This window comes from Pseudomonas sp. P108, from assembly GCF_032613195.1.
Lineage (GTDB): Bacteria > Pseudomonadota > Gammaproteobacteria > Pseudomonadales > Pseudomonadaceae > Aquipseudomonas.
In genome coordinates, this window is sequence record NZ_CP126691.1 from 4,749,667 (window position 1) to 4,979,072 (window position 229,406).

216 protein-coding genes, 6 tRNA genes and 1 pseudogene (2 of these 223 only partly in view) are annotated in these 229,406 nt (G+C 58.8%); 62 read left to right on the forward strand and 161 right to left on the reverse strand.

Annotated features, from left to right (window positions below; all coding sequences use genetic code 11):
* Both QOM10_RS20795 and QOM10_RS20800 read right to left on the reverse strand, forming a co-directional pair.
* A protein-coding gene (locus QOM10_RS20795; RefSeq protein ID WP_410479233.1) for a putative 2-dehydropantoate 2-reductase crosses the window boundary here: on the reverse strand, positions 1-648 show its 5' portion. Its footprint begins 321 nt before the window's first position; the window shows 648 of its 969 coding nt (coding positions 1-648); its start codon is at positions 646-648; the stop codon falls past the left edge of the window.
* Entirely contained in the window at positions 648-1,034 is a 387-nt protein-coding gene (locus QOM10_RS20800; protein ID WP_160041313.1) for a thioredoxin family protein, read from the reverse strand. The genes QOM10_RS20795 and QOM10_RS20800 overlap by 1 nt, the downstream gene beginning before the upstream one ends.
* Between QOM10_RS20800 and QOM10_RS20805 the strand changes: the two genes are divergently transcribed.
* Both QOM10_RS20805 and QOM10_RS20810 read left to right on the forward strand, forming a co-directional pair.
* Entirely contained in the window at positions 1,033-1,476 is a 444-nt protein-coding gene (locus tag QOM10_RS20805) for a PilZ domain-containing protein (protein ID WP_007908584.1), read from the forward strand. The two genes, QOM10_RS20800 and QOM10_RS20805, sit on opposite strands and share 2 nt — an antisense overlap.
* A 130-nt stretch (positions 1,477-1,606) precedes the next feature.
* On the forward strand, positions 1,607-2,683 hold the full coding sequence (locus QOM10_RS20810; protein WP_127929246.1) for a 3-deoxy-7-phosphoheptulonate synthase: 1,077 nt from the start codon (positions 1,607-1,609) through the stop codon (positions 2,681-2,683).
* A gap of 60 nt (positions 2,684-2,743) precedes the next feature.
* Here QOM10_RS20810 and QOM10_RS20815 read toward each other — a convergent pair whose 3' ends face one another.
* Entirely contained in the window at positions 2,744-3,025 is a 282-nt protein-coding gene (locus QOM10_RS20815) for a GNAT family N-acetyltransferase (RefSeq protein ID WP_003226804.1), read from the reverse strand.
* A 640-nt stretch (positions 3,026-3,665) separates the two neighbouring features.
* On the opposite strand from QOM10_RS20815, the gene oprI reads away from it, so the two are divergent.
* Positions 3,666-3,917 (forward strand): outer membrane lipoprotei OprI, encoded by a 252-nt coding sequence (gene oprI / locus QOM10_RS20820; RefSeq protein WP_003199355.1) that lies wholly within the window; start codon positions 3,666-3,668, stop codon positions 3,915-3,917.
* Between the two features lie 126 nt (positions 3,918-4,043).
* Here oprI and QOM10_RS20825 read toward each other — a convergent pair whose 3' ends face one another.
* From QOM10_RS20825 to QOM10_RS20835, 3 genes are all read right to left on the reverse strand, one after another.
* A complete protein-coding gene (locus QOM10_RS20825; protein ID WP_127929247.1) occupies positions 4,044-5,015 on the reverse strand; it encodes a L,D-transpeptidase family protein in 972 nt (323 codons plus the stop codon).
* Positions 5,016-5,195: 180 nt separating this feature from the next.
* Positions 5,196-5,489, reverse strand: a complete 294-nt coding sequence (locus tag QOM10_RS20830) for a hypothetical protein (protein ID WP_007908575.1) — start codon at positions 5,487-5,489, stop codon at positions 5,196-5,198.
* A gap of 57 nt (positions 5,490-5,546) precedes the next feature.
* On the reverse strand, positions 5,547-6,152 hold the full coding sequence (locus QOM10_RS20835; RefSeq protein WP_316916878.1) for an arylesterase: 606 nt from the start codon (positions 6,150-6,152) through the stop codon (positions 5,547-5,549).
* 10 nt (positions 6,153-6,162) lie between these two features.
* Here QOM10_RS20835 and QOM10_RS20840 point away from each other — a divergent pair, with 10 nt between their 5' ends.
* The 3 genes from QOM10_RS20840 to greB are packed head-to-tail and all read left to right on the forward strand — an operon-like array spanning position 6,163 to position 9,882.
* Positions 6,163-6,846 (forward strand): ABC transporter ATP-binding protein, encoded by a 684-nt coding sequence (locus QOM10_RS20840; RefSeq protein ID WP_007908572.1) that lies wholly within the window; start codon positions 6,163-6,165, stop codon positions 6,844-6,846.
* On the forward strand, positions 6,846-9,350 hold the full coding sequence (locus tag QOM10_RS20845; RefSeq protein ID WP_316916879.1) for an ABC transporter permease: 2,505 nt from the start codon (positions 6,846-6,848) through the stop codon (positions 9,348-9,350). The genes QOM10_RS20840 and QOM10_RS20845 overlap by 1 nt, the downstream gene beginning before the upstream one ends.
* A 34-nt stretch (positions 9,351-9,384) precedes the next feature.
* Positions 9,385-9,882 (forward strand): transcription elongation factor GreB, encoded by a 498-nt coding sequence (gene greB / locus QOM10_RS20850; protein ID WP_003226818.1) that lies wholly within the window; start codon positions 9,385-9,387, stop codon positions 9,880-9,882.
* Between the two features lie 6 nt (positions 9,883-9,888).
* Here greB and QOM10_RS20855 read toward each other — a convergent pair whose 3' ends face one another.
* The 3 genes from QOM10_RS20855 to QOM10_RS20865 all read right to left on the reverse strand — a co-directional run bounded on the left by QOM10_RS20855 (position 9,889) and on the right by QOM10_RS20865 (position 12,414).
* Complete coding sequence (locus QOM10_RS20855; RefSeq protein ID WP_077573983.1) at positions 9,889-10,197, reverse strand: hypothetical protein; 309 nt, start codon at positions 10,195-10,197, stop codon at positions 9,889-9,891.
* Between the two features lie 249 nt (positions 10,198-10,446).
* Positions 10,447-10,881: a DoxX family protein gene (locus QOM10_RS20860; RefSeq protein ID WP_007908568.1), complete on the reverse strand. Its 435-nt coding sequence runs from the start codon at positions 10,879-10,881 to the stop codon at positions 10,447-10,449.
* Positions 10,882-10,992: 111 nt separating this feature from the next.
* Positions 10,993-12,414, reverse strand: coding sequence for a transglycosylase SLT domain-containing protein (locus tag QOM10_RS20865; protein ID WP_316916880.1), 1,422 nt, complete (start codon positions 12,412-12,414; stop codon positions 10,993-10,995).
* Between the two features lie 236 nt (positions 12,415-12,650).
* Here QOM10_RS20865 and QOM10_RS20870 point away from each other — a divergent pair, with 236 nt between their 5' ends.
* The 3 genes from QOM10_RS20870 (at position 12,651) to QOM10_RS20880 (ending at position 15,728) form a co-directional block, all read left to right on the forward strand.
* Positions 12,651-13,466, forward strand: a complete 816-nt coding sequence (locus QOM10_RS20870; RefSeq protein ID WP_127929252.1) for a TatD family hydrolase — start codon at positions 12,651-12,653, stop codon at positions 13,464-13,466.
* A gap of 202 nt (positions 13,467-13,668) precedes the next feature.
* Positions 13,669-15,150, forward strand: coding sequence for a methyl-accepting chemotaxis protein (locus QOM10_RS20875; protein WP_316916881.1), 1,482 nt, complete (start codon positions 13,669-13,671; stop codon positions 15,148-15,150).
* 212 nt (positions 15,151-15,362) lie between these two features.
* The gene (locus QOM10_RS20880) at positions 15,363-15,728 is read left to right on the forward strand and encodes an Mpo1-like protein (protein ID WP_127929254.1); all 366 of its coding nucleotides are present in this window, start codon (positions 15,363-15,365) and stop codon (positions 15,726-15,728) included.
* A gap of 1 nt (position 15,729) precedes the next feature.
* Here the strand turns inward: QOM10_RS20880 and QOM10_RS20885 are convergent, their stop codons facing one another.
* From QOM10_RS20885 to QOM10_RS20895, 3 genes are all read right to left on the reverse strand, one after another.
* Positions 15,730-16,524, reverse strand: a complete 795-nt coding sequence (locus QOM10_RS20885) for a thioesterase family protein (protein ID WP_316916882.1) — start codon at positions 16,522-16,524, stop codon at positions 15,730-15,732.
* A gap of 240 nt (positions 16,525-16,764) precedes the next feature.
* A complete protein-coding gene (locus QOM10_RS20890) occupies positions 16,765-17,529 on the reverse strand; it encodes a CHAD domain-containing protein (RefSeq protein ID WP_316916883.1) in 765 nt (254 codons plus the stop codon).
* 79 nt (positions 17,530-17,608) lie between these two features.
* Positions 17,609-17,887, reverse strand: a complete 279-nt coding sequence (locus tag QOM10_RS20895) for a hypothetical protein (protein ID WP_016770894.1) — start codon at positions 17,885-17,887, stop codon at positions 17,609-17,611.
* A 216-nt stretch (positions 17,888-18,103) separates the two neighbouring features.
* Between QOM10_RS20895 and QOM10_RS20900 the strand changes: the two genes are divergently transcribed.
* Positions 18,104-19,150, forward strand: a complete 1,047-nt coding sequence (locus QOM10_RS20900) for a patatin-like phospholipase family protein (RefSeq protein WP_127929258.1) — start codon at positions 18,104-18,106, stop codon at positions 19,148-19,150.
* 109 nt (positions 19,151-19,259) lie between these two features.
* Here QOM10_RS20900 and QOM10_RS20905 read toward each other — a convergent pair whose 3' ends face one another.
* From QOM10_RS20905 to kdpF, 6 genes are all read right to left on the reverse strand, one after another.
* Positions 19,260-19,955, reverse strand: a complete 696-nt coding sequence (locus QOM10_RS20905) for a response regulator (protein ID WP_127929259.1) — start codon at positions 19,953-19,955, stop codon at positions 19,260-19,262.
* A gap of 48 nt (positions 19,956-20,003) precedes the next feature.
* The gene (locus QOM10_RS20910) at positions 20,004-22,655 is read right to left on the reverse strand and encodes a sensor histidine kinase KdpD (RefSeq protein WP_316916884.1); all 2,652 of its coding nucleotides are present in this window, start codon (positions 22,653-22,655) and stop codon (positions 20,004-20,006) included.
* Positions 22,656-22,793: 138 nt separating this feature from the next.
* Entirely contained in the window at positions 22,794-23,339 is a 546-nt protein-coding gene (gene kdpC / locus QOM10_RS20915; RefSeq protein ID WP_127929261.1) for a potassium-transporting ATPase subunit KdpC, read from the reverse strand.
* A gap of 460 nt (positions 23,340-23,799) precedes the next feature.
* On the reverse strand, positions 23,800-25,863 hold the full coding sequence (gene kdpB / locus QOM10_RS20920; RefSeq protein WP_316916885.1) for a potassium-transporting ATPase subunit KdpB: 2,064 nt from the start codon (positions 25,861-25,863) through the stop codon (positions 23,800-23,802).
* 10 nt (positions 25,864-25,873) lie between these two features.
* Positions 25,874-27,568 carry a potassium-transporting ATPase subunit KdpA gene (gene kdpA / locus QOM10_RS20925; protein ID WP_116030509.1) on the reverse strand — a complete coding sequence of 565 codons (1,695 nt, stop codon included), beginning with the start codon at positions 27,566-27,568 and terminating at the stop codon, positions 25,874-25,876.
* Positions 27,569-27,576: 8 nt separating this feature from the next.
* Positions 27,577-27,666, reverse strand: a complete 90-nt coding sequence (gene kdpF / locus QOM10_RS20930; protein WP_007899818.1) for a K(+)-transporting ATPase subunit F — start codon at positions 27,664-27,666, stop codon at positions 27,577-27,579.
* 398 nt (positions 27,667-28,064) lie between these two features.
* Between kdpF and eat the strand changes: the two genes are divergently transcribed.
* From eat to QOM10_RS20945, 3 genes are all read left to right on the forward strand, one after another.
* On the forward strand, positions 28,065-29,429 hold the full coding sequence (gene eat / locus QOM10_RS20935; protein ID WP_160041325.1) for an ethanolamine permease: 1,365 nt from the start codon (positions 28,065-28,067) through the stop codon (positions 29,427-29,429).
* Between the two features lie 129 nt (positions 29,430-29,558).
* Positions 29,559-29,726, forward strand: a complete 168-nt coding sequence (locus QOM10_RS20940; RefSeq protein WP_095120497.1) for a DUF2897 family protein — start codon at positions 29,559-29,561, stop codon at positions 29,724-29,726.
* Positions 29,727-29,863: 137 nt separating this feature from the next.
* The gene (locus tag QOM10_RS20945; RefSeq protein ID WP_150774846.1) at positions 29,864-30,418 is read left to right on the forward strand and encodes a TetR/AcrR family transcriptional regulator; all 555 of its coding nucleotides are present in this window, start codon (positions 29,864-29,866) and stop codon (positions 30,416-30,418) included.
* Here the strand turns inward: QOM10_RS20945 and fabF (QOM10_RS20950) are convergent.
* The 17 genes from fabF (QOM10_RS20950) to QOM10_RS21030 all read right to left on the reverse strand — a co-directional run bounded on the left by fabF (QOM10_RS20950) (position 30,415) and on the right by QOM10_RS21030 (position 49,537).
* Complete coding sequence (fabF, locus tag QOM10_RS20950) at positions 30,415-31,689, reverse strand: beta-ketoacyl-ACP synthase II (RefSeq protein WP_127929266.1); 1,275 nt, start codon at positions 31,687-31,689, stop codon at positions 30,415-30,417. The two genes, QOM10_RS20945 and fabF (QOM10_RS20950), sit on opposite strands and share 4 nt — an antisense overlap.
* Positions 31,690-31,711: 22 nt before the next feature.
* A complete protein-coding gene (locus tag QOM10_RS20955; protein ID WP_316916886.1) occupies positions 31,712-32,515 on the reverse strand; it encodes an SDR family oxidoreductase in 804 nt (267 codons plus the stop codon).
* A gap of 211 nt (positions 32,516-32,726) precedes the next feature.
* Entirely contained in the window at positions 32,727-33,062 is a 336-nt protein-coding gene (locus QOM10_RS20960; RefSeq protein ID WP_316916887.1) for a helix-hairpin-helix domain-containing protein, read from the reverse strand.
* A 110-nt stretch (positions 33,063-33,172) separates the two neighbouring features.
* Entirely contained in the window at positions 33,173-35,167 is a 1,995-nt protein-coding gene (locus tag QOM10_RS20965; RefSeq protein WP_160042566.1) for a polysaccharide biosynthesis protein, read from the reverse strand.
* Positions 35,168-35,273: 106 nt separating this feature from the next.
* Positions 35,274-36,302, reverse strand: coding sequence for a glycosyltransferase family 4 protein (locus QOM10_RS20970; protein ID WP_316916888.1), 1,029 nt, complete (start codon positions 36,300-36,302; stop codon positions 35,274-35,276).
* Positions 36,299-37,267, reverse strand: a complete 969-nt coding sequence (locus QOM10_RS20975) for an SDR family oxidoreductase (protein WP_316916889.1) — start codon at positions 37,265-37,267, stop codon at positions 36,299-36,301. Before QOM10_RS20975 ends, QOM10_RS20970 begins: the two co-directional genes overlap by 4 nt.
* A gap of 240 nt (positions 37,268-37,507) precedes the next feature.
* Positions 37,508-38,707: a glycosyltransferase gene (locus QOM10_RS20980; protein WP_316916890.1), complete on the reverse strand. Its 1,200-nt coding sequence runs from the start codon at positions 38,705-38,707 to the stop codon at positions 37,508-37,510.
* Complete coding sequence (locus QOM10_RS20985; RefSeq protein ID WP_160041335.1) at positions 38,697-39,941, reverse strand: class I SAM-dependent methyltransferase; 1,245 nt, start codon at positions 39,939-39,941, stop codon at positions 38,697-38,699. The genes QOM10_RS20980 and QOM10_RS20985 overlap by 11 nt, the downstream gene beginning before the upstream one ends.
* A gap of 10 nt (positions 39,942-39,951) precedes the next feature.
* Complete coding sequence (locus QOM10_RS20990) at positions 39,952-42,525, reverse strand: glycosyltransferase family 2 protein (RefSeq protein ID WP_316916891.1); 2,574 nt, start codon at positions 42,523-42,525, stop codon at positions 39,952-39,954.
* Positions 42,526-42,534: 9 nt separating this feature from the next.
* Complete coding sequence (locus QOM10_RS20995; protein WP_174245076.1) at positions 42,535-43,284, reverse strand: ABC transporter ATP-binding protein; 750 nt, start codon at positions 43,282-43,284, stop codon at positions 42,535-42,537.
* The gene (locus QOM10_RS21000) at positions 43,281-44,078 is read right to left on the reverse strand and encodes an ABC transporter permease (protein WP_160041339.1); all 798 of its coding nucleotides are present in this window, start codon (positions 44,076-44,078) and stop codon (positions 43,281-43,283) included. Before QOM10_RS21000 ends, QOM10_RS20995 begins: the two co-directional genes overlap by 4 nt.
* Positions 44,079-44,573 (reverse strand): GNAT family N-acetyltransferase, encoded by a 495-nt coding sequence (locus QOM10_RS21005; protein WP_316916892.1) that lies wholly within the window; start codon positions 44,571-44,573, stop codon positions 44,079-44,081.
* Positions 44,570-45,697: a DegT/DnrJ/EryC1/StrS family aminotransferase gene (locus QOM10_RS21010; RefSeq protein ID WP_150750685.1), complete on the reverse strand. Its 1,128-nt coding sequence runs from the start codon at positions 45,695-45,697 to the stop codon at positions 44,570-44,572. Before QOM10_RS21010 ends, QOM10_RS21005 begins: the two co-directional genes overlap by 4 nt.
* A gap of 97 nt (positions 45,698-45,794) precedes the next feature.
* Positions 45,795-46,676, reverse strand: coding sequence for a glucose-1-phosphate thymidylyltransferase RfbA (rfbA, locus tag QOM10_RS21015; protein WP_150750684.1), 882 nt, complete (start codon positions 46,674-46,676; stop codon positions 45,795-45,797).
* A gap of 2 nt (positions 46,677-46,678) precedes the next feature.
* On the reverse strand, positions 46,679-47,578 hold the full coding sequence (gene rfbD, locus QOM10_RS21020) for a dTDP-4-dehydrorhamnose reductase (protein ID WP_150774836.1): 900 nt from the start codon (positions 47,576-47,578) through the stop codon (positions 46,679-46,681).
* On the reverse strand, positions 47,575-48,633 hold the full coding sequence (rfbB, locus tag QOM10_RS21025; protein WP_150750682.1) for a dTDP-glucose 4,6-dehydratase: 1,059 nt from the start codon (positions 48,631-48,633) through the stop codon (positions 47,575-47,577). The genes rfbD and rfbB overlap by 4 nt, the downstream gene beginning before the upstream one ends.
* Positions 48,634-48,637: 4 nt before the next feature.
* A complete protein-coding gene (locus tag QOM10_RS21030) occupies positions 48,638-49,537 on the reverse strand; it encodes a glycosyltransferase family 2 protein (RefSeq protein WP_150750768.1) in 900 nt (299 codons plus the stop codon).
* A gap of 299 nt (positions 49,538-49,836) precedes the next feature.
* Here QOM10_RS21030 and QOM10_RS21035 point away from each other — a divergent pair, with 299 nt between their 5' ends.
* A complete protein-coding gene (locus QOM10_RS21035) occupies positions 49,837-49,995 on the forward strand; it encodes a hypothetical protein (RefSeq protein WP_160041341.1) in 159 nt (52 codons plus the stop codon).
* A gap of 120 nt (positions 49,996-50,115) precedes the next feature.
* Here the strand turns inward: QOM10_RS21035 and QOM10_RS21040 are convergent, their stop codons facing one another.
* The 12 genes from QOM10_RS21040 to mtnA form a co-directional block, all read right to left on the reverse strand.
* On the reverse strand, positions 50,116-51,036 hold the full coding sequence (locus QOM10_RS21040; protein ID WP_160041343.1) for a glycosyltransferase: 921 nt from the start codon (positions 51,034-51,036) through the stop codon (positions 50,116-50,118).
* A 215-nt stretch (positions 51,037-51,251) separates the two neighbouring features.
* Positions 51,252-51,491, reverse strand: coding sequence for a lipopolysaccharide assembly protein LapA domain-containing protein (locus QOM10_RS21045; protein ID WP_150750680.1), 240 nt, complete (start codon positions 51,489-51,491; stop codon positions 51,252-51,254).
* Between the two features lie 30 nt (positions 51,492-51,521).
* On the reverse strand, positions 51,522-51,818 hold the full coding sequence (ihfB, locus tag QOM10_RS21050) for an integration host factor subunit beta (protein ID WP_003189779.1): 297 nt from the start codon (positions 51,816-51,818) through the stop codon (positions 51,522-51,524).
* 152 nt (positions 51,819-51,970) lie between these two features.
* A complete protein-coding gene (locus tag QOM10_RS21055; protein WP_160041345.1) occupies positions 51,971-52,249 on the reverse strand; it encodes a hypothetical protein in 279 nt (92 codons plus the stop codon).
* A gap of 205 nt (positions 52,250-52,454) precedes the next feature.
* Complete coding sequence (gene rpsA, locus QOM10_RS21060) at positions 52,455-54,143, reverse strand: 30S ribosomal protein S1 (protein WP_122609279.1); 1,689 nt, start codon at positions 54,141-54,143, stop codon at positions 52,455-52,457.
* A 119-nt stretch (positions 54,144-54,262) separates the two neighbouring features.
* Positions 54,263-54,952, reverse strand: a complete 690-nt coding sequence (gene cmk, locus QOM10_RS21065) for a (d)CMP kinase (protein ID WP_064391442.1) — start codon at positions 54,950-54,952, stop codon at positions 54,263-54,265.
* Positions 54,949-57,156, reverse strand: a complete 2,208-nt coding sequence (locus QOM10_RS21070) for a bifunctional prephenate dehydrogenase/3-phosphoshikimate 1-carboxyvinyltransferase (RefSeq protein ID WP_238704418.1) — start codon at positions 57,154-57,156, stop codon at positions 54,949-54,951. The genes cmk and QOM10_RS21070 overlap by 4 nt, the downstream gene beginning before the upstream one ends.
* Positions 57,157-57,184: 28 nt before the next feature.
* Positions 57,185-58,297: a histidinol-phosphate transaminase gene (hisC, locus tag QOM10_RS21075; RefSeq protein WP_034155292.1), complete on the reverse strand. Its 1,113-nt coding sequence runs from the start codon at positions 58,295-58,297 to the stop codon at positions 57,185-57,187.
* Between the two features lie 13 nt (positions 58,298-58,310).
* Positions 58,311-59,405, reverse strand: a complete 1,095-nt coding sequence (gene pheA / locus QOM10_RS21080) for a prephenate dehydratase (protein ID WP_007908404.1) — start codon at positions 59,403-59,405, stop codon at positions 58,311-58,313.
* Positions 59,405-60,490: a 3-phosphoserine/phosphohydroxythreonine transaminase gene (gene serC, locus QOM10_RS21085; protein WP_127929286.1), complete on the reverse strand. Its 1,086-nt coding sequence runs from the start codon at positions 60,488-60,490 to the stop codon at positions 59,405-59,407. The genes pheA and serC overlap by 1 nt, the downstream gene beginning before the upstream one ends.
* 229 nt (positions 60,491-60,719) lie before the next feature.
* A complete protein-coding gene (gyrA, locus tag QOM10_RS21090) occupies positions 60,720-63,494 on the reverse strand; it encodes a DNA gyrase subunit A (RefSeq protein ID WP_127929287.1) in 2,775 nt (924 codons plus the stop codon).
* 423 nt (positions 63,495-63,917) lie between these two features.
* Complete coding sequence (mtnA, locus tag QOM10_RS21095; RefSeq protein WP_316916893.1) at positions 63,918-64,994, reverse strand: S-methyl-5-thioribose-1-phosphate isomerase; 1,077 nt, start codon at positions 64,992-64,994, stop codon at positions 63,918-63,920.
* 108 nt (positions 64,995-65,102) lie between these two features.
* On the opposite strand from mtnA, the gene QOM10_RS21100 reads away from it, so the two are divergent.
* The 5 genes from QOM10_RS21100 to QOM10_RS21120 all read left to right on the forward strand — a co-directional run bounded on the left by QOM10_RS21100 (position 65,103) and on the right by QOM10_RS21120 (position 69,970).
* The gene (locus tag QOM10_RS21100) at positions 65,103-66,437 is read left to right on the forward strand and encodes a TRZ/ATZ family hydrolase (RefSeq protein WP_160041351.1); all 1,335 of its coding nucleotides are present in this window, start codon (positions 65,103-65,105) and stop codon (positions 66,435-66,437) included.
* A 56-nt stretch (positions 66,438-66,493) separates the two neighbouring features.
* Positions 66,494-67,192, forward strand: a complete 699-nt coding sequence (gene ubiG, locus QOM10_RS21105; protein WP_007908399.1) for a bifunctional 2-polyprenyl-6-hydroxyphenol methylase/3-demethylubiquinol 3-O-methyltransferase UbiG — start codon at positions 66,494-66,496, stop codon at positions 67,190-67,192.
* A gap of 4 nt (positions 67,193-67,196) precedes the next feature.
* Complete coding sequence (gene mupP, locus QOM10_RS21110; protein WP_127929289.1) at positions 67,197-67,868, forward strand: N-acetylmuramic acid 6-phosphate phosphatase MupP; 672 nt, start codon at positions 67,197-67,199, stop codon at positions 67,866-67,868.
* A 72-nt stretch (positions 67,869-67,940) separates the two neighbouring features.
* Positions 67,941-68,681: a YciK family oxidoreductase gene (locus QOM10_RS21115; RefSeq protein WP_085710824.1), complete on the forward strand. Its 741-nt coding sequence runs from the start codon at positions 67,941-67,943 to the stop codon at positions 68,679-68,681.
* 362 nt (positions 68,682-69,043) lie between these two features.
* The gene (locus QOM10_RS21120) at positions 69,044-69,970 is read left to right on the forward strand and encodes a GGDEF domain-containing protein (protein ID WP_127929290.1); all 927 of its coding nucleotides are present in this window, start codon (positions 69,044-69,046) and stop codon (positions 69,968-69,970) included.
* Between the two features lie 133 nt (positions 69,971-70,103).
* Here the strand turns inward: QOM10_RS21120 and QOM10_RS21125 are convergent, their stop codons facing one another.
* The 7 genes from QOM10_RS21125 to QOM10_RS21155 all read right to left on the reverse strand — a co-directional run bounded on the left by QOM10_RS21125 (position 70,104) and on the right by QOM10_RS21155 (position 77,934).
* Positions 70,104-70,865, reverse strand: coding sequence for a TenA family transcriptional regulator (locus QOM10_RS21125; RefSeq protein WP_410479177.1), 762 nt, complete (start codon positions 70,863-70,865; stop codon positions 70,104-70,106).
* Positions 70,866-70,944: 79 nt separating this feature from the next.
* On the reverse strand, positions 70,945-73,404 hold the full coding sequence (locus tag QOM10_RS21130; RefSeq protein WP_316916895.1) for an EAL domain-containing protein: 2,460 nt from the start codon (positions 73,402-73,404) through the stop codon (positions 70,945-70,947).
* 201 nt (positions 73,405-73,605) lie between these two features.
* The gene (locus QOM10_RS21135; RefSeq protein ID WP_127929293.1) at positions 73,606-75,432 is read right to left on the reverse strand and encodes an ABC transporter ATP-binding protein; all 1,827 of its coding nucleotides are present in this window, start codon (positions 75,430-75,432) and stop codon (positions 73,606-73,608) included.
* A complete protein-coding gene (locus QOM10_RS21140) occupies positions 75,425-76,027 on the reverse strand; it encodes a DsbA family protein (RefSeq protein WP_174245131.1) in 603 nt (200 codons plus the stop codon). The genes QOM10_RS21135 and QOM10_RS21140 overlap by 8 nt, the downstream gene beginning before the upstream one ends.
* 35 nt (positions 76,028-76,062) lie before the next feature.
* A complete protein-coding gene (locus tag QOM10_RS21145) occupies positions 76,063-77,004 on the reverse strand; it encodes a rhodanese-related sulfurtransferase (RefSeq protein ID WP_316916896.1) in 942 nt (313 codons plus the stop codon).
* Positions 77,005-77,106: 102 nt separating this feature from the next.
* Entirely contained in the window at positions 77,107-77,406 is a 300-nt protein-coding gene (locus QOM10_RS21150; protein ID WP_007908388.1) for a BolA family protein, read from the reverse strand.
* 12 nt (positions 77,407-77,418) lie between these two features.
* Entirely contained in the window at positions 77,419-77,934 is a 516-nt protein-coding gene (locus QOM10_RS21155) for a DUF2059 domain-containing protein (protein ID WP_316916897.1), read from the reverse strand.
* Positions 77,935-78,127: 193 nt separating this feature from the next.
* Between QOM10_RS21155 and QOM10_RS21160 the strand changes: the two genes are divergently transcribed.
* Complete coding sequence (locus QOM10_RS21160) at positions 78,128-79,522, forward strand: class II fumarate hydratase (RefSeq protein ID WP_127929296.1); 1,395 nt, start codon at positions 78,128-78,130, stop codon at positions 79,520-79,522.
* Positions 79,523-79,645: 123 nt separating this feature from the next.
* Here the strand turns inward: QOM10_RS21160 and QOM10_RS21165 are convergent, their stop codons facing one another.
* Positions 79,646-80,605 carry a DMT family transporter gene (locus QOM10_RS21165; protein WP_127929297.1) on the reverse strand — a complete coding sequence of 320 codons (960 nt, stop codon included), beginning with the start codon at positions 80,603-80,605 and terminating at the stop codon, positions 79,646-79,648.
* Positions 80,606-80,815: 210 nt separating this feature from the next.
* On the opposite strand from QOM10_RS21165, the gene QOM10_RS21170 reads away from it, so the two are divergent.
* Complete coding sequence (locus QOM10_RS21170) at positions 80,816-81,010, forward strand: DUF6316 family protein (RefSeq protein ID WP_127929298.1); 195 nt, start codon at positions 80,816-80,818, stop codon at positions 81,008-81,010.
* A gap of 135 nt (positions 81,011-81,145) precedes the next feature.
* Here QOM10_RS21170 and QOM10_RS21175 read toward each other — a convergent pair whose 3' ends face one another.
* Together QOM10_RS21175 and pap are read right to left on the reverse strand one after the other, a co-directional pair.
* Positions 81,146-82,330 (reverse strand): thiolase family protein, encoded by a 1,185-nt coding sequence (locus tag QOM10_RS21175; protein WP_102899990.1) that lies wholly within the window; start codon positions 82,328-82,330, stop codon positions 81,146-81,148.
* A gap of 103 nt (positions 82,331-82,433) precedes the next feature.
* The gene (gene pap, locus QOM10_RS21180) at positions 82,434-83,948 is read right to left on the reverse strand and encodes a polyphosphate:AMP phosphotransferase (protein ID WP_316916898.1); all 1,515 of its coding nucleotides are present in this window, start codon (positions 83,946-83,948) and stop codon (positions 82,434-82,436) included.
* A gap of 171 nt (positions 83,949-84,119) precedes the next feature.
* On the opposite strand from pap, the gene mnmC reads away from it, so the two are divergent.
* Positions 84,120-86,099 carry a bifunctional tRNA (5-methylaminomethyl-2-thiouridine)(34)-methyltransferase MnmD/FAD-dependent 5-carboxymethylaminomethyl-2-thiouridine(34) oxidoreductase MnmC gene (gene mnmC, locus QOM10_RS21185; RefSeq protein WP_316916899.1) on the forward strand — a complete coding sequence of 660 codons (1,980 nt, stop codon included), beginning with the start codon at positions 84,120-84,122 and terminating at the stop codon, positions 86,097-86,099.
* A 3-nt stretch (positions 86,100-86,102) separates the two neighbouring features.
* On the opposite strand, the gene QOM10_RS21190 is transcribed toward mnmC, so the two are convergent.
* A complete protein-coding gene (locus QOM10_RS21190) occupies positions 86,103-90,914 on the reverse strand; it encodes an NEL-type E3 ubiquitin ligase domain-containing protein (RefSeq protein ID WP_316916900.1) in 4,812 nt (1,603 codons plus the stop codon).
* Between the two features lie 340 nt (positions 90,915-91,254).
* Here QOM10_RS21190 and QOM10_RS21195 point away from each other — a divergent pair, with 340 nt between their 5' ends.
* The 5 genes from QOM10_RS21195 (at position 91,255) to QOM10_RS21215 (ending at position 98,100) form a co-directional block, all read left to right on the forward strand.
* Positions 91,255-92,739, forward strand: coding sequence for a dermonecrotic toxin domain-containing protein (locus QOM10_RS21195; RefSeq protein WP_316916901.1), 1,485 nt, complete (start codon positions 91,255-91,257; stop codon positions 92,737-92,739).
* A 109-nt stretch (positions 92,740-92,848) separates the two neighbouring features.
* Positions 92,849-94,621 (forward strand): N-acetylglutaminylglutamine amidotransferase, encoded by a 1,773-nt coding sequence (locus QOM10_RS21200; protein WP_160041367.1) that lies wholly within the window; start codon positions 92,849-92,851, stop codon positions 94,619-94,621.
* A gap of 3 nt (positions 94,622-94,624) precedes the next feature.
* Entirely contained in the window at positions 94,625-96,370 is a 1,746-nt protein-coding gene (gene ngg, locus QOM10_RS21205; protein ID WP_160041369.1) for an N-acetylglutaminylglutamine synthetase, read from the forward strand.
* A 141-nt stretch (positions 96,371-96,511) separates the two neighbouring features.
* Positions 96,512-97,702: an osmoprotectant NAGGN system M42 family peptidase gene (locus tag QOM10_RS21210; protein WP_038364408.1), complete on the forward strand. Its 1,191-nt coding sequence runs from the start codon at positions 96,512-96,514 to the stop codon at positions 97,700-97,702.
* Positions 97,703-97,872: 170 nt separating this feature from the next.
* The gene (locus QOM10_RS21215; protein WP_003199186.1) at positions 97,873-98,100 is read left to right on the forward strand and encodes a YheU family protein; all 228 of its coding nucleotides are present in this window, start codon (positions 97,873-97,875) and stop codon (positions 98,098-98,100) included.
* 5 nt (positions 98,101-98,105) lie between these two features.
* Here QOM10_RS21215 and csrA read toward each other — a convergent pair whose 3' ends face one another.
* The 3 genes from csrA to QOM10_RS21230 form a co-directional block, all read right to left on the reverse strand.
* Complete coding sequence (gene csrA, locus QOM10_RS21220) at positions 98,106-98,291, reverse strand: carbon storage regulator CsrA (protein ID WP_007908359.1); 186 nt, start codon at positions 98,289-98,291, stop codon at positions 98,106-98,108.
* 137 nt (positions 98,292-98,428) lie between these two features.
* Positions 98,429-98,761: a YnfA family protein gene (locus QOM10_RS21225; protein WP_008088571.1), complete on the reverse strand. Its 333-nt coding sequence runs from the start codon at positions 98,759-98,761 to the stop codon at positions 98,429-98,431.
* A gap of 63 nt (positions 98,762-98,824) precedes the next feature.
* A complete protein-coding gene (locus QOM10_RS21230; protein WP_160041373.1) occupies positions 98,825-99,640 on the reverse strand; it encodes an SDR family oxidoreductase in 816 nt (271 codons plus the stop codon).
* 323 nt (positions 99,641-99,963) lie between these two features.
* Between QOM10_RS21230 and QOM10_RS21235 the strand changes: the two genes are divergently transcribed.
* Positions 99,964-100,122: a DUF3309 family protein gene (locus QOM10_RS21235; RefSeq protein WP_169432680.1), complete on the forward strand. Its 159-nt coding sequence runs from the start codon at positions 99,964-99,966 to the stop codon at positions 100,120-100,122.
* Positions 100,123-100,196: 74 nt separating this feature from the next.
* On the opposite strand, the gene QOM10_RS21240 is transcribed toward QOM10_RS21235, so the two are convergent.
* The 10 genes from QOM10_RS21240 to QOM10_RS21285 form a co-directional block, all read right to left on the reverse strand.
* On the reverse strand, positions 100,197-102,290 hold the full coding sequence (locus QOM10_RS21240) for an LTA synthase family protein (protein ID WP_150774820.1): 2,094 nt from the start codon (positions 102,288-102,290) through the stop codon (positions 100,197-100,199).
* A gap of 300 nt (positions 102,291-102,590) precedes the next feature.
* Positions 102,591-103,196: an START domain-containing protein gene (locus QOM10_RS21245; RefSeq protein ID WP_316916902.1), complete on the reverse strand. Its 606-nt coding sequence runs from the start codon at positions 103,194-103,196 to the stop codon at positions 102,591-102,593.
* Between the two features lie 41 nt (positions 103,197-103,237).
* Positions 103,238-103,492 (reverse strand): YkgJ family cysteine cluster protein, encoded by a 255-nt coding sequence (locus QOM10_RS21250; protein WP_007908349.1) that lies wholly within the window; start codon positions 103,490-103,492, stop codon positions 103,238-103,240.
* A gap of 166 nt (positions 103,493-103,658) precedes the next feature.
* The gene (locus QOM10_RS21255) at positions 103,659-104,129 is read right to left on the reverse strand and encodes a translation initiation factor 2 (RefSeq protein WP_127929308.1); all 471 of its coding nucleotides are present in this window, start codon (positions 104,127-104,129) and stop codon (positions 103,659-103,661) included.
* A 78-nt stretch (positions 104,130-104,207) separates the two neighbouring features.
* Entirely contained in the window at positions 104,208-105,647 is a 1,440-nt protein-coding gene (locus tag QOM10_RS21260) for a PLP-dependent aminotransferase family protein (protein ID WP_016985994.1), read from the reverse strand.
* A 202-nt stretch (positions 105,648-105,849) separates the two neighbouring features.
* Complete coding sequence (locus QOM10_RS21265; protein ID WP_127929309.1) at positions 105,850-106,662, reverse strand: OmpA family protein; 813 nt, start codon at positions 106,660-106,662, stop codon at positions 105,850-105,852.
* Positions 106,659-107,015 (reverse strand): DUF4398 domain-containing protein, encoded by a 357-nt coding sequence (locus QOM10_RS21270; protein ID WP_016985996.1) that lies wholly within the window; start codon positions 107,013-107,015, stop codon positions 106,659-106,661. Before QOM10_RS21270 ends, QOM10_RS21265 begins: the two co-directional genes overlap by 4 nt.
* A gap of 9 nt (positions 107,016-107,024) precedes the next feature.
* Complete coding sequence (locus QOM10_RS21275; protein WP_127929311.1) at positions 107,025-107,846, reverse strand: substrate-binding periplasmic protein; 822 nt, start codon at positions 107,844-107,846, stop codon at positions 107,025-107,027.
* Between the two features lie 80 nt (positions 107,847-107,926).
* The gene (locus QOM10_RS21280; RefSeq protein ID WP_127929312.1) at positions 107,927-108,856 is read right to left on the reverse strand and encodes an electron transfer flavoprotein subunit alpha/FixB family protein; all 930 of its coding nucleotides are present in this window, start codon (positions 108,854-108,856) and stop codon (positions 107,927-107,929) included.
* Positions 108,857-109,606: an electron transfer flavoprotein subunit beta/FixA family protein gene (locus QOM10_RS21285; protein WP_007908338.1), complete on the reverse strand. Its 750-nt coding sequence runs from the start codon at positions 109,604-109,606 to the stop codon at positions 108,857-108,859.
* 549 nt (positions 109,607-110,155) lie between these two features.
* On the opposite strand from QOM10_RS21285, the gene QOM10_RS21290 reads away from it, so the two are divergent.
* Positions 110,156-111,820, forward strand: a complete 1,665-nt coding sequence (locus tag QOM10_RS21290) for an electron transfer flavoprotein-ubiquinone oxidoreductase (protein WP_016985998.1) — start codon at positions 110,156-110,158, stop codon at positions 111,818-111,820.
* Between the two features lie 184 nt (positions 111,821-112,004).
* Here QOM10_RS21290 and QOM10_RS21295 read toward each other — a convergent pair whose 3' ends face one another.
* Positions 112,005-112,895: an AraC family transcriptional regulator gene (locus QOM10_RS21295; RefSeq protein ID WP_016985999.1), complete on the reverse strand. Its 891-nt coding sequence runs from the start codon at positions 112,893-112,895 to the stop codon at positions 112,005-112,007.
* A 192-nt stretch (positions 112,896-113,087) separates the two neighbouring features.
* On the opposite strand from QOM10_RS21295, the gene QOM10_RS21300 reads away from it, so the two are divergent.
* A complete protein-coding gene (locus QOM10_RS21300; protein ID WP_316916903.1) occupies positions 113,088-114,140 on the forward strand; it encodes an NAD(P)-dependent alcohol dehydrogenase in 1,053 nt (350 codons plus the stop codon).
* On the opposite strand, the gene QOM10_RS21305 is transcribed toward QOM10_RS21300, so the two are convergent.
* The 11 genes from QOM10_RS21305 to QOM10_RS21355 form a co-directional block, all read right to left on the reverse strand.
* Positions 114,137-114,940, reverse strand: coding sequence for an IclR family transcriptional regulator (locus QOM10_RS21305; protein WP_034155326.1), 804 nt, complete (start codon positions 114,938-114,940; stop codon positions 114,137-114,139). The genes QOM10_RS21300 and QOM10_RS21305 overlap by 4 nt on opposite strands.
* A gap of 61 nt (positions 114,941-115,001) precedes the next feature.
* The gene (locus tag QOM10_RS21310) at positions 115,002-116,312 is read right to left on the reverse strand and encodes an MFS transporter (protein ID WP_150750655.1); all 1,311 of its coding nucleotides are present in this window, start codon (positions 116,310-116,312) and stop codon (positions 115,002-115,004) included.
* A 174-nt stretch (positions 116,313-116,486) separates the two neighbouring features.
* Positions 116,487-117,635: a galactonate dehydratase gene (gene dgoD / locus QOM10_RS21315; RefSeq protein ID WP_007908327.1), complete on the reverse strand. Its 1,149-nt coding sequence runs from the start codon at positions 117,633-117,635 to the stop codon at positions 116,487-116,489.
* 61 nt (positions 117,636-117,696) lie between these two features.
* Positions 117,697-118,317, reverse strand: coding sequence for a 2-dehydro-3-deoxy-6-phosphogalactonate aldolase (locus tag QOM10_RS21320; RefSeq protein ID WP_150750654.1), 621 nt, complete (start codon positions 118,315-118,317; stop codon positions 117,697-117,699).
* A 19-nt stretch (positions 118,318-118,336) separates the two neighbouring features.
* Complete coding sequence (locus tag QOM10_RS21325) at positions 118,337-119,326, reverse strand: 2-dehydro-3-deoxygalactonokinase (protein WP_316916904.1); 990 nt, start codon at positions 119,324-119,326, stop codon at positions 118,337-118,339.
* A gap of 77 nt (positions 119,327-119,403) precedes the next feature.
* Entirely contained in the window at positions 119,404-120,330 is a 927-nt protein-coding gene (locus QOM10_RS21330; RefSeq protein WP_316916905.1) for a hypothetical protein, read from the reverse strand.
* Positions 120,331-120,360: 30 nt separating this feature from the next.
* Positions 120,361-120,894 (reverse strand): hypothetical protein, encoded by a 534-nt coding sequence (locus QOM10_RS21335; protein WP_127929317.1) that lies wholly within the window; start codon positions 120,892-120,894, stop codon positions 120,361-120,363.
* Positions 120,891-121,619 (reverse strand): alpha/beta hydrolase, encoded by a 729-nt coding sequence (locus tag QOM10_RS21340; RefSeq protein WP_127929318.1) that lies wholly within the window; start codon positions 121,617-121,619, stop codon positions 120,891-120,893. The genes QOM10_RS21335 and QOM10_RS21340 overlap by 4 nt, the downstream gene beginning before the upstream one ends.
* Positions 121,620-121,624: 5 nt before the next feature.
* The gene (locus QOM10_RS21345; RefSeq protein ID WP_150750649.1) at positions 121,625-122,119 is read right to left on the reverse strand and encodes a PAAR domain-containing protein; all 495 of its coding nucleotides are present in this window, start codon (positions 122,117-122,119) and stop codon (positions 121,625-121,627) included.
* Entirely contained in the window at positions 122,116-122,778 is a 663-nt protein-coding gene (locus QOM10_RS21350; RefSeq protein WP_150775193.1) for a hypothetical protein, read from the reverse strand. Before QOM10_RS21350 ends, QOM10_RS21345 begins: the two co-directional genes overlap by 4 nt.
* A gap of 159 nt (positions 122,779-122,937) precedes the next feature.
* A complete protein-coding gene (locus tag QOM10_RS21355) occupies positions 122,938-123,417 on the reverse strand; it encodes a GNAT family N-acetyltransferase (RefSeq protein ID WP_007908312.1) in 480 nt (159 codons plus the stop codon).
* Between the two features lie 226 nt (positions 123,418-123,643).
* Between QOM10_RS21355 and QOM10_RS21360 the strand changes: the two genes are divergently transcribed.
* The 4 genes from QOM10_RS21360 to QOM10_RS21375 all read left to right on the forward strand — a co-directional run bounded on the left by QOM10_RS21360 (position 123,644) and on the right by QOM10_RS21375 (position 126,328).
* A complete protein-coding gene (locus QOM10_RS21360; RefSeq protein WP_316916906.1) occupies positions 123,644-124,297 on the forward strand; it encodes an HD domain-containing protein in 654 nt (217 codons plus the stop codon).
* 108 nt (positions 124,298-124,405) lie between these two features.
* Positions 124,406-125,602, forward strand: a complete 1,197-nt coding sequence (locus QOM10_RS21365; protein ID WP_316916907.1) for an MFS transporter — start codon at positions 124,406-124,408, stop codon at positions 125,600-125,602.
* A gap of 82 nt (positions 125,603-125,684) precedes the next feature.
* On the forward strand, positions 125,685-126,026 hold the full coding sequence (locus tag QOM10_RS21370) for a hypothetical protein (RefSeq protein WP_007908306.1): 342 nt from the start codon (positions 125,685-125,687) through the stop codon (positions 126,024-126,026).
* 44 nt (positions 126,027-126,070) lie between these two features.
* Positions 126,071-126,328 (forward strand): hypothetical protein, encoded by a 258-nt coding sequence (locus QOM10_RS21375; RefSeq protein WP_016986009.1) that lies wholly within the window; start codon positions 126,071-126,073, stop codon positions 126,326-126,328.
* A gap of 160 nt (positions 126,329-126,488) precedes the next feature.
* Here the strand turns inward: QOM10_RS21375 and QOM10_RS21380 are convergent, their stop codons facing one another.
* From QOM10_RS21380 to QOM10_RS21510, 27 genes are all read right to left on the reverse strand, one after another.
* Positions 126,489-127,418 carry a PfkB family carbohydrate kinase gene (locus QOM10_RS21380; RefSeq protein ID WP_316916908.1) on the reverse strand — a complete coding sequence of 310 codons (930 nt, stop codon included), beginning with the start codon at positions 127,416-127,418 and terminating at the stop codon, positions 126,489-126,491.
* Entirely contained in the window at positions 127,411-128,877 is a 1,467-nt protein-coding gene (locus tag QOM10_RS21385) for a purine-cytosine permease family protein (RefSeq protein ID WP_016986011.1), read from the reverse strand. Before QOM10_RS21385 ends, QOM10_RS21380 begins: the two co-directional genes overlap by 8 nt.
* A 202-nt stretch (positions 128,878-129,079) precedes the next feature.
* Positions 129,080-130,078: an ADP-ribosylglycohydrolase family protein gene (locus QOM10_RS21390; protein WP_316916909.1), complete on the reverse strand. Its 999-nt coding sequence runs from the start codon at positions 130,076-130,078 to the stop codon at positions 129,080-129,082.
* Entirely contained in the window at positions 130,075-130,788 is a 714-nt protein-coding gene (locus tag QOM10_RS21395; protein ID WP_127929325.1) for a GntR family transcriptional regulator, read from the reverse strand. Before QOM10_RS21395 ends, QOM10_RS21390 begins: the two co-directional genes overlap by 4 nt.
* A gap of 266 nt (positions 130,789-131,054) precedes the next feature.
* On the reverse strand, positions 131,055-132,023 hold the full coding sequence (gene araH, locus QOM10_RS21400; RefSeq protein WP_026000669.1) for an L-arabinose ABC transporter permease AraH: 969 nt from the start codon (positions 132,021-132,023) through the stop codon (positions 131,055-131,057).
* A 12-nt stretch (positions 132,024-132,035) separates the two neighbouring features.
* Entirely contained in the window at positions 132,036-133,580 is a 1,545-nt protein-coding gene (gene araG / locus QOM10_RS21405) for an L-arabinose ABC transporter ATP-binding protein AraG (protein WP_127929326.1), read from the reverse strand.
* 53 nt (positions 133,581-133,633) lie between these two features.
* Positions 133,634-134,638, reverse strand: a complete 1,005-nt coding sequence (locus tag QOM10_RS21410; protein ID WP_064120360.1) for a substrate-binding domain-containing protein — start codon at positions 134,636-134,638, stop codon at positions 133,634-133,636.
* A 136-nt stretch (positions 134,639-134,774) separates the two neighbouring features.
* Positions 134,775-135,593, reverse strand: a complete 819-nt coding sequence (locus QOM10_RS21415; RefSeq protein ID WP_127929327.1) for an SDR family oxidoreductase — start codon at positions 135,591-135,593, stop codon at positions 134,775-134,777.
* Between the two features lie 271 nt (positions 135,594-135,864).
* Positions 135,865-136,740, reverse strand: coding sequence for an SMP-30/gluconolactonase/LRE family protein (locus QOM10_RS21420; RefSeq protein WP_127929328.1), 876 nt, complete (start codon positions 136,738-136,740; stop codon positions 135,865-135,867).
* Between the two features lie 135 nt (positions 136,741-136,875).
* Positions 136,876-137,592 carry a FadR/GntR family transcriptional regulator gene (locus QOM10_RS21425; protein WP_127929329.1) on the reverse strand — a complete coding sequence of 239 codons (717 nt, stop codon included), beginning with the start codon at positions 137,590-137,592 and terminating at the stop codon, positions 136,876-136,878.
* 177 nt (positions 137,593-137,769) lie between these two features.
* Positions 137,770-138,330, reverse strand: a complete 561-nt coding sequence (locus QOM10_RS21430) for a DUF1285 domain-containing protein (protein WP_053122580.1) — start codon at positions 138,328-138,330, stop codon at positions 137,770-137,772.
* A gap of 15 nt (positions 138,331-138,345) precedes the next feature.
* Entirely contained in the window at positions 138,346-138,951 is a 606-nt protein-coding gene (locus QOM10_RS21435; protein ID WP_007908280.1) for a DUF4823 domain-containing protein, read from the reverse strand.
* 170 nt (positions 138,952-139,121) lie between these two features.
* Positions 139,122-140,090: a GTP 3',8-cyclase MoaA gene (locus QOM10_RS21440; protein ID WP_316916910.1), complete on the reverse strand. Its 969-nt coding sequence runs from the start codon at positions 140,088-140,090 to the stop codon at positions 139,122-139,124.
* Between the two features lie 137 nt (positions 140,091-140,227).
* Positions 140,228-140,866: a TetR/AcrR family transcriptional regulator gene (locus tag QOM10_RS21445; protein ID WP_007908276.1), complete on the reverse strand. Its 639-nt coding sequence runs from the start codon at positions 140,864-140,866 to the stop codon at positions 140,228-140,230.
* A 351-nt stretch (positions 140,867-141,217) separates the two neighbouring features.
* On the reverse strand, positions 141,218-142,009 hold the full coding sequence (locus QOM10_RS21450) for a TatD family hydrolase (RefSeq protein WP_008086260.1): 792 nt from the start codon (positions 142,007-142,009) through the stop codon (positions 141,218-141,220).
* Positions 142,010-142,023: 14 nt separating this feature from the next.
* Positions 142,024-142,380 carry a PilZ domain-containing protein gene (locus QOM10_RS21455; protein ID WP_064120368.1) on the reverse strand — a complete coding sequence of 119 codons (357 nt, stop codon included), beginning with the start codon at positions 142,378-142,380 and terminating at the stop codon, positions 142,024-142,026.
* A 42-nt stretch (positions 142,381-142,422) separates the two neighbouring features.
* The gene (locus QOM10_RS21460; RefSeq protein WP_127929330.1) at positions 142,423-143,406 is read right to left on the reverse strand and encodes a DNA polymerase III subunit delta'; all 984 of its coding nucleotides are present in this window, start codon (positions 143,404-143,406) and stop codon (positions 142,423-142,425) included.
* Positions 143,399-144,031, reverse strand: coding sequence for a dTMP kinase (tmk, locus tag QOM10_RS21465; protein WP_127929331.1), 633 nt, complete (start codon positions 144,029-144,031; stop codon positions 143,399-143,401). The genes QOM10_RS21460 and tmk overlap by 8 nt, the downstream gene beginning before the upstream one ends.
* A gap of 19 nt (positions 144,032-144,050) precedes the next feature.
* Positions 144,051-145,232, reverse strand: coding sequence for an endolytic transglycosylase MltG (gene mltG / locus QOM10_RS21470; protein WP_316916911.1), 1,182 nt, complete (start codon positions 145,230-145,232; stop codon positions 144,051-144,053).
* A gap of 3 nt (positions 145,233-145,235) precedes the next feature.
* Positions 145,236-146,051, reverse strand: a complete 816-nt coding sequence (pabC, locus tag QOM10_RS21475) for an aminodeoxychorismate lyase (RefSeq protein ID WP_316916912.1) — start codon at positions 146,049-146,051, stop codon at positions 145,236-145,238.
* A complete protein-coding gene (gene fabF, locus QOM10_RS21480) occupies positions 146,051-147,295 on the reverse strand; it encodes a beta-ketoacyl-ACP synthase II (protein WP_064120373.1) in 1,245 nt (414 codons plus the stop codon). Before fabF (QOM10_RS21480) ends, pabC begins: the two co-directional genes overlap by 1 nt.
* A gap of 108 nt (positions 147,296-147,403) precedes the next feature.
* Positions 147,404-147,640, reverse strand: coding sequence for an acyl carrier protein (gene acpP / locus QOM10_RS21485; protein WP_003175607.1), 237 nt, complete (start codon positions 147,638-147,640; stop codon positions 147,404-147,406).
* Between the two features lie 196 nt (positions 147,641-147,836).
* The gene (gene fabG / locus QOM10_RS21490; RefSeq protein WP_034155354.1) at positions 147,837-148,580 is read right to left on the reverse strand and encodes a 3-oxoacyl-ACP reductase FabG; all 744 of its coding nucleotides are present in this window, start codon (positions 148,578-148,580) and stop codon (positions 147,837-147,839) included.
* 16 nt (positions 148,581-148,596) lie between these two features.
* Positions 148,597-149,535 carry an ACP S-malonyltransferase gene (gene fabD, locus QOM10_RS21495; protein WP_038364480.1) on the reverse strand — a complete coding sequence of 313 codons (939 nt, stop codon included), beginning with the start codon at positions 149,533-149,535 and terminating at the stop codon, positions 148,597-148,599.
* Positions 149,536-149,658: 123 nt separating this feature from the next.
* Positions 149,659-150,669 carry a phosphate acyltransferase PlsX gene (gene plsX / locus QOM10_RS21500; protein ID WP_150775179.1) on the reverse strand — a complete coding sequence of 337 codons (1,011 nt, stop codon included), beginning with the start codon at positions 150,667-150,669 and terminating at the stop codon, positions 149,659-149,661.
* 4 nt (positions 150,670-150,673) lie between these two features.
* On the reverse strand, positions 150,674-150,856 hold the full coding sequence (rpmF, locus tag QOM10_RS21505; RefSeq protein WP_003179396.1) for a 50S ribosomal protein L32: 183 nt from the start codon (positions 150,854-150,856) through the stop codon (positions 150,674-150,676).
* Positions 150,857-150,869: 13 nt separating this feature from the next.
* Positions 150,870-151,397, reverse strand: coding sequence for a YceD family protein (locus QOM10_RS21510; RefSeq protein WP_038364482.1), 528 nt, complete (start codon positions 151,395-151,397; stop codon positions 150,870-150,872).
* 105 nt (positions 151,398-151,502) lie between these two features.
* Here QOM10_RS21510 and QOM10_RS21515 point away from each other — a divergent pair, with 105 nt between their 5' ends.
* Positions 151,503-152,081 (forward strand): nucleoside triphosphate pyrophosphatase, encoded by a 579-nt coding sequence (locus QOM10_RS21515; RefSeq protein WP_316916913.1) that lies wholly within the window; start codon positions 151,503-151,505, stop codon positions 152,079-152,081.
* Positions 152,082-152,167: 86 nt separating this feature from the next.
* Here the strand turns inward: QOM10_RS21515 and sppA are convergent, their stop codons facing one another.
* The 3 genes from sppA to rluC are packed head-to-tail and all read right to left on the reverse strand — an operon-like array spanning position 152,168 to position 154,790.
* Positions 152,168-153,157: a signal peptide peptidase SppA gene (gene sppA / locus QOM10_RS21520; protein ID WP_316916914.1), complete on the reverse strand. Its 990-nt coding sequence runs from the start codon at positions 153,155-153,157 to the stop codon at positions 152,168-152,170.
* Between the two features lie 24 nt (positions 153,158-153,181).
* Positions 153,182-153,844 carry an HAD-IA family hydrolase gene (locus QOM10_RS21525; protein WP_095120585.1) on the reverse strand — a complete coding sequence of 221 codons (663 nt, stop codon included), beginning with the start codon at positions 153,842-153,844 and terminating at the stop codon, positions 153,182-153,184.
* Positions 153,831-154,790, reverse strand: a complete 960-nt coding sequence (gene rluC, locus QOM10_RS21530; RefSeq protein ID WP_038364486.1) for a 23S rRNA pseudouridine(955/2504/2580) synthase RluC — start codon at positions 154,788-154,790, stop codon at positions 153,831-153,833. Before rluC ends, QOM10_RS21525 begins: the two co-directional genes overlap by 14 nt.
* Before the next feature lie 699 nt (positions 154,791-155,489).
* On the opposite strand from rluC, the gene rne reads away from it, so the two are divergent.
* The gene (gene rne, locus QOM10_RS21535) at positions 155,490-158,726 is read left to right on the forward strand and encodes a ribonuclease E (protein WP_316916915.1); all 3,237 of its coding nucleotides are present in this window, start codon (positions 155,490-155,492) and stop codon (positions 158,724-158,726) included.
* Positions 158,727-158,995: 269 nt separating this feature from the next.
* On the opposite strand, the gene QOM10_RS21540 is transcribed toward rne, so the two are convergent.
* From QOM10_RS21540 to QOM10_RS21595, 12 genes are all read right to left on the reverse strand, one after another.
* A complete protein-coding gene (locus QOM10_RS21540) occupies positions 158,996-159,592 on the reverse strand; it encodes a nucleotidyltransferase family protein (protein WP_316916916.1) in 597 nt (198 codons plus the stop codon).
* The gene (locus tag QOM10_RS21545; RefSeq protein WP_316916917.1) at positions 159,589-160,569 is read right to left on the reverse strand and encodes an XdhC family protein; all 981 of its coding nucleotides are present in this window, start codon (positions 160,567-160,569) and stop codon (positions 159,589-159,591) included. Before QOM10_RS21545 ends, QOM10_RS21540 begins: the two co-directional genes overlap by 4 nt.
* A complete protein-coding gene (locus QOM10_RS21550; RefSeq protein ID WP_316916918.1) occupies positions 160,569-162,890 on the reverse strand; it encodes a xanthine dehydrogenase family protein molybdopterin-binding subunit in 2,322 nt (773 codons plus the stop codon). Before QOM10_RS21550 ends, QOM10_RS21545 begins: the two co-directional genes overlap by 1 nt.
* Positions 162,887-163,357 carry a (2Fe-2S)-binding protein gene (locus QOM10_RS21555; RefSeq protein WP_003227073.1) on the reverse strand — a complete coding sequence of 157 codons (471 nt, stop codon included), beginning with the start codon at positions 163,355-163,357 and terminating at the stop codon, positions 162,887-162,889. The genes QOM10_RS21550 and QOM10_RS21555 overlap by 4 nt, the downstream gene beginning before the upstream one ends.
* A 312-nt stretch (positions 163,358-163,669) precedes the next feature.
* The gene (murB, locus tag QOM10_RS21560; RefSeq protein WP_127929341.1) at positions 163,670-164,689 is read right to left on the reverse strand and encodes a UDP-N-acetylmuramate dehydrogenase; all 1,020 of its coding nucleotides are present in this window, start codon (positions 164,687-164,689) and stop codon (positions 163,670-163,672) included.
* Entirely contained in the window at positions 164,686-165,150 is a 465-nt protein-coding gene (locus QOM10_RS21565) for a low molecular weight protein-tyrosine-phosphatase (RefSeq protein WP_127929342.1), read from the reverse strand. Before QOM10_RS21565 ends, murB begins: the two co-directional genes overlap by 4 nt.
* Positions 165,150-165,914, reverse strand: a complete 765-nt coding sequence (gene kdsB / locus QOM10_RS21570) for a 3-deoxy-manno-octulosonate cytidylyltransferase (protein WP_127929343.1) — start codon at positions 165,912-165,914, stop codon at positions 165,150-165,152. The genes QOM10_RS21565 and kdsB overlap by 1 nt, the downstream gene beginning before the upstream one ends.
* Positions 165,911-166,096, reverse strand: a complete 186-nt coding sequence (locus QOM10_RS21575; RefSeq protein WP_003174668.1) for a Trm112 family protein — start codon at positions 166,094-166,096, stop codon at positions 165,911-165,913. Before QOM10_RS21575 ends, kdsB begins: the two co-directional genes overlap by 4 nt.
* A 21-nt stretch (positions 166,097-166,117) precedes the next feature.
* The gene (gene lpxK, locus QOM10_RS21580) at positions 166,118-167,128 is read right to left on the reverse strand and encodes a tetraacyldisaccharide 4'-kinase (protein ID WP_150750552.1); all 1,011 of its coding nucleotides are present in this window, start codon (positions 167,126-167,128) and stop codon (positions 166,118-166,120) included.
* The gene (locus tag QOM10_RS21585; RefSeq protein ID WP_127929345.1) at positions 167,128-167,556 is read right to left on the reverse strand and encodes an ExbD/TolR family protein; all 429 of its coding nucleotides are present in this window, start codon (positions 167,554-167,556) and stop codon (positions 167,128-167,130) included. The genes lpxK and QOM10_RS21585 overlap by 1 nt, the downstream gene beginning before the upstream one ends.
* Positions 167,553-168,188: a MotA/TolQ/ExbB proton channel family protein gene (locus QOM10_RS21590; RefSeq protein WP_007908216.1), complete on the reverse strand. Its 636-nt coding sequence runs from the start codon at positions 168,186-168,188 to the stop codon at positions 167,553-167,555. The genes QOM10_RS21585 and QOM10_RS21590 overlap by 4 nt, the downstream gene beginning before the upstream one ends.
* A gap of 100 nt (positions 168,189-168,288) precedes the next feature.
* Positions 168,289-170,523: a DNA internalization-related competence protein ComEC/Rec2 gene (locus QOM10_RS21595; RefSeq protein ID WP_160041422.1), complete on the reverse strand. Its 2,235-nt coding sequence runs from the start codon at positions 170,521-170,523 to the stop codon at positions 168,289-168,291.
* Between the two features lie 136 nt (positions 170,524-170,659).
* On the opposite strand from QOM10_RS21595, the gene QOM10_RS21600 reads away from it, so the two are divergent.
* Positions 170,660-171,178 (forward strand): DUF2062 domain-containing protein, encoded by a 519-nt coding sequence (locus QOM10_RS21600; protein ID WP_007908202.1) that lies wholly within the window; start codon positions 170,660-170,662, stop codon positions 171,176-171,178.
* A 143-nt stretch (positions 171,179-171,321) separates the two neighbouring features.
* On the opposite strand, the gene QOM10_RS21605 is transcribed toward QOM10_RS21600, so the two are convergent.
* The 4 genes from QOM10_RS21605 to QOM10_RS21620 form a co-directional block, all read right to left on the reverse strand.
* Complete coding sequence (locus QOM10_RS21605; protein WP_008087860.1) at positions 171,322-172,101, reverse strand: ABC transporter permease; 780 nt, start codon at positions 172,099-172,101, stop codon at positions 171,322-171,324.
* Positions 172,098-173,030, reverse strand: a complete 933-nt coding sequence (locus QOM10_RS21610) for an ABC transporter ATP-binding protein (RefSeq protein WP_127929347.1) — start codon at positions 173,028-173,030, stop codon at positions 172,098-172,100. The genes QOM10_RS21605 and QOM10_RS21610 overlap by 4 nt, the downstream gene beginning before the upstream one ends.
* Before the next feature lie 123 nt (positions 173,031-173,153).
* Entirely contained in the window at positions 173,154-173,777 is a 624-nt protein-coding gene (locus QOM10_RS21615; protein ID WP_127929348.1) for a glutathione S-transferase family protein, read from the reverse strand.
* Between the two features lie 43 nt (positions 173,778-173,820).
* Positions 173,821-174,480, reverse strand: coding sequence for a transglutaminase family protein (locus QOM10_RS21620; RefSeq protein ID WP_316916919.1), 660 nt, complete (start codon positions 174,478-174,480; stop codon positions 173,821-173,823).
* Positions 174,481-174,728: 248 nt separating this feature from the next.
* Between QOM10_RS21620 and QOM10_RS21625 the strand changes: the two genes are divergently transcribed.
* Together QOM10_RS21625 and QOM10_RS21630 are read left to right on the forward strand one after the other, a co-directional pair.
* Positions 174,729-177,176: an acyl-CoA dehydrogenase gene (locus tag QOM10_RS21625; protein WP_127929350.1), complete on the forward strand. Its 2,448-nt coding sequence runs from the start codon at positions 174,729-174,731 to the stop codon at positions 177,174-177,176.
* Positions 177,177-177,250: 74 nt separating this feature from the next.
* The gene (locus QOM10_RS21630) at positions 177,251-177,658 is read left to right on the forward strand and encodes a PA2817 family protein (protein WP_039760212.1); all 408 of its coding nucleotides are present in this window, start codon (positions 177,251-177,253) and stop codon (positions 177,656-177,658) included.
* Between the two features lie 63 nt (positions 177,659-177,721).
* On the opposite strand, the gene QOM10_RS21635 is transcribed toward QOM10_RS21630, so the two are convergent.
* Positions 177,722-178,720 (reverse strand): LysR family transcriptional regulator, encoded by a 999-nt coding sequence (locus tag QOM10_RS21635; RefSeq protein WP_127929351.1) that lies wholly within the window; start codon positions 178,718-178,720, stop codon positions 177,722-177,724.
* Between the two features lie 90 nt (positions 178,721-178,810).
* Here QOM10_RS21635 and QOM10_RS21640 point away from each other — a divergent pair, with 90 nt between their 5' ends.
* From QOM10_RS21640 to QOM10_RS21650, 3 genes are all read left to right on the forward strand, one after another.
* The gene (locus QOM10_RS21640; protein ID WP_316916920.1) at positions 178,811-179,437 is read left to right on the forward strand and encodes an alanyl-tRNA editing protein; all 627 of its coding nucleotides are present in this window, start codon (positions 178,811-178,813) and stop codon (positions 179,435-179,437) included.
* 89 nt (positions 179,438-179,526) lie between these two features.
* Positions 179,527-180,297 carry a 2OG-Fe(II) oxygenase gene (locus tag QOM10_RS21645; RefSeq protein WP_127929353.1) on the forward strand — a complete coding sequence of 257 codons (771 nt, stop codon included), beginning with the start codon at positions 179,527-179,529 and terminating at the stop codon, positions 180,295-180,297.
* Position 180,298: 1 nt separating this feature from the next.
* Complete coding sequence (locus QOM10_RS21650) at positions 180,299-180,937, forward strand: LysE family translocator (protein WP_316916921.1); 639 nt, start codon at positions 180,299-180,301, stop codon at positions 180,935-180,937.
* A 127-nt stretch (positions 180,938-181,064) separates the two neighbouring features.
* On the opposite strand, the gene QOM10_RS21655 is transcribed toward QOM10_RS21650, so the two are convergent.
* The 6 genes from QOM10_RS21655 to QOM10_RS21680 form a co-directional block, all read right to left on the reverse strand.
* Positions 181,065-181,140 (reverse strand) — tRNA-Gly (locus QOM10_RS21655).
* 2 nt (positions 181,141-181,142) lie between these two features.
* Positions 181,143-181,218 (reverse strand) — tRNA-Glu (locus QOM10_RS21660).
* Between the two features lie 57 nt (positions 181,219-181,275).
* Positions 181,276-181,351, reverse strand: a tRNA-Gly gene (locus tag QOM10_RS21665).
* Between the two features lie 3 nt (positions 181,352-181,354).
* A tRNA-Glu gene (locus tag QOM10_RS21670) sits at positions 181,355-181,430 on the reverse strand.
* 104 nt (positions 181,431-181,534) lie between these two features.
* A tRNA-Gly gene (locus tag QOM10_RS21675) sits at positions 181,535-181,610 on the reverse strand.
* Between the two features lie 2 nt (positions 181,611-181,612).
* Positions 181,613-181,688 (reverse strand) — tRNA-Glu (locus tag QOM10_RS21680).
* Positions 181,689-182,071: 383 nt separating this feature from the next.
* On the opposite strand from QOM10_RS21680, the gene QOM10_RS21685 reads away from it, so the two are divergent.
* Positions 182,072-182,830, forward strand: coding sequence for a hypothetical protein (locus QOM10_RS21685; protein WP_174245077.1), 759 nt, complete (start codon positions 182,072-182,074; stop codon positions 182,828-182,830).
* An 843-nt stretch (positions 182,831-183,673) separates the two neighbouring features.
* Here QOM10_RS21685 and QOM10_RS31355 read toward each other — a convergent pair.
* The 4 genes and pseudogenes from QOM10_RS31355 to QOM10_RS21700 all read right to left on the reverse strand — a co-directional run bounded on the left by QOM10_RS31355 (position 183,674) and on the right by QOM10_RS21700 (position 188,103).
* Complete coding sequence (locus tag QOM10_RS31355) at positions 183,674-184,555, reverse strand: methyl-accepting chemotaxis protein (RefSeq protein WP_410479234.1); 882 nt, start codon at positions 184,553-184,555, stop codon at positions 183,674-183,676.
* Positions 184,535-185,641: pseudogene (locus QOM10_RS31360) on the reverse strand (HAMP domain-containing protein); the annotation flags it as partial. The gene QOM10_RS31355 and the pseudogene QOM10_RS31360, both read right to left, overlap by 21 nt.
* Positions 185,642-185,750: 109 nt before the next feature.
* Positions 185,751-187,151, reverse strand: coding sequence for a PLP-dependent aminotransferase family protein (locus tag QOM10_RS21695; RefSeq protein WP_316916922.1), 1,401 nt, complete (start codon positions 187,149-187,151; stop codon positions 185,751-185,753).
* Positions 187,152-187,341: 190 nt separating this feature from the next.
* Positions 187,342-188,103 (reverse strand): SDR family oxidoreductase, encoded by a 762-nt coding sequence (locus QOM10_RS21700; protein ID WP_016983635.1) that lies wholly within the window; start codon positions 188,101-188,103, stop codon positions 187,342-187,344.
* Between the two features lie 237 nt (positions 188,104-188,340).
* On the opposite strand from QOM10_RS21700, the gene QOM10_RS21705 reads away from it, so the two are divergent.
* Positions 188,341-189,345: an NADP-dependent oxidoreductase gene (locus QOM10_RS21705; RefSeq protein WP_150750545.1), complete on the forward strand. Its 1,005-nt coding sequence runs from the start codon at positions 188,341-188,343 to the stop codon at positions 189,343-189,345.
* Between the two features lie 127 nt (positions 189,346-189,472).
* On the opposite strand, the gene pyrF is transcribed toward QOM10_RS21705, so the two are convergent.
* Positions 189,473-190,171, reverse strand: coding sequence for an orotidine-5'-phosphate decarboxylase (pyrF, locus tag QOM10_RS21710; RefSeq protein WP_162483045.1), 699 nt, complete (start codon positions 190,169-190,171; stop codon positions 189,473-189,475).
* 284 nt (positions 190,172-190,455) lie between these two features.
* Here pyrF and QOM10_RS21715 point away from each other — a divergent pair, with 284 nt between their 5' ends.
* The 3 genes from QOM10_RS21715 (at position 190,456) to xopAW (ending at position 193,356) form a co-directional block, all read left to right on the forward strand.
* On the forward strand, positions 190,456-191,217 hold the full coding sequence (locus QOM10_RS21715) for a response regulator (protein WP_316916923.1): 762 nt from the start codon (positions 190,456-190,458) through the stop codon (positions 191,215-191,217).
* Positions 191,217-192,266, forward strand: a complete 1,050-nt coding sequence (locus QOM10_RS21720; RefSeq protein WP_316916924.1) for a sensor histidine kinase — start codon at positions 191,217-191,219, stop codon at positions 192,264-192,266. The genes QOM10_RS21715 and QOM10_RS21720 overlap by 1 nt, the downstream gene beginning before the upstream one ends.
* A gap of 235 nt (positions 192,267-192,501) precedes the next feature.
* On the forward strand, positions 192,502-193,356 hold the full coding sequence (gene xopAW / locus QOM10_RS21725) for a XopAW family type III secretion system calcium-binding effector (protein WP_316916925.1): 855 nt from the start codon (positions 192,502-192,504) through the stop codon (positions 193,354-193,356).
* 540 nt (positions 193,357-193,896) lie between these two features.
* Here the strand turns inward: xopAW and QOM10_RS21730 are convergent.
* The 9 genes from QOM10_RS21730 to QOM10_RS21770 form a co-directional block, all read right to left on the reverse strand.
* A complete protein-coding gene (locus QOM10_RS21730) occupies positions 193,897-194,949 on the reverse strand; it encodes an AI-2E family transporter (protein WP_160041436.1) in 1,053 nt (350 codons plus the stop codon).
* Positions 194,950-195,018: 69 nt separating this feature from the next.
* Positions 195,019-195,825, reverse strand: coding sequence for a DUF4892 domain-containing protein (locus QOM10_RS21735; RefSeq protein ID WP_316916926.1), 807 nt, complete (start codon positions 195,823-195,825; stop codon positions 195,019-195,021).
* Positions 195,826-195,940: 115 nt separating this feature from the next.
* Positions 195,941-196,795 (reverse strand): alpha/beta hydrolase, encoded by an 855-nt coding sequence (locus tag QOM10_RS21740; RefSeq protein ID WP_127929362.1) that lies wholly within the window; start codon positions 196,793-196,795, stop codon positions 195,941-195,943.
* The gene (locus QOM10_RS21745; protein ID WP_127929363.1) at positions 196,792-197,598 is read right to left on the reverse strand and encodes an alpha/beta fold hydrolase; all 807 of its coding nucleotides are present in this window, start codon (positions 197,596-197,598) and stop codon (positions 196,792-196,794) included. Before QOM10_RS21745 ends, QOM10_RS21740 begins: the two co-directional genes overlap by 4 nt.
* Positions 197,599-197,873: 275 nt before the next feature.
* Positions 197,874-198,317 carry a hotdog fold thioesterase gene (locus QOM10_RS21750; RefSeq protein ID WP_077574107.1) on the reverse strand — a complete coding sequence of 148 codons (444 nt, stop codon included), beginning with the start codon at positions 198,315-198,317 and terminating at the stop codon, positions 197,874-197,876.
* A 31-nt stretch (positions 198,318-198,348) separates the two neighbouring features.
* Positions 198,349-200,004 (reverse strand): AMP-binding protein, encoded by a 1,656-nt coding sequence (locus tag QOM10_RS21755; protein WP_316916927.1) that lies wholly within the window; start codon positions 200,002-200,004, stop codon positions 198,349-198,351.
* A gap of 203 nt (positions 200,005-200,207) precedes the next feature.
* Positions 200,208-200,660: a phosphohistidine phosphatase SixA gene (gene sixA, locus QOM10_RS21760; RefSeq protein ID WP_007917466.1), complete on the reverse strand. Its 453-nt coding sequence runs from the start codon at positions 200,658-200,660 to the stop codon at positions 200,208-200,210.
* A complete protein-coding gene (locus tag QOM10_RS21765) occupies positions 200,657-201,004 on the reverse strand; it encodes a DUF4389 domain-containing protein (protein ID WP_008087808.1) in 348 nt (115 codons plus the stop codon). Before QOM10_RS21765 ends, sixA begins: the two co-directional genes overlap by 4 nt.
* A 21-nt stretch (positions 201,005-201,025) precedes the next feature.
* Positions 201,026-202,051: an NAD(P)H-dependent glycerol-3-phosphate dehydrogenase gene (locus tag QOM10_RS21770; protein ID WP_064391581.1), complete on the reverse strand. Its 1,026-nt coding sequence runs from the start codon at positions 202,049-202,051 to the stop codon at positions 201,026-201,028.
* 196 nt (positions 202,052-202,247) lie between these two features.
* On the opposite strand from QOM10_RS21770, the gene QOM10_RS21775 reads away from it, so the two are divergent.
* From QOM10_RS21775 to QOM10_RS21800, 6 genes are all read left to right on the forward strand, one after another.
* A complete protein-coding gene (locus tag QOM10_RS21775; protein WP_316916928.1) occupies positions 202,248-204,371 on the forward strand; it encodes a TonB-dependent receptor plug domain-containing protein in 2,124 nt (707 codons plus the stop codon).
* Position 204,372: 1 nt separating this feature from the next.
* Positions 204,373-205,305, forward strand: a complete 933-nt coding sequence (locus QOM10_RS21780) for an ABC transporter substrate-binding protein (RefSeq protein ID WP_127929366.1) — start codon at positions 204,373-204,375, stop codon at positions 205,303-205,305.
* On the forward strand, positions 205,302-207,206 hold the full coding sequence (locus QOM10_RS21785; RefSeq protein ID WP_150775986.1) for an ATP-binding protein: 1,905 nt from the start codon (positions 205,302-205,304) through the stop codon (positions 207,204-207,206). The genes QOM10_RS21780 and QOM10_RS21785 overlap by 4 nt, the downstream gene beginning before the upstream one ends.
* A 247-nt stretch (positions 207,207-207,453) precedes the next feature.
* The gene (gene fabA / locus QOM10_RS21790; protein ID WP_003227150.1) at positions 207,454-207,969 is read left to right on the forward strand and encodes a 3-hydroxyacyl-[acyl-carrier-protein] dehydratase FabA; all 516 of its coding nucleotides are present in this window, start codon (positions 207,454-207,456) and stop codon (positions 207,967-207,969) included.
* An 11-nt stretch (positions 207,970-207,980) separates the two neighbouring features.
* Positions 207,981-209,201, forward strand: a complete 1,221-nt coding sequence (fabB, locus tag QOM10_RS21795) for a beta-ketoacyl-ACP synthase I (RefSeq protein ID WP_003227152.1) — start codon at positions 207,981-207,983, stop codon at positions 209,199-209,201.
* Between the two features lie 390 nt (positions 209,202-209,591).
* Positions 209,592-209,780: a hypothetical protein gene (locus tag QOM10_RS21800; RefSeq protein ID WP_007917473.1), complete on the forward strand. Its 189-nt coding sequence runs from the start codon at positions 209,592-209,594 to the stop codon at positions 209,778-209,780.
* 70 nt (positions 209,781-209,850) lie between these two features.
* Here the strand turns inward: QOM10_RS21800 and QOM10_RS21805 are convergent, their stop codons facing one another.
* From QOM10_RS21805 to QOM10_RS21835, 7 genes are all read right to left on the reverse strand, one after another.
* Complete coding sequence (locus QOM10_RS21805; protein ID WP_016987455.1) at positions 209,851-210,393, reverse strand: DUF2058 domain-containing protein; 543 nt, start codon at positions 210,391-210,393, stop codon at positions 209,851-209,853.
* A gap of 25 nt (positions 210,394-210,418) precedes the next feature.
* Positions 210,419-211,252 carry a nucleoside triphosphate pyrophosphohydrolase gene (gene mazG, locus QOM10_RS21810; protein ID WP_316916929.1) on the reverse strand — a complete coding sequence of 278 codons (834 nt, stop codon included), beginning with the start codon at positions 211,250-211,252 and terminating at the stop codon, positions 210,419-210,421.
* Between the two features lie 127 nt (positions 211,253-211,379).
* Positions 211,380-213,623, reverse strand: coding sequence for a GTP diphosphokinase (gene relA / locus QOM10_RS21815; RefSeq protein WP_007917476.1), 2,244 nt, complete (start codon positions 213,621-213,623; stop codon positions 211,380-211,382).
* Between the two features lie 101 nt (positions 213,624-213,724).
* The gene (gene rlmD / locus QOM10_RS21820) at positions 213,725-215,101 is read right to left on the reverse strand and encodes a 23S rRNA (uracil(1939)-C(5))-methyltransferase RlmD (RefSeq protein ID WP_095120615.1); all 1,377 of its coding nucleotides are present in this window, start codon (positions 215,099-215,101) and stop codon (positions 213,725-213,727) included.
* Complete coding sequence (gene cysM / locus QOM10_RS21825) at positions 215,101-216,003, reverse strand: cysteine synthase CysM (RefSeq protein WP_026000780.1); 903 nt, start codon at positions 216,001-216,003, stop codon at positions 215,101-215,103. Before cysM ends, rlmD begins: the two co-directional genes overlap by 1 nt.
* 450 nt (positions 216,004-216,453) lie before the next feature.
* On the reverse strand, positions 216,454-217,878 hold the full coding sequence (locus QOM10_RS21830) for a sensor histidine kinase (protein ID WP_316916930.1): 1,425 nt from the start codon (positions 217,876-217,878) through the stop codon (positions 216,454-216,456).
* Complete coding sequence (locus QOM10_RS21835; protein WP_127929370.1) at positions 217,865-218,587, reverse strand: response regulator transcription factor; 723 nt, start codon at positions 218,585-218,587, stop codon at positions 217,865-217,867. Before QOM10_RS21835 ends, QOM10_RS21830 begins: the two co-directional genes overlap by 14 nt.
* A gap of 219 nt (positions 218,588-218,806) precedes the next feature.
* Here QOM10_RS21835 and QOM10_RS21840 point away from each other — a divergent pair, with 219 nt between their 5' ends.
* Together QOM10_RS21840 and QOM10_RS21845 are read left to right on the forward strand one after the other, a co-directional pair.
* Entirely contained in the window at positions 218,807-221,560 is a 2,754-nt protein-coding gene (locus QOM10_RS21840) for a response regulator (RefSeq protein WP_150750760.1), read from the forward strand.
* Between the two features lie 82 nt (positions 221,561-221,642).
* Entirely contained in the window at positions 221,643-222,632 is a 990-nt protein-coding gene (locus tag QOM10_RS21845; RefSeq protein ID WP_150750535.1) for a 2-hydroxyacid dehydrogenase, read from the forward strand.
* An 11-nt stretch (positions 222,633-222,643) separates the two neighbouring features.
* Here the strand turns inward: QOM10_RS21845 and QOM10_RS21850 are convergent, their stop codons facing one another.
* Entirely contained in the window at positions 222,644-223,096 is a 453-nt protein-coding gene (locus tag QOM10_RS21850; RefSeq protein WP_316916931.1) for a hypothetical protein, read from the reverse strand.
* A gap of 133 nt (positions 223,097-223,229) precedes the next feature.
* Between QOM10_RS21850 and QOM10_RS21855 the strand changes: the two genes are divergently transcribed.
* Positions 223,230-223,664: a hypothetical protein gene (locus QOM10_RS21855; protein ID WP_316916932.1), complete on the forward strand. Its 435-nt coding sequence runs from the start codon at positions 223,230-223,232 to the stop codon at positions 223,662-223,664.
* Positions 223,664-224,068, forward strand: coding sequence for an META domain-containing protein (locus QOM10_RS21860; protein WP_127930439.1), 405 nt, complete (start codon positions 223,664-223,666; stop codon positions 224,066-224,068). The genes QOM10_RS21855 and QOM10_RS21860 overlap by 1 nt, the downstream gene beginning before the upstream one ends.
* A gap of 296 nt (positions 224,069-224,364) precedes the next feature.
* On the opposite strand, the gene QOM10_RS21865 is transcribed toward QOM10_RS21860, so the two are convergent.
* Entirely contained in the window at positions 224,365-224,832 is a 468-nt protein-coding gene (locus QOM10_RS21865) for a TlpA disulfide reductase family protein (protein ID WP_007917494.1), read from the reverse strand.
* A 113-nt stretch (positions 224,833-224,945) separates the two neighbouring features.
* Between QOM10_RS21865 and arsC the strand changes: the two genes are divergently transcribed.
* Genes arsC through QOM10_RS21880 form a run of 3 tightly spaced genes read left to right on the forward strand, consistent with a single transcriptional unit; the run spans position 224,946 to position 226,319 of the window.
* Positions 224,946-225,299, forward strand: a complete 354-nt coding sequence (gene arsC, locus QOM10_RS21870) for an arsenate reductase (glutaredoxin) (RefSeq protein WP_127929375.1) — start codon at positions 224,946-224,948, stop codon at positions 225,297-225,299.
* Positions 225,296-225,892 (forward strand): NAD(P)H:quinone oxidoreductase, encoded by a 597-nt coding sequence (wrbA, locus tag QOM10_RS21875; RefSeq protein ID WP_316916933.1) that lies wholly within the window; start codon positions 225,296-225,298, stop codon positions 225,890-225,892. Before arsC ends, wrbA begins: the two co-directional genes overlap by 4 nt.
* 1 nt (position 225,893) lies before the next feature.
* Positions 225,894-226,319, forward strand: a complete 426-nt coding sequence (locus QOM10_RS21880) for a DUF2069 domain-containing protein (protein WP_007917509.1) — start codon at positions 225,894-225,896, stop codon at positions 226,317-226,319.
* An 89-nt stretch (positions 226,320-226,408) separates the two neighbouring features.
* Here QOM10_RS21880 and QOM10_RS21885 read toward each other — a convergent pair whose 3' ends face one another.
* Both QOM10_RS21885 and ttcA read right to left on the reverse strand, forming a co-directional pair.
* Positions 226,409-227,083 (reverse strand): DNA-3-methyladenine glycosylase I, encoded by a 675-nt coding sequence (locus QOM10_RS21885; RefSeq protein WP_095123040.1) that lies wholly within the window; start codon positions 227,081-227,083, stop codon positions 226,409-226,411.
* A gap of 134 nt (positions 227,084-227,217) precedes the next feature.
* Positions 227,218-228,042: a tRNA 2-thiocytidine(32) synthetase TtcA gene (gene ttcA, locus QOM10_RS21890; protein ID WP_137219598.1), complete on the reverse strand. Its 825-nt coding sequence runs from the start codon at positions 228,040-228,042 to the stop codon at positions 227,218-227,220.
* A gap of 289 nt (positions 228,043-228,331) precedes the next feature.
* On the opposite strand from ttcA, the gene QOM10_RS21895 reads away from it, so the two are divergent.
* Positions 228,332-228,934, forward strand: a complete 603-nt coding sequence (locus QOM10_RS21895; RefSeq protein ID WP_016773629.1) for a Yip1 family protein — start codon at positions 228,332-228,334, stop codon at positions 228,932-228,934.
* Between the two features lie 127 nt (positions 228,935-229,061).
* Positions 229,062-229,406, forward strand: the 5' portion of a protein-coding gene (locus QOM10_RS21900) for a SprT family zinc-dependent metalloprotease (RefSeq protein WP_064391623.1). The gene runs 150 nt beyond the window's last position; only the first 345 of its 495 coding nucleotides appear in the window; its start codon is at positions 229,062-229,064; its stop codon lies off the right edge, out of view.

Consider the following 229,406-nt stretch of genomic DNA (forward strand, 5'->3'; position numbering starts at 1 on the left):
CAACACCGAGAGCCCGTTATAGGGAATATTCCACACCAGTTTCTGCCAGCGCGCCTGCTGCAGATTGGGCATCGCCTGTGAATCGATTGCGGTGGCGCGGAACAGACCGGAGCCCTCTTCGACAATCGCCATGCGTGCAACGTCATCAATGGCCGGGCCGCTGTGATAGCCAACATTGACGGCGCCCAAGGCCTGATGGGTGATTTGTCCAGGACCTTCGCGGTGTACGCAAATCAGGCACAAACCGCCCAGCAGGTGCAGGGAATCGGGGAGCAGTTCACGCAAACCGTCTTCGACGTCGAGACCGTTTTGCAGCACCAGTACTTTCGCATCCGGTTTGGCCGCTTGAATGATGGAAGGCGCGAGACCGGCGTTGCTGGTGGTTTTCGCCCCTACCAACAGCCAGTCGCACTTGGGCATGTCTTCGGCAGCCGAATAGGCTTGCACCGGATTCAACGTCAGCGGGCCATGCACCGCGCTGTTCACCTGCAAACCACGCTCGGCCACCGCCGAAAATTCGCTGCGCAACAGAAAGTGCACATCGAAACCGGCACGCGCCAGCATCACACCGTAGAACCCACCAATTGCGCCGGTACCGATAATCCCTACGACCGGTTTATCAAAGCCCGGTTTATTCTCTGCCGCCATCATGGCAACTCCTCTGCAATTCGGCCCAGTGCCTGTCCCAGCGCCGCGTTCAGCGCATCAGCGGTCAGGCGCGTGTGCAATGCCCCAAAGAACTCACCGTCGCGCACCACAAACAGCGCCGGCAAATGAAAGACCTGATAACGCTCGACCAACCCGCCGTTGTCGCCGGCATCGATCCAGCACAACTGATCGATGGCCAGATCAAGTCCCGGCAACACCTCGCGGGCATAACGGCAACTGGCGCAACCGACGCTGGTGAAAATCACCAGCGAAACGCCGCTCATCGCCAATAGCCGTTGATCGGCGTCGAAATCGGTCAGTTCGGATTCGACCACTATACTGGGGGAAACAATGTCAAATGACCGACACAGGGAGTCTGTGCTCATGGGACGTTTCATTCCTCATCCGGACGAGGTGCCGGTTGAATTAACCTTGCTCAAGCCTGAGTGTATTTCCAGGCAACAGCTGCACACTATCAGCCTCGGCGGCATCGCTTGCAATTACCACCGTGCCTGGCGCCATGGCACCGCCCTGCAAGTACGCATGCCGACACTCAACGCCGACATCTGCTACCCGGGCTATGTCGCGTGGTGTCTGCGCCGCAAAAAAGGCTACCTGGTGGGCATCGCCTTCACCGATGAGCAGACGCTGTTCAGCGCGCGAATGGGTGAGCAGGTGTGTCAGATCGAGCGCTATTGCCGCATGCACGACACCCACGATGACCTGCAAGAAATTCAGGCGGTGGCCCTGCAATGGGTCGAGCAACACGCCGACGAGTTCTCCCACGACAGCGTGCGCAAGGCTTTTGCGCAGCCAGCGCTGGACTAAAGCGCCTTTTGCCCATTGTCGAGCAGGCGCTTTACGCGCTAAGGTTCCGCTCCCCGACGCGCTTAAATCTGCTGTGCTCCGCCGCGCGGGGATCGCTGGCGGCCGGCACCCGTGACCTGACGAGTAAACGATGGCTGATTTACCGATCAACGACCTAAACGTCGCCTCTAACGAGACCCTGATCACTCCCGATCAGCTCAAGCGTGATATCCCTCTGAGCGATGCTGCCTTGCGCACCGTCACCAAGGGCCGCGAAGTCATTCGCAACATTCTTGATGGCACCGACCACCGTCTGTTCGTAGTGATCGGCCCGTGCTCGATCCACGACATCAAGGCTGCCCACGAATACGCCGATCGCCTCAAGGTGCTGGCTGCGGAGGTCTCCGACACTCTGTATCTGGTCATGCGCGTGTATTTCGAGAAGCCACGGACCACCGTTGGCTGGAAAGGCCTGATCAACGATCCGTATCTGGACGACTCGTTCAAGATCCAGGACGGTCTGCACATCGGTCGTCAGTTGCTGCTGGATCTGGCCGAAAAAGGCCTGCCAACCGCCACCGAAGCCCTCGACCCGATCTCCCCGCAGTACCTGCAGGATCTGATCAGCTGGTCGGCCATCGGCGCACGTACCACTGAATCGCAGACTCACCGGGAAATGGCTTCCGGCCTGTCCTCGGCCGTAGGTTTCAAGAACGGCACCGACGGCGGTCTGACTGTGGCGATCAACGCCTTGCAGTCGGTGTCCAGCCCGCACCGTTTCCTCGGTATCAACCAGGAAGGTGGCGTGTCGATCGTCACCACCAAGGGCAACGCCTACGGTCACGTGGTGCTGCGCGGTGGTAACGGCAAGCCGAACTACGATTCGGTCAGCGTTGCCCTGTGCGAACAGGCGCTGAACAAGGCGAAGATCAAGCCGAACATCATGGTCGATTGCAGCCACGCCAACTCCAACAAGGACCCGGCCCTGCAACCGCTGGTAATGGAGAACGTTGCCAACCAGATCCTCGAAGGCAACCAGTCGATCATCGGCCTGATGGTCGAGAGCCATTTGAACTGGGGTTGCCAGGCGATTCCCAAAGACCTCGCCGACCTGCAATACGGCGTGTCGATCACCGATGCCTGCATCGACTGGTCTGCCACCGAGAACACCCTGCGCAGCATGCACGCCAAGCTCAAGGATGTTCTGCCGAAACGCGAGCGTAGCTAATCAGCGTTTTACAGGCATAAAAAAACGCCGGGCATTGCCCGGCGTTTTTGTGTGTGCGGTTCAGATCTTGGCGGCGCGGCGCTGATGGCGTTCCATGTAGCGCTCGACGTAGGAACACGACGGGATCACCGTGTAGCCCATTTCTTCGGCGTACTGCAGCGCGCTTTCGGTCAGCGCTGCGGCAATACCACGACCACGCAGGGCGTTGGGCACGAACGTGCGATAGATATCCAGAGTCTGTTTCCCCAGATCCATATAGGTCAGGTAGGCACGATGACCGTCCACATTGGTCTCGAACTGATGACCAGCCTGGTCATGGTGGATGGACAACGCCTCGCTCATCACTACTCCTCGCGGGTCTTGAATTCTGACCCCTACCTTACCGATGTTTTTCCGGCGAAGAAACAACTACGCCACCCCGTGCCTGATGGACACCGAGAAGAGCCACACCGATCTCGCGCAACCTGGCACCTGATAAATAGTAGGCACCATTGGCAAAAATGCTCAAGGTACGCTCGTCATCAAGCGAGTTCGCGGGGGGGAAGCTCCGATGGACGCAGGGTGAGCTTGCGAGAGGTTCTTCGCGGTCCGCTCACCTGCACATTGCCGGATGTTGAGATTTAAGACGTGCGACCTTTTTTAAAGTCACCTCAACATGGACAAAGATAAGCGAAGCAGCGCGCAAATTCGCAACAAAAGTGTGGACGAATTCATCTAGACAGACTTATCCAAGACTGCAAAAACAGCAGGCAGTAACGGGAACTTTTTCTCAATAACTCGCTCTGCGCGGGGCTTGCAGCTGGGTATTTTTTATACAGCGCAGTTAAAAGTTGCTCGAAAAAGAATCAGCGCCTACAATTTTTTTTGCTTCTTGCCTTACGTCAGTTTACTTACTACAAGTAATGGGTAGTATGTACGCCGGCTATTTCCTCAATCGTGAGGAGACAGCCACTTAATTTGAAAGTCCTTGAAGGGGAACACGATGAACAACGTTCTGAAATTCTCTGCTCTGGCTCTGGCCGCAGTTCTGGCTACCGGTTGCAGCAGCGCATCGAAAGAAACCGAAGCACGTCTGACCGCTACTGAAGACGCAGCTGCTCGCTCCCAGGCTCGTGCAGACGAAGCTTACCGTAAAGCTGATGAAGCTCTGGCTGCTGCTCAAAAAGCACAACAGACTGCTGACGAAGCTAACGAGCGTGCTCTGCGCATGCTGGACAAAGCTAGCCGCAAGTAATAATCCCTCGGGATTGTTATCGAGCCGACCCGATTTTTCGGGTCGGCTTTTTTATTGCCCGTCTTTTTGTTCAGGCAATAAAAAACCCGCCGACGCTTCACGCATCGACGGGTTCCGGACTTCGACTTACTGCTGCAGGTCGATCGGTGTATTGGCAACAATCGGCGCCGAAGTATTCGGTGTGCCGATTTCCGTTGGCAGGCCATCTTCGGCCGCAACCACATCCCGTACCACATCCCAGTTCACACGCAGGTTGCTGGTAACGTCTTCACGCTTGAGCATCGCGTTGATCACTGCGGTGTGTTTGTCGACCACCGACGGGTTGCCCTTGTCGTCGATCGGCGTGTGCGCTTCCAGATAAACCTTGCCGCCACTGCTGCCGAACTTGTAGGCATCGTTGAGGATACGCACCGACGTACCGACCGGCACCATGCCGGCCATTTCCAGCACGTTGTTGTTGAACATGCGGAAGCAGCCGTGGCTGGTACGCATGCCGATCCCGAACTTCTTGTTCGAGCCGTGGATCAGGTAGCCCGGCGTGCCCAGCGTGAACTTGAACGGGCCCAGCGGATTGTCAGGGCCGGCCGGCACTACGTTTGGCAGTGGATCGCCATCAGCGGCGTGCTCAGCCTTGATCGACGCTGGAGGCGTCCAGGTCGGGTTTGGCGTCTTGGCGGTGATCGAGGTGTGCGCAATCGGCGAACCCCAACCCTCGCGACCGATACCCAGCGGGAACGTGTAAACCACGTTGCGGCCTTTCGGGAAGTAGTAGAGGCGGTATTCGGCGAGGTTGATGACAATGCCTTCGCGCGGACCCGGCGGCAGAATGAAACGGGTCGGCAAGACGATTTCGGTGCCGGCGCCCGGCAACCAGGCATCGACGCCCGGGTTGGCTGCAACCATCTCCGAGTAGCCCAGATCGTACTTCGTGCCCAGATCGGCGAAGGTATCTTCGTACTTGGCTTTGATCACCTGCACCTGGCCGATGATGTCTTCACCGGGTGGTGGCAGGGGAAACTCCAATGCAGCAACGGGACCGGCCACACACAGGGCGGCAAGTGACAGGCAGCGGGTGACGGCAGGAAAGCGCGGCAACATCCGGAAAATCCTTCGCATGATCAACAAGGGTATAAGAGCGCGATTGTACACCGCACTTTGAATATTCGGGGAGCTACGCCGATGGACCGTGCTGAATGCGAAAAGATCGCAGCCTTCGGCAGCTCCTACAGGATTACGCGAACCCATGTAGGAGCTGCCGCAGGCTGCGATCTTTTGCTCTTAAAGCTCGAAACGCAATTCCGGCCAGATCGGCGAGGTGCCACGCTTCTGCGATTCCAGAATCGCCCGGCACAACGAGCACAGGCGCTGATCCTGAAACACCCGGCGATCCACGCTCGACCAGCGCGGTTGCGCCGGCAGCAGACTGCCGCACAAGGTGCGATCAGCCGAGCCACCGAGTTCGAGTTGACGGGTCACCAGATGCACCCGCACTTCCTGGCAGGCGAACAGATCCAGCTGCTCGTCAGGCTCGATCAGTTGGTAGGCAAACAGGGACCAGGCAGAACGCGACATCGGGGGCTCCAAATAAGGGGGCGCCACATTAGCCGAAAGCCTGCCACTAGAAAAGCCTCATAACAGCGGTTTTAGCGTCGGCCAGACATTTTCCAGCAACTTGCCCTGAGCCCCGGCCGCCGGGTGCAGACCATCGGCCTGCATCAAGTCCGGATGCCCGCCCACGCCGTCGAGGAAAAACGGTACCAGCGGGATCTTTTTATCGTCGGCGAGTTTGCCGTAGACCTCGGCAAAAGCATCGGTGTAACGCTTGCCGTAATTGGGCGGCAGTTGTATGCCGAGCAACAGCACCTTGGCCCCGCTCTGACGCGAGCTGTCGATCATCGAGGCAAGATTTTGTTGCAATTGAGTTGGCGGCATTCCGCGCAAGCCATCGTTGCCACCCAGTTCGAGGATCACCAGTTCCGGCTTATGCTCTGCAAGCAGCGCGGGCAGGCGCGCCTGGCCTCCGGCACTGGTGTCGCCGCTGATGGAGGCATTGACCACTTTGTCGTCGAAACCCTCCTGTTTGAGCCGTTGTTCGAGCAACGACACCCACCCCAAGCGGGTATCCAGTCCGAAACCGGCGCTGATACTATCGCCAACGATCAGGACAGTACCCGCCGCTGCGTTCTGGGCCATGCACATCAAGGCCAGGCCAGCACTCAAAAACCACACACGCATCGGATTCTCCATGGGCGCAAGCATTCTCACCGCGAAGAACCTCAGCAAAGTGGTTCCCAGCGCGGAAGGTGAACTGACTATCCTGCACGAACTCAGCCTGGAACTGAACAAGGGCGACAGCCTGGCCATCGTCGGCGCATCCGGTTCGGGCAAATCCACCCTCCTCGGCCTGCTCGCCGGTCTCGATCTGCCGAGCAGTGGCGAAGTCATCCTCGCCGGCCAGGGCCTGAGCAATCTCGATGAAGACCAGCGCGCACGCATTCGTGCCGAACACGTCGGTTTCGTCTTTCAATCATTTCAACTGCTCGACAGCCTCAACGCACTGGAAAACGTCATGCTGCCGCTGGAACTCGACGGCCGCAAAGACGCCCGCGAACGTGCGACTGAATTGCTTCAGCGCGTCGGCCTTGGCCAGCGCCTGACCCATTCGCCGCGCCAGCTCTCCGGTGGCGAACAACAACGTGTGGCGATCGCCCGTGCGTTTGCTGCCGAGCCTGACGTGCTGTTCGCCGACGAACCCACCGGCAACCTCGACAGCCACACCGGTGAGCGCATCAGCGACTTGCTCTTCGAATTGAACAAGGAACGCGGCACCACCCTGGTGCTGGTGACCCACGACGAACGCCTGGCCCATCGCTGCCGGCGTCTGATCCGACTTGAAGCCGGGCTGTTGGTCGCCCCTCTGGAGCCTTGATGGCACGTTTGCCGCTGTTGCGTCTGTTCAGTCTCGCCATTCGCCAGCTCATGCGCGATGCCCGCGCCGGCGAATTGCGCGTGTTGTTTTTCGCCTTGGTCGTCGCAGTGGCGGCGAGTACCGCCATCGGCTATTTCGGCGCCCGCCTGAACGGCGCGATGATGCTGCGCGCGACCGAGTTCCTCGGCGCCGACCTGGTGCTTGAGGGAAGTTCGCCAGCACGCGAAGAACAGATCAGGAGCGGCACCGAGCTGCGTCTGAATCATGCGCAAGTGGTGGAGTTTTCCAGCGTCATCGCCGCCGACAATGGCATTCAGCTGTCGAGCATCAAAGCCGTCGACCGCACCTACCCATTGCGCGGTGAACTGAAGAGCGCACCTGCCCCGTTCGCCGCCGAAGAAACCGGCGGTGAACCGCAACCCGGCGAAGCCTGGGTCGAGGCACGCCTGCTGACCGCTCTGGATCTGAAGATCGGCGACAGCATCGATGTCGGCATGAAGACATTGAAAATGACCCGTGTGCTGACTTACGAACCGGATCGCGCCGGCAATTTCTATAGCCTGACGCCGCGGGTAATGATCAACCTTGACGACCTCGCCGCCACCGGCGTGGTGCAACCCGGCAGCCGCGTGAGTTACCGCGAACTGTGGCGCGGTGAACCGCAGGCGCTGGAAACCTATCGACAGCTGATCAAACCCGGGCTCGCCGCCAACCAGCGGATTCAGGATGCCCGCGACGGCAACCGGCAGATTGGCGGTGCACTCGGTAAGGCCGAGCGTTATCTGAACATGGCCAGTCTGGTCGCCGTGCTGTTGGCCGGTGTCGCGGTGGCGTTGTCGGCTAACCGCTTTGCCAGTCGCCGCTTCGATGCCAGCGCCTTGCTGCGCTGCCTCGGCCTATCGCGCCGGGAAACCATGGTGCTGTTCAGTTTGCAGTTGACCGTGCTCGGCCTGCTCGCCGCACTCAGCGGAGCGCTGCTCGGCTGGCTGGCACAACTGGGTTTGTTCGCACTGCTGCATGATTTGTTGCCAAGCGATGTGCCTCCGGGCGGTCTGTTTCCAGCCATCGCCGGCATCGGCACCGGGCTCGTCGCACTCGCCGGTTTCGCCTTGCCGCCGCTGGCCGCATTGGGTCGCGTGCCGCCGCTGCGTGTGCTGCGCCGGGACATGCTGCCGATTCCGTCGAGCACGTGGATGGTTTATGGCGCCGCTCTGGGTGCGCTCGGTTTGATCATGTGGCGCCTGAGTCTGGATCTGCTGCTGACATTCGCCCTGCTCGGCGGTGGCGTGGTCGCCGCGTTGGTACTGGGTGGTTTGCTGCTGTTGTTGCTGCAAAGCCTGCGGCGGATGCTCGCCCGAGCTTCGCTGCCATGGCGCCTGGGCCTGGGCCAGTTGCTGCGCCATCCGTTGGCAGCGGCCGGTCAGTCGTTGGCGTTCGGTCTGATTCTGCTGTCGATGGCCTTGATCGCTCTATTACGTGGCGAACTGCTCGACACCTGGCAAAACCAGCTACCGAAAAACGCTCCCAACTATTTTGCCCTGAACATTCTGCCGGCAGACAAACAGGCCTTCACCGATCACCTGATCAAGGTGTCCGCGCAAGCGGCGCCACTGTATCCGGTGGTACCGGGACGGCTGATCAGCATCAACGGCGACGCCGTGCAGCAAATCGTCAGCAAGGATTCGGCGGGCGACCGCGCCATTCAAAGAGATTTGAGTCTGACCTGGGCCGCTGACTTACCGGCGGGCAACAAGCTCACTTCGGGTGAATGGTGGAAGGATCAGCCGACCGACGATGTTCCCGGCGTATCGGTGGAAGGCAAAGTCGCCGAAAGCCTCAAGCTCAAACTCGGCGATCACATGGTGTTCAGTGTCGGCGGGGTCAATCGCGAGGCGAAGGTCACCAGCCTGCGCGAAATCAACTGGGACAACTTCCAGCCGAACTTCTTCATGATCTTCCAGCCCGGCACGTTGAAGGATCTGCCGGCGACTTACCTGACCAGCTTCTATCTGGCACCGGGCCATGACCAGCAGATCGTCGAACTGTCGCGTACCTTCCCGGCGGTGACCATTCTTCAGGTCGAAGCGCTGCTCGAACAGCTGCGCAGCATCCTCGCCCAAGTCACCCTGGCCGTGGAATATGTGTTGTTGTTTGTTTTGGCAGCGGGCATGGCCGTGCTGTTTTCCGGCTTGCAGTCGACGCTGGATGAACGTATTCGCCAAGGGGCGCTGTTGCGTGCACTGGGGGCGGAGCGGCAGTTGCTGATCAAGGCACGGCGTATCGAGTTCGGTTTGCTCGGTGCGGTCAGCGGATTGCTCGCGGCGATCGGCTCGGAAGTGGTGAGTCTGGTGTTGTATCGCTACGCCTTCGATCTGCCGTGGCACCCGCATCCATGGTTGTTGGTGCTGCCGTTGATTGGCGCCGCGCTGATTGGGGGGGCCGGCGTGTTCGGTACGCGCCGGGCACTCAACGCAAGTCCACTGACAGTGTTGCGTGAGGGTTGATAGACTCAGTCGGTCTTAATCACAAGAAGTTGCCATGAGCCGTTATCGCCCTCCCCGCACCGCCGGCACCGCGTTGATCACCCCTGAAGGTGAAGCGCGGATGCGTGCCGAATTTCATGAGCTGTGGCATGTGCGCCGTCCGCAGGTGACGCAATCGGTCAGCGAAGCGGCGGCTCAGGGTGATCGCTCGGAGAACGCCGAATACACCTACGGCAAGAAGATGCTGCGCGAGATCGACAGTCGCGTGCGCTTTCTGACCAAACGCCTGGAAGCGCTCAAGGTCGTCAGCGAAAAACCCAGTGATCCGAACAAAGTCTACTTCGGCGCCTGGGTGACCATCGAAGACGAAGACGGCAAGCAATCGCGCTACCGCATCGTCGGCCCGGATGAACTGGATCTGAAACTGGGCCTGATCAGCATCGACTCACCACTGGCCCGCGCCTTGATCGGCAAGGCGCTGGATGCAGAAGTCCGGGTGCAGACTCCGACTGGTGAACAGTTCGTTTACATCGTCGCCATCGACTATCCGTAAAGCGTATCAGCGGCGAGTGATCAGGCCCTGCCGCGCAACGCGGACCAGTTGTTTGATCATCTCTGGTGCATCTTCGGCAGTCGGGGCCTGAATCACTGCCAGATCAAAACTGTCAGTGGCGAAACGCGCCAGCGACTCGCCGTCTTCAACGAACTGGATGAGGAACGCGGCAGGACCGCCGCTGCGACGTGGCCAGCCATCGAGATAACGCAACAGCGTCGGCTGATGTTTGCCGCCAAGGAGAATTTTCGGGTTGCGCTGGGTGATATGTGCCGTGATCGGCGCGGGACGTGCTGGAGGGCGTAGTGCATTCATCATGTCGTGTCTCTGCCTCAAAAGTCTGCATGGCAGGTGAGAGGCAACACCGAACCAGCGCTTTAGCGGTATTTCAAAGCCCTGTTCCGGCTTCTGACGGCAACTGTTGAAAGTCACCTGGCGCCCCGCAAGTAGCTGTTTAAATCGGCGCATGGGCAACATCCTAGAGAACGTGACCGATGAGTGTCAAGAATCAGCCGCAACAAAAAAGGCCCGCACAATGCGGGCCTTTTCCTTGAGCCAGAGCGGTTAACCGGCGATGGCGCGGTCCACCGAGAGCTTGCCGGCGCCTTCGATCAGGACGGCGAGGCTGCCACCGAGCAGGGCCAGGGCGAACTCGTAACCGTTGTTGGCCATAAACAGACCGTTGCTGATGTGTACGGTGAAGATCGCCACCAGCGACAGGAAAGTCAGACCCAATGCCGCCGGACGCACCAGCAGGCCGATGATCAAGGCCAGGCCGGCGAAGAACTCAGTGCCGCCAGCCAGGGTCGCCATCAGGTAGCCCGGGTGCAGACCAATGCTGTCCATGTACTGCGCCGTACCTGCCAGACCATAACCACCGAACAGTCCGAAAAGCTTTTGCGAACCGTGCGCAGCGAAGATTACGCCGACCGCAATGCGCAGGATGGTCAGACCGTAGCCAGCGCGGGTGAACAGTACTTTGTTGATCAGAGAGCTCATGGGGCATTCCTTGTTTTGCGAGAAGTTGTGTGTGTTGGTTGGCCGCTATATTAATCAGTAAATTTCATGTTAAAAGCGCAAATATTCCGCCATAACAATCAGTTTATTAGATCATTTCCGTGAGACGAATTTTTGCGCCCCGGGCTCCAACGACTCCCGCTCCCGGTCGAACGCCAAGTAATACTTGTTCACGCTATTAACATAGCTGACCGGCCCCATTCCTACCTGCTCCATGGCGATACGCTCGACCTGGAAGAACCACTGGTTAGGATTCAGCCCCCGCCGCCGGGCCTCAGCGCGCATGCCCTGCACGCGCTCGGGGCCAATGTTGTAGGCCGCGAGGGTGAACGCCATGCGCTCGCGCTCGTTGAGTTTGGGGCTGCTGAAGAACTCGCGGCGAATCATTGCCAGGTACTTGGCCCCGGCCTGCACATTCGCATCGAGATTCTGAATGTTGTTCACGCCGACTCGCTGAGCGGCGGAAGGCGTGATCTGCATCAGCCCGGTCGGGCCACTGCCGCTGCGGGCATTGGGTTGCAGGCGTGATTCCTTGAACGCCAGTGCGGCCAGATTGAGCCAGTCCATGTTCTGCGCCTGGGCGTGTTTTTGCAGGGTCGGGCGCAGTTTTTCCAAGCGCTGGCGGTCAGCCTTGGCCAATGGATAGTGGACTTGATAGAGACGGCGATAGATGCGCAGAAACGCGGCATCTTCGTTGGATGGTTTCTTGTAACCACCGAGGAAGCGGTCAATGCTCGCGCGCAACATCGCAGCATCGCGGCGCACGAACCAGTACTCCTCGCCCGGCTCGCTGATCATCAATTGCCGGTCAAAGCGCAGTTTCGGCAGGATTTTGCCCCAGCGCTCGGCGATCGGTTGTTCGACGATGGTCAGGTGAAAAATACCGCCCTGAACCATCTCCAGTACATCCTCGACCGCCAGGGTCGGATCAACCCATTCGATCTTGATCGGCGCCAGTTTGTGCAACGCCAGTTTCTGATTGAGCTGACTGACCGCCTCCCCCGCCGCACTGCCGGTGGGCAGCGCCAGGGTTTTACCGGAGAGCTGCTCGACCTTGGTGTAGCGGCGCTCCCCCTTGATCCCGACCAACACCAGCGGCACGTTGCTGGCGATAGGTTCGCTACTGGCCACGGCATAGCCAGATTGCAGATCGAGCAATTCACCCGGTGCGACCAGATCACCTTCGCCACGCTGCAAGGCGCCGAGCAATTGGTCCTTGGCTTTGGGAATGATCTTGAGGGTGATTTCCTGGCCATCGCGGGCATGGCCATTGAGGTATTGCTCGAAGGCACGCAGGCGATGGTATTCGACGCCGATGGCCTGGCCCTGAACTTCGCCGGAGCTGTTGCGGCTCTGGTTGACCAGTACGCGCAACACGCGGCTGCTGCGAATCTCGGACAAGTCACGCACCTTGGCCGCCGGCACGGCTTGCAGCGGCCCGGGCAGGCGCGCAACCGCCGTCATCGGCAGCAACAACGATCCACACAACAGCAGCAAAACCGAGGGACGAATCATCCACTCTCCGAAAAGAATACGGGGTGATTTCATCTCTTTGAGTTCGAAATCACCGACGAAAACAGAGCGCCTGGAGCGCTGGCAAAGTGCGAGAGACTGGCACAGTACTGGCACTTCTGCCAAACCGGGCTGCGTCGCGGCATCAAGAGACAGCTATAACTCGTTGTAGTTCTTGGCTTTTCTTATGAATCTACAGCTCTGGTATGCTTTCCGGCCTTCGGCCCGAGGTAGCAACCATGCAACTCATCGATATCGGCGTCAACCTGACCAACCCCAGTTTCGCCGACAAACACCAGGCCGTACTCGACCGCGCCTATGCGGCCGGGGTCTGCCAACTGGTGCTGACCGGCACCAGCGTCGAGGGCAGCGAACAGGCTCTGGAGCTATGCCAGCAACTGGATGAGAGCGGTCAACGGCTGTTCGCCACCGCCGGTATTCACCCGCATTCGGCCAGTGACTGGAACACGGACAGTGCCCGTCGTTTGCGCAGCCTGCTGCAAGAGAAAAACGTCGTTGCCGTGGGTGAATGCGGTCTCGATTTCAACCGTGATTTCTCGCCGCGCCCACAGCAGGAAAGAGTCCTCGAAGAGCATTTGGCCTTAGCCGTTGAACTGCAATTGCCGGTGTTCCTGCATGAGCGTGATGCCAGCCAGCGCCTGTTGGAAATCCTCAAAGGCTTCCGTGATCACCTGCCCGCCGCTGTCGTGCATTGCTTCACCGGTGAGCAAAAGGCGCTGTTCAGCTACCTTGATCTGGATCTGCACATCGGCATCACTGGCTGGATCTGCGACGAACGCCGTGGCACGCATTTGCATCCGCTGGTCAAAGAGATCAAACGTGGACGCTTGATGCTGGAAAGCGATGCGCCTTATCTGCTGCCGCGCACCCTGCGCCCGAAGCCAAAGAACGGGCGCAATGAGCCGGGGTATCTGACTGAAGTGCTGCGCGAAGTGGCGTTGCATCGTGGCGAAACCGAGGAGGATCTGGCAGCGCACACCACCGCGTGCGCCCGCGCGTTCTACAACCTCCCGGCCCTTCCTGACACACCATAATTCCCTTGTGGGAGCGAGCCTGCTCGCGAAAGCGGTGGTTCAGATGGCAATGATGTTGACTGACACGCCCTCTTCGCGAGCAGGCTCGCTCCCACAGGGGGAACAATGCGCCCTGTTGACTCATATCAAGATCTTCCGACCTGCATAGCGGCACAATAATGGCACCTTGCCAAAACTGTTTCCGCTATCAGAGAAGACCTCCATGGGTGCCTGGCTTAGCAATATCTCGCTGAAGTACAAATTCTGGGCGGTCAATGCGGTCGCCTTCGTTACCACCCTACTGTTGGTGTTGTACGCCGTGCAGCTCGAACAACAGGCGCGCAGTCACGCCTCACAAGCCTCCGCACAGGCCCAGGCGCAACTGCTCAAGGCTTGGCCGGCCGGGCAGCCATTGCCTAAAGCCGATCAGGTGCTGACCTTCAAGCGCGGCGAAGCACCGCGCCTGAACGATCAACCCTTGCTGGAAATCACGGGAAGCAACGGCTGGAACGAGATCAATCACCTGCCGCTGTTCGGCGACAACCCGTTGATGGGCGCTGAGGTGTTCAGCCGCGCCGACGGTCAACAGGTCGCGGTGATTGCCTACGGCCCGAGCCTGAGTCAGGTGTTCAGCGAGCGTTTCGCCAATTACGCGGTGGCGGTGTTCATTCTGATGTTCGCCATGCTGTGTGCCTCGCAACTGCTGATCCGTTTCCTGCTCAGCCAGCTCAACACGCTGAAAGACGTGATGCTCCACGTCGAGAAAAGCGGCGATCTCTCGGCCCGAGTACCGCTGGCCGGCAAAGATGAAGTCGGGCAGATGGCCAATGCGTTTAACGCGATGCAGGCCGGTTACCAGCGCGTTGTGACCACCGTCGCCAACACCGCACGGCAACTGGATGTCGGCGCGGCGCGGCTGGCGTCGAGCATGAACGAAGTGCGCCACGGCATGCTCGGTCAGCAGAGCGAAACCGATCAGGCGGCCACGGCGATCAATGAAATGACCGCCACCGTTTATCACATCGCCCAACACGCCGGCGCCACCCGCGACCTGTCGCAGACCGCCGACGGCCTCGCCGGCAGCGGTCAGCAAGTGGTCGCCCGGGTGCAGCAGTCGATTGCCGGGCTGTCCAGCGGTGTTCAGCAGACGGCCGAGATGATTCAACGGCTGGCCGAGGACAGTCAGAAGATCAACGGCGTGGTCAGCGTGATTCACAGCATTGCCGAGCAGACCAACTTGCTCGCCTTGAACGCCGCCATCGAAGCGGCCCGCGCCGGTGAAATGGGCCGAGGGTTTGCCGTGGTCGCCGATGAGGTGCGCAATCTGGCGAAACGGGTGCAGACCTCGACCGACGAGATCACCACGATGGTCTCGGCCTTGCAGGCTGGCACTCGCGACGCGGTGGACTTCATGCAGGAGAGTTCGTACAAGGCCGACGATTGCGTGCAGCAGGCGCAAGAGGCCGGCGCGGCGCTGGCGGAGATCACCGGAGCGGTAGCGCAGATGCGTGAGAGCAACACGCAGATTGCCGTGGCGGCGGAGCAGCAGAGCCAGGTCGCCGAAGAGATGAATCGGGCGGTGGTGAGCATTCGTGATGTGACCGAGAACACCGTGCAGCAAACTGTGGATTCGGCGACGACCAGTAATGAGTTGGCGACGCTGGCTGGAGAGTTGAGCAAGGCCATAGGTCAATTGAAGCTCTGACGCCCCCTTCGCGAGCAGGCTCGCTCCCGCATTGGATCGGTGCGCATACAAATTCCTTGTGGGAGCGAGCCTGCTCGCGAAGGCGTCAGACGGGGCGACATCGAATCCTGCGATGACGCCTATCACTTCAATAGCCAACCTTGATTCGCCGCCCTCACCGCCCGGGCCTATTCTTCAACCATGAGTTCAACATGGATCGAGGAGTAGAAAACATGGGCAAACGTCACCCCAACCTTCCCGCGTGGCAATGGCGCGCGTACCCGGGCAATCATCAGCACCCGACCAATCTGGTGTTGCACCTGATCGCTGTGCCGTTGTTCATCGTCGCGTTTCTGCTGATTGTCTCCGGGGTGTTCAGCCTGAGCCTGGCCAGCGTCGCCATCGGCGTGATCGGAATCGTCGCGGCGCTGGGTTTGCAGCGTCACGGCCACAGCCTGGAGACGCAAGCCTCCGAGCCGTTCAGTGATCGTAAAGATGCGGTGTCGCGGTTACTGGTCGAGCAGTTTCTGACTTTTCCGCGCTTCTTTCTCAGTGGTGGTTGGTGGCGCGCCTGGCGTGAGCGCCACCGTCGGCATTGAGTCAGGCGAAGATCGTGACAGTCTGACGACTCATTGCAATCAACTCCCCTTCTGCGCTCCATAACTTGGCGGCGACATGGCCGTAGCCGTCGGCGGCGTACTCGATGTCGGCCAGGTATTGGCACCAGTCCAGCGTGCTCAAGTCGCGTAACGGCTGAACGAATTCGATGGTCCAGGTCAAGGTGCTGCCCGGTGCCGGCTTCTTCAGATACGGCAGCAGTGCGGGCGGCCATGCATCCACCAGGGCCAACAAATGCGCCTCATTGACCGGCTCTTCTTTGACATCCCCACGCAAGCGCACCCAGCCGCCCATCAGCCGCGATTGCGTGCCGGTGAACGGCATACCGCCGACACTCCAGCGCATTGCCAGATGACGCATGAATTCCGGGGTCACGCCTTTGATGTACGGCAACTCCTGGCATTCGTCCCAGTGTTTCATTGACGGCGCCGGATACGCTTCGACTGCCACCTCCGACGGCCGCGAGGCACCGAAACTGCCTTGGACGATGGTCACCACCTGACCATTCTGCATCGCCCGGCCCATGACCTGGCTGACGGCTTTGCCTTCGCGCAGCACCTCCACTTCGAAGCTCACCGGGACTTCAGGCTCGACCGGTCCAACAAAGGTGATCGCCAGGGAACGCACCGGGCGATCCGCCGGGACTTTCGCACGCATGGCTTGGTATTGCAGCGCGGCCACCAGACCACCGAAACTGGCACGGCCCTGACCCCATTCGGCAGGAATCGTCAGTTCCGGTTGGCGGCGGACCGCATCGAGCAGATCGCTAAAGCGCATGGGGCAACCTCAGAAAACGAGAAAGTAATGCAGGGATCTTAACCAGACCTGCACAGCGCCGCAGCGTCTATTCCGGTCAAAGAGACTGACAGAAAGGCCTTACCAGGCTTCCTAACACACACAACACCCTGTGGGAGCGAGCCTGCTCGCGAAGAGGCCGTGTCAGTCGACATATTTGCCGTCTGAACCAGCGCTTTCGCGAGCAGGCTCGCTCCCACAGGAGTTCTTGTGAATGGAGAGTTATTTGAAACAGGCTGAACCGAGTTTTTCCAGCACGCGATCAGCCTGGGTTTCGGCTTTGATCATGGTCGCCTGCCAAGTGGCGACGCACGGTTGAAGATCAGCCTCAAGCTCAGCTTTCGCCAACCATTGCCAGCAATCGTGCCAGTCGCCCAACGCGCCTTGCGCAGACTTCAATCGCTTCAGCGCCGCGGCGGGCAAGCGGTCCAGTTCGGGATAAGCTTCGATGCCGTAGCGCACGCGTTTGATCAGCAAACGCAAGCGATGGCGGTCGTGAGCGGGATCGTGCAGCGCCTCGTCGAGTTTCTGCCATTGCTTGCCGAGGCGTTTTTCGATGCGCTTGTCCAAGCCCTTGAGCAATCCCTGACGCTGGGAAGCACGGAGGAAACGCGGGAAAGCATCGAGAATCATCAACAGCGAAGCCACCTCGGCACTCGCCGCCAGCGCCGGATAGGCCTCGGCCATTTGCGCCATGCGGCGTTGCGCAGCTTCAGGCTGATCATGCTGAAGCAAGTACGCCGCCAACACTTCGCGATCCCGCCACGGCGTGGTCAATTGGCCGACCGCCGAAGCGGCGTCTTCCAGTTGCTCGACACCGGGCAAACCGCGCAATGGCCGCAACAGGCTGCGCAAGCGCCGCACCGTGGTGCGCAGATCATGCAGCGCCTCGGGGTCGGTACGTGCCGTCAATCGCGCCTGACAGGCCAGCAGCCGCACCTCCAGACTCAGGACATGAGCCACCAACCGATCAACCAACGCAGACATCACTTGCTCCTGATTCAAATGGCTCTGACGATCATTCTGCTGCCCAGTGAACGCAGCCTCCTTGCTTCACGTCAGCAGCTTAGCGGCCGGCGCGGGATTCGCGAATGTAGAAACGCGCCTTCTCGGCCTTCTTGCTGCAACCTTCAAAGCCTTCGAATTGTTGCTGGGTCTTCGCGGCGGTCAGCAGCGACAACGCTTTGGAATAGCTGACGGTGCCGGCAAAGCCTTCGGCCTTGGCCAGATCCAGCTCATGCCAGGCCGCGTCGAGCTGGCTGCCGCAGCTGTCGCGGTAAGCGGTTTTACCGGCGCAACCGGCCAATACCAGAGCCATCAACGGCACACAGATCCAGGCTTTCATCACTCACACCTCAAAATAGGTCAACAGTCGTGCAGGTAAGACGGTAAGGCTGCGAAAAAGTGCCTTGCCGGCGGGTGAAACCGCGCAACTGAGAAGGATAGCGCCGAAGGGTCATGCAGTATCGAAAAAACGACGTCACTGGCGCACTGAACGACTTCGGCGATTGAGCCGACCCGGCGATGGGTGCATTGTGCAACCTTGTCGGGAGGAAGTTTGATGAAAAAGCGTGTCGCACTGGTGCTGGGCTCCGGTGGCGCCCGGGGTTATGCCCATATCGGAGTCATTGAAGAGATCGAACGACGCGGTTACGACATCGCCTGCATTGCCGGGTGTTCGATGGGCGCGGTAGTCGGCGGGATCTACGCCGCCGGTAAACTCGACGTTTACAAGAACTGGATCGAAAGTCTCGACTATCTGGATGTGCTGCGGCTGGTCGACGTGAGTTTCCGGCTCGGTGCGATTCGCGGCGAAAAGGTCTTCGGGCAGATCCGCAAGATCGTCGGCGAAATCAACATCGAAGACTTGCGCATCCCCTACACCGCCGTCGCCGCCGACCTCACCAACCAGCAGGAAATCTGGTTTCAGGAAGGCTGCCTGCATCAGGCGATGCGCGCCTCGGCGGCGATTCCCAGCCTGTTCACGCCGGTGATGCAAGGCAATCGCATGCTGGTCGACGGCGGCATTCTCAACCCGTTGCCGATCGTGCCGGTGGTGTCGAGCCACTGTGATCTGATCATTGCGGTCAATCTCAACTCGACCAACCAGCGTCACTACAAATTGCCAGTCATCCAGCGCCCGGCCGCGTTCCGCTCACGCTTCGACAGCCTGATCAGTTCGCTGGGATCGAAGATGCCGTTCCGCCGAACACAGGCCGAGCAATTGTTGCGGCTCGAACAGGAAGCGCTGCGCGCCGAAGCGGCGGACATCAATCCCTGGCTGGACGGCGCCGAGCCGGAGAGTCAACAACCGGCGGCCGCGCCCGAGCGTGAAGGCGCACCGAAATCGGCGACCGGTTCGTTCATCATCGATAACGTCGGGCCGGCCTCGTTGCTGGATTTGATCAACCAGAGTTTCGAGGTGATGCAGACCTCGCTGGCGCAGTACAAGATTGCCGGATATCCGCCGGACATCCTGATCAACGTACCGAAGCGGGTGTGCCGGTTTTTCGAGTTCTACAAGGCGCCGGAGTTGATCGCGTTGGGGCGCGAGATTGCGCGGGATACGCTGGATCGGTATGACAGTGAGCAGAGCAGAGAGCCTTGAAGCTCTCCGTTGTCTCAAGGCCGCCTTCGCGAGCAGGCTCGCTCCCACAGGGGATTTGTGAACGACGCAGATCCAGTGTGGGAGCGAGCCTGCTCGCGAAGAGGCCAGATCAGCCAACATCACTCAATAGCCGATAGCCAACCCCGGCCTCCGTGACAATAAACCGCGGCCGCGTCGGATCATCCGCCAGTTTCTGCCGCAAATGCCCCACCACAATCCGCAGATAATGGCTGTCCTCGGTGTGCGTCGGGCCCCAGATATCCTTGAGCAGTTGCTGCTGGGTAATCACTCGCCCCGGATGCCGTGCCAGTTGCGCCAGCACCGCGTATTCCTTGCGCGTCAGCGCCACTTCGACGCCGTCGAGCAGCACCCGCCGATAGGCCAGATCCACCGTCAACGGGCCGAAACTCAACGCCGCCTGCTGCGCCTCCCCCGCCGGTGCCTGACGCAACAACGCACGCACCCGGGCGAGAAATTCCTGAATACCAAACGGCTTGGTCACGTAGTCATTGGCGCCGCCATCCAGTGCCTGGACTTTCTGTCCTTCGCTGGCGCGCACCGACAGCACCAGCACCGGCGCCGTGGCCCATTCGCGAAACTCGCGCAGCACTTGCTGGCCGTCCATGTCCGGCAGGCCTAAATCGAGCACCAGCAAGTCCGGCTTGTTCAAGGCGGCCTGCGCCAGCCCCTCGGCACCCGTGCCAGCCTCGAGCACTTTGTAGCCTTGGGAAGCGAGGCTGATGCGCAGGAACTTGCGAATCTGCGGTTCGTCGTCGATGACCAAAATGGTCGCGGTCTGGCTCATGAATTCACATCAACACAAAAGAGTGGCAAGAGAGTAGCGCAGTCGCAATCAGGCTTCATCGTCCATCCCCGGTTGCGTCTGCAACGGCAAGTGCAAGGTGATGCAGGTGCCGCGCCCATCGATGCCGTCGGCGACACTGATACGACCGCCGTGCGCGCCGACCATGCCCTGACAGATCGCCAGCCCGAGGCCGGTGCCCTGCCCCCCGCGATCACCCCGGGCAGCGGTGTAGAACATATCGAAAATCTTCGCCCGTTCATCCTCGGGAATCCCCGGCCCTTCATCGCTGACCGAGAAGAAAATCTCCTCGTCATTCGCTCCCGCACTGAGTTGCAAGCGACCGTGAACGGGTGAGAAACGCGCTGCGTTTTCCAGCACATTGACCAACGCCTGCTCGATCAGCGCGGCATGCACGAACAGCAGCGGTAACTCCGCCGGCACATCGGTGCTGACCTGCAGCGGCGCGAGCACTGCACGCAGACGATTGAGCGAACTGCCGACGATGTCGGCGGGCGACACCCAGTCCCGTGCCAGCTTCAGCGCGCCATGGCCGAGGCGGGTCATGTCGAGCAGATTCTGAATGTAGCGATCGAGGCGTTCGGCTTCATCGCGGGTGCCTTCGAGCAGTTCACGACGATCCTCCAGCGGGATCGCTTCGCCGAGGGCCAACAGACTGTCGATACTGCCGCGCATGGCGGTCAGCGGCGTGCGCAAATCGTGGGACACGGAGGCCAGCAAGGCACTGCGCAGTTGTTCGGTTTCACCGTGCAGGCGCGCGGCTTCCAGGTCATCGGCCAATTGCGCGCGCGCCAGCGCTTGTGCGAGCGGTTGACTCAACGCGGTAAGCAAACGCCGGCGTTGCCCGCTCAAGGTTTGGCCTTCTTTCGCGCAGACACCGAGCAACGCCAGCGGCCCGTCTTCGACTGACAGCGGCCACCACCACCAACGCCCGAACGGCAACGTGCCGGTGCCCATGCCCGCTGGCTGATCGTGCTGCCAGGCCCAGTCTGCAGCCGCGCGCTCGGCTTCGGTGAATTGCAGCGGGCCGCCGGTCTCGACTTTCCAGCCGCCCTGGCCGTCGCGGTTAAGCAGACACAGTTGCAGATCGCTCCAGCCGTTGAGGTGTTGCGCAGCGGCGCTGACCACGGCTTGGCGGTCGGTCGCGGCGGTGAGTTTGCGCGACAGGTCGAGCAGTTCGGTGGTTTCTTCCTGGGTGTCGCGCAACGCCTGCAATTGCCGACGCTGACGCGCCGCGAGGTTGCCCGTCAGTGCCGCCATCAACAGGAAAAACAGCAGGGTCAGCACATCTTCTTCGCGCTGAATGCTGAAAGAAAAATTCGGCGGGATGAACAGAAAATCGTAGGTCAGAAACGACAGCGCCGCACAAGCCAGCGCCGGGCCGAGGCTGCTGCGCACCGCGACCAGCAACACGGCCGCGAGAAACACCAGCGAGATATTCGGCAGTGGCAACACACTCGACACCGCCCAGGCCAGAGCACTGGCCAACACGGTGGCGACCAGCGCCAGTGCATAGTCGAACCACACCAGTGTCAGCGGGTTTCGCGGGCGCGACTGCGGGTGTTCATGATCATTGTCGAGGACGTTGATTTCCAGCCCATGGGCCTGACGCAACAGACGCGCCGCCAAGCCACCGCCGAACAGTCGACGACGCCAACTCGGCCGAGACTGGCCGACCAACACCAGACTCGCACGGCGCTCGGCAGCATGCTGGACCAAGGTTTTCGCCACCTCACCGGCGCGCAATAAAACCACTTCACCACCGAGGCGCTCGGCCAATTGCTGAGCGCTTTGCAGGCGCAGACGCGATTGCTCGTCGCGCACCGCACCGTTATCGACGTGCACCAGACTCCACGGCAGATGCCGACGCTGAGCGACGCGACTGGCGTGGCGCACGAGGCGTTCGGCCTGCGCATCACCATCGACGCCGACCAGCAAGCGCCCACGCACCGCCGGAGCGGCCTGACCGAGCTGGCGATAGCCTTGGGCGAGATCGTTGTCGACCTGCGCGGCAGCCGTCTGCATCGCCAGTTCGCGCAGTGCGGTGAGGTTGGTTTGGGTGAAAAACGCATCGATCGCCGCGCGCGCCTGCTCGGGCACGTAGACCTTGCCTTCGCGCAAGCGCTCGAGCAATTCGCGCGGCGGCAGGTCGATCAGCAGCAGTTCATAAGCTTCTTGCAACACCCAGTCGGGCAGCGTCTCGCGCACCTGCACACCGGTAATGCCGCGCACTTGGTCGTTGAGGCTTTCCAAATGCTGGACGTTGACCGTGGTGAACACGTCGATGCCGGCGGCGAGCAGTTCCTGAATGTCTTGCCAGCGTTTCGCGTGGCGACTGCCCGGGGCATTGCTGTGTGCCAGTTCGTCCACCAGCACAAGTTTCGGCTTGGCGGCGAGCAGGCCGTCGAGGTCCATTTCTTCGAGCATCACGCCACGGTATTCCGAGCGTACCAGCGGCTGCTGCGGCAAGCCGCCGAGCAGCGCTTCGGTTTCCGCCCGGCCGTGGGTTTCGACGACGCCAGCGATGACTTTCACGCCTTGGCGCAGTTGCGTGTGCGCAGCCTGAAGCATGGCGTAGGTCTTGCCGACACCGGGGGCGGCACCGAGGAAAACCTTCAGGCGGCCACGGCCGTCACGGGGCAGGTCTGCTAACAGCGCGTCGGCGCGGCCGGAGTCGCTCATGCTTGATGCTCTCTCTTCCTGATTGATCGTTCCCACGCTCTGCGTGGGAATGCAGCCCGGGACGCTCTGCGTCCCATAAAAGCAGACGCAGAGCGTCTATTGATGCATTCCCACGCAGAGCGTGGGAACGAGCATCGACTACAGTTTTTCCAGTGCCATATTCAGCTCCAGCACATTCACCACCGGCGGCCCCACCAGCGGCTGCTCGATGTGCGCATCGAGCAGTTGCTGCAAGGTCGACACCGGCAGATTGCGTGCTGTCGCGACACGCGCCAGTTGATAGGCAATTGCTGCCGGTGGCAAGTGTGGATCGAGGCCGCTGCCGGAAGTGGTCAGCAAGGCCAATGGCACCGGACCTTGACCCGAAACCTGCAGTTTGTTGGCCTCATCTATCACCCGTGTGGCGAGCGCCGGATTGCTCGGTGCCAGGTTGCTCGCGCTGCTGGAAACGGTCGCGAAGGCACCGGCGGAGGGACGTGCATGGAACCAGGCATCGCCGACAAAATCCTGGGCGATCAGCGACGAGCCACGGACCTTGCCAGCGGCGTCGTGCACCAGGCTGCCGTTGGCTTGAGCGGGAAATGCGACTTGCGCGACACCCGTCACCACCAGTGGATAGGCAACGCCGGTGACCAGGGTCATCAGCACCAGCAGGCTCAGGGCCGGACGTATCATTGTGGACATAGCAAAATCCTCGAATTCGTTGGGCAAACTTTGGTGGGGTGCCAGGGGGATCTTTTCCCCCTCACCCCAGCCCTCTCCCCCAAGGGGGCGAGGGGGAAAGGGAGCCGATTTATGTGCTTTTCAAAACCTGGGTTCAGCTCGGTATTTCAAGTCGGTGTAGCTCTCGTAAACACCTCGGTCAGTCCCCTCTCCCACGAAGGTGACAAGAGGAAAGGGAGCCGATCTTTGTGCAGTTCAAAACCTGAGTTCGGCTCGGTATCTCAAGTCGGTGTAGCTCTCGTAAACACCTCGGTCAGTCACCTCTCCCACGAAGGTGACAAGAGGAAAGGGAGCCGATCTTTGTGCAGTTCAAAACCTGAGTTCGGCTCGGTATTTCAGGTCGGTGCAACTCTCGTAAACACCTCGGTCAGTCCCCTCTCCCCCCGGGAGAGGGTGAGGGTGAGGGGCTGCGATATCAGCCTCACACCAGATGCAGCGCCGTGAGCAACATGTCGATCGCCTTGATCCCCACGAACGGCACCAAAATCCCGCCCAGTCCGTAGATCAACAGATTGCGCCGCAACAACGCCGCCGCACTCGCCGCCTGCACGCGCACACCGCGCAGCGCCAGCGGAATCAGCACAACGATGATCAAGGCGTTGAAGACAATGGCCGAGAGAATCGCGCTCTGCGGACTGGTCAGTTGCATGATGTTGAGCACGCCCAGTTGCGGATAAATCGAGGCGAACAGCGCCGGCAGAATCGCGAAGTATTTGGCCACGTCGTTGGCGATGGAAAACGTCGTCAGCGCGCCACGGGTCACCAGCAATTCCTTGCCGATCTGCACCACGTCCAGCAGCTTGGTCGGATCGCTGTCGAGGTCGACCATGTTGGCCGCTTCGCGGGCAGCCTGGGTGCCGTCGTTCATCGCCATGCCGACGTCAGCCTGGGCCAGCGCCGGGGCATCGTTGGCGCCGTCGCCGCACATCGCAACCAAGCGACCGTCGTTTTGTTCGTGACGAATGCGCGCGAGTTTTTTCTCTGGCGTGGCTTCGGCGAGGACGTCATCAACGCCCGCTTCTGCAGCGATGGCAGCGGCAGTCAGCGGGTTGTCGCCGGTGACCATCACCGTGCGAATCCCCAGTTTGCGCAACTCGGCAAAACGCTCGCGAATGCCCGGTTTGACCACGTCCTTGAGGTGGATCGCGCCGAGCAATTTACCGTCGGCACAGACCAACAATGGCGTGCCGCCGCTCTGCGCAATCTTGTCGATTTCCCGCGACAACGCCGGGGCCAGGTCCGAGCGTTTCTGGCCGAGGAAACTCAGCAGCGAATCCACCGCGCCTTTGCGGTAGATGCGACCTTGATAGTCGACACCGGACAAACGGGTTTCAGCGCTGAACGGCACGGCGGTCAGGGTTTCCAGCGCCGGCTCAGGCTGCGGATGCAGACCCCGCAGGTATTCGACGATGGATTTACCTTCAGCGGTTTCATCGGCCAGCGAGGCAAACAACGCACCTTCGGCCAGCTCGCGACCATTCACACCGGGCGCGGCATAAACCGCGCTGCAACGACGGTTACCGAAGGTGATGGTGCCGGTCTTGTCCAGCAACAGCACATGCACATCACCCGCCGCTTCCACTGCGCGACCAGACTTGGCGATCACATTGAGGCGCACCAGACGATCCATCCCGGCGATACCGATTGCCGACAACAGACCGCCAATGGTGGTCGGGATCAGCGTGACCAGCAGCGCTACCAGAAACACCAGCGGCAGGCTGCCGTTGGCGAAATGGGCGAACGGTTGCAAGGTCACGACCACCAGCAAGAAGATCAGGGTCAGGCCGATCAACAGTATATCCAGCGCCACTTCGTTCGGGGTCTTCTGGCGTTTGGCGCCTTCGACCAGGGCGATCATGCGATCCAGAGTCGACTCACCGGGGTTGGCGGTGATCTGCACCAGCAACCAGTCGGAGACCAGTCGCGTGTTGCCGGTGACGGCCGAACGGTCGCCGCCGGACTCACGGATCACCGGCGCCGATTCACCGGTGATTGCTGCTTCGTTGACCGCCGCGATGCCTTCGATGACTTCGCCGTCACCGGGGATCATTTCCCCCGCTTCGACACGCACCACATCGCCCTTGCGCAGACTTGCCGCCGGCACTACCTGAAAGCTGCCGTTGGCCAGTTTGCGCCGGGCGCTGAGGCCTTCGCTGCCAGCCTTGAGGCTGTCGGCGCGGGCCTTGCCGCGACCTTCGGCCAAGGCTTCGGCGAAGTTGGCGAACAGCACGGTGAACCACAGCCACAGGGCGATTTGTGCAGCAACAAAAGTTGGCACATCGGCGTCGGGAATGAAGCACAGCACGGTGGTGAAAATCGCGGTCAGTTCGACCACCAGCATCACCGGCGAACGCTTCAATTGCCGAGGGTCGAGCTTGACGAAGGCTTGCACCAGCGCCGGCCGCCACAGGGCCGAGATCGCGGTTTTCGGTGCTTCTGCCGACTTGGTCGGCTCTGCAGGTTTTGCAGGAACGTGCATATTCATGATGGATTCCTTAGAAGCCCATACTTAAATGTTCGGCAATCGGGCCGAGCGCCAGAGTCGGCAGAAAGGTCAGGCCGCCCACCAGCAAAATGGTCACGGTCAGCAGGGTCACGAACAGCGGGCCATGAGTCGGAAAGCTGTTCTGGCCGATCGGTGCGGTTTTCTTCATCGCCAGGCTGCCGGCCAGGGCCAGAACCGGGAGGATGTAACCGAAGCGGCCGATCAACATGCCCAGGCCCAGCATCAGGTTATGGAACGGCGTGTTCGCGCTCAGACCACCGAACGCCGAGCCGTTGTTGGCGCTCGCCGAGGTGTAGGCATACAGCAACTGGCTGAAACCGTGCGGGCCGGGGTTGCTGATGGTCGCCGCAGCACTGGGAACCGCGGCAGCAATCGCACCGAGCACCAGCACGCCAACCGGCATCACCAACAGGGTCACCACCAGCAATTGCACTTCCCGCGCCTGGAGTTTCTTGCCGAGGTATTCCGGGGTTCGCCCGATCATCAGACCGGCGAGGAACACCGCGATCAGCACGTTGAGCAACATGCCGTAGAGCCCGGCACCGACGCCGCCGAAGATCACTTCGCCAACCATCATGTTGACCAGCGCAACCATGCCGCTAAGCGGATTGAGGCTGTCGTGCATGCCGTTGACCGAGCCGTTCGAGGCCGCCGTCGTCGTCACCGACCAGAGCACGGTCGCAGTGGTGCCGAAGCGCGCTTCTTTACCTTCCAGCGGTGCCGTCTGTTCAACGGCAGCGTTGTTCAGAGTCGGGTTCGGTTGATATTCGGCCCACAGCGAGGTCGCGCCACCGATCAGGAACAGCGCCAGCATGCAGGCGATGATCGCGCGGCTCTGACGCAGGTCCTTGACGTAGTGGCCGAAGGTGAACACCAGCGCCACCGGAATCAGAATGATCGAAGCGACTTCGAACAAGTTGCTCCACGCGGTCGGGTTCTCGAACGGATGCGCCGAGTTGACGCCGAAGAAGCCACCACCGTTGGTGCCCAGTTGCTTGATCGCAATCTGACTGGCGGCCGGGCCAAGCGGGATCACTTGATCAACGCCCTGCATCGTCACTGCGTTCACATACTGCGCGAAGGTTTGCGGCACGCCCTGCCAGACCAGATACAGCGCCAGCAGCAGGCACAGCGGCAACAGGCCGTAGAGGGTGGCGCGGGTCATGTCGACCCAGAAGTTGCCGAGGGTTTTCGTCGATTTGCGGCCGATGCCACGGCACAGCGCGACCAGCACGGCGAGGCCGGTGGCGGCGCTGACGAAGTTCTGCACGGTGAGGCCGACCATCTGGCTCAGATAGCTGAGCGTCGCTTCACCGCTGTAGGACTGCCAGTTGGTATTGGTCATGAAACTGACCGCGGTGTTGAACGCCTGGGTCCATTCCTGGCCCGGCAGGTTCTGCGGGTTCAGCGGCAAGTGATCCTGGAACAACAGAATCGCGAACAGCAGCAGGAAACCGGCAAGGTTGAAGGCGAGCAGCGCCAGCGTGTACTTCTGCCAGCTCTGCTCAGCCTGCGGATCGACGCCGGCGATGCGGTAGCAACCGCGCTCGACCGGACCGAGAACCGGTGTCAGCCAGGTACGCTGACCTTCCATCACTTTGTAGTAGAAGCGCCCGAGGAACGGCGCCGGCAGCAAGACCACCGCAAAGAACGCGAGGATCAGCCAATAGTCATAACTGTGCATAGCCGCTCCTAGTTCCGATCCGCGCGCAACAGCGCAACCAACAGATAAATGAACAGCCCCACTGCCAACAGCAGTGACACCCCGTCCAGAACGCTCATGGAAGATCTCCGTGTTACGGCGTATTGCCGCGTGTGCAGGCATTGTCGGAAAGGAGGCTGTAAAGGAACGAGAGCGAGGGTGTTGGCTGTGCATAAAGAAAGCGTAAAGAGTGGGTTTATGCAGGCTTTACGGAGAGATTTTCTGACGTTAGTGCAGGCCCCATCGCGAGCAGGCTCACTCCTACAGTTGGGATGCGTTCCCCTGTAGGAGTGAGCCTGCTCGCGATAGCGTCAAAACAGGCAACACTGCACCCAACTGGCGCACAAAAAACGCTCACCCCGCTGCGAACATCCCCGATACGACAGCTTTCAACTCATTACGACTTGTTTCACAGCAATGGCACGCCCACTGCAAACGCCCTTCCCCGAGCTTTCCAAACCGTTCAGGGAGCAACCGCATGAACACACAACTCAAACCCACGCTGGGCACTTTGCACCTGTGGGGCATCGCCGTAGGGCTGGTGATTTCCGGGGAATACTTCGGCTGGAGTTATGGCTGGGGCGTGGCCGGAACGCTGGGTTTCCTGGTGACCTCGTTCATGGTCGCGACCATGTACACCTGCTTTATCTTCAGTTTCACCGAACTGACCACCGCGATTCCCCATGCGGGCGGGCCATTTGCCTACAGCCGCCGCGCCTTCGGTGAAAAAGGCGGATTGATTGCCGGCCTGGCCACGTTGATCGAATTCGTTTTCGCTCCGCCGGCCATTGCCCTGGCAATTGGCGCTTACCTCAATGTGCAGTTTCCGGCGCTCGACCCGAAACACGCAGCAGTCGGTGCCTATATCGTCTTTATGGGCCTGAACATCCTCGGTGTGAAACTGGCCGCGACCTTTGAGTTGATCGTCTGCGTATTGGCGGTAGCCGAGTTACTGGTATTCATGGGTGTGGTCGCGCCGGCGTTCAGCTTCAGCAACTTTGCGCTCAATGGCTGGGCGGGGTCGGATGTATTTGGCGCGCCGGCGATTGCCGGGATGTTCGCCGCGATTCCTTTCGCTATCTGGTTCTTCCTCGCCATCGAAGGCGCCGCCATGGCCGCCGAAGAAGCCAAAGACCCGAAGCGCACGATTCCCAAGGCCTACATCAGCGGCATCCTGACCCTGGTGTTGCTGGCGATGGGTGTGATGTTCTTTGCCGGTGGCGTCGGCGACTGGCGCACCCTGGCCAACATCAACGACCCGTTGCCGCAGGCGATGAAAACCGTGGTCGGCGACAACTCCGGCTGGCTGCACATGCTGGTATGGATCGGCCTGTTCGGTCTGGTGGCGAGTTTCCACGGAATCATTCTTGGCTACTCGCGGCAGTTCTTCGCCCTCGCCCGCGCCGGCTATCTTCCCGCTTCGCTGGCGAAACTCTCGCGCTTCCAGACGCCGCACCGGGCAATTATTGTCGGCGGCATCATCGGCATTGCCGCGATTTACAGCGACGGCCTGTTCAACCTCGGCGGCATGACCCTTACCGCCGCGATGATCACCATGGCCGTGTTCGGCGCCATCGTGATGTACATCATGAGCATGCTCAGCCTGTTCAAACTGCGTAAATCGGAACCCAATCTCGAGCGTACTTTCCGCGCGCCGTGCTATCCGTTGATTCCGCTGATTGCCTTGGTGCTGGCGGTGGTGTGTCTGGTGGCGATGGCGTGGTTCAACGCGTTGATCGGCTTGATCTTCCTTGGCTTCATGGCGGTCGGTTTCGGCTACTTCCTGCTGACCGGACAACTGCGTGCCGACGCACCGGCCGATGCGATGTTGACAGGTAATTGAGGGATTACGGGTGTACCGGGTGTAAGCGGCCTAGAATGGAACCACTGCGAGTTCACTTCGCTCAAAAGTGGTATGCAGCGTTGCACGGCGAAATCCTCGTCCGTCGACCTGCCATTAAGGAGAGCCGTTATGCCTTGGTATGCCTGGTTGATTCTGGTCGTTGCAATCGGCTCGATCGTGGGGGGATTGATGATGTTGCGCGACACCGCCAACAAGGTCGATCTGACCGATGAAGAACGCAAGCGCGTTGCCCAACGCAATGCCGAAGCGGACGCCAAAGACGCCCAAGACCGTTGAACACAACCCCGCCTGATCGGCGGGGTTTGTGCTTTTTATAGCCATTGGACCTATCCGCACGCTTTTAAGAAGTAGAAGTACAGTCACCATCTAATTTTCCTTGGTTAAGATGGGGACATTGTTGCGGAGAGTTCCAGATGCGTTATTCGCAGGACCATAAAGCCCAGACCCATCAGCGCATCATCAAGGAGGCTTCGGCACGCTTTCGCAAGGACGGAATCGGCGCTACAGGGTTGCAACCCTTGATGAAAGCGCTAGGGCTGACCCATGGCGGTTTCTATTCACATTTCAAGTCCAAGGACGAGTTGGTGGAGAAGGCCTTGCAGGAGGCCGGCAACCAGGTCGACGGGTTATGTGCCGAGATTTTTTCACAGGATAATCCGCTCGATGTCTTCATCGAGACGTATCTGTCCGAATGGCATCAAACGTCGCCCCATGAGGGCTGCCCGCTGCTGACCATTTCTTCCGAACTGGGGCTGCGCGGGCAACCGAGTCCCACCAGTGACGTCGTACTCAAGGCACGGCTGGAGCAGATCGAAAACAGCCTCGAAGGCGAGAACAGCGCCGATCGCGCCATCGTTATCATGTCGACTCTGGTCGGCGCGCTGCTGCTGTCACGCAGTGTCGCGGATACCGAGTTTGCTCAACGCATCCTCGATGTCACCCGCGATCATCTCAAGAACCGGGATTAAGCCTGCCAGCGCTTGAACAGCACGCTGGCGTTGACCCCGCCGAAGCCGAAACCGTTGGACAGTGCATATTCGATCGACATCGGCCGCGCCTGGCCATGAACAATGTCTACACCTGCGCTCGCCGGATCGGGATTGTCGAAATTCAAAGTCGGCGGCACCACCTGATCACGAATCGCCAATAGCGTGAAAATCGCTTCAAGCCCACCGGCAGCGCCGAGCAGATGACCTGTGGCCGATTTTGTTGACGTCACCGCGATTTTATTCTCTTCGCCGAAAACACTTTTGATCGCCGCCAATTCACCCAGATCCCCGACCGGGGTCGATGTGGCATGGGCGTTGAGGTGTTGCACCTGATCAGCAGCAATACCTGCCTGCGCCAAAGCCAATGTCATTGCCCGGCGCGCGCCGCTGCCATCCTCCGGCCCGGCCGTCAGGTGATAGGCATCGGCACTGGTGCCGTAACCGACCAGTTCCACCAACGGTGTCGCGCCACGAGCCAAGGCATGCTCCAGGGATTCGATCACCAAGAGGCCCGCGCCCTCGCCCATCACGAAGCCGTCACGCCCACTGTCGAACGGCCGCGAGGCGCGCTGCGGGGTGTCGTTGTAACCGCTGGACAGGGCCCGCGCTGCCGCGAATCCCGCCAGACTGACGCGGTCGATGCAGGCTTCCGCGCCGCCACACACGGCAATATCCGCTTCGCCGGCCCGGATCAGACGCGCGGCATCACCTATCGCTTGAACGCCGGCAGCACAGGCCGTCACCGGTGCACCCAGTGGCCCCTTCAGACCGTGCTGGATCGATACATGCCCGGCAGCCAGATTGACCAGGAAGGATGGAATAGTGAACGGTGACAAACGCCGCGGTCCACGGCTGTCAGTTGTGCGCACGGCGTCGGCAATCGCCCCGAAACCACCGACACCGGAACCGATGATCGTTGCGGTACGCTCTTGGCTTTTGCTATCTGAAGGGTGCCAGCCAGCCTGCTCCAGCGCCTGCCGGGCAGCTTCCATCGCGAACAGAATGAAGCGGTCCATCTTCTTCTGTTCCTTGGGTGGCGTGGCGCGATCCGGATCGAAACCTGCTTCAGCATCCTCTTCCAGCGTCGGCACTGCGCCGCCGACTCGCGTGGGCAAATCAGCAATCACTGAGTCCGGCAGATTACGCAGACCAGAGCGCCCGGCCAGCAAGCGCTGCCATACAACCTCGACATCGCTACCCAATGGAGAAACCAGGCCCATGCCCGTGACAACTATTCGACGCGAATCCATAACGTGGTGACCTCTGATCAATTCAATTGCCGGACTTGTAGCGTTGGGCCGCCGAACTGCGGGAAAGGTTCGGAGCCATCACATGGCGAGCAGCAACAAATGCCTGCCATTCGCCTGCGTCAGGCAGTGAAGGAATGGTGATCAACTCACCTTGGTCCAGACCGGCCAGCGCCGCATCGACCATCTCGCCCGCCTCCATGACCATTTCTGCCGGAATGCCACTGGCGTCAATACCGGAGCGCTCCCAGATTTCAGTGCGGGTCACACCCGGCAGCACGGCCTGGATCTGCACGCCGGTGCCTTCGAGTTCAGTGTTCAGCGACTGCGTCAGGCTCAGTACATAAGCTTTGCTGGCGCTATAGGTGGCGTTGAAGCGTTCCGGAAACAACGCCACCACCGAGGCGATATTGACGATCGTGCCACGACCGGCCTTGGCGAAACTGGCGGCGGCCGCCGATGCCAGGCGGGTGACGGCGGTGATGTTCAACTGGATCAGTCGCTCCAACTGGTCCAGGTCGGCGTTGGCCAGCAAACCGTCCGCCGCTACACCGGCGTTATTGACCAGCAAGCTGATGCTGGAATCGCTGCGCAGGCGTTGTTCCAGTTTGAGCACGTCATCCTTCTGCGTGAGATCGGCCTTGAGCACTTCAACCTGAACGCCATGGGCATCACGCAACTGACCCGCAGCACTCTCCAGACGGTCCTTGTCACGAGCAACCAGCAGCAGATCAAAACCACGCGCCGCAAGGCGCTGAGCGTAAATCGCACCGATACCCGACGATGCGCCGGTGACGAGAGCAGTACCTTTGGATTGTGCGGAATTCATGTAAGTGCTCCTGGAATGCTTGATGGGGAATCGTCATTGAGTCGCATAGGCTCAACGAACCGGCAAATTATTATAGGCATAATCCTGGCGCAATATGATAGCCGTAATTTTTAATCGTCCGACCGACGCCTTTTTCACGTCATCACGAGCCATGCATTGCGCTAAACAAAAAGGCCGGTCAATGACCGGCCTCTTGGCTTATACACTCAGCTTAGTTGACTTCCAGCTTGTCGCGATTGCGATCAAGAATCGCCTTACCGATACCTTTCACTTCCAGCAACTCATCCACCGATGAAAACGGCCCGTTTGTTTCTCGATATGCAACAATCGCCTTGGCCTTCGCTTCACCTACTCCGGCCAGCTCTTTTTGCAGCGTTGCCGCATCGGCATCGTTGAGATCGACTTTTGCGCTTTGTGCAGGTGCTGCTGTATCCATCACCAAAGGCGCTTTGGGTGACTCCGCTGGCGACAAGGGTGCGGCGATCGCGGCAATCGAAGCGCTGGCAAGGAAAGCAAAAATCAGAGAACAGAAGTAACCGGTACGCATTTTTGACGCTCCATCATCGTTTGAGAAAGCAGCTTTTCCGAAGCTGCTCTCCAAACGTAGGTCATGATGGGTGTATGTCAAAAATGCGAGCGTTACAGAATGTGAAACAATCAGGGTTCGAGACGGCGTTGCTGATAGATCCAGTCGACAATTTCGCCATCGGGGGTATAGCCGCTGACGGTGTCACGCAGCAACTGGCGAACGCGCGAATAATCATCCTGTTCGACGGCATCCAGCAAATCCGTCAAACGAAGCTTGAGCAAATCCCATGGCAAATGATCTTCGCTGGCACTCATGATCATCGGGTGCTCAGTCGCCAATACGTTATCGCCAATCAACAACTCTTCATAAAGCTTCTCGCCGGGGCGTAACCCGGTGAACTCGATCGAAATGTCGCCTTGCAGATTTTTTTCCGAACGCACGCTCAAACCGGACAAATGAATCATCTTCTTCGCCAGTTCGACAATTCTTACCGGTTCCCCCATATCGAGTACGAACACATCGCCGCCCTGCCCCATGGAACCGGCCTGAATCACTAGTTGCGCGGCTTCAGGGATAGTCATGAAGTAACGGGTAATCTTCGGATGGGTAACCGTCAGTGGCCCACCGGATTTGATCTGACTGTGGAATAGCGGAATGACCGAACCAGAAGAGCCCAGCACATTCCCGAAGCGAACCATCGTGAAGCGAGTCTTGTTGACTCGGGATACGTTGGATTTGTCACCGAATAGAACGGGGGCGATTTCTCGACTCAAGGCCTGAAGCGTCAGCTCGGCAAGTCGCTTGGTACTGCCCATGACGTTAGTGGGGCGAACAGCCTTGTCCGTGGAAATCAACACGAAATTGGACACACCCGATTGCAATGCAGCCTGGGCAGTATTAAGCGTCCCGATGACGTTATTGAGCACCCCTTCCGCAATGTTGTGTTCAACCATGGGCACGTGTTTATACGCGGCAGCATGATAAACAGTTTCAACATTCCAGGTCTTCATGACATCCAGCAATTTATGCGGATGACGAATGGAACCGAGTATTGGCAAGAGCTGGACCGACGCCGACTCCCGGTTTCCTCTTTGCTCCAGTTCCGAAAGTACGCTGTAAAGGTTGAATTCACTGTGGTCAAACAACAAAAGCCTGGTGGGGCCAAGCGAGTAAATCTGCCGGCAAAGCTCTGAGCCAATGGAACCGCCAGCGCCAGTAACCATTACCGTCTTGCCTGTGATACAGCGCTCAAGCAGATCCGGTTGTGCAGGTACCGAATCACGCCCCAACAGATCCGCGATATCCACTTCCTGAATATCCTCGACCTTGACTCGGCCACTGGCAAGGTCAGTGAAATTCGGAACACTGCGAATATGTAGCGGAAAACTCTCCAGAAGCGTGAGAATCTCCCGGCGACGTGCACGTGTCGACGACGGCAGCGCCAGAAGAATCTCCTGCGCACCTGTTTCATCGATCATCTGTTGAATGTGCTTGGGTTTATAGACCTGCAGCCCGGCAATTACCCGATCAGCAATGCTCGGATCGTCATCGATAAATGCCACCGGGCGCATGGTTCGCCCCATGCGCAATGCTGCGACCAATTGATTACCCGCGACGCCTGCCCCATAGACTGCAACTTTGATAAGGCTATCGTCACGACTGGAAAACGGAACGTGTTGAGCGCCGGCGAACCAGTCACCCATGAAATACTGACGCATGCACAACCGCAAGCCGCCGATGATGACAAGGCTTAGCCACCAGTAATTGAAGACAATCGAACGCGGGACTACTGCCTCGTGGTTGCTATACCAATAGACAACCAGCGCCAGAATCAATGCGGACAGACTGACCGCTTTGATAATAGCGACCAGCGCATCGTTGCCGAAATAGCGCATGACCGCACGATACATGCCAAAGCGAATGAACAAGGGAATCGCAACAATAGGTGCACATACAAAAAGCCAGAAATGCACCTTGAAAGGGTTGTACATATCGTCCAGGCCCAAGCGAACGATAAAGGCCAGCCACAACGCGGCCCAGACGAGCACGATGTCTGTGGCAACCTGAAGCAGTCTCTTGCGGCGCCGGGGAAGGCCTAACAGGTACTCTCTGATTTTATCCATAAACCCTTCAATTACCTTGATCACTCCTTTGAGCAGCACTCTCCATCGTGCCGGCTCAACGGCATTTCGTGATCACTCTAAACCTAAATGACCTGGCAATTACTGCTTAGTTCTTGACCACCGGAATCTCGAGATCTCCGGCGTGAAACTTTATTGCCAAAGCGATCAATGGAATGTAAGCCAAAAGCACACCCGAAGCACCGTCCAAACCGAGGCTCGTGACACAAAAGGCAATGGGCAACAGCCAGAACAGATTGATCACGCCGACCGCAACAGTGACCGGTAAGTGTTTGCCAAAGCGACGTGAAGCGAACTGGTAGCCATGACTACGATGTGCTTCATAGATCTTTTCTCCTCTCAGCATGCGATGAAACAGCGTGTACGTAGCGTCGACAATGAACACACCAAGCAAAATCATCCAGGCCCAGAGCATCGGTGCGCTCACCCATGCCGCCTGCAGAGACAATCCGCCAAGGACGATGCCCAGAAACCCACTGCCAGCGTCGCCCATGAATATCCGTGCCGGAGGGAAGTTCCAGTATAGAAAGCCGCCAACGGCAGCAGCGAGCAACAAAGGCGCCCAGATCAGATTCTCCAATCCCGACAACCAGTAAAGCAGACACGCACCGACGCAGGCACAAATCGCTTCTACACTGGCGATTCCGTCAATGCCGTCCATGAAGTTGTAAAGATTTAGTAGCCACACAAGATAAAAAGCACCCAGCACAAAGCCCAGCCAACCCAGCTCGATCGAAGTACCGAACAACTCAACGGGTGGCATGCCCCCTATCCACCCCAACAACCACAAAGCTGAAGCAAAATGCCCCAATAATCGCCATCGCGCGGCGATATGCCCGTGATCATCCATGAATCCAATCAGGGCAATGGCAGCACCGCCACCTGCCATTGCGAAAAAAAACCGGGCGGAAATCAAATCCGTGAAAAACAGAAAACCCAGGGACAAGATAAATGCAACAACAATCGCTACACCGCCACCGCGTGGCGTAGCCACAACATGAGAGCTGCGTGCATTGGGAACATCTATCAGACTCCGAGATATCGCATACCGGCGCAAAACAGCAGTCAGCAAAAAAGAAATACCGAAAACCAATGGAATGAAATATCCGTAACTCATCTTTTGCGAGACTCCAGAAAATGCTCGGCCGTTGCCTTCAAACCCTCATCCAGGGTGAAGGGCGGACGCCAGCCTAACAACTCTCGGTTCTTCTTGATATCGACCTGTAGCGAGCCGAAAAGCCGCTGAGCGACTGCACCTCGCCCCACCAGTCTAGCGAAGAACTTCAATAGCGAAACAGGAACGGGTATGAGCCAGGTTTTTCTACCCAAGAAAGTCAGAAGACGTTGCATCAATTGGGTTGTAGAAACATCTTCATCATCACTGACCAGAAACACTTGGTTTGCGGCACGAGGATGATCGACACACGTAGTGACCAAATCAACGACGTTATTGAGGGAAACGAGACTTCGCAGGTTGTGAACAGATCCGAAAGGCATTGGAATGCCCTTCGTGAGCCAGTGCATCATTTGACGAAAGTTCGCACTTACACCTGGACCATAAATTAGTACCGGGCGGATGATTACAACTTCTATTGCGCCTGTCTGGGCAAGCTGCATTAGTTGTTGCTCTGCTTCGTATTTGGAGATCCCATAAGCATCAGACGGGAGCGGAGTGTCGCTGGCACTAAAGGCATGGCCGAGCAGAGTAGCTTCGCCATTAACCTTGATAGAACTAATATAGATGAACCTTTTGGCACCGGCCGCGACGGCCTGCCGTGCCAGACAAAGTGTTCCTCTGACATTAACCGCGCGAAACTCTTCAATCGATTGTGCCGAGTCTTCTTGCATGACATGAACTCGCGCCGCAGCATGTACAACAACATCCACACCAGTTAGAGACTCGCGCCAGTCGGTATCGCCACCGATATCTGATACACGAGTAACCTTTACTATTTCTGGTAACTTATCACTGACATTACGGAGTGGAGCCACCACGGAAATATCTGGAAAAGTGACAAAATGCTGAACCAAGGACCTTCCAAGGAATCCTGTCGCACCGGTGACAAGTATTTTTTTTGGCATTTTTAACCGATTCGGGGGGAGCAGAGCCTCAATTTATCACGAAAAGCGTGCAGGAGAAATTACTGTAACGCGTGCTCAGAAGATTCTGACAAGCTTATAACGTAGGGATTTGGAGGCCGACACGCGCAACCTCATACTGTGTGCGTGCGACCATGATGAACTGTGCAGCATCAAACGAAGCGAGGACTACTCGTGATGTAGACGCGCTCCATTAATCCTGCCGGGATATTGCACCAACAATTAGCGCTTTTTGTTCGGAGTAAAAACCCGAAATATTTTTTTGAGGGCACGGAAAAGGGTGAGTTTTATACCACCTTCATACATGGAGATCTCAACCAACAACCAATAATGTGTCAAGCTTCTGACAAACTTATCCCAGAGAGAACTATGAATAGGCAATGTTTTACTATTGCTCAGCAGTCGTGCACCCTGCTGAAAAAGAGTAGCCCACTGAGTTGCAACAACAACGATATCAAATCTGCTATGCACGTCATTGTACGCCCGATCAGCAATAGCCAACCTTTGCTGATCATCATCCAAATAACGCTCGATCGCTGCTATCCAACATTCGGCGACATTGTCATTTATTAGCAAGCCAGTAACTCCATCTACGACCGAATCAATGTAGCTTTCAGAGTCGGTATATATTCCTGCACAACGAAATGCGGAATATTCTCGGTACTTGTTATTTGTTTTATACCTGTTGGATGTTTTGTCCCCCAACGGCGCTAAACCGATTTTCCAACCCCGCTGCTCCTGAAACGCAATATATTCAGCATAGCTGCTCATATGCCCAAAAAACCTTACCCTGGAACATTGCTCCAACCACTTCGGAAGACAGCCGACAAACTCAAAAACCACATCACTCCTTTTCGCAAGAAAATATGGAATGACATCCTTGAGCACTTCCAAATCGGCATCACGTGATGGGCTTCCGGCAAAACCGATCCGATACTCGGAGGTCGCCTCGATATCGTCAGATCGCAGTAATGAGAAGTCAAAAAAAGCGGGGAGAAGTACCGTATTACGATTTTTCGGAAGTATAAATTCCCTAAGTGCAACTGAATTAGTGATTACAACATTTGCTTTTTCAACTGCGAATTTTAGCGATCGCCGAATAATCGGATGCTGATAGTATTTCGCTAAAGCCGTATCACCCTCTATCAACCAAAAATTATCATCAATATAATAGAAATAAGGAATATTACTGCGTCTCAAACACTGCATCCAGGAGATAGCAACCGGATCGGCCGTCCTCACAAACAAAGGCAGTGCATTACTTGAGAGAACCTGTTCATCAAGCTCAGTGAGATAGACCTTCTTATATCTAACGCTCAGGCTTGAGCATTCGGACAGTAGCTGTTCAGTTAACTGAGTTGTCGCGATATCCGCTTCGACAATCAGCAGAACGTCAACATTGTAATCAGCATCATTCATCATTTAAAAAACATACGTAGGGAACTAATTTAGTGGAGCGAAGAGGCCAACGAGGCGCAATTGAACACTCCACGACTTTGACACCGACACTCAAGTCACGAACGAAAAAACGAATAAAAGCTAAATCTTCCTGCCTGAGTGTCTTATCGATAGAAAAACCAACTACACCAAGCGTGCTTACTCCCGAAAGCGTTTCTGATGAATTCCATATGACATTATGACTTTTGTCCACCAACTCGACGCCCAGTCGTCCTTCCTGAGTATCTGTCGCCAGGTATACACATACAGAAATAGAGTTATACTCACCACTGCCACTTACCTGATATTCAACATACCCTTCTCTTGGTATGTTTTTACCGACTCGATAATCTCTTGGCTCGCGAGAAGAGTAGTTAGCGACCAGGTATTCATCAAAATGTTTCAGATGCAATTCTGGTAGATCTGGACCCGATATCAGTAACCCAATCAGCTTTTCGTTCCGAAGCAGTTTTCGCTCACACTCAGCAATATAGTCATACTGCTCTCGCAACCTCTCACCTAAAACTTCCTCCGCATATGCAACAGTAGAAAATTTCTCTTCTCCAGATATCTCGGCATCAGCGCGGGATTTCTGCAGTGCGGGCGTATCGAAAAATGGATAACTATCCAGTTTTTCAGTCAACGCAAAGTAATCAGGTTCGTTGTCTTCCTTCCAAACAACCAGATGATATACAACCTGGTGGCAAACATCAGTCAGGTGTTGGCGTAATTCTCTTAGACAAGAAGCGTCCATACTATTAAATCTTGGAAAATAAAAAAACTCCATCCGCAACAGTCGAATTTCCAATCCAGGATTCGAGTTATCAGATTGCGACAGCCCCCATGTGACTGCGTGAGGATGGTAGTATTCTTTTTTATCTATAGGTGCCCAAGGACAACTCGTCCAAAATCTGGGAGTATGCTCATTAAACACTTGGAGATGATACGGATTGGCTAAGTTAAGCTTCTGCTCGTAGTAGGGTGCGACAATACAAATTTGAGCTTTATGCTTACATACACGATAAAGCTCTCTCATTGTAAACGTTAGATCTGAGACGTGCTCCAAACTATGAGCCGCATGCACAAGCTCAATAGAATCTTCCTTGAATGGCAACGGCTTATCAAGATCCGCTACCACTTGAACACCCGGCAACGGGAATCTGTCGACACCGACAAATCCCGGCAAGCCATTCGGCCCACAGCCTAGATCTAACTTCATCGCAAGCCCCCTACATAGTCAAAAACTCAACGAAGGGATATACCGGAAGACGCTTTAAACCGGCAAAGCGGTACCTAACCAGTTCAAACATATACACAGGGTGAGATGTTCGAGCAAAGACGCGAAGTTTACAATCAGCCGACATACCCCCGGCTATATAACTAATATCGAATTCAACCGGCACCGATAGATCTACCGTATTTAACGATACAACTTTATGGAGGACTATCGCTCCAGACGCACCCACAACTTCAATACCGATCAATCCATCCTGAAGCCCATCAGTAGCGAACGCCAACGAAATTGATCTGATATTAGCAGAAGCATTTATTTCATACTCCAGGTAGGGAACATCATGTAGCGACCTGGACAACTCCAGAATTATATCTGTATTCGTTTCCTTAACCACCCGAGAGAAATTTTTCATCCCCCCGAACTCTGGCATCAGACTTTCCCACAAATCATGTTTCCGAGCCATAAAGCCCAAGCGCTTGGAAACAGAAGTTGCTTGCCTCAGTCTAGCCAACTCTTCCAGACTCTCAATCAGCTTGCGCGGATCCCTTATCAAATCATTGCCGAGAACAGAAATGTTCCCAACATGATTTCTGGGTATTAGCTTCATCCTGCTTTCTACAGTCGTAAACCCATTAAATGCACTAGAACTAGAGATCGACTCAAGAACCTTACAACTAATAGTTCCCGAAAAACTATCCTGGCAGAATTTCTGATTATTACGCTTGACAGCTGAAAATTCGGAAACATCCAAGCCATTCAACATGTCGTACCAAGAGCTAGCGCTAAATGGCGAAGAGACTACATAACCGATACCAAGCTTTTTAACTTCGGAATATGGAAAATAATCAGGTACCACAAGCACCGCATTTAAAACATTTGCGGACATAGCCACATTCATCGTTTTGTATTTATTATTAATCGAATCACTTGGCGCATGGATAAGGATATCCGGACTGTATCTGGAAATTTGTAAAAGAGCAGTTTCCCAGTTAATCTCAAACGGCAGAGTCACCAACTCAAGTCCTTCATGCCGTTTAAAATCTTCTAAAAAGCCTACGCTGGCCCCCCCTACAATTAGCTGAACACGCCTACCTGATTCAATAAATTGTAGTAAAGCTGGCAACATGACGTTTTGCAGCGCGGACAGTCGATGACTCCCGCCTGCGAATGCTATTACCAACTGGTCGCGCTCAGCGGCCGGTTCAGCAGTAATAATTTTCAGATTCTGAAATGAAGGTGGAAATAGCTCTACATTGGAATGAATACGGTGTTCTTTCAAATACTCTTGTAGAGGCAGTGTACTACTCAAAACTCCCGCAAAATCCTGGAGTTTAGTACGCAGAGTTTCTTTGCTAAAATCTTCGGTGAAGCTCATCTCCTTACTCTCCTGAAGAAGAGTGAGGTTATCATCGATAAAATAATAGCAAGGGATTTGCATGCTTTTCGCAGCATTGACCCATTCGGCAAATGCGTCCAACTGCCTAACAAATATAATACAGCTGGCGTGAGTAATTTCGAGGATTGAACCGATCCCTGAATGAACTACGCGCACTCGGCTCTTCCACTCATCTGGCAAAAAATCAAAAGTCACAGTCGTGCTGGCATCGTGATTAGACGTAACGACTAAAATCCTTCGATTATCTTCTGAGGTTATTAAAGAGTTACTAATTTTGAAGGTGCTTCTCGTTCGCGCATGCGCAACTGCCATTTCTTTTACAGAAACAGACGTACAATAAGACATACTTTCCGACAAACTGAAAACATCATTCTCTTCATAGTTTTCTGGTCGTAAGGACGAATCGCGTTCGTGCCTGATTCTATCTTCAGCGGCCCAACTGTCTAACGCATATGTCTTGCCAAGGCTGTCATTGGTCGCAGGACCGCCTACCTCTCCAACACAAATATCAACATAACGCAAAATGTACTTTCTTGAAATTCTCCGCCACAAATCCCAATCACAAATACGCGTCATCAGAATATGTGGATCATACAAACCGATATCATCCAATATAAAGCGAGGCACTAAAACCGCATTATTCGCGACACAGTTTCCACTATTGATATTGCTATTGGACAATCCAGACCCCAAGTGTACCACTTGCTCTTCGTCGGTCCCGAATTGGGTAAACTTCATCGCAACTGAACCGTACACTACTTGATCAGGTGTCTTCTGGGCATGTAGGTATAATTCGCTCAGCGCCTCAGGAAAGAATATGTCATCGTCAAACGCAAATGCAATGTAGCGACCGCGCGACTTAGAGTACGCCTCATACTCCGAAATCGCAGGAAGGCCGATATTCTCCACATGACGAAGACAGCTTACCCGTCCATCCTTTTGCATGAACTCTGCAATAATATCGGCACTGCCATCGGTACTCGCATCGTCCACGATAATCAATTCGAGCTCAGCCAGTGTCTGGCTTAAAACTGATTCGATTGCCTTACGAAACTTCCCACTCTTTGCCCGGCGAAAAGTAGGCAGAAGAACGGAGACGATTGGAAGCGGACCACTATTGTAGGAACTACCAGGCAACCACTGAGTTTCGCGAATGAGCTCTTTGACTTTCATGTACGGACCTTAGGCGCTTACTTGGTAATTATCTGAATAAGACTTAAGTACTTGATCAGTTTTCCCATCCATACGAATCTTCCCTTTTTCAAGCCATATTGTACGTTCGCAAAAATCACTCACTAACTCCGGCGAATGACTCGAAAAAACAAGTATCTTTCCCTGAGCCATAAATTTTTTCATGCGTTCTTTCGCTTTATGGGCGAAATTTATGTCGCCGGCCCCCATCACCTCATCCAGCAAGAGAACCTCGGGATTTATCGCAGTTGATACAGAGAACGCCAAACGAATAAACATACCTGCCGAATAAGTGCGGACAGGATAGTTCAAAAACTCCCCTAACTCAGAGAACTCAGCAATCTCCTGCATCTTCGCTTTAATTTCTTTAGGTTTGAGTCCGAGCAGCAGCGCTCGAATTTTTATATTGTCCCAACCAGATTGGTTCATCTCAAATCCAGTGGCGAGCTCAAACATCGGGCATACGTGACCACGTGTTTGAGCCGCCCCGGTAGTAGTTGGGTAGATTCCAGCCATCACTTTTAGCAAAGTGCTTTTGCCAGCGCCATTCAAACCTATTAAACCGACACGCTCTCCTCGCGAAATAGTGAGATTGACATTAGAAAGTGCGTTAATTGTGTATTCTTTAGTATTCGACGCCGAGGGACGACGCAATATCGTATTCTTCATTCTCCCTATGAGATCTGTCTGGCCAGTGAATACAACACTTGCGTCTCGCAAAACTATAGAAATATCGCTCATAACATATAAACCACTTTCTTGTCCATTTTAGACCCGAGCACTATACAGACCGCCCAAAGAAGCGCCAGATAAGCCGCGCAAAACATATAATCTTGTTTTACCGCGAGCGTGCCTTCTAGTATTGGAAACCTGATAACATCTACCAAATAATAAAACGGATTGAATTTATATATAAAATCCAAGCCACGATCTTTAAGCATAGCGACAGGAAACATGATCGGCGTAACAAAAAACAGGACTTGAAAAATCCCACTCAATGCATGCGGTAGATCTCTGAAGCGTGCAGAGAGGTAAGCACTGAGAGTAATATGACCCAAGCCCGCAGCTAGAAGAATACCAACGCCGGGCAATGCATATAGCCAACCTATCGGGTTAAAACGATCAAAAAACAACAGTGTGCCTGCCAAGGCAACAACGCCGATCAACAATATTAAGAAAAGCGAGACCAGTACACGAAACAAATAAATCTGCTTCGGAAATGAAAATTGCTTGATGTACCCTTCAGAACTTATAAATGCATAGCCGCCTTCAACAAAGGAAGCAACCAAGAACCCCCAAAGTATTAAACCGCATGTGAGATAAGGGAGAAACTCCTCCATCGGCTGCTTTAACAGCACCCCATAAACCATCCCTGCACCTAAAACCATCATCGCCAGGTTTATCAGGATCCAAAGTGGCCCTATTGCCGACCTGCGAAAACGGGCTTTAATATCTTGAAGGCCCATATACAACCAGACGCGCCATTCAAGAAGCGACTTCAGCGTATTGGGTATAAAACTATTCTGACTGATCATCTAAAGCCTATTTAGCTCAAGCACTATTAATTTACCGTTACGGGAAACTTCGTTGAAGCCCAGCTTTTCGTATAACTTAATCGCCCTGACGTTTTCTTCCAGAACTTCTAGAAATACACTCTCAAGCGCAAGCTGCTGCCAACACGTTTCAATCAATAGTTGGCAGCCTCGCTTGATGTAACCTTTACCTGCGCCCTCGGGGGCAGCAAGAAAGCGTCCGACTTCGGCGCGCTTTCTCTGCAGATCCACGCCATAAACAGCGCATTGCCCAACCAACTCACCATCTGCCGCGATCACAAACACAAAATCATCAGACTTTTTTGAATAGGACTCGAACCACTTTACGTGACTGTCCCATTCAATGATGTTTGAATTAATAAACCATCGGCGGTTTTCGTCTCGGTTTCTCCAGTCCAAGGTAGACTGTAAATCAGCCGCCTCTAGTAGACGGATCTCGACGACTTCATCAGATGCTGAGTGGAGGGTAGGTTTCATTTTGCGTACTTGGCAACCAATTGAGATACGGTGTCAACATCGGCTTTACTTAGTCCCATGTGTACAGGGAGCGAAATAATTTCCTGAGATGCCAATGCTGCTTTAGGGCAGGTGCCATTACCATGCGCATACATACGATATTCCGTGTTATCACGGTAATGTACGCCTGGGTATACCTGGTGCTCATTGAGGGCCAGCATCAGCTCTTCACGGTTTTTGACACGAATTTGAACCAGGTGAGTCGACGATTCACATTCTGGGTTAATTTCAATAAAGCGTACTTTTTCGTTACCACCCAGGTTTTCGCGGTACCACTTGGCGAGCTGACGACGGTATGCGTTATCACGATCCAGATACTTCAACGCAACCAAGCCCATAACAGCCATGATCGAGTTGCCGTGGTATTTAAAGCCGACTTCTTCGACATCGTACATCCACTTATACGCGCCCTGAGACGCGGTACGTGCGTAAGTATCCTTGTTGATACCCAACCAGCTCATCTTGCGCACACGCTCGTCATCTTCCGCGTTTTTGAAGCAGATCATGCCCGAGTCAGCTGTTGCCAGGTTTTTAACGGCCTGGAAGCTGAACACGACAACGTCGGCTTCTGGACACACATGACGCCCATTGATGCGAGTACCCGACATGTGGGCAGCGTCAAGAATCAAAGCGATATTACGTGCTTTGCAGATTTCAAGGATCTTCGAGTACTGACCGACGTTGCCACCAATACCAACGAAAATCAGTGCCTTGGTCTTATCGGTAATGCGCTGCTCGACGCTAACAGGATCCAGACACAGCGACTCATCGACATCTGCGAATACAGGCGTCAGGCCTGCACAGAGAATGGCGTGGTTGGTCGATACGAAAGTCAGCGGAGTAGTGATGACTTCTGCATCATCGCCCCATCCATTCTTTGTCTTGAGCAAGCGGAAAGCCAGCTCCAGACCTACGGTGTTCGACGAAAGAAAATGTGCGTGCGGCAGCCCGGTATAGGACTTCCATGCTTCTTCCATCTCAACAGTTTTAAAACCCAACCCAGTCCAGCCTTTCTCAAGACATTCACGAATACCTTCAAGGCATTCGTCGACACGAAATTTAGGTACAAACAGTTGAATTGCCATGTATTTAGCCTCGAATCACAAGTGCTGTGCGGTTTAAATTTTTATCCAATTACATCTTTCGCAGAACGGCCATAGAGCGCCTGGTCCGCTTGTACAATCAATGACTCTCGTGCTCCAAGAGGCGCTTGAGATACTTTCCGTAGCCATTTTTAATTAATGGCATGGCTAACGCGAGCAATTGATCATCCGATATCCATCCCTTGCGCCACGCCAACTCTTCAGGGCACGCGACTTTAAGGCCTTGCCGGTTTTCCAGGGTCGCAATGAAATGGCTCGCCTCAAGCAGAGACTCATGAGTTCCTGTATCTAGCCAGGCATATCCCCTTCCCATGATTTCTACGGAGAGGCTGTTACGCTCCAGATAGACGCGATTCACATCAGTGATTTCCAACTCGCCACGCTCAGAGGGTTTGATACTCTTGGCAATTTCCACGACGTTTGCATCGTAAAAATAGAGGCCGGTCACAGCGTAGCTGGATTTAGGCACCGATGGTTTTTCTTCAAGGCTGATAGCCTTGCCTGACTTGTCAAATTCGACCACGCCATAGCGCTCAGGATCATTTACATGATAGGCAAAGACACTTGCACCGCTGTCACGCTGCATGGCATTTGCCAAGAGTTCCTGGAAGTCATGGCCATGATAGATGTTGTCGCCCAGCACCAAAGCACACGCATTACCGTCAAGAAATTCCTCGCCAATAATAAATGCCTGGGCTAAGCCATCCGGTGACGGCTGAACCGCATAACTCAGATTGATTCCCCACTTGGCACCGTCACCCAAAAGCTGCTCGAAGCGAGGGGTATCCTGTGGCGTGGAGATAATCAATATATCTCTGATCCCTGCCAGCATTAATGTGCTGAGGGGATAATAAATCATCGGCTTATCAAAAACCGGAAGCAACTGCTTTGATATTGCGAGTGTTGCTGGATGCAGACGCGTACCAGAACCACCCGCTAGAATTATACCTTTACGATACATAATCATCCCTGCCTAGCCATATCAGAAAGCGTTCTTTTTAAACAAGTCTTCCAATCTGGAATGTTTATATCGAACACATTTTGAATTTTACTATTATTCAATCTTGAGCTTTTCGGCCTGACTGCTTTCGTCGGATACTCGGAACCATTCACAGGACGTATATCGTGTTCCGTGCAATTCAGAGGAATACCTAGATTCGACGCCTCAGACACTAAATAACGGGCGTATTCATACCAACTCGCATACCCCGAAGACACCAAATGGTACGTCCCACTAAGAGACGCTGCATCCGCACTGTTGAGAACTCGATAAAGGCAAAGCACAGTAGTATCCGCGACGAGAGAAGCACTCGTAGGCGCACCAGTTTGATCATCAACGACCGAGAACTCTGACTTGGTTGCCGCAAGGTTCAATATTGTTTTTGCAAAATTGCGCCCACGCGTGGAATACACCCAACTGGTTCTGAGCAAAAGATGATTGCAGCCACTAACGACAACGGCACCCTCGCCCAACGCTTTCGACCTGCCGTATGCATTCAACGGGTCAGGGACATCAGTTTCACTGTATGGGCGTTCGGAACTCCCATTAAACACATAATCAGTCGAATAATGCACAAGCCACGCTTCATTCTCCGCTGCGTAGTCGGCGAGCACTTTCACCAAATGAAAATTAATTGCCTGTGCATCTTCTTCGCAAGTCTCAGCCAACTCTACGGCGTTATAGGCAGCCGCATTGACAATTACGTCGGGACGCTCCTGACGAAGATAATCCGACACAGCATCTATATCGGCCAGGTCAAGTTTACTACGATCGCAAGCCACAACGTTTCCAAGCAAAGGCAGGGAGCGTTGTAACTCCCAGCCTACTTGCCCGTTACTTCCAAATAAAACAATTTTCTTCATGTGTACTGCCTGCTTACCCAATCACGATAAGCCCCGCTTGTGACATTACCTACCCATACCTGATTATTGAGGTACCACTCGACCGTCTTTCGAATACCAGTTTCAAATGTTTCAGCGGGTTTCCAACCCAATTCCCGCTCAAGTTTTCGAGCGTCAATTGCGTAACGACGGTCGTGGCCTGGACGATCGGTAACATAGGCGATCTGCTGGTGGTAAGGCTGGCCGTCAGCGCGAGGACGCAACTCATCGAGCAAACCACAAACGGTGTGGACGATGTCGAGATTTGGCTTCTCATTCCAGCCACCAACGTTGTAAGTCTCTCCGACCAATCCGGCTTCGAGTACACGGCGAATAGCACTGCAGTGATCTTTGACGTATAGCCAGTCGCGAATTTGCTGGCCGTCGCCATATACAGGCAAAGACTTACCTGCAAGGGCGTTGACGATCATCAACGGAATAAGCTTTTCCGGAAAATGATACGGGCCGTAGTTGTTCGAGCAGTTGGTCGTCAGAACAGGCAAGCCATAGGTATGGTGATAAGCACGTACCAAGTGGTCGCTTGCAGCCTTGCTCGCCGAATAGGGACTGTTCGGTTCGTACTGATGGGTCTCGGTGAACGCAGGATCATCTTTTGCCAGCGACCCATAAACCTCATCCGTGGAAACGTGCAGGAAGCGGAACGCCTCTTTTGCACCCAGCTCGAGTCTGCCCCAATAAGCTCGCACTGCTTCCAATAGCCGGAACGTCCCGACAATATTGGTTTCGATGAAATCTTCCGGACCGTGAATTGAGCGATCGACGTGGGATTCAGCGGCGAAATTGAGAATTGCACGAGGCTGGTGCTCGTTTAACAAACGCGTTACCAGCGCACTATCACCGATATCACCTTGCACAAATACATGCCGCACATCCCCGTCCAGACTCGCCAGGCTTTCCAGGTTCCCGGCATAGGTCAGCTTGTCCAGGTTGATCACCTGTTCATCCGACTGCGCCAGCCAGTCCAGTACAAAGTTCGCCCCGATAAACCCGGCACCGCCGGTGACTAAGATGGTCATAAATTTAGATCTTTTTCAGTAGAACTACGAGAATAAGCCCCAGATTTCCAAACAACGTCTGCCGGTATATACCGGCTCGCTGAAAACCCAGGATTCTTGAAAAGAGTTTCTGAGTGCGTGCATCTTTGAATCGAGTCAGAGTCACCTGATGCTCAGGGCTCAGACGATGATACATTGCTTCAAGCGCATTGATGATCTGATCGTTCCACCTGCAGAAGCGGCCTTGGAAAATCAAGGGTAAGCGCTTCAGGCGCGCAGACCAACCGGAGTTGCCACCAATCAGGTTGTCGTCATGCTGACGGTAAAGAAGCATAGGCTCCGGATCATAGTGAACCTCACCACCTGCTCCTGAAACAAGAAGGTAAGCCCACCAATCGTGGCATGGGACATCAACACGGTCGCCCGCCTCCAGCAACAGGTCGCGGGCTGCCCGGTTAAAGACCATGGTGTTGCCACCACCGATACTCTGAACCAATGCATTTGAGAAATGTGGAGGAAGACTAAAACGTGGTGAATACCCACACGAGACTCCCGATTCACCAATTAGCTCGGTGCGGCCACAGTAGAGAGCCGGAATGGAATCGGGTACGCCCTCTAACCATGCAAGAGCCCTTTCGAGCTTCGCGCCCCTCCAGATGTCATCCTGATCCGACCAGGCAAAAAAATCTGCATCAATATCAGTTCGGCAGGCCAAGGACAGGAAGTTGGCTACGAATCCTCTCTTGGGACCTTTCGACACGTGAACGCGATCCGCACCCATTTTGATTCGAAATGTTTGCAAAATATCCAGGGTGTTGTCTTGAGAGCCATCGTCGGAAACATAAAGCGTCCAATTGCGATACGTTTGACGTTCAAGTGAGTCGAGTTGCTCAGCAAGAAATGATGCACCGTTGTATGTACACATAAGAATTGCGACATTCGCAATATGCTCGCCAGCTACCTGGACGGCATTATCTGTACCAAAACTCTGGCTGGAAACCGTCACAAAATCCCTCTTTGCACGAACCGTCGCCCAAAAAAGGCGCCCATCACTAATAAAAAAACATCCGATCTTTGCTTTTGCTCTTACCGTCCGATTGCGCATTCTACATCAATTGACGCGCCTCACACCCAAAAAAGCGACGACAGCCACGGCGGCCCTAGCCCGTCGCCGAGCCAGACATAGCTGCATCCGAGAGATGTAAAGCGGAAGATTAGGACCTGGTGACTGCGCAGGATTCCACAGGTAAAGAGCTGATGATCGGCGAGAAAAGGACCTTGCAAAGATGCCATATAGCCATCATCGAGAAAACAGAGGCGCAAGCAAGAGAAACATTAACGGCTGCCAAGGAGCTAAACCTGCGCCATCTCTGCGCCTTTTGAAAAACCTTAAAATAGAAGCGCCCGCCCGTACGCAACTGAGCTGTACGAGACCAATACAGAACAAGTTTCGATCGTCAACAGCAATAACAAATAACTGCCTTTAACCGCCAAAACAAACTGTCAGTTTTTATTCCCCACCAACATCATCACCCAACAAACAATGAAAAACAGTAACTTATCTCGAACCCGACGGCGACAATACCACGCACTAAAAGAAAGCCTGAACAATTGTGAGCGACTCAACGAGAACCAACTTGATACAAAGGCAGTAGTATCACCCCCCACCACCCTGGCAATTAGTTGCACCTGACTAAACCACCAACCATTATTAATGGTTTTATATCGAGCCACCAAAGAGCGCAACCCGGTATTGGCGCCTACTTGATTACTATCATGCTGGCGATAATCCATGGAAGGTATCGGATCAATGAACCATCGATACCCATGACTACGCGCATATGCGTAAAAGAACCAATCATGCAGACTGACGCCCTGTAAAGCATCCCAATTGCTTACCACCGACAGCTTAATCGACTCAAACAAACGCTTGGTCAAAACGTAGGTACAGCCCGGGCCAGCCGCTTCAAACAGATAATCCCATGCAACTTGGGGTTGCGCCTTATCCAGCAACCTTGTTTTACCATCCAGCCAGAAAGCCGTAACATTACTGGAGTATGCGTCAGCCCGTTGCTGCCCGAGCTGAGACACCGCACGCAGAAGCTTATCCGCGTACCAGACATCATCCTGATCAGATAAAGCAAAAAACTCAAAATTGCCGACATCAACATCGCGGATCAGTCGAAAGAAATTGCGAGATGCACCACCAAATCGCCCAGCGGACGGCAACAGGATGACATTCGGCAGGTTAGTTGCAAGCGTCGCACACCAAGCTTCAGTTCCGTCTGTCGAGGGGTCCACGCTGATATATACAGTTACTTCAACCCCAGACTGCGCAAGAATCGAAGTCACCTGCTCTTCAATCCACCGAATTCCATTATACGCCGCTAGCAAAACCGCAACTTTTGGTAATTTTACAGTCATGCCATCCCACTTGTAGCGTTCAGCTCGGAAATCAAAAAAATTAAACTGCAGTCAAACGAGAGGAGCTGCAGCCCGCCTCGGCCAGACAGAAACGACCCATTACGATTGAGGAGCACAACTCTACGAATGAGATGCTCGACCCCTTAAGCAACACCATGAATGCTGGAGATAGCAGTGGCTGCGGTACAAGGTAGCCCTCTGGCGCAGAGCAGCAATCAAACAAGATGCTTGCGCGACCTCTGGGAAAAACGCCCGAGAAACCAGCCGAGCACTGGACCGACAAGCATTCCGACCAACAGAGCCAAGACCACGAGCATAGAAACCGGCAACCGGGGCATCGACCAGCCAAGAAACAATAGCGACACTGACTGCTGATTCTCCAGCACAAAGGCCAGAATCACTAACACCAGCAAAAGAACAAGAGCACCAAGAAGCACGCGCTTGAGGTTACGCATTTGCGCCTCCTTGATAATAAGTAGAGAAAATCAAACCCCCTCCTCCTCTTCCTCATTCACCCGATCGCGCAGCTCTTTACCCGGCTTGAAATGCGGTACGAACTTACCGTCCAGACTGACGGACTGACCGGTCTTGGGATTACGACCGACGCGCGGCGCACGGTAGTGTAGAGAGAAACTGCCAAACCCACGGATCTCGATACGATCCCCGGTGGCCAGACATTGGGACATTTGTTCAAGCATGGTCTTGATGGCCAGCTCCACATCCTTGGATGAGAGCAGCCCTTGATGGGTGACAATTCGTTCGATCAACTCCGACTTCGTCATATTTTTCCCTTCTTTTTCAAGCAGCTAGATCAGCGCTTGAAAGGTTTTAGCACGCCCGGAAGATTTTGAACAGCCCAGGGATTGACATATCTTCCACCGCGTCGAAACGCCCGTTTTCAGGGCATCACAGCAACAAACAGGGCATGGCATGCTTAACGGCATATCACCAGCATGGTTCGTGTCACGTAGCCTGCCGGGTTGAAGCCAAAAGGAAACTCATCTTCATCCTTGGCATCATCCGATCGCGTAATCACCTTGTACCCCGCCCCCTTGCACTCCTTTGCCGCACGCTTCTGACATTTCTCCCAGCCAGAGCCCAATCCAGAGCAGTCGACCTCTATACCACTGACACCACGCACGGCATGGGTCTTGGCACTGGTCGTACAGCCAGACAGAACCAGTACAACCATGAGGACAATAAACTTGTTCATCCACTTCCTTATGCCAGGCAACTGCCCGACGACTACACGCTTAAGACCAAGCTTAGTCGTGAATAGGCGATTGATCCGATTAAAGAAACAGACCGCCCAGAAGCGGGATTGGTTTCACTAAAACCTTCATGCATGACTCGAAACACTAAATAGCGGGCACAAAAAAGGGCGACCGAAGTCGCCCTTTTTATTGCCCAATCAGAACTTAGTTCTGTTTGGCCGCCATTGCCTGGCGCAGCAGGCCAGCCATGGTGGTGTCAGCTGCTTCACCTTCCGGAGCCGATTTCAGGCTCTGGATAGCTTCTTTCTCTTCAGCATCATCTTTCGACTTGATGGAGAGTTGGATCACGCGGCTCTTGCGATCAACGCTGATGATCTTGGCTTCTACTTCCTGGCCTTCTTTCAGAACGTTGCGCGCGTCTTCAACGCGGTCACGGCTGATTTCGGAGGCTTTCAGAGTCGCTTCGATATCGTCGGCCAGAACGATGATGGCGCCTTTGGCGTCAACTTCTTTCACGGTGCCAGTAACGATTGCGCCTTTGTCGTTAACCGAGACGTACTCGGAGAACGGATCGCTTTCCAGTTGCTTGATACCCAGGGAGATACGCTCGCGCTCTGGGTCAACCGACAGGATAACGGTGTCCAGCTCGTCGCCCTTCTTGAAACGACGTACGGCTTCTTCGCCCACTTCGTTCCAGGAGATGTCGGACAGGTGAACCAGACCGTCGATGCCGCCGTCCAGACCAATGAAGATACCGAAATCGGTGATCGACTTGATGGTGCCGGAGATTTTATCGCCCTTGTTGAACTGGCCAGAGAAATCTTCCCATGGGTTAGATTTGCACTGCTTGATGCCCAGGGAGATACGACGACGCTCTTCGTCGATGTCCAGAACCATAACTTCCACTTCGTCGCCGACTTGTACGACTTTCGAAGGGTGGATGTTCTTGTTGGTCCAGTCCATTTCCGAAACGTGTACCAGACCTTCAACGCCTTCTTCCAGCTCAGCGAAGCAGCCGTAGTCGGTCAGGTTGGTTACACGAGCGGTAACGCGAGTGCTTTCTGGGTAACGGGCTTTGATAGCAACCCATGGATCTTCGCCCAGTTGCTTCAGGCCCAGGGAAACACGGTTGCGTTCGCGATCGTATTTCAGAACCTTGACGTCGATTTCGTCACCAACGTTGACGATCTCGGAAGGATGCTTGATGCGCTTCCAGGCCATGTCGGTGATGTGCAGCAGGCCGTCCACGCCACCCAGATCGACGAATGCGCCGTAATCGGTGAGGTTTTTGACGATACCTTTGACTTGCTGGCCTTCCTGCAGGGATTCCAGCAGAGCTTCACGCTCGGCGGAGTTCTCGGCTTCCAGGACGCTGCGACGGGAAACGACAACGTTGTTGCGCTTCTGGTCCAGCTTGATGACCTTGAATTCCAGCTCTTTGCCTTCCAGGTGCGTGGTGTCGCGCACTGGACGGACGTCAACCAGGGAACCTGGCAGGAACGCACGGATGCCGTTAACGTCGACAGTGAAGCCGCCTTTAACCTTACCGTTGATAACGCCCTTGACCACTTCCTCAGCTGCGAATGCTGCTTCCAGAACGATCCAGCACTCAGCGCGCTTGGCTTTTTCACGGGACAGCTTGGTTTCACCGAAACCGTCTTCAACCGAGTCCAGAGCAACGTGAACTTCGTCACCGACATTGATAGTCAGATCGCCAGCGTCGTTGTAGAACTGCTCAAGCGGGATGAGTGCTTCAGACTTCAGGCCAGCGTGAACGGTTACCCAGCGAGCCTGGTAATCGATATCAACGATAACACCGGTGATGATGGAGCCTGCCTGAAGGTTCAGGGTTTTTAGGCTTTCTTCAAAGAGTTCCGCAAAGCTTTCGCTCATTTTAATTCCTGTAAATGAGGGCGAAGGATACGCCCATCTCCACACCCCAGACGGTGTGGGTTAGTTTCATTAAAAAGAAGCACCACAGGACTATGACTGGTCCCCTGCGGCCTTCTTGGTCACCCGGCGATATCGCGAATGGCGATCTCGCTCATGATGCGTTCAAGCACCTGATCGATGGACAACTCCGTGGAATCCAGCTGTATGGCGTCAGCCGCCGGCTTAAGCGGGGCTACCGCTCGCTGGGTGTCACGCTCGTCGCGTGCACGGATCTCATCTAGCAGACTCGACAGACTAACACCCTCGACTTTGCCCTTCAACTGCAAATATCGACGGCGCGCCCGCTCCTCGGCACTGGCGGTCAGGAAAATCTTCAGCGGCGCATCAGGAAAAACCACCGTTCCCATGTCGCGACCGTCGGCCACCAGGCCCGGCGCTTCCTGGAATGCACGCTGGCGCTGCAGCAGCGCCTCGCGCACGGCGGGCAATGCAGCCACTTGCGAAGCACCGGAGCCGACGCTTTCGGTGCGGATCACATCACTGACTTCGTCGCCCTCCAGAATGATTCGCTGCAACTGACCTTCGGTCGCCGCAATGAACTGCACATCCAGATGAGCGGCGAGTTTCTTCAGCAGCTCTTCATTGGTCAGGTCGACACCATGGTTGTGCGCAGCAAAGGCGAGCAAACGGTATAGCGCACCGGAATCCAGCAGGTTCCAGCCCAGACGCTTGGCCAGAATTCCGGCTACGGTGCCCTTGCCCGAGCCGCTTGGCCCATCAATGGTGATGACCGGTGCAATGTTTTTCACGACTGAGCCTCTTGTGCCACACGAATACCGACCTGCCCGCACAGCGCGAGGAAGTTGGGGAACGACGTCGCGACGTTGGCGCAATCATGGATGCGGATCGGTGCAGTGGCGCGCAACGAGGCAACGCTGAACGCCATCGCAATACGGTGATCGCCGTGACCATGCACTTCGCCGCCGCCGATCTGGCCGCCGTCGATGATGATGCCGTCCGGGGTTGGCTGGCATTTCACGCCCAGCGCCAACAGGCCGTCAGCCATCACCTGAATACGATCCGATTCCTTGACCCGCAGCTCTTCTGCGCCAGTCAGCACAGTGCGCCCTTCGGCACAGGCTGCGGCGACGAACAGCACCGGGAATTCGTCGATAGCCAACGGGACCAGCTCTTCAGGAATCTCGATACCTTTAAGCTTAGCTGCCCGCACGCGAAGGTCAGCGACCGGCTCGCCGCCAACTTCACGCTGGTTCTCCAGAGTGATGTCCGCGCCCATCAGACGCAGGATGTCGATGACGCCAGTGCGGGTCGGGTTGATGCCGACGTGCTCCAGCACCAGCTCCGAACCTTCAGCGATCGAAGCCGCCACGAGGAAGAACGCCGACGAAGAAATGTCGCCCGGCACTTCAATGTGAGTTGCAGTCAGCTTGCCGCCAGACTCAACCGAAGCCGTAGCGCCTTCAACGCTTACCGGATAGCCGAACCCGCGCAGCATGCGCTCGGTGTGATCGCGAGTCGGCGCCGGCTCGGTCACGGTGGTTTTGCCTTCAGCGTACAGACCGGCAAGCAGCAGGCAGGACTTCACCTGCGCACTGGCCATCGGCATGGTATAGGTCAGGCCTTTAAGCTTGTGACCGCCACGAATGGTCATCGGCGGACGACCTTCGGCAGCAGTTTCAATCACCGCGCCCATTTCACGCAGCGGATTGGCTACGCGATTCATCGGGCGCTTGGACAACGACGCATCGCCAGTCAAAACGCTGTCGAAGTTCTGCGCCGCCAGCAGGCCGGACAGCAGACGCATCGAGGTACCGGAGTTGCCCAGATAGATCGGGCCCGGAGCCGGCTTCAGACCGTGCAGGCCGACACCGTGGATGGTCACGCGGCCGTGATGCGGGCCTTCGATGACCACGCCCATGTCACGGAACGCCTGCAAGGTCGCCAGGGCGTCTTCGCCCTCAAGGAAGCCTTCGACTTCAGTGACGCCTTCGGCCAGCGAGCCGAGCATGATCGAGCGGTGGGAAATCGATTTGTCACCCGGTACGCGAATCCGACCGGACAGGCGGCCACCAGGTTGAGCCAGGAAGATCAGATCGTTGGAATTCATAGCGTCCACATAGGCCCTGCGGGCCAGGATTTTACTGAAATGCTCGCGGGCAACCCGGGCGCGCGTGAAAACGCCCAACAATTGGTGCCCATCCCCTGCATCGACCGCGTCGCGCAAGGCGTCGAGGTCGCTGCGAAATGTATCGAGTGTGCGCAGGACAGCCTCGCGGTTGGCGAGGAAGATGTCGTGCCACATCACCGGGTCGCTTCCGGCGATTCTTGTGAAATCGCGGAAACCGCCCGCAGCGTAACGGAAGATCTCAAGATTTTCATTGCGCTTGGCCAACGAGTCGACCAGACCAAAGGCCAGCAGGTGCGGCAAATGGCTGGTCGCAGCCAGCACTTCATCGTGACGCTCGACCTGCATGTGCTCGACGTCGGCGCCCAATTCGCGCCACAGACGGTCGACCACAGCCAGCGCAGCCGGATCGGTTTGCTCAAGCGGCGTGAGAATCACCTTATGACGACGGAACAGCTCGGCATTGGAGGCTTCCACCCCGCTCTGCTCGGAACCGGCAATCGGATGGCCCGGCACGAAACGCGGCGGCATGGCGCCAAACGCTTCGCTGGCTGCGCGTACAACATTGCCTTTGGCGCTGCCGACGTCAGTCAGAATCGCCTGCCCCAGATCCATGCCCGCCAGACGCGCGAGCACTTTTTCCATGGCCAGGATCGGCACTGCCAACTGAATTACGTCAGCACCCTGACAGGCTGCCGCCAAGTCATCTTCACAGCGATCCACAACGCCCAACTCAACCGCCAGCTTGCGCGACTGCGGGTCGAGATCGACCCCGACCACTTCGCGGCAGATACCGCTTTCACGCAAGCCTTTGGCAAACGAACCACCGATCAACCCCAGACCGACCACCACAAGGCGACCGATCATAGGTGCAGCAGATTGCAGTGCAGTGACATCACCCACGAGCCAGAACCTTGCGCAGCGCTTCGAGGAAGCGGCTGTTTTCCGCCGGCAGACCGATGGTCACTCGCAGGTGGTTCGGCATGCCGTAGTTGGCCACCGGACGCACGATCACGCCTTCGCGCAGCAAGCCCTGAAACACCGGGGCTGCGACTTGAGCGAGGTCGACGCAGATGAAGTTGCCTTTGGATTCGATCCAGCTCAGGCCCAGCTCACGGAAACCGGCTTGCAACTGCTGCATGCCCGATTCGTTGAGCTGGCGGCTTTGCGCCAGATATTCCTCGTCTTTCAACGCCGCACACGCCGCCGCCAACGCGAGGCTGTTGACGTTGAATGGCTGGCGAACACGGTTCAGCACGTCCGCCACCACGGGTGTCGACAGACCGTAGCCGACACGCAGCGCTGCCAGACCGTAGGCCTTGGAGAACGTGCGCGAAACCAGCAGATTCGGGTAAGCCGCTAGGAAATCCAGACCGTCCGGCAGATCACTGCCTTCGGCGTACTCGATGTATGCCTCGTCGAGCACCACCAGCACATGCTCCGGAACATCCTGCAGGAATTCGTCCAGCGCTTCAGCGCCGAACCAGGTACCGGTCGGGTTGTTCGGGTTGGCGATGAACACTACGCGAGTGTTGGCATCGATGGCCGCAAGCATCGCCGGCAGGTCATGCCCCCAATCCTTGGCTGGCACCACTTTGGCTTGCGCGCCGACCGCCTGAGTGGCAATCGGATACACCGCAAATGCGTGCTCGCTGAACACCGCATTGAGGCCCGGGGCCAGATAGGCGCGCGCAACCAGCTCGAGAATGTCATTGGAACCGTTGCCCAGCGTGACCTGATTGAGGTCTACGCGGCATTGCTCGGCCAGCAGCGATTTCAGTGCGAAACCGTTGCCATCCGGATAACGGGTCAGCTCGGCCAGCTCTTCGCGGATCGCCGCCAAGGCTTTCGGACTGGCACCCAGCGGGTTTTCATTGCTCGCCAGTTTGACGATTTTTGCCGGATCCAGATCCAGCTCGCGCGCCAGTTCGTCCACAGGCTTGCCTGGAACGTACGGCGAAAGTTGTTGCACGCCCGGCTGTGCCAGAGCGAGGAAGTTGCCACTCATTTGCTACCGCCCCTTAGAGAACTGCTTTCGGGTAGGAACCCAGCACTTTGAGTGCTACTGCTTCCTGACTGATCTTTTCCAGCACACCTTTGATCAACGGATCACGGTGGTGACCGACGAAGTCGATGAAGAACACATACGTCCATTTGCCGCTGCGCGACGGACGGGTTTCGATGCGGGTCAGGTCGATCCCGTTGTCATGGAACGGCACCAGCAACTCGTGCAGCGCGCCGGGTTTGTTGCTCATCGACACGATGATCGAGGTCTTGTCGTCGCCGGTCGGCGGCACTTCCTGGTTACCGATCATCAGGAAGCGCGTCGAGTTGTCCGGACGATCTTCGATCTTCTCGGCCAGACGAGTCAGACCGTAAAGCCCTGCCGCCATGTCACCGGCGATCGCCGCCGAGTTCCATTCGCCTTTAACCCGCTTGGCCGCTTCGGCGTTGCTGGATACCGCCACGCGCTCGACATTCGGGTAATGCGCGTCCAGCCACTTGCGGCACTGGGCCAGCGACTGTGCGTGGGAATAGATGCGGCTGATGCTGTCGGTCTTGGTGTTTTCACCGACCAACAGGTGATGGTGAATACGCAGCTCGACTTCGCCACAGATGACCATGTCGTGTTCGAGGAAGCTGTCCAGCGTGTGGTTGACCGCGCCCTCGGTGGAGTTTTCCACCGGCACCACGCCAAAATTCACCGCACCGGCCGCCACTTCACGGAACACTTCGTCGATCGCCGCCATCGGCTTGCTGATCACCGCATGACCGAAGTGCTTCATGGCTGCCGCTTGGGTGAAGGTGCCTTCAGGGCCCAGATAGGCCACTTTCAGCGGCTGCTCCAGCGCCAGGCACGACGACATGATTTCGCGGAACAACCGCGCCATCTCTTCGTTACCCAGCGGCCCCTGATTGCGCTCCATCACACGCTTGAGCACCTGAGCTTCGCGCTCAGGACGATAGAACACCGGCACTTCGCCTTCGGCCAGCGAGGCCATCTTTACTCGCGCGACTTCCTGGGCGCAACGCGCACGCTCACTGATCAGCTCCATGACTTTGGTGTCCAGAGCGTCAATGCGAACGCGCAGTGCCTTGAGTTCTTGCTCGGACATCAGCCGTGTTCCTTCTCGAATTCAGCCATGTACGCCACCAGCGCGTTGACCGCGGTGATGTCGACGGCGTTGTAGATGGAGGCGCGCATGCCGCCCACGGAGCGGTGGCCCTTGAGGTTGAGCAGACCACGCTCTTCGGCACCGACCAGGAACGGCTTGTCCAGACGATCGTCAGCCAGACGGAACGGCACGTTCATCCACGAGCGATCCGACTTGTTGATCGGGTTGCTGTAGAGACCGCTGGCGTCAATGAAGTCGTACAGCGTGCGCTGCTTGACGTCATTGAGCCTGGCGATGGCTTCAACGCCACCCTGCTCTTTCAGCCACTGGAACACCAGACCGGACAGGTACCAGGCCAGGGTCGGCGGGGTGTTGTACATCGAGCCGTTATCCGCTGCGACTTTGTAGTTGAGCATGGTCGGGCATAGCGAGCGCGCTTTGCCGAGCAAGTCTTCGCGGATGATGTTGACGACGATGCCGCTTGGGCCGATGTTTTTCTGCGCACCGGCGTAGATCATGCCGAAACGCGAGATATCGACCGGGCGCGAGAGGATGTCCGAAGACATGTCAGCCACCAGCGGTACATCACCGACTTCAGGAATCCACTGGAATTCCAGACCGCCGATGGTTTCGTTTGGCGCGTAGTGAACGTAAGCGGCGTCTTTCGACAGGTTCCACTCGTTCTGGCCCGGAATGGCGAAATAGTCGTAAGGCTTGGCAGTGGCGGCAACGTTGACGTGGCCGTAGCGCGAAGCTTCTTCAATGGCTTTCTGCGACCAGATACCGGTGTCGATATAGTCGGCCGAGCCGCCTTCAGGCAGCAGATTCAGTGGGATCTGCGCGAATTGCTGGCTGGCGCCACCTTGCAGAAACAGCACTTTGTAGTTCGACGGGATATTCAGCAGGTCACGCAGATCCTGCTCGGCCTGGGTGGCGATGGACACGAACTCATCACTGCGATGGCTCATTTCCATGACCGACAGACCCTTGCCGTGCCAATCAAGGAGTTCACCCTGGGCACGTTGCAGGACAGCTTCAGGAAGCGCCGCAGGACCGGCGCAGAAGTTATAGGCTCGCTTGCTCACATCCAATCTCGCTCTGATTTGGTGGTCACTTAAATCTATTGGTCTGCGGATGATCGTTCCCACGCTCTGCGTGGGAATGCATCCGATGACGCTCTGCGTCATGGGACGCGGAGCGTCCCGAGCGGCATTCCCACGCAGAGCGTGGGAACGATCCTGCGCAGTGTCGCAAATTTTCAAACGGGACAAATAACAAGGGGGCGAATTCTCATCCGCCCCCTCGTTTGTCCGCTTATTCTTGCGGTTCTTCGTCTGCTGCGGCGTCGAGTTGCTGGTCTTCGCCAGCATCGTCGATCACGACGCTGCCTTCGAATTCCTCACCCTCTTCACCCTCAAGCTCTTCACCTTCGACTTCCGAAGGTTCCTGAACCCGCTCCAGTCCGACCAGGGTTTCATCCTTGGCCAGCTTGATCAGCGTCACACCTTGAGTGTTACGACCCAGGCTCGACACTTCGTCGACACGGGTACGTACCAGAGTGCCCTGATCGGAGATCAGCATGATTTCTTCACCATCCTGCACCTGAACCGCACCGACCAGACGGCCGTTACGCTCGTTGCTGACCATGGCGATAACGCCCTGACCACCACGCTTGTATTCAGGGAACTCGGTGATCGCCGTGCGCTTGCCGTAGCCGCGCTCGGAAGCAGTGAGAATTTCGCTGCCTTCTTCCGGAATCAGCATGGAAATCAACTTCTGCCCTTCCGGCAGACGCATACCACGCACACCGCGGGCGGTACGGCCCATGGCGCGAACTTCGGATTCCTTGAAGCGCGTCACTTTGCCGCCGTCGGAGAACAACATGATTTCCTGCTCGCCATCGGTGATGGCGGCGGAGATCAGGATGTCGCCTTCGTCCAGTTCCAGCGCGATCAGACCCACGCTGCGCTGACGGCTGAAGGCCACCAGCGGGGTCTTCTTCACAGTACCGTTGGCGGTCGACATGAAGATGAACGGTGCTTTCTTGCGGTCAGCAGCCTTGATGCGAGCGCGACGCTCTTCGTCGGTCTCGTTGCTGTTTTCGATTTCTTCTACATCAGCCTCGGCGCCTTCGGCTTCTTCTTCATCAGCCTGACGCTTCATGGCTTCGAGATCGACCGGCAGCATGGTGGTGATGTATTCACCCTCGCTCAACGGCAACAGGTTGACCAGCGGACGACCACGGGCGGCGCGGGACGCTTCCGGAATCTCGTAGGTCTTGAGCCAGTACACCTTGCCCTTGCTGGAGAACAGCAGCAGCGTGGTGTGGCTGTTGGCAACCAGCAGGTGAGCGATGTAGTCCTCATCCTTGACGCCAGTAGCCGACTTGCCTTTACCGCCACGACGCTGAGCCTGGTACGCAGCCAATGGCTGGGTCTTGGCGTAGCCACCGTGAGAGATGGTCACGACACGCTCTTCTTCCGGGATCATGTCACCCAGGGTCAGATCGAGACGGGCATCGAGGATTTCGGTGCGACGCTGGTCGCCGTATTCGGCACGGATCACTTCCAGCTCTTCGCGGATCACTTCCATCAGGCGCACGGCGCTGTTGAGGATGCGGATCAGCTCGCCGATCTGGTTGAGGATCTCTTGATACTCGGCCAGCAGTTTTTCGTGTTCCAGACCAGTCAGACGGTGCAGACGCAGTTCCAGAATGGCTTGTGCCTGTTCTGGCGACAGGAAGTACTTGCCTTCGCGCAGACCGTATTGCGGATCGAGGTTTTCCGGACGGCACGAATCGGCACCGGCACGCTCAACCATCGCCACCACCGCCGAAGACTCCCACGGCGTGCTGACCAGCGCTTCTTTAGCTTCCGACGGCGTCGGCGAGGCTTTGATCAGGGCGATGACCGGGTCGATGTTCGACAAGGCAACGGCCTGGCCTTCGAGGATGTGACCACGCTCGCGCGCCTTACGCAGTTCGAACACGGTACGGCGGGTAACCACTTCGCGACGGTGACGGACGAAGGCTTCCAGCAGATCCTTGAGGTTCAGGATGCGTGGACGGCCGTCGATCAGCGCAACGATGTTGATGCCGAAAACCGATTGCAGCTGGGTCTGGGCGTAGAGGTTGTTGAGGATCACCTCAGGCACTTCGCCGCGACGCAGTTCGATCACGACGCGCATACCGTCCTTGTCGGACTCGTCGCGCAGCTCGGTGATGCCTTCCAGCTTCTTCTCTTTGACCAGCTCGGCGATCTTCTCGATCAGACGCGCCTTGTTCAGCTGATAAGGGAGCTCGGTGATGACGATCTGCTGACGGCCACCGACCTTGTCGATGTCTTCAATGATCGAACGCGCACGCATGTAAATGCGCCCGCGACCGGTGCGGTAGGCTTCGATGATGCCGGCGCGACCGTTGATGATCGCGGCGGTCGGGAAGTCCGGACCCGGGATGTATTGCATCAGTTCATCGACGGTCAGCTCAGGGTTGTCGATGAGCGCCAGGCAACCGTCGATGACTTCACCGAGGTTGTGCGGCGGAATGTTGGTCGCCATGCCCACGGCGATACCGCTGGAGCCGTTGACCAGCAGGTTGGGAATACGGGTCGGCATGACCGCCGGGATCATTTCGGTGCCGTCGTAGTTCGGCACCCAGTCCACGGTTTCTTTGTGCAGGTCAGCCAGCAGCTCGTGCGCCAGCTTGGTCATGCGCACTTCGGTGTATCGCATGGCCGCAGCGTTGTCGCCGTCGACCGAACCGAAGTTGCCCTGACCGTCTACCAGCAGGTAGCGCAGGGAGAAAGGCTGAGCCATACGAACGATGGTGTCGTACACCGCGGTATCACCGTGCGGGTGATACTTACCGATCACGTCGCCGACAACACGGGCAGATTTCTTGTACGGCTTGTTGAAGTCGTTGCCCAGCTCGCTCATCGCGAACAGTACGCGACGGTGCACGGGCTTGAGGCCATCGCGCGCATCCGGCAGTGCACGGCCGACGATCACGCTCATCGCGTAGTCGAGGTAGGACTGTTTCAGCTCGTCTTCGATATTGACCGGGAGGATTTCTTTGGCCAGTTCGCCCATGAGAAGCCTGATTCCTTTTTCTGGTGAAACTTCGTCATATCCATGTGGGAGCAACGAAGCTCGTCGGGGCAGGCCGAGTGCCATGCGCCGACTTACGACAAATCAACATTGGATCGCGGATTTGCGCAGTAAAGACAGCTCCGTGGAGCTGCCTCGGAAAACGCCGGATGTTATCACAAAGGCCGCCACGCACCTATCCCCCTGATGCGCATGGAGCATAGTTAGTTGACCGGTGACAGGCTTAACGGGGACGAGAGAGGCTCAGAGCTTCTTTGAATGCAGAATTCAGGCTTGGTTTGGGGATGTTTATTGACTTTTAAGGCCCTTTCGCGAGCAGGCTCGCTCCCACATTGTTCTGTGGCGTTCACAAAAACTGTGGGAGCGAGCTTGCTCGCGAAGATGTCGACGCGGAATTCAAGCCTGTTAATGCAGGCGCTTGCGGCACATCAACTGGGCCATTTTCGCGGTATCCGGGCGCTCGACGATGCCCTTTTCGGTGACGATGGCGTCGATCAGGTCGGCCGGCGTCACATCAAACACCGGGTTGAACGCATCAACGTCGGCACCGACACGCTTACCGCCGACTTCCAGCAACTCGGCACCGTCACGTTCTTCAATCGGGATGTCGTCGCCACTGGCCAGATTCATGTCGATGGTCGAACTCGGTGCCACCACCATGAAGCGCACGCCGTGGTGCATGGCGTTGACCGCCAGTTGATAGGTGCCGATCTTGTTCGCCACATCACCGTTGGCGGTGATGCGGTCAGCGCCGACGATCACCCAGGTCACGCCTTTGGTTTTCATGATGTGCGCGGCGGCGGAGTCGGCATTGAGCGTTACCGGGATACCTTCGTTGGCCAGCTCCCACGCGGTCAGGCGCGAGCCTTGCAGCCACGGACGGGTTTCATCGGCGTAAACGCGCTCGACCATGCCTTCTATAAAGGCTGCGCGAATGACGCCCAGTGCCGTACCGAAACCACCGGTGGCCAGTGCGCCAGTATTGCAGTGGGTCAGAATCGCCTGAGCATTGCCCTGATGTTTGCGGATCAGGTCGACGCCGAGCTGCGCCATGGTCAGGTTGGCTTCACGGTCGCTTTCGTGGATGGCGATGGCTTCGGCTTCCAGCGCCGCCAGCGGATCGGCATTTTCTTTCAGGCGATCGAGGCGATCATGCATACGGCCGAGCGCCCAGAACAGGTTGACTGCGGTCGGGCGAGAATCGGCCAGCAGGGCGAAATCCTCTTCCAGCGCCGCGTACCAGTCGCCACCTTCGGCAATCCGCGCACGTGCTGCCAGCACGATGCCGTAGGCTGCACTGATGCCAATGGCCGGCGCACCGCGCACTACCATCGAGCGAATCGCTTCAGCCACGCCAGCGGCGCTGGTGTAGGCGATCCAGGTTTCCTCGAACGGCAAAATACGCTGATCCAGCAGGTGCAGCGCGCCGTCACGCCAATCGATGGCCTTCACTTTTTCCGCAGCCAACAGTCGATCGCGCATCCTACACCCCGCACTCATGAACAAAAGCCGCCGATTATAGCGATCCCCCCGCGAAGACGCTCGGGTATACTTCGCCATCCTTTACAAAAGCACTGGAACCGACCCTCGATGCCGAAACCTGCCATTGCGCTCGACTTATTATTGCTGCCGACCTGGCTGGTACCCGTCGAACCTGCAGGCGTTGTGCTCAAAGAGCACGGCCTGGGCATCCGCGACGGTCGCATCGTGTTTATCGGCCCGCGCGCCGAAGCATTGAAGTGTAACGCCACTGAAGTTCGCGAACTGCCGGATGTGCTGCTCGCCCCCGGCCTGATCAATGCCCACGGCCACGCGGCGATGACGCTGTTCCGTGGCCTGGCCGACGATCTGCCGCTGATGACCTGGCTGGAAAACCACATCTGGCCGGCCGAAGCGAAATGGGTCAGCGAAGATTTTGTCCGTGATGGCACCGATCTGGCCATCGCCGAGCAGATCAAGGGTGGCATCACCTGTTTTTCGGACATGTATTTCTTCCCGAAAGTCGCCAGCGAGCGCGTGCACAACAGCGGTATTCGCGCGCAGATCGCGATTCCGATCCTCGACTTTCCGATTCCCGGCGCCGCGAGCGCCGATGAAGCCATTCGTCAGGGTGTCGAGCTGTTCGGCGACCTGAAGCATCACGACCGCATCAAGATCACGTTCGGCCCTCATGCACCGTACACCGTCGGCGACGAGAATCTCGAGAAAATCCGCGTGATTGCCGAGGAGCTGGACGCAGCGATCCACATGCATGTCCACGAAACGGCGTTCGAAGTCCAGCAAGCACTGGAGCAACGCGGCGAACGTCCGCTCGCTCGCCTTGGTCGTCTCGGCCTGCTCGGCCCGCGTTTCCAGGCTGTGCACATGACCCAGATCAGCGATGACGACCTGGCGTTGCTGGTAGAAAGCAACACCAGCGTGATCCATTGCCCGGAATCCAACCTCAAGCTGGCCAGCGGTTTCTGCCCGGTCGAGCGTTTGTGGCAGGCTGGGGTAAATGTCGCGGTCGGCACCGATGGCGCGGCAAGCAACAATGATCTCGACCTGCTCGGCGAAACACGCACCGCTGCGCTGCTGGCCAAAGCCGTCGCCGGTTCGGCCACCGCGCTGGATGCCCATCGGGCGCTGCGCATGGCCACACTGAATGGCGCGCGCGCACTGGGCATCGAAGCGCAGGTTGGCTCACTGGAAATCGGCAAAGCCGCCGACATCGTCGCTTTCGACCTGTCCGGCCTGGCCCAGCAACCGGTGTATGACCCGGTTTCGCAGCTTATCTATGCCACCGGTCGCGATTGCGTGAAACACCTGTGGGTCGCCGGCAAGCAACTGCTTGACGACCGCCGCCTGACGCGGCTGGATGAAGAACAACTCGGCGCCACCGCCCGGGCCTGGGGCCAGCGCATCAGCGGCCACACCGAATCGTAAACACCGCGGAGCACAATCCGCGGCTACAGCCTTTTTCAAGTTTCAGAGGATTCAACATGAGCAACGTCGACCACGCCGAAATCGCCAAATTCGAAGCCCTGGCCCATCGCTGGTGGGATCGTGAAAGCGAATTCAAACCGCTGCACGACATCAACCCGCTGCGGGTCAACTGGATCGACGAGCGGGTCAATCTGGCCGGCAAGAAAGTCCTCGACGTCGGTTGCGGCGGCGGCATTCTCAGCGAAGCCATGGCCCAGCGCGGTGCCACCGTAATGGGCATCGACATGGGCGAAGCGCCGCTGGCGGTCGCGCAACTGCATCAGCTGGAATCCGGCGTCAGCGTCGAATACCGCCAGATCACCGCCGAAGCGCTGGCCGAAGAAATGCCTGAGCAGTTCGACGTGGTGACTTGCCTGGAAATGCTCGAGCACGTACCGGATCCATCCTCGGTCATCCGCGCCTGCTTCCGCATGGTCAAGCCTGGCGGCCAGGTGTTCTTCTCGACCATCAACCGCAACCCGAAGGCGTACCTGTTCGCCATCATCGGCGCTGAATACATCATGAAGCTGCTGCCGCGCGGCACCCATGACTTCAAGAAATTCATCCGCCCGTCCGAGCTCGGTGCCTGGAGCCGCATGGCCGGCCTGACCGTCAAGGACATCATCGGCCTGACGTACAACCCGCTGACCAAGCACTACAAGCTGGCCAACGACGTTGACGTCAACTACATGATCCAGACCCTGCGCGAGGAGTAAGCCGATGGCCATCAGAGCAGTTCTCTTCGACATGGACGGCACCCTGCTCGACACGGCGCCGGACTTCATCGCCATCTGCCAGGCGATGCGCGCGGATCGCGGCTTGCCGCCGATGAACGACAAGCACATCCGCGACGAGATCTCCGGCGGCGCCAAAGCCATGGTTGCAGTGACGTTCTCGATGGACCCGGAGTCGCCTGGCTTCGAGGAGCTGCGCCTGGAATTCCTCGAGCGCTATCTGGTCGGCTGCGCGGTACACAGCAAGCTGTTCGATGGCATGGGCGAACTGCTCGCCGACATCGAGAAGGCCAATCTGATCTGGGGCGTGGTCACCAACAAGCCGCTGCGCTTTGCCGAGCCGATCATGCAGCAATTGGGGCTGGCCGAGCGTTCGGCACTGCTGATCTGCCCGGATCATGTGAAGAACAGCAAACCGGATCCGGAGCCGTTGATCCTTGCGTGCAAGATGCTTGATCTGGATCCGGCGACGGTGCTGTTTGTGGGCGATGATCTGCGCGATATCGAATCCGGCCGCGATGCCGGTACGAAAACCGCGGCGGTGACGTTTGGCTACATCCACCCGGACGACAACCCGCGGCATTGGGGTGCGGATGTGGTGGTGGATCATCCGTCGGAGCTGCGCAAGGTGCTCGATAGCGCGCTTTGCAGTTGCTGAGACCTGACGCAGAGCGTCATTCGTTGCATTCCCACGCAGAGCGTGGGAACGATCTGACTTGATGAGGTTTTTATGTTTGATTATTCCGCTCGTCCCGAATTGCTCAAGGATCGGGTCATTCTGGTCACCGGTGCCGGTCGTGGCATTGGTGCGGCTGCGGCGAAAACCTACGCCGCTCATGGCGCCACCGTATTGCTGCTGGGCAAGACCGAAGCGAATCTGACGCAGGTCTATGACGAAATCGAGGCGGCGGGCCATCCGCAACCGGCGGTCATTCCGTTCAACCTCGAAACCGCCCTGCCCCATCAGTACGATGAGCTGGCCGCGATGATCGAGAGCGAATTCGGCCACCTCGACGGTTTGCTGCACAACGCTTCGATCATCGGTCCTCGCACACCGATCGAGCAATTGTCCGGCGAAAACTTCATGCGCGTCATGCAGGTCAACGTCAACGCCATGTTCATGCTGACCAGCACTCTGCTGCCGCTGCTCAAGCTGTCGCAGGATGCGTCGGTGGTGTTCACTTCCAGCAGCGTCGGTCGAAAAGGCCGAGCTTATTGGGGTGCATATGGCGTATCGAAATTCGCCACTGAAGGTTTGATGCAAACCCTGGCCGATGAAGTCGACGGTGTGGCGCCAGTACGCTCGAACAGCATCAACCCCGGCGGTACGCGCACCAGCATGCGTGCTCAGGCGTATCCGGGGGAAAACCCGCTGAACAATCCGACACCCGAGGAGATCATGCCGGTCTACCTGTACCTGATGGGTCCGGACAGTACCGGCATCAATGGCCAGGCGTTCAACGCGCAATAACTGCCATACGTCGCATTTGTTGCCGCGGCAGATTCCTGTCGCGGCATGCATTTGCCGCTGATGACTGTCATATTTCAGTCAATTTTCCAGCGCACCCATCCCTCACTACTAGCCAACTCATTGATTCAAAAACGGTTTAAATAAAACCGAACCGAATGGCACGACTTTCGCTCTAACTTTTCTCAAAGCAAGCCGCGTGAAGGCAATGGGGCGAAGCCGATTTCGATAGCTTACTAATCGTCATCCGGCAGACTAAACTTACGCCAAACGTCCTACGGGACTGATGGATCAGTATGACGCGCAGCCCATAGCCGCTCTCACCCAGCCTGTAAGACGGACTTACTGCTAAGGGTTCACGCCATATGAAATCACCCTCCCAGACCAATGCAATTGACTTTGACAGTGCCAAATTGCAACGCCTGGGCTTTGGTCAACTGCCGCCCCTTCTGGAGCGACCGGCCAGCCTGGCGCAACTGCGCCAGCAAATGAGCCTGCAACTGCAAACCAGCCTCGAACCGCAACGCATCCTCGGTCTGTTTTTCCGCGAAGTTCAGCGCCTCGTGCCGCTGGACGCGCTCAGTTATGTGCACCAGGGCAGTGATTTGCGCCTGGAGTTCGGTACTCGCGGACACCACTCGATCAGCTATACCCTGAGCCACGAAGGCGAGCACATGGGCGAACTGGTGTTCCGTCGCAATCAGCGCTTCAACGAACTGGATCAGGGCAACCTCGAATCGCTGTTGTCGTCGCTGCTGTACCCGATGCGCAATGCCCTGCTCTACCGCGCCGCCACGCAGAGCGCCCTGCGTGATCCGTTGACCGGCGCCGGTAACCGCATCGCCATGGAGCAGACCTTGCAGCGCGAGATCGACATGTCGCGTCGGCATGTGCAGCCGCTCTCGGTGCTGATGCTCGATATCGACCACTTCAAACGAGTCAACGACAGCCATGGCCACAGCGCCGGCGATCATGTGCTTAAAGCCATCGCCGCGACGATCAAGGCACAGTTGCGTAATGTCGATATGGTGTTTCGTTATGGCGGGGAAGAGTTTTTGATTCTGCTGTCCAACACCAGCCGCGAAGCTGCGGCCATGGTCGGCGAACGGCTGCGCTATGCAACTCAGGCGGCCGAATACTATGCGGATGGGCAGTTGATCGAATTGACTGTGAGCCTGGGATGTTCGACGTTGTTGCCCGGCGAATCAGCCGACAGCTTGCTGCGCCGCGCCGACAGTGCGTTGTATGTGGCCAAGCGTGAAGGTCGCAACCGGTTGGCGATGGCCGGCTAAGGCTTTCCAACCAACACAAAACAGTGTGGGAGCGAGGCTGCTCGCGAATGCAATCTGACATTCAACCATGAGTTGACTGACGGACCGCTTTCGCGAGCAGGCTCGCTCCCACATTGGTTTCATGTAGCCGAAATCAGCTCTCGACTACCGCCCTGCGCTCTCGGTTGACCAACAAGCGCTCCGACGTTTCCAGTTGCATGCAGCGCTCCAGAAACAGATACATGTAGTCGTAGCTCTTGCAGATTGCTTGTCGCAACTCAGCCTGCAAGGCCTTGCTCGGGTTCATCCCGGCCAGGGTGCAGATGATTTCCAGCGCCTCCCACGGATGGGCATCGTCATACTGGGCATGCATCTTCAACCACTTCATCGCCCGCTTGCGATCTTCTTCGGGAAACGCTGCGGCATACACACCGGTGGAGCAGACCAGCGCCGACCACTCCCCGGTCGCGCCTTCGATGGCATAGTTAGTGGCCGCGATGGCCACAATCAGTGAATCGGCTGAACTGGTGTGCCAGCACCAATGACTCAAGGCATGCAACTCAGGCGGTACATGCTGGGCCTGAAGGTCTTCCAGACTGACGCCATGGGCGCGACTCCAATGCACCCAGTAATCGGCGTGATTGAGTTCAACGCGGATATTGCGCATCAGCCAGCGCCGCGCCATGTCTTCGCCCGGGTGACGGGCAAACCTGGTTTTGGTGAGATTCTGCGCCATGTACAACGCGAATTGCTCAACCACCGGCCAGCCCCCGATCAGGTACTGACGCATGGTTCTGGCGCTGAGCTTGTTATCACGCATGCGCAGATAAAGTTCATGTTCGACAACCCGGCGCTTGCTCTCGCTGCAGTCCTGAATGAGCTGTTGTGCCCAGGCTGGATAACTTGCAGCTTCCATGAGTGGTCCGGTTCGGTTGAATGTGTCGATCACTGTTCGGCTCCTTTTGATTTGTGATTGTAAGGATCGGCGAGAGACTTCAACGGAACGTGCCAGGCGCTTTGAATAACAGCGGTTGCGGTCTGGCGGGCCGACTTTGCAAACTGTCACAGGTAAACAACTGTGGGCGTTCTATAACATACCCTTGAGCGTAATCCACACCGATTTCAAGCAATGCCTGCTCGATCTGGGTTGTTTCAACAAACTCGGCAATTGTCTGCTTACCCATGACATGCCCGATGTGATTGATCACTTCGACCATTGCGCGGTTAATCGGGTCGTCCAGCATATCCTTTACGAAACTCCCGTCGATCTTCAGGAAGTCTACAGGCAAATGTTTCAGATAAGCGAATGAAGACATTCCGGCGCAAAAATCATCTAACGAAAAGTAGCAACCTAAGCCTTTGAGTTCATTAATAAATCTTATTGCACTGCCGAGATTTGCAATTGCACTGGTTTCTGTAATTTCAAAACAAATCATTTCAGGCGGTATTGCGTAGTTAACAAACTGCTCGCGCAGAAAGTGCAAAAACGCGTCATCTCCTATAGTAATGCCTGACAGATTAATCGCACACATTGCTAAAGGACCTTCATGTTCTTGCGCAATACATTGAGCAATAACCTTGAATACGTTCTGAACTACCCAACGATCCAACTGACTCATCAGCCCATAACGTTCAGCCGCGGGAATAAAACTGTCAGGCAGAATCATTCGCCCGGCTTCATCGTGCAGACGCAACAGAATTTCGATGTGCCCGCCCTTGCTGTCACTTGGCTTGAGTGGCGCGATTTCCTGGGCGTACAGACAAAAGCGGTCTTCTTCCAGCGCCATGTGCAGACGTTGCACCCAAGCCATTTCACCAAAGCGCAGCGACAGTTCGGAATCGTCGGCGTGGTAAACCTGGACGCGGTTGCGGCCCTTTTCCTTGGCCATGTAGCAGGCCATGTCGGCAGCGCGCAGCGAGGCCTCGAGCGTGGTCGGTGTCTGCGCTATATGCACAAGGCCGATGCTTACCGTGGTCAGGAATGGCCGCCCTTTCCAGACAAAATGCAGATTCTGTACGGTCTGGCGCAGTGCGTCGGCAATTTTCTCCGCCGCTTCCGGTGCGCAGTTCTCCAGCAGAATGCCGAACTCATCACCGCCGAGCCGCGCCAGCGTATCGCCCTCACGCAGTCCCGATTGCAGCAGCGTGCAAATATGCCGCAACAGCTCATCGCCCGCAGCGTGACCACAAGTGTCATTGACCAGTTTGAATTGATCGAGATCGAGGAACATCAACGCATGGCGCCCGGAATGGCGCGTGAGGTTGTGCAACGCCTGCTCCAGGCGATATTCAAACTCGCGGCGGTTGGCCAGCCCGGTCAGCGCATCATGGGTCGCCTGCCACGACAGATTGGCGATGTATTGCCGCTCCTGAGTCATGTCGTGCAATACCAGCACCGTGCCGCTGACCTTGCCGGCATTGCGGATCGGCGCCCCGACCAGCGTCACCGACAATGTCGTGCCATCCAGGCGCTGGATCAGTTTCGAATGCTCGCTGCCGCCACTGAGTTTGCCGCTGAGAATGTGCTCGATCAGCGTCACGCCTTCAGCCTGAGCGTTGTCGTCGAGCAGATTGAACAGCGCAGCCAGCGGCAGGCCGGCGGCTTGTTCAGCCTTCCAGTGGGTCATGGCTTCAGCGGCAGGGTTCATGTAATCGATGGCGCCGCTGACATCGGTGGTGATGACGCCATCACCGATCGAATGCAACGTGACGTGCGCCCGATCCTTCTCCAGTTGCAGCGCCTCGGCAAAAGCGTGGCGCTGCTTGAGCAGTTTGTGCGTACGCAACAGCGCCAACAGGATCAAACCCAGTGCAGTAGCAATATTGGTGAACAACAGGAGTCGCAGAATCATCCGCGACCCCTCGCCAAGCGCATCACTGAAAGCCTTGGCCGCGGGCGTCACGCCCTCGTTGATGGCGAGAATCTCACCTTTCCAGCGTTGGATATCACCGAGTGTGGCCTCGTTGTCAAAGATGCGCTGGTGCATCTCCCGGGCCACGTCATCGAGTTGTACCAGATAGGCATCACCCACTGTCCAGCGGTCGATGGCGGTTTCCAGGTAGCTGAAATGGCGAAAATTCAGATACAGCCAGATCAGGCTTGAGACATCGTCCGGATGGTTTCCGCCCTTGAGGATACCCTCACGTGCGGCTTGCAGATCGGGCGGTTGCCGATCAAGCGCCAGACGCAATTCATGCCCACCCTGCGGCACACTGATTGCGTTTTGATACTTGTGGTAAATGACTTCGTCACGGCTGTCGGCGTACAGATTGAGGTAGTAGATCGCGTCTTTCTGGCCTTTGGACCAAAGGCTTTCGCCGGCGACGTAACCGCGAACGGCTGATAGCACGTAGAGACTCACGCCTCCCAGTAAAGCTTGAAACAACACGACGGCAATAAATGGCCAGACGATGCCCAACAACCGTGGCGTTCCGAGAGTCCGCTTTTGCTTCATGAGATCCCTTGCGCAAGCACTGCCAGATGAACACCGGAAAATCCCGCTCCTGACAGCTCAGCCTAGGCTAATTTTCGACATAACAAAGGGACAGCTCTGCCGTCCTCTAGGTCGATTGCGCAAATGGCTGGCCTGTTGAAGCGCTTGAGGTGATTTTACTCAATGCAATTCAAGCACTAAGCACAGAAACCCGCACGAAACTCAAGGGCGCTGGATCTGTTGCAGATGACCGTAGAGCTTGGCGTACAGGCCGCCATCGGCAATCAACTGCTGATGATCGCCGTCTTCGGCGACCTGGCCACCGTCGAACACCAGCACTCGATCAGCCTGCTTCACCGCTGACAGTCGGTGAGCGATGATCAGCGTGGTGCGGCCATTGAGGAAGCGCGCCATCGCCTGATGGAGGTTGTACTCGGTGGCGGCGTCGAGGGCCGAGGTGGCTTCGTCGAGGATGACGACTTTCGGCTCGGCGAGGATCATCCGCGCAATGGCCAGACGTTGCCGCTGACCGCCGGAAAGGCGTACGCCGGAGCGGCCGACGATACTGTCCAGACCCTTGGGCAGGGCGCGGATGGTCGCTTCGAGCTGAGCGATTTCCAGCGCCTGCCAGCACGCCTCGTCACTGCGGGTGCGGCCCATGGTCAGGTTGGCGCGCACGGTGTCGTTGAACAACGCCGGGTGTTGCAGCACCACGGCGACGTTTTCCCGCACCGTATCCAGACCGATCTCCTGCTGGCTCGAGCCGCCGAAACGGATGGTCCCGGACAGTGGTGTATATAGCCCGAGCAGCAACTGTACGAGGGTGCTTTTACCGCCGCCGCTGGCGCCGACAATCGCGACTTTCTCACCGGGCGCAATCGACAGATTCAGTTGATCCAGCACCAGTTCATCACCGTAGCCGAAGCTCAGGCCTTGCACCTGAATGCCGACGGTGTCACGGCCCTTGAACGGATCGACACCCCCCGGATACTGCGGCTCATCGGCGCGCGCCAACAGTTCGTTGATCCGCGCCAGCGCACCGCCCGCCGCGTAGTAGGCGTATTGCAGGTTGAGCAGTTGTTCGACCGGGCCGATCATGAACCACAGGTAACTGAACACTGCGAGCATCTGGCCGATCGACAGGTCGGAGAACAACACCGTGAGCATCGCCGCCGCGCGGAAGATGTCGATACCGAACTGGAACAGCAACCCACTGGCGCGGTTGGAAGCGTCGGTTTTCCACTGCGAGTTGACTGCGTAATTGCGCACTTCCTGCGCACGCAGGCCGAGTCGCCCGAGGAAAAAGCCCTGACGGTTGCCGGCGCGGATTTCCTGAATCGCATCAAGGGTTTCGCTCAGCGCCTGAGTGAAGCGCGCGGTACTGTCGTTCTCGAGTTTCTTCAGGTGCTTGACCCGCTTGCCCAACTGCACCGTGGCGTAGATCACCAACGGGTTGAACAGCAGAATCAGCAGTGCCAGTTTCCAGTGCATCCACATCAGGATGCTCGCGGTACCGACCAGTGTCAGCATCGCCACCAGAAAACGGCTGAGGGTTTCGCCGACGAATTTGTCGAGGGTATCCAGATCGGTGACCAGATGCGTGGTCACTGTGCCGCTGCCCAGGCTTTCGTATTCGCCGAGGGAAATCCGCTTGAGCCGCTCAATCAGGCGCACACGGATGCGGTAAACGATGTCCTTGGCCAGCCGCGCAAACAGCCGTGCCTGCAACACGCCAAAACACAAGGCGCTGCAACGCAACGTCAGGGTGACCACCAGCATCAGGCCGATGTAACCCGCCGCTTGTTGCCACATGCCCGGCAGCATGTGGTTCATGACTTTCAGTGCGGAATCACCGTGGCCGAGCAGAACTTCGTCCACCAGCAACGGCAGCAGCAACGGAATCGGCACACTGCACAGCGTCGCCAGAACGGCCACGCCATTAGCGATCCACAGGGATTTTTTGTGTGTGAGTGCCAGTCGCCGGACTTCTGCCCAGCTCAGCCGGTCGACACGCTTTACGGCTGGCGTGTCATCGGCCAGATCAGACACAGGCCGCGCGTTCCAGCCAGCGGCCGAGCAATGGCGACAGCTCGCTGAGCGGTTGATAGCCGTTGGTCAGCAGCGCCAGTTGGCCGTTGCGCTCGGCCAGCAGGGTCGGGAAACCGGCGATGCCAAGATCCTGCACCCAACTGAAATCGGCCTGAGTCGCTTTGTGCTGATCGGCATGATCGAACAACGCCGCGAATTCGATGCGCGGCACACCGGCCTTTTCTGCCAACTCGACCAGCACGCTGGCCTGGGTGACATCGCGACCTTCAGCGTAAAACGCCTGCTGGATCAGCCCGACCAGTTTCCACGCGCAATCCGGCGCCAGGCTGCGCGCAGTGACGATCGCCCGGCAGGCGGGCTCAGTGTCATAGACAAAACCATCGGGCAACGCACCGTCGAACTTGAACGCCTGGCCGGTGGCCTCGGTGACCGCTTGCCAGTGTTCAAGAATGTAGCGCCGCGTAGTCGGCTCCAGCGCCGAGCCACTGCCGGTGCGCAAACCACCGACCACCAGATGCAACTCGACCCCGGCTGCTTGCGCCTGCTCGACCAATGCCTTGGCCACCGGAGCGAACCCCCAGCACCACGAACACATCGGATCCATCACATAGAGCAGGCGTGCAGACATGGTTAAGCCTCGGTGGATGCTTGCTTGTAGTTGTAGCCGATCGGGTGCGGCTGGTTGCGCGCCTTGGCCAGCTCGATCTGCTTCTGCCGATCGATGGCGCTGCGGCGGGTCTTCTCGCTCAGCTTGTCCCAGCAATGCGGGCAGCTGATGCCGGCGACGTAATGCTCGGAGGCGCGATCTTCAACGCTGACCGGTGTGCGGCAGGCATGACATTGATCGTAGTCGCCTTCGCTGAGGTCGTGACGCACGGTCACGCGGTTGTCGAACACGAAGCAGTCGCCCTGCCATTTGGTTTCTTCCTGCGGCACTTCTTCAAGGTACTTCAGGATGCCACCCTTGAGGTGGTAAACCTCTTCGTAGCCTTCGCTGAGCATGTAGCTCGAGGCTTTCTCGCAGCGAATGCCGCCGGTGCAGAACATCGCGACTTTCTTGTGCACGGCCGGATCGAAGTGTTCTTTGATGTAGTCGGGGAATTCGCGAAAACTGGTGGTTTTCGGATCGATGGCGCCTTCGAAGGTGCCGATCGACACTTCGTAATCGTTGCGCGTGTCGATCAACAGCACTTCCGGGTCGCTGATCAACGCGTTCCAGTCTTGCGGATCAACGTAAGTGCCGACTTTTTTGTTCGGGTCGACGCCTTCGACACCGAGGGTGACGATCTCTTTCTTCAGTTTGACTTTGGTTCGATAGAACGGCTGCTCGTCGCAGTACGACTCTTTGTGATCGATATCGATCATGCGTGGGTCGTTCTTCAGCCAGGCGAGCAGGCCATCAATGCCTTCGCGGCCGCCGGAGACCGTGCCATTGATGCCTTCTTCGGCGATCAGCAGGGTGCCTTTGATTTCGTTGTCGACCATCGCTTGCAGCAGGGGCTCGCGCAGGTTGACGTAATCTTCGAGGGTGACGAACTTATACAGTGCCGCCACGACAATCGGTTGTGTCATGGGTATTTCTCCAGGTGGCTACCCTCGCAAAGGGTGAACCGGATTCAAAAAAAAACGCGCCGGGTAAGCGGCGCGTTGCGGATTCTAGCAAAAAACCGAAGCTTAATGCTTGCTGCCGCCGGCACAGGTCGGTGACGCCGGGGCGGCGCCGATCTCTGCCCATTCCTGCGGGGTGTAGGTGTGCAACGCCAACGCATGGAACTCGCCCATCAGCTCGCCGAGCGTGCCGTAGACTTTCTGGTGGCGCTTGACCCGGTTCAGGCCGTCGAACTGCGCGCTGACCACCACAGCCTTGAAGTGCGTCTGCAACCCGCGACTGTGCATGTGGCTTTCATCCAGCACTTGCAGATGTTCGGGCTGAAGCAGCGCCAGCGTCGATTCGATGCGTTGTTGCATGGTCATCACGAACTCCGCTTACTTCTTCTTGGCCGGCGCAGCTGCAGGAGCCAGCTCTTTGGTCATGTCGTCGAGCAGCTTGTTGACGACAGGTACGGCGCTTTCCAGTTTGGCCTGGGTCATCTGGGCCGATTGCTGAGTCAGCTGCGGCATTTTTTCGAGGACTTTCTTGCCCAGTGGCGACTGGTAGAACGCGACCAGGTCTTTGAGCTCGGATTCGCTGAAGTTGCTGGTGTAGAGCTTGACCATGTCCGGCTTCAGCTTGTTCCAGCCAATGGCCTGGTCCAGCGCGGCGTTAGCCTTGGCCTGGTAGGTTTCCAGGACGGCTTTCTTGGCTTGCGGGGCTTTGGTCTGTTCGAAACGCTGAGCGAACATTTGCTGCACTTGCATGTACACCGGAGTGCCCAGCTTGTCAGCGTGCGCCAGGGTCAGGAAAGCTTCAGCACTGGCGTTGTGGCTGGCGGTATCGGCAAGCACCTGGCCGCTGGCGCAAACCAGTGCAACCGCGGTGCAGATGGCACGAAGACGAGTCATCGAGTTTCCTTTTCAGCTAGGCGAGGTAAAACCCCAAGGGCGACCATTCTGCGCCTAAAAAACCTCGTCGCTCAACCCCCGAGCCTTGCCGCGCTTGATTGGCCGGGTTTTACCGGTCAACAATCGGCTCGATGGAACCACCACGGCCGAAGCCGGCCTAAACTGCGCAAACAGACCAACAGGAGTGTGCACGATGAGCCGTATCGAAACCGACAGCCTGGGCCAGATCGAGGTCCCGGACGACGCTTACTGGGGTGCTCAGACGCAACGCTCGCTGATCAACTTCGCCATTGGTCAGGAACGCATGCCGCTGCCGGTACTGCACGCCTTGGCCCTGATCAAGAAAGCCGCCGCCCGCGTCAACGATCGCAACGGTGATCTGCCTGCCGACATCGCCCGCCTGATCGAACAGGCCGCTGACGAAGTGCTCGACGGCCAGCACGACGACCAGTTTCCGCTGGTGGTCTGGCAGACCGGCAGCGGCACCCAGAGCAACATGAACGTCAACGAAGTCATCGCCGGTCGCGCCAACGAACTGGCCGGCAACCCGCGCGGCGGCAAGACGCCGGTGCACCCGAACGATCACGTCAACCGCTCGCAAAGCTCCAACGACTGCTTCCCCACTGCGATGAGCATCGCCACCGCGCAAGCCGTGCAGGAACAACTGCTGCCATCGATTGCCGAGTTGTCCGGCGGCTTGGCCGAACTGGCGGCGCGGCACATGAAACTGGTGAAAACCGGGCGCACGCACATGATGGACGCAACGCCGATCACCTTCGGTCAGGAATTGTCCGGTTTTATCGCGCAGCTGGATTACGCCGAACGCGCTATTCGTGCGGCACTGCCGGCGGTGTGTGAACTGGCTCAGGGCGGCACGGCCGTCGGCACCGGGCTGAATTCGCCGCACGGTTTTGGTGAGGCGATTGCCGCCGAACTGGCGGCGCTGTCGGGTCTGCCATTCGTCACCGCACCGAACAAGTTCGCCGCCCTCGCCGGCCACGAGCCGCTGACCAGTCTTTCTGGCGCGCTGAAAACCCTCGCCGTGGCGCTGATGAAAATCGCCAACGACCTGCGTCTGCTCGGCTCCGGCCCACGCGCAGGTTTTGCCGAAGTACGCCTACCGGCGAATGAGCCGGGTAGCTCGATCATGCCGGGCAAGGTTAACCCGACCCAGTGCGAAGCGCTGTCGATGCTCGCCTGTCAGGTGCTGGGCAACGACGTGACCATCGGCATTGCCGCCAGCCAGGGTCACTTGCAGTTGAACGTGTTCAAACCGGTGATCATCCACAACCTGCTGCAATCGATTCGCTTGCTTGCCGACGGTTGCAGCAACTTCCAGCAGCACTGCATCGCAGGGCTTGAGCCGGACGCCGAAGTCATGGCCCGACACCTGGAACGTGGGCTGATGCTGGTGACGGCGTTGAATCCGCACATTGGTTATGACAAATCAGCGGAGATTGCCAAGAAGGCTTACAGCGAAGGGCTGACCTTGCGTGAGGCGGCGTTGGCGCTGGGCTATCTGACGGATGAAGAGTTTGATGCGTGGGTGCGGCCGGAGAATATGATCGAGGCTGGCGCCAAGGGTTAAGATTTGTAGCGCCTGAAAGTCCGTCTTCGCGAGCAGGCTCGCTCCCACATTCGATCGCATTCCTGACATGGGATCGCGGTCAATTGTGGGAGCGAGCCTGCTCGCGAATGGGAGCGACGCGGTCTAACTGGCGGCCACCTTCATCCGCCGCGCCTTCAACCCGGCAATCAACGAAGGCCCCAACGCCACCAGCGCCGACCCCAATACCACCAGCACCGCCCCGCCATACCCGAGCCCGTTGATCTGCTCGGCATGCACGTATTCCGGCCAGATCCCCGCCGCAATCGCCACCGCGCCAAACGTCACCAACGGCGTGATCGCCAACGTCGCACTGACCCGCGACGCCTCCCAATGCGCCAGCGCTTCAGCGAACGCGCCATAGGCAATCAAGGTATTCATGCAGCACGCCAACAGCAGCCAGCCCTGCAGCGGGCTCAGGTTCAGCGCTTCGAGCGGATGCACCCACGGTGTCAGCAACAGTGCGCAGAACAGATAGATCACCATCATCACCTGCAACGAATTCCACACCGTCAGCAATTGCTTCTGGCCCAGTGCATAAAAGGTCCACACCGTCGATGCCAACAGCACCAGCAAAACCCCTGCGGTGTAGTCCGACAATGACGTCAGCAGCTCGGCCAGGCGCTGATTGAAAAACAGTACAAAACCGATCAACAGCACCGCCAGCCCTATCCCCTGACCAATGCTGAAACGCTCCTTGAACACAAACAGACTGGCGATCAGCAGCATGATCGGGCCCATTTGCACCACCAGTTGTGCGGTGCCAGGGCTGAGCAGATTGAGGCCCATCAGGTACAACACGTAGTTGCCGACCAGCCCGAGCACCGCCATCAGCACCAGCCAGCCGCCCTTGGGCCCGAGCACTTTGCGGCTGGGAAGGCGTTTTACCGCCGCCAGATAGATGAAGAGGCAGCCGCCGGAAACCAACAGACGAAACCAGGTCACCGTCACCGGGTCCATCACCAGCAATACCTGTTTGAGTTTGATCGGCAGGATGCCCCACAGAAACGCGGTCAGCAGGGCCAAGAACAGACCGTAGACCCAGCGACCGGATGAAATGTGCATGCGAACCCCAAAGCCTGCTGACAAGTGCGCCCATTCTAGGCCTGCCACTGGTCGCGACACAGGGACAGTTGCGGTCAGGACGCGAATGAAACTGTGCAGGTCGCAGCATTAAATTGACGCGGCGCCGTTGATCGGCTCAGCGGGCGAGCCAAGTGCTTCAGGCATAAGCTCATTGGATCCCTTTCAGCGCATCAGCCAAGGAGACCGATCATGTTAGCAATGCGCGCGCAGGACAACGCCCCCGCCATGCGCTTTCGCAGCGAGCGGGTGTGCCGGGTCAATGGTGAACTGTTTTTCAGTACTCGGGAAAATACCCTTGAAGGGCCTTTCGACAGTCATGAGATCGCTGAGCAGCAAATAAAAGCCTACATCGCGCGGATGCAAGCATTGGATTCCAACCGGTAGACCCGGTCGATCGCTTCGCGAGCAGGCTCGCTCCCACAGGATTGGGGTGAACATAAAAAATAGGTACACCCTTAACCCATGTGGGAGCGAGCCTGCTCGCGAAAGCGGTAGATCAGACACCAAACAGGTCAGGGTTTAGCGTACCGCCTCAAACAACCCCGTCGCGCCCATCCCGCCGCCCACACACATCGTCACGATCCCATAACGCAAATTACGCCGCTGCAACTCGCGCACCAGATGCCCGACCTGCCGCGACCCGGTCATGCCGAACGGGTGACCAATCGAAATCGACCCGCCATTGACGTTGTACTTGTCGTTATCGATCTCCAGCCGATCACGGCTGTACAGGCACTGCGAAGCGAACGCCTCATTGAGTTCCCACAGATCAATGTCCGCCACCTGCAAACCTTTCGCCTTGAGCAGTTTCGGCACCGAGAACACCGGGCCGATGCCCATCTCGTCCGGCTCGCAACCGGCCACGGTAAAACCACGGAAAAACGCTTTCGGTTTGAGCCCCAGTTGCAGGGCTTTTTCCAGGCTCATCACCAGGGTCATCGACGCACCGTCAGACAGTTGCGACGAGTTGCCCGCCGTTACCGAACCGTCTTCAGCAAACACCGGTTTCAATCCAGCAAGGCTTTCATAGGTGGTGTCCGGACGGTTGCAATCATCGCGATCGACCACGCCGTCGAGAATCTGCACCTCGCCAGTGTTTTTGTCCTCGACGCGATACTTGACCGCCATTGGCACGATTTCATCGTTGAACAACCCGGCCGCCTGCGCCTGTGCGGTGCGAATCTGACTTTGCAGCGAATAACGATCCTGCGCTTCACGGCTGACGCCATAACGCCGCGCCACCACTTCGGCAGTCTGGCCCATCGTGTAATAGATGCCCGGCGACTGTTGCTTGAGCAGCGGGTTGATCAGGTGATCGGTGTTGACGCTTTTCATGGTCAGGCTGATCGACTCGACACCGCCGGCGACGATGATGTCGCTGCAACCCGAGGCAATCTGGTTGGCGGCAATCGCGATCGCCTGCAAACCTGAGGAACAGAAACGGTTGAGGGTCATGCCGGCGGTGCCGGTGCCCAGACGCGAGAGCACCGCGACATTGCGGCCGATGTTGTAACCCTGCGCGCCTTCGTTGGAGCCGGCACCGACGATGCAGTCCTCGACGCTGGCCGGATCGATATCGTTGCGCTCAAGCAGGGCGTTGACGCAATGAGCCGCCATGTCATCGGGACGGGTCTGGTTGAACTTGCCGCGAAAGGATTTGGCCAGGCCAGTCCGCACGCTGTCGACGATCACCACTTCACGCATGGCATACCTCATTGTTGTTGTCAGTTGAGAGTGGACTTGAGCATAAGTCCACCGCATCAACGACCGCGACAATCATTCACCCCGCGTATGCGTGTCTATCGGCTCAGTCCTTGTGTTTCTTCGCGTGCTTGTCGGACTTCTCGAAGGCCTCTTCGAGTGCGCGGTTGATCGTGCGCAACACCTTCACCCGGGCCCAGCGCTTGTCATTCGCTTCGACCAGCGTCCATGGCGAGATTTCCGAGCTGGTGCGGTCGACCATATCGCCCACGGCCGCACGGTAATCATCCCACTTGTCGCGATTGCGCCAGTCGTCTTCGGTGATCTTGAAGCGTTTGAACGGAATCTCTTCGCGCGCCTGGAAGCGCTCCATTTGCGTGTCCTTGTCGATGGCCAGCCAGAACTTGACGACGATCACCCCGGCGTCCGCCAGTTGCTCTTCGAAATCATTGATCTCGCCATAGGCGCGCAGCCAGTCGGCCGGCGTGCAGAAACCTTCGACCCGCTCGACCAACACACGGCCGTACCAGGAGCGGTCGAACACGGTGAACTTGCCGCGCGCCGGAATGTGCCGCCAGAAACGCCACAAGTACGGCTGCGCGCGCTCCTCTTCGGTCGGCGCAGCAATCGGCACAATGTTGTATTGACGTGGATCGAGCGCCGCCGCAACTCGACGGATCGCCCCGCCCTTGCCTGCCGCGTCGTTGCCTTCGAATACCGCGATCAGCGCGTGGCGGCGCATGCGTTTGTCGCGCATCAGCCCGGACAGGCGCGCCTGCTCGGTGATCAGTTGCTCTTCGTAGTCTTTCTTCTCCAGGCGCTGGGTCAGGTCGAGGCTGTCGAGCAGGTTCAACTGATCGACCGGCGTCCCCAACGGCGCGGCGCTGACATCGTGGGGATGAACGTCCGGACGCTTCAGCGCATTTTGCAAACCTTCGAGGAGAATCTTGCCGACCGCCAGGCTGCGGTAATTGGCGTCGGCGCCTTCGATCACATGCCACGGCGCGTAGTCACGACTGGTACGGCGCAGTACACGCTCGCCGTATTTGACGAACTTGTCGTAGGTCTCCGACTGCTGCCAGTCCAGCGGGCTGATTCGCCAGCTGTGCAGGGGGTCATCAGCCAGCGCCTTGAGCCGGGCCTTCATCTGTTTTTTCGACAAGTGAAACCAGAATTTGAAAATCAGCGCGCCTTCATCGCAGAGCATCTTTTCCAGACGTTCGGCCCCGGCAATCGCCTGATCCAGACGCGGATCCTTGAACAAGCCATGCACCCGCCCCTGCAGCATCTGGCTGTACCAGTTGCCGAAGAAAATCCCCATGCGCCCCTTGGCCGGGAGCATCCGCCAGTAACGCCACGCCGGTGGCCGCGCCAGCTCTTCATCGGTCTGCTGGTCGAAAGTGCGCACTTCGATCAGGCGCGGGTCCATCCACTCGTTGAGCAACTTGACCGTTTCGCCCTTGCCCGCGCCTTCGATGCCGTTGATCAGGATGATCACCGGGAAACGCTTCTGCTGCTGCAATTCGAACTGGGCTTCGAGCAAGGCTTCGCGCAATGCCGGCACGGCCGCCTCATAGGTGTCTTTGTCGATGGCGTGACCGATTTCAGCGGATTCAAACATGGGACGGCTCCTTCCAGGATTCAGCAAGACTAGCGGATTGGGCACAGCAGCGGCGCAGAAATTCCCGCGGGTGGCGGATTGTCCGCCAGTCTCGGCGGCAAGCCTTGCCATGGATCAAGCAACGCCTGCGCGATCAGCTAGAATGGCCGCCTTGTCGTTGTCGAGCCTGCCATGAAACCTGTACTGCCCCATGCCCAACTCGATTGGGATGACCAGGGACGCCCGCGTTCGCGGGTGTTCGATGACGTGTATTTTTCCGACAAATCAGGTCTGGAGGAAACCCGTTATGTGTTCCTCGAACAGAACCGTTTGGCCGAGCGCTTTGCCGCGTTGCCGGCACACGGGCGGCTGGTCATTGGCGAAACCGGGTTCGGCACCGGGCTGAATTTTCTCTGCGCCTGGCAGCTGTTCGAACAGCACGCCGTGGCAGGAGCGCGGCTGCATTTCGTCAGCGTCGAAAAGTACCCGCTGAGTCCAGCCGATTTGCACCGGGCCCTGGCCTTGTGGCCTGAACTCAAGCCACTGTCTGATCAGTTGCTGACGCACTACGTGGCGATCCATCAGGGTTTTCAGCGCATCACGCTGGCCAACGGCCGCGTGACGCTGACGCTGTTGATCGGCGACGCACTGGAACAACTGCCGCAGCTCGATGCGCAAATCGACGCGTGGTTTCTCGACGGCTTCGCTCCGGCAAAAAACCCCGACATGTGGACCGCCGAACTGTTTGTCGAACTGGCGCGACTGGCGGCACCCGGCTCGACCATCAGCACCTTCACCAGCACCGGTTGGGTACGGCGTTTGCTCAACGCCGCCGGGTTCAAAATGAAACGCACGCCGGGCATCGGCCACAAGTGGGAAATCCTCCGTGGCGAATTTCTCGGCTGGCCAGCGCAAGTGTCGCCGCCTGCTGCGCAAAAGCCGTGGTTCGCCCGCCCTGCCCCGATTGCCGAAGAACGTCGTGCGTTGGTGATCGGCGCCGGTCTGGCCGGATGTGCCACGGCGTCCAGTCTGGCCGCACGCGGCTGGCAGGTGACGTTGCTGGAGCGCCATGACGCGGTGGCGCAAGAAGCCTCGGGCAACCCGCAGGGCGTGCTGTACCTGAAGTTGTCCGCCCACGGCACAGCCTTGTCACAACTGATCGTCAGCGGTTTCGGTTACACCCGGCGCCTGCTCGAAACCCTGCAACGCGGCAGCGACTGGGACGATTGCGGCGTGCTGCAACTGGCGTTCAATGCCAAGGAAGCCGAGCGTCATGCGCAATTGGCTGAAGCCTTCCCGGAAGATCTGTTGCAGTGGCTGGAGCAACCCGAGGCGCAGGCGCGTGCCGGGGTCGGCGTGAGCCATGGCGGTTTGTACTATCCCGAAGGTGGCTGGGTGCATCCGCCCGCGCTGTGTCAGGCGCAAGCGGCGCAGCCAAACATTCAACTGCTCAGCCATTGCGAAGCGCTGCAATTGCGCAAGGTCGATGGTCAGTGGCAAGCGCTGGACGGTGACTGTCTGCTCGCCAGCGCGCCGGTCGTGGTGCTGGCCGGTGCCGCCGAGATCAAACGCTTCCCCCAGAGTGCCGAGTTACCGCTCAAACGCATCCGCGGGCAGATCACGCGTCTCGCCGAAACCGCAGAAAGTCAGACGCTGGCCACGGTGGTCTGTGCCGAAGGCTACGTCGCGCCTGCCCGTTTGGGCGAGCACACCCTCGGCGCCAGTTTCGATTTCAACAGCGATGACCTGACGCCGACCACCGCCGAACACGCCGGCAATCTGGCGATGCTCGAAGAGATTTCCACTGATCTCGTCGCGCGTCTGCAGATCAGCGAACAGCCTGTCGAAAACCTGCAGGGCCGCGCAGCCTTTCGCTGCACCAGCCCTGACTATTTGCCGATTGTCGGACCGCTGGCCGATCGCGCAGCATTCCTCGACGCTTATGCGGCGCTGAGCAAAGATGCCCGTCAGGTGCCGGCCATCGTCTGTCCGTGGCTCGACGGCCTGTACATCAACAGCGGCCATGGTTCGCGAGGACTGATCACCGCGCCGCTATCGGGCGAACTGCTGGCTGCCTGGCTGGACAACGAACCACTGCCGCTGCCCAGAAGCGTCGCCGAAGCCTGTCATCCCAACCGTTTCGTGTTGCGCCAACTGATTCGTGGCAAGTAGTGCTCATACGTCGCTCAGGGTGCAAAGACCCAGGTCCGCAGTGCGCAGCGCATCGGTGGTCAGAAGCGTCACCACATCGTCTATGGCGCTTTGCCGTTCGGCCTTGATGACTTCCGCCTGGCTCAAATAGTCGGCATCGGACAACTCGTCCTGCTGCGCGTCCAAAGCACTCATGCGCGGCGCATACACCTCATCGAGAGGGGAAAATTTTCGCGCAAATGTGCGTTGCAGGTAGGCTCTCCAGAATGACCGTTCACTCATGAACTTCAGCCATTTTGGCGAGAGTTCCGCTGTGGCAACCTGGTGTTTCGCCACCTCCAGATCGGCTTCGGTTACCCCACCCAGTGTGCCAAAACGCATGTTTTGCGGCTGGCCTGGCAAATCCAGCGCCTTGGCGAGGCCAACACGATAGGCCAGATTCACCTCCAGCGGATCGACTGTCGGGGCCTTGGCGGCATGTTCCTGAGCAATTTCGTTCAGTTGTTCCAGACGGAACAGACCGCGCCCCAGTTCGAGCAGCGGCTTGGCGCTGTTGATCCGGCCACCCGCGCCCCGGGTCACGCGATCGACTTCCACAGCGACCTCCAGATAACTGAAATTGATCGCCGCCGTGTCGGTGCAATTGATCGGGTTGGCGGCCGCGCTCAGTACCTGATCACACAGCGCGCTATCGGACTCGGCTGCCTCGAGCACGGCCCAGACCCGTCGCTGCATGTCCTTGCTGACCTTCTCCGAATCGGCGGTATCGCCCAGTTCAGAAAGCAAATGAAACAGGCCCTCGGCGCGTGAGTCATCCTTGAATGCGTTCCAGATCCGTTCACGCCTGGCCCAAACCTCACCGGTCTCCTCAGAAAGCCAAAGCGAGCGTGCCTGTTGCTCGTCGAGTCGCGGCATGTCGTTTTCCAGATAGCCCATGCCGACGCCGAAATTGTCGCGATAATTCTCAAGGTGTGTTTTGCTCGGCTCGGCCAGAGGATTGAGGCCCAGGTCCAGCGCCTGGCTGAAACGTCGCGGAGTCTTGAACAGCCAGTCAGGCAGGCTTTTTATGGCATTGCTGCGCAAGTCCACCCAATCCAGATACAGCAGACGCGCAAGCCCCTTGGGCATTTCCGTGAGGCCAGTGTCTTGCAGCAACAGACGGCGCAGATTGAACATCTGACTGACATCCGGTGTGGCACCCAGCGGATTTCTATTGAGGTTCAGATGGTGCAGCGATCGCAAACCGTTGAGTTTTGTCAGCGTCTGCCCGGTCAACTGGAGCTTGTTCTGCGCCAGACTCAAGTGGGTCAGATCAGGCATATGCGACAGCACTTCAGGAAAACGAGTCATGGCGTTCTGGTCGAGTTCCAGCGACTCGAGTTTTGTGAATGACTTGAGGAAGTACGCCACATCATCGTCCAGCGCCATGTCCTTCATGGACAATTGCTGGAGGTGGTCAAAACTGATCCCCGGTGGCAGCGTCGGCAACTTGCCGACGCGCATGCCATCAAGACGCAAGACACCGACCGATTTTCCATTTTCATTGTTGACGGAGTAGAACCGACGGAATCCGTTTTCGATCAGCTCGGCCATGGTCTTGCGACTGTGCCGTACGTCCGCCAGATCCCCTCCCAGCGTACTCATGGCGGCGGTATCCTCGCTCCAGAGAAACAGCGCTTCACGCAGGCTCTGCAGATCCCGGCGCAAGTCATTGACCCGTGTCGCACGGGTCAACAGGTCTTCTCCCAGACTGTCAATGAATTCACTGGCCTGCGCTTCACTCAGACGCGGATAGAGCTTGCGGACTTTGCGCATCAGCGCGGGCGGATGTTTCACCGCCGGCGGATGATCGCCCTGGATACAGGCAGGCTCGACGACCAGTGGTTCGGATTGGCCGCGGATCAGCGTGCGTGCCGTGGCCTCACGCTCATCCAGTGCCGTGTTGAGCAACTGTTTGCGCAGCCGTGCCGTGTCGGCCGGCACCGGCTCGGGAAATCCGGCGGCTAGTCGTTGGCGTGGCGGCAGTGCCTTGAGGATGGCGGCGTACAGGGCGTCAGGGCCGGAAGCAACCGTGCCGAGGCTTTTGCCATCGCCGCCAAACGCTTCATAGCCCTCGACGGTTTTCACCAGCGAGCAAGTATCGGCGGAAGTCGCCGACGCGTCGCCAATGGCTTGCAGAATCGGCCCGCTGAGCGTCTTGTCGCGTAGCTCCAGACGCAGGGAATCCCAACCGCTCAGACGGGGCAGCAACTGAATCGCCAGACTGTCGGTGTCGGCATTGGCAAGCCGCGGCCAATGAAACCCCGCCAGTGCGCGATCCAGACGCACCTGATCGATCCCCTCCCTGACTTGCTGCCCGAGCCGCAGTGGCACTCGCCCGGTCGAGCGCAGATGCAGGCGCTGCGCACTCGGCGCGCGATCGATGAGCGCTTTCGCATAGCGTGCCGGGATGTCGGCAAACACCTGGCGCAACTTCACAACATCACCAACGTCACTCTGATCGACGCGCTGATACATACGCTCGAAAGCTGCGCGATGATCTGCCTTGAGCGCCGCGCCCAGTTTCTTTGCCAGGATCGGTTCTTCGGCGCTTTTCGCGACTTTGCTGCCCAGCAAGGCGTCGACCTCTTTCTGGTACAGGCCATCAAGCACGGTTTGCAACAACTGCCCGCGCGCCAGTTGCTGTTCGCTGACTACCACACCCAGCGACTCATCGAGGGTCTTGGTCAGGGGATAGGTCGCCGTCACGCTGCCTTCGGCGTCGGTCACCTCGATGTAGCGGTCGGTCGGCCAGCCGGGCATTTTCGGCAAGGCCTGCAACTGCTCTTCGACAGGCTGGCCGGAATGGGTTTCGCCACTCTGCAGTTCGAGGGTCAATTGCCGCAACTGGCGCACGATACGCGCGCGCTCCACGGTTTCACGCAAGCGTACAGGCAAGCTCAGATTGTCGGTAAAGGCCTGTTGCAAGCCTTCGTGCGGGGTGTCGCTGAGGCGGCGCATCATGTCCAGATCGGTATCGACGAATTCGCTCAACTGCGGATCGATACGCTTGAGCGTGTACGCCGAGCTACCCCATTGTTGCGGTTCTTCGGCGGGCAGCCGCCAGCCACCTTCAACGTGCCGGACAAGCTCTGGAACATAAGCCTGCGCACGCTCGGCATGTTCCAGACGCCAGACTTTCGCGGCGGAATCATAAGGCCCGGCGAAGAATCGATGATCGACGCGGGCCATGGTTTTCGCGCCGATCTGATAAAACTCCGTGGAGCTCGGGGCGACCGTCAAACCCGCCGGAAGGAAATGCTCATAGCGTGAGAGTTCAGGTTTCCACAGTCGCGGCTTGCCGGCACTATTGAGAATGGCGCTGAATTCACCGAAGAACTCCGGGTGTGAGCGCAGCAGTTTTTTGCCAAGCGCGCCCAAGGTTTTTTGCCCGCCGGCAAAGACGCCCATCAGCGCGATATTTTCCGCCACGCTCAACAGGTGCGACAGCGCTTGCTGATGATCGCCATGACGCCAGTCTTCGACACCTTCATAAACCTCACCGAGCAACTGCCCGACTGCAACGCCCATCATCAACTGGCCAAGCACGGGCACGACGAAGCCGGCCACGGAGACGATGGTCACACCCAACTGAAGAAAATCCAGCAGGCGCTTCTGGCGCACCTCCTCATCAATATCGGCGGTCGGCACGGCCAGCTTGCGCGCATCGAGTTGCAACTTGCCGACGTGGCTTTGCACCATGAATTCAAAGAGCGCCACGGTAATCGGCAACTGCTTGATGTGGCCCAGTTCAGCGCTGTCAGCGACGGATTTGAAAAAGTCGGCCTTGTCGTCTTCATCAATGCTGTTGGCGAAATAATCCTTGTAACTTTTTACCTTCAACTGCTGCGTCAGGTACTGCTTGAACGCGGTAAAACTGCTGTATTCGTAAAGCGGTCGCTCGGGCTCACCCGCCATGTACACCAGGCACCACTCATCGGGGTACAACTCCACCGAACGGGCAGAAAACACCACCACGCCCCAGATGCAACTGTCGAAAATCTCAATGCCTTGCATGATCAGCGTTCGGTTGCCATAGCGCAGTGTTTGCGCTGACACCCCGCCATCGAAGTCGATCAGCTTCTGCAGCATTTGCTGACCCGCCAAGGTGATATGGCTTTTAAGCGCGGCCTGGTACAGGTCGAATTGCAACAGCAGCTTTTTCATTTTCGCGATATCAGCGGTCATGGTGCTAGTGGCGATCACCTTGTCATCGCTGTCGCGCAAGCCGAACACCTGCTGGAAATGCTCCTGATAGCGCTTGCCCAAATCCAGCTCTCGGCAAAAAGCGGCAAACGTGGCCGGGGTCAGCCCGGTGACCCCGTCTGGGGCACTGTGCACTCGAATAAAACTGCCTTGCGGAAAGCTCTCAGCGGCCTCGTCTTCGCTGAAGTTCTGCATCGCCGCTTGCAACAGCGTCGGGGTAGCGTGCGGGAACGTCTGAATACCGTTCTCGTCGGTTGAGGTCGCAGGGCAACCGCAATCAACGCCCGGCAGACTCAGAAAGTCTTTCTCGACAGCAAAGACTACCGACCATTTGCGACTCAAGGCATCGCTCAGTTCATTGATGCAGAACGTCTGCAAGGACTTCAATGCGAGCAGATCCGCCGCCACGGTCGCCTGAATCTGGTGCAGATCACGGCTTGTCTGATCAAGGGCTGACAAGTCGGCCACCGTCGCTTTCAATAAATGCGCCGGCAGGCTTTTTTGCAGAGTCCGGGCGGTATCGAGATCCTCTGTGGCATCGAGCAATGTGCTGAGGATTGTTTTTTGTGGAAGCTTTACTTTGGTTGACATCGGCAATAGTCCTTTATTGCGAAATGGAAGTTTGAACATATCGAAATCGAGGAATGACCAACACCCCAAACCTCATGTTCCTGCACGCATAAAACCACAGCAACTCGCACCAACAACATAGATATCTACCACCATTTTTCCGGTAACTTCAGGGTGCCCAGAGTGCCATCTCCCCTGCAAATACCGCAGACACACTCAGACCTTTCCGTGGCGATAGATATGTATATCTTTCAATCAAAATACCGCTGACTTCATGGCTCAAGCGATCAACTAAACACGTTATTCTTTTTTGTTTCGACGGCCTAGGATCAAGTCTCTTCTTCAACACGAGACTTCCAACATGATTATCCAGACGCAACAACAAGCAAGCGTTTTGACCCATGAAGCCACGCTGAAAAAACTGCTCAATGAAATGGGCGACCGGGACAAGGCAACCGTCGTTGCCCAATTCATCAGCGACGGATTGCTCAAAGCCGACCCGGTCAGGCTGGGCGAATTCCGTGCATTACTCGATGAGGCGCTGCCCTACCAGAACTACATTGATCAATTGCTGGGCAACCTGGAAACGCTGGAGGATTTCTGCATGCGAAAGCTGCGACAGGCGTTGCAGCAACAGTATGGAGGGCGGTTCAGTGTCAACGACAGCATCAAGCTCAAACCCGCGACAGCCGTGGACGATGGCTCCCACACCTACACCTTGCTGCAGGCAGCGATGCTGAATTTCACGGAACAGGAAGCGGCTGCCGGTTACTTCTCGGACGACAGCAAGACCTTACCCAAAGTCGACGAAGAAGCGCCCGACGGCTCACCGCCTACTCAGATAACCGCACAAGCGTTTGCGCTGTTGAGTCGCCAGCTTGATCTCGGGGGCGAATACCGGAAACACATTTCCAGAACGTTCAGAGTCTCAAGTCTCGAATTGATCAGCCTGCGCATGCATAAAACAAACATGAAGCTCGCCGCCTACGAAAAATATTTCAGCAAAGCGAACTTTCCTCTTTATCGGCTTGTCACCCTGTTGAACCTCGCCAAAGGCAACGAAGATATTGTTTATGGTGACCTGTTCAACAACGCCAGAATCAAGCTGTATTCGATACAGCTATTTGGCAAATACATGACAGATGCCGTATTGATAACCTGTCGCCAGACCGATCACTCGACGAAAGACAGCTACTACATATACATCCCCAATGATGCCGGCGACAGCTTTTACCAGGACGACAGTGAAGACCAGTGCAGGTATCGCCTGGCCGTCAACTTCGTTGCAAGTAAACAACTGCAAGAACTGTTCATTTCGCAATTGACCCACCGCGAACAAAGTGAATTCCGGACATTGAACCTGCAAAGCATTTCGTTCGTAGAAAACATCGCGTTCATCCCGCTGGAAACAGGCCTGTACAAACATCTTTTCGATCGCCATCTCGACAAGTTGACAGCAGATACCGGGGAGCTAGCGGTGGCGGTTGCCAATGTCGACGAGGCCGCCTACGCCAATCGCCGGGAGAGTCAGGCGTCACTTATAGGCGCAGCCCATCTCAACAGCCCGAATGAGGACTTCAACAGGCGCTTGCGTGTTTATGCCACGGATGAATTGCTGGCCCTCGTTTTCGCCAGCCTCGATCGTTGGACCGCCATCGAAAAACACGACGCGCTGTCTCGACTGGTGGATCTGAAAAAACGCTTGGCCACAACAGACTCCGCTAAGCCCGGCGCCCCCATGAACAGCGAAATGGCGGACGACTACTTCGGGCAGTTCGAGGTGCAGAAACATTTGCGCGAACAACCCGGCGCTCTGCTGCACAAGCTGGAACCTGTTGCCTTATAACTTATCGTTCTAAAACTCCACTTACCGGGGCGGGTCAGTTTCTGAGTACCCGCCCTTCTGGCGAGGTACGGCTTGACCCCTCCCCAACGGAAAAACCGGTAAGGATTTTATGTGCGGATTAGCTGGCGAGTTACGTTTTGATCAACAACCTGCAGACCTTGCAGCGATCGAGAGAATCACCCATCACCTGGCCCCTCGCGGCCCCGACGCGTGGGGCTTCCATGCCCAAGGGCCGATTGCCCTGGGTCATCGGCGCCTGAAAATCATGGACCTGTCGGACGGCTCTGCGCAGCCGATGATCGACAGCCAACTCGGCCTGTCTCTGGCCTTCAACGGTGCGATCTACAACTTCCCGGAACTGCGCGCCGAGCTTGAAGCGCTGGGTTATGCCTTCTATTCCGGTGGCGACACCGAAGTGCTGCTCAAGGGCTATCACGCCTGGGGCGAAGCGTTGCTGCCGAAGCTCAATGGCATGTTCGCGTTTGCCATTTGGGAACGCGACGCCAAACGCCTGTTCATCGCCCGCGACCGTCTCGGCGTGAAGCCGTTGTACCTGTCGCGCACCGGCCAGCGCCTGCGCTTTGCCTCGGCATTGCCGGCACTGCTCAAGGGCGGCGACATCAACCCGATCCTCGACCCGGTGGCGCTCAATCACTACCTGAATTTCCACGCGGTGGTCCCGGCGCCGCGCACCTTGCTGGCCGGCATCGAAAAACTGCCGCCCGCTACATGGATGCGCGTTGAAGCCGATGGCCGCACCGAGCAGAAAACCTGGTGGACCCTGCCTTACGGCCCACACGACGACGAGAAAAACCTGACCCTGGAAGACTGGGTCGACCGCGTGCTCGACAGCACCCGCGAGGCGGTGGCGATTCGTCAACGTGCGGCCGTGGATGTCGGCGTGCTGCTGTCCGGCGGTGTCGATTCGAGCATGTTGGTCGGTCTGTTGCGTGAAGTCGGCGTCGAGAACCTGTCGACCTTTTCCATCGGTTTCCAGGATGCCGGTGGCGAGCGCGGTGACGAGTTTCAGTATTCCGATCTGATCGCCAAACACTACGGCACTCAGCATCATCAACTGCGTATCGACGAGAAAGAAATCATCGAGCAATTGCCCGCCGCGTTCCGCGCAATGAGCGAACCGATGGTCAGCCATGACTGCATCGCTTTCTATCTGCTGTCGCGTGAAGTGGCCAAACATTGCAAGGTGGTACAGAGCGGCCAGGGCGCCGATGAACTGTTCGCCGGTTACCACTGGTATCCGCAAGTCGACGGCGCGGCCGATCCTTACACGGCTTACCGCAACGCATTTTTCGACCGCAGCTATGACGACTACGCCGCCACTGTGCAGCCGAAATGGCTGACCGCGAACGATGCCGCAGGCGACTTCGTCAAGGAACATTTCGCCCAGCCCGGCGCCGAGGCCGCAGTGGACAAAGCCCTGCGTCTGGACAGCACGGTGATGCTGGTCGACGACCCGGTCAAACGCGTCGACAACATGACCATGGCCTGGGGCCTGGAGGCGCGTACGCCGTTTCTCGACTATCGACTGGTTGAACTCTCGGCACGCGTACCGGGCAAATTCAAGCTGCCGGATGGCGGCAAACAGGTCTTGAAAGAAGCCGCGCGCCGGGTCATTCCAAGTGAAGTGATCGACCGCAAAAAAGGCTACTTCCCGGTCCCGGGCCTCAAGCATTTGCAGGGCGATACGCTGAACTGGGTACGCGAACTGCTGCTCGATCCGAGTCAGGACCGTGGCCTGTTCAACCCGGCCATGCTCGACAAACTGCTGACTGATCCGCAAGGCCAACTGACGCCGTTGCGCGGTTCGAAACTGTGGCAACTGGCAGCCCTGAACCTGTGGCTCAGTGAACAAGGAATCTGATCGATGAAACCCCACGCCACGGCCATCAACCAACGGCTGCTACGCGGTCAGACGCCGTCCTATGAACGCCTGCAGGCACGTCTGGCCGAAGATGGCAGCACGCTGGCCGCCGAGCCGATCGCCGTACATTGCGGTTGGGGCCGGTTGCTGATCGGCCACACCTTTCCCGATCCGGCATCGCTGGCGCAGGAACTGCTCAAAGAGCAGCCCGGCGAACGCGATATCGCTTTGTACGTTGCAGCACCGCAGCAAATTCTCGGACTTGAGCCGACGCAACTGTTTCTCGACCCGTCCGACACCTTGCGCCTGTGGTTCAGCGATTACCGGCAGGCCACCCGAGTGTTTCGCGGCTTCCGTATTCGTCGGGCGCAAAGTGAGGCGGACTGGCAGGCGATCAATCAGTTGTATCAGGCGCGCGGCATGTTGCCGATCGATGCCACCCTGCTCACTCCGCATCATCAGGGCGGCCCGGTGTACTGGCTGGCCGAGGATGAGGACAGCGGCGCGGTGATCGGCAGCGTCATGGGCCTGAACCATCAAAAGGCTTTCAACGACCCGGAAAACGGCAGCAGCCTGTGGTGCCTGGCGGTGGATCCGCAGTGCTCACGACCGGGTGTCGGCGAAGTGCTGGTGCGGCACCTGATCGAACACTTCATGAGTCGTGGTTTGAGTTATCTCGACCTGTCGGTGTTGCACGACAATCGTCAGGCGAAAAACCTCTACGCCAAGCTCGGTTTCCGCAACCTGTCGACCTTCGCCATCAAACGCAAAAACGGCATCAACCAGCCGCTGTTTCTCGGCCCTGGGCCGGAGGCGCAGTTCAATCCGTATGCGCGGATCATTGTTGAAGAAGCGCATCGGCGCGGCATCGATGTGCAGGTGGATGACGCCGATGCCGGGCTGTTCACCCTCAGCCATGGCGGCCGTCGCGTGCGTTGCCGCGAATCGCTGAGCGACCTGACCAGCGCGATCAGCATGAGCCTGTGTCAGGACAAAAGCCTGACGCACAAAGTGCTGAAAGGTGCCGGGTTGAATCTGCCTTCGCAGCAACTGGCGGGCAATGCCGACGATAACCTGGCCTTTCTCGATGAGCATCAACGGGTGGTGGTCAAGCCGCTCGACGGTGAACAGGGCCAAGGCGTGGCGGTGGATTTGCAGAGCATCGAAGAGGTGCAGCAAGCCATCGAAACGGCGAAGCAATTTGATAGCCGCGTACTGCTGGAAAGCTTCCATGAAGGGCTTGATCTGCGGATTCTGGTGATTGGCTTTGAAGTGGTGGCAGCAGCGATTCGCAAACCCGCGGAAGTGGTCGGCGATGGCCAGCATTCGGTGGGCGCGTTGATCGAGGCGCAGAGTCGTCGTCGGCAGGCGGCCACCAGCGGCGAAAGCAAGATTCCGCTGGACCACGAGACCCAGCGCACCCTGCATGCGGCGGGTTATGACTACAGCAGCATCCTGCCGGCCGGTGAACATTTGTTTGTGCGGCGCACGGCGAATCTGCACACCGGCGGCACTCTGGAAGATGTCACGGCGATTCTGCATCCGACGCTGGTTGATGCCGCCGTGCGCGCGGCGCGGGCGCTGGATATTCCGATGGTCGGGCTCGACTTGATGGTGCCAGCGGCGGATCAGCCGGAGTACGTGTTTATCGAGGCCAACGAACGCGCCGGTCTGGCCAACCATGAGCCGCAGCCGACGGCGGAACGCTTTGTCGATTTGTTGTTTCCGCACAGTCAGCCGGCGATTTAACCCTTTCCTGATCGTTCCCACGCTCTGCGTGGGAACGCCTCACCGGACGCTCTGCGTCCACTCTTGGGACGCAGAGCGTCCCCGGCTGCATTCCCACGCAGAGCGTGGGAACGATCAGTGCTCAACCCATCAGGAGTTTCCATGACCACGCAAATCCCCGAACCGGATCTGAACTATCTGCAAAAAGTCCTCCTGGAAATGCTCGCCATTCCCAGCCCCACCGGGTTCACCGACACCATCGTGCGTTACGTCGCCGAGCGTCTGGAAGAACTCGGCATTCCGTTTGAAATGACCCGGCGCGGCACTATTCGCGCCACGCTCAAAGGCAAAAAGAACAGCCCCGATCGTGCCGTCTCGGCGCACCTCGATACCATCGGCGCTGCCGTCCGCGCGATCAAAGACAACGGTCGCCTGACCCTCGCCCCGGTCGGCTGCTGGTCGAGCCGTTTTGCCGAGGGTAGCCGCGTCAGCCTGTTTACCGACAACGGTGTGATTCGCGGCAGTGTCCTGCCGCTGATGGCGTCCGGGCATGCGTTCAATACCGCCGTGGATGAGATGCCGATCAGTTGGGATCACGTTGAACTGCGTCTGGACGCCTACTGTGCGACCAAGGCTGACTGCGATTCGCTGGGCATCAGCGTCGGTGACGTGGTTGCCTTCGATCCGCTGCCGGAGTTCACCGAAAGCGGCCACATCAGCGCCCGTCACCTGGATGACAAGGCCGGTGTCGCCGCGCTGTTGGCATCGCTTAAAGCCATTGTCGACAGCGGTCAGGAACTGATGATCGACTGCCATCCGCTGTTCACCATCACCGAGGAAACCGGCAGCGGCGCAGCGGCAGCATTGCCGTGGGATGTCAGTGAATTTGTCGGCATCGACATCGCTCCGGTCGCCCCGGGGCAGCATTCCAGCGAACACGCGGTGAGTGTGGCGATGCAGGATTCCGGCGGGCCGTATGACTATCATCTGTCGCGGCACTTGCTGAAACTGGCCAGCGAGAACGAGTTGCCGGTGCGCCGCGACCTGTTCCGCTATTACTTCAGCGATGCGCATTCGGCGGTGACGGCCGGCCACGACATCCGCACTGCCCTGCTCGCGTTTGGCTGTGACGCGACCCATGGTTATGAGCGTACGCACATCGACAGTCTGGCGGCGCTCAGTCGTTTGCTCGGCGCTTATATTCTGAGCCCGCCGGTGTTTGCCAGCGATGCGGCGCCGGCCAATGCTTCGCTGGATCGCTTCAGTCATCAGATCGAACATGACACGCAGATGGAGAGCGATACGCGGGTGCCGTCGGTGGACAGTCTGGTGGGGCAGCGTTCCGACAGTTAAATTTTTGTAGGCATAACCATCGACTTCGCGAGCAGGCTCGCTCCCACAGGGAATCCATTTCCAAGTGTGGGAGCGAGCCTGCTCGCGAAGGGGCCAGACCAAGCAACACAAAACTGGCAGGCAACCCGCAATCGCCGTAGCATCCCGACACTGATTTGACCGAGGTGCCCATGCTCATTCCCCACGACCAACTTGAAGTCGACACCCTCACCCGCCTCATCGAGGATTTCGTCACCCGCGACGGCACCGACAATGGCGATGACACGCCGCTGGAAACCCGTGTGCTGCGCGTACGTCAGGCACTGACCAAAGGCCAGGCACTGATCGTCTTCGACCCGGAAAGCGAGCAGTGCCAGTTGATGCTCAAGCACGACGTGCCCAAGCATCTGTTCGATTGAATGCTTCAGCGGAGCTTTTCGGTGGCCTGCTTGCGCTTGATCCGGTCATAGACCTCTGCGCGATGCACATTGACCTTTTGTGGCGCTTCGACGCCGAAGCGCACGCTGGAACCGTTCACCGACAGCACGCGCAGGGAAATGTCGTCACCGATTGAAATCAACTCACCAACGACACGGCTGAGTACAAGCATGAGATTCGTCCTTCAGGGTTAGCGAACCCTGAAGATGCGCGGCTTGAGGCGGCTCTACAATGCGCGGCAGGCAAATCAGTTTTGCCTTACAGCCCCCCTTACACCGAGACGTAAGACGTTTCCCACAAACGCCCCATTCAGGCAGCGGAAAACCGTGGCCCGAACAGAATCACGCTGGCGCCGATGACGCACAACGCCACGCCGATCCAGTCCGAACCCAATGGACGCACGCGCTCCACCACCATCAGCCATCCGATCGAAGCAACGATGTAAATCCCGCCGTAAGCGGCATAGGCACGACCGGCGTAGTTGGCTTCGACACGGGTCAGCAACAGCGCGAACAAGGTCAGACTGAGCAGCGCAGGAATCACCCACAAGGCACTCTTGCCTTGGCGCAGCCACATGAAGAAGGCGAAACAACCGGCGATTTCAAACAGCGCCGCGAGGAAAAACCACAAGTAATTGAGCATTGACGCGTCTCGACAGGGTGACCATTGCGGCCACCCTAACGACGCCGCCGGCAACGGGCAAGGTCAGCCGTTGTTCTGCTTGGCCTTGGCGCGCATTTTTTCCGCCATGGAGGTCATTTCGTTATAGAGCAGTTGCGGGTTCTTCTGCTTGATCGCCCAGGCCATCCGGCCCTGCTCGTGGGGCAGAATCATGAATTCGCCAGCCGCCACTTGCTGATAGATGTAGTCGGCGATGTCCGCCGCCGTAATCGGCGAACTTTCCAGCAACTTGCCGACCTGCGCTTTCATCGCCGGGGTCGGGCCACGGAACGAGTCGAGCAAGTTGGTCTGGAAGAACGACGGGCAAACCACGTGCACGCCGACTTCCTGCTGCGCCAGTTCGATCAGCAGGCTTTCCGAGAGTGCAACCACGCCGGCCTTGGCCACGTTGTAGTTGCTCATCGCCGGCCCCTGCATCAGTGCGGCCATGGAGGCGATGTTGATGATCTTGCCTTTGCTTTGTTCGAGCAGCGGCAGGAACGCCTTGCAACCCTTGACCACGCCCATCAGGTTGATCGCGATCTGCCAGTCCCAGTCTTCCAGCGACAGCTCGCTGAAGAAACCGCCCGACGCAACACCGGCGTTATTGACGATGATGTCGATGCCACCGAACTTCTCTTCGCAGGCCTGAGCGAACGCGGTGAGCTGGCTGTAATCACGCACATCGCAGCGCTGAACAAAACCGTCACCGCCCGCCTCGCGAACCATTTTCAGGGTTTCCTGCAGACCGGGTTCGCTGACGTCGGACAAGGCCAGTTGCCAGCCTTCACGCGCCCAGCGCAGCGCGATTTCGCGACCCAGGCCCGAGCCCGCACCAGTGATCATCATGCGATTTTGCATAGCACACAGCCTTGTTGTTCCGGGGAAGATGCGCGGAGTGTAGCGAAGGATCGGCGCGCGCCCACGCTCCATCAAGTTGCTGAATGCAAGATCAAAAGATTGCAGCCTTCGGCAGCTCCTACATGGATTCGTGTAGGAGCTGTCGAGTGAAACGAGGCTGCGATCTTTTCGCTGCAAAGGAAATAAACAAGCAATCCAAATACATTAAAAAAACATTGAATTTTCTTTCATGCGCGCCAGTCGGAACTTGTAAGCCGGCTGGAATTACTTAGTCTCCAGTCGCCCCCTGAACACAAGACTTCTCGAACGCTATCAACAAGGAAATCGACATGGGCACAATTCTAATCATTATCCTGATCCTGTTGCTGATCGGTGGTCTGCCGGTCTTCCCGCACTCCAGAAGTTGGGGTTATGGTCCTTCAGGCATTATCGGCGTGGTGTTGGTGGTGCTGTTGGTCCTGCTGTTACTCGGTCGGATATAACGCTTCAAGCGCAAAAAAAGAGGCCCTGTTCAGGGCCTCTTTTTTATTGCGCGGATTTTACTGTCGCCAAGCGATCAATCCGGCTTGCCGTGAATCACACCAGCGGTGTTATCCATCAGGCTCTTGGTCGCCGTTTGCAGGAACGCTTCGAGTTTGAGCTTCAACTCGGCAGTGCGCGGTGCATTCGGAACGACTTCGGCGTGAGGATTCGCACCCAACTGGTACTGCCACATCTTCGGCCCCATGTCTTTGTCTCTCGGCAACACCAGAATCTGGTCGGCCGTGACGATCGCGGTGGTCTGCTCACTGCCCGATGGCTTGATCACACCGAAACCGGTGTCGCCTTCCGGCAGGTTGAGCAAGTCGCGGCCCCAGCACTGATGGCGTACTTCACCGCCCAGACGGCCCATGATGGTCGGTACGATGTCGATCTGCGTGCCCACGGTGTGGTCACGGGTACCGAACTTCTCCTGAATGCCCGGCGCAATCATCAGCATCGGCACGTTGAAGCGACCCAGGTCCATTTCGGTGATCTGGCGTTCGTTGCCGAAACCGTGGTCGCCGACGATGACGAACAGGGTTTCCTTGAAGTACGGTTCTTTGCGCGCCTTCTCGAAGAACTGACCCAGCGCCCAGTCGGAGTAGCGCATGGCGGTCAAGTGTTCGTTGAGGCTGCCACGATCGGTCACGCGCTCGACCGGCAATGGCGTCGGCAAGGCGTATGGCGTGTGGTTGGACAGGGTTTGCAGCAGCGCATAGAACGGCTTGCCGTTTTCGCGTGCTTTCAGCTCCTGCAGACCACGGTCGAACATGTCCTGGTCGGACACGCCCCAGGTCGGATCGGAGAACACCGGGTTGACGAAGTCATTACGGCCAACGAAGTTGGTCATGCCCTGGTTACTGAAGAAGCCCGACTGGTTGTCCCAGGCGAAATCGCCGTTGTAGACATACACGTCGTCGTAGTCACGGGCGCTGAGCACCTGCGGCAGGCCGGACAGCTTGTGGCTGCCTTCCGGGGTCTGCATCAGGTATTCGAAACCTGGCAGGTTGGGGAAGCAGGCCATGGTCGCGAACATGCCCTGATGGGTGTGCGTACCGTTGGAGAAGAAGCGGTCGAACAGCAGACCTTCCTTCGACAGTTTGTCCAGGTATGGCGTGATGTTGCCTGGCGCGCCCAATGCACCGACCGAGTGACCGGCCATGCTTTCCATCAGGATCACCACAACGTTCTTGATCGGCAGGGTCTTGTCGGTCGGCGGCGTGTAATCACGGCGTACGGCGGCAATATCGGCATCGACCAGTTTGTCGTCTGGCATCAGCAGCATGTCGCGCACGACTTTCTGCGCCTGCTCTTGCGGCAACGTGGCTTTCCAGATGTTGTCGCGATCTTCGCCCATGCGCGACTTGGCGGCCTCGATCAGCGACAGCGTGGCGTTGAGGCCGAGCTGGTTGGCGAAGTTGGAATCGGTGGTGTACACGTCACCCCAGCGCATCGGCGGGCCTTGACGCAGGGTGCCACGGGCGGCGACCACGCAGATCAGCAGGCAGACCACGAATACCGCCAGGCGGGTGTACCACGGCGCGACTTGGCGGCTGCTGACACTACCGCCGCTGAAAGGCCCGCGCGGACGCGTGGCACGATCGGCACCTTTGAACGCGAGGGTCAGAATGACAGTGCCGATGACCCACGCCAGCAGGTAGCGCACCACCGGGAAACCGTACCAGAGCATGCTCATCACGGTTTTCGGGTCTTCTTTCACGTACTGGAACACCAGACCGTTGAGGCGCTGGTGAAACTCGCGGTAGAAGTCCATCTCCATCAGGCCGAGGAACAGCGCGATGCTCGAAGCGATGGTCAGCCACAGACGGAAGAAACCGCGTGCGGCCATGGCGCGCGCACTGAACAGTGCCAGCACCAGCGGAATGCACAGGTAAACCACCAGGCGCAGGTCGAAACGCAGGCCGTTGGCGAAGGCTTCGAGGAAGGTCGAAGCCGGGGTGTCGAGGATCATCTCGCGGTTGTAGACCAGCAGCGCGAGGCGCAGCACGGAAAACATCACCATCATGACCAGAGCACACAGCAGCGTGTAGGCCAGATGCGATTTGACGGTCGGTTGCAGCAGGCGAGCGGAAGATCGCTGCTGATTCAGGGCGTCCGGGTTTGCCATGTCGTTTTAGGACCCATTGGAAGTTGAAGTTGCAAAAATACAGCGGCGCCATGCCCTCTATTGGTCATTCCAGACCCCGGGGCTTGCGCAGTGCGCAAATGTTGCACGATCACCCGCACCATTGCCATTGATTACTGCCCCGCCGCCAGACACTTTCATTTACGGCAGCGGGCAAACAGCGCGGGCGAATTGTCAGGAACACTTTGTGAAAATTTCGTGCAACGCATATCTGGAAACACAATATAGATACAAAACAAAACGCCCCGACTTGTTCGGGGCGTTTCGTTGAACGCGGGCCGATTACTTCTCGGCGCGTTCTTTCAGAGCTTTGAGGGTGTTGAACGGCGCATCGACGACAAACTTGTTGGCAACCATCGCCGGCACGCTGCCGCCTGGCTCGGTGTGCACTTGATAGGTCACTTCAACCTGGTCGCCCTTCGGTACGAACTTCCAGAAGCCTTTGACCTGCTGCACGCGGACAAAGCCTTTTTCTTCAGGAACGTACGTCGGCAGACCTTTGAGGTTGCGGGTCAGGCTGCCGTCGGCGCCTTCGACGGTGGTGACTTCGATCACCGAGTCACGCGGAGTTACCGGCCAAGGCGTATTGAACTGGCTATAGGTCCAGCTCTTGTCGCCTTCGTGCTTGAGCAGTTTCTGGGTCTTGCACTCGTGAATCCAGGCGCAGGCGCCAGCGACGTCTTCCTGCAGTGCGCGCAGTTTGGCGACGGTGGTTTTCATCAGCGCAACGCCTTGGTAAGACTTGTAGTCCGAACCCGGCACTTCACTGAGGGAAATCTTGATGCCGTCTTCGTTCTTGGCGACTTTCCAGTCTTCAGCCTGAGCGACGGACGTGGCCAGCACAGCGGTCAAACCACACAACACAGCGATACGATGCAGCGAACCCATAGTCTTATTCCTTATTGTTGAAGTTCCGTTCGTTTGACACATCACGCCGCGGTCATTTGCTCCCACCAGCCGATCAGCCTGATCGCTTCTTCCGAGCTGCTGCCACAGACTTCGACATCAGCCGCGAAGCCGGAACAGACTGCCGGGCGCTCCGGGCGGCCGAAAATGCTGCACAGGTTTTCGACCGAGAGTTGCACGCAACGTTCGCCGGCAGGTTTGCCATCAGGCATGCCGGGAATCGGCGAACTGATGGAAGGGGCAATGCAGCAAGCGCCACAGCCTTCACGGCATTTCATGACGAACAATTCCTCGCGACGGGCGATGTGTAAAAGGGACGCGGAACAGAGTAACCGCTAAAACGGCTGTTTCAAATTGCCGGAACCGGGGTTTTTAGCGATAACTCAATATGACTGACCAGTCTCCGACAAAGCGTCTGGTCTGCGGGTCACAGATGGGTTGGTTTTACTGTTTGAATTCGAAATCCAGCGCGGCACCTTCGACTTCGCGGCGCTCTTCGTTGCGCAGTTGCAACTGCATTTCGTTGCTGAGCAAGCGGCCGTTGAGCTGGAATCCGTTGTTTTTCTCGCCAAACATCTGCGGCAGGATCGGCTCGCGCTTGGGCAATTCAACCGTGCCCTTGGGTTTCAATTCCTCGACCATGTCCTTGGGCAGGCTCAAATCGAGTCTGGCCGACGGCAACCTGGTTTTTACCACTTCACTGGCGGGTTTCGATTTCGAGGCGACTGGCTTGCGCTTCTTGATGACTTTTTGCTGGGTTTTCTTCGCCGTAGCGGTCTTCTGCGCGGGCGGATTTTTTTTCGTGGGGCTCGTCGCAGCCGGTTTTTCCTGAACCGCAGCGGCCACAACTCCAGGCGCCTGACCGATCATCAGCAAACCCAGCAAAACCCAAGCAGCAGGAGCAATCGCTTTCATGGACCCAACGACACTAACGGCAGAGGGCCATATGCTCGCTTGTTGGACGCCACAAGACAAGCATCACCCACCGCTCGTTCAGAATCCGCCAGCGGTTTCCTGACACAGTTGAGTCGCCAACAGACCCAGCGTCATCAACGCCCGCTCCGCCTCGCGATTCCACGGAATCCCGCAATTCAGGCGGATACAGTGGTTGAATTGCTCGGTATTACTGAAGATCAGCCCCGGTGCAATGCTGATGCCCTGCTGCAAGGCGCGCACATGCAGTTCTTGTGTATTGACCCTGCCCGGCAGACTCACCCAAAGGATGAAACCGCCCGTGGGCCGGGTCATTTGCGTGCCTTCGGGGAAGTACTGCTGCACCGCCAACTGGAAGGCGCTGAGGTTTTTCCGGTATTCCTGGCGGATGTACCGTAAATGCCGGTCATAGCCACCGTTTTCCAGATAAGCGGCGATCGCCATCTGCGTCACGCTACACGCCGAGTGGGTGCTGAAAGTCTGCAAGCGCTGGATTTCCTGCTGATACTTGCCGGCGATCATCCAGCCGATGCGTACGCCGGGTGACAAGGTTTTGGAGAAGCTCGAGCAGTAGATCACCCGATCCAGTCGGTCATAAGCCTTGAGCGCTTTGGTTTTGCCTTGCTCGAACATCAGTTCGCCATAGATATCATCTTCGACAATCTGAATATCGAAATCAGAAGCCAGGCGCAGCAACTGTTTCTGCCGCTCTTCGGGCATGGTGCCGCCCAGCGGATTGCTCAGGCGCGTGGTCAGCACCAGCGCTTTGATCGACCATTGGTTGGCGGCCAGTTGCAGGGCTTCGAGGCTCATGCCGGTGGCCGGATCGCTGGGGATCTCGATGACTTTCAGGCCGAGCAGGTCAGCCAGTTGCAGCAGACCATAATAGGTCGGCGATTCGGCGGCGATCAGATCGCCCGGCCGGGTCAGCACACGCAACGACATCTGCAGGGCATCGACGCAACCGTGGGTGATCACCACTTCCGACGGATCGACCACCACACCGGCATCGCGCATACGGATCGCCACTTGCCGGCGCAGCGGTTCAAAACCGGGGCTGAACATGTAGCTGAAGGCACGCGGGCTATGGAACCGGGTGACCTTGGCCAGTTGCTGATGCAGCGCGCGCACAGGTAAGTAGTCGACACTGGGCACGGCGGCACCGAGCGGGAACACGCCTTCGCGGCGCGACTCGACCAGCACTTGCTGAATGATGCTGCTGCGAGTGACCAGACCGGGACGCTCGACTCGGGCAATGTCCGGCGTCGGCGCGGTCAGCGCGGGGGTCTGGTGGACGTAATAACCGGACTGCGGACGCGCCCGAATCAAGCCCTGATCTTCGAGATTGGCGTACGCCTGCAACACCGTCGCATGGCTGACATTGAGCTGCGAACTCATCTTGCGCACCGAAGGCACGCGCTCCCCCGGTTGATAGACACCACGACGGATATCTTCGGCCAGTTGCTGAGCAATACGTTGGTAGAGCAAGAGATTGGTCATGACGCAGCACTCGATTTCACGGGCATTTTATTCTTGTGTGAAACAATACCGGAACAGTTTAGAAGTGTACTGGGACAGTTGCCACATTACTCGACCATACAGTGCGGTGTCTGCCCCCGACTGTACTGATTTGCGAGCTGATCGACAGACGTAAAAAAGCCCGGTACTGCATGACAGCCCGGGCTTTCCAGAGACGCAACCCTTAACGGGCAGCGCCGAGCTGGCCTTTTTCGTCGGAGAAGACAATTTCCACCCGACGATTCTGTGCCCGTCCGCGCTCGGAAGCGTTGGCGTCCACCGGGTATTCGTCGCCGTAACCTTCGACCTGAATGCGTTTGTCGTCGATGCCCAGGTCCATCAGCACGTCCGCCACCGATTGTGCGCGATCGCGAGACAGTTTGAGGTTTTCCTGTTTGCCGCCAGTGCTGTCGGTGTAACCCTCGATACGCACCACACGTTTCGGGTTCAGTTGCAGGAACTGCACGATTTTCAGGACGACACGGTTGGCCGAGTTTTTCAGCTCCGCTTCACCGGTATCGAACAGCACGTCGCCTAGGGTCATCACCAGACCACGGTCGGTCTGCGTGGTGGCCAGTGCGACGATCTGCTCTTCGAGCCATTTACCCTGCTGCTGTACGCTCAGCAGCTTCGATTCACGCAGGGCCAGTTGCAGACGCTGACGCTCCAGTTCGAGTTTGGCCGCACGTTCTTCGTTAAGCACCTGATTGGTGTGCTCGCGGGCGATCTCGCTGTAGCGCTGGCTCAGGTAGGCGTAATGGACCACGTCGGAACCGCTGCCCCAGTAGGTCGACAGACGATCGGCACGGGCCAGCGACTCACCGGCACGGATCACGTCCTTCGGCGCAATGCGCAGCACGTTGGAGTCTTCCTTGACCTTCTGGAAGTCGGCGCTGGCTTCTTGCAGCGCGGATTCGCTGTGTTGACCGGCGCAACCGTACAGGCTGACACACCCGGCGAGGATCAGACCGCCGACAACTTTCGACTTGAAGCTCATTGGGCATCTCCCAGTTGCTTGCGCAGTCGGACGATGCGGGTATTGAGCACATTCACCTGTTCTTCACTTTTTTGCGTCAGCACTTTGGCCTCGGCCAGACGTGCATCCAGTTCCGCCTGCTCGGAACGCATGCGCGCATTCCGGTAGGACTCGTCAGCCATGTTGCCTTTGGCGCGGTTGTATTTGGTTTCGGCCAGTTTCATTTCCGGCACTTCGTCGGCGGTGGCGCCGACAGCCTTGGCCTGGGTGATGGCTTGTTCGGTGAGACGCATTTGTTCGTTGGGTGCCGGATCGGTCGCGCAACCGGCCAGGGCCAGAACGGCCACAGCCGCGAAAAGAGGTCGAATACTCACTAAGAATCCCTACTGTTTTGGGGCACTGACAGGTGGTTGCGGCTGTTGCTGCTGCGCCTTCCAGCGCTCGATGTTGCGTTGAAGCGCGGCTTCCGTCAGTCCGGACGCGGGCAATTCTGTCATCTTTTTGGCTAGCTGTCCGCGCAACCACGGATCGTTGCAGGCCGAGTTATGCGAAACCGCAAGAAACAGCCCCGGCCGATCGACGGGTTGCTCGAACGCCAGCAGGTCATTGGCCATGCCCAACGCTTGCGCGGCCGCCATGCCCGAGTAGCGCCCGGCGAGTACATATTCCACTTCACCGAGGAGCAGTTTCTGAAAGGCCTGAGTGAGGTTGGCTGTCCGGGTCAGGGTCAGATTCTGCTCGGCGAAAGTGCCGAATGCCTGGGTGATTCGAGACTTTTCCGACAGCGCACCCGCGTGGCCGTGCAGATCTTTGGCTTCGCTGTAGACCAGGGTCGAGCCTTTGCGCGTCCACACCAGATAGTCGTTTTCCAGCAGCGGCGGATGGATGTAGTCGAGGTTTTCCAACTCAGTGAAGGTCAGCGGCGCGTCGGCGAGCATGTCCATGCGCCCACTGCGCACTTCGTCGAGGGCTTGCGAGCGTTTGCCGGCGTAAAGCAACTCGACCTTGATGCCGAGATCTTTGGCGACTTGTTGCAACAGGTCGGCGCTGGCGCCGATCAACTGTTTGGGATTCTGTGGGTCTTGCCAAAGGTATGGCGGCGCATCCGGGCTGCCGGTGACGACGAGGCGCTCGCATTTGCCGGCGGCTATCGCCAGCCCCGGCAACAGGGCCAATCCCAACAACCATCCGCAACGCAGATCCATGGCAAAACGCTCCCACTCAAATCCGAGACAAAAAAAAGCCCGACCAACAGGCCGGGCTCTTTATAAGTGAAGCCGCTGGATTAGACCAGCTTCTCCAGCTCAGGTACCGCTTCGAACAGATCCGCCACGAGACCGTAATCGGCCACCTGGAAGATCGGCGCTTCTTCGTCCTTGTTGATCGCAACGATCACTTTGGAGTCTTTCATGCCGGCCAGGTGCTGGATCGCGCCGGAGATACCGACGGCAATGTACAGCTGTGGCGCAACGATCTTGCCGGTCTGACCGACCTGCATATCGTTCGGTACGAAACCTGCGTCGACCGCGGCGCGCGAAGCACCCACAGCGGCGCCCAGCTTGTCGGCCAGGGCGTACAGGTGTTTGAAGTTGTCGCCGTTCTGCATGCCGCGGCCGCCGGAAACGACGATCTTGGCAGCGGTCAGCTCTGGACGATCGGACTTGGCCAGTTCTTCGCCAACGAAGCTCGAAGTGCCAGCGTTGTGTGCAGCAGCTACAGCTTCAACAGCAGCCGAACCACCTTCAGCAGCAACCGGGTCGAAACCGGTGGCACGCACGGTGATCACTTTGATTGGCGCGGTCGACTGTACGGTAGCGATGGCGTTACCGGCGTAGATCGGACGCTTGAACGTGTCAGCGCTTTCAACCGAGATGATCTCGGAGATCTGGTCAACGTCCAGCTGCGCAGCAACGCGCGGCAGGATGTTTTTGCCGTTGGAGGTAGCGGCAGCCAGGATGTGGCTGTAACCAGCGCCCAGCTCGGCTACTAGCGGAGCAACGTTTTCCGGCAGCTGATGCGCGTAAGCGGCGTTGTCAGCGTTGAGGACTTTGCTCACACCAGCGATTTTCGCCGCGGCTTCAGCCACGGCGCCAGCGCCTTGGCCAGCAACCAGAACGTGGATGTCGCCGCCGATTTTGGCCGCAGCAGCCACGGTGTTCAGCGTGGCCGGGGCCAGCACTTTGTTGTCGTGTTCAGCAATAACCAAGATAGTCATTTAGATTACCTTCGCTTCGTTCTTGAGTTTTTCAACCAGTTCAGCCACCGACTTGACCTTGATGCCTGCGCTGCGTGCAGCCGGCGCTTCGACTTTCAGGGTCTTGTTGGTAGAGGCGGTGGAAACGCCCAAAGCGTCCGGAGTCAGCACTTCGAGAGGCTTCTTCTTGGCTTTCATGATGTTTGGCAGGGACGCATAGCGCGGCTCGTTCAAACGCAGGTCGGTGGTGACGATTGCCGGCAGTTTCAGGGAAACCGTCTGCGCGCCGCCGTCGATTTCGCGGGTCACGGCAACGCTGTCGCCCGAGACTTCGACTTTCGAGGCGAACGTGCCCTGACCGTAGCCGCTCAGTGCAGCGAGCATCTGGCCGGTCTGGTTGTTGTCGCTGTCGATGGCCTGCTTGCCGAGGATCACCAGCTGCGGCTGTTCCTTGTCGACCACAGCCTTGAGCAGCTTGGCCACGGCGAGCGAGGTCAGATCTTCAGCGGATTCGACGAGGATGGCACGGTCGGCACCCAGAGCCAGTGCGGTACGCAGCTGCTCCTGAGCGGTGGTCGGGCCGATGGAGACGACGACGATTTCAGTCGCAACACCTTTCTCTTTCAGGCGTACGGCTTCTTCCACTGCGATTTCGCAGAACGGGTTCATCGACATCTTGACGTTGGCGAGATCGACGCCGGAATTGTCCGCCTTGACGCGAACCTTGACGTTGTAATCCACAACGCGTTTGACAGCTACAAGAACCTTCATGGATTCCTCGTTACTCTCCGGTGAAAAGAAAGTCGCCTAGGCGAACCTGGCGGTTGATGCTCATCAGGCTAAAAGGGCACCTCTAAAAACGCCGACTCGGGTGTCTGGTGACTACAGGGTGCGAAGACCTGCGACCGTTCGTCAGGGGTGACCGACGAGTCATTGATCTTCACGCTGTGTAAACTGCGCGCCGGACTGCGCTGCGCATCACCTTCTACTGCCTGTGCCCTGTCTTTAGACGTGCTCTTGAAACCGCCAGTCTGCCTACGACGAGCGTAAAACCGCCCGTATCTTGACCGGAACGCCTATTCCGGTCAATACAGCAAAATGACCATTCATAAGCCGCGCTTCTTTGATTTCTCTGGGCTGGAGCCGATTCAAACAAACGTTTGTATTGGACGCTCGGAGTGGTGTAGATATAATGCGCCGCCTAGAGAGAAAGGTCGGTCTCCAATATTCCCCTTGACGTTAACGTAAAGGAATAGCGGATGCGACATCAAACCTCCAAATTAGAAAAAAAACTGTTGAGCCTTGAGTAGGAGATAGCCTGTGGAACGCGAATACATGGAATTCGACGTGGTCATCGTCGGTGCCGGCCCCGCTGGCCTGTCCGCCGCCTGCCGTCTGAAGCAGAAGGCCGCCGAAGCCGGTAAGGAAATCAGCGTCTGCGTGGTCGAAAAAGGCTCCGAAGTCGGCGCACACATCCTCTCCGGTGCCGTGTTCGAACCACGCGCTCTGAACGAGTTGTTCCCGGACTGGAAAGAACTCGGCGCGCCGCTGAACACGCCAGTCACCCGCGACGATATTTTCGTGCTGAAAAACGCCGAAAACGCGCAGAAGATTCCAGACTTCTTTGTGCCCAAGACCATGCACAACGAAGGCAACTACATTATCTCCCTCGGCAACCTGTGCCGCTGGCTCGCCCAGCAAGCCGAAAATCTCGGCGTAGAAATCTACCCGGGCTTCGCCGCTCAGGAAGCGCTGATCGACGAGCAAGGCGTGGTGCGCGGGATCATCACCGGTGATCTCGGCGTCGACCGCGAAGGCAACCCGAAAGAAGGCCTGTACACCCCGGGCATGGAACTGCGTGGCAAGTACACGCTGTTCGCCGAAGGCTGCCGTGGCCACATCGGCAAGCAACTGATCAAGCGCTACAACCTCGACAGCGATGCCGACGCTCAGCATTACGGTATCGGCCTGAAAGAAATCTGGGAAATCGACCCGGCCAAACACCAGCCAGGTCTGGTGGTACACACCGCCGGCTGGCCGCTGGACATCATGGGCACCGAGAACACCGGCGGCTCGTTCCTTTATCACCTGGAAAACAACCAGGTGGTGGTCGGTCTGATCGTTGACCTGTCCTACAGCAACACTTACCTGTCGCCGTTCGACGAGTTCCAGCGCCTCAAGCATCACCCGGTGCTGGCTCAGTACCTGGAAGGCGGCAAGCGCATCAGCTACGGCGCTCGCGCCATCTGCAAAGGTGGCCTGAACTCGCTGCCGAAAATGGTCTTCAAGGGCGGCGCGCTGATCGGTTGCGACCTCGGCACCCTGAACTTCGCCAAGATCAAAGGCAGCCACACCGCGATGAAGTCCGGCATGCTCGCCGCAGAATCCGTGGCTGACGCGCTGTTCGCGGAAAAGGACGGCACTGAAGAGCTGACCACTTACGTCGACGCGTTCAAGAAGAGCTGGCTTTACGACGAACTGTTCGCCAGCCGTAACTTCGGCCCGGCGATCCACAAGTTCGGCGCCATTGTCGGCGGCGGTTTCAACTGGCTGGATCAGAACATCTTCGGCGGCAAACTGCCGTTCACCCTGCACGACACCAAGCCGGACTACGCTTGCCTCAAGCTCGCGGCGGATTGCAAGAAGATCGACTATCCGAAGCCGGACGGCAAACTCAGCTTTGACAAGCTCAGCTCGGTGTTCATCTCCGGTACCAACCACGAAGAAGAACAGCCTTGCCACTTGAAGCTGACCGACCCGAGCATCCCGATCAGCAAGAACCTGCCGCTGTACGACGAACCGGCACAGCGCTACTGCCCGGCCGGCGTGTACGAAGTGATCACCAAGGAAGACGGCGAGAAGCGCTTCCAGATCAACGCCCAGAACTGCGTGCACTGCAAGACCTGTGACATCAAGGACCCTTCGCAGAACATCACCTGGGTCACGCCGGAAGGCGCTGGTGGCCCGACTTATCCAAACATGTAAGTCGAACCGCTGAACAACAAGGCTCCCGATTTGGGGGCCTTTTTGTTGCCCAAAATTCCTCTGACACCACAAAACAACTGTGGGAGCGAGCCTGCTCGCGAAAGCGGTGTGTCATATAAAGATGATGTCGATTGATGCACCGCATTCGCGAGCAGGCTCGCTCCCACAAGGGATCTGCGCAGGATCAGGCGGCGCGCTCGTCTCCAGGGCTACGCTCGAAGTAGCGCTTGTACTCGCGACTGAACTGCGACGTACTTTGATACCCCACCCGATGCGCGACCTGCGCCACACCCAGCCCTTCCGCCACCAGCAACGTCTGCGCCTTCAACAACCGCAAACGCTTCAGATACTGCACCGGCGACAACAGCGTGCTGCGTTTAAAGTGTTCATGAAAGGTCGACACGCTCATGTTCGCGCAACCGGCCAGCGTCTCGACATTCAACGGCTCGGTGTAATGCGCATGCAGATGACTGATCGACGCCGCCACCCGCGCGAATTGCCCCTGCTGCTCGACCAGCGCCCGCAACACATCGGCCTGCGGCCCGCGCAACGCCGTGAACAACAACTCCCGCACCCGCGCCGGCCCGAGAATCTGGCATTCCAGCGGATCGTGCAGGCAACTGAGCAAGCGCTCGACACAGCCACGCATGTCATCGTCGAGCACCACTGAGGTCATCGACTCCGGCGTCTGCGCCGGAATATGCCGGCCCGGCGCCAGCCCCATGGCCAGCACCAGTTCACCGAGCAACACCCGATCAATCGCCACCGACACGCCGAGCAACGGCGCATCCGGCAAGGCGAAGGTCTCACATTCGAACGGCACCGGCAGCGCCTGAATCAGATAATGCCCGGCGCCGTATTCCATAGTGCGTGGCCCGAGAAACGCCAGTTTGCTGCCCTGGGCGATGATCATCAGGCTCGGTTCATAAATGTGCGGGCCACGGGCGACGTCGCAACTGGCGCGCAATACTTGCACACCGGGCAATCCGGTCGGCGAATAACCATCGCGAAGCGCCAGCGGTTCGATCAGCGAAACCAGCCGCGCATTGGCATCAAGATGACGGGTCAATTGCATCGAATTGTTCTTCACGAAAAATCACGAAAATAGGGGATGAAAGCATCATCGCAGATCCTTTTGCCGATGCGACCGATCAAACCCGTATGCCGGAGGATTAGGCATGAGACCCGGAGGAATCGTCATGGCCGACCGGTCAGTCGACGCCCAGAATGCGCCGCCTCACTTGTTCCTGCTTTTGCGAGGTTTCACATGTACACCGCCATCGGTTATGCCGCCCAATCGGCCACCACCCCCCTCGCCCCGATGAAATTCGAACGGCGCAGCCCGCGCGCCGACGACGTTGCCATCGAGATTCTCTACTGCGGCGTCTGCCACTCCGATATCCACCAGGCGCGCAACGAATGGGGTATCGCCGTTTACCCGTTGATGCCGGGCCACGAGATCGTCGGAAAAGTCACCGCGATCGGTGCGAATGTCACCCAACATAAAGTAGGCGATCTGGTCGGCGTTGGCTGCATGGTCGACTCCTGCCGTACCTGCGAAGCGTGCCAGTCGAACCTTGAGCAATATTGCCTCGAAGGCCCGACCATGACCTACGCCACCCCGGATCGGGTCGATGGCAGCAACACCATGGGCGGTTATTCCGACAGCATCGTCGTCAGCGAACACTTCGTCGTGCGCATCCCGGAAAAACTCGCACTGGCCAGCGCCGCGCCGATTCTCTGTGCCGGCATCACTACCTACTCGCCGCTCAAGCACTACGGCGTCAAGGCTGGCGACAAGGTCGGGATTCTCGGCATGGGCGGTCTGGGCCACATGGGCATCAAGTTCGCCAAGGCCATGGGCGCCGAAGTCACGCTGTTCACCCGCTCGGCGAGCAAGGCTGAGGAAGGTCGTCGTCAGGGTGCCGATCATGTGATCGTCTCCACCGACGCCGAGCAGATGAAAGCGGCTGCCGGTTACTTCGACTTCCTGCTGGACACCATTCCGGTGCAGCACGATCTCAACCCGTACCTCGACACCCTGCGTTTCGACGGCGTACACATTCTGGTCGGTCTGATCGAGCCGATTGTTCCACCGGTCCACGCCGGCAAACTGGTGATGAGCCGCCGCGTATTGGCCGGCTCGTTGATCGGTGGCGTCGCCGAAACCCAGGAAGTGCTGGATTTCTGCGCCGAGCACAACATTACCTGCGACATCGAAATGCTCGACATCCGCCAGATCAACGAGGCTTACGCCCGGATGATCGCCGGTGACGTGAAGTACCGTTTCGTGATCGACATGGCGACGCTCAAGGTTTAAACCTTCAGGCCTAGCTCTGCCGAAAGCCGGGCTGTGACCCCTTTGATCAGGGGAATCAGCTCGGCCATTTTTTCCAGCGGCATGTATGGCACGGTGCTGGCGATACTGATCGCCGCCACAATGCCCTTGCTCGCATCGCGAATCGGCGCCGCCACACAGCGGATCGACGGTTCGTTGTCTTCCAGATCGAACGCGTAGCCACCGGCGACGTACTCGGTCATGCGTTGCTCAAGCTGTTCCCACGACTGCTGGGGATGCTGCGGCCAGAACTGACTTTTCCCACCTGCCGGCAGGCTGATGTCGTACAGACGCTGCCAATCTTTCGGCGAGTCATCGAGCATCAACGCCTTGCCAATCCCGGTGCGGGCCAGCGGCATGCGATGGCCGACCCGCGAGCGCATTTCCGGGCCATTGCGTCCCGGGTTCTTCAGCAGATACAACACTTCATCGCCTTCACGAATGCCCAAGTGCACCGTATCGCCGGTCAGCGCTGACAACTCGTCCAGATACGGCCCGGCCAGCGTCACCAGCGGCAACTCTTCGCGCGCCTGAAACCCTAGTTCGATCAGCTTCGGCCCGAGCAGATAACCGACTTGCGGCACCACGCGCAGGTAGCGCTCGTCGACCAGGCAACTGGCCAGACGATGGGTGGTGCTGCGTGTGGTGCCGATCAGCCGGGCAATCTCCTTGAGATCACGGGCGCCACTGGCCACCGCTTGCACCACACCGAGGCCGCGCAACAGCGTTTGCGTGCCGGTGGGCGCGGCGTCCTTGGTTTTTTCCGGGGCGTCTTCCTGCATATCCAGCCTTTTACCGTTGAGCGAGGGAACGGGCGGCATTATGGTCGCCCGACGCAGACCACTACAACTCGATACGCTCGACCTTGCCGACCAACAGCACGTAGGACAATGCACCGATCAATGCGAGCACCGCGATATAGGTGATCGCCGGCGCGAACGAATCGCCGCTGGCGAGGAAGCCGATGACGATCGGCGTGGCAATTGCCGACAGGTTGCCGATGAAGTTGAACACCCCGCCGGTCAGACCGAGTAGCCGCGCCGGCGCCAACGTTGACACCAACGACCAGGTGATCGAAGCCAGACCGTTGCCGAAAAACGCCAGCGCCAGAAAGGCAATCACCAGCGGCGTCGATTCAACAAAATTGGCGCCGATGATCGAGGTGGAAATCAGCAACCCGCCAATGATCGGCAACTTGCGCGCAAAGCCGACGGTGTAGCCGCGACGGATCAAGAAGTCGGAAAAGAACCCCGAGCACAAAACACCAATAAACGCGGCGAGAAACGGCAGCGACGCCAGCAGGCCGGACTTGATGAAATCCATGCCGCGATATTTCACCAGATAGGTGGGGAACCATGTCAGGAAAAACCACAGCGTCGAGTTCAGGCAGAACTGGCCGAGGTAGATGCCCCACAACTTGCGTTTGGTCAGCACGATGCCCAAGTCGGTCCAGCTGAATTTGGCTTTGACCTTGGCCGTCTCCTGCTGAATATCGACCAGACCACCGCCCTCGCGAATCAGGTCGATTTCCGCCTCGTTGGCACCTTTGAAATCCCGTGGCTCGCGATAGACCGCGTACCAGATCACAGCCCAAATGATGCCCACCGCGCCGGTCGCGACGAAGACCATGTGCCAGCCGAATTCGTGTTGCAGCCAGGCCAGCACCGGGGTCAGGAATGCCAGGCCGACGAACTGCCCGGAGGTGTAGAAACCGATGGCCGTGGCGCGTTCACGCTCGGGGAACCAGGTGGTGACTACGCGGCTATTGATTGGATACGCCGGCGCTTCCAGCGCACCGACCGCCATGCGCAACACAAACAACGCGATGAAACTGGCAGCGAAACCGAGCATCACCGTAGCCACAGACCACAGCAACAAAGCGACGCTGTAAAGAATGCGCGGCGGTACGCGATCGACCAGCCAGCCGCCGGGGATCTGCATGGCAGCGTAGGTCCAGCCGAACGCAGAGAAGATCAGGCCGACGTGAATCGGATCGATGCCCAGCTCACTAGTCAGCGCCGGCGCGGCAATCGACAGGTTGCTGCGGTCGAGGTAGTTGATGACCACGGTGATAAACAGCAACACCATGATGAAAAACCGCTTACGGCTGGGCGTGACTAAAGACGCCTGCCCGGTGAGGGTTTGCGGTTGCATGGGGAGAGCCTCTTTTTATGTTTATTGAGGTCGGCCTGAGGCCTGATCGTTCCCACGCTCTGCGTGGGAATGCAGCCCGGGACGCTCTGCGTCCCAAAAGCGGACGCAGAACGTCCATTGAGGCATTCCCACGCAGAGCGTGGGAACGATCTCATCGGGTGTGTCAGGCAGTGCTCACCACTCGGCAAAACTGCCATCGGCATGGCGCCAGATCGGGTTGCGCCAGCGGTGGCCGACCGCCGCACGCTCGATCACGTATTCCTCGTTGATCTCGATGCCCAACCCCGGGCCGTTCGGAATCTTCACGAAACCTTTGTCGTAATCGAACACCCGCGGATCCTTCACGTAGTCGAGCAAGTCGTTGCTCTCGTTGTAATGGATGCCCAGGCTCTGCTCCTGGATAAACGCGTTGTAACAAGCCGCGTCCAGTTGCAAACACGCTGCCAGCGCAATCGGCCCCAGCGGGCAATGCAGCGCCAGCGCAACGTCGTAGGCTTCGGCCATGTTGGCGATCTTGCGCGTTTCAGTGATGCCGCCGGCGTGGGAGGCATCCGGCTGGATGATGTCGACGTAACCTTCGCTCAACACGCGTTTAAAATCCCAGCGCGAGAACAGCCGCTCACCGAGGGCAATCGGCGTACTGGTCAGTGGTGCCAGTTCTTTCAGCGCTTCGTAGTTTTCACTGAGCACCGGCTCTTCGATGAACATCAGTTTGTACGGATCGAGTTCCTTCATCAGCACCTTGGCCATCGGCTTGTGCACGCGGCCATGGAAGTCGACACCGATGCCGACGTTCGGCCCGACCGCATCACGCACAGCGGCGACGTTGGCCAGCGCCAGATCGACTTTTTCGAAGGTATCGAGAAACTGCAACTCCTCGGTGCCGTTCATTTTCACCGCAGTAAAACCACGGCTCACCGCCTCTTTCGCCGCACGCGCGGTGTCGGCCGGGCGGTCGCCGCCGATCCACGAATACACACGAATCTTGTCACGCACCTGACCACCAAGCAGATCACTCACCGACACCCCGAGGGCCTTGCCCTTGATGTCCCACAACGCCTGATCGATACCGGCCAGTGCGCTCATGTGGATCGCGCCGCCACGGTAGAAACCGCCGCGATACAGGACGGTCCAGATGTCTTCGATATTGCGTGGGTCTTTGCCGATCAGGTAGTCGGACAATTCTTCGACGGCAGCGGCCACGGTGTGCGCGCGGCCTTCGACCACAGGCTCGCCCCAACCGGTGACGCCTTCGTCGGTTTCAACCTTGAGGAAACACCAGCGCGGCGGGACGATGAAGGTCGTGAGTTTGGTGATTTTCATCTCTGCTCTCTTTTGTAAATGCAGCTCTTATTAGATGCAGCGCACGCAGCGCCAGAAAGTCTTAGCGAAGGGCCTTCCACGCGGCCACGTAGGCCTTGGCGTTCACTGCCACCTGCTCCGCCGTCATGCCCGGTTTGAACAAGCCGGAACCGAGGCCGAAACCTTTCACGCCAGCGTCGATAAACGCCTGCATGTTGTCCGGGGTAATACCGCCGACCGGCGCCAGCACCGTCCCCGCCGGCAACACCGCAAGCCAGGCTTTGACGACCGCCGGGCCCATCTGCTCGGCCGGGAACAGCTTGAGAATGTCCGCGCCCTCCGCCAGCGCCGCGAACGCTTCGGTCGGTGTGGCAACGCCCGGCGACAGGAACAGCCCCGCCGCTTTCGCCGCGCGCAACACCTTGGCGTCGCTGTGCGGCATCACAATCACTTGGCCGCCAGCCTCCTTCACCAACTCGACCTGTTCCGGGGTCAACACCGTGCCGGCACCGATCAGGCAATCAGCGGGCAAGGTCTTGCGCAGGATGCGGATACTTTCGTACGGCGAAGGGGAATTGAGCGGTACTTCGATGACGCGAAATCCGGCTGCATACAGGACTTCTCCGACAGCGGCGGCTTCCTGCGGATGCAGGCCACGCAGGATCGCGATCAGACCGTTTTGCGCCAATGCTTGCTTGAGCATGTCAGGCCTCCAGTCAGGGTTAACGGGATGAGGAATCAATCAGTCCGGCGGCCAGCGCCAGTTGCCACAGACCACGCTCGGTGGCCTGCTCGGCCAGCGTCACGTTGGCGAAACCACAGGCGTCGAGGGCGCGGCTGTAGCGCACACAGAGTTGCGCATTGCCGATGAGGATGATCGAAGGAAGATTCGGATTGTTGCGACGACGTCGCTGAACCGTGGCGAGGGCCGCCAGTTCATGGCCGATCATCAGGCCGGACAGATAATCCGCCTGCGCGGTCGGGCTCAATTCACCGGTCAGCCCCAGCGTGCGAGCACTGAACAAGGTCGACAGCACGCCCAGCTCGCCATCCGCCGACTGCGCAATCTGCACACCGCGGTCAAACGCCAGAGCATCGAACGTCGCACCCTGCTTCAGGGTCCGGCCGAGAATGCTGTGTTCACTGAGTACGGCGAACACTTCGCCGGTCATGAAGGTATCGAAATGAGTGATGCAGCCATCGACCACGTCGACCCATTTCGAGTGACTGCCCGGCAGACCGATCAACAGATCGGCACCTGCGTCAATCGGCAGATTCTGCAGCACGCCAAGGACCTGGGTTTCTTCGCCGCGCATCACATTCGGCAGGCGCGAACGCTGAATCACACCCGGCACGATATGCACGACCGTGCCGCGCAGACTGACAACTGTTTGTAGGGATTTTCCGAGATTAGCGACGTTCGCCGGCGTCTCGCAGTAGGCCGCTTCACGCCAGCCCTGCGCACTGCCGACCATGCCGCAGGCGATCACCGGCAGATCCGGCTGCGCATCGAGCCAGTCGCCGCACGCCTCGTCAAACGCCAGTTCAAAACCATCGGCGCATTCGCGACCGTTGATGACTCGCGGAGTCTTCGGCAGTTGCATGATCCCGGACGACAGCGCGCGCTGCTCCAGCACCACACCGCCCGCCGCGAGTTTGTAAGCACGTAATGAGGTCGTCCCCCAATCGAGCGCGATCAATTGCGCCAGCATCGCTTCACCTGTTTTGTTTTTGGCAGTGAGTGCGATGGACTATAGACCTCTCAGGCGCTAAATCTCAATATGTAATTTTACATCCCATATTCCGGGACAGAATCAGTCCATTTTGTCCAACGCTGAACGACATCCAGATTATTGTTGATCAGGATCCTCACTGTTTCGTACTCGCTGGATCCCACCTCATGTGTGCGGCCCTTGTCGTCAGTTATTCCAGGCTCCCGGCGTCCGTCAGCGCGAATAATGGTGTACGCCGCGAAGGGCGCCGGGTTTTCCTCTGAACCTGAAACAACCTTCAGCTTCGTGTTGTTCGGTGCAAACGAAGCCAACATGCCGGCATAGGGCACGTCGCTACAGAGTCCGAGGCTGTCAATCTGGTCATATCCCAGCGCCAGGTCATAGCGCCAGCGCACGATGCACACTGAGGCAAAAGGCAGCAACGACCTCGGTCGGTCGGACTGTTCAAGCGAAATACGCGCGGGCGCCACGCGGGGATTTTCTATTGCAGCAATGAACCGCGACGTGGGCATGTACATGACTTTCGAGTAATACGCCACGAACGGGAACGCGGTGATCACCACCTTGCACGGAATGTATTCCTGCGGCTTGAGGATCTGCACCAACTCAACCGGTCTAATGTGGTTACGGCCGTCATTGACGGCGTGATTCTCGACACTGATATTCGCGAACATCTCATAGCGACGATCGCCTTCGATCAAGCGCATGCCGCTGACGATTCCCGAGGCCTCCAGGACGATTTTATGTTCGATGGAAAAATCCGCATCGCCATTCAACGAGCAATGGATCCAGGTACCAATCTGCCCTCGTCGCCCATGATCCTCATACAGGTCAATGAGGTTTCGGTCGGAGGTGAAACGCAGGTCGTAAGAGGAAGACATCTCGTGATTGATCGAGACAAATTCAAGCCTTGCGGGGGGAACATCCAAGTGCATGCAAGAGGAACACAACGCAAACAAAAAAACCAAAAGCAACCTTGCCATTACCACTCCAAAAATCAACTGCTGGGCACGTCATCGAAAACTGTCGTAGTCCGACAGGGCAGAAAAGACATCTGCAACGGGGATGAACAGTGATTTGGTGTAATACGCCTTATAACCCGTTGCCGTAACCACCACTTTGCACGGAATCATCTGCTTGTCTTTCAACAAGCCTTTTATGGCGTCACGACTCAAGTACTTCGAGGTCCTTTTCTTTTCACCAACGTCCTTGAAAGCAATGCTCGCGGTATATCCGAATCCGGCCTTGTTCAAATGCTCCTTGTTTTCTCTGACCAAACCCATTGCTGCTTTCGATATCGTATGTTCAATGGAAAAGTCCGTGTCATCACCCAAGGCACAAACAAACACCTGATCAAAGCTGTTCGCTTTCTTTTCCCGCCAGAAAATCTCCAGCAGTTCCACATCCGAATTGAAATTGACCTCAAAAAAAACGCTATTCGAGCGCGGCGTAATCGATTCATAGCCCAATGACGCGGGGGTGATGTCATGAGACTTTGCGCAGGCAACGCACAATAACGACACAGCGATCAGCAATACCCATCTCATGCACCTTCCCTCAAGTAACCAGCAATTGAACTCGCCGACAAATCCAATGCCGACTGCCCGCACTCCAGGCGGGACTCATACAATCTCAAGGCCGAGTAATGGTTGAATTTGACGATCCCCATAACATCGGGACCGGATTCGATATCCCACTTGCCCCCCACCCAAGCGACTACGTCGGTTCGATCCATCTCGTCAGGCTCTGCCCGAACGTTGATCCAGGTTTCAGCCTTGGGCGTTGGCTCCGACCAGTAAATATCCGAAATCAACGCCACCATCACACCTTCCCCCACAGGATCCAGAGTAACGAGCATTTTCACGATATAACCTTTATCGGTGAGAATCTGCGACAAATGCGCGCCGTTCCACCCGCCCAGACTATGACCCACAATGTAGACATGTGCGGACTTGTGAGGCAGCTTGGAGAATACAAACTCTTCGAGGTCGGCCTCCCCTTTTACATCGTTGTATCCCATGTAATAGGGTTGGAATTTGCCGCCATAGCTCGAGCCCAAACGGACCTGCAAAGCTTCCATGGCCCGCAAGGTGTAGTTGCTAGGCCCGTCTCCGTAGTAACTTTCCGAATCGCCAGCACCGCCAATGAAAAAAGCCACAACCTCTCTGGCAAGCGTCACCGGTTTGACCGTCTGATCCTCTTTTGTCGTCAACTCATGACTGGCGACCAGTCTCCCGATGCATCCTTGAACGGCTCCGGATTGAGCTCCCATCGGTATTACTCCACGTACAGTTTGATGGTTTCTTTGAGGTGCGAACTGACCGTGTGGGTATGACCCTTGGCATCAGTGACGCCTCGTTCCAGCGTTCCATCTGCCCGTTCGATGACGTAGGCAATATAGGAAAGCGGTTCACCGCTGTTTTCATCAACAATCTGCATCCGATCATTGAAATGCACCGGCATCGGCAGCAATCCGCTAAACGCCGCCCCGCCGCCACTTTGGCCGATAATCACCGTCCCTGAACCACCGACCACGACATTGCCGTGCCCGCCAGTGCTGTCGAGCGTTGCGGCATTCAGGCCATTGATGAATACCGTGCCGGAAACGGCTCCGGTAATCGGACTGCCGCACGCCGATTTATCGGTCATGCGCGCGGCGGCGAGGCCGTCGAAGAAGACGTCGGGCGAGCCGGAGGCAATCGGGTTGGTGCCATGGCCTGGCAATGGGCAGGCGGTCGGGTCGGTGACGCGTGCAGCGGGTTTACCACTCAATTCAAAGCTCCTTGCTTCAGGGGTTCCGGGTGCGGCTGATGAATATCGATGTCGGTCGCGGCGAAGCGCCAGCGGTTGTCGACGGGGTCGAACAGGGCGTGGCAATGCTCACGGCTGTCGGGTGATGCGGCGGTTTGCAGGTGTCGCCAGGCTTCGTCGGTTTGCCAGGCCAGTTCGGCCGGCGAGGCGTCGTCGAGTTCGTTGAGCCAGGCGTTGTAGTGGCGCAGTTGATTGCGCTCGTAAGTCGATTGCAGCAGTTCGGCCATTTGTGCGCCGAGGTCGAGATGATGCTGGGCCGTCCACTGGCCGATCTCGGAATAGACGTACCAGCCCATCGGCATCAACCCGCCGTCCTTGAGCAGCGAATGCCCGGCAGGGGCGACGAAACCACAACAGATGTGCAGCGTCAGCCAGCCTTGATGGGCGTCGATAAACGCCGTCGGATCGAAGGTGCGCAGCGGTATCACGCGGTAATCGGCGAGTCCGGCACTGCGCGTCATCAACTCGGCATCGAGGCGCGACACGAACGCACGAATGGCAGTGCCGCCCGTGCTGTTCGTCGTACAGAGAATATCGACCGGTTGACGTTGGGGGTTGTCGCTCGAGCCTGAGTTTTTCACCAGGCCGTACAGACGCATTGTCGCCCGTAGTCCGCTCATCGCCGGTCACTCGTTGACGCGGCGAAGGCTCCACGGGCGTGGAGAAGTTGTGCCAGAGGCATTGCAGGTGTCGTCCGTGAGCGCGCAAAAATGGCGCGTAGGATGCCGGACTAGAGCGCTGGCGACAATCGAATTACTGCCGGATCGCCATCATTGTGATCAGCCCTCGGCAAACTCACGCAGGACCTGGCCATCCATGCGGTAGCGCACCCACTCTTCCTGCGGTTGCGCGCCGAGGGATTTGTAGAATTCGATCGCCGGGGTGTTCCAGTCCAGCACGCTCCATTCGAAGCGGCCGCAGTCGTTGTCGCAGGCGATTTTTGCCAGGTGACGCAGCAGGGTTTTGCCGGCACCGCCGCCGCGTTGCTCCGGGGTGATGTAGAGGTCCTCGAGGTACAGGCAGTTGCTGCCCAGCCAGGTCGAGTAGCTGAAGAAGAACACGGCGAAACCGATCGGCAGACCATCGCGCAGGCAGATCAAACCGTGTGCGGTGGCGCCTTCGCCGAACAGGCTGCGTTCGATGTCGGCAACGCTGGCGATGACTTCGTGGCGGGCCTTTTCGAAATCGGCAAGTTCAGTGATGAAGGCGAGGATTTGCGGGGCATCGCTGGGGGTCGCCGGGCGGATTTCGATCGTCATGGACGGGCCTTGTCGGAAAAGGAAAACGCCATACTAAGGCCGTGCGCGGCGCTCGTCACATGGCAAAACACACACTACCCTGCGCACTGTTGCAAACATTGCAGTTCCCTGTGGGGGCTTGCTCGCGAAAGCATCCTTTCAGTCACCTGCATTGTTGATTGACAGACAGCATTCGCGAGCAGGCTCGCTCCCACACAGGGGACTTCGACAATCTGAAAGGATGCTTATGAACCGTGAGTTTTTTACACCCGTGGAGGCACTGGCAGCAGAGTTGCTGCCGCATGCATTGGAGCCGTCCGACGACGGCGCCCACGACCTCGCCCACTTGCAGCGCGTCTGGCACAACGTGCGTACGTTGCATGAAGAAGAAAGTGGAGATCTTGAGGTGCTGTTGGCCGCCGTGCTCTTGCACGATTGCGTGTCCGTCGAGAAGAATTCACCGCTGCGTTCGCAGGCTTCGCGGCTGGCGGCAGATAAAGCTTCGTCAGTGCTGGCCGATCTGAACTGGCCCGAAGAAAAAATCACGGCCGTCGCCCACGCCATCGAAGCCCACAGCTTCTCCGCCAACATCACTCCGCGCACCCTCGAAGCGAAAATCGTCCAGGACGCCGACCGCCTCGACTCGCTGGGCATGCTCGGCGTCGCCCGTACGTTCTACATCGCCGGGCGCATGGGCTCGGCGCTGTACGACCCGCAGGATCCCGAAGCGAAACAGCGCGACTACGACGACAAGCGGTTTTGCCTCGATCATTTTCAGACCAAACTGCTGCACCTCGCCGACGGTTTCCAGACTGCCGCCGGCCAGCGTCTGGCGCAGGTCCGTCATCATCGTCTGAAGGGTTTCATGGAGCAATTCAAGGAGGAGATCGGCATCGCTTGAGCATTACTCCGGCGTGCAGTGATCCTGACTTCGCCAAGCTCAGACCTAAGCCGCCGGCCCGACATGTTAAACAGACGACGCTGATTTTTCCGGTCAAGGAACCGCGTCATGTCCCAAGCCCCAACCCCCGTGTCAGGCAAGCTGTTCGGCCTGTTCTGTCTCGCCAGTTATCTGCTTTCGCTGTCCTATGGTTCGACGTTTTTGCTGTCGTTGTTGATCGGCTCTCGCGGCGGCAATGAGCACGATGCCGGCAGTGTGATTTCGGCGGCGATGCTCAGTACGTTTGTTGCGGTGCTGATGTCCGGGCATCTGTCGGACTGGCTCGGCGCGGCGCGCTCGATTGCACTGTTCGGGCTGTTGCTGGTCGCGGCGAGTCTGGGCTTTGCGCTGACGCCGGGGTTTGGTCATCTGTTGTTGTTTTACGGTTTGTTACTGGGATTGGGCTGGGGTGTTTTCTACACCCTGGGGCCGATCATCGTCGCCAGTCTGGTGACGCCGGCGCAGCGGGCCAAGTACTTCGCGCTGCTCTCGGGCAGCATGATGACCGGCATTGGCAGCGGCCCATTACTCGGGCGTGCAGCCAGTGCCTTGGGGTTGCCAGTGACCTCGGCGTTTTATCTGGCGGCGCTGGCAAGCCTGATCGGTGTGCTGCTGTTCTGGCATCTCGGTGCTCGATTGAAAAGCACACAAGCCACGTCTGCCGCGAGAATCACCTGGCAAGCGACCACTCAAGTGCTCGGTTCGCGAGCGCTGTTTGCGATCATCATGGTCGGCCTCGGCGGCTGCGTATTCGGCGGTCTGTCGAGTTTTCAGACCAGTTACGCGGCGGCGCGCTCGCTGGATTATTCGTTGTTCTTTCTCGGTTTCATGAGTGCGGCAATCAGCAGTCGGATGCTGATCGCCGGCTATGTCGTCAAGCGTGATCCATTGCGCGCATCGTGCCTGCTATCGGGACTGATGCTGGCTTCGATTGTGCTGTTCGCGTTCGGCGTGCACAGCGGCTTCAGTTATCTGCTGGCAGCGGTGATGCTCGGCGTCGGTTATGGCCTGACCTATTCGGTGATCAACGGACTGGCGGCCAACGAAGCACCGGCCGGCACCACGTCGCAGGCCTTGTTGCTGTTCAGTCTTGCCTACTTCATCGGCGTGTTCGGCTTCCCGTTTCTGGCCGGGAAGATCATCGTAGAGCACGGCATGAGCACGCTGCTTTTGACCGTATTGATCGTCGCGTTGGCCAACTGGCTGATTACCGTTGGCCGCTTGCTCTGGCGCCGGATCAGTCTGAAAGCGGCGCAGGCAATCTAGACCGTTCGTCGCTGATCAGGCACCAATCCGCTCACCGGGCAGACCAACGACAGGTAAGGATTCCAATCACTGGAGACGCCCTATGATCCCGTCAAGGTTGACCGCTTTCGTATTCAGCGCCCTGCTCTGCCCTGCGGTTTTCGCCGCATCCGCCACCGCTGCGGGCACCGGCCCTACCGATCCGACCCCACCACGCGCGCCCGCCATCAACAGTGCCCCCGGAATGAACACCGATGGCTCTGGCGTGCCCCTGATCAATCAGCCTCCCGCCACCGGGACCGACCCGCGCACGCAGGGCAGTGACCCGGGTCGTCAGGGCGGCATGAACACTCCCGACGCCCCCGCCACGCCAGACAACGCGGGCCCCGGCGTCGGCTCCAAAACCACCACTGGTGGCTCCGGTTCCGAAGGATCCGGTCAGTAGTTCGCCGACGCGAGGGTCCTGTTCAACCCAATGAAGAGGTAACCATGAACGTCGATAAAAACCTGGAAAAAGAAGTCCTCACACGCCTGCTGCACGCCCACCCAAGTGGACTGGGCAAGGAGGTGCTGGACAATTACCGGGGCGAGAAAGTCGTGGCCAGCGCCCTCGCCGCTTTGCAGGATCGTGGACTGATTCACCACGGGCATGTGACCTGCAACGAGGCTGGCGAACATTCGTTGAACCTGCCGATCAAGCTCAGTGCCGCTGGCGTTGAGGCGGCGCGCAAGCTGGATCTGCAGTAGTCCTGAGGCCGCTCGCTGCCGATGCGGCGAGCGGTATCCAGCATTGAATTTTGTGTTGAAACTAATGGTCCTTTCGCGAGCAGGTCGAATCGTCGCACCGTCGCTCCCACATTGGAATGCATTTCAATGTGGGAGCGAGCCTGCTCGCGAAAGCGGTAGATCATTCGCCGCTAGATTCGCGGATAAACACTTCCACTTCAGCCGCTCCCGGCGATGTCGCCGGCCCCCAGCATGTCACCGCCAACGCCGCTGCCGCATTCGCCCGCCGCGCTGCTTCATGCGCTGACAAACCCTGCGCCAACCCGGCAACAAACACCCCGGCATGGGCATCACCCGCGCCATTGCTGTCCACGGCTTTCACGGCAAACCCCGGCACATGCCGACGCTCGCCGACCTGATGAATCCAACACCCTTGCGGGCCGTCACGCACCACCATCAGTACATCGCCGGGCAGATGTTCAGCGAGACGATCCAGCGCCGCGCCAATGTCTTCAGCACCGGTAAAGCGCAGCGCTTCAACACTGTTGCTGGTCCAGACATCAATGCGCGGCAGCAACGCTTTCATCAGCGGCGAGTCCGGCGACTCCACCAACGGGCCCGGATCGAACACAACATTGATCGAGTCCGGTAGCGCCAACGTCCAGTCGAGCAACGCTTGGGCCTTGCCTTCGTGGAGCAGGCTGTAGCCGCTGAGATAAACGTAATCGCCCGCCTCGGCCGGCACGCTGTTCAGATCCGCCTCAGTCACTTCACCTTCAGCGCCGATGTAGGAAATGAAACTGCGCTCGGCGGACGCATCGGTCAGTGCGACACACAAACCGGTGTCTTTCGGTGCGGGTTCGGTGATGCCGATGTGAATTCCCTCGGCATTCATCGCCTGACGCGCGAGATCGCCGAAACGCCCACTGCCATGGCGACCGAGATACACCACCGGCAGGCCGTTACGCACCGCCGCCGCCATCACGTTGAAACCGCCGCCCGCTTCGAAACCGGCCGACTGCGCCAGCACGTCACCGCCAATCTGCGGCAGTTTATCCACGGCCATGACCAGGTCGATGATGACCTGGCCGGTGTGCAACATCTTAGGCATGAGCATTCTCGGTTTGCGCGGCGCGGCGATCTTTCGCCCCGCCCAGTACAAAGTAAATCCCACCAGCGACGACGAAGGTCACGATCCAGCCGAGGCCGTTGTGGCCCAGCCACGAGTCGGACAGGAAGCCCTTGAACCAGACGTTCTCGGCAGTGGTGCCGATGGTGGTGAAACTGAAGCCGAGGACAATGGCAATCGCCCATGCACCAAACGCACGCCACTCGATACCGCCGCGATACCAGTAAGCACTGCTCGGGCTGACGTCGAGCAGGTCCTTCGGGCTGTAGTAGTGACGATGAATCAGGTCGACGACAAAGATCCCGACCCATGCGGTGATCGGCACGGCAAGCAGGGAAATGAAGGTAATGAACGGACCGTAGAAGCTGTCGGCGATCAGCATGAAGTAGATCGAGCCGGCGAAGATAGCGACGATATCGACCACCACCGCGTAGACGCGCTTGACCTTGAGGCCGAGGGTCAGCGTGGTCAAACCAGCGGAATACACCGACAGGTTGTTCGACAGCAGCAAGCCACCGAATGCGGTGATCAGGTACGGCACCGCCATCCAGGTTGGCAGCATGTCGCGAATTGCCACGATCGGGTCAGTCGCCGAGGCCAGGTCGTTGTTGCCCACCGACAGCAGACCGCCAAGAGTGATCAGCAGCACCAGCGGAATGCCCGCACCAAACGCAGCAGACGCGACCAGACGCACAGCCTTGACGCTGCGATGCTGATAGCGCGACATGTCGGCGCCAGCGTTGGCCCAGCCGATGCCGGTGCCGGCGGCCATGGTGCCGATACCGATGATCATTGCGCTCATCGGCGCCGGTGTCGCGTTGAACACTGCGCTCCAGTCGATGGTCGCGCAGAGGAAGCCGCCAACGAGAATGTTCAGCGCGCCGAACACGTAGGTCGCCCACTTCTGGATGACCAACAACGTCGCGTGACCGAGGCCGGATACTGACAAGGTCAGCAGAACGAAAATCGCGATGAAGATCAGCGTCAATACCGGTGCGCTTTTCGCTTCGACCGGGGAGCCGAACAGGATCGAGCACAGCGACAGCAGCACGAATGCAGCGGTGGTGGTGTTGACCGTTTCCCAACCGAGACGCGACATCAGCGAGACCAGCGTCGGGCCGATATTGCCGCGCACGCCGAAGATCGCTCGTGACAAGGTCAGGCTCGGCGCGCGGCCACGGCGACCGGCAATCGAGATGATCCCGACCACCGCGAACGAGCCGGCAGCGCCGATGATCGCGACGATGATCGCCTGCCAGATCGCCAGCCCGCGAAATGCGACCAGCGTGGCACCTAATGGCAGACCGAGTATGGAAATGTTGGCGGCGAACCAGACCCAGAACAGTTGCAGCGGATGACCGTTGCACTCGGCCTCCGGCACCGGTTCGATGCCGCGGGTTTCCAGTTGCCCGGCGCTTTGCCCGGCGTTTGATGAACTCATGAAGGTGCTCCTGTTTGCCTTTTTTGTGGTTGTGGCAATGATGCAAAACGACAAGACATCGCGGCCATCCTCGGCCTGTCTGCGCGATCCATTGCGGGTTAAATATTCGAATATGCGGTGCGGCCATCGCGAGCAGGCTCGCTCCCACAGGTACCGTGTAATCCATGTGGGAGCGAGCCTGCTCGCGAAGACGTCAGCCCAATCAGCGCAAAGCCAACAGCCCCTGCACCAACGGCTCAAGCTCCAGATGATTAACGGCCTTAACCGTCTCGATCATCTCGGCAGGCCAACTCTCAAGACCCAGGCAGGCCCCCAACATCGCGCCGAGAATCGCCGCAATGGTGTCCGTGTCACCACCAAGGCTGGCGGCCATGCACAGCGCATCAAACGCGCTCATCTCACCGACCGCCACTTGCTGTGCCAGTGCAAACGAAACCACCACCGATTCCTGTGAGGCCACCGAAGTGCCGATCACGTCGTAGAGCAGATCCGCCAGTAAAGCCTTGTCGCTATCGACACTGATGGTGCGCGCCCAACTGATGCGCGAGGCAATACGCCCACCGGCGACCCAGTGCCCGTGCGCCTCGGCTTGCTGAGCGATTTGCTGACCGAGGTTCAACGCCTCGCCCAGGTCCATGCCATTGATGCCAGCAGACACCACCGCCGCCACTGCTGCCGCACTGGAAATCCCCAGCGTGGTGTTGTGGGTGACCTGGCAAGCCTGCACCACCGCCGCAATAAAGCGTTGAGGGTCGACAACATCCGCCGCAATCCCCACCGGCGTAATGCGCATCGCCGCGCCGTTGGTGGTGCCGTAGCGCCCGGCTTCTTCCGGCGAATGGCCGGCAAGGATCATTTCGATCGCGCGTTTGGTCGACGGCCCGAGCAAGTCCTGCGAGCCTTTGGCCTGCATTTCGGCTTCCCATTCGATCAAACGTTGCGCGAGGATCGCCGGCTCAATGCGGCCCTTGCCTTCGACCAGCAACTCGCCGACCAGAATCGCCTGTTCGGTGTCGTCGGTGATCGAGCCTTTGGGCATGTTCGCGGCGATCGGCTGCAAGGGGCCGGCGTCCTGCAGATCAGTGATCTGGCCGAAGCGGGTCTTGATCGTTTCGCGGTTCAGCGATTGCGTCGGCATGCCCAGCGCATCACCGAGGGCCAGGCCATAGAAAGCGCCGAGGGCACGGTTGAGCGCGGTCATTTCGATTCTCCAAATTGCAGGTGCAGACGGAAATGCACCGGGTCGAGCAGGCTTTCAACCAGCTCCATGAAACGGTTCTGGCGGTCGTAAGTGGTGCGCAGGGCTTTGAGGAACACCGTGCCCTCAGGGCGGCCAAGCAGTGCGGCGTCTTCGGCATTCAACGGTTCGGCGCCGATCCATTGATCGCCGCGTTCGCCGATGTAACCGTAGGCGGCCAACGTAATGGTCAGGGAATTGTCGATCAGACCAACGCGCGGCAGGCTTTCCAGGCCGCCGGTGGCTGGCATCAACGAGCGTTCGAGGGAGACCAGCGTGCCTTCGTTGGAACGGCGACGACGGTCGAGAGTGATGAATTGGTCAGTGCCGAATCGCGACAGCAGGTCTGGCCGGGTCACGGCTTCCAGACGCAACACTTCGGTATTGATCATCGCCCCGCTGTCGGCCAAGGCCTGCGCCCAGCCGCTGCGCTGGTCGAGGGCGACACCGTCGAAAGTGACGATGGAACCGACACCGCTTTGCGTGGCGATGTAGTTACGCCGTTTCAGTTCGGCCAGCGCTTCGCGCAGCGTGCCTCGGCTGACTTTGAATTCTTCAGCCAACTGATGCTCGCCAGGCAACAGAAAGCCGTCCTCCATGAGGCCGCTTTCGATGCGCCGGACGAGTTCGTCGACCACCCGTTGTTTCTTGTCAAATCGTACCTGTCTAATCATGTACAAATTGATACCCGAAACAAGCTTGGGCGGGCAAGGGATATTTAGGGAGAGTGACGAAAGGCGGGAGAATCAAAAGCCCCTCACCCTAGCCCGCTCCCGGAGGGAGAGGGGACTGAATGGGGGATGCTCAGGAGGTTCGTCGACCTGAAAGTGCCTTGCTGAATCCATAATCGACACAATCTTTCAGGTCGATGTATCACGCCAGACACCTCGGTCGGCCCCCTCTCCCTCCGGGAGAGGGCTGGGGTGAGGGGCTCTTGATCTTAGCGCTGCTTCAGACGGTCAATCACGACGGCCAACAGCAGGATCGAACCACGGATAACGTATTGGTAGAAGGTATCAATATTCTTCAGGTTCATCGCATTCTCAATGATCGCCAAAATCAACACCCCGGCAATCACATGCCGGATCATGCCGATCCCGCCACTCAACGACACCCCACCCAGCACGCAAGCCGAGATCACCGTCAGCTCGAAACCCTGGCCAATCATCGGCTGCCCCGACGTCATCCTCGACGCCAGAATCACCCCCGCCAGCGCACCAATCACCCCATGCACGGCAAAGATAATGATCTTGGTCCGATCAACGTTCACACCCGCCAGCAACGCCGCTTCCTGGTTACCACCAATGGCCATGGTGTTGCGCCCGTAGGTGGTGTAATTCAGCAGCCAGCCAAAAAACAGAAAGCAAACGATGGTGATCAGAATCGGCACCGGCACACCAAACAATTGGCCGTTACCAAACACGAAGAACGATTCCTGCGACACGCCCACCGCCTTGCCGTTGGCAAAGATGTAAGCCAGACCGCGAACAATCTGCATGGTCGCCAACGTGGTGATCAACGCATTGACCCGCAACTTGGCAATCACAATCCCGTTGATCAACCCGACAATCAGGCCCATGACCAACGCCGCACTGACACCGAGAAATACGCTGTTGGTGTCACGCATCACCACCGCCGCGACCACGCCAGCGCAGGCAATCACCGAGCCCACCGACAAGTCGAAATGCCCCGACGCCAGGCAGTACAACATCGTGCACGCGGCAATCCCGGTGGTAGAAATCGCCAGGCCCAGACCGCGCATGTTCAGCGGCGAAAGGAAGTTGTCGATCAGCAAGGTGCAGGCGACAAAAATGCCCACGGCCGCCAGCAGCATGACCCAGTCGTCGAGGAAGCGGCGCATGTCCAGCGGTTTGCGCTCTTTGGGCAGGGTTTCGTTTTGGGTTGTCATCATAGTCACCTCTCAGTTCGCCACGCCGTCAGCGCGGTGGCGCGGCAAAGCCAGTTGCAGCAGGTTGGATTCATTGGCCTGGTCGCGGCTGATTTCGCCGCGCAGGGCGCCTTCGCAGAGCACCAGAATGCGGTCGGAAATACCCATCACTTCCATCAGGTCGCTGGACACCACGATCACCGAAATGCCGTCGGCGGCGAGGTTATGGATGATCTGGTAGATCTCCGCTTTCGCACCGATGTCGATGCCGCGTGTCGGCTCATCGAGCAGCAAAACTTTCATCGGCATCGACAACCAACGACCGAGAATGGCCTTCTGCTGATTACCGCCGGAAAGGAATTTGATCTGCTGGCCGGCGTGCGGGGTTTTCACTTTCAGGGCTTTGATCTGTTTGTCGGCGTTACCCTTTTCCCACAAACCGCGAATCAGGCAGCCGAGCCCTGAATGGGCACCGCGTGCACTGATGTTGATGTTCTCGGCGACGCTGGCCAGCGGGATGATGCCTTCCTTCTTGCGATCTTCCGGACACAGCAGAATCCCCGCCGCAATCGCGTCGCGCGGTGAGCGCAGTTTCAATTCATGACCGCGCAATTCGAGACGCCCGGCCGTGTGACGTTCGAGCCCGCTGAGTAAACGAAACAGCTCGGTGCGCCCTGCCCCGACCAGTCCGAACAGGCCAAGAATTTCACCTTTGTGCGCCTCGAAACTGATCGGCTCGCGCAGACCCGGGCCGAGCAGGCCGGCGACCTTCAGCGCGACGGCGCCGCGTGGACGATGGCGATAATCGTAGATGTCCTGAATGTCGCGCCCGACCATGCAGGTCACCAGTTGATCGTGGCTCAACTGGCTCATGTCCTCGAACGTGCGCACGTAACGACCGTCCTTGAACACTGTGACCGCGTCGCAGATGCGGAACACTTCTTCCATGCGATGGGAGACGTAGAGCACGACTTTGCCCTCGTCGCGCAGGCGGCCAATGATCGCCATCAAGCGGTCGATCTCACGGGCCGAAAGACTGCTGGTCGGTTCGTCGAAGGCGATCACATGCGCGCCGCGCGACAGGGCTTTGGCGATTTCCACCAGTTGTCGCTGGCCGAGCGACAAGCGCCCGACCTTGGTCTGCGGATCGATTTCGTCGGCCAGGCCTTTCAGGCAATTCAACGCTTGCTGGCGTAACGCACCGCGATTGATCAAACCGAAACTGGCCGGTAAATGGCCGAGGAACAGGTTTTCGGCGACGGTCATTTCCGGCACCAGATGCAGCTCCTGGTGAATCACCGCGACGCCGCTGCCGATGCTGTCAGCCGTCGACTTGAACGCCATGGTCTGCTCGCCGATCTGCAACTCGCCGCTGCTCGGGATGTAAGCGCCGCCGAGGATTTTCAGCAGAGTCGATTTGCCGGCGCCGTTCTCGCCCATCAAGGCATGAACCTGCCCCGGATGCGCGACGAAGCTGATAGCGTCCAGCGCCTTCACCCCGGGAAAGGTTTTGCCGATCCCGTTGAAGCGCAGGCTGCCGCTGGCGCTGTGTTGTTGTGTTTGTACTTGCGCGTGCATAAAGCCACCTCTTCACACCGAAAAACGGCCCGGCTGCCCGGGCCGTCGCGGCATCAGTTCCACAGGCCGATTTTTTCCAGCTCTTGTTTGAAGTTCTCGCGGGTGATCAGGGTGACGTCGTCCATCGCGGTGTACTTCGGCGGCTCTTTGCCGGTGGTCACCCACTCGTACATCATCTCGGCGGTCTTGTAGCCTTCGATGTGCGGGCTTGGCAGCATCGAACCGAAGAAACCGCTGTTGGGCTTTTTCAATTCGCCGATGGCGTCGGTGCCGTTGATGCCGATACCGATCACGTTGGCCGCGGCAAAACCGGCAGCTTCGGTGGCGCGCACGCCGCCAAGCACGGTGTTGTCGTTCATGCCGCCGATGATCAGGTTTTTCGCCGCGCTTGGCAGCTTCACCAACGCCGAGTTGGTGGCGTCCATGCTGCCCGGTACGTCGAGGGTTTTCAGCGCGGCGAAGAGGATGTGGTCTTTCGGCATGCCGGCGTCTTCGAGGGATTTCACCGAGCCGTCGGTGCGTTTCTTGCCGGTGTCGAGTTCGTTGTAGGTGTTGACCACCGCGTAGGTGTCTTTCCAGTCCCAGTTGCGTTTTTTCGCCTCGGCGACCATGGCGTTACCCTGCTTCTGGCCGACTTCGAACGCGGCCATGCCGAGGTACGGCACGTCTTCCATGAATTTGCCGTTGGCGTCGACGAAGCGGTCGTCGACGGCAATCACCTTAAGGTCGTTGAGTTTGGCTTTGGCCATGATCGCCGGGCCGAGCGAGACATCCGGCGGGCAGATTACAAAGCCCTTGGCGCCATTGGCGGCGAGGCTGTCGATGGCCGAGAGGGTTTTCTCGCCGTCCGGCACGGCGATCTTGATCAGTTCGAAGCCCTTGTCCTTGGCGGCTTTCTCGGCGAAAGCCCACTCGGTCTGGAACCACGGCTCTTCCGCCTGCTTGACCAGGAAACCGATTTTCACGGTGTCGGCAGCGAGCAGCGCACTGCTCAGGCTGAACGCGGTGACCGCCAGGGCGGTACTGCACAGGGTACGAATCCCGAAACGACGTTTCATAAGCTGACTCCTTGTTATTTTTTTTGAGCAATGTTTGAAAAGCGTTAAAGCGTGTTCCTGCAAAATCTTCTGACAATAGTCATATCGTATGATGATTGGATTGCAAACGGATTTATCCGCGTGAAAGCCACTGCGCTCAGTCGTGGTACATCACCGAGCGCCCACCATCGATGGTGATGCATGAAGCATTGATGAATGGCGCTTCATCACTGGCCAGAAAAACCGCAGTCATCGCCACTTCGAGTGGCTGACCGATGCGTTTCGGCGGGTGCAGATCGAAGGCGCGTTGACGTTCGGCGTGCGGGTCGGCGAAACCGTTCCAGTAATCGACGTTCAGTTGCGTTTCGATATAGCCCGGCGCGATGGCGTTGACGCGAATGCCTTTCGCCGCGTATTCGATGCCGAGTGCGCGAGTCAGACCGAGCAAACCGTGTTTGGCCACCGGGTATGGGAAGCAGCCGGGAATGATGTGGCTGGAATGGGTCGAGGCGATGTTGATGATGCTGCCGACGCCCTGCTCGATCATCTGCGGCAACACCGCTTTGCAGCCGAACCACGCACCGTCCAGATCGATGGCGAAGCAGCGATGCCAGTCTTCTTCCGTCATTTGCAAAGGATCGCAGAACACGTTGACCCCGGCGCAATTGACCAGCACGTCGATGCGCCCGTGCAGCTCAACGGCGCGTTTGGCCATGGCGTGCAGATCGTGCTGACGCGAGACATCTGCCTTCAGCGCCTGCACATCAAAGCCCTGTTCACGCCAGTGCGCAGCAACCTGTTCGACCTTCTCGGCCTGGATATCACTGATGACCAGTTTCGCTTGCTGTGAGGCGAACGCCGCAACAATGGCTTCCCCGATGCCTTGCGCAGCACCGGTCAGCAGCACGACCTTGTTTTTCAGACGCTCGCCCTTCGGCGGCGCGGGCACCGACGGCAGGGAAAGGGGTTCAGCCATGGATCAGGACTCCTGTTTCGCAGGCGCAAAAAAACCGGGCATCTACCGATGTCCGGTCTGGAAGGCGATTTGAACGAAACAGGCAGGCGCGGCCGACGGCTTCGGGCCGTTGCGAGACGCGGACTCCACACGGGAGTGCGATAGACATTCGCTGCATCACTTCACCTGTTTTGTTCTTTTTAAGTGTGAGTGCGTGTTACTGCTGCAGCCGACTATAAACCCGACCGCCAAATAATCTCAATATATAATTTTGCATCCCATATTTTGGGATTTAATCCGCAAAGCGCGTACAGAGTTTTCCTGCAACCTCCACACGCATCGACAGCACCGCGCCATCCAGCGGGTGGTTGTGCGGGCTTTTGGCGCTGGTGATGAACAGGGTTTTCAGGTCTTCCCCACCGAACACACAACTGGTCGGGCGACTGACAGGCAGATCAATTTTGCGATCGACGTTGCCTTCAGGCGTTAATCGCAGCAGGCAACTGCCGTCCCAACGGGCATTCCAGATGTAGCCTTCGGCGTCCATTGCCGAGCCGTCCGGGCCACCCTGCTGATCGGGGCCGTACCAGACTTGTGCAACATCGAGATTGCCGTCGGTGTGGATGAAATAGCGATGGAGCGTGCTGTCGAGACTGTCGCCGAACAGCAGTGTGGTGCCGTCATCGCTCCACAGCAGCGTGTTGGGAATTCCCAGATTACGCAGTAAGGGGGTGACGCGTTTATCCGGATCGATCCGAAACAGGCCACCGGAACGACGGGTGATCGGCAGGTCTTCGCCCTGCTCGCCGATGTTGTTTTGCATAGTGCCGAGCCACAAACGACCCTGGCCATCGCAGCGCGCTTCGTTGGGGCGATTGCCGGGTTGCGGATCGGCGACGCAGAATAGCGTCAGGCGCGGTTCGAGACCGGGCGAGTCGAGATCGAGGCGATAGACGCCGCTGCTCAGCGTCACCAGTGCATCGCCGCTGGCGCAGGGGATGAACGCGGAGACATGCTCGGGCATTTGCCAGATCTGCACGTTCTGGCCGATCAGACGCAGGGCCTGTTTGCCGGCAATGTCGACCCAGTACAACGCCTGGGTCGGCGCGTCCCAGAACGGGCCTTCACCGAGCTGGGCGCGGTGTTGGGTCAGGGCGGTCCACGGCATATAACGGTCTCCATTGTTCTTGTGATTTTCTGTAGGAGTGAGCCTGCTCGCGATCGCGGTGGATCAGTCAAATCTGCTTTGCCTGATACGACGCTATCGCGAGCAGGCTCACTCCTACAGGGGATTTCGGTGTATTCAACTGGCTTTTTTGTCGGCCATGACTTTCGGGTAAAAGCGTTTGATCGCCAGGTCGGCGTTGTCGATCAGGGTCATGCACGCCCACACGCCGCGCGCGGAATCGCGGGCGGCGATGGCGTCGGCCATGTCTTTGTGGATCGGCAAAGTGCGGCGCAGTTCATCCGGGTCGGCCGCAGAAACTTCAAACGACACAGCGAGCAACGCGCCGAGCGCCGGGACCATTTGTTCAATGAATTGGTTATGGCTGGCGGCGAGAATGCATTCGTGGAAGACCTGATCGGCGCGGTTGTAATCGATGCCGCTGTCGACCGCACGCTCAAGGGCGTTATAGGCCAGTTGCACCGCTTCGATCTGTTCCAGGGTCGCCCGCTCGCAAGCCCAGCGCACGGCCATGGGTTCGATGGTGCGGCGCAGGTCGAGCAAGTCATCGACGAAGTTTTCCGGCAAGCCGTTGCGCGACAGCCAACCGACCACTTGTGGATCAAACAGATTCCAGCGCCGTACCGGCAGCACGCGGGTGCCGACCTTCGGCCCGACTTCGAGCATGCCTTTGGCGACGAGGGTTTTGATCGCTTCGCGGATGACCGTGCGGCTGACGCCGAGTTGCTCGCCCAGATCGGCCTCGACCTTGATGGTCTGCCCGGGTTTGACCTGGCCAGCGGCGATCCAGCTGCCCAGCCAGTCGACCGTGGATGCGTGAAAGCTGCTGGACATGAACACCTCAAAGCGGATCGCGATGGGTGCTCAAGCTAATCATCATACGATTAACTGTCAACGACAATCCTCTGTAGGAGTGAGCCTGCTCGCGATTGCGGAGTGTCAGTCACCACAAGGATTGACTGATCCACCGCTATCGCGAGCAGGCTCACTCCTACAGGGGGGATGTGTGTCTCAGGGTTCTAGGCCGATGCGGAAGAACTCGCCGCCGCTCCACACGCCAAGCCAACGCTGCCCGTCGATTTCGCGGCTCACCGCCAGTTCCACCAGTTGGTAGAACACATTGCGATGAATCAGCGCTTCAAGATTGGTGCGCACATGCACGTAAGGCGCAGGCTCCTGCGTCGTCGGATCAATCTCGACACGGATCGGATGCTCAGGCCCGGCCTCGGCGGTTTCATCGACGTTGGTGGTGAAGCGCAACAACTGCGCCTCCCCCTCGCCTTCAACCTCAACCGCAATCGCCACAAACGGCGCATCATCGACCTTGATCCCGACCTTCTCGACCGGGGTGATCAGGAAATAGTCATCGCCATCGCGGCGCATGATCGTCGAGAACAGCTTGACCATCGGCTTGCGCCCGATCGGCGTGCCCAGGTAATACCAAGTGCCGTCGCGGGCGATGCGCATGTCGATGTCGCCGCAGAAGTCCGGGTTCCACAAGTGCACCGGCGGCAAGCCTTTGGTTTTCGGGATCTGTCCCAACAGGTCATTGGCTTTTTGCGGGCCACTCATGGCGTTCTCCTTGAATTATTGGTCGCCGACTCCCAACAGGCTGCGCGCGTACTGTGCCAGCGGCGGGCCGATCAGGTCTTCGGGCTTGCTGTCGTGGAACGTCAGTAAACCGCCACGACTCTTGATCCGTGCAGTATCAATCAAATACTGGGTGCTGGTCTCGATCAACATGATCTGAATCACGCCGCCGTCGATGCCGAGGCGATCCACCGCTTCTTCATCGAGCCACTCATCGGAGTTGCCGATGCGGTCGTCAGCCTTGGCGAAACGCGTGTACAGCAGATAGTGCGCACCGGCATCGCGAGCTTCGCCCATCGCCTGATCGAGTCCCTCGGGAGCGCGGGCGCGGCGAACCATAGGAAAATATTCGACGAAACCTTTGAAAGCTTCTTCAGCCACCACATTCGGGCGCGGGTAAGAACCACCCGGCGGTGCGAACGCGCCTTGGGCGATGTAGATGAACGAGTCCGGCTGAATGCGGAAGTTGTTCACGCGGCGGCTGTCGCTGTGATCCAGCAAGCCTGCGTCGCTCATCTGATAGCGAGTGCCTTCGGCCATATCGCTGACAGTCATACAGCCGCCAAGCGCCAAAACGGCCAGCAGCAAAACCAGGCTACGCATCCTATTCCTCCAGAGGCCGGTGACGGAAAACCGGCGAATGGCCGTTGGATGCAGCTTTTGCGCCAGCTCAAGAAATTTGTTGATGGTTAAATCGTATTCGCGAGCAAGCTCGCTCCCACAGGGGGAATACATTCCAAGGTGGGAGCGAGCCTGCTCGCGAAAGCGGTTGTTCAACCGCCGATGATTTTCATGACGGTGGCGCCACCTGAGAACGCCACTTCCTGCTTGTCGCCCAACGCCTTGACCAGCAAACGCTGGAGCGCCGGCAACGCCTGATGGCGCGGCTTGTCGAGCAGATCACCGACATAGTGGCGGTTACTCGACGACAGGCAGCCATGCAGCCAACCGGTCGACGACAGGCGCAAACGCGAGCACGTGCGGCAGAACGGCACGCTTTCGTTGGCGATCACGCCAAAGTTGCCTAAACCGGGAATTGCGTAACGCACGGCCGTAGCATCCACTGGTGCGTCGGTTTGCGCGTACTCATAACGCTCGCCAATCAGCGCCAGCAGCTGTTGCAGGCTGACGAACTGTTGCAGGAACGCATTATTGTCCTTGGCCAAGTGACCCATGCGCATCAGCTCGATGAAGCGCAATTCGTATCCGCGTTCCAGACAGTAATCCAGCAGCGGCATGACTTGATCAAGGTTCTGCCCGCGCAATGGCACCATATTGACCTTGATCTTCATCCCCGCCGCTTTCGCCTGATCCATGCCATCGAGCACAGTGGCCAGATCGCCGCCTCGGGCGATGCTGCGGAACGCGCCGGCGTCGAGGGTATCGAGGGACACGTTGATCCGGCGCAGACCGGCATCCACCAGCAGCGGCAGTTTTTTCGCGAGGAGTTGACCGTTGGTGGTCAGGCTGATGTCGTCCAGGCCCATCTTGCCGACGGCGGTCATGAACGATTCAAGTTTGGGGCTGACCAGCGGCTCGCCGCCGGTAATGCGCAGCCGCTCGATGCCGGCGGCCTCGATCAGATACGCCACGCCACGCGCCATGGCTTCGGCCGACAATTCATCCTGCGCAGCCACCAACCGCTTGCCGTTGGGCACGCAGTAGGTACACGCGTAATTGCAGGCTGAAGTCAGACTGATCCGCAAATTGCGAAAACGCCTGCCTTGACGGTCAACGATCATGATCACTCCGGCGAAAGAATTTCGAGCCACTAAAACTTGACTCACAAATCAAGTTTTAGCAAGCCCTATGCCTGAGTATATTCCTGCGGTACTGCGTCATGTAGCGAAATCATGGCGCAATAAGGCAACTGAATGGTTCAGCTGCTTGGAGTTTCCGGATCGCGCTTGCGCTTGTTGCCCATGCGCACACCGATGTCCATCAGAAACTGGAAGAAACCTTCCTGATCTTCCAGCACATTGCTCCAGAACGGCGAGTGATACAGCGCCACAGCGCCGTGCACCAGCGCCCAGGACGCGCAGTAGTGGAAGTACGGCGGCACGTCTTCGAGCTTGCCCTCGCTGATGCGGCCCTTGATCAGCAGGGTCAGGCGTTCGAAGTTCGAGGCACGGATCTTGTGCAGCTCCTCGACCATTTCCGGCACCTGATTGCCCTTGACCACCTTCTCTTCGAGGCGGTCGAACAGTCGATAACGCTGCGGGTCGCGCATGCGGAATTCGAAGTAGGCGCGGGACAACGCTTCCTTGTCCTTGTCGACATCGGCCGAATGCAGCAGCTCGTTCAAATCGCGCTCGTAATCGAGCATCAGGCGCAGATAGATCTCGGCCTTGGATTTGAAGTGCTTATAGATCGTGCCTTTGCCGATACCCACGGCATCAGCAATCATCTCGACGGTGACACTGTCTTCACCTTGGTCGAGGAACAGCTTGAGCGCGGTATCGAGAATTTCTTGCTCGCGGCGACGAAACTCACGGACCTTACGAGGTTCTTTGTGCATAAGAAAAGGTCTGAAGGGTCAAAATTCGAAGCCGCGTATTATGCCTAACTTGCGCAAAAATGCACGGATCATCCGACCATATCTGTGTTTCTTGTTCATTTTGAGAACGTTTTGGGCGCAATGAGAACTCAACTGAAGCGAACGTATTCCAAATTTGTTTAAAAACCCCGACCGGCTAACTGGACTGCACGCCAGACTGATCAATACTTGAACTGTCGGGCGACATCTCCCCCAAGTGTCGCGCCGATAAAGGTACCAAGGGACCGCGTGCCTTTGTTTTACTCCTAATGGTCTTAACCCGGATTCACCCCCCAGAACCCGGGTTTTTTTTGCCTGCGATTTGGCTAGCGCTTACAGGGCAGATTTAACACTCGCCAGCGGGAACAGCCGCTTGAAGTTCTCGGTGGTCTGTTCGGCAAAACGCTCGTAGTTCTCACCGCGCAGCATCGCCAGGAATTCCGCGACTTCGCGCACGTACTGCGGCAGGTTAGGCTTGCCGCGATAAGGAATCGGCGCCAGATACGGCGAGTCGGTTTCCACCAGCAGGCGATCCGCCGGGACTTTGCTCGCGACATCACGCAACGCATCGGCATTGCGGAAGGTGACGATACCCGACAGGGAAATGTAATAACCCATGTCCAGTGCCGCTTTGGCCATGTCCCAGTCTTCGGTGAAACAATGCAGTACACCGGCCTGAGGCAACGCCGCTTCGCGCAGCAATTCAAGGGTGTCGGCACGGGCGCCACGGGTGTGGATGATCACCGGTTTGCCGGTCTGCTGCGCCGCTTGCAGGTGCAAGCGGAACGACTCCTGCTGCAATTCGGCGGCTTCGGGCTCGTAGTGATAGTCCAGACCGGTTTCACCGATCGCCACCACTTTCGGGTGATTGAGTTCATGCAACAGCCAATCCAGCGCAGGCGCAGCGCCCGGCTGTACATCCAGCGGATGCACGCCAACCGAACAATCAACGTCGTCATAACGCTCAGCCAGGGCTTTGACGTCGGCGGCGTTGTCGGCGCTGACGCCGATGCACAGGAAGTGCCCTACTCCGCGCTGCCGGGCTGCATCAAGTGCGGCATCCAGCGAACCGTCATGGGCGGCGAGGTCGAGGCGATCAAGGTGACAATGGGAATCTACGAGCATAAAAAGACGGCTACTTACATCGTATGAGTGGGACGGTCGGACTTGAGGGCTCCGGCCAGATGGGTTTCGATGCGACTGCGCGCGGTGTTGTCACCATCGTTGAACTGCACGCCGACACCGGCGGCGCGGTTGCCTTGCGCACCTTTGGGAGTGATCCAGGTGACTTTGCCGGCAACCGGAATCTTCTCGGCCTCATCCATCAGGTTGAGCAGCATGAACACCTCGTCGCCCAACTTGTAGCTCTTGTTGGTCGGGATGAACAAGCCACCGTTCTTGATGAACGGCATGTAAGCGGCGTAAAGCACCGACTTGTCTTTGATGGTCAGAGACAAAATGCCGTTGCGCGGGCCCGGGCTGACAGATTCATTCATGCTCACCTCCACTGCTGATGCTCAGAGTCTAGGTACACATTCTTATCTTTGACCAGGCAATCCCGCCCATTGCACCAACAATGCTTCAAGCAACAGCGCCGGATTGAGGTTGGCCTTGCTCATGACTTTCTGGCGCTGGGCGAGGATCCAGTCCTGAATCTCGAGGACTTTGCCTTGCGCACTTTTCTGCGCCAGGTACTGCACGACTTTACGCATGTCGGTCAAACCAAGACCCGCTTCATCCTGCGTCAATTGATAACGCAGGATCAGGCTCGACCAATCGCAGAACCAGTCAAACAGACGCAGCATCGGAATGCTTTTCCATTCTTCGGCCAGTTGCGTTGGCGATTGCTGCTGTTTGAGCAACTTCTTAACGCCTTCGACCACTTGCGCACGCTGCTCGCGCACGCCCTGAGACTGCAGACTGACCGCCATCAGCGGCGATCCGGCGGCCAGCGTCAGCAGTTCGACACGCTCGTCTTCGGAGCAATCCGGCAAAGCCTGAGCCAGCCATTGCAAGCTCATCGCCTCGCCCGGCAATGGACAGGCCTGCTGCACGCAGCGGCTCTTGATCGTCGGCAGCAAACGGCTGGTCTGATGGCTGACCAACAGCAAAACCGTATCGCCGGACGGTTCTTCAAGGCTTTTCAGCAAGGCATTGGCAGCGTTGATATTCATCGCCTCGACCGGCTCGATCAGCACCACTTTGCGCCCGCCCAGTTGCGCGGTCTGCACCACGAAGCTGACCAGATCGCGCACCTGATCAACCTTGATGGCTTTGTCGGCTTCTTCAGGTTCGAGGATGTAATTATCCGGGTGACTACCGGCCTTGAGCAGCAGGCAGGATTTGCACTCGCCGCACGCGTCCGGCGTCGGCCGCTGGCAAAGCAGGCTGGCCATCAACCGTTCGGCCAACGCGCGCTTGCCGATGCCTGCCGGGCCGTGCAGCAGATAGGCGTGCGCGTGCTGCTTACGCCCGGCCAGTTGCTGCCAGAGGCTGTCCTGCCACGGGTAGGCCTCAGCCACGGGCCAGCTCCAGCAAATTCGGAATCAGGGTATCCAGCGATTGTTGAACCTTGACCAATGGCTGACCGGCATCGATGCGCACATAACGCGCAGGATCCGCTTCAGCACGCTTGAGGAAGGCACTACGCACAGCCTCGAAAAACGCCCGACCTTCCAGCTCGAAACGGTCCAGACGTCCACGGGCACTGGCGCGGGCCAGGCCGATTTCCACCGGCAGATCGAAAATCAGCGTCAGGTCCGGGCGCAGGTCACCCTGTACAAAGGTTTCCAGCGTGGCGATACGCTCCAGCGACAAACCGCGACCACCGCCCTGATAGGCATAAGTCGAATCGGTGAAGCGATCGCACAGTACCACCGCACCACGGGCCAGCGCCGGGCGAATCACTTCGGCCAGGTGCTGGGCGCGTGCAGCGAACACCAGCAACAGCTCGGCATCCGGGTTCATGACTTCGTCGGCCGGGGCCAGCAGCACGTCACGGATTCGCTCGGCCAGCGGCGTACCACCGGGCTCACGAGTCAGCACCACTTCGATACCGGCGGCGCGCAGGCGCTCGGCGAGGTATTCGCGGTTGGTGCTTTTGCCGGCGCCTTCCGGGCCTTCCAGCGTAATAAACAAGCCAGTCACAGGCAGTCCTTAATCAAAGTCATTGCGTGTTTTGTGGGGCGGCGGCTTCCGGTGCCGGGGTCGGCGCAGGCTCCTGAGCTGGAACCTGCGGCAACGCTTCCGGCGCCGTATCCGGTGATGCACCTGGAATCGCTTCTTCCGTCGCCGGAGCCGCTTCAGGCGCTACCGCCGGCGCTGGGCTGGAACGGTAATCAGCGCGGCGCTTGAGCTGATACTCACGCACTGCATTGTTATGCGCATCGAGATCATCAGAGAAGACATGGCTGCCGTCGCCACGTGCTACGAAGTACAGGCTGGTACCTTCGACCGGATTCAGCGCTGCGTGAATCGCCTCCCGACCGACCATCGCAATCGGCGTCGGTGGCAAGCCGGGAATCACGTAGGTGTTATACGCCGTCGGCTCCTTCAGGTGTGCGCGGGTCAACTTGCCGGTGTAGCGATCGCCCAGGCCATAGATGACGGTCGGATCGGTCTGCAACTGCATCCCCAAGGCCATGCGACGCACGAAGACACCGGCGATCTGCCCGCGCTCCTGCGGCACACCGGTTTCCTTCTCGACCAGCGAAGCCATGATCAGCGCTTGATAAGGTTCGGTGTACGGCACATCGGAGGAACGACTTTCCCATTCTTTCGCCAGAACTTCATCGAGGCGGTCAAAGGCTTTCCTCAGCAACTCGGCATCAGACATGCCACGCACGAAGCGGTAGGTATCGGGGAAGAAACGGCCTTCCGGGAACAACCCTTTATGACCAATCTTCGCCATGACGTCGCTGTCGCTCAAACCGTTCAGGGTCTGCTCGACCTTGTCATCCTTGGCCAACGCCGCGCGCACTTGATGGAAGTTCCAGCCTTCAACCAGGGTCAGGCTGTACTGAACCACATCGCCACGCTTCCACAAGTCGATCAGACCGTTAACGGTCATGCCTGGCTGCATGCGGTATTCACCGCTGTGGATCGGCGTGCCAGCGAGGTTGAAGCGCCAATACACCCGCAGCCAGAACGCGTCCTTGATGACGCCATCCGTTTCGAGTGAAAGGAAAGTCCGGGTTGGTGTAGAGCCTTTCGGCACATCCAGCAGTTCTTCCTGCGTGATGTTCAGAGGCTGTTCCAGTGCACTGTGAATCTTCCAGGCGCTGGCGCCCATCAACAGCCCTGCCAGAACCAGTCCGGTTTCCAGCAGCAGCAAAAGTTTACGTCTCACAAATCAGGCATCCAGTAGGGCGCGGGCAATGGTTTGCAGTTTACGGGTGAGCGGGCCAACCGGCCAGCTCAGTGCAGCACAGGCGCGTACCGGCCAGACGCCATACACGCTGTTGCAGACAAACACTTCATCGGCCCATTGCAGCTGTTCGAGGCTGATGTCGGCGATCTGCGTGGGGATGGCCAGTGACTCGGCCTGAAACAATATTTCGGCGCGCATCACACCGGCGACACCGCAGCGTTTCAGATCAGGCGTAATCAACACGCCGTCGCGCACGACGAACAGGTTGCTGAATACCCCTTCAATGACGCGACCGGCCTGATCGAGCATCAAGCCCTCGGCGTGCTCGCTGTCCTGCCATTCGGCACGGGCGAGAACCTGTTCAAGGCGATTGAGGTGTTTGAGTCCAGCGAGTAATGGCTGTTTCGCCAAGCGGGTGCTGCACGGGAACAGGCGAACGCCTTGTTCAGCATGAACAGCAGGATAAGCCGCAGGAGGATTGCCTTGCAGAATGCGTCGGCCCGGCGCCGCGGGATCGGCAGCATAACCGCGCAAACCGTCGCCACGGGTGAGGATGAGTTTGAGCACGCCCTCGCCCATCGCTGCCGCGTAGTTCAGCAGCTCGTGGCGGATCAGTTCGATATCCGCCGCGATGGCCAGACGCGAGCAGCCATCGGCCAGGCGCGTCAGGTGTCGATCCAGCAGGATCGGCTGGCCGCCACGCACGGCGACGGTCTCGAACAGACCATCGCCGTAAGCCAGGCCGCGATCTTTCAGCGACAGAGCGTCAGCCGGTTGACCGTCGACCCAGCTGTCCATCAGCCTGCAAACCGACGGAATGCCAAGGTGCCGTTGGTGCCGCCAAAACCGAAGGAGTTGGACAGCACGACATCGATGTCCATGTTGCGCGCAGTGTGCGGCACGAAATCGAGATCGCAGCCTTCGTCCGGCTCATCGAGGTTGATGGTCGGCGGTGCAACCTGACTGTTGATCGCCAGCACGCTGAAGATCGCTTCGACCGCGCCCGCAGCACCCAACAGGTGACCGGTCATCGACTTGGTCGAGCTGACTGCCAGCTTGTAGGCGTGCTCACCGAACACCGACTTGATCGCGTTGGCTTCGGCGAGGTCACCGGCCGGGGTCGAAGTACCGTGGGCGTTGATGTACTGCACTTGATCGACGTTGATCTTCGCATCGCGCAACGCATTGGTGATGCAGCGTGCAGCACCGGCGCCGTCGGCAGGAGGCGAGGTCATGTGGAACGCATCGCCGCTGGTACCGAAGCCGATCAGCTCGGCGTAGATGGTCGCACCGCGTGCCTTGGCGTGTTCCAGCTCCTCGAGAACCAGTGCGCCGGCACCGTCGGACAATACAAAGCCATCACGGCCCTTGTCCCACGGACGGCTGGCGCGAGTCGGCTCATCGTTGCGGGTCGACAGCGCACGGGACGCACCGAAGCCGCCCATGCCCAGACCGCACGCGGCCATTTCGGCACCGCCGGCAATCATCACGTCGGCTTCGTCGTACATGATGTTGCGCGCCGCCATGCCGATGCAGTGCGTACCGGTGGTACACGCGGTGGCGATGGCGTAGTTAGGTCCCTGTGCTCCCAGGTGGATGGACAGGAAACCGGAAATCATATTGATGATCGAGCCTGGCACGAAGAATGGCGAAATTCGACGCGGGCCCGTCTCATGCAGGGTACGGCTGGTTTCTTCGATGTTGGTCAGACCGCCGATCCCCGAACCCATGGCCACGCCAATGCGTTCACGGTTGGCGTCGGTGACTTCCAGACCGGCATTGCGCACGGCTTGAAAGCCGGCAGCGAGACCGTACTGAATGAACAGGTCGAGCTTGCGCGCTTCCTTGACCGACAGGTATTCCTCGACATTGAAGCCCTTTACCGAGCCGCCAAAGCGGGTGGAATAGGCAGAAAGGTCGGTGTGTTCGATCAGACCAATGCCACTGCGGCCAGCCAGAATGCCCTGCCAACTGCTCGGCACATCCGTGCCCAGTGGCGACAACATACCCATACCGGTGACTACGACGCGTCTACGCGACACAGCACTCTCCTTTTTCAAATGACGATTTTGCATCAGGCCTAAAGAAAAAACCGCACGCCATGATGGCAGTGCGGTTTTTCCATGACAGCAAACAACGATTACAAACTATTACGCCTGGTGGCTAGTAACGTAGTCGATTGCAGCTTGTACAGTAGTGATCTTCTCAGCTTCTTCGTCAGGGATTTCGGTCTCGAATTCCTCTTCCAGAGCCATCACCAGCTCAACGGTGTCAAGGGAGTCGGCACCCAGGTCTTCTACGAAGGAAGCGGTGTTGACCACTTCTTCTTCTTTAACACCCAGTTGCTCGGCAACGATTTTCTTGACGCGCTCTTCGATGGTGCTCATACCTTGTTTTCACTCCTAATGGACAAATTCAGGCAGCTGGCCAGTGGGTAAGTGTATAGAAAGACTTTTCAGTTTTTCAACTGAAAGCTTCACTCCTCAAACCCTGCAGCCCTCTGCCTATAAATAGATTGCAGCTTTATAACGGATTTTAGACAGCTCGTATGACATTTTTTTGAAGCAATCCGTCACATTTTACTTACATGTACATCCCACCGTTCACCGGGATTGTAGCCCCAGTGACGTATGCCGCACCGTCGGATGCAAGAAAAGCGACCACAGACGCGATCTCTTGAGCTTGCCCCAGACGACCCAGCGGAATCTGCGTCTGCAAGGCTTCACGCTGTGCTTCAGGCAGCTCGCGGGTCATATCGGTGTCGATAAACCCTGGGGTTACCGAGTTGACCGTAATCGAACGCGAACCGACTTCACGCGCCATTGCACGGCTGAAACCTTCCAGACCGGCCTTGGCGGCTGCATAGTTTACTTGGCCTGCGTTGCCCATGGCACCCACCACCGAGCCAATACTGATAATTCGGCCCCAACGCGCCTTGGTCATGCCGCGCAGAACGCCCTTGGACAGGCGATACAGACTGTTCAGGTTGGTATCGATCACGTCGTACCACTCGTCGTCTTTCATGCGCATCATCAGGTTATCGCGGGTGATGCCGGCATTATTGACCAGGATCGCCACTGGCGCACCGAACTGTTCCTGAATGCCCGCCAGCACGGCGCTGACCGATTCATCGCTGGTGACGTTGAGTTCGAAACCGGCGCCCTGAATACCATTCTCCTTCAGGGTCGCGGCAATGCGCTCAGCGCCCGAAGCGGAAGTCGCGGTGCCAATAACGATGGCGCCCTGACGACCCAGTTCCAGTGCGATGGCCTGGCCGATACCGCGGCTTGCACCGGTGACCAGTGCAACTTTACCTTGCAGACTCATGCAAGTTTCTCCTGATTCAGGCTTGCGCTGCACGGGCGGCAGCGAAAGCGTCTGGGGTATTGAGGTTGGAAGTCGCCACGCCTTCGGCGCAACGCTTGTTCAGACCGGCCAGGACTTTACCCGGGCCGCATTCGACCAGATTGGTCGCGCCCTTGGCAGCCAGAGTCTGTACCGACTCGACCCAGCGCACGGGCTTGTAGAGTTGTTCGAGCAGATCACGCTTGAGGGTTTCGAGATCAGCCGGCACTTGCGCGCTGACGTTCTGTACGACCGGGATCTGCGGCGCCTGCCAGTCGATGGCAGCGATGGACTCGGCAAAACGCTCGGCCGCCGGACGCATCAGCTCGCAGTGCGACGGCACGCTCACCGGCAACGGCATGGCACGCTTGGCACCACGCGCCTTGCAACCTTCGATGGCGCGCTCGACCGCAGCCTTGGCACCGGCAATCACCACCTGGCCAGGCGAGTTGAAGTTAACGGCGCTGACCACTTCACCTTGTGCAGCTTCAGCGCAAGCTGCCAGCACGTCGGCATCTTCCAGACCGAGAATGGCAGCCATGCCGCCCTGCCCGGCCGGAACCGCTTCCTGCATCAACTGACCGCGGCGCTCAACGAGCTTGACTGCGTCAGCCAGTGTCAGACTGCCGGCAGCGACCAGCGCGCTGTATTCACCCAGGCTGTGACCGGCAACAAAGGCCGGACGCGCACCGCCTTCAGCCAGCCACAGACGCCACAGGGCGATCGAAGCGGTCAGAATGGCCGGTTGGGTTTTATCGGTTTGATTAAGCTGCTCTTCCGGGCCCTGCTGGGTCAGTGCCCACAGGTCATAACCCAGAGCCTCAGAGGCTTCTTTGAAAGTTTCGAGGATCAACGGATATTCCGCGCCCAGCTCGGCCAGCATGCCGAGGGACTGCGAACCTTGTCCTGGAAAGACGAATGCGAGGGAAGCAGACATGTAACAAGCCCCTAATGATCTTGTCGTCGGAAAATGACGCCCCACTGGGGGACGCAAGAAACTGACAGTTGGATGGCCCTTTGAACCGGGCGGTCACATTTAAGCATTGTCCGACGAAAACGCCTAAGACAACAAATCCTCCAGACGACCGTGGAGGCGCTCAGGAAGATTTTCCTGAATCTCGATCAGCGCACGCGAAATAGCACTCTGAAAGCCCTGAACCCCAGCCGAACCGTGACTTTTCACGACGATGCCCTGCAAACCGAGGAAGCTTGCGCCGTTATGTCGCGCCGGCGCCAGATCCGCCTGCAAACGCTTCATCAAAGGCAACGCCAAAGCCCCTACTGCACGGGAGGCCAGATTCTTTTTGAACAGCGCCTCAATGCGCGCAGCAATCATCGTCGCGAGGCCTTCGCTGGACTTGAGCAGGATGTTGCCGACGAAACCGTCACACACCACGACATCGGCCTCGCCACGATACAAACCGTCGCCTTCGATGAAGCCGATGTAGTTGATGCCACGCGCAGCCTGCAAAAGCGTCGCGGCCAGTTTGACCTGCTGATTACCCTTGATGTCTTCGGTGCCGATGTTCAACAGCGCCACGCGCGGGCGATGGATGCCCAGCGTCTGCGCCGCCACCGAACCCATCACCGCAAACTGCAGCAGATGCTCGGCGCTGCAATCGACATTGGCGCCCAGATCGAGCAACTGACAAAAACCCTTTTGCGTCGGAATCGCCGCCACCATCGCCGGGCGATCGATACCCGGCAACGTCTTCAGCACAAACCGCGACAGCGCCATCAACGCACCGGTATTGCCGGCACTGACGCACGCTTGCGCCTTGCCATCACGCACCAGCTCCAGGGCGACACGCATCGACGAGTCCGGCTTGCCGCGCAAGGCCTGGGTCGGCTTTTCGTCCATGGTGATGACTTCGCTGGCCGCAACAATCGTCAGGCGCGCGCGATCGGCAGCCGATTGGCCGTTGATCAATTCTTCAAGAAGGGAGGGTTGACCGACAAGGGTCAGATGCAGCGAGGGCGTAGCAGACAGGCAAGCAAGGCTGGCCTGAACAATGCTGCGGGGACCGAAGTCCCCGCCCATTGCGTCAATCGCGATGACTTGAGCGGACAAGTGATTACTCGTCAGCGCCCTTGTCGATCACTTTACGGCCACGGTATACGCCTTCTGGCGATACGTGGTGACGCAGGTGAACTTCACCAGTGGTTTTTTCTACAGACAGGGTGCTAGCCTCGAGAGCGTCGTGCGAACGGCGCATGTCACGGGCAGAGCGGGATTTTTTGTTCTGCTGAACAGCCATAATTGATTAACTCCTAAACGTTTGGGTCACGCTTTAACTGCGCCAATACACTGAACGGGTTGGACCGCGTTACCTCGTCCTCGCTCGGTTCGGGCTCATCTGCTCCCGCCGGCTGCTGGCATTCTTCCGGATGATGAGCAGGCACAATAGGCAAAGCGAGCAAAAGCTCTTCTTCGACCAGTGACTGCAGATCCAATGGATCTTCGCCCAGTTCCAGCACGTCATAACCTTTCGGTAACGACTGGGTATTCGCACCCTCCTTCACTACAGCGTAACTGCATTCGCTGTGGATCGGCAGGGTGACCAGCTCAAGACAACGCTGGCAAACCATTTTGACCTCGGTGTCGATAAAGCTGTGGATCACCACAGATTTACGTTCATCTCGTTCAAAAACGAATTTCGCCTGCACCGTACCGACATCGTCGGAAAGCGGGTCGCAGAGTCTCTTCAAATCGGCCAGCAGCAGTTCACCTTGAAGGGTGGTGCCACGGTCAGCCAATTTGCGCGGGTCAACGTGAGGTGGAATCGGGTCATTCAACATAGGCGCAGCATTATAGGGATGCACCCACCCATGTCAAAGGAAATTGTGCCCTGTCCGTCACTTGCGTGCCTCCGCTAGAATTCGCACCTGCCTCAGGAGACGCGAATGCTGCCTTTATTACTCGCTTCAAGCTCGACCTATCGCCGGGAATTGCTCGCCCGCCTGCACCTGCCGTTCGTCTGCAGCTCGCCGGATATCGATGAAAGTCATCGCCCGGGCGAGTCTGCCATCGAACTGGTCAAACGCCTTGCCGAGCAAAAAGCCCGGGCGCTGGCTGACAGCCATCCCGCTCATCTGATTATCGGCTCGGATCAGGTAGCCGTCCTCGGCGAACAGATCATCGGCAAGCCGCATACCTTCGAGAAGGCTCGCGAGCAACTGATGGCCGCCAGTGGCGCCAGCGTGACATTCCTGACCGGCCTTGCGCTGCTTAACAGTCAGACCGGCCAGTGCCAGGTCGATTGCGTGCCGTTCACGGTCCACATGCGCACGCTGGATCAGGCAAGCATCGAACGCTATTTGCGCATTGAACAGCCTTACGACTGCGCAGGCAGCTTCAAGGCAGAAGGCCTCGGTGTGAGCCTGTTTCAATCTACCGAAGGCCCTGATGCCACCAGCCTGATCGGCCTGCCGCTGATTCGCCTGATCGACATGCTACTGGTTGAAGGCGTGCAGATCCCTTAAAGTAAAAGATCGCAGCCTGCGGCAACTCCTACACCAATCTCTGTAGGCGCTGCCGCAGGCTGCGATCTTTTGATCTTTACAACGAACTAACGCAACGAAGGTCCGTGGAAACCCATCCACATCGCCAATTGCTCTGCCACGCTGGCACCGAGCTTCTTCGAGAAGCGATCGAACGGCGATTCTTGAACGGTGAAATCCACCAACTCTTTCTCGCCAATCACGTCCCGCGCCACCGAACTGGCATTGCCCAGCCCGTCGATCAGACCCAGCGGCAGCGCCTGCTCGCCCGACCAGACCAGCCCGGAGAACAGCTCTGGATGATCCTTGTCTTTCAGACGATCGCCACGACCCTGCTTGACGCTGTTGATGAACTGCTTGTGCGTCGTGTCGAGCACGCTCTGCCAGAACGCCGTCTCCTCAGGCTTCTGTGGCTGGAACGGATCAAGGAACGACTTGTGCTCACCTGAGGTGTAAGTGCGACGCTCAACACCCAGCTTCTCCATGGTGCCGACAAAACCGTAACCGGCCGCCGTCACACCAATCGAACCGACCAGACTGGCCTTGTCGGCGTAGATTTGATCCGCCGCACTGGCGATGTAATAGGCACCGGACGCACCGAGATCGGAAATCACCGCATACAGCTTGATCTCCGGATGCAGGCCGCGCAGACGCTTGATCTCGTCATACACATAACCCGACTGCACCGGACTACCGCCAGGACTGTTGATCCGCAGGATAACGCCCTTGACCTTCTTGTCCTCGAACGCCGCGCGCAGGCTGCCGACGATGTTGTCGGCGCTGGCCGGCTCCTTGTCGGCGATCATGCCGGTGACGTCGATCAACGCGGTGTAGTTCGGTCCGCGCGTGGCGCTTTTTTCCATGTCCATCAGCGGCGTGAACAAAACCAGCGCCACAAACAGATAAACAAACGTCAACAGCTTGAAGAAAATCCCCCAACGGCGCGAGCGACGCTGTTCCTGCACGCCGGCGAGCAGCGTTTTCTCCAATAGCTTCCAGCTTTTCTGGTCACCGTCGTCGGCACTTGCCTTGGCCGGTGCTTTCCATTCGTCGGTCATGCCATCCACCCCAGCAAAAACGTATTAAGCCTGCTTCTCCAGCCAGGCATGCAATTCGGAAAAACGGTCGATCGACAGGCGCGGCTCGAACTGCTGCAGCGATTCGATCGATTGCGCGCCGTAACTGACCGCCACCGAATCCATCCCCGCGTTACGCGCCATCAGCAGGTCGAAGGACGAATCGCCAACCATCAGCGCCTGCTCCGCACGCACGCCGCAATGCGCAAGGATCTGCTCCAGCATCAGAGGATGCGGCTTGCTTGCAGTTTCATCGGCAGCACGGGTGATATCGAAATAATCTTCCCAGCCATTGGCCTTGAGCACCCGATCCAGCCCGCGACGATTCTTGCCCGTCGCGACAGCCAGGTGATAACCCTGCTCACGAAACGATGCCATCGACTCGACTACACCTTCGAACAGCGGCGAAGGCACGGCTTCTGCGGCGATGTAGTGATCGGCGTAATACTCGCGAAACAAGGTCATTTCGGCGTCGCTGATCTCCGGGTACAAGGTGCGAATCGCTTCGGGCAAACCCAGACCGATGATGCCTTTGACGGCAAAGTCATCGCGCAACTCGAAACCGGAACGCCCGGACGCCGAATGCATCGCTTCGACGATCCGGTGAATGGAGTCGGCCAGCGTGCCGTCCCAATCGAAAATCAGCAGCTTGTAATCAGATGGGCGCACTCAATCGCTCCACGGTCTTGGCCCACATTTCATCGACCGGCGCCTGCAAGGTCAGCTTGCCGCCATCGGGCAGCGGCACGGTCAGCATGTAAGCGTGCAGGAACAGGCGCTTGCCGCCCAGATCGCGGATTTCCTTGGTGAAATCCTCGTCGCCGTACTTGCTGTCACCAGCAATGCAATGGCCGGCATGCAAAGTGTGCACGCGAATCTGGTGGGTGCGGCCGGTAACCGGTTTAGCCTCGACCATGGTGGCGAAATCACCGAAACGGCGCAGCACCTTGAACATGGTCAGGGCTTCTTTGCCCTCTTCGTTGACTTCAACCATGCGCTCGCCGGAACGCAGATTGCTCTTGAGCAATGGCGCACTGACTTTCTTGATCGAGGTCGCCCAGTTGCCGCGCACCAGCGCCATGTAGCGCTTGTCGACGCCATCGCCGCGCAATTGCTCGTGCAAGTGACGCAACATGCTGCGCTTTTTGGCGATCATCAGCAGGCCGGAGGTGTCACGGTCGAGACGGTGAACCAATTCCAGCTCTTTGGCATCGGGACGCAACTGACGAAAGGCTTCGATCACGCCGAAATTCAAACCGCTGCCACCGTGAACCGCAATGCCGGCGGGCTTGTTGATCACGATCAGGGCTTTGTCTTCGAAGACAATCGAGGCTTCCAGGCGCTGCAACAGGCCTTGGGCCAATGGCACGGGCTCATCGCGCTCAGGCACGCGAACCGGCGGCACGCGCACGATATCACCGGCCTGCAGCTTGTATTCGGGCTTGATCCGACCTTTGTTCACGCGCACTTCGCCTTTACGCAAAATGCGGTAAATCAAGGTCTTGGGCACGCCTTTGAGCCGGGCGAGGAGAAAATTGTCGATTCGTTGGCCGGCATACTCCGGCGAGACTTCAAGCAATTGAACGCCTGGAGTCGAAGGGGCAGTAGTTGTCATGCCGCGGATGATAACAATTTTTATGGAATTGAAGCACTTAATCATTGCTGCTATAGTCGCGAACGCCGCCAAAAGCGGCCTGGACAGAGGAACCACGGTCAAAAACCGGCCCTGACCAACGCAATTCACCAGGACGCGAGGCCGTCCTACGGGGCTTTCGCTACGTAACGGTGGAGTTTGCAGTTGTAACAAGCGCAGGTGACATGAGGCCTGAATTACACCGCCGAGCAGAGTTTTTACTCGCCTGGCAGGCACACATTCAAGGCCAGTTCACAAAGTGCAGTCAGCTGCAGATGACCCCGAGCGAATGCTTCGGAAACAACGCCTGAATTAGCCATGATGCGTGACCTCCCCTTTCGGAGCTCACGGTAAATGCCAACCCGCTGCGGATTCTGCGCGCGGCAGCACCCGAATTATCAGGGATACGTGTAGGGTGGAGATGCACAACCGCTGGACTGTGTAGCAATAGGCTTTATCAAGACGCTTCATCTCGTCCACAGCCGCTGGTTGATTCCTCCTCCTGACTGAGTGCTTAAGTAGCCACAGCAAGCAGGACGCGTACGTCGCTATATCGGCCCAATTGGCCGCATATCGCTGGACACGGGAATGGCCAACCACTCCCGACGCACCTGACACCGACCGTGAGAAGTCGTGTGTGCCGAACGCCGTTTCCGGCAGCCCGGAAACCGACGGTACTACATGAAAAGAATGCTGATTAACGCAACTCAACCCGAAGAGTTGCGTGTTGCACTGGTAGATGGCCAACGCCTCTACGACCTGGACATCGAATCCGGTGCACGCGAGCAGAAGAAGGCCAACATCTATAAAGGCCGCATCACTCGCATCGAACCAAGCCTTGAGGCTGCCTTTGTCGATTTCGGCTCCGAGCGCCACGGCTTCCTGCCCCTCAAAGAAATCTCCCGCGAATACTTCAAGAAAGCCCCTGAAGGCCGCGTCAACATCAAGGACGTCCTGAGCGAAGGCCAGGAAGTCATCGTTCAGGTCGAAAAAGAAGAACGTGGCAACAAGGGCGCCGCCCTGACCACCTTCATCAGCCTGGCCGGTCGTTACCTCGTGCTGATGCCGAACAACCCGCGTGCCGGCGGTATCTCCCGTCGCATCGAAGGCGAAGAGCGCAACGAACTGCGTGAAGCGCTGAACGGTCTGGTTGCGCCAGCCGACATGGGTCTGATCGTGCGCACTGCCGGCCTGGGCCGCAGCAGCGAAGAAATGCAGTGGGACCTCGACTACCTGCTGCAACTGTGGACCGCCATCAAAGAAGCCTCGCTGGATCGCTCCGCGCCTTTCCTGATCTACCAGGAAAGCAACGTAATCATCCGCGCCATCCGCGATTACCTGCGCCAGGACATCGGCGAAGTGCTGATCGACAGCGTTGAAGCCCAGGACGAAGCCCTGACCTTCATCCGCCAGGTGATGCCGCAGTACGCCAGCAAGATCAAGCTGTACGAAGACAGCGTTCCGCTGTTCAACCGCTTCCAGATCGAAAGCCAGATCGAGACCGCTTTCCAGCGCGTCGTTGAACTGCCTTCCGGCGGCTCCATCGTTATCGATCCGACCGAAGCCCTGGTGTCCATCGACATCAACTCGGCGCGCGCCACCAAAGGCAGCGACATCGAAGAAACCGCCCTGCAGACCAACCTTGAAGCCGCCGAAGAAATCGCCCGTCAGTTGCGCCTGCGCGACATCGGCGGCCTGATCGTCATCGACTTCATCGACATGACCCCTGCCAAGAACCAGCGCGCCGTGGAAGAAAAAGTCCGCGAATGCCTGGAAGCCGACCGCGCTCGCGTGCAGATCGGCCGCATCTCGCGCTTCGGCCTGCTGGAAATGTCCCGTCAGCGCCTGCGTCCATCGCTGGGCGAAAGCAGCGGCATCGTCTGCCCGCGTTGCAACGGCACGGGCATCATCCGTGACGTTGAATCGCTGTCGCTGGCGATCCTGCGCCTGATCGAAGAAGAAGCCCTGAAAGACCGCACTGCCGAAGTCCGCGCTCAAGTGCCGATCCCGGTCGCTGCGTTCCTGCTCAACGAAAAACGCAACTCGATCACCAAGATCGAACTGCGCACCCGTGCCCGCATCATCATTCTGCCGAACGACCACCTCGAAACCCCGCATTTCGAAGTTCAGCGTCTGCGTGATGACAGCCCGGAAGCCGCGACCAACCAGTCCAGCTACGAAATCGCTGCTGCCGCTGCCGAGGTCGAAGAAGTTCAGCCAGCCGCTGCGACCCGCACCCTGGTTCGCCAGGAAGCCGCAGTCAAGACTGCGCCGGCCCGCGCCAACGCTCCGGTTCCGACCGAAGCCGCCGCACCTGTCGCCGCAGCACCGGCTCCCGTTGCTGCACCAGAGCCAAGCCTGTTCAAGGGCCTGGTGAAATCGCTGGTCAGCCTGTTCGCCACCAAAGAAGAGCCAACTGCTCCGGTTGTGGTTGAAAAACCAGCCAGCGAGCGTCCGGCCCGCAACGAAGAGCGTCGCAACGGTCGTCAGCAGAGCCGCAACCGTAACGGTCGCCGCGATGAAGAGCGCAAGCCGCGCGAAGAACGCGCACCGCGTGAAGAGCGCGCCCCACGTGAGCCGCGCGAAGAGCGTCAGCCACGCGAAGCCCGTGAAGTCCGCGAGCCACGTGAAGCTCGCACCGAAGCACCGGCAGCCCGTGAAGAACGCGCACCTCGTGCTCCGCGTGAGGAACGTGCTCCTCGTGCACCGCGCGAAGACCGCAAGCCACGTGGCGAGCGTGAAGAGCGTGTACGTGAACTGCGCGAGCCTCTGGACGCCGCTCCAGTTGCTCCAGTTGCTGCAGCCACCGCAGCCGTTGCCGCTGAAGAGCGTCCGGCCCGTCAGCCACGTGAAGAGCGCGCACCGCGTCCGCCGCGTGAAGAGCGTCAGCCACGCGCCGAGCAGGCCGCTGCTGCCGTCGCTGAAGAAGAAGTGAACATCAACGAAGAGCAACTGCCGGAAGACGGTTCGGAGAACGCCGAGGGCGATCGCCCACGTCGTCGCTCGCGCGGTCAGCGTCGTCGCAGCAACCGTCGTGAGCGTCAGCGTGATGCCAACGGCAACGTGATCGAAGGTTCGGAAGAATCCGAGTCCGGCGAAAACGCTGAAGAGCCAAGCACTGCCGATCTGGCTGCCGGCCTGGCGGTGACTGCTGCTGTTGCCAGCAGCGTGATCAGCGCTCCGGCTGAAGCACAAGCTCACGAGCAAGCAGAACGCGCCACTGCCGCCGTTCAGGAAACTGCTGCTGTGGAAGCGCCGGTTGTTGAAGCGACCACTCCGGTAGAAGTGGTTGCTGCTCCGGAAGTCGAAGTCGCACCGGTTCAGGAAACCCTGCCTCAGGTCGAGCCAGCGCCAGTTGTGTTCGCCGAACCGGTGGTTGAAACCGTCGCTGAAACCGTGACCGAAACCGTGCGTGAAGTTCGCGAAGAACAAACCGCTTTCAACTGGGTTGCCGAGCCAACCGTGACTGAAGTACCAGCACCTGCTGCTGAAGCTGAAGTCCCGCAAGCGATAGTTTCCGAGCCAGTGGTTGCGGCTGCCGAACCTGCTCCAGCGCCAGTCGCTGAAGCACCGGCTGTTGAAGCTCCGGTCGTCGAGGCACCTGTAGTGGCCGAAGCACCAGCCCCGGCAGTTGAAGCACCGGCTCCGGTCAGCGCCCTGACGCCAAGCGGCCGCGCGCCGAACGACCCGCGTGAAGTGCGTCGTCGCAAGCGTGAAGAAGAGCGTCTGCAGAAGGAAGCCGAACTGGCTTCCGCTGCTGCTCCTGTTGCTGAAGTGGTCGAGGCAGCGCCTGCCCCGGTCGCTGAAGAAGCGGTTGTCGAAGCAGTGATCGCTGAAGCGCCACGCTCCGTTCAGGACGCGGTCGAGCAGCACCAAGAGGCCGAGGAAAAAGAACACGAGCCTAAACCACTCGTGTAATTTCCAAAGCCGTTAAAAAGCCCCGCCCGGTGAAAACCTGGCGGGGCTTTTTTATGCCTCGATTTTTTGTGGTGGACTCTAGATCCAACCCCCTCACCCCAGCCCTCTCCCCACGGGGCGAGGGGGAAAGGGAGCCGATCTCCGTGTGCTTCAAGGCCGGAGTTCGACTCGAAGTTTCAGGTCGGTGTAGCTCGAAAGAACACCTCGGTCAGTCCCCTCTCCCTCTGGGAGAGGGTTAGGGTGAGGGCTTCTAAGGATTCACACAGATCTCAAGACGAGGCAAAAACCAAAGCCTCAGGCACATCGATATCCCACAGCACACCTGAATCATCGACGGCAACCTCCACCACCCTGCCCTGCTTGAACAAAGGCCTGGCCCCGCGATCACCGCTCAACCCCTGCAACCCCAAACCAAACGACCGCCCAAACCCCACCGGATGGCCAAACTCGCCCTCCTGCACCGGCACGCTCACCGCATCGTCAGCAATCGCCGCAACCACCCGCTCGATACTCGACGGCAAGATAAACGGCATATCCCCCAGCACAATCAACCAGCCATCGGCATCCGGGCAAGCTGCAACCCCGGCGGCAATGCTGTCACCCATTCCGGTCGACTCGATCGAGACAACCTCACAGCCATAAGCCTGCGCCATGCGCATTGCCTGCGGCCGCGCTTCAGTGGTGACCAATACACGCTTAACAAGACCGGCCGGCAGATTCACCAACACCTGCTCGATCACCGAACGCACCGCACCATCACGCCCGGTGCAGTCCGCCAGCAACTTGTCCTTGTCCGCACCCGCCACCTGGCGAAAGCGACTGCCCTCGCCCGCTGCCAGCACAATCACTGCAATGGATCGACTCATGCGCCCTCCAGTGTTTTCTTCTGCTTCAACTCGACGCCGTTCTTGATCGCGACGATTTCTGCCAGCAGGGACAAGGCAATTTCCGCCGGCGAATGACTGCCAATGTGCAAACCGATCGGGCCATGCAGTCGATCGATCGCCTGTACCGACAAGCCTAGCTGAGCCAGATTTTCCCGGCGCTTCTGACTGTTGACCCGCGAGCCGAGCGCCCCCACATAGAAGGCTGGCGAATCCAGCGCCGTCAGTAACGCCATGTCGTCCAGACGCGGATCATGGGTCAACGCGACAATCGCTGTGCGCTCATCGGTCTGAATGCTCAACACCGCGTCATCCGGCATGCCCGGGACGAAGCGACCGTGGTGCTCTTCCCAGCCGTAAACGAATTCGCTGCGCGGGTCGCAGATCAGCACTTCGAAATCCAGCAGTCGCGCCATGTCCGCGACGTAGCGCGACAACTGCCCGGCACCGATCAACAACAGACGCCAGCGCGGGCCGTAAATGGCGCGCAGGGTTTTGCCATCGAATTCCAGCGAATCGGATTTACTTGCCGGGGACAGAAACACTTCACCGGTGTCGATGTTCAACTCGCGAGCAACAATCTCGTGGGCCTCGCAACGGGCCAATAGTTCGGCAACCCACGCAGGATCGCCGACGCGCTCTTCGGTCAGGCGCAACGTGCCGCCGCAAGGCAAGCCAAAACGCGCCGCCTCCTCTCGCGTGACGCCATAAGTAATCAACTGCACCGGCGGCCCGTCGGTAGCGATGCGGCCGTCGTGCAGACGGGCGATCAAGTCATCCTCGACACACCCGCCCGACACCGAACCAATCACCACGCCATCCTCGCGCAACGCCAACATGGCACCGGGTGCGCGGGGCGCCGTGCCCCAGGTCTGCACCACACTGAACAGCACCACCCGCTGTCCGGCGCGGCGCCATTCGAGGACGCTGCGCAGGACATTGAGGTCGACGCTGTCCATTACGCCTCTGCCTTCTGCCAGCCCTGCAACTGATAACGCACCGGCAGATTGCGAATGCGCTTGCCGGTGGCGGCGTAGATCGCGTTACACAAGGCTGGAGCAATCGGTGGCACGCCCGGTTCGCCGACACCGCCCAAGGGCACGTCGCCCGGCGGTGTCACCAGATGCACGGCAACTTCCTTCGGCGCCAGCGACATGCGCGCCACTTCATACATATGGAAGTTATCCTGCTGGACCTTGCCGTCCTTGAAGCTGATTTCGCCCAGTAATGCGTTGCCCAGGCCCATCACACAGGCGCCTTCGAACTGCGAACGGATACGTTCAGGGTTGATCTGCGGCCCGCAATCGACGGCGATGTCAGCCTTGTGCACGATCAGCGTACCGTCGTCTTTTACTTCAACCTCAATCACCGCCGCCACGTATGTGACGAAGCTGTAATGCACCGCCAGGCCAAGACCACGGCCCTTGGGCAGTTTGCGTCCCCAGCCAGCAGCTTTGGCTGCGGTTTCCAGCACGGTGCGCATGCGCCCGGTGTCGATCGGATAACGCTCGGGAGATTCGCCATAGTTCCACTCTTCGCTCAGCGTGCGCGGGTCGATCTGACGATCAGAACCAAGCAGTTTGATCTGGTATTTGAGGGGATCCTCACCAGCCTTGTGCGCCAGCTCATCGACGAAACTCTGGATCGCGAAACCATGGGGAATGTTCGATACCGAGCGATACCAGCCAACCCGCGTGTGCACGGTGGCTTCGGGGTTTTCCAGGCGCACATTGGGAATCGCGTAGGCCATGTTGGTGAAGCCCATGCCCAGTTCGAATGCCGCTTCATGGTTCATGCCCGGCGCGAATAACGCAGTGATGCTCGGTGCCACGGTGCGATGCAGCCAACCGGACGGCATACCGTCCTTGCCCACGCCCGCCTTGAGGTACTCAGCAGACACGGTATGAAAATACGAGTTGTGGATGTCATCTTCACGCGTCCACTGCACCCGCACAGCTTTGCCGGGGAACTCCTTGGCGAGGATCGCCGCTTCGACGACAAAGTCCGGTTTCGACTTGCGACCGAAACCACCGCCGAGCAACGTGACATTGAAAGTGACTTTATCGAACGGCAGCCCAAGACGCTCGGCAATGCGCTCGCGGGTGACTTGTGGCGCCTGACTCGGTGCCCACGCTTCGCAAACGCCGTCCTTGTAACGGGCGATGGCGACCATCGGCTCCATCGGCGACTGTGCCAGATGTGGCAAATAGTACGACGCTTCGAGCGTACTCGCGGCGCCGCTCAGGGCCTTGTCGATATCGCCGGTGTTGCGCACCACTTTGCCGGGCTTGAGTGATGCGGCTTCCAGCTCTTTGCGATAGGCGATCGAGTCGTAACTGGCGTTCGGGCCGTCATCCCATTCGATCTTCAGCGCCTCACGGCCCTTGATCGCTGCCCAGGTATTGCTGGCCACCACGGCCACACCGCCCAACGGTTGGAATTCCGAAGGCAACGGGCGGCTTTCGATCTGCATTACTTTGAGCACGCCGGGGACTTTCAGCGCAGCGCTGTCATCCACCGATTTGACCTTGCCGCCGTACACCGCCGGACGAGCGATGGTCGCGTACAACATGCCATCGAAATGCACGTCGGCGCCGTACACAGCACGACCGTTGACGATGTCGTCACCGTCGATGGCTTTGGTGCCTTCCTTGCCGATGTAGCGAAACTCCGACGGCTGCTTAAGACGCAAGCTGTCCCGTGCCGGTACCGCCAACGCACTGGCTGCGCCGGCCAGTTCGCCGTAGCCCAGCTCTCGGCCGGACGGTTTATGGATGACTTTGTGCAACTGCGCGTGGCATTCGCCCACAGGCACTTTCCACTGCGCAGCGGCAGCTTGCTCGAGCATGGTTCGCGCCGCCGCGCCGCAACGCCGCATCGGCTCATACCAGTGGCGCATGCTGCGCGAACCGTCGGTGTCCTGGTTGCCGAAACGTACTTCATCACCCGGCGCCTGCTGCACTTTGACGTGCGCCCAATCGGCCTCCAGCTCATCTGCGACAACCATGGTCAGACTGGTGCGCACGCCCTGGCCCATTTCCGAACGATTGCACACAACGGTGACGGTGCCGTCGGCGGCGATGCTGACGTAGACCTTCGGATCATCAATCCAGCCGTTGGGCATGCCATCGGCGCCGAACTGTTTCGGTTTGTCTTCGGCCAACGCATCCTGCCAGCCCCAACTCGCGGCCAGCACCAGCGCACCAGTGGCGCCGACGCCTTTGAGAAAACCGCGACGGCTGAGATTGCTCAGGGCGAAATCATTCGGAAGACGGCTCATGCCTTGGCCTCCTTCAAATGGGTGGAGGCTTGGCGGATAGCGGTCTTGATCCGGTTGTAAGTGCCGCAGCGGCAAATGTTGCCAACCATGGCTTCCTCAATCTGCTCGTCGCTCGGGTTCGGGTTGGTTTTGAGCAATGCCGTGGCCGACATGATTTGCCCGCCCTGACAGAAACCGCACTGCGCGACGGCTGAGTCGAGCCAGGCTTGCTGGACCACCTGCCCGACCGGGTCAGCATGAAGATTGTCGATGGTGGTGACGTTCTGCCCGATCACCGAGCCGATCGGCGTGATGCAACTGCGCGCCGGCAAGCCATCGATGTGAATGGTGCAGGCGCCGCACAGGCCCATGCCGCAACCGAATTTGGTGCCGTTGTAACCGGCGACATCACGAATCGCCCACAACAGCGGCATGTCTTCAGTGACATCGAGGGGATGGTCTTGACCGTTGAGTTTCAGGGTAATCATGGGCACGCCCGCATATTTTTAGTGGTTATGGGGTCGAGCAATCTGCCGCCATTGAATCGGCGGTGGTTCACGCAGATCGACTCAGGCTAATCAGGCTCTCTTGTGCCGACGCGAACGTCTGCACTGGGCCTTTGGTGGAGCAAATGACGGTTATCGTTAGCTCGCTAAGTTAACCCAGCGTTAACAAAAAAGCCCTGCTGAGACAGGGCTTTTCAGTTACGAGCTTTTAGCTACAAGCTAAAAGTAAAAGCAGTAGCTGGCTCACGCTCAAGATTGTAGCTTGCCGCTAGAAGCTTGAAGCTCGACGCTGCTTCAATACCGATTGGGCTCCATTTCCAGCTCGACATTGAAACGTTCTGCAATGTCTTTCTGGATGCGTTGCGCCAGATCGAGCAATTGCAGACCGGTCGCGGCGCCGTAGTTGACCAACACCAGCGCCTGCAATTTATGCACGCCGGCATCGGCCTCACGGAAACCTTTCCAGCCAGCACGCTCGATCAGCCAGCCCGCGGCCAGTTTCATCTGCCCGTCGGGTTGCGCGTAGGCGACCACATCCGGGTGCTGCGCTTTGATCTGCGCGACGATGTCCGCCGACACCAGCGGGTTCTTGAAGAAGCTGCCGGCATTACCGAGCACTGCCGGATCCGGCAGTTTTTCACTGCGGATGCTGCAGATGGCGCGGCTGACGTCACTTGGCGTCGGCTGCTCGATGCCCTGCTCGGTCAGGCGCTGACGCACCGGGCCGTACTCCAGATGCAGATGCGCGACGCGATCGAGCGTAAAACGCACGCGCAAAATCAACCAACGCCCAGGCTGCTGTTTGAACAGGCTGTCGCGGTAGGCAAAGTTGCATTCTTCCAGGGTGAAATCACGTAGCTCGCCAGTCTGGCGATCCAGCGCCGTGAGCCCGGCAAACACATCCTTGATCTCGACGCCGTAAGCGCCAATGTTCTGCATTGGCGCAGCGCCGACAGTGCCGGGAATCAGGCTGAGGTTTTCCAGTCCGGAAAAGCCCAGCGCCAGCGTGTGCTGAACAAACGGATGCCAAGGCTCGCCAGCTTCAGCTTCGATTACCACACGGCTGCCGTCATCGCTGATCACGCGGATCCCGCGCGTCGCCATGCGCAGCACCAGCGCCGGGATATCCGCCGTCAGCAGCAAGTTGCTGCCACCGCCGATTACCAGTAACGGCACGTCGTGCGCGCTGGCATACGCCAGTGCTTCACGGACATCGGCATCGCTGTGGGCTTCGGCGAACAGTTGCGCGCGCACATCGACGCCAAAACTGTTGAACGGTTTCAGGGAAACCTGTGGTTGCACCTGCAAACTCATAACCGGCCCTTCACTTCGATCAACAATTGGTCACAAGCCGCTTCGATCAGATCCAGCACCTGCTCGAACCCCTGATTGCCGTCGTAATACGGATCCGGCACCTCATCGACCAACCCGGCATAACGGCGCAGGAACAGATCCAGTTCGGCCTTGCCAGTGGACGGTTGCAGCGCCTTGAGGTTGCGCAGGTTGCTGTTGTCCATCGCCAGAATCAGGTCATAACTGGCGAAGTCGGCGCGGCTGACCTGCTGCGCGCGTTGCGCCGACAGGTCATAGCCGCGCACTTTGGCCGCGGCCTGACTGCGTTTGTCCGGCGGGTTGCCGACGTGCCAGTCACCGGTGCCGGCGGAGGCCACTTCGACCTGATCCGCCAGCCCTGCGGCACGCAACTTGTGGCGCAACACGCCTTCAGCCGTGGGTGAACGGCAAATGTTGCCCAGGCACACAAACAGAACGCGCATCAGGCCCCCAGCAGGCGACGAACGCGCTCGAGGTCTTCGGCAGTGTCGACGCCAGTTGGCGGTGCGATCAGCGCATCGGCGACATGAATCCGCACGCCATGCCACAGGGCACGCAGTTGCTCGAGGGATTCAGTGTTTTCCAGCCAGCACGGGCCCCAGCTGACGAAGTCCTGGAGGAAACCGGCGCGGTAGGCATAGATGCCGATGTGGCGACGGTACGGCACGCCTTCAGGCAATTGCTCGCGGCTCTTGGCGAATGCATCGCGCGCCCAAGGCAAGGTCGAACGGCTGAAGGTCAGCGCCAGACCGTTGAGGTCGCTGACAACCTTGACCACGTTCGGATTGAACAGGGTTTCCACGTCCTCGATCGGCTCGGCCAGCGTGGCCATGCGCGCTTCGGTGTGGGCGGCGAGGTTGGCGGCGACCTGATCAATCACGCTCGGCGGGATCAGTGGCTCGTCACCCTGCACGTTGACCACGATCGCGTCAGGCTCAAGGCCCAGTTTCGCCGCGACTTCGGCCAGACGATCGGTGCCGGAATTATGGTCTTCACGGGTCAGCACCACTTCGGCGCCAAAGGCCTTGCAGGCCTCGACGATGCGCGCGTCGTCAGTCGCGACCACGACGCGGGTCGCGCTGCTTTTGCTCGCCTGTTCCCAGACGTGCTGGATCATTGGCTTGCCGGCGATGTCCAGCAGCGGTTTGCCCGGCAGACGGGTCGAGGCGAAACGCGACGGGATGACAACGGTGAAGGCAGTGGTCATTTATCCAGACGCTCGTCGGTGGTCAGAGTGCGGGCTTCGCTTTCGAGCATCACCGGGATGCCGTCGCGGATCGGATAGGCCAGACCGGCACCCTTGCTGATCAGTTCGGTCTTGTCGGCGCTGAGCTTGAGCGGGCCTTTGCAGATCGGGCACGCGAGGATGTCGAGCAATTTGGTGTCCATGAACATTCCCTGAGTAAAGAGTTAAGGCAAAAGCCGATCGGGCAACAGACGCATCAGTTGCGTGTCGAACCAGGCCACGAAGGCCGGCGACGGCACGGCATCGACCGCCAGATACCACCAGTCGGCAGCAGCGAAGGCACGGCACTTCACCGCATCCTTTTCAGTCATCACCAACGGCAATGACGGTGTGAAATTCAACGCCTGCACGCTGTATTCGGCGTGATCGGCAAACGCATGGGGGATTGCCCGCCAGTCTAGCGCTTCGAGGGTATTGAAGAAACGTTGCGGATTGCCGATCCCGGCGACCGCATGCACGCTTTGACCGGACGGAAAATGCTCGAGAGATTTGCGCTCGCCGCTGCGCAGGTTGACCAGCGCCGTCGGCTGCAGGCGAAAGGCGAAACCGTCGTCACGGTCTTCAGTCGCACCATTGAACAGCACGCCGTCGACGCTTTGCAGACGTTCGATCGGTTCGCGCAACGGTCCGGCAGGCAAGCAGCGTTTGTTGCCCAGACCACGGGCGGCGTCGATCAGCACCAGCTCCAGATCCCGCGCCAGACGGTAATGCTGCATGCCGTCGTCGGAGAGGATCAGATCCAGCGGCTCACTGGCGAGCAAGGCTTTGACAGCGGCGCTGCGATTGGGGTCGATCATCAGCGGCACGCCGGTGCGCTGGACGATCAGCAGCGGTTCGTCGCCAGCGATATCGGCGGTTTGATCGGCCTCAACGCGCCACGGCAACTGCGCGGGTTTGGCACCGTAACCACGGCTGACCACGCCGACGCGCAAACCGCTGCGCCGGCAATGTTCGATCAGCCAGAGAATCATCGGCGTTTTGCCGGTGCCGCCGACGGTGATGTTGCCGACCACGATCAGCGGCACTGGCGGCTGGTAAATCTCGCCTTCACCGTCGAGAAAGCGCTGGCGTTTACCCACCACCACGCGGCGGTACAACATTTCCAGCGGCCGCAGCAACGTCAGGGCCGGGTGCCCCTGATACCACGCAGCGAGCAAACGATCGGACAGGCTCATCAGGATTTGGGCGCCGCCTCGACCGTGGTCATGCGCAGATGGCTGAAACCGAGCTTGCCGGCCGCGTCCATGGCGGTGATCACGGATTGATGCTGAGTCTTGCCGTCAGCACTGATCGACAACGGCATGTTGGTGTCACCGTTGGATTCTTTCTGCATGGCTTCCATCAATGTCGCCAGATCGTTCTTCGGCAGAATCCTGTTGTTCACCGAAAACACGCCTTCGGCGCTGATAGCCACGTCGATCTGCTTGAGCTGCTGATCTTCGGCCGGAGAGCCGCTGACCGCTTCCGGCAGGTCGACGCGCAACTGGGTTTCACGGGTAAACGTGGTGGTCACGACGAAAAACAGCAGCAGAATGAACACCACGTCGATCAGCGACGCGAGGTTGATATCGATGGTTTCCCGAGGCTTGCGACGGAATTTCACGCGCGGCCCTCGGCCAGGTCGACGTCACGGTCACCCTGCACCACTTCAACCAGTTTGATCGCTTCCTGCTCCATGCCCACCACCAGTTCATCAATGCGGCGTTGCAGGAAGCGGTGGAAGAACACCGCCGGAATACCGACCATCAGGCCTGCTGCTGTGGTGATCAGCGCCTTGGAGATACCACCCGCCAGCACCGAAGCATTGGTGGTCATACCGGAACCGGTGAATGCGCTGAAGATATCGATCATGCCCAGCACCGTACCCAGCAGACCGAGCAGCGGCGACATCGCGGCGATGGTGCCCAGCGCATTGACGTAGCGTTCGAGCTCGTGGATGACGCGGGCGGCGGCTTCTTCAATGCACTCTTTCATGATCTCGCGACCATGCTTGGAGTTGGCCAGACCGGCGGCGAGGATTTCCCCCAGCGGCGAATTGGCGCGCAATTCCTTGAGTTTTTCTTTATTGAGCTGCTTGTCCTTGATCCAGACCCAGACCTGGCCCAGCAGATGCTCGGGGGTGACGCGACTGGCGCGCAGTGTCCACAGGCGTTCGGCGACGATCGCCATGGCCGCGATGGAGCTCAGAATGATCGGCAACATCATCCAGCCGCCGGATTTGACCAATTCCCACACAGTGACAGTCCCCTCGAAAAAGTGCGCCACTTTACCATACCGATCGACGATTAAGACCCGCCGCCCCGACGACCGTGATACCCATTGGCTCATGCCCCGATCAGCGGGCCAGCGCGGGCGGATCACGCCAGAAACGCCGCTGATGACGCATTGTGCGAGGCGGCGCGAAGGTGCCCAGTTGCACCTGAATGGCACCCTGCTCGGCGCTGTCGTAAATGCGCAGTCCCTGTTTGCGATAACGCGCCAGCACGGTCGGGTGCGGATGGCCGAAGGAATTGCCCTGCCCACGGGAAATCAGCACGGCTGCGGGTTGCAACACCTTGAGCAGCGCCATTGACGATGAACTGCGGCTGCCGTGATGGGGCGATTGCAGCCATGGCGTCGGCACGGCCAATGGACTGTCGAGCAGCGCACGTTCGGCGTGGGTGTCGATATCGCCGGTCAGCAACAGACGCTCGCCATTGGCCTCGATCTGCAAGACGCAGGAGCGCTGATTGCTGTCGCGGGCGTCCGCCCATTGCCAGAGTTGAAAAGCGACCCCGTCCCACTGCCATTGCCGGCCGCTTTCGCAGGCTTCGGCGCTCAACGCCTCAGGCAGTCCCGGCGGGTCACCGCTGATCACGCGATCGACGGTCAAACCACGGGTGATCGCCAGAGCGCCACCCGCGTGATCGGCATCCGCATGGCTGAGCAGCATCAGATCGAGTTTTTCCACTCTCAGTTTGCGCAACGCGGGCAGCACCACCCGCTCGCCGAGATCGAAATCACCAAAGCGCGGCCCAGCGTCATAGAGCAACGTGTGATGGCGGGTGCGGATCAGGATGGCCAGGCCTTGGCCGACATCCAGTTGCCAGATGTCGGCCAATCCCTCATCCAGCCGTTCGCGTGGCGGCACCACCAGCAGCAACAGCAATGGCCAGCCCAGCGGGCGCATTGGCACGCCGCGCGGCAACAGCAACAACACCGCGCCGAGACCGCCAGCAGCCAAGAACCAGGCGGGTATCGAGGGTGCGATCCATGCAGGCCAATGCCCGGCCATTATCGCCAGCGCGCGAAACAACCCGTCGATCAAACCACCGGCCAGCCACAGCAGCCCTTCGCCGACACAGGGTATGGGCAACAACATCGTCCCGAGCAACGCCGGCGGCAGCACGACAAGACTGACCCAAGGCACTGCAAGCAGATTGGCCAGCGGCCCGCTGAGACTGATCGGCAGGTTCAATGCCAGCAACACCGGGCACAAACCGATCGCAATCAACCATTGCGCCCGTGTCCAGGTCTGCCACCAGCGCCACGCGCCCAGGCGGCCGCCAAAGGTGAAAATCAACACCGCCACCGCCGCAAACGACAACCACAAACCCGGACGCAAACTCGCGAGCGGATCCAGCAACAGCACACCATTGAACGCCAGCAGCAGCGGCCACCATGCCCCCAGATGGCGAAAGCGCAAACGCCACAACAGTACCAGGCCGACCATCACGCAGGCGCGCTGCACCGGCACGTCAAATCCGGCAAGCAAGGCGTAACCCAGCGCCGCCGTAAACGCCAGCCCACAGGCCCATGGCAGCCACGGCCAACGCAGCGGCCACAGGCCAAATCGCGCCAACCCTGCGACCAGCCAATACATCACCGCCGCCAGCAAGCCGATATGCTGACCGGAAATCACCAACAAGTGCACGGTGCCGGTGTCCTGCAGAATCTGCCAATCCTCGCGACTGAGCCCGGACCCATCACCCAACACCAACGCGGCCAGAGCACCGGCCCGACCGTGCGCATCCACTGCAAGCAGGCGCTGACGAATGCTGTCGCGCCAGGCCCAACGCGCTTCGCTCAGGCGTTGACCATCCTTGATTGTGCCCGTCGCACCGATGCGTTGCGCCAGCAGCCATGCCTCGTAATCGAAAGCGTCCGGGTTGAGCAAACCACCGGGACGCTTGAGCTTGACCGCCAAGCGCCAGCGCTCGCCACTGTTGACCGGCGGCCCGGCGTACCAGGCGAGGCGCATCAGCGATGGCAGTTTTTCGTGACGTGAGCGTGCATCAGCCAACTCGAAACGCACCACACCGTCGCCGTTCTGCGGCAACCCGACCACCCGCCCTTCGAGCCAGCGGGTTTCGCCATCCAGTTCGGCCGGCAAGCGATCATTCAACGCCCATTGCGCACCGACGCTGGCCCAGGTGAAACCCAGCAGAAAAATCGCCAATGGATAGCTGCGAAACGGCAGCAACATCAAAGCCGTCACCGGCAACAACAGCATCAACCAGACCGGCGGTAAGGCCGGCATAAAAACCGGGGCCAGCAGACCGACTGCCAGCGCCATCATCCCTGTGCGCATAAGCCCGTCCTTGAGAGTCCCGCACTTAGGCATAGCGGGTGTCGGGCACGTGCGTCGTCAACAATTGTCACAAAGTCTGAATGGGCGCTTCGTAGAATCCAGACATACTTGCCGCCTTAACCGACCGAGAAGCCTTATGCCCCGGCGCTTATTCAAACGTTACATGCCCGATCCGACGAGCATCAGGGAACACAAATCCTTACGCTTTCTCGGCAAGTTGCTGCATGACCCGAACCTCTGGCACCTCAATCGTCACTCGGTCGCGCGGGCGATGGCGGTCGGCCTGTTCGCCGCATTCCTGCCGATTCCGGCGCAAATGCTGGTGGCCGCCGCCCTTGCCGTCATGGTGCGGGGGAACATGCCGATTGCGGTCAGTCTGGTGTGGCTGACCAATCCGATCACCATGCCGGCGGTGTTCTTCTGCACGTATCAGGCCGGGGCGTTTTTGATGGATGTGCCTGCCCGGCATCTGCCGGATGAGCTGACCTGGGAATGGATCAGCGGCGAGTTGTCGACACTGTGGCAGCCGTTTCTGCTCGGTTCGGTAGTGGTAGGGCTGGTGCTCGGCGCCCTCGCCTATTGCCTGGTAATGATGTACTGGCGCTGGTGGGTCGCGCGGCAATGGGCGCGGCGCAAGAAAAGTCGCATGCGCTGAATGCAAAACGGCCTCCGCAGTGGGAGGCCGTTTTGATTTGTGGCGTCTGTATTGGCCCTATCGCGAGCAGGCTCACTCCTACATTGGAATGCGTTCCCCTGTGGGAGCGAGCCTGCTCGCGAAGAAGTCGACGCGGTTCTGGATCAGGTACGCATACCACGCCCACTCACCAGCAACCGCGCACAACCGAGATACAACACCACCGTCGCCACCAGCATGAAGGTGATCGCGATACCAATCTTGATATCCGACACACCCAGAATCCCGTAACGGAACGCATTGACCATGTGCAGCACCGGGTTGGCCAGCGACACGGTTTGCCAGAATGGCGGCAGCAGCGTGATCGAATAGAACACCCCACCCAGGTACGTCAGCGGCGTCAGCACAAAAGTCGGGATGATCGAAATATCATCGAAATTGCGCGCAAATACCGCGTTGATGAAGCCCAGCAGCGAGAAAATCGTCGCCGTCAGCACCACCACAAGGATGGTCACCCCGAGGTGATGCACCTGCAAATGGGTGAAGAACAGCGACAGAATGGTCACGATCACGCCGACCATCAGGCCACGCAACACGCCGCCAATGGTGAAGCCAATCAGAATCGTGTGCGGCGACACCGGCGAGACCATCAGCTCTTCGATGGAACGCTGGAACTTGCTGCCGAAGAAACTCGACACCACGTTGCCGTAAGAGTTGGTGATCACCGACATCATGATCAGCCCCGGCACGATGTACTCCATGTAAGTGAAGCCACCCATGTCGCCGATTTGCCGACCGATCAGATTACCGAAGATCACGAAGTACAGAACCATGGTGATCGCCGGTGGCAGCAACGTCTGCGGCCAGATCCGCGTGAAGCGTTTGACCTCGCGGTAAACGATGGTCTGCAGGGCGACGAGGTTGGGACGGAATTCGGAACTCATACCGCCACCTTCGACAGATTTTTCTCCACCAGGGACACGAACAGCTCCTCGAGGCGATTGGTTTTGTTGCGCAGGCTCAGCACTTCAATGTTCTGCTGCGCCAACTGGGTGAACAACGCCGTAATGCCCATGGATTTGTCGACCTGAACTTCCAGGGTGTGGCTGTCGATCAACCGGGCCGGATAACCGAGCAGTTGCGGCGCGGCGCTCAAGTCGTTTTTCAGGTCCAGCAAAAAGGTTTCCACGTGCAACTGGCCCAGCAATTGTTTCATGCTGGTGTTCTCGACGATGGTGCCGTGGTCGATGATGCCGATGTTGCGGCACAACTGCTCCGCCTCTTCCAGATAGTGCGTGGTGAGGATGATGGTGATGCCTTTCTGGTTCAGTTCGGTGAGGAACGTCCACATCGAACGACGCAACTCGATATCGACGCCTGCAGTCGGCTCATCGAGGATCAGCAGACGCGGTTCATGCACCAGCGCACGGGCAATCATCAGACGGCGCTTCATGCCGCCGGACAACGAACGCGACGGCACATCGCGCTTGTCCCACAGGCCCAATTGCGTCAGGTACTGCTCGGCGCGTTCCTTGGCGATCTTCGCCGGAATGCCGTAGTAGCCGGCCTGAGTCACGACGATGTCGAAGGTCTTTTCGAACTGGTTGAAGTTGAATTCCTGAGGCACCACGCCGATCGAGCGCTTGAGCTGCGCAGGATTTTTGTCCAGGTCATGACCGAAGATATTCACCGTGCCGCTGGTTTTGTTCACCAGGGTCGAGAGAATGCCGATGGTCGTGGATTTGCCAGCACCGTTGGGGCCGAGCAAGGCGAAAAAATCACCTTCGGCAACGTCCAGATCGATACCACTCAAGGCCTGGAACCCGTTGCCGTAGGTTTTGGTTAGCTGCCGGATGGACAGAGCGGAACTCATATCTGATTTACGCACCATTGAAGGGAAAAAGGAGACGGCGGCGAAGGATCGAACCGCAGCGCAAGTGCGCAATGGTGCTTGCCGCCGCCGTACAAGTACAGTCAAGTGTGTCGATAGTAGGTATTAAGTCAACGCGGTCATGACGGCTTTCTGGTAAGCCGGACGCTGCTTCAGGCGCTCGTACCAGGCTTGCAGATGCGGTTGCGGGGCGCGTTCGATGGGCATCTCGAACCAGGCATAAATGAAACTGCCGAGCGGGATGTCACCCATGCCGATGTCTTTTCCGGAAAGGTAAGGCTGACTGGCCAAGGCACTGTCTGCCATGCTCAGCAACTCGCTGCATTCCTTGATCGCGGCATTGATCGCCGCCCAGTCCTGCTTGTCCGCAGGCGTGCGCAACACGCCCCAGAACACCGTGCGGAAAGGCCCGGCGAAACTCGAGGTGGTCCAGTCCATCCACTTGTCAGCGATAGCGCGGGCTTGCGGATCCGCCGGATACCAAGCGCTGTCGGGCGCATGCCTGGCCAGCAGATAGCGCACGATGGCGTTGGATTCCCACAACACGAAACCGTCGTCTTCAATCACCGGCACCCGACCGTTCGGGTTCATCGCCCGGTACTCGGGCGTGTCGACTACGCCAAACGCGCCACCGGCATCAATCGCCTCGTAAGCCAGACCGAGTTCCTCGGCGGCCCACAATGGCTTCCTGACATTCGATGAGTTTTTCCGTCCCCAGATCTTCAGCATGACCGCCTCTTTTCAAATGCGTGGGCAGGCAGCATACGCCGGATCAGACCCGGCTCAAATCACTCTGCATATCGCCCAGCAATGGCGGCTGATGATCGGTGAACAGGTGCGGATAGCACTTTTGCAGATGCTCGAAGAAGAAGGTTTCCGGGACATCGGCGAATTGGCCGTGATCGACCAGATACTCCATCAACTGTGCCCCATCGCGGTTGAACGGGTGGAAAACGCTGTCGTTGATACCGTCGAACTCCAGCGGCGCGACATTGAACAACTCGCAGAGCTTCTGGTTGAACGCCGGCGTGGCCTTGACCCAGCGACCCTCTAGAAAAAACTCGGTATAGCCGTGCATGGCGAACATATCGCTTTTCAATAACTCGAGCAGACGCGGGGTCGACAGGTGATTTTTCACATCGGCCAGACCGATCCGCGCCGCGATTCCGCAATGCCGCGCGCAGCCCGCCAGCAGCGTGGCTTTCGGTACGCAATAACTCTCCCCCGTCGCCAGCGCATAACTGCCGCGCAAGGTCTGCGGATCACGGCTGAAGGTATAGGGGTTGTAGCGCACGGCCTCACGCACCGCGTAATAAAGACTGATCGCCTGCGCGAGCGGATCGCGGCTGGCACCACGGTGCTGTTCGGCGAACTCCACCACCGCCGGGTGGTCACTATCGATGAAGCGGCCGGGGCTCAGATATTCGTGCATGACGACAATCTCCTGGGTGAGCCCCGAGTCTAGCGACAGCGTCAGCACAGAGATAACGACGTTTCGGCCAAACTTGGACGCATAGGCGCGGATTGATCGAACGATTTCCCACACGTGTTGCCCACCGAACCTACGAAAACCATCCGGGGTTTCCCACGATTTCAATCACCTTGGTCTGACCACCCGGTTTTACAGATGCGGTCTAAGCTCTGGAGGGTCGATTTGCCTTGGTTCACGGAGGACTGAATATGCTGTTGTTGTGGATACTGGTTTTGATCGTTGGCGTGGCGTATCTCGCCCACCGGCGTATCGCCCCGCTGCCCGCGTTGGGCATCGTTGCCGTCTACCTCTTGGCGATGGGGATATTCAGTCACGCACCGGGCTGGCTGTTGCTGGTGTTCTGGGTACTGCTGGCGGTGGTCGCTGCACCGTTGCTGCTGCCCGACCTGCGCCGCAAGCATTTCACGGCGCCGCTGTTCAGCTGGTTCCAGAAAACCCTGCCACCGATGTCGCAGACCGAACGCGACGCGATCGACGCCGGCACCGTGTGGTGGGATGGCGAGCTGTTCAGCGGTCGTCCGGACTGGGACAAACTGCTGGCCTATCCGAAGGTGCAACTGAGCGAAGAAGAGCAAGCGTTCATTGACGGCCCGACCGAGGAACTCTGCGCCATGGTCACCGACTGGCAGATCGGCCAGTCGATGGACCTGCCGCCCGAAGCCTGGACGCACATCAAGGAACACGGCTTTTTTGCCCTGATCATTCCGAAAGAATTTGGCGGTAAAGGCTTCTCGGCCTACGCCCACTCGCAAGTGGCAATGAAACTCGCCACCCGCAGCGGTGACCTCGCCTCCACCGTCATGGTGCCGAACTCACTCGGCCCGGCCGAACTGCTGCTGCACTACGGCACCGACGAGCAACGCAATCACTACCTGCCACGCCTGGCCCGTGGCGATGACATTCCGTGCTTCGCCCTCACCGGCCCGCTCGCTGGCTCCGATGCCGGGGCGATGCCCGACACCGGGATCATCTGCAAAGGTCAGTGGGAAGGTCAGGAAGTCATTGGCCTGCGCCTGAACTGGGAAAAGCGTTACATCACCCTCGGCCCGGTTGCCACACTCCTCGGCCTGGCGTTCAAGGCGTATGACCCGGAGCATCTGCTGGGTGACAAAGAGGACCTTGGCATCAGCCTGGCGCTGATTCCGACCGATACCGCCGGCGTGGAGATCGGTCGTCGCCACCTGCCATTGGGTGCGGCGTTCATGAACGGTCCGAACTCGGGCAAGGACGTGTTCATCCCGCTGGACTTCCTCATCGGCGGTCAGGAAATGCTCGGCAAGGGCTGGATGATGCTGATGAACTGCCTGTCGGTCGGCCGTTCGATCTCGTTGCCGGCAGTCGGCACAGGTGCGGCCAAGTTCACCAGTCTGGTCACCGGCCAATACGCGCAGATTCGTGAACAGTTCAATGTGCCGTTGTCGGCGTTCGAAGGTATTCAGGAAGCCATGGCGCGCATCGGCGGCAACGCGTGGATGATGGACGCCGCGCGGATGCTCACCGCCAACGCGGTGGATTTGGGCGAGAAACCGTCGGTGCTGTCGGCGATCCTCAAGTATCACCTCACTGAGCGCGGCCGCGAATGCATCAGCCACGCCATGGACGTCCACGGCGGGAAAGCGATCATCATGGGGCCGAACAATTACCTCGGTCGCAGCTGGAACGGTGCACCGATCTTCATCACCGTGGAAGGCGCAAACATACTCTCGCGCAACCTGATGATCTTCGGTCAGGGCGCGATTCGCTGCCATCCGTTCGTACTGAAGGAAATGGCTCTGGCCGGTCGTGAGGACAAGGATCAGGCACTGAAAGAGTTCGACGGCCTGCTGCTCAAACACATAGGTTTCGCCGTGAGCAACGCCGCCAGCACGCTCGTGCTGAACCTCGGCTTCGGCCACTTCGAACATGCGCCGGGCGACAAGATCAGCCAAGGCTACTTCCGCGCACTCAACCGTCAGGCAGCGGCATTTGCCATGCTCGCCGACTTCAGCATGATGCTGCTCGGCGGCGAACTGAAGCGCCGCGAGCGTCTGTCGGCACGCTTGGGTGATGTGCTGAGTAATCTGTATCTGGCCTCTGCCGCACTCAAGCGTTACCACGATCTGGATTCGCCGGCCTACATGGAACCGCTCTTCCGTTGGGCGATGGAAGAAAGCCTCGGCCAATCGGAACGGGCACTGGATGAGTTGCTGCGCAACTTCCCGAACAAGGTATTCGGCTGCCTGCTGCGAGGCATTGTGTTTCCGTTCGGCCGTCGTCACAAAGGCCCGTCGGACAAACTCGGGGCCGAAGTGGCTGGCGTCATTGGTCGCGCCAAGGGCGATCCGGCGCTGGAAGAACTGCTTGCCGGTTGCTATCGCCCACAGTCTGCAGACGATGCAGTCGGCGCGTTGCAACACGCCAGCGATCTGCTGAATGCCGCACAGCCGCTGCACAAAAAACTGCACACCTCGCTGAAAAGCGGTCAGGTGAAACCGGTCGCGGGCGAACACGCCATCGATGCGGCGCTGGAGGCCGGGGTGTTGCAACCGGTAGAAGCGCAGAGCTTGCGTGATGCCGAAGCGGCGCGACGCAAGGTGATCGATGTCGATGATTTCGACAAAGAAGAACTGAAACAGGCAGAGGGCAAAGTCCGCTGATCCTGACAAGCATGTCCAAGAGGGCGCAGGGGCTTTATACTCCCGCGCCCGTTTTGCTCTTGAGGACTTATCTCGTGTCCAACGTCGTTGCCGACCATCTTGTTTTGCTCGACCACCTGCGCAGTATCCTGGTCGCCGTAGGTGAGGCCGAACAGGTTCCTGAAGAAAGCCATGCCTTGTTCCTGGAGCGCTTCGACGAACTGCTGGCATCGCTGCCGATCGACCCGATCGAAAGCCAGTACCTGGGCCAGGACATCCTGACTCAAGTGATTAGCCGTTACCCGCAAATCGCCCACCTGATCCCGCGCGATCTGCTGTGGTTCTTCGCCGGTGACTGCCTGCACTACTTGTCCGATGAAGAGATCGACCTGTATCAGGCGCTGGAAGAACGCCGTTACGAAGCTGAACAGAACGACGAACCGTTCGACTGGAATCAGGAAAAACAGCTGCTCGCGATGTCCGCTCAGGACAGCAAGCACTGATTTTCGCTCTGCTACGAACAGGCCCGCACGGTGATCCATGCGGGCCTTTTCTTTGCGCGGGCGTTAAAGCAAGCCTTCGCTTTCGGGCAATTCGTACTCCATCGATACTTTGCTCCCTTCGCCCGACTTGCCCGGCTTGCTCAGGGTCGGCTCCTTTTGCAGACACTCCACCAGAAAATCGATAAACACCCGCAACTTCGGTGGCAGATACCGCGTCGGCGAATGCAGCAACCACAGCCCGCCGTGATAGGACGCAAGGAACGTCCAGTCCGGCAACACCTGCACAATCAACTTCTGCTCAAGTGCATAGCGGGCGGTGAAGTACGGCAGGCTGCCGATGCCGATGTGCTGCAACACCGCGCCCAATCGCACGCCGGTGTGATTGGCGGCATAGCGACCGCGCACACCCACCGTCACAGCCTTGCTGCCTTTCTTGAATTTCCAGCGCGCGTCGCTCGGGGTTTCGCCCAGATAGATACAGCTGTGATTGAGCAAGTCATGAGGGTGAGTCGGCGTACCGTGTTCGGCCAGATACTGCGGCGTCGCGCAGAGCAAATGGTCGATCGTCAGTAGCTGTCGACCGACCAGCCCGGCCGGTGGCCGATCCGTGATGCGAATGGCCAGATCAACATGATCGTCGATCAGATCGACCTGACGATCTTCCAGCAGCAACTCGACATCGACCTTGGGATAACGCCGCAGAAATTCCGGCATATGCGGATGAATCACAAAGCGCCCCACCGCTTTCGGCACGCTGACCCGCACCAGGCCTTCGGCTTCATGGGTGAACTGACCGCTGATTTCCATGACGGACTTGGCTGCGCTGACCATTTCCTGACAGCGCTTGAACACCTCCTCGCCGCCGTCACTCAGGCGCAGTTTGCGCGTGGTGCGCTGCAGCAATCGTGTGGCCAGGGCTTTTTCCAGGCGCGAAATACTGCGACTCACCGCTGACGGCGATGAACCCAGTTGCCGAGCCGCTTCAGAAAAGCTGCCGGTCTCCACGACCTTGACGAAAATCGCCATTTCACCGAGCAGCGGTAGCGGCAGATTGATGCTCACAGCGCACAAGTCCTTTGATGTTTGAACGGATTATCACGTTATTACACGATTCATATAATAAAAACAGAAACTTTAATAAGGGCATGGAATATGACGCTTCGCCTCTTTTTCCATAGTGATGACCTCAAGGCCAATGTGGAAGTCCTCGACTGCACGCCCCAAGAGAACGAATTTGCCGTGGTGCTGCGCGCCACATTGTTCCATCCGCAAGGTGGCGGTCAGCCGTGTGATACCGGCTGGATCGGCGAGAGCCAGGTACTGCGTGTAGTGCAGGAGCCGGACCGGATCATTCATTTTGTCGATCGACCGGTGGCGCTCGGCATGACCTGCATCCGCATCGACGAGGAGCGCCGTCGCTTCAACACACGCATGCATTCGGCCGGGCATCTGATCGGGCATTTCGTGCAAGCCCTGGGCTGGACGCCGATCAAGGCACACCACTGGCCGGACGAAGGTCGAGTGCAATTCAAGCCCGGCGATGCCGCGCAGGAAGTCGACGCCGAGACCGTTCAGTGCGGCATCGGCCAGTGGATCGAACACGATCTGCCCCGCCTGACCTCGCTGCGCGAAGGTGCGCGGGAGATCGGTTTCGGTGAACTGCCCGCCTACGGCTGCGGCGGCACCCATGTACGTAGCCTGAAGGATCTGGGCACAGTCACGATCGCGTCCCTTTCGCAGAAGAAAGGCACGTTGTCCGTCCACTACAGCGTGGATTGAGCATTCCGGACGTTGCCTCACGCAGCGTCCGACGCCGGGGAACTGCACTCGCAGCTTCCGTAGACTATCGATAGATGGACCTAAAAAAAATGATGCTAGACGTCGAGCGTCTCGATGAGACGTGCATAAAAAAACTGGCCAACGAAGAAGTCCTCGCCATCCGCGTCAAAGGCTTTTTGCCGGAGCCACTGGCCATTCAGATTGGCGACAAGATTCTCGCTCCAGGCTTTGAGGGTTACATCAACGCGCCGAGTATCGGCCGCATCGGCATGGCTTTTTATGAGGCGGAAAACCAGCCGCTGCTGATCGAGGATTACTTCGAACGCGCTACCAGCAACATCGCTGAACTGCGCAATCGCTGCGCGCCCTACTCCTCACCCATCGATACCTTGCGCTGCATGCTCGACGAATCCTGGCCGGCCGGCGCGCATCTGGAAAATCTTTATGGCCGGAAAATGTATGTCGGCCTCTCACGAGTAGTGAAACCGGGGGTGTGCTTCCTAGCCCATCACGACATTTTCGCCAAGGATGCCCCGGACAGCTTCCAGGCACGCAGCCTGGAGGCGCAGTTTGCCTGCAACGTCTATCTGAACATGCCGACCGAAGGCGGCGCGCTGCAGGTGTGGGACGACGACATCACCCCGGACCAATTCGACGAGATGCGTGGCGACAGTTACGGCATCGAACCGGCGCTGCTCGGCCCTCCCGCCCTCGAAGTGAGACCGCAACCCGGCGATTTCATCATGTTCAATTCGCGGCGCATGCACTCGGTGACCCCAGGCGTGGCCGATCCGCGCTTGAGCCTGTCCTTTTTTGTCGGCTATCGCGGCAATGCTTCACCCCTGACCTACTGGAGCTGAGATGTATTCGAATTATCTGGGCGAGTTTCTGGCGCTGGCAACCATTCACTTTCTGGCCGTGGTTGCTCCCGGCCCGGACTTCGCAGTCACGATTCGCCAAAGCGTACGCTTTGGCCGATTGGTGGGGATCTGCACGGCGCTGGGTATCGGTGCAGGGATTTCCGTGCACGTGCTCTACACACTGCTGGGGGTCGGGGCATTGATGCACACCACCCCGTGGTTGCTGACCGTGGCCAAAGTGGTTGGCGGTGCCTACATCCTGTATCTGGGTGTCAGCCTGCTGCGCAGCAAACCGAAATCGTCCCTTGAAGGCGAGAAAACCAGCGAGGAACCGGTAGTTGAACAAACCTTGTTCAAAGCCTTCAGCACCGGTTTTCTGACCAATGCGACCAACCCCAAAGCCACGCTGTTTTTCCTGGCCATTTTCACCACGATCATCAGCGCCAGCACACCCCTGCAAATCCAGGCCTTTTACGGTTTGTGGATGTGCTTTGTGAATGCGCTGTGGTTTGTTGTGGTCGCGCTGTTTTTCTCGAGCAGTCGGGTTCGAGTGCTGTTCATGCGCATGGGGCATTGGTTCGAACGCACCATGGGAGCGGTGCTGATCCTGTTTGCCGGTCGCTTGATGCTGTCCTGGTAGCAGACGCAAAAACGCAAAAAGGCCCACCGAATCACTTCGGCGGGCCTTTTTCTTTAGCGCTGACAGCACAGCCACAAATCCCGCGCATACAAAAACTCCGCTCTATTGAGCGGCGTTTTTGTGAATATGGAGCGGGAAACGAGACTCGAACTCGCGACCCCGACCTTGGCAAGGTCGTGCTCTACCAACTGAGCTATTCCCGCAATGGCGTCCCCTAGGGGACTCGAACCCCTGTTACCGCCGTGAAAGGGCGGTGTCCTAGGCCACTAGACGAAGGGGACACAGGCTACAACTTTCACTAATAAAAACGCCGCTCACTGAGCGGCGCTTTTAGAATTTGGAGCGGGAAACGAGACTCGAACTCGCGACCCCGACCTTGGCAAGGTCGTGCTCTACCAACTGAGCTATTCCCGCAAATGGCGTCCCCTAGGGGACTCGAACCCCTGTTACCGCCGTGAAAGGGCGGTGTCCTAGGCCACTAGACGAAGGGGACACGCTACCCGGAACACATGGTGTGTGTTTCGGTGTCCAGATCCTTGCCCGAAGACTTGGTTCTGGTTTCACTCAGCACCGCCCGAAAGCACTGCTGTTTAAAATTGGAGCGGGAAACGAGACTCGAACTCGCGACCCCGACCTTGGCAAGGTCGTGCTCTACCAACTGAGCTATTCCCGCATTGGCGTCCCCTAGGGGACTCGAACCCCTGTTACCGCCGTGAAAGGGCGGTGTCCTAGGCCACTAGACGAAGGGGACACACTACAACATTCACTCCCTGCCGCGCTTCGCTGTGTGCTTTACGCTGCAAGTGGCGCGCATTCTATGGATGGATTGAGAGGTCGTCAACCCCTTGATATAAATTTATTTAAATCAATGACTTCGACCTGCTTTACGGCGGCAATCAGGCTTTTCCGTCGCCCGACGATTGACGCCTATATTCCGCCACTCGCCAAGACGCTATAGTCCACCCACAGTGATGGCAATCTGAACCCGCAGCGCCAGCATTCATATAAGCAGCGTGCGGCCGATACAGATTGAACCTGCCGAACCAACCAGTCGAGCGGCGCTAGGCGGTTAAATGCCCAGCCACTACACTCGCATGCGAACCCTATAAAGAGGTCTTACCGGTGACACCACTCATGATCACCCTGCTAGTCATAGCCGGGATCGCAATTCTGATCGCCATTGGCTACATGAACCATGTGGTGGAAAACAACAAACTGGAGAAGGCCCGCACCAAGGTCGAACTCAACGACCGCCTGCGCCGTTGCGGCGAACTGACCGAAACCTTCCCGGGCCAGTTCATGACCCCGGCACTCAAGCTGCTGCTGACCCGTCTGGAACTGAACGTCTGCCAGCGCCTGCTGAACCTGGAAAAAACCAGCGCCACCACCAAAGCGCGCATCACCGAACTGAGCGCCCTGGTCGCCCAAGGCGAATCGATCCCGGTCAACAACCCGCCGTCGCCGATTCTGACCGAAGCCAAAGCCAAAGACGTGCGCTTCCTGCTCGAAGCCCTCCACGGCCAAATCACCCGTGCCGCTCACGACGGCTTCCTGCCACCGAACGAAGCCAAACACTGGATTCGCGAAGTCCGCCATATTCTGGTGCTGCTGCACATCGAGTTCTTCAATAACCTCGGCCAACAGTCCCTGCAACAAAACCAGCCCGGCCAGGCCCGCCTCGCCTTCGAACGCGGCGTGCAATACCTGCGCAAACAGCAGGATCCACAGATGTATGCAGAGCAACTGCAATACCTGGAAAAACTGCTGGCCCGCGCCAACGCCCAAGTCATGGACAAAATCGCACCGGTTGAAGGTGAAGAGAACCAACTGACTGCCGGCCTCAAAGATGTCGAGGCCGATGCGGACTGGAAAAAGAAAGTGATATACGACTGATTGCAGAAGTTGAAAGAGAAGCCACCGAGAGGTGGCTTTTTTGTGGGCTCGCGAGAGTGAACACGATAGACGCCCGGTGAATGTGAGAACGCTTTCGCGAGCAAGCTCGCTCCCACAGGGTTTGAGTACATCCGGCAGAGATGGGTTGGCCGCCAGGCCGAGATCGCGAGCAGGCTCACTCCTACAATGGGATTGAGCACATCTGACAGAGCTTGGTCGGCTGTCAGGCCGCCTTCGCGAGCAGGCTCGCTCCCACAGGGTTTGAGTACATCCGGCAGAGATGGGTTGGCCGCCAAGCCGCTATCGCGAGCAGGCTCACTCCTACAATGGGGTTGAGCAAATCTGACAGAGCTTGGTCGGCTGTCAGGCCGCCTTCGCCGGAACACCGCCCGGAGCAAGCTTGTTCCCACAAAAGAGCAAGAGCAGACCGTGCATCGCTTCTGCTTCCCACCACTCAACAGGATGAGCGTTAGCTCGGCTGCTGCTCTTGATCTTGATCTGAAAGCCCGTCGGCAGGCTGAGTGGAGGGATTGATCCGGGGGTGGGAGCGCAGCGACCGTTCGACGAAGTCGAACACATCGAGAGGAGGTGCAGCGAAGCAAACCGTAGGCGATGCCCCCGGATCGATCCCGGAGCGAAGGAACCCCGAGCCCCAGCGAGCGGGCCGAACGTCAGGGCAAAGACCTTTGGTTACTTTGGGGCGTTTGCCAAAGTGACCCGCCGTAAGGGCGGAACCCTAATCAGCAACACCCACAGCAACGGATATACACCCAAAACCCCAAGAGCATGGTCGGCCCAAAGGCCGCCAAGCCCAAAGCGTCAAAGCGTCAAAGCGTCAAAGCGTCAAAGCCGAAAATGCCCAACCATCCCCCGCAACTCACTCCCCAACTGCGCCAGCTCAACACTCGAAGCCGCATTCCCGCGCATCGCGATCGACGACTGATCCGCACTTGCGCGAATACTCGTCACACTGCGATTGATCTCCTCCGCCACCGAACTCTGCTCCTCGGCCGCCGCCGCAATCTGCTGATTCATCTGCTGAATCAACGACACCGCCGCCGCAATACTCCCCAGCGCACTCTCGGTCTGCAACGCATCACTGACCGCCAGCTTCACCAACTCCCCGCTGCTCTGAATCTGCTGCACCGAAGCATGCGCCGCCGAGCGCAGCGCACTGACCAGCCGTTCAATTTCCTCAGTCGATTGCTGCGTGCGCCGAGCCAGTGCACGTACCTCATCGGCCACCACCGCAAAGCCTCTGCCCTGCTCACCTGCCCGTGCTGCCTCAATCGCAGCATTCAACGCCAACAGATTGGTCTGTTCGGCAACGCTTTTGATCACTCCCAGCACCGTGCCGATATTCTGGATTTCCGCACTGAGGCTTTCGATGCTGGAACTGGCCGATGTCGCCGAGTCGGCCAATTGTTCGATCCGTGCCATGCTCTGGCGCACCACCTGCTGACCACTCTCGACCTTGTCATCCGCCGTCTGCGCGGCCAGCGCCGCTTCTTCGGCGTTGCGCGCAACGTCATGCACGGTGGCGGTCATCTGGTTCATCGCCGTGGCGACCTGCTCGGTTTCCTCCTTTTGGCTGCTGACCTCGAGGTTGGTCTGCTCAGTGACCGTCGACAACGATTGCGCCGAACTGGCCAGTTGCTCGATCCCCGCCTGCAAACCACTGACGATGGTGCTCAGACCCGCGCCCATCTGTTGCATCGCCAGCATCAACTGACCGATCTCGTCGCGCCGGGTCACTTCCACCGTTGCACTCAAGTCACCAGCGGCAATCTGCTGGGCGACCCGAATCACGCTGCGCAATGGCGCGACGATCAGTCGGGTAATCAGCCACGCCGCGAGCAAGCCGACCAACAACGCCAGCGCCGATGAACCAATGATCAACAGCGAGTTTTTCTTCAGTTCCGCCTGCATCGCGCCGTCTTCAGCGACATACGCCTGATTCACCCGCTCGACCACTTGGTCGGCACGCTGGTGCAATTGCTCGTAGACGGTCTTTTCCTGCGCGAGCAATCCGGTGTACTCGGCCAGTTTGTCGTTGAAACCGGCGATATGCCCGGACACTTCATTGAGCACGGTCAGGTAACCCTCGTCCTTGACCGTGGTTTTCAGTTCTTCGGCCTGCGTCTGGGCCTGTGCGGCCTGTTCGATATTGCCTTTGCCGGCACCGTCGGCATCGCCCTTGCGGCTTTGATCCAGACGAATCCGCGCTTCGTTCATTGCCTGCAGCATCAAGCGCGAAACCTGACTGACCTGACTGGCCTGTTCGATGAACTGCGCCCCGTCCTTGCCCTCGGTGTCCTTCAAGGTATATGCACCGTCGTCGGCAAGCCCGGCCTGCAAGACATCAAGATTATTGGCCACACTGGACACCGACCAACTGGCCATTTCCAGCGCGAGGTCCTTGGCCTGAGTCAACGACACAAACTCGTCGAACGCCTTGCGATAAGCGCCGAGCGACTGCTGCACATCATTCATGACCGGCACATTGGCCGCCGACTGCGCTTTGAGCTGATCAGCCAGAGCAACCAGTTCGTCGACGCCCTTACGCAGGGCATCGGCCGTCTTCGGATCGCCTCGCAAGGCATATTCCTGCTCGAGCAGGCGCACTTTGAGCAGGCCACTGTTAAGCGAGGACATCTGTTTCAGACCATCGAAACGATGACTGATGGTTTGCAGGGACCAGACGCCAATGGCCGCCACCAGCGCGGTCAGAAGCAAAACCAATACAAACCCGATACCCAGTTTTTTTGCCATACCGAGGTTGGCAAAACGTCCTTGCATGGCCGAAATCATTGCGCGTAGTCCCCTGCCATTGTCAGTAGAGCGAAGAGTCGCAACGGCCACTCACCCGCACAAGTCTCTGGCGTCGGAATAATGGCAAAAAGCTACGCCCGCGTCGTTTTCAGAACACTTGAGGTCGATCCGCACCGGTGTTGCGGAAAAACTGCCGAGCGCGCGGGTCGCAGGCGTACGCGACGTTAATCCGCAGCCAGTCGCCCGCCTCGCCACTGGGGCTGAAGGCATCCGGCGCTGACAGCAACACGCCACAGCGCTGCGCCTGCCGGCGTATTCGAGAATGATCGGTCATGCGCGAACGCGCCCAGATGAACAGCCCGCCTGCAGGTTTGCCGAAAACCTCCCAATCGGCATCCTCCAGGGCCTGCAAAGCGGCAGCCCGGTCAGCATTCAGGCGTTGACGCTGGCGCTGTACCAGTTTGCGGTAAGCGCCACAACCCATCAGGCTGGCCAGTACCGCCTCGGAAAACCTTGATGCGCCCAAGCCGCTGATCATCTTGACCTGCGCCAGCCGCCTGACAATTTCGCTGTCGGCGAAGACGAACCCGACCCGTAACGAACTGCTCAGGATCTTGGAAAAACTGCCCACGTAGATGACCCGTCCCTCATCGTCCAGCGCTGCCAGTCGTGTACCGTTACCGGTGTGCAAGTCCGCGTAGACATCGTCTTCGATCAAGCGCACATCGTAGGCTTTGCTCAGTTGCAGGATGCGTTGCGCCACGCTTGGCGACAGGCAACTGCCGGTAGGGTTGTGATGATGACTGTTGATGAACACCGCACCTGGCCGAAACTGTTGCAGCAAAGCCTCGAGTGCTTCGATGTCCGGCCCGGTCGGGGTGCGGCGCACCTCAAGCATGCGCACGCCATGCAGGCGCAGCAGGTCGAACAGCGGCGCATACCCGGGGGTTTCGACCACCACGCAGTCACCGGCCTTGAACAAGGTGCGCACGATCAGATCCAGCGCATGACTGGCGCCACAGGTACTCAGCAACTGCGAACTGCGGGCCTCGATACTGAACAGCTTGAGGCGTTTGACAATCTGCTCGCGCAACGCTGGAAGCCCCAATGGCGTGCTGTAGTTGAACAGGCTGGCCATGTCGGTACGAGCCACCTCGCGCAGCGCATAGCTGAGGTCGTCAGGCTCACGCCAGCTTTTCGGCAGACCTCCGGCCCCCAGTTTCAAGCCGCCTGCGGCCTCGCAGACGGCATCGCACCAGGCAAACCGGCCTTCGAATGGCGCCAGTTCATCCTCTGCACCCAGCATCGCTGGCGCGGCAGCGACGATGAACCCGGTGCCTTGGCATGAGCTCAAAACACCCTGCGATACCAGCCGTTCACACGCCTCGACAACACACGACTGGCTGAGCAGATTGCCTCGAGCAATTTGCCGAACCGAAGGCAAACGGGTAGCCGGCGGCACACCACTTTGCAGGATCCACTCCGTCAGTCCGTCAACAATCTGCTGCACGACCGGCACCATTGCCTGTCGATCAATTCTCAATTCCATGAGCAAGCAAACTCCTGTCCGTTTTGCTGGCGGCAGTAAATCACAGCCGCGCCGGACAGGCTGTGCGACAACGCCGCCAAAAGCGACCGTTCTAACGGTTTGATACACATTGTTTAAGGGGCTTCACGGAACTGACCGTGATTCAAAAAAAAGCCCGCAAGGAATGCGGGCTGTTTTTCCTGAGTTCAGTTCAGAATGCGGTGACTCCGCCGTCCACGGCCAGCGAGTGACCGGTGGTGAATGCTGCACCGTCGCTGCACAGATACAACACGGCACTGGCGATTTCCTCGACTTTGCCGATACGGCCGACCGGGTGCATGGCGTTGGCGAACTCGCCCTTCTTCGGATCGGCCTCATAGGCACGGCGGAACATGTCGGTGTCGATCACCGCCGGACACACCGCGTTGACGCGGATTTTCTTCTTCGCGTATTCAATGGCGGCCGATTTGGTCAAACCGATCACCGCGTGCTTCGACGCCGCATAGATGCTCATCTTCGGTGCCGCGCCCAGCCCCGCTACCGAGGCGGTGTTGACGATCGCCCCGCCGCCCTGTGCCAGCAACAGTGGCAGTTGATACTTCATGCACAGCCAGACGCCTTTGACGTTGACCCCCATGATCGCGTCGAACTCATCCATCGAGCCGTCGGCCAGTTTGCCTTTTTCGATTTCGATGCCGGCATTGTTGAAGGCATAGTCCAGACGGCCGTAGGTATTGATGACCTCGTCCATCAGATTTTTCACTTCGCTTTCGACGGTCACGTTGCAACGCACGAACGTCGCTTCGCCACCGGCGGTACGAATCAACGCGACTGTGCCTTCGCCCCCTGCCGCATCCAGGTCGGCGACCACCACTTTCAGGCCCTCGGCGGCGAACGCCTGCGCGGTCGCACGGCCGATGCCGTTGGCCGCGCCAGTGACTACGGCAACCTGACCGGAAAACGTCATGCTCATTGTTATGTCCTCGAAGGGCTAGATGCAGGGGATTTGTAGATTCGCAGCATAGTCATTGAGGTCTGCCGCACGTCAGCACTATCCAATGGCTGTTTATGTACCCATGCACCGCAGTGATAAAACCATGCCAGTGATTATCACTGCACTGGATCGGCGTGCATTCGCCGCATCAGCCAACCTTGCGCCAATGCCGCTGAGGGTCTATCAACAAGGCTTCATTCCGTTCGAGTGCCTGCCATGACCAACCAGACCAATCGCCAGTTCCTGCTCGCCAAACGCCCGGTGGGTGCGGCCAACCGCGAGACCTTCACCTATCAGGAAGTACCGGTGGGCGAACCGGCAGCGAACCAGATTCTGGTCAAGAACGAATACCTGTCCCTCGACCCGGCCATGCGTGGCTGGATGAACGAAGGCAAGTCCTACATCCCCCCGGTCGGTATCGGCGAAGTCATGCGTGCACTGGGCGTGGGAAAAGTCATCGCCTCGAACAATCCCGGATTTGCCGTCGGCGACTACGTCAACGGTGCCATTGGCGTGCAGGATTACTTCCTCGGCGAGCCAAGAGGTTTCTACAAAGTCGATCCGAAACTGGCACCGCTGCCGGTTTATCTGTCGGCACTGGGCATGACCGGCATGACCGCTTACTTTGCTTTGCTGGATGTCGGCGCACCGAAGGCCGGCGACACTGTTGTCTTGTCCGGTGCGGCGGGCGCAGTGGGCAGCATTGCCGGGCAGATCGCCAAGATCAAAGGTTGCCGGGTGGTCGGCATTGCCGGCGGCGCCGACAAATGCAAATTCCTCATCGATGAACTGGGCTTTGACGGTGCCATCGATTACAAGTCCGAAGATGTCGTGGCGGGACTTAAACGCGAATGCCCGAAAGGTGTGGACGTGTACTTCGACAACGTCGGTGGCGACATCCTCGATGCGGTATTGAGCCGCTTGAACATGAAGGCGCGTGTAGTGATCTGCGGCGCGATCAGCCAGTACAACAACAAGGAAGCAGTCAAAGGCCCGGCCAACTATCTGTCGCTGCTGGTCAATCGCGCGCGGATGGAAGGTTTTGTGGTGATGGACTATGCCGCGCAGTACGCGAATGCAGCGCAGGAAATGGCCGGGTGGATGGCCAAGGGGCAGCTCAAGAGCAAGGAAGATATCGTCGAAGGCCTGGAGACTTTCCCGGAAACGCTGATGAAATTGTTCAGCGGTGAGAACTTCGGCAAGTTGGTGTTGAAGGTTTAAGGCCAGCACAAAAACCAATGTGGGAGCGAGCCTGCTCGCGAAAGCGGTGGTTCAGTCGATACTGACTTCGACTGATACACCCTCTTCGCGAGCAGGCTCGCTCCCACATTTGGATCTTCAGTGTGGCTTAGGCGATTTCGGCTACAACCGACGCCAGCGCCTGTGCCGGATCAGCCGCCTGGCTGATCGGACGGCCAATCACCAGATAATCGGACCCGGCATCCAGCGCCTGACGCGGGGTCAGAATGCGGCGTTGATCGTCCTGCGCGCTGCCCGCCGGACGAATCCCCGGGGTCACCAGTTGCAGCGACGGATGCGCGGTTTTCAGTGCCGTGGCTTCCAGCGCCGAGCACACCAGACCGTCCATGCCAGCCTTTTCGGCCAGTGCAGCCAGTCGCAGCACTTGTTCCTGCGGTTCGATATCCAGGCCGATACCGGCGAGGTCTTCACGCTCCATGCTGGTCAGCACGGTCACGCCGATCAGCAGCGGTTGCGGGCCGCTACGCTTGTCCAGCTCTTCACGGCAGGCGGCCATCATGCGCATGCCACCGGAGCAATGCACGTTGACCATCCACACGCCCATCTCGGCGGCGGCTTTCACGGCCATCGCGGTGGTGTTGGGAATGTCATGGAATTTCAGGTCGAGGAATACTTCAAAACCCTTGTCACGCAGGGTGCCGACAATTTCTGCGGCGCAACTGGTGAACAGTTCCTTGCCCACTTTGACCCGGCACAGTTTCGGGTCCAACTGGTCGGCCAGCTTCAGTGCGGCGTCACGGGTGGGGAAATCCAGGGCGACGATGATAGGAGTCTGGCAGGCGGACATGAATGGGCTCTCAGGCAGGTCGAAATCGGCGCGCATTGTAGCGGAACCGGCGGCAACGCGGCACCCGATGATCGGTAAATCGTCGCGCCGGCCGTGATCAGCATAGCGCTCGCTGCTATTGTGTCGACTCCGATACACAGCCGACACGCCAGCAACAAGCGCCCGCGCTAGCCTCGCCAGCCGCAACACGTCCTTACATCAGCACTTCCCGCCTCACGGCTGGACGCCTATGCTGAAACCACCACCTCGCAGCCCATCTTTTGTGGTTGGCGGCCTACTGGCAGATGAACAGCCTCATGCACAACAACCAAATGACCGCGACGGATGAGCCTAAAGACGACAAGCGCTGGAGCATTCGTGCGCTGATCGTCGATGACGACGTGCCGATCCGCGAGCTGATGATCGATTACCTCGCGCGCTTCAACATCCACGCCAGCGGCGTCACCGACGGTGCAGCCATGCGCCAGGCGATGCTGGCCGAGCATTTCGACGTCGTCGTGCTGGATCTGATGCTGCCCGGCGAAGACGGCTTGTCGCTGTGCCGCTGGCTGCGCGCCGAATCGGACATCCCGATCCTGATGCTCACCGCCCGCTGTGAACCGACCGACCGTATCATCGGCCTGGAACTGGGCGCCGATGACTACATGGCCAAGCCGTTCGAACCGCGTGAACTGGTCGCCCGCATTCAAACGATTCTGCGTCGGGTGCGCGATGACCGAACCGAACAGCGGGCCAACATCCGTTTCGACAACTGGCGCTTGAACGGCGTTCTGCGTCAGTTGATCGCCGACGATGGTCTCGTAGTGCCGCTGTCCAACGCCGAATTCCGCCTGCTTTGGGTGTTTATCGAAAAACCTCGCCGGGTGCTCAGCCGCGAACAATTGCTCGATGCTGCCCGTGGTCGCTCAATCGAAGCCTTCGACCGCAGCATCGATCTGCTGGTGTCGCGTCTGCGGCAAAAACTCGGCGACGATCCGAAAGCCCCACAGCTGATCAAAACCGTGCGCGGTGAAGGTTACCTGTTCGACGCGCGAGACATCGGCTGATGCGGGCGCGCTTCGACACGCTGTTCGGCCGCCTGTTTGGCGTGCTGTTCGTGGCGATCGTCCTCGCGCACCTGCTGGCTTTTACCTGGTTCCGCCTCTACGGCCCGCCCCCGCCTCCGCCACCTCCGGAGTTCTCCCAGGGCGCCGACGGCCAACCGATGGCGCAGGACCCGCGCTACCCGCCACGGCCCCCGCGCCCATGGTTCGGTGGGCCGGTGGTGCCGCTGACCTTCCAGTTCATCACGCTGATGATCGCGGCGTGGTACGGCGCCAAACTGCTCAGTCGCCCGATCCAGCGCCTGAGCGACGCCGCCGAACGCCTCAGCGAAGACCTCGACAGCCTGCCACTTGATGAGTCTGGCCCGCGAGAAGCACGGCAAGCGGCGCACACCTTCAACCTGATGCAGCGGCGCATTCGCGAACAGGTGCAGCAACGCGCACGCATGCTCGGTGCCGTATCCCACGACCTGCGCACGCCGCTGTCTCGGCTGAAACTGCGCCTGGAAAATATCAGCGACGAAAAGCTGCAAGGCCAGATGCGTCAAGACCTGGACGACATGATCGGCATGCTCGACGCCACCCTCACCTACCTGCACGAACAACGCACCAGCGAAGCCTTGCAGTTGATGGATGTGCAGGCGCTGGTCGAATCGCTGTGCGAAAACGCTCAGGACCAGGGCGCCGACGTGCAGGTCAGCGGCCATTGCGCACCGCTGCCGGTACAACCGATGGCGTTGCGTTCGTGCATCAATAACCTGATGGACAACGCCCTGCGTTACGCCGGGCAGGCGCGGATTGAACTGCAGGATCAGCGCGAACAACTGCTGATTCGCGTGATCGACCACGGCCCGGGAATTGCCGAAGACAAGCGTGAGGCGGTGTTTGAACCGTTTTATCGGCTGGAAGGCTCGCGTAATCGCAATTCCGGCGGTGTGGGGCTAGGGATGACCATTGCTCGCGAGGCGGCGCAACGTTTGGGTGGCCAGCTCAATCTTGAAGAAACCCCGGGCGGCGGCCTTACCGCCATCATTCGCCTGCCACGCCCCTGAGAACGCCACCGACTCACTGTGGGAGCGAGCCTGCTCGCGAAGGCGTCAGCTGATCCAACATCTTTTTTGGATGTACCGGCCTCTTCGCGAGCAGGCTCGCTCCCACAGGGTTCAGCGATGTTCATTCTGCCGTGTGTACCGTCCGGTACAAACCCCACATACCCCGGACAACTGGCGCCCTGACCCTGCATAAGCCGGTACACCCACCGGTTTGCCATTTCAGGGAGTGAGTCCGATGATCGGTAGCGTCAGCAACTACACGAGCTATACCAGCACCAGCAGCACCTCCACGCAAAACGCGCGCAGCCAGCAACTGCAAAAAGAACTGTTCGCCAAACTCGACAGCAACAGCGACGGCGCGGTGGATCAGGACGAACTGAAAAGCGCCCTGTCACAGAAATCCGACGACGGCCTGCTGGTCAACCTGAGCAAACAATTCGGCGATCTGGACAGCGACGACAGCGGCAACCTCAGCGTCGAAGAAATGACCGCCATGGCGCCCCCGCCGCCGCCCGGTGATCAAGCCCCCGACACCGACCTGGCGGACGCCCTGATCAGCGCCCTCGACACCGATGGCGACGGCGCCATAAGCAGCGACGAACTGAGCAGCGGCCTGACCAGCGCCGGCAGCACCGCCGACAGCAACGAACTCTTCTCCGCACTCGACAAGAACAAGGACGGCACCGTCAGCCAGGACGAACTCACCGCCAGCCTGACCCCACCACCGCCTCCGCCACCTCAAATCAACAGCGACGAACTGTTCAGCCAGCTCGACGCTGATGGCGACGGCAGCGTGACCGCGACCGAACTGAGCAGCGCACTGCAAGCCAGCGACAGCGCGACTTCAACCACCAGCACTGACACCAGCGCAGCGCTGCTCAAGGTTCTCGATAGCGACAGCAGCGGTGGCGTGAGCAGTGATGAACTGAAAGCGGCTTTACAGGCCGGCCGTGAACGACCTGACGAAGAACAGACCGCTTCGACCCAGAGCACGACAGAAGCGCTGAACCGCATGATTGCCAATTTGAGCAAGCAGTACTCGCTGGAGAAGACGGCGTCGGTGGGCAAGTATTTGAATGTGGCGACTTGAGTCGACGCCCCTCACCCTAACCCTCTCCCAGAGGGAGAGGGGACTGATCGAGGTGTTTGGGAGAGCTACGCCGGCGTGCAATACCGCGTTGAACTCAGATCATGAAAAGCCCGAAAATCGGCTCCCTCTCCCTCGGGAGAGGGCTGGGGTGAGGGGCGAATCCAACACCGAACAAAAGCCGACCTCTTCACCACTCAACAGGATGAGCGTTAGCTCGGCTGCAGCTCTTGATCTGTAAGGCGACGTCGGAAGGCTGAGTGGAGGGATTGATCCGGGCGTGGGAGCGCAGCGACCGTTTGGCGCAGCCAAACACAGCGGGAGTAGGTGCAGCGAAGCAAACCGGAGACGCTGCGCCCGGATCGATCCCGGAGCGAAGGAACCCCGAGCCCCAGCGAGCGGGCCGCACGCAGGAGCAAGCCTTTTTGGTTACTTTTTTCTGGGCCGGCATTCCGGGCGTCTGGAAAAAGTGACCCGCCGTAAGGGCGGAACCCTAAGCAGCCGTTACCGCAGCAACGGATATTCACCCAAAACCCAAAACCGCTAGCGCCGCTCTTCAACCCGAGACTGACTCTTGCTCCAATCCGTCAACAAACTATAAGCCACCGCCAACAACGTAGGCCCGATAAACAACCCGATAAACCCAAACGCAATCAACCCGCCAAACACCCCAAGCAACACAATCACCAACGGCAAATTCCCGCCGCGACTGATCAGATACGGCTTGAGCACGTTATCCACGCCACTGATGATGAATGTCCCCCAGATCCCGAGAAACACCGCCATCCCATACTCACCCTTCCACGCCAGCCAGGCCGTCGCCGGCACCCACACCAACGGCGGCCCCATCGGAATCAGACTCAACAGAAAGGTGACAATCCCCAGCACCAACGCCCCCGGCACCCCGGCAATCAAAAACCCGATCAACGCCAGAACCGCCTGCGCCGCCGCCGTGCCGATCACGCCGTTGACCACGCGCTGCACCGTACCGGCCACCAGCTCGATGTAATACCCGGCGCGATCGCCGATCAAGCGCTCCAGCAAACTGTGCACAAACGCCGCCAGTCGCGGCCCGTCACGGTAGAAAAAGAACACAAAGACAATGCTCAACGTCAGTTCGAGAATGCCACCACCAATCTGCGCACTGCGCGCCAGCAGCCAGTTACCGACCTGCCCCAGATAGGGTTTGATCGATACCATCAATGCGGCACCCTGCTGATCAATGCTGTTCCACAACCCGACCAACCGCTCCCCCACAAACGGCACAGTCCCCAGCCACGCTGGCGCCTCAGGCAGACCGTCGACCTGCACATCCTTGATGAACGCCGTGGCATCACGCACATGATCGGCCAGATTGAACCCCAGCCACACCAGCGGCGCCGCCACCAGCAGCATCCAGCCCAGCGTCAGAATCGCCGCAGCCAAGGACTCGCGACCATTGAGCCAACGGGTCAGCAGGCGCATCAGCGGCCAACTGGCAAACGCCAGCACCGCGCCCCAGAACAGCGCCGACCAGAACGGCGCCATCACCCACAGGCTGGCACCAAACAACACCAGCAGCAGGATCTGCACCAGCAGGCGATCGTTATTGAGCATGTAAGGTCTCGAAAAAGTCAGTCAGGCAAAGAGTAGGCGAACACGCGGTTCGTGCTCGCCCGCAACAGCTTAACGCAACAGATCGATGCGCAGGCCAGAGCCTTCGACACTGCCGGTTTCCATGCGTGCCGCCCGCACACCCTGATTGATCAGCGCCTCACGCCAGGCTTCGGCCTTGGGCCCGGATACCGTGACGCGCAACGTCGTGTCGAGGTTAAGACCTCGGGAAATCAGGCGTAGCCAGGTGTCATCCGGCTCATTCACGCGATCAGGGAAGTCCAGCTCACCGGTGCTTTTGAGCTGACGTAACAGGGTCGCCGAGGTCGGCAGCAACTCACCCAGCGGTGCCACTGCCTCGAATTGTTCGACATGCAGATAGGCTTTGCGATTGCCGCGGGTGATGCTGTAAAGCGCCACCAGCGTGTTGTCCCGCGGTGCCGCCAGCCTCAACAGCAGATAGGCCTGTTGCTCGTCGGCGCCATACAGTTTGGCGTTACCGAACACCTCGTTGGCCCACAGACTGCTTTCGCCGCAATCACGCGCCTGACACCAGAACAACAATTCGGCGTCCTGTTTTTGCAGGGCTTCGCGAGCGGCGGTGAAGGCTTCGGTGGCAGAGTGTTCGGGGGGCAATTCGTAGGTCACCGAAGTGGTCAGGCCACGGGCGGTGACCTGACCGTCGAAACGCAGCTGGCCACTGATCTTGCGGATCGAGCCCAGCGGATAGATGCGCTCCAGTTCAACCGGAGGGCGATAGTCGACGATCTGTGCATCGGCCAGACGCGGCACGATCTGCAGATCCTGACTGCCCGGCACATCGGCGGCGAACGAAACGGTACTGAAACAGCACAGTGCCAACAGACTGAGTGACCGCATAGTCAGGCTCATCGGATCGGCATGACTGGGTAATTCGAGGTCGCAGCGGTATAGAAATCCATCGTGGTTGTCTCCCATTTCAACCCGACCAGCCTCGACAGTTGCCCGCAGCAAGTCAAGGAATGGCGAAGAACCGATTGAAACAGTCTGCGACAAGGTCGGCCCCGGCCTCATCGTTCAGGTGCAAATGGTGCCCACCCGCCAACTGTTCCCGGCTAAAGGGTAGACGTTCCAGCAACTCGGGATGTTTGGCCAGCATGCCCTCAGCCGCGACCACCAAGTGCGCCGGGCAACTGACTCGCAGCGCGAAAGCCATCGCCTGTTCCTCGGTCAGGCGCAGCGGCGATGGCAGGGTCAGGCGATTGTCGGTGCGCCAGGTGTAGCCACCGGGCACCGGCATCAGTCCGCGCTGAGCCAGCAATTCGGCGGCCTCACGGCTGACTGCGACCAGACCTTTCATGCGCGCTTCGATAGCGCGATCGAGGGTGTTGTAGACCGGTTTGCGCTTCTCGTGCAGATCCAGTTGCGCTTGCAGGGCCATGCCCATACGTTCGGCGGCGTTTTCGCCTTTGTCTGTAGGCGGAATCACGCCGTCAATCAGCGCCAGATGGCTGATGCGTTCCGGCAACGACCCCGCCAGCACCAGCGAAACAATCGCGCCCATCGAATGCCCAAGCAGGCCGAACCGCTTCCAGCCCAGTTGCTCGGCGACTTGCAGCACGTCATGGGCGTAGTCCCACAGTGCATACCCGGCACCGTTCGGCCGATGCCCGGAATGCCCGTGCCCGGCCATGTCCAGCGCGATGATGCGCAAGCCTTTGAGCTTCGGCGCCAAACGGGCAAAGCTGTTAGCGTTGTCGAGCCAGCCATGCAGCGCGATCACCGGCACACCGTCCTCGGGCCCGAACAAATGCGCGGCCAGTTCGATATGCGGCAGGCTCAGGCGCACTTCTTCGAAGGTCGGGCTCATGCGCAATCCTTGTCCTGGCGGTTTTCCCAGCGGTTGAACAGGTTTTTCAACAGGCGCGCGGTGTCCTGCGGACGCTCAAGCGGGAACATGTGTCCGCCGGGCATGCTCAGTGCCTCGCCTTGGGCCAGACGTGAAACGAAACGGGTGTGATGGCGCATGACCACGCGACTCTTGTGCCCGCGCACCACCGCCAACGGCACCTGCAATTGACGCGTACGGCCAGGGCTGGTGTGCGGCACGCCGCGATAGATGCTGATCTCGGTCGCCGGGTCGAAGCGCAGGCGCAGCTTGTCGCCAACCTGATGCAAACCGTGCTGCAGGTAGGCATCGAAGCATTCCGGATCGAAACCACGGAACAGTGTCTTGCCAGCAAAATAGCTGCGCGCACTGTCGAGGTCGGCGAACTCTTCCCGTCGACCAAGGGTGCGGCCTGCCGGAGTCAATTTGTCGATGAAACCAAAGCGCTTGGCGGCACGGATCACCCATTGATCGGTGCGGGTCAGCACCGGCGAGTCAAGCATCACCACGCCGCGATACAACTCAGGACAACGCAGCGCTGCGTGCAAATGCAATACACCGCCAAAGGAATGGCCGACGCCCCACACCGGTTGATCCTGCTGCTGCAAATGGTGGATCAGCTCATCAACGAGGTTGTACCAGTTGTCGTCCGCCGGAAAACGCGGGTCATGGGCATGCTGTTCCAGATGTGCAACCCGATACTCGGGCGCCAGCGCCGCGAACAACTTGCCATAGGTACCCGAGGGAAACCCGTTGGCGTGGGCGAAAAAGATCGGTTGCGACATGCTGGTAAATCCATGAGCAGGAAACGTGGCGTTGATTGTCCGTAAGACCGCGCCCGACAGCAATGACCGTAACTGCCAGTAATGATGACAGTCCGGTCAGGGCTATGGTGAGTCAGTCGGATCGCTACCCCCTCACCCCAGCCCTCTCCCCCAAGGGGGCGAGGGGGAAGGGAGCAGATTTGCATGAGTTTCAAAACCTGAGTTCGGCTCGATAACTCAGGTCGGCGCAACTCGAACATCCAGCCCGGTCAGTCCCCTCTCCCTCTGGGAGAGGGTTAGGGTGAGGGTGGCTGCTCACCCAGCGGTACCACTGCCATGGTCAGCCGCGACACACAACTGGCCTTGCCTTCATCGCTGGTCAGACGGATATCCCACACATGGGTGGTGCGACCGATGTGAATCGGCTTGGCCACCGCCGTCACCCGGCCACTGCGCAAGCCGCGCAAATGATTGGCGTTGATCTCAAGCCCCACGCAATAAAACTTGCTGGCATCGATGCACAGGTAACTGGCCATCGAACCGACGGACTCCGCCAGTACCACCGACGCGCCGCCGTGTAGCAAGCCATACGGCTGATGAGTGCGATGGTCGATGACCATGCTCGCGGTCAGCGATTCTTCGTCGAACGCTTCGAAGCGGATGTCGAGTACTTCGCCGATGGTGTTTTTCTGGATTGCGTTCAACTGCTCGATGTTCGGGGTGGTGCGCCACAAGCTCATCGCAGACTTCCTTTGTTGTTTTAGTGGTCGCTCAATCCTGCCACAGCACCGCCTCGCTGCGCTCGCTCCATTCTTCGAAACGCGCGCCATAGGTGTCTTCGATGACGTTGCGCTTGATCTTCAGGGTCGGTGTGAGAAAGCCGTTCTCCACGGCCCAACTGTCTTTGACCACTACCAGTCGGCGCAGGCGTTCGTGCTTGTCGAGTACGGCGTTGACCTCTTCCAGGAGTTTTTCCAGGCTCGAATGCAGGCTTGCCCGGCCCTCTTCCTGATTGACGCTCGACAGCACACACAAGCCCAGCGGCGCACTCAAACCGTCGCCAACCACACACACCTGTTCGATCCGTGAATGCACTGCCAGGCGATTTTCAATCGGCGCCGGGGCGACGTATTTGCCCTTGCTGGTCTTGAAGATTTCCTTGAGCCGACCGGTCAGGCGCAGGTGCCCTTCTGCATCCTCTTCGCCCTTGTCGCCGGTGCGCAGAAAGCCATCCGCGGTAATCGTTTCTGCGGTTTTCAGCGGCTCCTTGAAATAGCCGAGCATGTTCGCCTGACTGCGTACCTGCACTTCGCCCGATTCATCGATGCGCACTTCGACATCCGGACACGGCTTGCCAATCCAGCCCTGTTTGTATTGCCCGGGCAGACAGATGTGCGAGTAACCGCAGCCCTCGGTCATGCCATAGACCTCCAGCACATCAAGGCCGAGTTTTTGATACCAGGCAAGCAAGGTCTGCGGCACTGGCGCGGCACCGGATAATGCTACCCGCAAGGCGTCCAGCCCCAGCCCCGCCAGCACTTTGTGCCCGACCCGTTTGCCAATGAATGGCAGGCCAAGGAGGAAGTCGAGGCGCTTGGCCGGGATCTTGCTGTACACGCCCATCTGGAATTTGGTCCAGATGCGCGGCACGCCGAACATCGCGGTCGGCCGCGCGCGCTGCAAGTCAGTGATAAACGTCTCAAGGCTCTCGGCGAAGAACACTGTCTGCCCGGTGTAGATCGACGCCAGTTCAACGAACATGCGCTCGGCAACGTGGCACAGCGGCAAGTACGACAGCAGTCGGTCGCTCTCGTTGAGGCCGAACAGTTGCGTGCCACGGGTCGTGGCAAAACCGAGATTGGCAAAACTGTGCATCACGCCTTTGGGCAGGCCGGTGGTGCCGGAGGTGTAGATGATCGTCGCCAGTTGCTCGGCCGCCGGGCGCGGATCGTCCTGAATCGGTGAGCTGCGCTGCAGGTCGGCCCAGCTGAAATCGAAATCCCCGGGCGGATGCAGCGGCAGGCTGATGGTCGGCAAATCGGCCGGCACGCCTTTGGCCATGCCCGGCCAGTCATCGAGTTTGCCAATGAAGGCCAGGACGCTTTCCGAGTGATTGAGTACTTGCGCGACGGAGTCGGCGGTGAGGTTGGGATACAGCGGAACAGAAACGTGCCCGGCCATCCAGATCGCCAGATCGGCAATGATCCAGTGTGCGCAGTTCTTCGAGATCAGGGCGATGTGGCTGCCTTGCGGCAACTCACGCGCACGCAACCAATGTGCGGCGCAACGGGCCTGATGGCCGACATCCGCCCAGCTCAGCGTTTCGACCTGGCCGCCACCGACGGGCTGCACCAGAAAGCGCTGGCGCGGGTGCCGGGCTTCACGCTCGTAGAACACGTCCAGCGGCAAACGGAAGGCAGCAGACATGCGACTCGCTCCTGTTTTTGGGTCTGGAGCAAGCGTAGTCAACCAAGCAAGTGCTTGGTTGGAAAATTTAAACAAATAATTTCAGGATGTACGCAGAAACCAATGTGGGAGCGAGCCTGCTCGCGAATGCAGTGTGTCAGACCCATAAAGGGTGAATGACACGCCGCTTTCGCGAGCAGGCTCGCTCCCACAAGGGATCAGCGTTACGGGTGTTTGAGGCTGTTAAGGGTCATCGAGCCAATCAGCAACTCAGGGCTTTCCAGCTCGGCCAAGCCAGCAGTACTGACCTTCTCCGGCGGATACCCGGCGCCATGCTGCAGATAGCTCAGCAGATTGCCCACCAACGGGTTATGGCTGACCAACAGCACATTGCTCACCGACACCAGTTGATCGGTGACCTTGTCCGGATCAACCTCCGGCGTCAGCCACTCGACCGTGCGAATCTCCGGCTCGAAACCCAGCGCCTCACGAACAATCTGCGCGGTTTGCTGCGCGCGCAGATAGGGGCTGGCGTAAATCGCCGTCAGCGGCTGGCCAATCAAACGCGCAGCGCTGCTCAAAGCTTCTTTACGACCGTGCTCGGTCAGTTCCCGTTCGGAATCGGGGCACGAGCCGTAAGGCACGGCCTCACCGTGACGCAACACCCAGAGTTTCATAGCTTGGGTTCCTCATCTCGAACCGGATGCGGCGCCGGCGCGACGGCGTGTGGCGCCTCACCTTCCGGAGTACGCGGCGTTGGCCAGTCGGCGAACGGCCACGGTTTCTGGTCGCTGTGGAAGCTGCCGAAGCGGCCGATCTGCGCCAGAAACTGGCTCAGGCTGTCGCCGAAGTTCATCAGGCTGGCGCTCGGCGCGCCATAGATCAAACGATAGATCAGTTGCACCAGCACCACTGCGCCGAGGATGAACTGCGCCACTTGCCAGACCAGCACATAGACGATCATCCACAACACGCGCAGGAGGATGGATTCGTACTTGGCTTCGGTTTTCGGATCGTTCATGGCTTGCTACTCCCGGCTCACTCAGTTGAAACCACTGGTGGAAATAAAGTCGACGTCGGTTTTCGGCTCGGCCCGCATCAATAGACCGATCACCTGCTCCAGCGTGCGTCCTTCAAAGAGGATCGCATGCAGCCCGGCGACCAGCGGCATGTACACGCCGACTTCCTGGGACTTGGCCTTGAGCACTTTGAGCGTGTTGACGCCTTCGGCGACTTCGCCAAGACGCGACACCGCTTCGTCGAGGCTCAGGCCCTGGCCAAGGGCGAAACCGACTTGATAGTTACGGCTCTTCGGCGAGGAACAGGTGACGATCAGATCGCCGACACCGGCCAGACCGAGGAACGTCATGGGATTAGCACCCTGATTCACCGCAAACCGCGTCATCTCGGCGAGGGCGCGAGTGATCAGCATGCTCTTGGTGTTCTCGCCCATTTCCAGCGCCACCGCCATGCCGGCGATGATCGCGTAGACGTTTTTCAACGCCCCGCCCAACTCGACGCCGAAACGGTCGGCACTGGCGTAAACGCGGAAGGTGCGACCGTGCAGCGCGGCTTGCACTTGTTTACAGAGTTCTTCGTCTTCGCTGGCGACCACCGTGGCGGTCAGCGCATGTTCAGCGATTTCCCGCGCCAGATTCGGCCCGGACAGCACGCCGATGCGCGCTTGCGGGGCGATCTCTTCAAGAATCTGGCTCATCAGTTTGAAGGTCTGGGCTTCGATGCCTTTGGTCAGGCTGACCAGCATCTTGCCGCTCAACCGCTCGGCGTGGGCGGCGAGTACCGTGCGCAATGCGCTGGACGGCAGCGCGACGAAGCACAAATCACAGGCGTCGAGGGTTTCCTGCAGGTCGGTGACGGCGGTCACCCCCGGCAGAATCTTGATGCCTTTGAGGTAACGCGGGTTTTCGCGATTGACCCGGATGGCCTCGGCCTGCTCGGGGTCACGCATCCACTGCCGGACTTGATGGCCATTCTCGGCCAAAAGATTGGCCACGGCGGTACCAAAACTTCCGCCTCCCAGGACCGCAATCGGGCGCTGTTCAGTCATATGCAATCCGTTAATCCATACCAGTGGCGATGGCGGCATTATACGGGGCAGCCCGGTCGCGGCCAGCCCCAGCAACAATTACCGACACTTGTAGGAAGAAGACCAATAAAACCTAGGAAAATGCTACTAACGTGAATGGAAAAGTCACGGTGCTCGGTTAACATGCGCGCCAAATCTTTACGATCAAGGCTGCGTCGTGTTTTTCGCTCCTCCCCCTCCCCGTTCGTCCCTTTTGCTGGCGCTGCTGTTCAGCCCGCTAGTGCTGGGGGACGACCTGTTCATGGACAACGAAGCACTGCCGCAGGTGCTGACGGCCACGCGCCTGAAACAGACACCGGCGGAAGTGCCGGGGAGCATGACCGTACTCGACAGCGAATTGATCAACGCCAGCGGCGCCCGCGACATCAGTGAGCTGCTGCGCCTGGTGCCAGGGATGATGGTCGGCAACATCAGCGGCAATCAGGCGGCCGTCAATTATCACGGCACCAACGCCAGCGAAGCACGGCGCATGCAAGTGCTGATCGACGGCCGTTCGGTCTATCGCGCAGGCTTGTCCACGGTGGACTGGAGCGATATTCCGGTGGCCATGGAAGACATCGAGCGCATCGAAGTGTTTCGCGGCCCGAACACCGTCAGCTACGGCGCCAATGCGCTGATGGCGGTGGTCAACATCATCACCCGCCACCCGGCCGACAGCCACGGCACTCGCCTGAAGTACACCCGTGGCCAGCGTGGCATCAATGATTTTTACGCCAGCCAGGGCACCGGCTGGAATGGTGGTGATCTGCGCTTGTCGCTGTCCGGTCAGGAAGATGACGGCTTCGACAGCGATCGCAGCGGTGCAGACTACCGTGACAGCCGCCGCTTGAATCGCTTCAGTCTCGCGGTCAGTCACACCCTCAGCGATAACCAGAGCCTCGACTGGCAGGTCAACGCCAAGGACGGCACCAACCAGCGGCCCTACACCTACCGCCCGGTGTTCTCCGGGATTACCGCCGCCGGGAACAATTCCGACGTAGCCGCCAAGGATTACGCCGGCTCGGTGCGCTGGAATCTCGATATCAACCCGGAGCACAGCCTTTATATACAAGGCTCGGCGCAACACTGGGATCGTCAGCAAACCTGGCGCGCCTGCGATGCCGAGGTATCGTTCAGCCCCGAACTGACGCAACTGTGGCAGCTCAACCCGAATTACACCGAACGTCTGGCGCGCAACATCACCCGGTTCACCGGCCCCGGAGCGGCGCCCGGCACGCCACAGGAAATGGCCCTGGCCAATCAGGTGCTTGATCAATGGCGCAACGGCGCCAGCCGAACCCTGTGCGGCGACATCGATCAGAGCGCCCGCGAATCGCGCTACGACCTCGAATTGCAGGACACCCTCAGCCTGTCCGACAGCCTGCGTCTGGTCAGCGGCATGAACTATCGTTACGACCGCGCCGACTCCGAGACTTACTTCAATGGCACGCTGGACGACACCACTTGGCGCGCGTTCGGCCAACTGGAATGGCGCGCCACGGAACACTGGCTGTTGCAGGGCGGTGCGATGTTCGAAAACACGCAACTGATCGGCAGTTCGCTGACCCCGCGCTTCGCCGTCAATTACCTGATCAACCCGCGCCACGGCCTGCGTGCGGTGTATTCGGAGGCGATCCGCTCGCCGGACATGTTCGAGAACAATGTGAACTGGAGCTATCAGGTCAGCAACCTGCGCCCCTCGGCCTATGGCCAGTCTTCGGCGCGCTACTTCGTCAAGACTCGCGGCCCCGGCGATCTCGATCAGGAACACATGCGCTCGCGCGAGCTGGGCTACAACGGCTATTTCGCCGAACTGGGCCTGGCCCTGGATGTGAAGCTGTTCTACGACGAGATCACCGGGATGATCAGTGAACCGCTACGTAACAACCAGTACATCGCCAGCAATGCCAACAGCTCACGTTTTCGTGGCACGGAAACCCAGCTCGACTGGCGCGTGAGCCTGGCCGACCGTTTGCGCTTCACCTACGCCTTTGTCGATGCCGAGGCGAGTAACCCACTGGATCAGCAGTTCACTTCACGCAACAGCGGTTCGGCTGGCTGGCTGCGCGACTGGGGCCATGGCTGGAACAGCGCCCTCTTCTATTACGGCGACAACGCACTCAACGGCTACCGTTTCGAGCGCGTCGACACGCGCATCGCCAAACGCATCGCGCTGGGCAAAGCACAATTGCAACTGGCTGGCGTACTGCAACAGCGTCTCGACCACGAGCCGACCACTTTCGTCGACAACAATTACGACGAACGCCGGGTGATGTACTTCAGCGCCGAGCTGGAGTTCTAGGATGCGCTACCGGCAGTCACGGAAGATGCCAACCCTGGGCCATTGGCTGGCCGGGGTCTGTCTGTTTATGACCGCATGGCTGCATGGTGTGGCGGTGCAGGCCGCCGATATCCTGTTGACCGGCGCCGAAGAAAGTCCAGGCGTACAAGCGTTCGTCCAGGCGCTCAGTGAACTGCGACCGACCGACAACGTGCGTTTCCAGCCACTGGCCAGTCTGCCTGCGCCGGGCAAACTGCCCGCCGGCCTGCGCCTGATTCTGCTCGACCTGCCGAGCCTCGACTGGCGTCTGCAAGAACCCCAAGGCCCGGCGACGCTGGTGCTGCGCATCAGTCGCCTGCAAGCCCGGCAGCGCCTCGGCAGCGCGCAACCGGCGCATCTGAGTTTGCTGTGGAGTGATCCGCCGCTGAGCCGACAGTTGCAGTTGATCCGACGCATTTTGCCCCAGGCCCGGCGGATCGGCGTGCTGTTCGATGAGCACAGCGAATTTCTCCTCAAGGAGCTGAATCTCGCCGCCGCGCCGCTGAACCTGCAAGTCGTCAGCCAGCGTTGGGACAACACCCACGACAGCCGCCCGCTGCAAACCGTGCTGAAAAACAGCGACGTGCTGCTCGGGCTCGACGACCCCGATCTGTACAACCCGAAAACCGCGAAAAACCTGCTGCTCAGCAGTTACTCACGGCAAGTCGCACTGGTCGGCCCCAACGTCGCGTTCGTCCGCGCCGGCAGCCTGGCCAGCAGTTACAGCGACCAGAACGACTGGCTGGCAATCCTCGATCAATTGCTCGACCAACCGCCGGCCACTTGGCCGCGGACGCTCTACCCCGCACGTTTTAAAGTCTCAAGTAATGCGCAGGTCGCTCGTTCACTGGGTATCGAACCGCTCAATGACGCATCTGTTGCCAGCGCACTGGCTGAAGGAGAACGCCGCCCATGAGTTTCCGTCGCCGTTGGGACATCAACACCCGCACCCAGCTGATCAGCCTGGGCCCGGCGTTGTTGCTGACCTTGCTGTTGATCAGCTTCTTCACCTTCGTGCGCATTCAGGATTTGCGTCAGGAACTGAACCACACCGGTCAACTGATCGCCAACCAACTGGCGCCCGCCACCGAATACGGGGTGATTTCCGGCAACAACGAAGTGCTGGAAAGCCTGCTCAAAGCCACACTGGCCACGCCCAACGTGCGTTTTCTCGAAGTACAGGACAGCGCCAACCGGATTCTGGTGTACGTCGAACAACCCGCGGCGGCGCACGGTCGGCCGCATCAGGTCGAAGTGTTTCAGGCACCAGTACGGTTGCAGCGCATCGCCCTGCACAATGATTTCTTCCAGGACGGCAAGGTCAGCAATAGCGGGGCCGGCGAAGATTATCTGGGCCGGGTGATCGTCGGCTTGTCCAACGACGCGTTCAGCCAGCGCCAGCAGGAGATTCTGCTCAAGGCCGGGATTCTCGCGCTGTTCGCCCTGCTCTTCACCTTTGTATTGGCACGGCGCCTGGCCGGCAGCCTGTCGCAGCCGATCCGCGATATCGGTGACGCGGTGAAGGCGATTCAGGACGGCGATTACAAAACCCCGTTGCCGATCGTCGATGACACCGAACTGGGCGCGCTGTCGCAACACATCAACAACCTTGCCCAGGCGCTGGAACAGGCCAGCCGCGAGCAGCATCAAGCCATGGCCCAACTGATCCAGACCCGTGAAGAAGCGGAAAAGGCCAACAACGCCAAGTCCGACTTTCTGGCGATGATGAGCCATGAACTGCGCACGCCCATGAACGGCGTGCTGGGCATGCTGCAATTGCTGGAAACCACCGAGATGACCGAGGAGCAGGTTGAATATGCCGCCCTCGCCTCGGAGTCCACCGAGCACTTGCTGAAAGTCATCAACGATATTCTCGACTTCTCACGCATCGAACGCTCGGAGCTGGAACTGGAGCACATCCCGTTCAACCTGGCCGAACTGATTGGCGCCTGCGCCCAGTCGTTCCAGCACAGCGCGGTACAGCGAGGGCTGGCGCTGAACCTGCGCATCCCGGACGACATGCGCGGTTTGCAGGTGCAAGGCGATCCAACGCGGATCCGGCAGATTCTGGTCAATCTGGTTGGCAACGCGCTGAAATTCACCGAACAGGGTCGCGTCAGCATCGAGGCGCAGTGGCAGTCGCTGGATCATGAATTGCTGTGGTTCACCTGCTCGGTGCGTGACAGCGGCATCGGTATTTCTTCCGAAAGTCTGGAATTGATGTTCAACGCTTTCCAGCAGGCCGACAGTTCAATCTCGCGGCGTTACGGTGGCACCGGTCTCGGCTTGCCGATCGCCCGTACGCTGGCCGAACGCATGGGCGGCACCTTGCGCGCGCAGAGCGAGGAAGGCCGTGGTTCGGTGTTCACCCTGGAAATTCCGCTGGCACTCTATAAGCAGGCGCTGCCGACTCTGGCTGCGCCGCGTGCACTGAACGGCAAAGAGCATGGTGAAGGGCGCAATGTCTTGCTGGTCGAAGACAATCCGGTAAACCAGACGGTTATTGAAGCGATGCTGCGCAGTCTGGGCTTTACTGTCAGTGTCGCCACTGATGGCGCACAAGCCGTGCGCAACGCCGAGGGCAGCGACTTCGAAGTGATTCTGATGGATTGCCGTTTGCCGATCATCGATGGCTATGAGGCCACGCGGCAGATCCGGCTGCTGCCCGGACGCAGTGAGGTGCCGATCATCGCGCTGACCGCCAACGCCTTGCAGGGCGACCGCGAAACCTGTCTGGCGGCGGGCATGAACGATTATCTGGCAAAGCCGTTCAAACGTAATGACCTGCAGCAGATTCTGCAGCGCTGGGTGTCGTAGTGTGGGCCTTTCGACCATCTGCGACTGGCGTGAAAAGCGAAAGTGCGGCAGTCTTAGGCACCCGAACGAGCCTCAAAAGGGGCTTGAATAAAAATTTCAGTGCACAAGTGTACATTCATGTCCTTGGTGCTGTGACTTTCACCACAACGCAATAGTCTATGAGTAGGCTGCCGGTTCGAGGCATGAACGCTTCGAACGGTCGGGAAGATTTGCCCCACCTGCCGCATGGGATTATTGAGGAGCTCGCATGACCAAACAAAACGCCTTTACTCGGGAAGATCTGCTGCGCTGCAGTCGCGGTGAGCTGTTCGGCCCAGGTAACGCGCAACTGCCCGCCCCGAACATGCTGATGGTCGATCGCATCACCCTGATCAGCGAAGAAGGCGGCAAGTACGGCAAAGGTGAATTGGTCGCCGAGCTGGATATCAACCCTGATCTGTGGTTCTTCGCGTGCCACTTCGAAGGCGATCCGGTGATGCCGGGCTGCCTGGGTCTGGACGCCATGTGGCAACTGGTCGGTTTCTTCCTGGGCTGGCAAGGCCTGCCGGGCCGTGGCCGTGCGCTGGGTTCGGGCGAAGTGAAATTCTTCGGTCAAGTGCTGCCGACCGCCAAAAAAGTCACCTACAACATTCATATCAAACGCGTCCTCAAGGGCAAACTGAACCTGGCCATTGCCGATGGTTCGGTGACTGTCGACGGTCGCGAAATCTACACCGCCGAAGGCCTTCGCGTCGGCGTGTTCACCTCCACTGACAACTTCTAAGGGTTATTCGCATGCGCCGCGTCGTTATCACTGGTCTGGGCATTGTTTCGTGCCTGGGCAATGACAAAGAGACCGTCTCCGCTAACCTGCGTGCAAGCCGCCCTGGCATCCGGTTCAACCCGGAATATGCCGAAATGGGTCTGCGTAGCCAGGTTTCCGGCTCCATCGACCTCAACCTTGAAGAGCTGATCGATCGCAAGATCTATCGCTTCGTTGGCCACGCAGCGGCTTACGCCTACCTGGCCATGAAAGACGCTATTGCTGACTCCGGCCTGACCGAAGAGCAAGTGTCCAACCCGCGTACCGGCCTGATCGCTGGTTCCGGCGGTGCTTCCACACTGAACCAGATGGAAGCGCTGGACATCCTGCGCGAGAAAGGCGTGAAGCGCGTTGGCCCGTACCGCGTAACGCGGACCATGAGCAGCACCGTTTCCGCTTGCCTGGCCACACCGTTCAAGATCAAGGGCCTGAACTACTCCATCGCTTCTGCCTGCGCCACCAGTGCTCACTGCATCGGTACCGCCATGGAACAGATCCAGATGGGCAAGCAGGACATCGTTTTCGCCGGTGGCGGTGAAGAAGAGCACTGGAGCCAGTCGTTCCTGTTCGACGCCATGGGCGCTCTGTCCAGCAAGCGTAACGACACCCCGGAACAAGCTTCCCGTGCCTACGACGCCGACCGTGACGGTTTCGTCATCGCTGGCGGTGGCGGCATGGTCGTGGTTGAAGAGCTGGAACACGCTCTGGCCCGTGGCGCGAAAATCTACGCGGAAATCGTTGGCTACGGCGCGACCTCCGACGGTTACGACATGGTTGCCCCGAGTGGCGAAGGCGCGATCCGCTGCATGCAGATGGCGATGTCCACCGTTGATACGCCGATCGACTACCTGAACACCCACGGCACCTCGACTCCGGTCGGCGACGTCGCGGAAATGAAAGGTGTGCGTGAAGTGTTCGGCGACAAGGCACCCGCGATCAGCTCGACCAAGAGCCTGTCCGGTCACTCCCTGGGCGCCGCCGGCGTTCACGAAGCGATCTACTGCATGCTGATGATGGAAGGCAACTTCATTGCCGGTTCCGCCAACATCGACGAGCTGGACCCAGAAGTGGCCGACCTGCCGGTGCTGACCAAGACCCGCGAAAACGCCACGATCAACACCGTGATGAGCAACAGTTTCGGCTTCGGCGGCACCAACGCCACGCTGGTACTGAAGCGCTGGGAAGGCAAGTAATTCCCCCCGCTTGAGCCACACATGAAAACGCCCCGACTGGTTCGGGGCGTTTTTTTTGCCTGCAGAAAACTCATGGCCGACACAAATCCCCTGTGTAGGAGCTGCCGAAGGCTGCGATCTTTTGACTTTGATTTTTAAAAGACAAGATCAAAAGATCGCAGCCTTCGGCAGCTCCTACACAAGGGTTCGCATGGGTCTTAAAATGAAACTTCTGTCATGAAACTTACCGCCCTGCGACCGAATGTCGCGGATTACGCGGGCTGCAGCACTGTTGCAAAATACGCAATAACACCTTGCACAAATCAGCCGTTTACTTAGCAAGCTAACAAATCATATAACAGAGTCCTGCACACGCCTTGCTGCAGATAACTTGAGATTTGGAGCTAGCAGATGACTGTAAAAGTAACTGAACGCGACGATTCACACATGTCCCACGAAGGCGTAGCCGCCGGTATCCGCATCTGGGATGTGCATCAACAAGACTTGCTGGTCGGCATGTTCCACAACGAGATCGATGCCCACAACTACAAGGCCGAACTGGAAGTGCAAGAACAGCAGCGGGATCTGAAATCCGCCTGATTCAACCACAGCATTGAAAACGACAAACCCCGCCATGAGCGGGGTTTGTCGTTGTTACAGCTTTATCGATTTACCACATCAGATCATCAGGGATCTGATACGCCGCGTACGGATCGTCCTCGGTGCTGACCTCTTCGGTCTGCACGTTGAGCTGGACGATACGCTGTGGATCGCGCTCCTGGATCTTCAGGGCCGCTTCACGCGGGATCACTTCGTAGCCGCCGGCATGGTGGACGATCGCCAGCGAACCGCTGCTGAGCTTGTTGCGCATCAGCGTGTTGACCGAGATGCGCTTGACCTTCTTGTCGTCGACGAAGTTGTAGTAGTCCTCGGTGGTCAGCTTCGGCAGACGCGAGACTTCAATCAGTTGCTTGACCTGAGCTGCACGCGCCTTGGCCTCGGCTTTCTCTTTCTGCTGACGGTTCAGCTCCTGGTCACGCTTGACCTTCTCGGCCATGGCTTCCTGGGCGGCGCGCTGCTGCGAGTCATCCAGCTCGATCTGGCCTTTGTGCGCCAGACGCTGCTGCTTCTGCTTGTCCTTGCTGACCTGCTTGGCCTGCTTTTGGTTGACCAGGCCTGCTTTGAGCAACTGGTCGCGAAGGGAAATACTCATGGGACTTACTCACTTGGGCAGTTGCTCAGCCGCAGCCGGGCGCATTCTTTTCCTGACGTTTGGCTTCACCCCACAGGGCGTCCAACTCTTCGAGGGTGCAATCTTCTATGGGACGGTGGGTGTCGCGCAATGCCTGTTCGATAAATCGGAAACGTCTTTCAAACTTGCCGTTGGCGCCACGCAGTGCAGTTTCCGGATCGACCTTCAGATGCCGGGCCAGATTGACCACGGAAAACAGCAGATCGCCGATCTCGTCAGCCACGGCCACCGGATCGTTTTCGGACATGGCTTCGAGGACTTCATCGAGTTCTTCGCGCACCTTGTCGAGCACCGGCAAGGCGTCCGGCCAGTCGAAACCGACCTGCCCTGCACGCTTCTGCAACTTTGCCGAACGCGACAATGCCGGCAACGTCGCCGGCACGTCATCAAGCAGCGACAGTTGTTCGGGCGCGGCGGATTTCTCGGCGCGCTCTTCGGCCTTGATCTCTTCCCAGCGCTGCTTGACCTGTTCTTCGCTCAAGCGCGGCACATCCAGCGGTGCGTAGAGATCACCGGTGGGGAACACGTGGGGATGACGGCGGATCAGTTTGCGGGTGATGCTGTCGATCACCCCGGCAAATTCGAAGCGCCCTTCTTCCTTGGCCAACTGGCTGTAATACACCACCTGGAACAGCAAATCGCCCAGCTCGCCCTGCAAATGATCGAAGTCGCCGCGTTCGATGGCGTCGGCCACTTCGTAGGCTTCTTCGAGCGTGTGCGGGACGATGGTCGCGTAGGTTTGCTTGATGTCCCACGGGCAACCGTACTGCGGATCGCGCAGACGGCTCATCAGGTGGAGCAGATCTTCAAGGCTGTACATCATTTCTCTGTCTCACCACAAAACCACTGTGGGAGCGAGCCTGCTCGCGAAAGCGGTGTGTCTGCAACTATGTTGTCGACTGACACGCCCTCTTCGCGAGCAGGCTCGCTCCCACAGAGAAGCCACATCACGGCGTACGGTTACGCCGCGTTTCGATGATGTTCGGCAACTGCGAAATCCGCCCGAGCAACCGCCCCAGTGCATCCAGACCCGGGATCTCGATGGTCAGCGACATCAGCGCGGTGTTGTCCTCCTTGTTCGAGCGGGTGTTGACCGCCAGCACGTTGATGCGCTCGTTGAGCAGTACCTGCGAGACGTCACGCAGCAGACCGGAGCGATCATAGGCACGAATGACAATGTCCACCGGATAGGTGAGCACCGGCACCGGGCCCCAACTGACCTGAATGATCCGCTCTGGCTCGCGCCCGCCCAGTTGCAACACCGAGGCACAGTCCTGACGGTGAATGCTCACGCCACGACCCTGAGTGATATAGCCGACGATCGCATCGCCCGGCAGCGGCTGGCAGCAGCCGGCCATCTGCGTCATCAGGTTGCCGACACCCTGGATCTGAATGTCGCCGCGCTTGCCCGGTTTGTAGCCGGTGGCTTTGCGCGGAATCAGCTCCAGCTGTTCGTTGCCGCGTTCCGGCTCGACCAGTTGCTGCGCGAGGTTGACCAGTTGCGCCAAACGCAGATCGCCGGCACCGAGGGCGGCGAACATGTCTTCGGCGGTTTTCATGTTGGCCTTGTCGGCCAGCTTGTCGAAATCCACCGCGGGCAGACCGAGGCGCGTCAGCTCGCGCTCGATCAGGGTTTTACCGGCGGCCACGTTCTGGTCGCGCGCCTGCAATTTGAACCAGTGGACGATCTTCGCCCGCGCCCGCGAGGTGGTGACGTAACCGAGGTTGGAGTTCAACCAGTCGCGGCTCGGTGTGCCGTGTTTGCTGGTGATGATCTCGACCTGCTCACCGGTCTGCAGGCTGTAGTTGAGCGGCACGATGCGCCCGTTGATCTTCGCGCCACGGCAGTTGTGGCCGATTTCGGTGTGCACGCGATAGGCGAAGTCCAGCGGCGTCGCGCCTTTCGGCAAGTCGATGGCGTGACCGTCGGGAGTGAAGATGTAAACCCGATCCGGCTCGATATCGACACGCAGCTGTTCCGCCAGACCACCGATATCGCCCAGTTCTTCGTGCCACTCGAGCACCTGACGCAGCCAGGAGATTTTCTCTTCGTAGTGATTCGAACCGGATTTGACGTCGGTGCCCTTGTAGCGCCAGTGCGCGCAGACGCCGAGTTCGGCTTCTTCGTGCATCGAATGCGTACGGATCTGCACTTCAAGGACTTTGCCTTCCGGGCCAATTACCGCCGTATGCAACGAGCGGTAGCCGTTCTCTTTCGGGTTGGCGATGTAGTCGTCGAACTCTTTCGGGATGTGCCGCCACAAGGTGTGGACGATGCCGAGCGCGGTGTAGCAGTCGCGCATCTCCGGCACCAGCACACGCACCGCGCGCACGTCGTAGATCTGGCTGAATTCCAGACCCTTGCGCTGCATTTTGCGCCAGATCGAATAGATGTGTTTGGCGCGGCCGCTGATGTCGGCATCGACGCCGGTGGCCTGCAGTTCATCCTTGAGCTGGGTCATCACGTCGGCGATGAAGCGCTCACGGTCCAGCCGTCGCTCGTGGAGCAACTTGGCGATCTGCTTGTATTGATCAGGCTCGAGATAACGGAAGGACAGATCCTCCAGTTCCCATTTGATATGACCGATGCCGAGCCGGTGCGCGAGCGGCGCATAAATGTCGAAGACTTCGCGGGCGACACGGTTACGCTTCTCGTCGTCGGCGGTTTTCACCGCGCGAATGGCGCAGGTACGTTCGGCCAGCTTGATCAGCGCGACACGCACATCGTCGACCATCGCCACGAGCATCTTGCGCAGGTTTTCCACCTGCCCTTGCGTGCCCATGACCATCGACTGACGCGGGCTGAGACTGGCACTGATGGCCGCCATGCGCTGCACGCCGTCGATCAGCTTGGCGACCACCGGACCGAAGCGCTGGCCGACGGCCGCGAGTTCGATCTGGCCTTCGCGCACGCCGCGATACAGGACCGCCGCGACCAGCGAATCCTGATCGAGCTTGAGGTCGGCGAGAATCTCGGCGATTTCCAGGCCGGTACTGAAACTGCCGGAGCCTTCGGCCCACAGATTCTTCTTGGCATTGGACTGTTGTTCGGCCTCGCGAGCGAACTCGCAGGCTTCTTTCAAGGCTTCGCGATCCAGTGCCAGATCGACACTGACCGCGTGATCGAGCCAAGCCTCGAGATTGATACTGCCGTCAGTGTTGATCGGCTGGTGTGCTCTCACCTGTACCATCTTGCTTTACCTTCCCTACGACGCAGATTCAATGCGTCAAATCGCTGATCCTTATTGCCCGTTTGCGCTCGCGGGGCTAAAGCGAGCGCTGCGCGGACAGATCAGACGGATTCAGACGAGCCATCCTGGCTCGCTTCAAATAACGCCATGGCCTCGACATGTGCCGTCTGAGGAAACATATCGAGAATCCCGGCACGTTTTAACCGGTAGCCCTGCTTGATCAATTCGACCGTATCGCGCGCCAGAGTTGCAGGGTTGCACGATACGTACACCAACCGTTTGGCACCCAGGGTCGCCAGCTTGCGAACCACCTCGAAAGCACCGTCACGCGGTGGGTCCAAGAGTACCGCAGAAAAGCCGTTTCCGATCCACTGGGCATCGGTCAAAGGCTGGGATAAATCGGCTTGAAAAAACTTTGTGTTATGCAAATTGTTACTGGCGGCGTTCGCTTCAGCGCGATCGACCATGGTTTGCACACCCTCGACCGCGACGACTTCGCGCACGGCTTTGGCCAACGGCAAGGCGAAGTTGCCCAAGCCGCAGAACAGATCGAGCACGCGCTCGTCGCGACCCGGCTTCAGCCAGTCCAGCGCCTGTGCAACCATCGCTTCGTTGACACCGGCATTGACCTGAATGAAGTCACCCGGTCGGTACGCCAGATCCAGATCCCACTGCTCCAGGCGATAGCCCAGCGACTGGGTGGCATCGACCGGTTGCGGCTCACCTTCGCCATGCAGCCACAATTGCGCTTCATGGAACTGGCAGAAGTCCTTGAGGATGGTCAGATCCGCTTCGGACAACGGCGCCATGTGCCGCAGCAACACCGCCAGAGACGAGCCACTGAACAACTCGACATGGCCCAAAGCCTGCGGCTTGCTCAAACGGCGGAGCATCTCAGGCAAACGGGTCATGATCGGTTGCAAGGGCTGTACCAGCACCGGGCATTCGCTGATCGCGACGATGTCCTGACTGCCGGCGGCACGGAAACCCACTTCGAGTTTCTTCGCCTTCATGTCCCAGCGCACCGCAATCCGGGCGCGACGGCGATAGCCGAATTCGGGACCGGTCAGCGGCGCTGCCCACTGTTCAGGTTCGACACCGGCCACACGCGACAATTGCTCGGCGAGCATGCGCTGTTTCAGGGCAAGCTGTTCGCTGTGGGGCAAATGCTGGACGCTGCAACCGCCGCAACGGCCGGCGTGCTGACACGGTGCCGGGCGACGCAGTTCGCTGGCTTTGAACACGCGCTCAGTGCGCGCCTCGACCACTTTGCCGTGGGCGCCGAGCACCCGCGCTTCGACCTCTTCACCGGCCAGGGCGCCGAGGACGAACCAGGTTTTGCCTTCGAAAAACGCGATACCGCGACCGTCATTGGCCAGGCGCTCAATGCTCAAGCGCTGCTTTTTACCGGTCGGAATTTGCGCAGCCTTGCTGCCGCCCGTGGGCTGGAAGCGCAGGCCTCTCTCGTGCTTGGCCATCAGTTGGGCGCGTCGAAAATGCCGGTCGACAGGTAACGGTCGCCACGGTCGCAGATGATCGCGACGATCACCGCGTTTTCAACTTCTTTGGACAGGCGCAGCATCGCTGCCACCGCCCCCCCCGAGGACACGCCGCAGAAGATGCCTTCTTCGCGGGCCAGACGCCGGGTGACGTCTTCGGCTTCGCTTTGCGCCATGTCGACGATACGGTCAACACGATCAGCCTGATAAATCTTCGGCAGGTATTCCTGCGGCCAGCGGCGAATACCGGGAATGGCCGAGCCTTCCATCGGTTGCAGTCCGACGATCTGCACGCTGTCGCTCTGCTCTTTCAAGTAGCGCGACACGCCCATGATGGTGCCGGTGGTGCCCATCGAACTGACGAAATGAGTGATGGTGCCCTGGGTCTGACGCCAGATTTCCGGACCTGTGGTGGTGTAGTGCGCTTCAGGATTGTCGCCGTTGGCGAACTGATCGAGCACCTTGCCACGGCCTTCGGCTTCCATACGCTGCGCAAGATCGCGCGCGCCTTCCATGCCCTCTTCCTGGCTGACCAGAATCAGCTCGGCGCCATAGGCGGTCATCGCCGCTTTACGTTCAGCGCTGGAGTTGTCCGGCATGATCAGGATCATTTTGTAACCCTTGATCGCTGCCGCCATGGCCAGCGCGATCCCGGTGTTGCCCGAGGTCGCTTCGATCAGCGTATCGCCGGCGTGGATCTGCCCGCGCAACTCGGCGCGAGTGATCATCGACAGCGCCGGACGGTCCTTGACCGAACCCGCCGGGTTATTCCCTTCGAGCTTGAGCAATAGGGTGTTGCTGGTGGCACCGGGCAGGCGCTGCAAACGCACCAGCGGAGTGTTGCCGACGCAATCGGCGATGGTTGGGTACTGCAGGGTCATGGCGTATTCGCAATCCAGACGTGCGGGGGCGCCTATCATACCGGCAAACCCGCGCAGGCCATATCACGCAAAGTGCGGTGCTTATGGTTTATGGGAATAAGCAGCAATAGTCTCACCACTGGTGAGACTTTTACGCTGGGTCATCTTTGTTTGCGGTGATGCAAATGGCCTCATCGCTGGCAAGCCAGCTCCCACAGTGACCCGTGTTGCTCTATTAATAATGTCAGCAGTGCTGACACTGTCTTGTATTGCTCAAACAATCTGCGAGTAAAACACACTCCCTATGGGATGGGAGTAAGCGATAAAAGTCGCACCAGTGGCGCGACTTTTGTGTTGAGCCATTTTCATTGGTGGTGATGCTCAGAGACTCTTCGCGAGCAGGCTCGCTCCCACAGGGAGTAGTGTCATTCGCAGAATAGTGTCAGCAGTGATGACACTATTAACTGTTGATCACACAATCTGCGGCGAACCGAGATCCAATGTGGGAGCGAGCCTGCTCGCGAAGGCGTCAGTCGGCGCAACACAATCATCCGCCAGCAACCGTAAATTCAGCCGCAATCCCGCCCCGCCATTCTCCGCCCAAATACTTCCGCCCTGACGCTGCACGGCATTGCGCGCGATGCTCAGCCCCAAGCCAAAACCGCCATCACCGGGCCGCGAGCCGTCGAGCCGGGTGAACGGTGAGAAGATCCGTTCCAGATCCCCTTCCGCTACGCCGCCGCCCTGATCTTCCAGCCACAGATGCCAGAAATCGCCATCGCGCCGTCCATCCAGTCGCACGATCCCGCCCGGTGGCGAATGCCGAATGGCGTTGCGCAAAATGTTCTCCAGTGCCTGCGCCAGCGTGTTCAGGTTGCCACGCACCCAGCATGACGCTTCGACCGAACACTGCAATTGCAGACTCGGCCAGCCGCTTTCATAACAGGCATTGTCGGTGAGCATTTCCCACAGCGCCTGAATCTGGATCGCCTCGTCGGGCAATGGCGTACGGTCGGTATCGAGCCAGGCCAGTTGCAGGGTGTCTTCGACCAGTCTTTGCATACCGTCGACTTCGCGACCGATGCGCTCGCGCAACTGCAGCAGACTTTGTTCGCTTTCACTGGCGACCCGCAAGCGGCTCAGCGGTGTGCGCAATTCGTGGGACAGGTCGCGCAGCAATTGCTGTTGCAGGGCGACGGTCGATTGCAAGCGTTCGGACATCGAGTCGAATGCCCGCGCAAGCTCACCGAGTTCATCCGGCCGTTGGGTGATGCCGCTCGACAGCCGCACATTCAATTGATCGGCGCGCCAGGCGTTGGCCTGTTCGCGCAGGTTGTTCAGGGGCACGACCAGCAAGCGGTACAGACCGACGCACAGCAACAAGGTGAACAGGCCCGGAATCACGCCGTTAGTGATAACGCGCCAGAACACACGATACTTGCCCGGCAGGAAACGTTCGGGCAGTTCGATCACCAGGCTGCCGGCAGACGGTTCTTTGGGAAACGGCACACGCAGCCACGGCCGGTTCTTTTTGTGAATCGGCCAGTCGAGGCCGCGCAAGAACGTCAGGTGCTGGATTTCCTGTTCATTCAGCGGATCGCTGCTCAGCGACTGCAAGTTGCCGCCGATGACGCCGACCCAACTGGCTTCACGCAACTCCATACTCTGCAACCAGTCATCGACCCCGCTGCGGCCGCCGTGCTGCCACGCTTGCTCGGCTTGCATCGCATAACGTGAAAGGGTGCCGCGTGCTTCGTCGGAGAGGAACTGGTTGCGCTCCTCCATATAACGTCCCCACGACCAGCTCAGCCAGATCATCAGCAGACAGAATGCGACCAGCAGACAGGCCAGTTTCCAGAACAGCGAATGCCGGCCCGGCAGTTCAGAGATTTTCATCGGCGGCGCTCAAGACGTAACCCTTGCCCCAGACGGTGCGCACTTCACGCTCGGTGTAACCGATGGCTTTGAGCTTGCGGCGGATCTGGCTGATATGCATGTCGAGACTGCGGTCATGGGCCGCGTATCCACGCTGCAGAACGTGCTGATAAAGGAAGGCTTTGCTCAGCACTTCTTCGTCATTGCGATTGAGGGTTTCCAGCAGACGGTATTCGCTGCGGGTCAGCCCGGCGGCGTGTTCGCGAAAAAAAACATCGCATTGCTCATCGTCAAAACGCAGCGTACCGGCCGCCACTGGCGCCGCCAGCGATGCCGGGCGCCGATCCAGCGCAACCCGACGCAGGATCGCTTCAATGCGCACATGCAACTCGGCCATGCTGAACGGCTTGGGCAAATAATCGTCGGCGCCCAGACGGAAACCGCTGATGCGATCCGCCTCGGCGCCGAGGGCCGACATCAGCAGCACCGGGGTCGAATGGCTTTGACGCAACTGCGTCAATACATTCAAACCATCCATTCCGGGCAACAGAATATCCATCAGCACCACGTCGAATGGCTGACGCCTGGCGATGCTCAGGCCTTCCTGACCATTCTGGCACCAGGTCACCTGAAAGCCGCTGCGGCCCAGATGTTCGTGAACATAGGCGCCGAGAACCGGATCGTCCTCGATGGAAAGAATGCGTGGCTGGCCGACGGAAACAGGAGTCATGAGTATCTGCAAGTAATTCTCAGTTGAGCGCGATTATTCAAGATTGCCCGGCAGCGGGCAACACAAGGCTGCCCTTTCTGACAAACGAGCACCGGTGCCCTGACCCACCCTGAGCGCATTTTTCCGGAGATTGCCTGCGAGCAAATCGCTACACTGCGCCCATGTCGCGTGCCGGATGCACGCATGAGTCAACAGATCAGCGGGATGCAGGAGATAGGCGTGCTCAAGAAACTGGGAATCAAAGGTCGCGTGTTGTTGCTGACCTTGTTGCCGACCAGCCTGATGGCGCTGGTACTGGGTGGTTACTTCACCTGGACGCAGCAGTCCGACTTGCAGAGCCAATTGATGCAGCGCGGCGAGATGATCGCCGAGCAACTGGCGCCGCTGGTGGCACCCGCCATGGGTCACGGCAACAGCGATCTGCTCGAACGCATTGCCACTCAGTCCCTTGAGCAACCGGATGTGCGCGCGGTGACCTTCCTCGCCCCGGATCGCTCACCGCTGGCCCACGCCGGCCCGACCATGCTCAATCAGGCGCCCAGCGGCGACAGCGCGCATTTGCAACGGCGCAGCGGCAATGATGCGACGCGTTATCTGATGCCGGTGTTCGGCAAACATCGCAACCTCGCCGGCGAACTGATCCCGGAAGAGTCCGACCGCTTGCTCGGCTGGGTCGAGCTGGAACTGTCGCACAACGGCATGCTGCTGCGCGGTTATCGCAGCCTGTTTGCCAGCCTGCTGCTGATTGCCGCCGGTCTGGCGGGCGCGGCATTGCTGGCGTTGCGCATGGGCCGCACCATCAATCGTCCGCTGAGCCAGATCAAACAAGCCGTCGCGCAACTCAAGGACGGCCATCTGGAAACGCGTCTACCGCCGCTCGGCAGTCAGGAACTGGATGAACTGGCGTCGGGCATCAACCGCATGGCCGGCACCCTGCAAAACGCCCGCGAAGAACTCCAGCACAGTGTCGATCAGGCCACCGAAGACGTCCGGCAGAATCTGGAAACCATCGAGATCCAGAACATCGAACTGGACCTGGCGCGCAAAGAAGCGCTGGAAGCCAGCCGGATCAAATCCGAATTCCTCGCCAACATGAGCCACGAGATCCGCACGCCGCTCAACGGCATTCTCGGCTTCACGCATCTGTTGCAGAAAAGCGAACTGACCCCGCGCCAGCTCGACTATCTGGGCACCATCGAAAAATCCGCCGACAGCCTGCTGGGGATCATCAACGAGATCCTCGACTTCTCGAAAATCGAGGCTGGCAAACTGGTGCTCGACCATATTCCGTTCAACCTGCGCGACCTGTTGCAGGACACCCTGACCATCCTCGCCCCCGCTGCGCACGCCAAGCAGCTTGAGCTGGTCAGCCTGGTGTATCGCGACACGCCGCTGTCGCTGGTCGGTGACCCGCTGCGTCTGAAGCAGATTCTCACCAACCTTGTGAGCAACGCGATCAAGTTCACCCGCGAAGGCACCATCGTTGCCCGGGCGATGCTTGAAGATGAACAAGAAGACAGCGTGCAACTGCGCATAAGCATTCAGGACACCGGCATCGGCCTGTCGAATCAGGACGTGCGCGCGTTGTTCCAGGCGTTCAGTCAGGCCGACAACTCGCTGTCGCGCCAGCCGGGCGGCACCGGTCTGGGGCTGGTGATTTCTAAACGCCTGATCGAACAGATGGGCGGCGAAATCGGCGTCGACAGCACACCGGGCGAAGGCTCGGAATTCTGGATCAGCCTGAGCTTGCCGAAAACCCGTGACGACGCCGAAGACCTGCCGGCCGCGCCGTTGCTCGGCCGCCGCGTGGCGGTGCTGGAGAATCACGAACTGGCGCGCCAGGCCTTGCAGCATCAACTGGAAGACTGTGGCCTCGATGTCACCCCGTTCAACACCCTCGAGACCTTGACCAACGGCGTCACCGGCGCCCACCAGACCGATCAGGCGATTGATCTGGCGGTCATCGGCATCACCAGCAACGACATGCTGCCAGAGCGATTGAACCAGCACATCTGGGACCTCGAACACCTTGGCTGCAAAGTGCTGGTGCTGTGCCCGACCACCGAACAGACGCTGTTCCATTTGTCGGTGCCGAACCCGCACAGCCAGTTGCAAGCGAAACCGGCCTGCACACGCAAACTGCGTCGGGCCTTGGCCGATCTGGTCAACCCGCGCCAGCCACGCAATGAGCCGGGGGAACCGCTGTCGAGCCGGGCGCCGAAAGTGCTGTGCGTCGACGACAATCCGGCCAACCTGCTGCTGGTGCAAACCCTGCTCGAAGACATGGGCGCCAAGGTGCTTGCCGTGGAAAGCGGTTACGCCGCGGTCAAAGCAGTGCAGAACGAATCTTTCGATCTGGTGCTGATGGACGTGCAGATGCCGGGCATGGACGGCCGTCAGAGCACCGAAACCATTCGCCAGTGGGAAAGCGAGCGGCACTGCACGCCGCTGCCGATCGTCGCCCTCACCGCCCACGCCATGGCCAACGAAAAACGCGCGCTGCTGCAAAGCGGCATGGATGATTACCTGACTAAACCCATCAGTGAGCGGCAACTGGCGCAGGTGGTGCTGAAATGGACCGGCCTGGCTTTGCGTAATCAAGCGCCGGAGCGGACCAGCGACAGTGCAGCGGGCAACAATGAACTGCCAGTGCTCGATCACGAGGAAGGTTTGCGTCTGGCCGCTGGCAAGGCTGATCTGGCGGCGGACATGCTGGCCATGTTGCTCGCTTCACTGGAAGCCGACCGCGAAGCCATTCGCGCGGCGTGCGAGAACCGCGACCAGAACGCATTGATCGAACGCGTCCATCGTCTGCACGGTGCCACCCGTTATTGCGGCGTACCGCAATTGCGCGCGGCCTGTCAGCGCAGCGAAACCCTGCTCAAGCAGGACGACCCCAAGGCCGTGGCAGCGCTGGAAGAACTGGAGCGCGCGATCAACCGGCTCGCGGCGCAAGCGAAGATCAGTGCCTGATCCACGGCAATGCCGATCAACGCCAGCACCGCTAAAGTGAGCTTGGGTGATTCAATCCGCGTCGATGTTCCAGGAGGTTTTCATGCGCACGCTCGTTTTCAGTAGCCAGACCTATGATCGCGACAGCTTCCTCGCCGCCGATTGCCCGGCAGGTGTCGAGCTGCAGTTTCAACCGGCGCGGCTCAGCCTCGATACGGCGGCGCTGGCTGAAGCGCATGAAGTGGTCTGTGCGTTTATCAACGACGACCTTAGCGCACCGGTACTCGAGCGACTGGCCGCTGGCGGCACACGCCTGATTGCCCTGCGCTCGGCGGGTTACAACCATGTCGATCTGGCCGCGGCGAAACGTCTCGGACTGGCCGTAGTGCGCGTGCCGGCCTACTCACCGCATGCGGTGGCCGAACACGCCGTGGCGCTGATCCTCGCCCTCAACCGCCGTCTGCACCGCGCCTATAACCGCACCCGTGAGGGCGATTTCAGCCTGCATGGCCTGACCGGTTTCGACCTGGTCGGCAAAACCGTCGGGATTGTCGGCACCGGTCAGATCGGTGCGACCTTCGCGAAAATCATGCACGGTTTCGGCTGTGAGTTGCTGGCCTACGATCCGTTCCCGAACCCGGATGTACTGGCGTTGGGCGCGCGCTATCTGAGCCTGCCGGAACTGCTCGCGCAGTCGCGGATCATCAGCCTGCACTGCCCGCTCAACGAGCAGAGCAAACACCTGATCAACCGCGATTCACTGGCGCACATGCAGGCCGGCGCCATGCTCATCAATACCGGTCGCGGCGGCCTGGTCGACACCCCGGCGCTGATTGACGCCTTGAAGGACGGCCAACTCGGTTATCTGGGCCTGGATGTCTATGAAGAAGAGGCGCAACTGTTTTTCGAGGATCGCTCCGACCTGCCCTTGCAGGATGATGTGCTGGCGCGATTGCTGACTTTTCCCAACGTGATCATCACCGCGCATCAGGCCTTTTTGACGCGTGAAGCACTGGGGGCGATTGCCGCAACCACACTGCACAACATCGCGACCTGGGCGGCGGGCATGCCACAGAACCAGGTCGAGGGTTGAGCACTTTCAGCTTATTTCGGTGAAAGCGAGGACGCCAGAATCAACAGCGCCAGCCAGCCGAAGCCGAAGAAGCGCTGTTTCATCGAGTGGCCGTAGCGCAGCAGGAACCAGACGAAAAACATCGGCAGCAGGAAGATCATGATCTTCAGCCAGCCTTCCACCGGCCGACTGCCGTCGGCATTGGTCTGCTCGGTAGCCGGTTGCTCGGTGGGCTGCTGGCGCCGGCGCCGCGCGGCGGCCGGCATGACTTTCGGCAAAGGTTGCGGTGCGGGTGCCGGAGCAATGACCTCGGGCACAGACTTGTTGCGCGGCAAGCTGCCGAACGAGATTGTCGCGGCCTGAGCGGGCGCAACTGCGCCGTGCGCTTGTGTCACATGCTCCGCCATCGGAGCCCCACAATGAATGCACGCGTTGGCTTCGGAGCTGATGCTCTTCTTGCATTCATAACATTCGATCAGCGCCATGTTCCGTTCCTTCAGAGTCGAGGCCGGCAGTTTGCCATGAGCGTCGCCTCAATTGAACCTGATCGAAGGTCACACGCGCACATCATTCTGCAATCAAGCCCGTGCTAGCATGTCGCGCATATTTGGAGGACCCATGGTCGAACACGATTTCCGCTACAACCTGATGAACCCGCAACACACCCTCACCGAATGCCGCGCCCTTGTTCCGGGCCGCTATCAGGTCACCGGCAATGGTGGCTCGACTCGCATCGGTGACGCCTTGTTGGTCACCCTCAAAGGCAGCAAGGACTTGTCCATGCGCCTGACCGTTGAAACCGTCCGCCACCTGATCAATCCGCCGGGCCAATGGACCGCGATGACCACAGGTCCGGTGTTTGGTGAACTGGCGATCCACACCTGGCAGGTCAACTGCGACAGCTGCGCCAAAGAGCTGAGCTTCGAATTCGCCGTGGACGCCAAACTCGGCAAAGCCGCCGAGAAACCGGCGGCCACCGCGCGCATCGCCGGGCTGGGCTGGAAAGCCGTTGGCGACAAGCACCTGTGCCCGAAATGCCAGGAGCCGGCATGATGAAACGCTTTGCCCTGACCGCGCTGGTCGGTGCCGGCCTGGTGGGATGCGCTGCGGAGCCGGTGCAACTGCAACAGAACCGCAGCTACATTCTGGAATGGATCGGTGAGCGACCACTGATGGATTACAGCCATCTGACGGTGACCCTGGGCGATGATGGCCGCGCCTATGGCAACGGTGGCTGCAACCATTGGTTCGCGCCGTACACGCTGGACGGTGACAAGCTGACTTTCGGCAAGATCGGCAAGACCCGCAAACTGTGCGCCCCGGCGCTGATGGAGCAGGAGCAGCGCTTCCTGCAGGCGCTGGAGCATGTCCAGCGCTGGGACATCTCGCCGATCGAACAGATGCGCTTCTGGCCGGCAGAAGGCAAGCCGTTGCGCTGGTGGCTGGAAGAGGGTTAAGCCTCAGGATCGCCAAAGCCCTCACCCTAGCCCTCTCCCAGGGGGAGAGGGGACTGATTGGGGATATTGGGGAGCTACGCCGACCTGAAAGGTCTTCACCGAATCCATCATCGACTGGATCCTGCTTTGGCGAATCCATAATCGACTCGATTCTGCTTGGGCGAATCTACAATCGACTCGATTCTGCTTGGGCGAATCTACAATCGACTCGATCTCTCAGGTCGATGTAACTCGCCAGACACCTCGGTCGGCCCCCTCTCCCCCCGGGAGAGGGCTGGGGTGAGGGGCTTTTGACGTTACTTGGTCGCTTGCAACGCCTCAAGCTTCGCCATCACCCCCGCCGCCGTCTGCTCCCCCATCAACTGCTCACGCACCTTGCCTTTGTTGTCGATGATATACGTCACCGGCAATGCCTCACTGCGCGGCAACTCGAACAGTTCCGCCGGATCCTGCGCCAGCACGGTGAACTTGATGCCCAGTTTTTCGCTGGCGTCTTTCAGTTCCACACCCTGCACGTTGTCGAAGTTGACCCCGAACACGCCTACGTTCTTGCTCTTGAGCTCATCAGCCAAATGGTTGAGCTCCGGGATCTCGGTGCGGCACGGACCACACCATTCGGCCCAGTAGTTCAGCACCACCCATTGCTTGTCCAAACGCTCGGACGCCACTTTCTGGCCGTTCTGGTCGATACCGTAATCATTGCCGCAGCCCCCCAGCATCAACGCCCCGATTATCGTCAATGCCGCTGCCAATCGCCGTGTCATGTCGTGTTCCTTGTGAAAATTTGAAGGCGCCTGCGACCCATTGCCTCCGAAGGTTCTGGATTGCGCGCTGCACAGTTAGAATAGCCGCCACTTTACGCCAGAAGCGACCCGACATGACCGATCTGACGCTTTATCACAATCCGCGCTGCTCGAAATCCCGCGGCGCGCTGGAACTTCTTGAAGCCCGCGGCCTGACCCCGAACGTCGTGCGTTACCTCGAAACCCCGCTGACTGCGGCGCAAATCAAGGCCCTGCTCGGCAAGCTCGGGATCAGCGCACGCCAGTTGCTGCGCACTGGGGAAGATGAATACAAAATGCTTCAACTGGCTGACGAAAGCCTCAGCGAAGCGCAATTGATCGACGCCATCGCTCAGCACCCGAAACTGATGGAGCGACCGATTTTCGAAGTCGGCGACAAAGCCGTGATCGGTCGCCCACCGGAAAATATCCTGGAGTTGTTGCCGTGAGCGCGCCGTACATTCTGGTGCTGTATTACAGCCGCAACGGCTCGACCAACGAGATGGCCCGGCAGATTGCCCGTGGTGTCGAGCAGGCCGGTCTCGAAGCGCGTTTGCGCACCGTGCCGGCAATCTCCACCGAGTGTGAAGCCGTGGCCCCGGCCATACCGGACGAAGGCGCGCTCTACGCCACCCTCGATGACTTGAAGAACTGCGCCGGTCTGGCCCTCGGCAGCCCGACGCGCTTTGGCAACATGGCCGCACCGCTGAAATACTTCCTCGACGGCACCAGCAACCTGTGGCTGACCGGCGCCCTCGTCGGCAAACCGGCGGGTGTATTCACCTCCACCGCCAGTCTGCACGGCGGTCAGGAAACCACGCTGCTGTCGATGATGTTGCCTTTGCTGCACCACGGCATGCTCATCACCGGTTTGCCGTACAGCGAATCGGCGCTGCTGGAAACCCAGAGCGGCGGTACGCCTTACGGTGCCAGCCATCACGCTGGGGCTGACGGCAAAAGTGGTCTCGATCAGCATGAAGTGGCGCTGTGTCGCGCGCTGGGTCTGCGGCTGGCGAAAACCGCTCAGAAACTGGTGGGCTGAGATGGCGAAGAAGCCGAAGATTCTGCCGAGTGTCGAGTGGCTTGAGCCACGGGTGAAGGCGATGCGGGTGATCAGCCTGCTGAGCTTTTTCGCCCTCGCCGGCTTGCTGGCGGCCTACTACCTGCTGTTCGCCGATCTGCATGGCGCGCGGCCGTGGGTAATTCTGCTGGTCGAGCTGATCCCGTGGATTGTTCTCGCCCCGGCGATGATCATGGGCAGCGCCCGTGGGCATTCGTGGATGTGTTTTGTGGTGAATCTGTATTTCATCAAAGGCGCACTGGCGGCGTATGACCCGAACCGGCAGTTGTTTGGTGTGCTGGAGATGGTCGCCAGCCTGGCGGTGTTCTGCTCGGCGCTGTTGTATGTGCGGTGGCGGTATCAGTTGAATCGCAAGTTGGCAGGTGAAGGCGAAATCTCCGTCGCCTAAACGGACGCCTTCGCGAGCAGGCTCGCTCCCACATTTGGAATGTGTTCCCCTGTGGGAGCGAGCCTGCTCGCGAATGGGGCGACGCGGTCTTAATGGTTGACGGTGTAAGCGAGCATCATCGAAATCTGGCTCATCGCCCGTCCGCCGCTCTGTTCATGCCACTGGTTGAACGCATCCTGCACAATCGCCAGATCGCGCAGACTGGTCGGCACCTTGTCGACGATCTTCTGTGCATTCAATGCTGCAACCACGTCGTAACTCGGCACAAACGTATCCTTGCCAACCATGCGCAAAAAGCGTGGCGCCGACAGACCGCCCAATTGATGACCGTGCTTTTTCAGGTACGTCCACAAACCGACGATATCGGTCACCGGCCAGTCGGCAATCAGCGCACCGAAACTGCCCTTCTCCTTCTCCACATCGAGAATGAACTGCGCATTGCGCGGCACGCTTTTCAGTTTGCCCAAATGGCGAATGATCCGCGCGTCCTGCATCAGGCGCTCAAGATGTTCGGCGCTCATCAGCACAACTTTTTCCGGGTCGAACTTGAAGAACACTTCCTCAAAGGCCGGCCACTTGGCGTCGACCAGACTGTGCTTGAGGCCGGCACGAAATACGCGCAGGGCCATAGTCGAGAGGTAGCGGTCGTCGCTGATCTTGCGCAGTTGCGCCGGGGTCTTGGGAACGGGCAGATGGGCTTCCAGTTCAGCCGCCGAACCGAAGCGGTTCAGACAGTATTCGTGCAGCCACTTGTAATCGCGCATGCCCTCTCCTATTGAATGAAGCGAAGAAACCAATGTGGGAGCGAGCCTGCTCGCGAAAGCGGTGTGTCATTCAACTGATTTGTTGACTGATACTCCCCCTTCGCGAGCAGGCTCGCTCCCACATTTGAAGGTGTTTACAGGTTGACGACGTTAACGAAGCGCGAAGCCGCCGTCTCGTCGATCTTCAGGCTGGTGAAGTCGAACAGGTTGCGATCGGCCAGTTGCGACGGGATCACGTTCTGCAGACTGCGGAAAATGCTTTCGGTTCGGCCCGGGGTCTTGCGCTCCCAGTCCAGCAGCATTTCCTTGACCACCTGACGCTGCAGGTTTTCCTGCGAACCGCAGAGGTTGCACGGGATAATCGGAAATGCCTTGAAGTCCGAGTACGCCTGGATGTCTTTCTCGTTGCAGTACGCCAGTGGACGGATCACCACGTTGCGACCGTCATCGGCACGCAGCTTCGGCGGCATGGCTTTAAGCGAACCGTTGAAGAACATGTTGAGGAAGAATGTCTCGACGATGTCGTCACGGTGATGACCGAGGGCCATTTTGGTCGCGCCGATTTCATCGGCAAAGGTGTACAGCGTGCCGCGACGCAGGCGCGAGCACAGCGAGCAAGTGGTCTTGCCTTCCGGGATCAGTTCCTTGACCACCGAATAGGTGTCTTTCTCGACGATGTGATACTCGACGCCCAGCTCTTTCAGATAGGCCGGCAGCACATGCTCGGGGAACCCCGGCTGCTTCTGGTCCATGTTCACCGCGACGATCTCGAACTTGATCGGTGCAACCTTCTGCAGGTGCAGGAGCACGTCGAGCATGGTGTAGCTGTCCTTGCCCCCGGACAGGCAGACCATGACCTTGTCGCCGTCTTCAATCATGTTGAAGTCAGCAACCGCTTCGCCGGCCAGGCGGCGCAGGCGCTTTTGCAGTTTGTTCTGGTTGACCGTAAGAGTGCCCATGACGCGAAATCCGTGAGGTGTGCCTAAAGGCCGGCATTTTACGCAAAAACCCCGGCGTTGTGGGCACAGGATATCGTGGCTCAAGGGTGCAATCTTTACAGACCCCAAGGCGATTAAGCCCCGTGTTTACAGCGCGATTTGCTCTAAGCCCCTGATACCTGTGCGGGTAAGACCTTTCTATACTGCGACATAAGGTCGCACACAATCTGAAGACCTGTATTTGCTCGGCCACCTTGGCCCGTAGGCGCTCCGCTGGGGGGCGATGGCAATAACAAGAGGAGTGACTGGCATGATCCATCACGTAGTGGGACTTTTCACCCACCCCGATCAGGAATGGAAGGAAATCCGTGGCGACCAAGAGGAAAGCATCAGCCACATGTACCTCACCCACACGCTGATTCTGGCGGCGATCCCCGCTGTCTCGGCCTTTATCGGCACCACACAGGTCGGCTGGGTAATCGGCAATCGCGCACCGGTCATGCTGACCTTTGAAAGCGCACTGTGGATGACGATCATGTCCTATCTGGCGATGCTCGGCGGAGTCGCGGTCATGGGTGCCTTTGTGCACTGGATGGCCCGCACCTACGACGCCAATCCGAGCCTGGCCCGTTGCGTGGCATTTGCCACTTACACGGCGACACCGCTGTTTGTCGGTGGGCTGGCGGCGCTGTATCCACATATGTGGCTGGGGATGATCGTCGGTACGGCGGCCATCTGCTACACGGTTTATCTGCTGTATGTGGGTCTGCCGACGTTCATGAATATTCCGTCGGACGAGGGTTTTCTGTTCTCGAGCTCGGTGCTCGCGGTGGGTCTGGTAGTGCTGGTCGCCATCATGGCATTCACCGTGATCGTCTGGGGACTGGGCGTAGGTCCCGTTTACACCAACTGACTCGACAGGCTGAATACAGGCCGCCGCAAGGCGGCCTTGTCGTTTCACGGATGACCATTCGGCAGCTCGGCGATTCGCAAGTCCACAGGGTTGCGGCATACTCAACGCCTCTGGAGATCCATCAAGCATGCCCGAGCAACTCAATACCCGCGTCGAAGACTGTTACCAACTCGCAGAATCCTTTTTCAAACGTTCTTTCCCACGCCCTGTCGTCAGTCTCAAGCTGCGCGGGCAAAAAGCCGGTGTCGCGCATCTGCACGAGAACCTGCTGCGCTTCAATCCGCAGCTGTACCGGGAAAACGCCGAACACTTCCTCAAGCAGACCGTGGCCCACGAAGTTGCGCACCTGATCGCCCATCAGCTGTTCGGCGACCGTATCCAGCCGCATGGCGAGGAATGGCAATTGATCATGCGCGGGGTTTACGAACTGCCGCCGGATCGCTGCCACACCTATGCAATCAAACGCCGCAGC

Coding starts and splice junctions, on each gene's coding strand:
- QOM10_RS21415 (WP_127929327.1), bottom strand. CDS start 135,593: ATGGCTGAACCCCTTTCCCTGCCGTCGGTGCCCGCGCCGCCGAAGGGC.
- QOM10_RS21510 (WP_038364482.1), bottom strand. CDS start 151,397: ATGTTGAATGACCCGATTCCACCTCACGTTGACCCGCGCAAATTGGCT.
- QOM10_RS21310 (WP_150750655.1), bottom strand. CDS start 116,312: ATGCAACCGCAAACCCTCACCGGGCAGGCGTCTTTAGTCACGCCCAGC.
- QOM10_RS20825 (WP_127929247.1), bottom strand. CDS start 5,015: ATGTTGCCGCGCTTTCCTGCCGTCACCCGCTGCCTGTCACTTGCCGCC.
- QOM10_RS21040 (WP_160041343.1), bottom strand. CDS start 51,036: ATGACTGTAAAATTACCAAAAGTTGCGGTTTTGCTAGCGGCGTATAAT.
- QOM10_RS31355 (WP_410479234.1), bottom strand. CDS start 184,555: ATGCTGGCGATGCAACAGATGGGCGCGGGTCTGAGCACCATCGTCAGT.
- QOM10_RS21750 (WP_077574107.1), bottom strand. CDS start 198,317: ATGAGCTTGTGGCGCACCACCCCGAACATCGAGCAGTTGAACGCAATC.
- QOM10_RS20860 (WP_007908568.1), bottom strand. CDS start 10,881: ATGAGCTCTCTGATCAACAAAGTACTGTTCACCCGCGCTGGCTACGGT.
- QOM10_RS21805 (WP_016987455.1), bottom strand. CDS start 210,393: ATGAGTATTTCCCTTCGCGACCAGTTGCTCAAAGCAGGCCTGGTCAAC.
- QOM10_RS21000 (WP_160041339.1), bottom strand. CDS start 44,078: ATGATCAGTCAGAATAGTTTTATACCCAATACGCTGAAGTCGCTTCTT.
- QOM10_RS21745 (WP_127929363.1), bottom strand. CDS start 197,598: ATGTCGCAACCGATCTTTTTCGCCCACGCCAACGGGTTTCCCTCGGGT.
- rluC (WP_038364486.1), bottom strand. CDS start 154,790: ATGACAACTACTGCCCCTTCGACTCCAGGCGTTCAATTGCTTGAAGTC.
- QOM10_RS21575 (WP_003174668.1), bottom strand. CDS start 166,096: ATGGACACCAAATTGCTCGACATCCTCGCGTGCCCGATCTGCAAAGGC.
- ihfB (WP_003189779.1), bottom strand. CDS start 51,818: ATGACGAAGTCGGAGTTGATCGAACGAATTGTCACCCATCAAGGGCTG.
- QOM10_RS21435 (WP_007908280.1), bottom strand. CDS start 138,951: ATGCGTAGCCTGGTTTTGCTGCTGGCCGTTTTGGCGCTTGGCGGCTGT.
- lpxK (WP_150750552.1), bottom strand. CDS start 167,128: ATGAGCCTGTCCGATCGTTTGCTCGCTGCGTGGTATCAGGGGCACCCG.
- sixA (WP_007917466.1), bottom strand. CDS start 200,660: ATGAAACTCTGGGTGTTGCGTCACGGTGAGGCCGTGCCTTACGGCTCG.
- QOM10_RS21280 (WP_127929312.1), bottom strand. CDS start 108,856: ATGACTATCTTGGTTATTGCTGAACACGACAACAAAGTGCTGGCCCCG.
- rne (WP_316916915.1), top strand. CDS start 155,490: ATGAAAAGAATGCTGATTAACGCAACTCAACCCGAAGAGTTGCGTGTT.
- QOM10_RS21850 (WP_316916931.1), bottom strand. CDS start 223,096: ATGGCGCTGATCGAATGTTATGAATGCAAGAAGAGCATCAGCTCCGAA.
- rpsA (WP_122609279.1), bottom strand. CDS start 54,143: ATGAGCGAAAGCTTTGCGGAACTCTTTGAAGAAAGCCTAAAAACCCTG.
- QOM10_RS20875 (WP_316916881.1), top strand. CDS start 13,669: ATGGGTGCCTGGCTTAGCAATATCTCGCTGAAGTACAAATTCTGGGCG.
- QOM10_RS21695 (WP_316916922.1), bottom strand. CDS start 187,151: ATGGAATTGAGAATTGATCGACAGGCAATGGTGCCGGTCGTGCAGCAG.
- QOM10_RS21720 (WP_316916924.1), top strand. CDS start 191,217: ATGCGGGCGCGCTTCGACACGCTGTTCGGCCGCCTGTTTGGCGTGCTG.
- QOM10_RS21855 (WP_316916932.1), top strand. CDS start 223,230: ATGGTCGAACACGATTTCCGCTACAACCTGATGAACCCGCAACACACC.
- QOM10_RS21800 (WP_007917473.1), top strand. CDS start 209,592: ATGACTGTAAAAGTAACTGAACGCGACGATTCACACATGTCCCACGAA.
- dgoD (WP_007908327.1), bottom strand. CDS start 117,635: ATGAAAATCACCAAACTCACGACCTTCATCGTCCCGCCGCGCTGGTGT.
- eat (WP_160041325.1), top strand. CDS start 28,065: ATGAACACACAACTCAAACCCACGCTGGGCACTTTGCACCTGTGGGGC.
- QOM10_RS20980 (WP_316916890.1), bottom strand. CDS start 38,707: ATGATGAATGATGCTGATTACAATGTTGACGTTCTGCTGATTGTCGAA.
- QOM10_RS21370 (WP_007908306.1), top strand. CDS start 125,685: ATGATCCCGTCAAGGTTGACCGCTTTCGTATTCAGCGCCCTGCTCTGC.
- QOM10_RS21700 (WP_016983635.1), bottom strand. CDS start 188,103: ATGAGCATGACGTTTTCCGGTCAGGTTGCCGTAGTCACTGGCGCGGCC.
- acpP (WP_003175607.1), bottom strand. CDS start 147,640: ATGAGCACCATCGAAGAGCGCGTCAAGAAAATCGTTGCCGAGCAACTG.
- QOM10_RS21125 (WP_410479177.1), bottom strand. CDS start 70,865: ATGGAAGCTGCAAGTTATCCAGCCTGGGCACAACAGCTCATTCAGGAC.
- fabB (WP_003227152.1), top strand. CDS start 207,981: ATGCGCCGCGTCGTTATCACTGGTCTGGGCATTGTTTCGTGCCTGGGC.
- QOM10_RS21425 (WP_127929329.1), bottom strand. CDS start 137,592: ATGTCCAGCAGCTTTCACGCATCCACGGTCGACTGGCTGGGCAGCTGG.
- QOM10_RS20970 (WP_316916888.1), bottom strand. CDS start 36,302: ATGAGTTACGGATATTTCATTCCATTGGTTTTCGGTATTTCTTTTTTG.
- mupP (WP_127929289.1), top strand. CDS start 67,197: ATGGCCATCAGAGCAGTTCTCTTCGACATGGACGGCACCCTGCTCGAC.
- pyrF (WP_162483045.1), bottom strand. CDS start 190,171: ATGTCCGCCTGCCAGACTCCTATCATCGTCGCCCTGGATTTCCCCACC.
- rlmD (WP_095120615.1), bottom strand. CDS start 215,101: ATGGCCAAGCACGAGAGAGGCCTGCGCTTCCAGCCCACGGGCGGCAGC.
- QOM10_RS21275 (WP_127929311.1), bottom strand. CDS start 107,846: ATGGATCTGCGTTGCGGATGGTTGTTGGGATTGGCCCTGTTGCCGGGG.
- QOM10_RS21210 (WP_038364408.1), top strand. CDS start 96,512: ATGACCACGCAAATCCCCGAACCGGATCTGAACTATCTGCAAAAAGTC.
- QOM10_RS20905 (WP_127929259.1), bottom strand. CDS start 19,955: ATGAGCCAGACCGCGACCATTTTGGTCATCGACGACGAACCGCAGATT.
- QOM10_RS21865 (WP_007917494.1), bottom strand. CDS start 224,832: ATGACACGGCGATTGGCAGCGGCATTGACGATAATCGGGGCGTTGATG.
- rfbB (WP_150750682.1), bottom strand. CDS start 48,633: ATGACCATCTTAGTCACCGGCGGTGCCGGGTTTATCGGGGCGAACTTT.
- QOM10_RS21215 (WP_003199186.1), top strand. CDS start 97,873: ATGCTCATTCCCCACGACCAACTTGAAGTCGACACCCTCACCCGCCTC.
- QOM10_RS21250 (WP_007908349.1), bottom strand. CDS start 103,492: ATGAAATGCCGTGAAGGCTGTGGCGCTTGCTGCATTGCCCCTTCCATC.
- arsC (WP_127929375.1), top strand. CDS start 224,946: ATGACCGATCTGACGCTTTATCACAATCCGCGCTGCTCGAAATCCCGC.
- QOM10_RS21440 (WP_316916910.1), bottom strand. CDS start 140,090: ATGATCGTTGACCGTCAAGGCAGGCGTTTTCGCAATTTGCGGATCAGT.
- QOM10_RS21340 (WP_127929318.1), bottom strand. CDS start 121,619: ATGGGAGCTCAATCCGGAGCCGTTCAAGGATGCATCGGGAGACTGGTC.
- QOM10_RS21885 (WP_095123040.1), bottom strand. CDS start 227,083: ATGCGCGATTACAAGTGGCTGCACGAATACTGTCTGAACCGCTTCGGT.
- QOM10_RS20975 (WP_316916889.1), bottom strand. CDS start 37,267: ATGCCAAAAAAAATACTTGTCACCGGTGCGACAGGATTCCTTGGAAGG.
- ubiG (WP_007908399.1), top strand. CDS start 66,494: ATGAGCAACGTCGACCACGCCGAAATCGCCAAATTCGAAGCCCTGGCC.
- kdpC (WP_127929261.1), bottom strand. CDS start 23,339: ATGTCCACAATGATACGTCCGGCCCTGAGCCTGCTGGTGCTGATGACC.
- QOM10_RS21160 (WP_127929296.1), top strand. CDS start 78,128: ATGAGCCGTATCGAAACCGACAGCCTGGGCCAGATCGAGGTCCCGGAC.
- QOM10_RS21170 (WP_127929298.1), top strand. CDS start 80,816: ATGTTAGCAATGCGCGCGCAGGACAACGCCCCCGCCATGCGCTTTCGC.
- rfbD (WP_150774836.1), bottom strand. CDS start 47,578: ATGAAGAAAATTGTTTTATTTGGAAGTAACGGGCAAGTAGGCTGGGAG.
- QOM10_RS21360 (WP_316916906.1), top strand. CDS start 123,644: ATGAACCGTGAGTTTTTTACACCCGTGGAGGCACTGGCAGCAGAGTTG.
- QOM10_RS21190 (WP_316916900.1), bottom strand. CDS start 90,914: ATGTCAACCAAAGTAAAGCTTCCACAAAAAACAATCCTCAGCACATTG.
- ttcA (WP_137219598.1), bottom strand. CDS start 228,042: ATGGGCACTCTTACGGTCAACCAGAACAAACTGCAAAAGCGCCTGCGC.
- QOM10_RS20845 (WP_316916879.1), top strand. CDS start 6,846: ATGGCACGTTTGCCGCTGTTGCGTCTGTTCAGTCTCGCCATTCGCCAG.
- QOM10_RS21740 (WP_127929362.1), bottom strand. CDS start 196,795: ATGAGCCCGACCTTCGAAGAAGTGCGCCTGAGCCTGCCGCATATCGAA.
- QOM10_RS21230 (WP_160041373.1), bottom strand. CDS start 99,640: ATGCAAAATCGCATGATGATCACTGGTGCGGGCTCGGGCCTGGGTCGC.
- gyrA (WP_127929287.1), bottom strand. CDS start 63,494: ATGGGCGAACTGGCCAAAGAAATCCTCCCGGTCAATATCGAAGACGAG.
- QOM10_RS21390 (WP_316916909.1), bottom strand. CDS start 130,078: ATGACCGCGCTCAACCGTGCCCTCGGCGCTTTCTATGGCCTGGCCCTC.
- QOM10_RS20900 (WP_127929258.1), top strand. CDS start 18,104: ATGAAAAAGCGTGTCGCACTGGTGCTGGGCTCCGGTGGCGCCCGGGGT.
- QOM10_RS21030 (WP_150750768.1), bottom strand. CDS start 49,537: ATGTGTACATACAACGGTGCATCATTTCTTGCTGAGCAACTCGACTCA.
- QOM10_RS20960 (WP_316916887.1), bottom strand. CDS start 33,062: ATGCGTACCGGTTACTTCTGTTCTCTGATTTTTGCTTTCCTTGCCAGC.
- QOM10_RS21385 (WP_016986011.1), bottom strand. CDS start 128,877: ATGAGTTCATCAAACGCCGGGCAAAGCGCCGGGCAACTGGAAACCCGC.
- QOM10_RS21335 (WP_127929317.1), bottom strand. CDS start 120,894: ATGAGATGGGTATTGCTGATCGCTGTGTCGTTATTGTGCGTTGCCTGC.
- kdsB (WP_127929343.1), bottom strand. CDS start 165,914: ATGACCACTGCCTTCACCGTTGTCATCCCGTCGCGTTTCGCCTCGACC.
- fabF (WP_127929266.1), bottom strand. CDS start 31,689: ATGGATTCGCGTCGAATAGTTGTCACGGGCATGGGCCTGGTTTCTCCA.
- QOM10_RS21780 (WP_127929366.1), top strand. CDS start 204,373: ATGCGCTACCGGCAGTCACGGAAGATGCCAACCCTGGGCCATTGGCTG.
- QOM10_RS21145 (WP_316916896.1), bottom strand. CDS start 77,004: ATGACACAACCGATTGTCGTGGCGGCACTGTATAAGTTCGTCACCCTC.
- QOM10_RS21650 (WP_316916921.1), top strand. CDS start 180,299: ATGTATTCGAATTATCTGGGCGAGTTTCTGGCGCTGGCAACCATTCAC.
- QOM10_RS21265 (WP_127929309.1), bottom strand. CDS start 106,662: ATGAGCTTCAAGTCGAAAGTTGTCGGCGGTCTGATCCTCGCCGGGTGT.
- araH (WP_026000669.1), bottom strand. CDS start 132,023: ATGACAACCCAAAACGAAACCCTGCCCAAAGAGCGCAAACCGCTGGAC.
- QOM10_RS21200 (WP_160041367.1), top strand. CDS start 92,849: ATGTGCGGATTAGCTGGCGAGTTACGTTTTGATCAACAACCTGCAGAC.
- QOM10_RS21550 (WP_316916918.1), bottom strand. CDS start 162,890: ATGAGCCGTCTTCCGAATGATTTCGCCCTGAGCAATCTCAGCCGTCGC.
- QOM10_RS20835 (WP_316916878.1), bottom strand. CDS start 6,152: ATGCGTGTGTGGTTTTTGAGTGCTGGCCTGGCCTTGATGTGCATGGCC.
- QOM10_RS20800 (WP_160041313.1), bottom strand. CDS start 1,034: ATGAGCACAGACTCCCTGTGTCGGTCATTTGACATTGTTTCCCCCAGT.
- QOM10_RS20880 (WP_127929254.1), top strand. CDS start 15,363: ATGGGCAAACGTCACCCCAACCTTCCCGCGTGGCAATGGCGCGCGTAC.
- QOM10_RS20855 (WP_077573983.1), bottom strand. CDS start 10,197: ATGAATGCACTACGCCCTCCAGCACGTCCCGCGCCGATCACGGCACAT.
- QOM10_RS20895 (WP_016770894.1), bottom strand. CDS start 17,887: ATGAAAGCCTGGATCTGTGTGCCGTTGATGGCTCTGGTATTGGCCGGT.
- QOM10_RS21175 (WP_102899990.1), bottom strand. CDS start 82,330: ATGCGTGAAGTGGTGATCGTCGACAGCGTGCGGACTGGCCTGGCCAAA.
- QOM10_RS21355 (WP_007908312.1), bottom strand. CDS start 123,417: ATGACGATCGAAATCCGCCCGGCGACCCCCAGCGATGCCCCGCAAATC.
- QOM10_RS21150 (WP_007908388.1), bottom strand. CDS start 77,406: ATGACCATGCAACAACGCATCGAATCGACGCTGGCGCTGCTTCAGCCC.
- oprI (WP_003199355.1), top strand. CDS start 3,666: ATGAACAACGTTCTGAAATTCTCTGCTCTGGCTCTGGCCGCAGTTCTG.
- fabD (WP_038364480.1), bottom strand. CDS start 149,535: ATGTCTGCTTCCCTCGCATTCGTCTTTCCAGGACAAGGTTCGCAGTCC.
- QOM10_RS21155 (WP_316916897.1), bottom strand. CDS start 77,934: ATGACTCGTCTTCGTGCCATCTGCACCGCGGTTGCACTGGTTTGCGCC.
- QOM10_RS21640 (WP_316916920.1), top strand. CDS start 178,811: ATGACGCTTCGCCTCTTTTTCCATAGTGATGACCTCAAGGCCAATGTG.
- kdpF (WP_007899818.1), bottom strand. CDS start 27,666: ATGAGCGTTCTGGACGGGGTGTCACTGCTGTTGGCAGTGGGGCTGTTC.
- hisC (WP_034155292.1), bottom strand. CDS start 58,297: ATGAGTGGCAACTTCCTCGCTCTGGCACAGCCGGGCGTGCAACAACTT.
- mtnA (WP_316916893.1), bottom strand. CDS start 64,994: ATGCGCGATCGACTGTTGGCTGCGGAAAAAGTGAAGGCCATCGATTGG.
- QOM10_RS21240 (WP_150774820.1), bottom strand. CDS start 102,290: ATGGCAAACCCGGACGCCCTGAATCAGCAGCGATCTTCCGCTCGCCTG.
- greB (WP_003226818.1), top strand. CDS start 9,385: ATGAGCCGTTATCGCCCTCCCCGCACCGCCGGCACCGCGTTGATCACC.
- QOM10_RS20965 (WP_160042566.1), bottom strand. CDS start 35,167: ATGGATAAAATCAGAGAGTACCTGTTAGGCCTTCCCCGGCGCCGCAAG.
- QOM10_RS21595 (WP_160041422.1), bottom strand. CDS start 170,523: ATGCGCACAGGGATGATGGCGCTGGCAGTCGGTCTGCTGGCCCCGGTT.
- araG (WP_127929326.1), bottom strand. CDS start 133,580: ATGCACGCGCAAGTACAAACACAACAACACAGCGCCAGCGGCAGCCTG.
- kdpA (WP_116030509.1), bottom strand. CDS start 27,568: ATGCACAGTTATGACTATTGGCTGATCCTCGCGTTCTTTGCGGTGGTC.
- fabA (WP_003227150.1), top strand. CDS start 207,454: ATGACCAAACAAAACGCCTTTACTCGGGAAGATCTGCTGCGCTGCAGT.
- QOM10_RS21835 (WP_127929370.1), bottom strand. CDS start 218,587: ATGACTCCTGTTTCCGTCGGCCAGCCACGCATTCTTTCCATCGAGGAC.
- QOM10_RS21260 (WP_016985994.1), bottom strand. CDS start 105,647: ATGACCAATCTCTTGCTCTACCAACGTATTGCTCAGCAACTGGCCGAA.
- QOM10_RS21845 (WP_150750535.1), top strand. CDS start 221,643: ATGCGCACGCTCGTTTTCAGTAGCCAGACCTATGATCGCGACAGCTTC.
- QOM10_RS21380 (WP_316916908.1), bottom strand. CDS start 127,418: ATGCCTAAGATGTTGCACACCGGCCAGGTCATCATCGACCTGGTCATG.
- QOM10_RS21285 (WP_007908338.1), bottom strand. CDS start 109,606: ATGAAGGTTCTTGTAGCTGTCAAACGCGTTGTGGATTACAACGTCAAG.
- QOM10_RS20830 (WP_007908575.1), bottom strand. CDS start 5,489: ATGTCGCGTTCTGCCTGGTCCCTGTTTGCCTACCAACTGATCGAGCCT.
- QOM10_RS21730 (WP_160041436.1), bottom strand. CDS start 194,949: ATGCTCAATAACGATCGCCTGCTGGTGCAGATCCTGCTGCTGGTGTTG.
- QOM10_RS21410 (WP_064120360.1), bottom strand. CDS start 134,638: ATGAAACGTCGTTTCGGGATTCGTACCCTGTGCAGTACCGCCCTGGCG.
- QOM10_RS21295 (WP_016985999.1), bottom strand. CDS start 112,895: ATGCAATTGACCCGTCATCTTGATGCCAATGCGCGGCTGGTTTCGCTG.
- QOM10_RS21605 (WP_008087860.1), bottom strand. CDS start 172,101: ATGAGTTCCGAATTCCGTCCCAACCTCGTCGCCCTGCAGACCATCGTT.
- QOM10_RS20815 (WP_003226804.1), bottom strand. CDS start 3,025: ATGAGCGAGGCGTTGTCCATCCACCATGACCAGGCTGGTCATCAGTTC.
- QOM10_RS21830 (WP_316916930.1), bottom strand. CDS start 217,878: ATGAAAATCTCTGAACTGCCGGGCCGGCATTCGCTGTTCTGGAAACTG.
- pap (WP_316916898.1), bottom strand. CDS start 83,948: ATGTTTGAATCCGCTGAAATCGGTCACGCCATCGACAAAGACACCTAT.
- QOM10_RS21430 (WP_053122580.1), bottom strand. CDS start 138,330: ATGAGTGGCCCGCAAAAAGCCAATGACCTGTTGGGACAGATCCCGAAA.
- QOM10_RS20955 (WP_316916886.1), bottom strand. CDS start 32,515: ATGAATTCCGCACAATCCAAAGGTACTGCTCTCGTCACCGGCGCATCG.
- mnmC (WP_316916899.1), top strand. CDS start 84,120: ATGAAACCTGTACTGCCCCATGCCCAACTCGATTGGGATGACCAGGGA.
- cysM (WP_026000780.1), bottom strand. CDS start 216,003: ATGACCCTGCAGTACCCAACCATCGCCGATTGCGTCGGCAACACTCCG.
- QOM10_RS21785 (WP_150775986.1), top strand. CDS start 205,302: ATGAGTTTCCGTCGCCGTTGGGACATCAACACCCGCACCCAGCTGATC.
- QOM10_RS20995 (WP_174245076.1), bottom strand. CDS start 43,284: ATGAGCGATATTTCTATAGTTTTGCGAGACGCAAGTGTTGTATTCACT.
- QOM10_RS20840 (WP_007908572.1), top strand. CDS start 6,163: ATGGGCGCAAGCATTCTCACCGCGAAGAACCTCAGCAAAGTGGTTCCC.
- QOM10_RS21010 (WP_150750685.1), bottom strand. CDS start 45,697: ATGGCAATTCAACTGTTTGTACCTAAATTTCGTGTCGACGAATGCCTT.
- QOM10_RS21610 (WP_127929347.1), bottom strand. CDS start 173,030: ATGAGTTCCGCTCTGTCCATCCGGCAGCTAACCAAAACCTACGGCAAC.
- rpmF (WP_003179396.1), bottom strand. CDS start 150,856: ATGGCTGTTCAGCAGAACAAAAAATCCCGCTCTGCCCGTGACATGCGC.
- QOM10_RS21255 (WP_127929308.1), bottom strand. CDS start 104,129: ATGAAAGCGATTGCTCCTGCTGCTTGGGTTTTGCTGGGTTTGCTGATG.
- QOM10_RS21350 (WP_150775193.1), bottom strand. CDS start 122,778: ATGAGCGGACTACGGGCGACAATGCGTCTGTACGGCCTGGTGAAAAAC.
- QOM10_RS21365 (WP_316916907.1), top strand. CDS start 124,406: ATGTCCCAAGCCCCAACCCCCGTGTCAGGCAAGCTGTTCGGCCTGTTC.
- ngg (WP_160041369.1), top strand. CDS start 94,625: ATGAAACCCCACGCCACGGCCATCAACCAACGGCTGCTACGCGGTCAG.
- pabC (WP_316916912.1), bottom strand. CDS start 146,051: ATGGACAGCTGGGTCGACGGTCAACCGGCTGACGCTCTGTCGCTGAAA.
- rfbA (WP_150750684.1), bottom strand. CDS start 46,676: ATGTATCGTAAAGGTATAATTCTAGCGGGTGGTTCTGGTACGCGTCTG.
- QOM10_RS21620 (WP_316916919.1), bottom strand. CDS start 174,480: ATGCACGAATATCTGAGCCCCGGCCGCTTCATCGATAGTGACCACCCG.
- QOM10_RS21705 (WP_150750545.1), top strand. CDS start 188,341: ATGACCAACCAGACCAATCGCCAGTTCCTGCTCGCCAAACGCCCGGTG.
- QOM10_RS21100 (WP_160041351.1), top strand. CDS start 65,103: ATGCCGAAACCTGCCATTGCGCTCGACTTATTATTGCTGCCGACCTGG.
- QOM10_RS21645 (WP_127929353.1), top strand. CDS start 179,527: ATGATGCTAGACGTCGAGCGTCTCGATGAGACGTGCATAAAAAAACTG.
- QOM10_RS20910 (WP_316916884.1), bottom strand. CDS start 22,655: ATGAGCGACTCCGGCCGCGCCGACGCGCTGTTAGCAGACCTGCCCCGT.
- QOM10_RS21130 (WP_316916895.1), bottom strand. CDS start 73,404: ATGAAGCAAAAGCGGACTCTCGGAACGCCACGGTTGTTGGGCATCGTC.
- QOM10_RS21165 (WP_127929297.1), bottom strand. CDS start 80,605: ATGCACATTTCATCCGGTCGCTGGGTCTACGGTCTGTTCTTGGCCCTG.
- QOM10_RS20945 (WP_150774846.1), top strand. CDS start 29,864: ATGCGTTATTCGCAGGACCATAAAGCCCAGACCCATCAGCGCATCATC.
- QOM10_RS21860 (WP_127930439.1), top strand. CDS start 223,664: ATGAAACGCTTTGCCCTGACCGCGCTGGTCGGTGCCGGCCTGGTGGGA.
- QOM10_RS21735 (WP_316916926.1), bottom strand. CDS start 195,825: ATGCGGTCACTCAGTCTGTTGGCACTGTGCTGTTTCAGTACCGTTTCG.
- QOM10_RS21600 (WP_007908202.1), top strand. CDS start 170,660: ATGCCCCGGCGCTTATTCAAACGTTACATGCCCGATCCGACGAGCATC.
- QOM10_RS21325 (WP_316916904.1), bottom strand. CDS start 119,326: ATGCTGGCGCAATTGATCGCGCTCGATTGGGGGACGACCTCATTACGT.
- QOM10_RS21625 (WP_127929350.1), top strand. CDS start 174,729: ATGCTGTTGTTGTGGATACTGGTTTTGATCGTTGGCGTGGCGTATCTC.
- kdpB (WP_316916885.1), bottom strand. CDS start 25,863: ATGAATATGCACGTTCCTGCAAAACCTGCAGAGCCGACCAAGTCGGCA.
- QOM10_RS21565 (WP_127929342.1), bottom strand. CDS start 165,150: ATGCGCGTTCTGTTTGTGTGCCTGGGCAACATTTGCCGTTCACCCACG.
- QOM10_RS21895 (WP_016773629.1), top strand. CDS start 228,332: ATGATCCATCACGTAGTGGGACTTTTCACCCACCCCGATCAGGAATGG.
- QOM10_RS21770 (WP_064391581.1), bottom strand. CDS start 202,051: ATGACTGAACAGCGCCCGATTGCGGTCCTGGGAGGCGGAAGTTTTGGT.
- QOM10_RS21115 (WP_085710824.1), top strand. CDS start 67,941: ATGTTTGATTATTCCGCTCGTCCCGAATTGCTCAAGGATCGGGTCATT.
- QOM10_RS21395 (WP_127929325.1), bottom strand. CDS start 130,788: ATGATTAGACAGGTACGATTTGACAAGAAACAACGGGTGGTCGACGAA.
- QOM10_RS21515 (WP_316916913.1), top strand. CDS start 151,503: ATGCTGCCTTTATTACTCGCTTCAAGCTCGACCTATCGCCGGGAATTG.
- QOM10_RS21755 (WP_316916927.1), bottom strand. CDS start 200,004: ATGTCTGCTGCCTTCCGTTTGCCGCTGGACGTGTTCTACGAGCGTGAA.
- QOM10_RS21455 (WP_064120368.1), bottom strand. CDS start 142,380: ATGAATGAATCTGTCAGCCCGGGCCCGCGCAACGGCATTTTGTCTCTG.
- QOM10_RS21305 (WP_034155326.1), bottom strand. CDS start 114,940: ATGCAGGAAGACGCCCCGGAAAAAACCAAGGACGCCGCGCCCACCGGC.
- QOM10_RS21225 (WP_008088571.1), bottom strand. CDS start 98,761: ATGCTCAATTACTTGTGGTTTTTCCTCGCGGCGCTGTTTGAAATCGCC.
- QOM10_RS21300 (WP_316916903.1), top strand. CDS start 113,088: ATGTACACCGCCATCGGTTATGCCGCCCAATCGGCCACCACCCCCCTC.
- QOM10_RS21375 (WP_016986009.1), top strand. CDS start 126,071: ATGAACGTCGATAAAAACCTGGAAAAAGAAGTCCTCACACGCCTGCTG.
- QOM10_RS20805 (WP_007908584.1), top strand. CDS start 1,033: ATGGGACGTTTCATTCCTCATCCGGACGAGGTGCCGGTTGAATTAACC.
- murB (WP_127929341.1), bottom strand. CDS start 164,689: ATGAGTTTGCAGGTGCAACCACAGGTTTCCCTGAAACCGTTCAACAGT.
- QOM10_RS21245 (WP_316916902.1), bottom strand. CDS start 103,196: ATGGGTTCGCTGCATCGTATCGCTGTGTTGTGTGGTTTGACCGCTGTG.
- QOM10_RS21330 (WP_316916905.1), bottom strand. CDS start 120,330: ATGGCAAGGTTGCTTTTGGTTTTTTTGTTTGCGTTGTGTTCCTCTTGC.
- QOM10_RS21055 (WP_160041345.1), bottom strand. CDS start 52,249: ATGAACAAGTTTATTGTCCTCATGGTTGTACTGGTTCTGTCTGGCTGT.
- QOM10_RS20890 (WP_316916883.1), bottom strand. CDS start 17,529: ATGTCTGCGTTGGTTGATCGGTTGGTGGCTCATGTCCTGAGTCTGGAG.
- sppA (WP_316916914.1), bottom strand. CDS start 153,157: ATGACCGACGAATGGAAAGCACCGGCCAAGGCAAGTGCCGACGACGGT.
- QOM10_RS20885 (WP_316916882.1), bottom strand. CDS start 16,524: ATGCGCTTTAGCGATCTGCTCGATGCGGTCCGCCGCCAACCGGAACTG.
- QOM10_RS21555 (WP_003227073.1), bottom strand. CDS start 163,357: ATGATTACCCTGAAACTCAACGGTCAAGACCATCCCCTCGATGTCACT.
- QOM10_RS20985 (WP_160041335.1), bottom strand. CDS start 39,941: ATGAAGTTAGATCTAGGCTGTGGGCCGAATGGCTTGCCGGGATTTGTC.
- csrA (WP_007908359.1), bottom strand. CDS start 98,291: ATGCTTGTACTCAGCCGTGTCGTTGGTGAGTTGATTTCAATCGGTGAC.
- QOM10_RS20865 (WP_316916880.1), bottom strand. CDS start 12,414: ATGATTCGTCCCTCGGTTTTGCTGCTGTTGTGTGGATCGTTGTTGCTG.
- QOM10_RS21005 (WP_316916892.1), bottom strand. CDS start 44,573: ATGAAACCTACCCTCCACTCAGCATCTGATGAAGTCGTCGAGATCCGT.
- QOM10_RS21615 (WP_127929348.1), bottom strand. CDS start 173,777: ATGCTGAAGATCTGGGGACGGAAAAACTCATCGAATGTCAGGAAGCCA.
- QOM10_RS21715 (WP_316916923.1), top strand. CDS start 190,456: ATGAACAGCCTCATGCACAACAACCAAATGACCGCGACGGATGAGCCT.
- mazG (WP_316916929.1), bottom strand. CDS start 211,252: ATGTACAGCCTTGAAGATCTGCTCCACCTGATGAGCCGTCTGCGCGAT.
- QOM10_RS21540 (WP_316916916.1), bottom strand. CDS start 159,592: ATGAGTCGATCCATTGCAGTGATTGTGCTGGCAGCGGGCGAGGGCAGT.
- QOM10_RS21070 (WP_238704418.1), bottom strand. CDS start 57,156: ATGATCGGTCGCCTTGTGGTGGTCGGTCTGGGGTTGATCGGTGGTTCG.
- relA (WP_007917476.1), bottom strand. CDS start 213,623: ATGGTACAGGTGAGAGCACACCAGCCGATCAACACTGACGGCAGTATC.
- QOM10_RS21195 (WP_316916901.1), top strand. CDS start 91,255: ATGATTATCCAGACGCAACAACAAGCAAGCGTTTTGACCCATGAAGCC.
- QOM10_RS21765 (WP_008087808.1), bottom strand. CDS start 201,004: ATGAACGATCCGAAAACCGAAGCCAAGTACGAATCCATCCTCCTGCGC.
- fabG (WP_034155354.1), bottom strand. CDS start 148,580: ATGAGTCTGCAAGGTAAAGTTGCACTGGTCACCGGTGCAAGCCGCGGT.
- QOM10_RS20870 (WP_127929252.1), top strand. CDS start 12,651: ATGCAACTCATCGATATCGGCGTCAACCTGACCAACCCCAGTTTCGCC.
- QOM10_RS21120 (WP_127929290.1), top strand. CDS start 69,044: ATGAAATCACCCTCCCAGACCAATGCAATTGACTTTGACAGTGCCAAA.
- QOM10_RS20990 (WP_316916891.1), bottom strand. CDS start 42,525: ATGAAAGTCAAAGAGCTCATTCGCGAAACTCAGTGGTTGCCTGGTAGT.
- QOM10_RS21320 (WP_150750654.1), bottom strand. CDS start 118,317: ATGCTCAAGCAAGCATTGGCGCAAAACGGTCTGATCGCGATCCTGCGT.
- QOM10_RS20810 (WP_127929246.1), top strand. CDS start 1,607: ATGGCTGATTTACCGATCAACGACCTAAACGTCGCCTCTAACGAGACC.
- QOM10_RS20940 (WP_095120497.1), top strand. CDS start 29,559: ATGCCTTGGTATGCCTGGTTGATTCTGGTCGTTGCAATCGGCTCGATC.
- QOM10_RS21545 (WP_316916917.1), bottom strand. CDS start 160,569: ATGGACAGCGTCGACCTCAATGTCCTGCGCAGCGTCCTCGAATGGCGC.
- QOM10_RS21420 (WP_127929328.1), bottom strand. CDS start 136,740: ATGCCGTGGACCGCCCTGACCCAACACCGCGCCCAGCTCGGTGAAGGC.
- xopAW (WP_316916925.1), top strand. CDS start 192,502: ATGATCGGTAGCGTCAGCAACTACACGAGCTATACCAGCACCAGCAGC.
- QOM10_RS21045 (WP_150750680.1), bottom strand. CDS start 51,491: ATGCGTAACCTCAAGCGCGTGCTTCTTGGTGCTCTTGTTCTTTTGCTG.
- QOM10_RS21685 (WP_174245077.1), top strand. CDS start 182,072: ATGATCACCCTGCTAGTCATAGCCGGGATCGCAATTCTGATCGCCATT.
- pheA (WP_007908404.1), bottom strand. CDS start 59,405: ATGTCCGAGCAAGAACTCAAGGCACTGCGCGTTCGCATTGACGCTCTG.
- QOM10_RS21880 (WP_007917509.1), top strand. CDS start 225,894: ATGGCGAAGAAGCCGAAGATTCTGCCGAGTGTCGAGTGGCTTGAGCCA.
- QOM10_RS21140 (WP_174245131.1), bottom strand. CDS start 76,027: ATGTGTTCGTGGTGCTGGGGGTTCGCTCCGGTGGCCAAGGCATTGGTC.
- QOM10_RS21450 (WP_008086260.1), bottom strand. CDS start 142,009: ATGCTCGTAGATTCCCATTGTCACCTTGATCGCCTCGACCTCGCCGCC.
- QOM10_RS21445 (WP_007908276.1), bottom strand. CDS start 140,866: ATGCACAAAGAACCTCGTAAGGTCCGTGAGTTTCGTCGCCGCGAGCAA.